The sequence below is a fragment of the Microbacterium sp. 1S1 genome (assembly GCF_008271365.1).
Classification (GTDB): Bacteria; Actinomycetota; Actinomycetes; order Actinomycetales; family Microbacteriaceae; genus Microbacterium.
Window position 1 is genome coordinate 2646154 of sequence record NZ_CP043430.1, and the last position, 227592, is coordinate 2873745.

The 227592-nt window shown below is 68.4% G+C and carries 209 protein-coding genes, 6 tRNA genes, 1 other RNA gene and 3 pseudogenes (2 of these 219 cut by a window edge); 89 read left to right on the forward strand and 130 right to left on the reverse strand.

Going from position 1 to position 227592, the window contains the following annotated elements:
* Nucleotides 1-810 carry the 5' end (the start) of an FAD-dependent oxidoreductase gene (locus FY549_RS12810; protein ID WP_159463128.1) on the reverse strand. 996 nt of this gene lie to the left of the window's left edge, so 810 of the gene's 1806 nt are visible here — the first part of the coding sequence; the start codon lies at nucleotides 808-810; the stop codon falls past the left edge of the window.
* 239 nt (nucleotides 811-1049) lie between these two features.
* Here FY549_RS12810 and FY549_RS12815 point away from each other — a divergent pair, with 239 nt between their 5' ends.
* Nucleotides 1050-2402, forward strand: coding sequence for a DUF349 domain-containing protein (locus FY549_RS12815; protein ID WP_200838590.1), 1353 nt, complete (start codon nucleotides 1050-1052; stop codon nucleotides 2400-2402).
* Between the two features lie 60 nt (nucleotides 2403-2462).
* Entirely contained in the window at nucleotides 2463-3011 is a 549-nt protein-coding gene (locus tag FY549_RS12820; RefSeq protein ID WP_149085360.1) for a type IV toxin-antitoxin system AbiEi family antitoxin, read from the forward strand.
* Here the strand turns inward: FY549_RS12820 and FY549_RS12825 are convergent.
* From FY549_RS12825 to pdxS, 10 genes and pseudogenes are all read right to left on the reverse strand, one after another.
* The gene (locus tag FY549_RS12825; protein ID WP_149085361.1) at nucleotides 2998-5250 is read right to left on the reverse strand and encodes a RelA/SpoT family protein; all 2253 of its coding nucleotides are present in this window, start codon (nucleotides 5248-5250) and stop codon (nucleotides 2998-3000) included. The two genes, FY549_RS12820 and FY549_RS12825, sit on opposite strands and share 14 nt — an antisense overlap.
* A 65-nt stretch (nucleotides 5251-5315) precedes the next feature.
* Nucleotides 5316-6305: a protein translocase subunit SecF gene (gene secF, locus FY549_RS12830; RefSeq protein ID WP_149085362.1), complete on the reverse strand. Its 990-nt coding sequence runs from the start codon at nucleotides 6303-6305 to the stop codon at nucleotides 5316-5318.
* Nucleotides 6305-8034 (reverse strand): annotated as a pseudogene (gene secD, locus FY549_RS12835) (protein translocase subunit SecD). Before secD ends, secF begins: the two are co-directional and overlap by 1 nt.
* Nucleotides 8035-8089: 55 nt before the next feature.
* Entirely contained in the window at nucleotides 8090-8485 is a 396-nt protein-coding gene (gene yajC, locus FY549_RS12840; protein WP_149086110.1) for a preprotein translocase subunit YajC, read from the reverse strand.
* A 78-nt stretch (nucleotides 8486-8563) separates the two neighbouring features.
* Entirely contained in the window at nucleotides 8564-9589 is a 1026-nt protein-coding gene (ruvB, locus tag FY549_RS12845) for a Holliday junction branch migration DNA helicase RuvB (RefSeq protein WP_149085363.1), read from the reverse strand.
* Nucleotides 9582-10202: a Holliday junction branch migration protein RuvA gene (ruvA, locus tag FY549_RS12850; RefSeq protein ID WP_149085364.1), complete on the reverse strand. Its 621-nt coding sequence runs from the start codon at nucleotides 10200-10202 to the stop codon at nucleotides 9582-9584. Before ruvA ends, ruvB begins: the two co-directional genes overlap by 8 nt.
* 9 nt (nucleotides 10203-10211) lie before the next feature.
* Nucleotides 10212-10799, reverse strand: a complete 588-nt coding sequence (gene ruvC / locus FY549_RS12855; RefSeq protein WP_149085365.1) for a crossover junction endodeoxyribonuclease RuvC — start codon at nucleotides 10797-10799, stop codon at nucleotides 10212-10214.
* A 45-nt stretch (nucleotides 10800-10844) separates the two neighbouring features.
* Nucleotides 10845-11606, reverse strand: a complete 762-nt coding sequence (locus tag FY549_RS12860) for a YebC/PmpR family DNA-binding transcriptional regulator (protein WP_149085366.1) — start codon at nucleotides 11604-11606, stop codon at nucleotides 10845-10847.
* A gap of 177 nt (nucleotides 11607-11783) precedes the next feature.
* The gene (gene pdxT / locus FY549_RS12865; protein ID WP_149085367.1) at nucleotides 11784-12419 is read right to left on the reverse strand and encodes a pyridoxal 5'-phosphate synthase glutaminase subunit PdxT; all 636 of its coding nucleotides are present in this window, start codon (nucleotides 12417-12419) and stop codon (nucleotides 11784-11786) included.
* On the reverse strand, nucleotides 12370-13263 hold the full coding sequence (gene pdxS, locus FY549_RS12870; RefSeq protein WP_149085368.1) for a pyridoxal 5'-phosphate synthase lyase subunit PdxS: 894 nt from the start codon (nucleotides 13261-13263) through the stop codon (nucleotides 12370-12372). Before pdxS ends, pdxT begins: the two co-directional genes overlap by 50 nt.
* Before the next feature lie 89 nt (nucleotides 13264-13352).
* Here pdxS and FY549_RS12875 point away from each other — a divergent pair, with 89 nt between their 5' ends.
* On the forward strand, nucleotides 13353-14660 hold the full coding sequence (locus FY549_RS12875) for an aminotransferase class I/II-fold pyridoxal phosphate-dependent enzyme (protein ID WP_187614867.1): 1308 nt from the start codon (nucleotides 13353-13355) through the stop codon (nucleotides 14658-14660).
* A 46-nt stretch (nucleotides 14661-14706) separates the two neighbouring features.
* Nucleotides 14707-15558, forward strand: a complete 852-nt coding sequence (gene pdxY / locus FY549_RS12880; RefSeq protein ID WP_149085369.1) for a pyridoxal kinase PdxY — start codon at nucleotides 14707-14709, stop codon at nucleotides 15556-15558.
* 59 nt (nucleotides 15559-15617) lie between these two features.
* Here the strand turns inward: pdxY and FY549_RS12885 are convergent, their stop codons facing one another.
* The 3 genes from FY549_RS12885 to FY549_RS12895 form a co-directional block, all read right to left on the reverse strand.
* Nucleotides 15618-16172, reverse strand: coding sequence for an HIT family protein (locus FY549_RS12885; RefSeq protein ID WP_149085370.1), 555 nt, complete (start codon nucleotides 16170-16172; stop codon nucleotides 15618-15620).
* Nucleotides 16169-18109, reverse strand: coding sequence for a threonine--tRNA ligase (gene thrS, locus FY549_RS12890; RefSeq protein WP_200838595.1), 1941 nt, complete (start codon nucleotides 18107-18109; stop codon nucleotides 16169-16171). The genes FY549_RS12885 and thrS overlap by 4 nt, the downstream gene beginning before the upstream one ends.
* Before the next feature lie 121 nt (nucleotides 18110-18230).
* Entirely contained in the window at nucleotides 18231-18590 is a 360-nt protein-coding gene (locus FY549_RS12895) for a YnfA family protein (RefSeq protein ID WP_149085372.1), read from the reverse strand.
* Nucleotides 18591-18640: 50 nt separating this feature from the next.
* Here FY549_RS12895 and FY549_RS12900 point away from each other — a divergent pair, with 50 nt between their 5' ends.
* The 6 genes and pseudogenes from FY549_RS12900 to FY549_RS12925 all read left to right on the forward strand — a co-directional run bounded on the left by FY549_RS12900 (nucleotide 18641) and on the right by FY549_RS12925 (nucleotide 23533).
* The gene (locus FY549_RS12900; protein WP_149085373.1) at nucleotides 18641-19018 is read left to right on the forward strand and encodes a hypothetical protein; all 378 of its coding nucleotides are present in this window, start codon (nucleotides 18641-18643) and stop codon (nucleotides 19016-19018) included.
* A pseudogene (locus FY549_RS12905) lies at nucleotides 19015-20363 on the forward strand (cryptochrome/photolyase family protein). The gene FY549_RS12900 and the pseudogene FY549_RS12905 overlap by 4 nt, the downstream one beginning before the upstream one ends.
* A 50-nt stretch (nucleotides 20364-20413) precedes the next feature.
* A complete protein-coding gene (locus tag FY549_RS12910) occupies nucleotides 20414-21019 on the forward strand; it encodes a hypothetical protein (protein WP_149085374.1) in 606 nt (201 codons plus the stop codon).
* 110 nt (nucleotides 21020-21129) lie between these two features.
* Complete coding sequence (locus FY549_RS12915; RefSeq protein ID WP_187614868.1) at nucleotides 21130-21762, forward strand: copper resistance protein CopC; 633 nt, start codon at nucleotides 21130-21132, stop codon at nucleotides 21760-21762.
* Between the two features lie 11 nt (nucleotides 21763-21773).
* On the forward strand, nucleotides 21774-22307 hold the full coding sequence (locus tag FY549_RS12920; protein ID WP_149085375.1) for a copper chaperone PCu(A)C: 534 nt from the start codon (nucleotides 21774-21776) through the stop codon (nucleotides 22305-22307).
* The gene (locus tag FY549_RS12925; protein WP_149085376.1) at nucleotides 22307-23533 is read left to right on the forward strand and encodes a Dyp-type peroxidase; all 1227 of its coding nucleotides are present in this window, start codon (nucleotides 22307-22309) and stop codon (nucleotides 23531-23533) included. The genes FY549_RS12920 and FY549_RS12925 overlap by 1 nt, the downstream gene beginning before the upstream one ends.
* Nucleotides 23534-23540: 7 nt before the next feature.
* Here FY549_RS12925 and FY549_RS12930 read toward each other — a convergent pair whose 3' ends face one another.
* Together FY549_RS12930 and FY549_RS12935 are read right to left on the reverse strand one after the other, a co-directional pair.
* Nucleotides 23541-24293, reverse strand: a complete 753-nt coding sequence (locus FY549_RS12930) for an MBL fold metallo-hydrolase (protein WP_149085377.1) — start codon at nucleotides 24291-24293, stop codon at nucleotides 23541-23543.
* Nucleotides 24290-24790 carry a DUF6098 family protein gene (locus FY549_RS12935; protein ID WP_222930618.1) on the reverse strand — a complete coding sequence of 167 codons (501 nt, stop codon included), beginning with the start codon at nucleotides 24788-24790 and terminating at the stop codon, nucleotides 24290-24292. The genes FY549_RS12930 and FY549_RS12935 overlap by 4 nt, the downstream gene beginning before the upstream one ends.
* 194 nt (nucleotides 24791-24984) lie before the next feature.
* Between FY549_RS12935 and FY549_RS12940 the strand changes: the two genes are divergently transcribed.
* Nucleotides 24985-25458: a DUF4383 domain-containing protein gene (locus tag FY549_RS12940; RefSeq protein WP_149085378.1), complete on the forward strand. Its 474-nt coding sequence runs from the start codon at nucleotides 24985-24987 to the stop codon at nucleotides 25456-25458.
* A 97-nt stretch (nucleotides 25459-25555) separates the two neighbouring features.
* Here the strand turns inward: FY549_RS12940 and FY549_RS12945 are convergent, their stop codons facing one another.
* Nucleotides 25556-25876 (reverse strand): hypothetical protein, encoded by a 321-nt coding sequence (locus tag FY549_RS12945; protein WP_200838586.1) that lies wholly within the window; start codon nucleotides 25874-25876, stop codon nucleotides 25556-25558.
* 291 nt (nucleotides 25877-26167) lie between these two features.
* On the opposite strand from FY549_RS12945, the gene FY549_RS12950 reads away from it, so the two are divergent.
* From FY549_RS12950 to FY549_RS12965, 4 genes are all read left to right on the forward strand, one after another.
* Nucleotides 26168-26590 carry a hypothetical protein gene (locus FY549_RS12950; RefSeq protein WP_149085379.1) on the forward strand — a complete coding sequence of 141 codons (423 nt, stop codon included), beginning with the start codon at nucleotides 26168-26170 and terminating at the stop codon, nucleotides 26588-26590.
* A gap of 5 nt (nucleotides 26591-26595) precedes the next feature.
* Complete coding sequence (locus FY549_RS12955; protein ID WP_149085380.1) at nucleotides 26596-27144, forward strand: hypothetical protein; 549 nt, start codon at nucleotides 26596-26598, stop codon at nucleotides 27142-27144.
* Nucleotides 27135-27782, forward strand: coding sequence for a hypothetical protein (locus FY549_RS12960; protein WP_149085381.1), 648 nt, complete (start codon nucleotides 27135-27137; stop codon nucleotides 27780-27782). Before FY549_RS12955 ends, FY549_RS12960 begins: the two co-directional genes overlap by 10 nt.
* Nucleotides 27783-27882: 100 nt before the next feature.
* Nucleotides 27883-29361: a hypothetical protein gene (locus FY549_RS12965; RefSeq protein WP_149085382.1), complete on the forward strand. Its 1479-nt coding sequence runs from the start codon at nucleotides 27883-27885 to the stop codon at nucleotides 29359-29361.
* Nucleotides 29362-29467: 106 nt separating this feature from the next.
* On the opposite strand, the gene FY549_RS12970 is transcribed toward FY549_RS12965, so the two are convergent.
* From FY549_RS12970 to FY549_RS12995, 6 genes are all read right to left on the reverse strand, one after another.
* Nucleotides 29468-30322 carry a serine protease gene (locus tag FY549_RS12970; RefSeq protein ID WP_149085383.1) on the reverse strand — a complete coding sequence of 285 codons (855 nt, stop codon included), beginning with the start codon at nucleotides 30320-30322 and terminating at the stop codon, nucleotides 29468-29470.
* A 652-nt stretch (nucleotides 30323-30974) separates the two neighbouring features.
* Nucleotides 30975-32657, reverse strand: coding sequence for an ATP-dependent nuclease (locus FY549_RS12975; protein ID WP_159463123.1), 1683 nt, complete (start codon nucleotides 32655-32657; stop codon nucleotides 30975-30977).
* 157 nt (nucleotides 32658-32814) lie between these two features.
* Complete coding sequence (locus FY549_RS12980) at nucleotides 32815-33135, reverse strand: hypothetical protein (RefSeq protein ID WP_149085385.1); 321 nt, start codon at nucleotides 33133-33135, stop codon at nucleotides 32815-32817.
* A 709-nt stretch (nucleotides 33136-33844) separates the two neighbouring features.
* Nucleotides 33845-33919: transfer RNA gene (locus FY549_RS12985), tRNA-Val, on the reverse strand.
* Nucleotides 33920-33946: 27 nt separating this feature from the next.
* Nucleotides 33947-34017 (reverse strand) — tRNA-Cys (locus FY549_RS12990).
* A 52-nt stretch (nucleotides 34018-34069) separates the two neighbouring features.
* A tRNA-Gly gene (locus tag FY549_RS12995) sits at nucleotides 34070-34142 on the reverse strand.
* Between the two features lie 151 nt (nucleotides 34143-34293).
* On the opposite strand from FY549_RS12995, the gene FY549_RS13000 reads away from it, so the two are divergent.
* Nucleotides 34294-34369: transfer RNA gene (locus FY549_RS13000), tRNA-Val, on the forward strand.
* 51 nt (nucleotides 34370-34420) lie between these two features.
* Here the strand turns inward: FY549_RS13000 and FY549_RS13005 are convergent.
* From FY549_RS13005 to FY549_RS13030, 6 genes are all read right to left on the reverse strand, one after another.
* Nucleotides 34421-36082: an alpha-amylase family protein gene (locus FY549_RS13005; RefSeq protein ID WP_149085386.1), complete on the reverse strand. Its 1662-nt coding sequence runs from the start codon at nucleotides 36080-36082 to the stop codon at nucleotides 34421-34423.
* Nucleotides 36079-37044: a TIGR03885 family FMN-dependent LLM class oxidoreductase gene (locus FY549_RS13010; protein WP_149085387.1), complete on the reverse strand. Its 966-nt coding sequence runs from the start codon at nucleotides 37042-37044 to the stop codon at nucleotides 36079-36081. Before FY549_RS13010 ends, FY549_RS13005 begins: the two co-directional genes overlap by 4 nt.
* A gap of 74 nt (nucleotides 37045-37118) precedes the next feature.
* On the reverse strand, nucleotides 37119-38054 hold the full coding sequence (locus FY549_RS13015; protein ID WP_187614869.1) for a glycoside hydrolase family 43 protein: 936 nt from the start codon (nucleotides 38052-38054) through the stop codon (nucleotides 37119-37121).
* A 2-nt stretch (nucleotides 38055-38056) separates the two neighbouring features.
* On the reverse strand, nucleotides 38057-38971 hold the full coding sequence (locus FY549_RS13020) for a carbohydrate ABC transporter permease (protein ID WP_149085388.1): 915 nt from the start codon (nucleotides 38969-38971) through the stop codon (nucleotides 38057-38059).
* A complete protein-coding gene (locus FY549_RS13025; protein ID WP_149085389.1) occupies nucleotides 38968-39951 on the reverse strand; it encodes a carbohydrate ABC transporter permease in 984 nt (327 codons plus the stop codon). The genes FY549_RS13020 and FY549_RS13025 overlap by 4 nt, the downstream gene beginning before the upstream one ends.
* Nucleotide 39952: 1 nt before the next feature.
* On the reverse strand, nucleotides 39953-41254 hold the full coding sequence (locus FY549_RS13030) for an ABC transporter substrate-binding protein (protein WP_149085390.1): 1302 nt from the start codon (nucleotides 41252-41254) through the stop codon (nucleotides 39953-39955).
* Nucleotides 41255-41408: 154 nt separating this feature from the next.
* Between FY549_RS13030 and FY549_RS13035 the strand changes: the two genes are divergently transcribed.
* Together FY549_RS13035 and FY549_RS16550 are read left to right on the forward strand one after the other, a co-directional pair.
* A complete protein-coding gene (locus FY549_RS13035; RefSeq protein WP_187614870.1) occupies nucleotides 41409-41834 on the forward strand; it encodes a GIY-YIG nuclease family protein in 426 nt (141 codons plus the stop codon).
* Nucleotides 41835-41946: 112 nt separating this feature from the next.
* A complete protein-coding gene (locus tag FY549_RS16550) occupies nucleotides 41947-42120 on the forward strand; it encodes a hypothetical protein (protein ID WP_187614871.1) in 174 nt (57 codons plus the stop codon).
* A gap of 67 nt (nucleotides 42121-42187) precedes the next feature.
* Here the strand turns inward: FY549_RS16550 and FY549_RS13040 are convergent, their stop codons facing one another.
* From FY549_RS13040 to zapE, 4 genes are all read right to left on the reverse strand, one after another.
* Entirely contained in the window at nucleotides 42188-42574 is a 387-nt protein-coding gene (locus FY549_RS13040) for an SPW repeat protein (RefSeq protein ID WP_149085391.1), read from the reverse strand.
* An 83-nt stretch (nucleotides 42575-42657) separates the two neighbouring features.
* On the reverse strand, nucleotides 42658-43035 hold the full coding sequence (locus FY549_RS16940; RefSeq protein WP_149085392.1) for a type II toxin-antitoxin system PemK/MazF family toxin: 378 nt from the start codon (nucleotides 43033-43035) through the stop codon (nucleotides 42658-42660).
* A 240-nt stretch (nucleotides 43036-43275) separates the two neighbouring features.
* Complete coding sequence (locus tag FY549_RS13050; RefSeq protein WP_149085393.1) at nucleotides 43276-44514, reverse strand: ammonium transporter; 1239 nt, start codon at nucleotides 44512-44514, stop codon at nucleotides 43276-43278.
* A gap of 134 nt (nucleotides 44515-44648) precedes the next feature.
* Nucleotides 44649-45686, reverse strand: a complete 1038-nt coding sequence (gene zapE, locus FY549_RS13055) for a cell division protein ZapE (RefSeq protein ID WP_149085394.1) — start codon at nucleotides 45684-45686, stop codon at nucleotides 44649-44651.
* Nucleotides 45687-45830: 144 nt separating this feature from the next.
* On the opposite strand from zapE, the gene FY549_RS13060 reads away from it, so the two are divergent.
* The gene (locus FY549_RS13060) at nucleotides 45831-46724 is read left to right on the forward strand and encodes a sulfurtransferase (protein ID WP_060922078.1); all 894 of its coding nucleotides are present in this window, start codon (nucleotides 45831-45833) and stop codon (nucleotides 46722-46724) included.
* An 18-nt stretch (nucleotides 46725-46742) separates the two neighbouring features.
* Nucleotides 46743-47174 (forward strand): SufE family protein, encoded by a 432-nt coding sequence (locus FY549_RS13065; protein ID WP_149085395.1) that lies wholly within the window; start codon nucleotides 46743-46745, stop codon nucleotides 47172-47174.
* On the opposite strand, the gene FY549_RS13070 is transcribed toward FY549_RS13065, so the two are convergent.
* Nucleotides 47158-48315, reverse strand: coding sequence for an alpha/beta hydrolase family protein (locus tag FY549_RS13070; RefSeq protein WP_149085396.1), 1158 nt, complete (start codon nucleotides 48313-48315; stop codon nucleotides 47158-47160). The two genes, FY549_RS13065 and FY549_RS13070, sit on opposite strands and share 17 nt — an antisense overlap.
* Nucleotides 48316-48340: 25 nt before the next feature.
* Here FY549_RS13070 and FY549_RS13075 point away from each other — a divergent pair, with 25 nt between their 5' ends.
* The 4 genes from FY549_RS13075 to FY549_RS13090 all read left to right on the forward strand — a co-directional run bounded on the left by FY549_RS13075 (nucleotide 48341) and on the right by FY549_RS13090 (nucleotide 53525).
* Nucleotides 48341-48922 carry a DUF3000 domain-containing protein gene (locus FY549_RS13075; RefSeq protein WP_149085397.1) on the forward strand — a complete coding sequence of 194 codons (582 nt, stop codon included), beginning with the start codon at nucleotides 48341-48343 and terminating at the stop codon, nucleotides 48920-48922.
* Nucleotides 48915-50108 carry a ribonuclease D gene (locus tag FY549_RS13080; RefSeq protein ID WP_149085398.1) on the forward strand — a complete coding sequence of 398 codons (1194 nt, stop codon included), beginning with the start codon at nucleotides 48915-48917 and terminating at the stop codon, nucleotides 50106-50108. The genes FY549_RS13075 and FY549_RS13080 overlap by 8 nt, the downstream gene beginning before the upstream one ends.
* Before the next feature lie 73 nt (nucleotides 50109-50181).
* Nucleotides 50182-51387: a thiolase family protein gene (locus FY549_RS13085; protein ID WP_149085399.1), complete on the forward strand. Its 1206-nt coding sequence runs from the start codon at nucleotides 50182-50184 to the stop codon at nucleotides 51385-51387.
* Nucleotides 51384-53525 carry a 3-hydroxyacyl-CoA dehydrogenase NAD-binding domain-containing protein gene (locus tag FY549_RS13090; RefSeq protein WP_149085400.1) on the forward strand — a complete coding sequence of 714 codons (2142 nt, stop codon included), beginning with the start codon at nucleotides 51384-51386 and terminating at the stop codon, nucleotides 53523-53525. The genes FY549_RS13085 and FY549_RS13090 overlap by 4 nt, the downstream gene beginning before the upstream one ends.
* 104 nt (nucleotides 53526-53629) lie before the next feature.
* Here FY549_RS13090 and dxs read toward each other — a convergent pair whose 3' ends face one another.
* From dxs to dut, 5 genes are all read right to left on the reverse strand, one after another.
* Nucleotides 53630-55570 carry a 1-deoxy-D-xylulose-5-phosphate synthase gene (gene dxs, locus FY549_RS13095; RefSeq protein ID WP_149085401.1) on the reverse strand — a complete coding sequence of 647 codons (1941 nt, stop codon included), beginning with the start codon at nucleotides 55568-55570 and terminating at the stop codon, nucleotides 53630-53632.
* A gap of 156 nt (nucleotides 55571-55726) precedes the next feature.
* A complete protein-coding gene (locus FY549_RS13100; protein WP_149085402.1) occupies nucleotides 55727-58561 on the reverse strand; it encodes an aconitate hydratase in 2835 nt (944 codons plus the stop codon).
* Nucleotides 58562-58714: 153 nt separating this feature from the next.
* The gene (locus tag FY549_RS13105; protein WP_149085403.1) at nucleotides 58715-59449 is read right to left on the reverse strand and encodes a DUF3159 domain-containing protein; all 735 of its coding nucleotides are present in this window, start codon (nucleotides 59447-59449) and stop codon (nucleotides 58715-58717) included.
* On the reverse strand, nucleotides 59446-60033 hold the full coding sequence (locus tag FY549_RS13110; protein WP_149085404.1) for a DUF3710 domain-containing protein: 588 nt from the start codon (nucleotides 60031-60033) through the stop codon (nucleotides 59446-59448). Before FY549_RS13110 ends, FY549_RS13105 begins: the two co-directional genes overlap by 4 nt.
* Complete coding sequence (dut, locus tag FY549_RS13115; RefSeq protein WP_149085405.1) at nucleotides 60030-60500, reverse strand: dUTP diphosphatase; 471 nt, start codon at nucleotides 60498-60500, stop codon at nucleotides 60030-60032. Before dut ends, FY549_RS13110 begins: the two co-directional genes overlap by 4 nt.
* A gap of 12 nt (nucleotides 60501-60512) precedes the next feature.
* On the opposite strand from dut, the gene FY549_RS13120 reads away from it, so the two are divergent.
* Nucleotides 60513-60977 (forward strand): DUF3093 domain-containing protein, encoded by a 465-nt coding sequence (locus tag FY549_RS13120; RefSeq protein WP_149085406.1) that lies wholly within the window; start codon nucleotides 60513-60515, stop codon nucleotides 60975-60977.
* Nucleotides 60978-61050: 73 nt separating this feature from the next.
* Here FY549_RS13120 and FY549_RS13125 read toward each other — a convergent pair whose 3' ends face one another.
* Nucleotides 61051-61344, reverse strand: coding sequence for a DUF4193 domain-containing protein (locus FY549_RS13125; RefSeq protein ID WP_025103572.1), 294 nt, complete (start codon nucleotides 61342-61344; stop codon nucleotides 61051-61053).
* Nucleotides 61345-61543: 199 nt separating this feature from the next.
* Here FY549_RS13125 and sepH point away from each other — a divergent pair, with 199 nt between their 5' ends.
* A complete protein-coding gene (gene sepH, locus FY549_RS13130; RefSeq protein ID WP_149085407.1) occupies nucleotides 61544-62596 on the forward strand; it encodes a septation protein SepH in 1053 nt (350 codons plus the stop codon).
* A gap of 15 nt (nucleotides 62597-62611) precedes the next feature.
* On the opposite strand, the gene FY549_RS13135 is transcribed toward sepH, so the two are convergent.
* On the reverse strand, nucleotides 62612-63733 hold the full coding sequence (locus tag FY549_RS13135; RefSeq protein WP_149085408.1) for an alkaline phosphatase family protein: 1122 nt from the start codon (nucleotides 63731-63733) through the stop codon (nucleotides 62612-62614).
* 44 nt (nucleotides 63734-63777) lie between these two features.
* Here FY549_RS13135 and FY549_RS13140 point away from each other — a divergent pair, with 44 nt between their 5' ends.
* Nucleotides 63778-66219, forward strand: a complete 2442-nt coding sequence (locus FY549_RS13140) for a DNA topoisomerase (ATP-hydrolyzing) subunit A (protein WP_149085409.1) — start codon at nucleotides 63778-63780, stop codon at nucleotides 66217-66219.
* 60 nt (nucleotides 66220-66279) lie between these two features.
* Here the strand turns inward: FY549_RS13140 and FY549_RS13145 are convergent, their stop codons facing one another.
* Nucleotides 66280-68391, reverse strand: a complete 2112-nt coding sequence (locus FY549_RS13145) for a type IIA DNA topoisomerase subunit B (RefSeq protein ID WP_374114466.1) — start codon at nucleotides 68389-68391, stop codon at nucleotides 66280-66282.
* A gap of 181 nt (nucleotides 68392-68572) precedes the next feature.
* Between FY549_RS13145 and FY549_RS13150 the strand changes: the two genes are divergently transcribed.
* Nucleotides 68573-68791 carry a hypothetical protein gene (locus FY549_RS13150; RefSeq protein WP_025103577.1) on the forward strand — a complete coding sequence of 73 codons (219 nt, stop codon included), beginning with the start codon at nucleotides 68573-68575 and terminating at the stop codon, nucleotides 68789-68791.
* 26 nt (nucleotides 68792-68817) lie between these two features.
* On the opposite strand, the gene FY549_RS13155 is transcribed toward FY549_RS13150, so the two are convergent.
* Both FY549_RS13155 and FY549_RS13160 read right to left on the reverse strand, forming a co-directional pair.
* Nucleotides 68818-69858: an alanine racemase gene (locus FY549_RS13155; RefSeq protein WP_149085410.1), complete on the reverse strand. Its 1041-nt coding sequence runs from the start codon at nucleotides 69856-69858 to the stop codon at nucleotides 68818-68820.
* The gene (locus tag FY549_RS13160; RefSeq protein ID WP_200838580.1) at nucleotides 69855-70559 is read right to left on the reverse strand and encodes an alanine racemase C-terminal domain-containing protein; all 705 of its coding nucleotides are present in this window, start codon (nucleotides 70557-70559) and stop codon (nucleotides 69855-69857) included. The genes FY549_RS13155 and FY549_RS13160 overlap by 4 nt, the downstream gene beginning before the upstream one ends.
* Before the next feature lie 84 nt (nucleotides 70560-70643).
* Between FY549_RS13160 and FY549_RS13165 the strand changes: the two genes are divergently transcribed.
* Nucleotides 70644-71660 (forward strand): sugar-transfer associated ATP-grasp domain-containing protein, encoded by a 1017-nt coding sequence (locus FY549_RS13165; protein WP_149085411.1) that lies wholly within the window; start codon nucleotides 70644-70646, stop codon nucleotides 71658-71660.
* Nucleotides 71661-71808: 148 nt separating this feature from the next.
* On the opposite strand, the gene FY549_RS13170 is transcribed toward FY549_RS13165, so the two are convergent.
* The 3 genes from FY549_RS13170 to FY549_RS13180 form a co-directional block, all read right to left on the reverse strand.
* Nucleotides 71809-72501 carry a coenzyme F420-0:L-glutamate ligase gene (locus tag FY549_RS13170; RefSeq protein ID WP_187614873.1) on the reverse strand — a complete coding sequence of 231 codons (693 nt, stop codon included), beginning with the start codon at nucleotides 72499-72501 and terminating at the stop codon, nucleotides 71809-71811.
* Nucleotides 72501-73742 carry an RNA polymerase sigma factor gene (locus tag FY549_RS13175; protein WP_149085413.1) on the reverse strand — a complete coding sequence of 414 codons (1242 nt, stop codon included), beginning with the start codon at nucleotides 73740-73742 and terminating at the stop codon, nucleotides 72501-72503. Before FY549_RS13175 ends, FY549_RS13170 begins: the two co-directional genes overlap by 1 nt.
* A gap of 167 nt (nucleotides 73743-73909) precedes the next feature.
* Nucleotides 73910-74851: a proteasome assembly chaperone family protein gene (locus tag FY549_RS13180; protein ID WP_149085414.1), complete on the reverse strand. Its 942-nt coding sequence runs from the start codon at nucleotides 74849-74851 to the stop codon at nucleotides 73910-73912.
* A gap of 114 nt (nucleotides 74852-74965) precedes the next feature.
* On the opposite strand from FY549_RS13180, the gene FY549_RS13185 reads away from it, so the two are divergent.
* The 3 genes from FY549_RS13185 to sucB all read left to right on the forward strand — a co-directional run bounded on the left by FY549_RS13185 (nucleotide 74966) and on the right by sucB (nucleotide 79662).
* Nucleotides 74966-76444, forward strand: a complete 1479-nt coding sequence (locus FY549_RS13185) for a leucyl aminopeptidase (protein WP_149085415.1) — start codon at nucleotides 74966-74968, stop codon at nucleotides 76442-76444.
* Between the two features lie 5 nt (nucleotides 76445-76449).
* Entirely contained in the window at nucleotides 76450-77823 is a 1374-nt protein-coding gene (gene lpdA, locus FY549_RS13190) for a dihydrolipoyl dehydrogenase (RefSeq protein WP_149085416.1), read from the forward strand.
* A gap of 66 nt (nucleotides 77824-77889) precedes the next feature.
* On the forward strand, nucleotides 77890-79662 hold the full coding sequence (sucB, locus tag FY549_RS13195) for a 2-oxoglutarate dehydrogenase, E2 component, dihydrolipoamide succinyltransferase (protein ID WP_149085417.1): 1773 nt from the start codon (nucleotides 77890-77892) through the stop codon (nucleotides 79660-79662).
* A gap of 13 nt (nucleotides 79663-79675) precedes the next feature.
* Here the strand turns inward: sucB and FY549_RS16795 are convergent, their stop codons facing one another.
* Nucleotides 79676-81109 (reverse strand): hypothetical protein, encoded by a 1434-nt coding sequence (locus FY549_RS16795; protein ID WP_259613962.1) that lies wholly within the window; start codon nucleotides 81107-81109, stop codon nucleotides 79676-79678.
* 164 nt (nucleotides 81110-81273) lie between these two features.
* Between FY549_RS16795 and FY549_RS13205 the strand changes: the two genes are divergently transcribed.
* Nucleotides 81274-81984: a DUF4191 family protein gene (locus FY549_RS13205; RefSeq protein WP_149085418.1), complete on the forward strand. Its 711-nt coding sequence runs from the start codon at nucleotides 81274-81276 to the stop codon at nucleotides 81982-81984.
* Between the two features lie 53 nt (nucleotides 81985-82037).
* On the opposite strand, the gene FY549_RS13210 is transcribed toward FY549_RS13205, so the two are convergent.
* On the reverse strand, nucleotides 82038-83225 hold the full coding sequence (locus FY549_RS13210) for a RimK family alpha-L-glutamate ligase (protein WP_101845535.1): 1188 nt from the start codon (nucleotides 83223-83225) through the stop codon (nucleotides 82038-82040).
* Nucleotides 83226-83243: 18 nt separating this feature from the next.
* Between FY549_RS13210 and FY549_RS13215 the strand changes: the two genes are divergently transcribed.
* The gene (locus tag FY549_RS13215) at nucleotides 83244-83732 is read left to right on the forward strand and encodes an ATP-dependent zinc protease (RefSeq protein ID WP_149085419.1); all 489 of its coding nucleotides are present in this window, start codon (nucleotides 83244-83246) and stop codon (nucleotides 83730-83732) included.
* Between the two features lie 14 nt (nucleotides 83733-83746).
* On the opposite strand, the gene FY549_RS13220 is transcribed toward FY549_RS13215, so the two are convergent.
* Nucleotides 83747-84142: an RDD family protein gene (locus FY549_RS13220; RefSeq protein ID WP_200838797.1), complete on the reverse strand. Its 396-nt coding sequence runs from the start codon at nucleotides 84140-84142 to the stop codon at nucleotides 83747-83749.
* A gap of 147 nt (nucleotides 84143-84289) precedes the next feature.
* Between FY549_RS13220 and glnA (FY549_RS13225) the strand changes: the two genes are divergently transcribed.
* Nucleotides 84290-85714, forward strand: coding sequence for a type I glutamate--ammonia ligase (gene glnA, locus FY549_RS13225; protein WP_149085420.1), 1425 nt, complete (start codon nucleotides 84290-84292; stop codon nucleotides 85712-85714).
* 85 nt (nucleotides 85715-85799) lie between these two features.
* On the opposite strand, the gene FY549_RS13230 is transcribed toward glnA (FY549_RS13225), so the two are convergent.
* Entirely contained in the window at nucleotides 85800-86192 is a 393-nt protein-coding gene (locus FY549_RS13230) for a VOC family protein (protein WP_149085421.1), read from the reverse strand.
* A gap of 136 nt (nucleotides 86193-86328) precedes the next feature.
* On the opposite strand from FY549_RS13230, the gene FY549_RS13235 reads away from it, so the two are divergent.
* Together FY549_RS13235 and FY549_RS13240 are read left to right on the forward strand one after the other, a co-directional pair.
* Complete coding sequence (locus FY549_RS13235; protein WP_149085422.1) at nucleotides 86329-87774, forward strand: serine/threonine-protein kinase; 1446 nt, start codon at nucleotides 86329-86331, stop codon at nucleotides 87772-87774.
* A 106-nt stretch (nucleotides 87775-87880) separates the two neighbouring features.
* Nucleotides 87881-89029: an AI-2E family transporter gene (locus FY549_RS13240; RefSeq protein ID WP_149085423.1), complete on the forward strand. Its 1149-nt coding sequence runs from the start codon at nucleotides 87881-87883 to the stop codon at nucleotides 89027-89029.
* Here FY549_RS13240 and FY549_RS13245 read toward each other — a convergent pair whose 3' ends face one another.
* The 4 genes from FY549_RS13245 to FY549_RS13260 are packed head-to-tail and all read right to left on the reverse strand — an operon-like array spanning nucleotide 89030 to nucleotide 94561.
* A complete protein-coding gene (locus FY549_RS13245; protein WP_149085424.1) occupies nucleotides 89030-89950 on the reverse strand; it encodes a diacylglycerol/lipid kinase family protein in 921 nt (306 codons plus the stop codon).
* A gap of 48 nt (nucleotides 89951-89998) precedes the next feature.
* On the reverse strand, nucleotides 89999-92974 hold the full coding sequence (locus tag FY549_RS13250; protein WP_149085425.1) for a bifunctional [glutamine synthetase] adenylyltransferase/[glutamine synthetase]-adenylyl-L-tyrosine phosphorylase: 2976 nt from the start codon (nucleotides 92972-92974) through the stop codon (nucleotides 89999-90001).
* Nucleotides 92975-92981: 7 nt separating this feature from the next.
* Nucleotides 92982-94319, reverse strand: a complete 1338-nt coding sequence (gene glnA / locus FY549_RS13255; RefSeq protein WP_149085426.1) for a type I glutamate--ammonia ligase — start codon at nucleotides 94317-94319, stop codon at nucleotides 92982-92984.
* 2 nt (nucleotides 94320-94321) lie between these two features.
* Entirely contained in the window at nucleotides 94322-94561 is a 240-nt protein-coding gene (locus FY549_RS13260; RefSeq protein WP_149085427.1) for an SPOR domain-containing protein, read from the reverse strand.
* Nucleotides 94562-94643: 82 nt separating this feature from the next.
* On the opposite strand from FY549_RS13260, the gene ppgK reads away from it, so the two are divergent.
* Nucleotides 94644-95390 carry a polyphosphate--glucose phosphotransferase gene (gene ppgK / locus FY549_RS13265; protein ID WP_149085428.1) on the forward strand — a complete coding sequence of 249 codons (747 nt, stop codon included), beginning with the start codon at nucleotides 94644-94646 and terminating at the stop codon, nucleotides 95388-95390.
* Between the two features lie 93 nt (nucleotides 95391-95483).
* On the opposite strand, the gene rnpB is transcribed toward ppgK, so the two are convergent.
* The 4 genes from rnpB to FY549_RS13285 all read right to left on the reverse strand — a co-directional run bounded on the left by rnpB (nucleotide 95484) and on the right by FY549_RS13285 (nucleotide 98772).
* Nucleotides 95484-95868, reverse strand: an RNA gene (gene rnpB, locus FY549_RS13270) — RNase P RNA component class A.
* Nucleotides 95869-95890: 22 nt separating this feature from the next.
* A complete protein-coding gene (locus FY549_RS13275; RefSeq protein ID WP_149085429.1) occupies nucleotides 95891-97591 on the reverse strand; it encodes a bifunctional 3'-5' exonuclease/DNA polymerase in 1701 nt (566 codons plus the stop codon).
* A gap of 22 nt (nucleotides 97592-97613) precedes the next feature.
* A complete protein-coding gene (locus FY549_RS13280) occupies nucleotides 97614-98351 on the reverse strand; it encodes a zinc ribbon domain-containing protein (RefSeq protein WP_149085430.1) in 738 nt (245 codons plus the stop codon).
* Between the two features lie 37 nt (nucleotides 98352-98388).
* Nucleotides 98389-98772, reverse strand: coding sequence for a YchJ family protein (locus tag FY549_RS13285; RefSeq protein ID WP_149085431.1), 384 nt, complete (start codon nucleotides 98770-98772; stop codon nucleotides 98389-98391).
* A 99-nt stretch (nucleotides 98773-98871) separates the two neighbouring features.
* Here FY549_RS13285 and FY549_RS13290 point away from each other — a divergent pair, with 99 nt between their 5' ends.
* Nucleotides 98872-99711, forward strand: a complete 840-nt coding sequence (locus FY549_RS13290; protein ID WP_149085432.1) for an aldo/keto reductase — start codon at nucleotides 98872-98874, stop codon at nucleotides 99709-99711.
* 10 nt (nucleotides 99712-99721) lie between these two features.
* On the opposite strand, the gene FY549_RS13295 is transcribed toward FY549_RS13290, so the two are convergent.
* On the reverse strand, nucleotides 99722-100558 hold the full coding sequence (locus tag FY549_RS13295; RefSeq protein ID WP_149085433.1) for a helix-turn-helix transcriptional regulator: 837 nt from the start codon (nucleotides 100556-100558) through the stop codon (nucleotides 99722-99724).
* Nucleotides 100559-100658: 100 nt separating this feature from the next.
* Here FY549_RS13295 and FY549_RS13300 point away from each other — a divergent pair, with 100 nt between their 5' ends.
* Nucleotides 100659-101423, forward strand: a complete 765-nt coding sequence (locus tag FY549_RS13300; RefSeq protein ID WP_149085434.1) for an SDR family oxidoreductase — start codon at nucleotides 100659-100661, stop codon at nucleotides 101421-101423.
* A 28-nt stretch (nucleotides 101424-101451) separates the two neighbouring features.
* Here the strand turns inward: FY549_RS13300 and FY549_RS13305 are convergent, their stop codons facing one another.
* The 3 genes from FY549_RS13305 to FY549_RS13315 form a co-directional block, all read right to left on the reverse strand.
* The gene (locus FY549_RS13305; protein ID WP_149085435.1) at nucleotides 101452-102405 is read right to left on the reverse strand and encodes an L-lactate dehydrogenase; all 954 of its coding nucleotides are present in this window, start codon (nucleotides 102403-102405) and stop codon (nucleotides 101452-101454) included.
* Between the two features lie 64 nt (nucleotides 102406-102469).
* Complete coding sequence (locus FY549_RS13310; protein ID WP_149085436.1) at nucleotides 102470-103357, reverse strand: TIGR01777 family oxidoreductase; 888 nt, start codon at nucleotides 103355-103357, stop codon at nucleotides 102470-102472.
* A gap of 28 nt (nucleotides 103358-103385) precedes the next feature.
* Nucleotides 103386-103458: transfer RNA gene (locus tag FY549_RS13315), tRNA-Val, on the reverse strand.
* 153 nt (nucleotides 103459-103611) lie between these two features.
* Here FY549_RS13315 and aceE point away from each other — a divergent pair.
* The 6 genes from aceE (at nucleotide 103612) to FY549_RS13345 (ending at nucleotide 111233) form a co-directional block, all read left to right on the forward strand.
* A complete protein-coding gene (gene aceE / locus FY549_RS13320) occupies nucleotides 103612-106338 on the forward strand; it encodes a pyruvate dehydrogenase (acetyl-transferring), homodimeric type (protein ID WP_149085437.1) in 2727 nt (908 codons plus the stop codon).
* 28 nt (nucleotides 106339-106366) lie between these two features.
* Nucleotides 106367-107563, forward strand: a complete 1197-nt coding sequence (locus FY549_RS13325) for a PucR family transcriptional regulator (protein ID WP_149086121.1) — start codon at nucleotides 106367-106369, stop codon at nucleotides 107561-107563.
* A gap of 97 nt (nucleotides 107564-107660) precedes the next feature.
* Nucleotides 107661-108581 (forward strand): ACP S-malonyltransferase, encoded by a 921-nt coding sequence (locus FY549_RS13330; RefSeq protein WP_149085438.1) that lies wholly within the window; start codon nucleotides 107661-107663, stop codon nucleotides 108579-108581.
* Nucleotides 108578-109579: a beta-ketoacyl-ACP synthase III gene (locus tag FY549_RS13335; protein WP_149085439.1), complete on the forward strand. Its 1002-nt coding sequence runs from the start codon at nucleotides 108578-108580 to the stop codon at nucleotides 109577-109579. Before FY549_RS13330 ends, FY549_RS13335 begins: the two co-directional genes overlap by 4 nt.
* A 69-nt stretch (nucleotides 109580-109648) precedes the next feature.
* Nucleotides 109649-109897 carry an acyl carrier protein gene (locus FY549_RS13340; RefSeq protein ID WP_017202249.1) on the forward strand — a complete coding sequence of 83 codons (249 nt, stop codon included), beginning with the start codon at nucleotides 109649-109651 and terminating at the stop codon, nucleotides 109895-109897.
* A 97-nt stretch (nucleotides 109898-109994) separates the two neighbouring features.
* Nucleotides 109995-111233, forward strand: a complete 1239-nt coding sequence (locus tag FY549_RS13345; protein WP_149085440.1) for a beta-ketoacyl-[acyl-carrier-protein] synthase family protein — start codon at nucleotides 109995-109997, stop codon at nucleotides 111231-111233.
* Nucleotides 111234-111303: 70 nt separating this feature from the next.
* Here FY549_RS13345 and FY549_RS13350 read toward each other — a convergent pair whose 3' ends face one another.
* Nucleotides 111304-111966 carry a YczE/YyaS/YitT family protein gene (locus FY549_RS13350; RefSeq protein WP_149085441.1) on the reverse strand — a complete coding sequence of 221 codons (663 nt, stop codon included), beginning with the start codon at nucleotides 111964-111966 and terminating at the stop codon, nucleotides 111304-111306.
* 94 nt (nucleotides 111967-112060) lie between these two features.
* On the opposite strand from FY549_RS13350, the gene FY549_RS13355 reads away from it, so the two are divergent.
* Nucleotides 112061-113464, forward strand: coding sequence for a PLP-dependent aminotransferase family protein (locus FY549_RS13355; RefSeq protein WP_149085442.1), 1404 nt, complete (start codon nucleotides 112061-112063; stop codon nucleotides 113462-113464).
* Nucleotides 113465-113603: 139 nt separating this feature from the next.
* Here FY549_RS13355 and FY549_RS13360 read toward each other — a convergent pair whose 3' ends face one another.
* Complete coding sequence (locus FY549_RS13360; RefSeq protein WP_149085443.1) at nucleotides 113604-114107, reverse strand: DUF3145 domain-containing protein; 504 nt, start codon at nucleotides 114105-114107, stop codon at nucleotides 113604-113606.
* Between the two features lie 214 nt (nucleotides 114108-114321).
* Entirely contained in the window at nucleotides 114322-115095 is a 774-nt protein-coding gene (locus FY549_RS13365; RefSeq protein WP_025103622.1) for a hypothetical protein, read from the reverse strand.
* A 176-nt stretch (nucleotides 115096-115271) separates the two neighbouring features.
* Between FY549_RS13365 and FY549_RS13370 the strand changes: the two genes are divergently transcribed.
* The 3 genes from FY549_RS13370 to FY549_RS13380 are packed head-to-tail and all read left to right on the forward strand — an operon-like array spanning nucleotide 115272 to nucleotide 118866.
* Nucleotides 115272-117275, forward strand: a complete 2004-nt coding sequence (locus FY549_RS13370; protein WP_149085444.1) for a DUF262 domain-containing protein — start codon at nucleotides 115272-115274, stop codon at nucleotides 117273-117275.
* Nucleotides 117272-118528 (forward strand): alpha/beta fold hydrolase, encoded by a 1257-nt coding sequence (locus tag FY549_RS13375; protein ID WP_149085445.1) that lies wholly within the window; start codon nucleotides 117272-117274, stop codon nucleotides 118526-118528. The genes FY549_RS13370 and FY549_RS13375 overlap by 4 nt, the downstream gene beginning before the upstream one ends.
* Before the next feature lie 53 nt (nucleotides 118529-118581).
* Nucleotides 118582-118866 (forward strand): hypothetical protein, encoded by a 285-nt coding sequence (locus FY549_RS13380; RefSeq protein ID WP_149085446.1) that lies wholly within the window; start codon nucleotides 118582-118584, stop codon nucleotides 118864-118866.
* A 69-nt stretch (nucleotides 118867-118935) separates the two neighbouring features.
* On the opposite strand, the gene FY549_RS13385 is transcribed toward FY549_RS13380, so the two are convergent.
* The 3 genes from FY549_RS13385 to glgA form a co-directional block, all read right to left on the reverse strand.
* Entirely contained in the window at nucleotides 118936-119193 is a 258-nt protein-coding gene (locus FY549_RS13385; RefSeq protein WP_025103626.1) for a type B 50S ribosomal protein L31, read from the reverse strand.
* A gap of 144 nt (nucleotides 119194-119337) precedes the next feature.
* Nucleotides 119338-120123 (reverse strand): ABC transporter ATP-binding protein, encoded by a 786-nt coding sequence (locus FY549_RS13390; RefSeq protein WP_149085447.1) that lies wholly within the window; start codon nucleotides 120121-120123, stop codon nucleotides 119338-119340.
* A 17-nt stretch (nucleotides 120124-120140) separates the two neighbouring features.
* Entirely contained in the window at nucleotides 120141-121325 is a 1185-nt protein-coding gene (gene glgA, locus FY549_RS13395) for a glycogen synthase (protein WP_149085448.1), read from the reverse strand.
* Between the two features lie 69 nt (nucleotides 121326-121394).
* Between glgA and FY549_RS13400 the strand changes: the two genes are divergently transcribed.
* The 3 genes from FY549_RS13400 to FY549_RS13410 are packed head-to-tail and all read left to right on the forward strand — an operon-like array spanning nucleotide 121395 to nucleotide 124062.
* On the forward strand, nucleotides 121395-122636 hold the full coding sequence (locus FY549_RS13400; protein WP_062634342.1) for a glucose-1-phosphate adenylyltransferase: 1242 nt from the start codon (nucleotides 121395-121397) through the stop codon (nucleotides 122634-122636).
* Nucleotides 122637-122692: 56 nt separating this feature from the next.
* Nucleotides 122693-123328 (forward strand): phosphoserine phosphatase SerB, encoded by a 636-nt coding sequence (serB, locus tag FY549_RS13405; RefSeq protein ID WP_149085449.1) that lies wholly within the window; start codon nucleotides 122693-122695, stop codon nucleotides 123326-123328.
* Nucleotides 123329-123366: 38 nt separating this feature from the next.
* The gene (locus tag FY549_RS13410) at nucleotides 123367-124062 is read left to right on the forward strand and encodes an alpha/beta fold hydrolase (RefSeq protein WP_149085450.1); all 696 of its coding nucleotides are present in this window, start codon (nucleotides 123367-123369) and stop codon (nucleotides 124060-124062) included.
* Between the two features lie 14 nt (nucleotides 124063-124076).
* Here the strand turns inward: FY549_RS13410 and FY549_RS13415 are convergent, their stop codons facing one another.
* Complete coding sequence (locus FY549_RS13415) at nucleotides 124077-124787, reverse strand: beta-ketoacyl-ACP reductase (RefSeq protein ID WP_149085451.1); 711 nt, start codon at nucleotides 124785-124787, stop codon at nucleotides 124077-124079.
* Between the two features lie 141 nt (nucleotides 124788-124928).
* On the opposite strand from FY549_RS13415, the gene FY549_RS16630 reads away from it, so the two are divergent.
* Genes FY549_RS16630 through FY549_RS13435 form a run of 4 tightly spaced genes read left to right on the forward strand, consistent with a single transcriptional unit; the run spans nucleotide 124929 to nucleotide 126895 of the window.
* Nucleotides 124929-125501 carry a DUF4190 domain-containing protein gene (locus FY549_RS16630; RefSeq protein ID WP_149085452.1) on the forward strand — a complete coding sequence of 191 codons (573 nt, stop codon included), beginning with the start codon at nucleotides 124929-124931 and terminating at the stop codon, nucleotides 125499-125501.
* 52 nt (nucleotides 125502-125553) lie between these two features.
* Nucleotides 125554-125898, forward strand: a complete 345-nt coding sequence (locus FY549_RS13425) for a DUF3099 domain-containing protein (RefSeq protein ID WP_149085453.1) — start codon at nucleotides 125554-125556, stop codon at nucleotides 125896-125898.
* Nucleotides 125895-126089, forward strand: coding sequence for a hypothetical protein (locus FY549_RS13430; RefSeq protein ID WP_149085454.1), 195 nt, complete (start codon nucleotides 125895-125897; stop codon nucleotides 126087-126089). The genes FY549_RS13425 and FY549_RS13430 overlap by 4 nt, the downstream gene beginning before the upstream one ends.
* Nucleotides 126086-126895, forward strand: coding sequence for an SURF1 family protein (locus FY549_RS13435; protein ID WP_149085455.1), 810 nt, complete (start codon nucleotides 126086-126088; stop codon nucleotides 126893-126895). Before FY549_RS13430 ends, FY549_RS13435 begins: the two co-directional genes overlap by 4 nt.
* 164 nt (nucleotides 126896-127059) lie before the next feature.
* Here FY549_RS13435 and FY549_RS13440 read toward each other — a convergent pair whose 3' ends face one another.
* Together FY549_RS13440 and FY549_RS13445 are read right to left on the reverse strand one after the other, a co-directional pair.
* Nucleotides 127060-127653, reverse strand: coding sequence for a pyridoxal 5'-phosphate synthase (locus FY549_RS13440; RefSeq protein ID WP_149085456.1), 594 nt, complete (start codon nucleotides 127651-127653; stop codon nucleotides 127060-127062).
* 21 nt (nucleotides 127654-127674) lie between these two features.
* The gene (locus FY549_RS13445) at nucleotides 127675-129273 is read right to left on the reverse strand and encodes an ABC-F family ATP-binding cassette domain-containing protein (RefSeq protein ID WP_149086122.1); all 1599 of its coding nucleotides are present in this window, start codon (nucleotides 129271-129273) and stop codon (nucleotides 127675-127677) included.
* Nucleotides 129274-129437: 164 nt separating this feature from the next.
* Between FY549_RS13445 and FY549_RS13450 the strand changes: the two genes are divergently transcribed.
* The 4 genes from FY549_RS13450 (at nucleotide 129438) to FY549_RS13465 (ending at nucleotide 133404) form a co-directional block, all read left to right on the forward strand.
* Nucleotides 129438-130055, forward strand: coding sequence for a DedA family protein (locus FY549_RS13450; RefSeq protein ID WP_149085457.1), 618 nt, complete (start codon nucleotides 129438-129440; stop codon nucleotides 130053-130055).
* A 5-nt stretch (nucleotides 130056-130060) separates the two neighbouring features.
* Nucleotides 130061-131329 (forward strand): sensor histidine kinase, encoded by a 1269-nt coding sequence (locus FY549_RS13455; protein WP_149085458.1) that lies wholly within the window; start codon nucleotides 130061-130063, stop codon nucleotides 131327-131329.
* Nucleotides 131326-131997, forward strand: coding sequence for a response regulator (locus FY549_RS13460; RefSeq protein WP_149085459.1), 672 nt, complete (start codon nucleotides 131326-131328; stop codon nucleotides 131995-131997). Before FY549_RS13455 ends, FY549_RS13460 begins: the two co-directional genes overlap by 4 nt.
* Nucleotides 131998-132093: 96 nt before the next feature.
* Nucleotides 132094-133404, forward strand: coding sequence for an acyltransferase family protein (locus FY549_RS13465; protein ID WP_149085460.1), 1311 nt, complete (start codon nucleotides 132094-132096; stop codon nucleotides 133402-133404).
* A 3-nt stretch (nucleotides 133405-133407) separates the two neighbouring features.
* Here the strand turns inward: FY549_RS13465 and FY549_RS13470 are convergent, their stop codons facing one another.
* The gene (locus tag FY549_RS13470) at nucleotides 133408-134001 is read right to left on the reverse strand and encodes a CbiQ family ECF transporter T component (RefSeq protein ID WP_149085461.1); all 594 of its coding nucleotides are present in this window, start codon (nucleotides 133999-134001) and stop codon (nucleotides 133408-133410) included.
* Nucleotides 133998-134714, reverse strand: a complete 717-nt coding sequence (locus tag FY549_RS13475; protein WP_149085462.1) for an energy-coupling factor ABC transporter ATP-binding protein — start codon at nucleotides 134712-134714, stop codon at nucleotides 133998-134000. The genes FY549_RS13470 and FY549_RS13475 overlap by 4 nt, the downstream gene beginning before the upstream one ends.
* A gap of 50 nt (nucleotides 134715-134764) precedes the next feature.
* Between FY549_RS13475 and FY549_RS13480 the strand changes: the two genes are divergently transcribed.
* Nucleotides 134765-135349: a TetR family transcriptional regulator gene (locus FY549_RS13480; protein WP_149085463.1), complete on the forward strand. Its 585-nt coding sequence runs from the start codon at nucleotides 134765-134767 to the stop codon at nucleotides 135347-135349.
* Here the strand turns inward: FY549_RS13480 and FY549_RS13485 are convergent.
* The 7 genes from FY549_RS13485 to sufB form a co-directional block, all read right to left on the reverse strand.
* The gene (locus FY549_RS13485; protein ID WP_149085464.1) at nucleotides 135312-136682 is read right to left on the reverse strand and encodes an MFS transporter; all 1371 of its coding nucleotides are present in this window, start codon (nucleotides 136680-136682) and stop codon (nucleotides 135312-135314) included. The genes FY549_RS13480 and FY549_RS13485 overlap by 38 nt on opposite strands.
* Nucleotides 136679-137833 (reverse strand): MalY/PatB family protein, encoded by a 1155-nt coding sequence (locus tag FY549_RS13490; protein WP_149085465.1) that lies wholly within the window; start codon nucleotides 137831-137833, stop codon nucleotides 136679-136681. Before FY549_RS13490 ends, FY549_RS13485 begins: the two co-directional genes overlap by 4 nt.
* A 93-nt stretch (nucleotides 137834-137926) precedes the next feature.
* Nucleotides 137927-138256, reverse strand: coding sequence for a metal-sulfur cluster assembly factor (locus FY549_RS13495; RefSeq protein ID WP_017202280.1), 330 nt, complete (start codon nucleotides 138254-138256; stop codon nucleotides 137927-137929).
* Between the two features lie 9 nt (nucleotides 138257-138265).
* Nucleotides 138266-139036, reverse strand: a complete 771-nt coding sequence (sufC, locus tag FY549_RS13500) for a Fe-S cluster assembly ATPase SufC (RefSeq protein WP_025103648.1) — start codon at nucleotides 139034-139036, stop codon at nucleotides 138266-138268.
* A 3-nt stretch (nucleotides 139037-139039) separates the two neighbouring features.
* Complete coding sequence (locus FY549_RS13505; protein ID WP_025103649.1) at nucleotides 139040-139366, reverse strand: non-heme iron oxygenase ferredoxin subunit; 327 nt, start codon at nucleotides 139364-139366, stop codon at nucleotides 139040-139042.
* Nucleotides 139363-140568 carry a Fe-S cluster assembly protein SufD gene (sufD, locus tag FY549_RS13510; protein WP_149085466.1) on the reverse strand — a complete coding sequence of 402 codons (1206 nt, stop codon included), beginning with the start codon at nucleotides 140566-140568 and terminating at the stop codon, nucleotides 139363-139365. Before sufD ends, FY549_RS13505 begins: the two co-directional genes overlap by 4 nt.
* On the reverse strand, nucleotides 140569-141987 hold the full coding sequence (gene sufB / locus FY549_RS13515) for a Fe-S cluster assembly protein SufB (protein WP_149085467.1): 1419 nt from the start codon (nucleotides 141985-141987) through the stop codon (nucleotides 140569-140571).
* 371 nt (nucleotides 141988-142358) lie between these two features.
* Here sufB and FY549_RS13520 point away from each other — a divergent pair, with 371 nt between their 5' ends.
* Both FY549_RS13520 and FY549_RS16800 read left to right on the forward strand, forming a co-directional pair.
* The gene (locus FY549_RS13520) at nucleotides 142359-143339 is read left to right on the forward strand and encodes a COX15/CtaA family protein (protein ID WP_262380967.1); all 981 of its coding nucleotides are present in this window, start codon (nucleotides 142359-142361) and stop codon (nucleotides 143337-143339) included.
* Between the two features lie 68 nt (nucleotides 143340-143407).
* A complete protein-coding gene (locus tag FY549_RS16800; RefSeq protein WP_200839038.1) occupies nucleotides 143408-143875 on the forward strand; it encodes a hypothetical protein in 468 nt (155 codons plus the stop codon).
* Here the strand turns inward: FY549_RS16800 and FY549_RS13530 are convergent.
* The gene (locus FY549_RS13530; protein WP_149085468.1) at nucleotides 143821-144726 is read right to left on the reverse strand and encodes a heme o synthase; all 906 of its coding nucleotides are present in this window, start codon (nucleotides 144724-144726) and stop codon (nucleotides 143821-143823) included. The genes FY549_RS16800 and FY549_RS13530 overlap by 55 nt on opposite strands.
* Before the next feature lie 248 nt (nucleotides 144727-144974).
* On the opposite strand from FY549_RS13530, the gene tkt reads away from it, so the two are divergent.
* From tkt to pgl, 6 genes are read left to right on the forward strand one after another with little or no spacing between them, the layout of a single operon-like run.
* On the forward strand, nucleotides 144975-147071 hold the full coding sequence (tkt, locus tag FY549_RS13535; protein ID WP_149086123.1) for a transketolase: 2097 nt from the start codon (nucleotides 144975-144977) through the stop codon (nucleotides 147069-147071).
* A complete protein-coding gene (gene tal, locus FY549_RS13540) occupies nucleotides 147068-148180 on the forward strand; it encodes a transaldolase (protein ID WP_149085469.1) in 1113 nt (370 codons plus the stop codon). The genes tkt and tal overlap by 4 nt, the downstream gene beginning before the upstream one ends.
* Nucleotides 148177-149784 carry a glucose-6-phosphate isomerase gene (locus FY549_RS13545; RefSeq protein WP_149085470.1) on the forward strand — a complete coding sequence of 536 codons (1608 nt, stop codon included), beginning with the start codon at nucleotides 148177-148179 and terminating at the stop codon, nucleotides 149782-149784. The genes tal and FY549_RS13545 overlap by 4 nt, the downstream gene beginning before the upstream one ends.
* A gap of 20 nt (nucleotides 149785-149804) precedes the next feature.
* Nucleotides 149805-151355 carry a glucose-6-phosphate dehydrogenase gene (gene zwf / locus FY549_RS13550; protein WP_149085471.1) on the forward strand — a complete coding sequence of 517 codons (1551 nt, stop codon included), beginning with the start codon at nucleotides 149805-149807 and terminating at the stop codon, nucleotides 151353-151355.
* The gene (locus FY549_RS13555; protein WP_149085472.1) at nucleotides 151352-152287 is read left to right on the forward strand and encodes a glucose-6-phosphate dehydrogenase assembly protein OpcA; all 936 of its coding nucleotides are present in this window, start codon (nucleotides 151352-151354) and stop codon (nucleotides 152285-152287) included. The genes zwf and FY549_RS13555 overlap by 4 nt, the downstream gene beginning before the upstream one ends.
* Nucleotides 152288-152292: 5 nt before the next feature.
* Nucleotides 152293-153072 (forward strand): 6-phosphogluconolactonase, encoded by a 780-nt coding sequence (gene pgl, locus FY549_RS13560; RefSeq protein WP_187614875.1) that lies wholly within the window; start codon nucleotides 152293-152295, stop codon nucleotides 153070-153072.
* Here pgl and FY549_RS13565 read toward each other — a convergent pair.
* Nucleotides 153066-154106 (reverse strand): DMT family transporter, encoded by a 1041-nt coding sequence (locus FY549_RS13565; protein ID WP_149086124.1) that lies wholly within the window; start codon nucleotides 154104-154106, stop codon nucleotides 153066-153068. The genes pgl and FY549_RS13565 overlap by 7 nt on opposite strands.
* Nucleotides 154107-154167: 61 nt before the next feature.
* On the opposite strand from FY549_RS13565, the gene def reads away from it, so the two are divergent.
* Both def and FY549_RS13575 read left to right on the forward strand, forming a co-directional pair.
* Nucleotides 154168-154734, forward strand: a complete 567-nt coding sequence (def, locus tag FY549_RS13570; RefSeq protein ID WP_149085474.1) for a peptide deformylase — start codon at nucleotides 154168-154170, stop codon at nucleotides 154732-154734.
* A gap of 116 nt (nucleotides 154735-154850) precedes the next feature.
* The gene (locus FY549_RS13575; RefSeq protein ID WP_149085475.1) at nucleotides 154851-155366 is read left to right on the forward strand and encodes a hypothetical protein; all 516 of its coding nucleotides are present in this window, start codon (nucleotides 154851-154853) and stop codon (nucleotides 155364-155366) included.
* A gap of 65 nt (nucleotides 155367-155431) precedes the next feature.
* On the opposite strand, the gene FY549_RS13580 is transcribed toward FY549_RS13575, so the two are convergent.
* Complete coding sequence (locus tag FY549_RS13580; protein ID WP_149085476.1) at nucleotides 155432-156844, reverse strand: PucR family transcriptional regulator; 1413 nt, start codon at nucleotides 156842-156844, stop codon at nucleotides 155432-155434.
* A 114-nt stretch (nucleotides 156845-156958) separates the two neighbouring features.
* On the opposite strand from FY549_RS13580, the gene FY549_RS13585 reads away from it, so the two are divergent.
* Nucleotides 156959-158056 carry an alcohol dehydrogenase catalytic domain-containing protein gene (locus FY549_RS13585; protein WP_149085477.1) on the forward strand — a complete coding sequence of 366 codons (1098 nt, stop codon included), beginning with the start codon at nucleotides 156959-156961 and terminating at the stop codon, nucleotides 158054-158056.
* Between the two features lie 50 nt (nucleotides 158057-158106).
* The gene (locus FY549_RS13590) at nucleotides 158107-159543 is read left to right on the forward strand and encodes an APC family permease (RefSeq protein ID WP_149085478.1); all 1437 of its coding nucleotides are present in this window, start codon (nucleotides 158107-158109) and stop codon (nucleotides 159541-159543) included.
* Between the two features lie 348 nt (nucleotides 159544-159891).
* Here the strand turns inward: FY549_RS13590 and FY549_RS13595 are convergent, their stop codons facing one another.
* The 7 genes and pseudogenes from FY549_RS13595 to FY549_RS16945 form a co-directional block, all read right to left on the reverse strand.
* On the reverse strand, nucleotides 159892-160542 hold the full coding sequence (locus tag FY549_RS13595) for a hypothetical protein (RefSeq protein ID WP_222930620.1): 651 nt from the start codon (nucleotides 160540-160542) through the stop codon (nucleotides 159892-159894).
* A gap of 446 nt (nucleotides 160543-160988) precedes the next feature.
* Nucleotides 160989-161852, reverse strand: coding sequence for a hypothetical protein (locus FY549_RS13600; RefSeq protein ID WP_149085479.1), 864 nt, complete (start codon nucleotides 161850-161852; stop codon nucleotides 160989-160991).
* Between the two features lie 233 nt (nucleotides 161853-162085).
* Entirely contained in the window at nucleotides 162086-164212 is a 2127-nt protein-coding gene (gene brxL / locus FY549_RS13605) for a BREX system Lon protease-like protein BrxL (RefSeq protein WP_149085480.1), read from the reverse strand.
* Nucleotides 164212-166716 carry a BREX-1 system phosphatase PglZ type A gene (gene pglZ / locus FY549_RS13610; protein ID WP_149085481.1) on the reverse strand — a complete coding sequence of 835 codons (2505 nt, stop codon included), beginning with the start codon at nucleotides 166714-166716 and terminating at the stop codon, nucleotides 164212-164214. The genes brxL and pglZ overlap by 1 nt, the downstream gene beginning before the upstream one ends.
* Nucleotides 166717-166907: 191 nt before the next feature.
* Nucleotides 166908-167870, reverse strand: coding sequence for a class I SAM-dependent DNA methyltransferase (locus FY549_RS13615; RefSeq protein ID WP_149085482.1), 963 nt, complete (start codon nucleotides 167868-167870; stop codon nucleotides 166908-166910).
* Nucleotides 167871-167966: 96 nt separating this feature from the next.
* A complete protein-coding gene (locus tag FY549_RS16565; RefSeq protein WP_259613958.1) occupies nucleotides 167967-168461 on the reverse strand; it encodes a tyrosine-type recombinase/integrase in 495 nt (164 codons plus the stop codon).
* Between the two features lie 356 nt (nucleotides 168462-168817).
* Nucleotides 168818-169177, reverse strand: a pseudogene (locus tag FY549_RS16945) (hypothetical protein); the annotation flags it as partial.
* A gap of 282 nt (nucleotides 169178-169459) precedes the next feature.
* On the opposite strand from FY549_RS16945, the gene FY549_RS13625 reads away from it, so the two are divergent.
* Nucleotides 169460-170626: an Eco57I restriction-modification methylase domain-containing protein gene (locus tag FY549_RS13625; RefSeq protein WP_410428256.1), complete on the forward strand. Its 1167-nt coding sequence runs from the start codon at nucleotides 169460-169462 to the stop codon at nucleotides 170624-170626.
* Here FY549_RS13625 and pglX read toward each other — a convergent pair.
* From pglX to FY549_RS13650, 5 genes are all read right to left on the reverse strand, one after another.
* Entirely contained in the window at nucleotides 170557-173148 is a 2592-nt protein-coding gene (pglX, locus tag FY549_RS13630) for a BREX-1 system adenine-specific DNA-methyltransferase PglX (RefSeq protein WP_149085485.1), read from the reverse strand. The two genes, FY549_RS13625 and pglX, sit on opposite strands and share 70 nt — an antisense overlap.
* Before the next feature lie 10 nt (nucleotides 173149-173158).
* Nucleotides 173159-176707, reverse strand: a complete 3549-nt coding sequence (gene brxC / locus FY549_RS13635) for a BREX system P-loop protein BrxC (protein ID WP_200838962.1) — start codon at nucleotides 176705-176707, stop codon at nucleotides 173159-173161.
* The gene (locus FY549_RS13640; RefSeq protein WP_149085486.1) at nucleotides 176704-177312 is read right to left on the reverse strand and encodes a DUF1788 domain-containing protein; all 609 of its coding nucleotides are present in this window, start codon (nucleotides 177310-177312) and stop codon (nucleotides 176704-176706) included. The genes brxC and FY549_RS13640 overlap by 4 nt, the downstream gene beginning before the upstream one ends.
* On the reverse strand, nucleotides 177309-177926 hold the full coding sequence (locus FY549_RS13645; protein WP_149085487.1) for a DUF1819 family protein: 618 nt from the start codon (nucleotides 177924-177926) through the stop codon (nucleotides 177309-177311). The genes FY549_RS13640 and FY549_RS13645 overlap by 4 nt, the downstream gene beginning before the upstream one ends.
* 84 nt (nucleotides 177927-178010) lie before the next feature.
* Nucleotides 178011-178208, reverse strand: a complete 198-nt coding sequence (locus FY549_RS13650) for a helix-turn-helix domain-containing protein (protein ID WP_149085488.1) — start codon at nucleotides 178206-178208, stop codon at nucleotides 178011-178013.
* Nucleotides 178209-178458: 250 nt separating this feature from the next.
* Here FY549_RS13650 and FY549_RS13655 point away from each other — a divergent pair, with 250 nt between their 5' ends.
* Entirely contained in the window at nucleotides 178459-179031 is a 573-nt protein-coding gene (locus tag FY549_RS13655) for a helix-turn-helix domain-containing protein (protein WP_149085489.1), read from the forward strand.
* A 76-nt stretch (nucleotides 179032-179107) separates the two neighbouring features.
* Here the strand turns inward: FY549_RS13655 and FY549_RS13660 are convergent, their stop codons facing one another.
* The 6 genes from FY549_RS13660 to dusB form a co-directional block, all read right to left on the reverse strand.
* A complete protein-coding gene (locus FY549_RS13660; protein ID WP_149085490.1) occupies nucleotides 179108-179344 on the reverse strand; it encodes a helix-turn-helix transcriptional regulator in 237 nt (78 codons plus the stop codon).
* 181 nt (nucleotides 179345-179525) lie between these two features.
* Nucleotides 179526-179601: transfer RNA gene (locus tag FY549_RS13665), tRNA-Asn, on the reverse strand.
* Nucleotides 179602-179698: 97 nt separating this feature from the next.
* Nucleotides 179699-180472, reverse strand: a complete 774-nt coding sequence (locus FY549_RS13670; protein WP_149085491.1) for an ATP-binding cassette domain-containing protein — start codon at nucleotides 180470-180472, stop codon at nucleotides 179699-179701.
* Nucleotides 180473-180508: 36 nt separating this feature from the next.
* On the reverse strand, nucleotides 180509-182377 hold the full coding sequence (gene dnaG / locus FY549_RS13675) for a DNA primase (RefSeq protein ID WP_149085492.1): 1869 nt from the start codon (nucleotides 182375-182377) through the stop codon (nucleotides 180509-180511).
* Entirely contained in the window at nucleotides 182377-183762 is a 1386-nt protein-coding gene (locus FY549_RS13680; RefSeq protein ID WP_149085493.1) for a deoxyguanosinetriphosphate triphosphohydrolase, read from the reverse strand. Before FY549_RS13680 ends, dnaG begins: the two co-directional genes overlap by 1 nt.
* A complete protein-coding gene (gene dusB / locus FY549_RS13685) occupies nucleotides 183752-184828 on the reverse strand; it encodes a tRNA dihydrouridine synthase DusB (protein WP_200838963.1) in 1077 nt (358 codons plus the stop codon). The genes FY549_RS13680 and dusB overlap by 11 nt, the downstream gene beginning before the upstream one ends.
* Before the next feature lie 138 nt (nucleotides 184829-184966).
* Here dusB and FY549_RS13690 point away from each other — a divergent pair, with 138 nt between their 5' ends.
* Together FY549_RS13690 and FY549_RS13695 are read left to right on the forward strand one after the other, a co-directional pair.
* Nucleotides 184967-185461, forward strand: coding sequence for a glutathione peroxidase (locus tag FY549_RS13690; RefSeq protein ID WP_149085495.1), 495 nt, complete (start codon nucleotides 184967-184969; stop codon nucleotides 185459-185461).
* Nucleotides 185462-185749: 288 nt separating this feature from the next.
* Nucleotides 185750-186802 (forward strand): metallophosphoesterase family protein, encoded by a 1053-nt coding sequence (locus tag FY549_RS13695; RefSeq protein WP_149085496.1) that lies wholly within the window; start codon nucleotides 185750-185752, stop codon nucleotides 186800-186802.
* Nucleotides 186803-186864: 62 nt separating this feature from the next.
* Here FY549_RS13695 and FY549_RS13700 read toward each other — a convergent pair whose 3' ends face one another.
* On the reverse strand, nucleotides 186865-187539 hold the full coding sequence (locus tag FY549_RS13700; RefSeq protein ID WP_149085497.1) for a DsbA family protein: 675 nt from the start codon (nucleotides 187537-187539) through the stop codon (nucleotides 186865-186867).
* Between the two features lie 52 nt (nucleotides 187540-187591).
* On the opposite strand from FY549_RS13700, the gene FY549_RS13705 reads away from it, so the two are divergent.
* On the forward strand, nucleotides 187592-188200 hold the full coding sequence (locus FY549_RS13705) for an ATPase AAA (RefSeq protein ID WP_025103674.1): 609 nt from the start codon (nucleotides 187592-187594) through the stop codon (nucleotides 188198-188200).
* On the opposite strand, the gene FY549_RS13710 is transcribed toward FY549_RS13705, so the two are convergent.
* Together FY549_RS13710 and recO are read right to left on the reverse strand one after the other, a co-directional pair.
* Nucleotides 188143-188943, reverse strand: coding sequence for an isoprenyl transferase (locus FY549_RS13710; RefSeq protein ID WP_149085498.1), 801 nt, complete (start codon nucleotides 188941-188943; stop codon nucleotides 188143-188145). The two genes, FY549_RS13705 and FY549_RS13710, sit on opposite strands and share 58 nt — an antisense overlap.
* Nucleotides 188940-189683, reverse strand: coding sequence for a DNA repair protein RecO (gene recO / locus FY549_RS13715; protein ID WP_149085499.1), 744 nt, complete (start codon nucleotides 189681-189683; stop codon nucleotides 188940-188942). The genes FY549_RS13710 and recO overlap by 4 nt, the downstream gene beginning before the upstream one ends.
* Before the next feature lie 34 nt (nucleotides 189684-189717).
* Here recO and FY549_RS13720 point away from each other — a divergent pair, with 34 nt between their 5' ends.
* Nucleotides 189718-190410, forward strand: coding sequence for a trimeric intracellular cation channel family protein (locus FY549_RS13720; RefSeq protein ID WP_149085500.1), 693 nt, complete (start codon nucleotides 189718-189720; stop codon nucleotides 190408-190410).
* Between the two features lie 66 nt (nucleotides 190411-190476).
* On the opposite strand, the gene FY549_RS13725 is transcribed toward FY549_RS13720, so the two are convergent.
* Nucleotides 190477-191190, reverse strand: coding sequence for a TetR/AcrR family transcriptional regulator C-terminal domain-containing protein (locus tag FY549_RS13725; protein ID WP_149085501.1), 714 nt, complete (start codon nucleotides 191188-191190; stop codon nucleotides 190477-190479).
* Between the two features lie 66 nt (nucleotides 191191-191256).
* Here FY549_RS13725 and FY549_RS13730 point away from each other — a divergent pair, with 66 nt between their 5' ends.
* The gene (locus FY549_RS13730) at nucleotides 191257-191637 is read left to right on the forward strand and encodes a VOC family protein (RefSeq protein ID WP_149085502.1); all 381 of its coding nucleotides are present in this window, start codon (nucleotides 191257-191259) and stop codon (nucleotides 191635-191637) included.
* A gap of 70 nt (nucleotides 191638-191707) precedes the next feature.
* Here FY549_RS13730 and leuA read toward each other — a convergent pair whose 3' ends face one another.
* Nucleotides 191708-193462, reverse strand: a complete 1755-nt coding sequence (leuA, locus tag FY549_RS13735) for a 2-isopropylmalate synthase (protein WP_149085503.1) — start codon at nucleotides 193460-193462, stop codon at nucleotides 191708-191710.
* A gap of 192 nt (nucleotides 193463-193654) precedes the next feature.
* Between leuA and FY549_RS13740 the strand changes: the two genes are divergently transcribed.
* Nucleotides 193655-194302: a hypothetical protein gene (locus tag FY549_RS13740; protein ID WP_259614238.1), complete on the forward strand. Its 648-nt coding sequence runs from the start codon at nucleotides 193655-193657 to the stop codon at nucleotides 194300-194302.
* Here the strand turns inward: FY549_RS13740 and FY549_RS13745 are convergent.
* The 15 genes from FY549_RS13745 to lepA form a co-directional block, all read right to left on the reverse strand.
* Nucleotides 194299-195240 (reverse strand): zinc-binding alcohol dehydrogenase family protein, encoded by a 942-nt coding sequence (locus FY549_RS13745; protein ID WP_149085505.1) that lies wholly within the window; start codon nucleotides 195238-195240, stop codon nucleotides 194299-194301. The genes FY549_RS13740 and FY549_RS13745 overlap by 4 nt on opposite strands.
* A 16-nt stretch (nucleotides 195241-195256) precedes the next feature.
* Complete coding sequence (locus tag FY549_RS13750) at nucleotides 195257-195733, reverse strand: hypothetical protein (protein WP_149085506.1); 477 nt, start codon at nucleotides 195731-195733, stop codon at nucleotides 195257-195259.
* A complete protein-coding gene (locus FY549_RS13755) occupies nucleotides 195730-196710 on the reverse strand; it encodes a hypothetical protein (RefSeq protein WP_149085507.1) in 981 nt (326 codons plus the stop codon). Before FY549_RS13755 ends, FY549_RS13750 begins: the two co-directional genes overlap by 4 nt.
* Nucleotides 196710-197231 (reverse strand): RNA polymerase sigma factor, encoded by a 522-nt coding sequence (locus tag FY549_RS13760; RefSeq protein ID WP_149085508.1) that lies wholly within the window; start codon nucleotides 197229-197231, stop codon nucleotides 196710-196712. The genes FY549_RS13755 and FY549_RS13760 overlap by 1 nt, the downstream gene beginning before the upstream one ends.
* Nucleotides 197232-197285: 54 nt before the next feature.
* Complete coding sequence (gene era / locus FY549_RS13765) at nucleotides 197286-198182, reverse strand: GTPase Era (RefSeq protein ID WP_149085509.1); 897 nt, start codon at nucleotides 198180-198182, stop codon at nucleotides 197286-197288.
* Nucleotides 198175-199467, reverse strand: a complete 1293-nt coding sequence (locus FY549_RS13770) for a hemolysin family protein (RefSeq protein ID WP_149085510.1) — start codon at nucleotides 199465-199467, stop codon at nucleotides 198175-198177. Before FY549_RS13770 ends, era begins: the two co-directional genes overlap by 8 nt.
* Complete coding sequence (gene ybeY / locus FY549_RS13775; protein WP_025103688.1) at nucleotides 199464-199925, reverse strand: rRNA maturation RNase YbeY; 462 nt, start codon at nucleotides 199923-199925, stop codon at nucleotides 199464-199466. Before ybeY ends, FY549_RS13770 begins: the two co-directional genes overlap by 4 nt.
* Nucleotides 199922-200947: a PhoH family protein gene (locus FY549_RS13780; protein ID WP_200838732.1), complete on the reverse strand. Its 1026-nt coding sequence runs from the start codon at nucleotides 200945-200947 to the stop codon at nucleotides 199922-199924. Before FY549_RS13780 ends, ybeY begins: the two co-directional genes overlap by 4 nt.
* A 46-nt stretch (nucleotides 200948-200993) precedes the next feature.
* On the reverse strand, nucleotides 200994-201341 hold the full coding sequence (locus tag FY549_RS13785; protein ID WP_149085512.1) for an HIT domain-containing protein: 348 nt from the start codon (nucleotides 201339-201341) through the stop codon (nucleotides 200994-200996).
* Nucleotides 201342-201379: 38 nt separating this feature from the next.
* Nucleotides 201380-202108, reverse strand: coding sequence for a 16S rRNA (uracil(1498)-N(3))-methyltransferase (locus tag FY549_RS13790; RefSeq protein ID WP_149085513.1), 729 nt, complete (start codon nucleotides 202106-202108; stop codon nucleotides 201380-201382).
* 2 nt (nucleotides 202109-202110) lie between these two features.
* A complete protein-coding gene (gene dnaJ, locus FY549_RS13795) occupies nucleotides 202111-203223 on the reverse strand; it encodes a molecular chaperone DnaJ (protein ID WP_149085514.1) in 1113 nt (370 codons plus the stop codon).
* A 36-nt stretch (nucleotides 203224-203259) separates the two neighbouring features.
* Complete coding sequence (gene hrcA, locus FY549_RS13800) at nucleotides 203260-204291, reverse strand: heat-inducible transcriptional repressor HrcA (RefSeq protein WP_149085515.1); 1032 nt, start codon at nucleotides 204289-204291, stop codon at nucleotides 203260-203262.
* Nucleotides 204292-204399: 108 nt separating this feature from the next.
* Nucleotides 204400-205617 carry a radical SAM family heme chaperone HemW gene (gene hemW, locus FY549_RS13805; RefSeq protein WP_149085516.1) on the reverse strand — a complete coding sequence of 406 codons (1218 nt, stop codon included), beginning with the start codon at nucleotides 205615-205617 and terminating at the stop codon, nucleotides 204400-204402.
* Complete coding sequence (locus FY549_RS13810; protein ID WP_149085517.1) at nucleotides 205617-206270, reverse strand: DUF1990 family protein; 654 nt, start codon at nucleotides 206268-206270, stop codon at nucleotides 205617-205619. Before FY549_RS13810 ends, hemW begins: the two co-directional genes overlap by 1 nt.
* A 202-nt stretch (nucleotides 206271-206472) precedes the next feature.
* On the reverse strand, nucleotides 206473-208341 hold the full coding sequence (gene lepA, locus FY549_RS13815) for a translation elongation factor 4 (protein WP_149085518.1): 1869 nt from the start codon (nucleotides 208339-208341) through the stop codon (nucleotides 206473-206475).
* Between the two features lie 242 nt (nucleotides 208342-208583).
* Here lepA and FY549_RS13820 point away from each other — a divergent pair, with 242 nt between their 5' ends.
* From FY549_RS13820 to FY549_RS13840, 5 genes are all read left to right on the forward strand, one after another.
* Nucleotides 208584-209567, forward strand: a complete 984-nt coding sequence (locus FY549_RS13820) for an ABC transporter permease (protein WP_149085519.1) — start codon at nucleotides 208584-208586, stop codon at nucleotides 209565-209567.
* A 1-nt stretch (nucleotide 209568) separates the two neighbouring features.
* Nucleotides 209569-210507, forward strand: coding sequence for an ABC transporter permease (locus tag FY549_RS13825; protein ID WP_149085520.1), 939 nt, complete (start codon nucleotides 209569-209571; stop codon nucleotides 210505-210507).
* Nucleotides 210504-212432 (forward strand): ABC transporter ATP-binding protein, encoded by a 1929-nt coding sequence (locus tag FY549_RS13830; RefSeq protein ID WP_149085521.1) that lies wholly within the window; start codon nucleotides 210504-210506, stop codon nucleotides 212430-212432. The genes FY549_RS13825 and FY549_RS13830 overlap by 4 nt, the downstream gene beginning before the upstream one ends.
* Before the next feature lie 130 nt (nucleotides 212433-212562).
* A complete protein-coding gene (locus tag FY549_RS13835) occupies nucleotides 212563-214278 on the forward strand; it encodes an ABC transporter family substrate-binding protein (RefSeq protein ID WP_149085522.1) in 1716 nt (571 codons plus the stop codon).
* Between the two features lie 74 nt (nucleotides 214279-214352).
* Nucleotides 214353-215084: an alpha/beta fold hydrolase gene (locus FY549_RS13840; protein WP_149085523.1), complete on the forward strand. Its 732-nt coding sequence runs from the start codon at nucleotides 214353-214355 to the stop codon at nucleotides 215082-215084.
* Here FY549_RS13840 and FY549_RS13845 read toward each other — a convergent pair.
* Together FY549_RS13845 and FY549_RS13850 are read right to left on the reverse strand one after the other, a co-directional pair.
* Nucleotides 215026-216312 (reverse strand): MFS transporter, encoded by a 1287-nt coding sequence (locus tag FY549_RS13845; protein ID WP_200838723.1) that lies wholly within the window; start codon nucleotides 216310-216312, stop codon nucleotides 215026-215028. The two genes, FY549_RS13840 and FY549_RS13845, sit on opposite strands and share 59 nt — an antisense overlap.
* Complete coding sequence (locus FY549_RS13850; RefSeq protein ID WP_149085524.1) at nucleotides 216309-217682, reverse strand: glycoside hydrolase family 1 protein; 1374 nt, start codon at nucleotides 217680-217682, stop codon at nucleotides 216309-216311. Before FY549_RS13850 ends, FY549_RS13845 begins: the two co-directional genes overlap by 4 nt.
* A gap of 220 nt (nucleotides 217683-217902) precedes the next feature.
* Here FY549_RS13850 and rpsT point away from each other — a divergent pair, with 220 nt between their 5' ends.
* Nucleotides 217903-218163: a 30S ribosomal protein S20 gene (rpsT, locus tag FY549_RS13855; protein WP_149085525.1), complete on the forward strand. Its 261-nt coding sequence runs from the start codon at nucleotides 217903-217905 to the stop codon at nucleotides 218161-218163.
* A 70-nt stretch (nucleotides 218164-218233) separates the two neighbouring features.
* Here rpsT and holA read toward each other — a convergent pair whose 3' ends face one another.
* The 6 genes from holA to FY549_RS13885 all read right to left on the reverse strand — a co-directional run bounded on the left by holA (nucleotide 218234) and on the right by FY549_RS13885 (nucleotide 226939).
* Nucleotides 218234-219271 carry a DNA polymerase III subunit delta gene (gene holA, locus FY549_RS13860; protein ID WP_149085526.1) on the reverse strand — a complete coding sequence of 346 codons (1038 nt, stop codon included), beginning with the start codon at nucleotides 219269-219271 and terminating at the stop codon, nucleotides 218234-218236.
* Nucleotides 219272-219305: 34 nt separating this feature from the next.
* The gene (locus FY549_RS13865; protein ID WP_259614239.1) at nucleotides 219306-221600 is read right to left on the reverse strand and encodes a ComEC/Rec2 family competence protein; all 2295 of its coding nucleotides are present in this window, start codon (nucleotides 221598-221600) and stop codon (nucleotides 219306-219308) included.
* A 257-nt stretch (nucleotides 221601-221857) separates the two neighbouring features.
* Nucleotides 221858-222457 (reverse strand): ComEA family DNA-binding protein, encoded by a 600-nt coding sequence (locus tag FY549_RS13870; RefSeq protein ID WP_149085528.1) that lies wholly within the window; start codon nucleotides 222455-222457, stop codon nucleotides 221858-221860.
* 110 nt (nucleotides 222458-222567) lie between these two features.
* The gene (locus tag FY549_RS13875) at nucleotides 222568-222831 is read right to left on the reverse strand and encodes a hypothetical protein (RefSeq protein ID WP_149085529.1); all 264 of its coding nucleotides are present in this window, start codon (nucleotides 222829-222831) and stop codon (nucleotides 222568-222570) included.
* 165 nt (nucleotides 222832-222996) lie between these two features.
* Entirely contained in the window at nucleotides 222997-225561 is a 2565-nt protein-coding gene (gene leuS / locus FY549_RS13880) for a leucine--tRNA ligase (RefSeq protein WP_149085530.1), read from the reverse strand.
* A 46-nt stretch (nucleotides 225562-225607) separates the two neighbouring features.
* Nucleotides 225608-226939, reverse strand: coding sequence for an anthranilate synthase component I family protein (locus FY549_RS13885; RefSeq protein ID WP_149085531.1), 1332 nt, complete (start codon nucleotides 226937-226939; stop codon nucleotides 225608-225610).
* 41 nt (nucleotides 226940-226980) lie between these two features.
* On the opposite strand from FY549_RS13885, the gene FY549_RS13890 reads away from it, so the two are divergent.
* Nucleotides 226981-227592, forward strand: partial view of a DedA family protein gene (locus tag FY549_RS13890; RefSeq protein ID WP_149085532.1) — the 5' portion only. 60 nt of this gene lie beyond the right edge of the window; the window shows 612 of its 672 coding nt (coding positions 1-612); the start codon lies at nucleotides 226981-226983; the stop codon falls past the right edge of the window.

Below are 227592 nucleotides of genomic sequence, written 5' to 3' on the forward strand. Positions count from 1 at the left end.
GCCGTCCGGGTGTACCGGCAACCCGGCGTTCCGCGCCAGCTCGTCCCGTGCCCGGGCGCGCACCGTCACGACGAGGTCCGCACGGGCGAACGACCCGTCCTGGAACTCGACCGCGGTCACGGCGCCCGTCTCGTCAGGATCGACGCGCGTCAGTCGCGTCCGTGTGCGCACGGTGATGCCCCGGCTTTCCACGATCCGACGGAGCGACGCCGCTGCGTGCCAGGAAAGCTGCGCGGCGAACAGCCTGTCCGCGCTGTCGACGAGCGTCGTACGCACGCCGGCGTCCTGCAGCGTGAACGCGACGTCCACACCATCCGCGCCGCCGCCGACGACGACCGCGCGGAGTGGACGCGGCAGCTCCGCCGACCGCACGGCGAGGAACGCTCGCAGCGTCTGGGCGTCCTCCAGCGTGCGGACGACGAAGGCCCCGCGGGCGTGGATGCCGGGGACGTCCAGCGGCCTGGCATGGGTGCCCGTCGCGAGGACGAGCGTGTCGTAGTCGTACCAGCGCTGTGAGCGGGTGCGCACACGGCACCTCGCCCTGTCGATGCGCAGCACTCGGTCGTCGTCGATCAATCGCACCCGGTCGTCCCGGAAGGGGCCGCGGTCGAGTTCGATCGCCGACGCCGGAGCACCGGAGACGACGCGTGCCAGGCCAGAGCGATCGTACGGCAGGCGGGCCTCGTCCCCGAACACCGTGATCCGCACCGCCCTGTCGGGATCCTCCAGCATGCGTGCGACGAATCGTCGAGCGGCGATCCCCGCTCCGACGACGAGGATCTCGGCCGCCTGCGGTGCGCTGTCGTCCATGGAGCTCCTGTCGACCTGGGGACTGTCGTGATCGCGACGATAGGAGCGCTGTGTTACCCGGAGATGACGCGCAGTGTTTCCTCCATCGAACGTTCTGCTCACGAAACGGTAACGACGCACGTCCGTCATCGCCCCAGCCGCCGTTCGTCCGGCCGGACCCGCGCGGGAGCGCCGTGGCGTACTAGGCTGAGCCTCGTCCTTTCCGCCTCCCGCGGCGTGACCGCGCAAGGAGAATCACCGTGTCTGCCAACGAGCCCGCGAAGCCGACCCCGCCCGTTCCCACCCCGCCCGCCGTGCCGATGCCGCGCAAGGCACCGACGCCGGCCGCCGTCGCCCCGGCCGTCGCGAAGCCGACTCCGGTCTCCTCCGCCGGCGAATGGGGCCGGGTCTCCGAAGACGGCACCGTCGAGGTGCGCGAGGGCGAGTCCTGGCGCGTCGTCGGTCAGTACCCCGACGGCACCCCCGACGAGGCCCTGGCCTATTTCGTCCGCAAGTACGACGACATCGCTTTCAAGGTCGTCGCCCTCGAGCAGCGCCACCAGGCCGGCGGGGCATCGGCGAGCGACCTCTCCAAGCAGGCCGCTCACCTCATCGAGGAGGCCACGGACGCCGCGGCCGTCGGCGACCTCGCCGGCCTGCGCGAGCGCCTCACCGCCCTGACTGCTTCGCTCTCCGAAGCCACGGCGCAGGAGGCACAGCAGGCGAAGGAACTGGTCGACCGGGCGATCGCGGAGCGTACTGCCCTCGTCGAGCGCGCCGAGGAGATCGCGGCCCGCGACCTCAGCAAGGTGCAGTGGAAGCAGGTGACAGCCGAGCTCAACGAGCTGTTCGAGGCGTGGCAGTCCCAGCAGCAGAACGGCCCGCGCCTGTCCAAGGGCATCTCCCAGCAGCTCTGGAAGCGGTTCCGCGACGCCCGAGCGGTCGTCGACAAGCACCGGCGCGCGTTCTACGCCGAGCTGGACGACGCCCACAAGGCCGCGCGTGACGCTAAGTCCCGTCTGGTCGAGCGGGCCGAGGCACTGGCACCGCGCGGAGTCGACGGCATCCCCGCCTACCGCGCACTCCTCGACGAGTGGAAGACGGCGGGCCGCGCGGGACGCAAGGCCGATGACGCCCTCTGGGCGCGGTTCAAGGCCGCCGGCGACGCCCTCTATGCCGCCCGCGCCGAGCAGACGGCGGCCGAGGAGGCCGACTCCGCTCCGAAGATCGAGGCGCGGCAGGCTCTTCTCGAGCAGGCCAAGGCGGTCGCCGACGAACCGAACATCAAGCGTGCGCGCGCCCTTCTGACGCGTATCCAGCGCGAGTGGGATGAGGTCGGCCGCATCTTCCCCCGGGACAAGGAGCGCGCCCTCGACGACAAGCTCCGCGTCATCGAGCAAGCGCTCAAGGCGCGCGAGGACGTCGACTGGAAGAAGAACAACCCGGAGACCAAGGCGCGGGCGAACGACATGAGCTCGCAGCTGCACGAGGCCATCGAGAAGCTCGAGGCCGAACTGGCCGCCGCCGAGAAGGCAGGCGACAGCAAGGCCGCCAAGGAGGCTGCCGACGCTCTCGAGGCGCGTCGAGCCTGGCTCACCGCCCTGGGCGGCTGATTCTCCACAGCCCGACCGATCTCCTCACCGGAGCGGGGTGCGTCACGCCACACTGGCGTCATGCACCCCGCTCTGCTGTTCCTCCCCGGCGCGCGGCTGAGCCAGCCCGAGTTGAGCGCCGCCCGCCTCGATGGTCATGTCGTCGAGATCGGCGACGCCTACATCCCCGCCGATCTGCCGGAGTCGGCGGACGTCCGCGCGAGCAGCATCGCCGGTCTCGTGCAGGACGGAGCGGCGGCCTGCGGCCCCTCGGCTGCGTGGATCCACGGGGCGCGCGATGCGCCACCCGGGGTGCACCACGTGCGACGATGCGTCGAGCGGCGCGTGCGACCTCGCCTCAGCGCCAGGGTGATCTTCCACGACACGGTGATTCCCGAGGTGGACGTGGAGCTTCTCGGGGGCATCGCGGTGACGACTCCGGTCCGCACGATGATCGACCTGGCGACGGCTCTGCACCGCGATCCGCGCGTCCTGCCGTGGATGAAGGCGCTCGCGCGCGTGCGTCCCGACACGGTGACCTTCGCGATCCGCGCTCTGCGCGAGCGGCACCGGGTCCCGGGCAGCGTGAGCGGAATCGCAGCCCTGGAGCGGCTCGTCAGGAAGAAGTGACGCGGTACACGTCGTAGACCGCGTCGATCCTTCGCACGGCGTTCAGGACACGGTCCAGATGCACCGCGTCGCCCATCTCGAACACGAACCGGCTCAACGCCAGCCGCTCGTCCGTCGTCGAGACGGTCGCCGACAGGATGTTGACGTGGTGCTCGCTGAGCACCCGCGTGACGTCGGAGAGGAGTCCGGAGCGGTCGAGGGCCTCCACCTGGATCTGCACGCGGAAGACGCTCTTCGTCGTGGGCGCCCAGGAGACCTCCACGAAACGATCCTGCTCGCCGCTGAGCGCCTTCACGTTCACGCAGTCGGCGCGGTGCACGGAGACGCCGCTCCCCCGCGTCACGAAACCGACGATGGGGTCGCCGGGGACCGGGGTACAGCACTTCGCCAGCTTCACGAGGATGTCGTTCGCACCACGGACGAGCACGCCGGAATCGCCCCCGCGCGGTTCACGCGTCTGGACGGCCCCCGGAAGATCGATCGCCCCGGTCGTCGGCTCGTCGGCGGAGACGAGCGCGGTGACCTTCTCCAGCACCGACTGCGTCGAGACGTGTCCCTCGCCGACGGCGGCGTACAGCCCGGAGACGTCTTCGTAGTGCATCTGATGCGCGACCTCGGTGAACGAGTCCTGGCTCATCAGGCGCTGCAGCGGAAGGTTCTGCCGGCGCATCGCGCGGGCGATGGCCTCCTTGCCCTGCTCGATCGCTTCCTCGCGACGCTCCTTCGTGAACCAGCCGCGGATCTTGTTCCTGGCGCGCGTGCTCTTGACGAATCCGAGCCAGTCCTGGCTCGGGCCCGCATCCGGGTTCTTGGAAGTGAAAACCTCGACGACGTCGCCGCTCTTCAGCTCGGACTCCAGCGGCACCAGGCGACCGTTGACCTTGGCCCCCATGGTCCGGTGACCGATCTCGGTGTGCACGGCATAGGCGAAGTCGACCGGGGTGGCGCCGGACGGAAGCCCGATCACGCGCCCCTTCGGCGTGAAGACGTAGACCTCCTTGGCGCCGATCTCGAACCTCAGGGAGTCGAGGAACTCACCGGGGTCGGCGGTCTCGGCCTGCCAGTCGGAGATGTGCGCGAGCCACGCCATGTCGGTGTCGGAAGCGCGGACCTCGGCCTTGCCGCCGCCGTTCATCCGCTCCTTGTACATCCAGTGCGCGGCCACGCCGTACTCGGCCTGATGGTGCATCTCGTGCGTGCGGATCTGGATCTCGACCGTGCGACCGGCCGGCCCGATGACGGTGGTGTGCAGCGACTGATAGAGATTGAACTTCGGGGTGGCGATGTAGTCCTTGAACCGCCCCGGCAGCGGCGTCCAGCGCGCGTGGATCGCGCCGAGCACGGCGTAGCAGTCTCGCACCGAGGAGACGAGGACGCGGATACCGATGAGATCGTAGATGTCGTCGAACTCGCGACCCCGGATCACCATCTTCTGGTACACCGAGTACAGCTGCTTGGGCCGTCCGACGACCTTGCCGCGGATACGCAGGTCACGGAGGTCCTCGTCGATCTCCTCGATGACCTGGCCCAGGTACTTCTCGCGCTGCGGCGTACGCTGGGCGATGAGGCTGTGGATCTCGTTGTAGATCTTCGGGTGGAGGACCGCGAACGACAGGTCCTCGAGTTCGGACTTGATCGCCTGGATGCCGAGGCGGTTGGCCAGCGGCGCGTAGATCTCCAGCGTCTCCTTGGCCTTCTTCGCCGCCTTCTCCGGCGGGACGAACCCCCAGGTGCGGGCATTGTGCAGCCGGTCGGCGAGCTTGATGAGCAGGACGCGAATGTCCTTCGACATCGCGACGATCATCTTGCGGACCGTCTCGGCCTGTGCGCTCTCGCCGTACTTGACCTTGTCGAGCTTCGTGACGCCGTCGACGAGCATCGCGACCTCGTCGCCGAACTCCGCGGTCAGATCGGTGAGCGCGTAGCCCGTGTCCTCGACGGTGTCGTGCAGCAGGGCGGCGGCGATCGCACGCGGTCCGAGCCCCAGTTCCGCGAGGATCTGCGCCACCGCGAGCGGGTGGGTGATGTACGGCTCACCGCTCTGCCGTTTCTGTCCCTCGTGCTTCTCCTTCGCCACGGCATAGGCGCGGGAGATGACGGCGAAATCGCCCTTGGGGTGGTTGGCCCTGACGGTGCGGATCAGATTGTCGAGATCGTTGATCCGGGACGCACGCGAGAAGATGCGGGGCACCAGCCGTCGCAGACTCGAACCCTGCGATGCCGTCTGCGGCTCCGCCATCCACTCACCTCCGAATCAGTCAATACTACGCGCGCTGAGCGGGGGTCGGCCCCACGGCGGAGGCCTCAGGCGTCGACAGCCGCTTTGCTCCGAGCGGCGCGGATACGGGCGTCGCGCTCCTTGATCTGCGGCTCGTTCTCGCGGAAGAGCGAGTACAGCGGCGCGGCCACGAAGAGCGTCGAATACGTCGCCACGAGGATGCCCACGAAGATCGACAGCGAGATGTCGGTGAGCGTCTCCGCACCGAGCCAGAAGGCGCCGATGAAGAGGATCGCCCCGACGGGCAGCGCCGCCACGACCGAGGTGTTGATCGAGCGGATGAGGGTCTGGTTCACCGCGAGGTTGACCGACTCCCCGAACAGCCGCGACGTCTTCTCCCCGTCCTCCGTCGTGTTCTCCCTGATCTTGTCGAACACGACGGTGGTGTCATACAGGGAGTACGCGAGGATCGTGAGGAAGCCGATGACGGCCGCGGGCGAGATCTCGAATCCGGCGAGGGCGTACACGCCGACCGTGATCACGAGCACGTCGAGCAGGCCGATGATCGCCGCCGCCGACATCTTCCACGTCCGGAAGTAGATGGCCAGGATCAGGAAGGTCAGCGCGAGGAAGATCGCCAGGCCCCACAGTGACTGCCGGGTGACACTCTCACCCCAGGCCGGACCGATGAACGACGAGGCGACCGCGTCGGGCTCGACGTCGTACGCGTCCGCGAGGGCTCGCGCGACCTGCTGCGTCTCCGCCTCGGTCATCTGGTCCGTCTGCACGCGGACATCCTGGTCGTTGACGATCACGACCTTGGTCGCGGCACCGGGGACGACGGACTGCACCGCTTCGGTCGCGGTGTCCTGGTCCGTGGTGTCCGGCGCGGTGACCGTGAACTGCGAGCCGCCCGTGAACTCGATGGAGAACTGGATCGGACGGAACAGCGGCACGAGGGCCGAGCCGACCACCAGCGCGATCGCGATGATGAACCAGAGGCGGCGGCGACCGACGAACGGGAAGGAGGTCTTGCCCGTGTAGAGGTTGTTGCCGAACTCATTCATGGAAGGCATCAGTTGTCTCCCTCACTTCCGGCCGTGGTCTGTCTCTCGGCGGCGAGGGCCTCCGCCCGCTTACGCTCGGCGATGGTCTGCCGGCGATCCGCCTCTCCGCGCGAGCGTGCGTTCTTCGCGCCGCGCCCCGCCGAGGCCGTGGCGACCTCGCGGTACTGCGATCGGCTGCGGTACACCGCGCCCAGCGCTTCCGGGTCGAGACCCGAGAGCTTGTGGCCGCCGCCGAAGAACTTCGTGCGGGCCAGAAGCTGCATGACGGGGTGGGTGAAGATCACGAAGATCAGCACGTCGATCACCGTCGTGAGGCCGAGCGTGAACGCGAAGCCCTTCACGGTCGAGTCGGCGAGGATGTACAGCACCACGGCCGCGAGGACGTTGATGGACTTGGAGATGTAGATCGTCCGCTTCGCTCTGCCCCAGCCGTCCTCGACGGCCCCGGTGATCGACTTGCCGTCGCGCAGCTCGTCGCGGATGCGCTCGAAGTAGACGATGAAGGAGTCTGCCGTGAAGCCGATCGACACGATCAGACCGGCGACGCCGGCGAGCGAGAGGCGGAATCCGATCCGCCACGCGAGGATGCAGATGACGATGTACGTCAGCACCGCCATCACCGCGATGGACGCGATGATCACCGTGCCGAGCGCTCGATAGGACAGCAGGGAGTAGACCGCCACCAGCGCGAGGCCGATGAGGCCGGCGATGAGACCGATCTGGAGCTGCTGGGTGCCGAGGGTCGCGGAGATCGTGTCCGAGCTCTGCACCTCGAAGCTGAGCGGAAGCGCGCCGAACTTGAGCTGATCGGCGAGCGTCGTGGCGCTCTCCTGCGTGAAGCTGCCGGAGATGCTGGGGCGACCGTCGAGGATCACGCCGTTCATACGCGGCGCGCTGATCACCTCGCCGTCGAGCACGAAGGCGAACTGGTCGCGCGGCGACAGGCCGTCGATGCGGTTCTGGTTGAGGCGCGTGCTGACCTGCCCGAAAGCGTCAGCGCCCTCGCCGTTCATGGTGAGCTGGACGATCCAGGCGCCGGAGCGCGGGTCGCGTCCCGCGGTCGCATCCGTGATCGCGCGGCCGTCCAGCTCGGCCGGTCCGAGGATGAACTTCGCCGTGTCGTCGGGAGAGCACGCGATCACCGGCTCGTCCTTCGGCGCCTTGGACGGGTCGTTGGCCGGATTGGCGCAGTCGTACGCCTGGAACTCGGCCGCGAGCTTGTCGGTCACCCACGAGAGGTCGCTGGCGTCGGTGGGCTCCGCGGTGGGCTCGGCGTTCAGCGAGGGTCGGGGCTCGGGTACGGGGTGGAGTTGCCGTCCTCTCCGACGAACTCCGTGCTCGCCGCCGTGGTGTACAGCACAGGGCGGAACTCGAGCTGAGCACTGGACTGGATGCGCTGGCGCGTCTGCTCGTCGGCCTCGCCCGGGATCTGGACGACGATGTTGCGCCCGCCCTCGGTCGTGATGTCGGCCTCGGCCACTCCGGAGGCGTCGACACGCTGACGGATGATCGCCGCAGCCTGGTCGAGCTGCTCCTGCGTCGGCGCGGCTCCGTCCTCGGTCTCCGCGCTCAGGATGATCTGGGTGCCGCCCTGCAGGTCGAGCGCGAGCTCAGGCGTCCACGAACTCTGCTTGAAGACGTACACACCCAGCGCGTTGATGCCGAAGAGCACGCCCGTCACGAGGAGCAGGCCGAGGAGGACCCGCCAGGCGTGGCGGACGGGAGAGGATGAAGCCACGTGTGTTCAGCTTTCTGGAAGGACGGTGATCCGACAGGCCGCGACGGCCCTCGTCTTACTTGTCGTCGGCATCCCGCTCGAGGCGGGCGCGGGTCTCCTCCGGCGTCTCCACCGTGGGGGCGGCGGTCTCGTCAACGACGCGGTCATCCACTCCGTCGACGGGCACCTCGACAATAGCGTCCTTGGGCTCCACGATGCGGAGGATGGCCTGGCTGTGCACCTCGATGACGGTGCCGGGGGCGATCTCCACCAGCGCGGGCGAATCGAGGTCTTCCGCGTCGTACGCGACGATCGTGCCGTAGATGCCGCCCTGGAGCAGGACCTTGGCGCCGGGCACCGTCTTGGTCGCCTTCTCCTCCTGCTCGGCCTTCATCTGCCGAGTGCGCTTGCGCGTGTTGAAGATCATGAAGACCAGGAGGACGGCGAGGAGTCCGAAGAGGACGAATTCCATGGGCATGGGGATGGCGCCTTTCTCAGGTGCACGCACCAGCCTTTGGGCGCACAGCGGTAACCGGGAAGTCTTCAGCGATTATAGGTCATCCAACGTCAGCATCCCGTCCGGATGAGCCACCCCGAGGTGCGCGTACGCCTCCGGGGTCGCGACTCGCCCGCGGGGGGTACGCCCCAGGAACCCGATCCGAACGAGGTACGGCTCGACGACGCTCTCGACGGTCTCCGGCTCCTCGCCCACAGCGACCGCGAGAGTGCTCAGGCCGACCGGCCCGCCGCGGAAGCGACGGACCAGAGCCTCCAGCACCGCCCGGTCGAGGCGGTCCAGTCCGATGGCATCGACGTCGTACAGGTCGAGCGCCGCCTGCACGCCCCGGAGGGTGGCCTCGCCCCCGCCGTGCACGAGTGCGTAATCGCGGACGCGGCGAAGCAACCGGTTCGCGATGCGCGGCGTGCCGCGGGACCGCCGGGCGATCTCGGACAGCGAGTCCGTCGGGAGATCGACGCCGAGCACGCTGGCGGAGCGCCCGATGACCTGTTCCAGCTCGCCCTCGTCGTAGAACTCGAGATGTCCCGTGAAGCCGAACCGGTCTCGGAGCGGGTTCGGGAGGAGACCGGAGCGCGTGGTCGCTCCGACCAGCGTGAACGGGGACAGCTCGAGCGGGATGCTCGTGGCTCCCGCGCCCTTCCCCACCATGATGTCGATCCGGTAGTCCTCCATGGCGAGATAGAGCATCTCCTCCGCCGACCGGGCCATGCGGTGGATCTCGTCGATGAAGAGGACCTCGCCGGGCACGAGGCTCGACAGCAGCGCCGCGAGGTCTCCGGCGTGCTGGATCGCGGGACCGCTGGACATCCGAAGCGGCCGTTCGCTCTCGTGCGCGACGATCATCGCGAGAGTGGTCTTGCCGAGTCCCGGCGGACCGGCGAGAAGGATGTGGTCGGCGGGTCGCGACTGGATGCGCGCAGCGTCCAGGAGGAGCTGGAGTTGCCCCCGCACCTTCTGCTGACCGACGAACTCGCCCAGACTCGACGGCCGCAGGGCGCCTTCGATCGCGAGTTCGGACTCGTCGGTCGGCTCGGTCGGGTCGAGGGCGTCAGCCACGCGCCTGGCCTCCCTGCGCGGGACCCAGCATCGCGAGTGTGCGACGCAGGAGCAAGGCCACGGAGTCACGCTCGGCCTCCGTCGCGTCCGCGGCCGTCTGCGTCGCCGCCTCGGCCGCGACCTTCTCGGACCAGCCGAGGCCGACGAGCGCGGCCGTCACCTGGGCGATGACGTCGTCGCCGCCCGACACGGCGGGAGCCGACGGGGCCGCGACGGGCTGCACCTTTCCGGCGAGCTGCACGACGATGAGTTTCGCCGTCTTCGGACCAATGCCGGAGACTCGGCGGAACGGCGCGTCGTCCTCGGAGGTGACCGCCTCCGCGATCTGGTCGACCGTGAGTCGGGAGAGCACTCCGAGAGCGGACTTCGGCCCGACGCCGGTGACACTGAGCAGCAGGGTGAAGATCTCCAGCTCGCCGCGGTCCGCGAAGCCGAACAGCGACAGCGCGTCCTCCCGCACGATGAGGCTCGTGTGCAGCAGCAGCTTCTCCCCCACGGTCGCCGTGTGCGCGACATCCGCGGGGACGGCGACGGCGAAGCCCACGCCGCCGACGTCGAGGATGACCTGATCCGGCGTCGTGTGCAGCACGGTGCCGTGCAGAGAGGAGATCATCCCCTCAGTCTAGGAGCCGGCTCGTAGATATGTTCGAGCGACACGCTCCGCGTCGGCCCATGCCCGCTGCGCGGGGGTGAGGCCGGTGGCGCCGGAGCCGCGCGATACCGGAGCCCCGCGACGCCAGGCATGACACAGGGCGATCGCCAACGCATCGGCCGCGTCGGCCGGCTGGGGAGGGGCGTCGAGCCGCAGGATACGGGCGATCATCGCCTGGACCTGGCGCTTGTCGGCGGAGCCGTATCCCGTCACGGCGGCCTTGACCTCGCTCGGGGTGTGGGTCGCAGCCGGGAGCCCGGCCTCCGCGGCGATGAGCAGCGCCACGCCACTCGCCTGAGCGGTGCCCATCACCGTGTGTGTGTTCTGCTGGGCGAAGACCCGCTCGACCGCGACCGCATCGGGACGGTGCTCGGCGATGGCGGCACGGATCCCCGCGGCGACGACCGCAAGACGGTCGCCGATCTCCGCATCCGGAGCGGACCGGATCACGCCGACGTGGACTAGCGTGCCGCGGCGGGCACGGTCGACGTCGACGATCCCGACGCCGCACCGTGTGAGTCCGGGGTCGATGCCGAGAACGCGCAGCGAAGTGGTCACCCGTTCAGGCTAGGCCGACAGCCACGGCGGGACTCGGCGCCGCGCCTACGCGTCGTCGTTCTCGAGCTCGGCCTGGACCTCGGCCGACAGATCGAAGTTGCTGAAGACGTTCTGGACGTCCTCGCTGTCCTCGAGCGCGTCGATGAGACGGAACACCTTGCGGGCGGTCTCGGCGTCGATCTCGACCTTGAGGTTCGGCACGAACTCGACGTCCGCCGACTCGTACTCGATGCCCGCATCCTGCAGTGCGGTGCGGACGGCCACCAGGTCGCTCGCCTCGGTGATGACCTCGAAGCCCTCGGCGTGCGGCTCGATCTCCTCCGCGCCGGCCTCCAGCGCCGCCATCATGACGTCATCCTCCGTGGTGCCCTCCGAGCCCACGACGATGACGCCCTTGCGGCTGAAGTTGTACGCCACGCTGCCGGGGTCGGCGAGGGTGCCACCATTCCGACTCAGTGCCGTACGCACCTCGGCCGCGGCGCGGTTCTTGTTGTCCGTCAGACACTCGATCATGAGGGCGACGCCGTTGGGACCATAGCCCTCGTACATGATCGAGGTGTACTCGACGGCCTCGCCGCCGATACCGGCGCCACGCTTGATCGCGCGGTCGATGTTGTCCTTCGGGACCGAGGTCTTCTTCGCCTTGAGCACCGCGTCGAAGAGCGTCGGGTTGCCCTGCAGATCGGCGCCGCCCAGCTTGGCCGCGACCTCGATGTTCTTGATGAGCTTGGCCCAGGACTTCGCACGGCGCGCGTCGATGACGGCCTTCTTGTGCTTGGTCGTGGCCCACTTGGAATGCCCGGACATAAGTCTCCGCTCGTCGTCTGCGCCCCGGAACGCGGCCCAGGGCGTCGTCCAGTGTATCGAAAGCCGCCGCGAGGCCGCTCTGGGCCCCATCCGGGGCTCAGGCGATCACGCGAGAACAGGCCTCCCCGCCCCGGGGCGCCTGTTCTCACGCGAATGCCTGAATGCGCGATGGGGCGGTCAGCCGCGGGCACTCACGTGGTCGAGGAAGCGTCGGTGGAAGCGCGTCTCGTGGGAGATCTCCGGGTGGAAGCTCAGTCCGAGCAGCCCGTCCTGCTCGACTCCGACGACGCGCCCGTCGGGCAACGTCGCGAGCACGGAGGCCCGTGGTCCCACGGTCTCGACGACCGGACCGCGGATGAAAGCGGCAGTCACGGGTGGTCCGTCGAACGCGGGTATGACGAGTTCGGCTTCGAAGGACTCGACCTGCCGCCCGAAAGCGTTGCGCCGCACGACCGCGTCGAGGCCGCCGAAGCTCTGCTGTCCCGCGATCGCGTCGACGACCTCGTCCGCCAGCAGGATGAGCCCGGCGCAGGTCCCCAGCACCGGCATCCCGTCGGCGATCGCGTCACGGATCGGCTGTTGCAGGCCGAACAGCCGAGCGAGCTTGTCGATCACGGTCGATTCTCCGCCCGGGATGACGAGGCCGTCGACCTGAGCCAGCTCTTCCGGACGACGGACCAGCGTGACATCGGCGCCGAGCGTCTCCAGCAGGGTGGCGTGCTCGCGCACGTCGCCCTGCAGAGCGAGGACGCCGACGCGCGGGTTACCAGCCACGCTCGGCGAGGCGGTGCGGGGCGGGGAGATCGCTGACATTGATGCCGACCATCGCCTCGCCGAGCCCGCGGGACACCTCGGCGATCGCCTTCGGGTCGTCGAAGAACGTCGTCGCCTTGACGATGGCCTTGGCACGTTCGGCGGGGTTGCCCGACTTGAAGATGCCGGAGCCGACGAACACGCCGTCCGCACCGAGCTGCATCATCATGGCCGCGTCGGCCGGTGTCGCGACGCCGCCCGCGACGAAGAGCACCACCGGAAGCTTCCCGGTCTCGGCGATCTCCGCGACGAGCTCGTAGGGCGCCTGCAGCTCCTTCGCCGCGACGAACAGCTCGTCCTTCGGCAGCGCGGTCAGCGCGGCGATCTCCCCCCGGATCCTGCGGATGTGCTTCATGGCCTCGGAGACGTCGCCCGTGCCAGCCTCGCCCTTGGAGCGGATCATCGCGGCGCCCTCGTTGATGCGGCGGAGCGCCTCCCCGAGGTTTGTGGCCCCGCAGACGAACGGCACCGTGAAGCCGAACTTGTCGATGTGGTTGACGTAGTCGGCGGGCGACAGCACCTCGGACTCGTCGATGTAGTCGACGCCGAGCTCCTGCAGCACCTGGGCCTCGACGAAGTGACCGATCCGCGCTTTCGCCATGACGGGGATCGACACCGCGTCGATGATGCTGTCGATCATGTCCGGGTCGCTCATCCGGGAGACCCCGCCCTGCGCCCGGATGTCCGCGGGCACGCGCTCCAGTGCCATCACGGCCACGGCACCGGCGTCCTCGGCGATCTTCGCCTGCTCGGCCGTGACGACGTCCATGATGACGCCACCCTTGAGCATCTCGGCGAGACCGCGCTTCACACGTGCGGATCCGGTGGTGGGCTGCTCGGTCATGGGGGTCTCCTGTCGAATGATCCGAAATCAGTTTTGATCTAGATCAAAGCTAGCACTGTCCGACCCACCTAGAATCTTTGAGGAGGATCATGAACGACGAGATCAGCGGGACGACGGCAGCGGAGATCGCGGACAGCGTGCGCGCACTGCACGACCGCGGGACGCTCCGGCCGGGCGCGGTCCTCCCCCCGGTGCGGGAGCTCGCGGCGGCCTTGGGGGTCAACCGCAACACGGCGGTCGCGGCGTACCGACAGCTCGCGCAGGCGGGCCTGGTGCATTCGCGGGGCCGGGCTGGCACCGTCGTCGCCGGCGCGGACGCCGTTCCGCAGGAGGGGTACGCGGCCGACACCGTCCTCCGGGACATCGGCACGGGCAATCCGGACCCCGCCCGCATCCCCGACCCGTCGCCGGCGCTCGGCACGATCGGACGCCGCCCCGTCCTCTACGGCGAGCCGGTCATCGATCGCGGCCTCGAGGAGTGGGCGCAGGAGTGGATGGGCGCCGACCTCCCCGGGCAGGACTTCCGCGTCACCGTGACCAGCGGAGCCGTGGATGCCGTCGAGCGCCTGCTCGCCCAGGCTCTCATGCGCGACGACGCGGTGGCGCTCGAGGACCCGTGCTTCCTCGCGAGCATCCATACCGTGCGACTCGGCGGCTACCGTGCCGTCACCGTTCCGGTCGACGAGGAGGGCATGACGGTCGACGGCCTACGCGCCGCGTTGGACGCCGGCGTCCGCGCCGTGATCTGTACGCCGCGCGCGCAGAACCCCACCGGCGCGAGCCTCTCCCCCGCTCGGGCGGACGCGTTGCGGGCGGTGCTCGCGGATCATCCCTACGTGCTCGTCATCGAGGACGACCATTTCTCCCTGCTCTCCCAGCGCCCCTACGAATCGCTGATCGGCCCCGAGCATCGGCGTTTCGCCCTGGTGCGCTCGGTGTCGAAGTTCCTTGGTCCGGACATGTGCCTGGCGATCGCGGCCACCGACCCGGAGACGGCGGAGCGACTGGCGATGCGCCTGAGCCCCGGGACCACCTGGGTCAGCCACCTGCTGCAGCGGCTCACCCTCGCCCAGCTCACGGACCCCGCTGTGCGCGAGGAGATCGCCGAGGCGGGCCGCCACTACGCCGCTCGGAACGCCGCGGTCGCGGGGCGCCTGCGCGCCGCCGGCATCGACGCCCCCGACCCGGACGGGCTGAGCCTGTGGGTGGGATTCGCGAAGCCTGCCCGCGCCGTCGCCGACCACCTCATGCGCCGCGGCTGGCTCGCACGCACGGGCGACGACTTCGCCCTCGACGAGCGCGCCGAACCGTCGCACCACCTCCGCCTCACCGTGCATGACCTCTCGGAGGACGACACGGAGACCCTCATCGCCGACCTCGTCGCCGCCGGACGATGACCACCCGACGCGGGCACCGCCCCGCCCAGAATGAAAGGGACCGGGCATGAAGATCCTGTCCATCCAGTCCGCCGTCGCGTACGGCCACGTCGGCAACTCCGCGGCCGTCTTCCCGCTGCAGCGCATCGGCGTGGAGGTCCTGCCCGTCTACACCGTGACCTTCTCGAACCACACCGGATACGGGGCGTGGCGCGGCCCGCTGATCGACCCGGCCGACGTGGGCGAGGTCATCACCGGTATCGAGGAGCGCGGGGCGTTCGGCTCGATCGACGCCGTCCTCAGCGGTTACCAGGGCAGCGAAGGCATCGGCGACGTCATCATCGACGCGGTCGCCAGGGTGAAGGCCGCCAACCCTGACGCGGTGTACGCGTGCGACCCCGTGATGGGCAACGCCAAGTCCGGTTGCTTCGTCGCCCCGGCCATCCCCATCCTGCTTCGCGAGCGCGTGGTGCCGGTCGCGGACATCATCACGCCGAACCAGTTCGAGTTGGGCTTCCTCACCGAGACGGAGCCGGACACGCTCGAGTCGACCCTCGCCTCCGTGGATCTCGCGCGAGCGATGGGTCCGCGCACGGTGCTCGTCACGAGCGTCGAGCGGCCCGACCGCGAAGAGGGCACGATCGAGATGCTGGCCGTGGACGACGCGGGCGCGTGGCTGGTCCAGACGCCGCACCTGCCGATGAAGGCGAACGGCTCCGGCGATGTGACGGCGGCGCTGTTCACCGCGCACTACGTCGCGACCGGCAGCGCGCAGACCGCTCTGGAGCGCACCGCCTCCAGCGTCTACGACCTGCTCCAGGCCACGCTCGACTCCGGAGAGCGTGAACTGCAGCTCATCGAGGCGCAGGAGTTCTACGCGAACCCGCGGATGCAGTTCGCCGCCCGCCAGGTGCGCTGACTCCGCACGGCATCGGCTCAGCGACCCATGACCCGGGCTCGGCGACCCGGTGCCCGGGCTCAGCGAGCGGCGTCGGGCCAGGCTTCAGCGACGGCCTCCCGCACCTCCCCGAGGAGCTGCGGGAGCGCCTTGGTCTTGGCGATGATCGGGAAGAAGTTCGCGTCGGAGCGCCACCGCGGCACCACGTGCTGGTGCAGGTGGGCATCCACGCCCGCGCCGGCGACCGCTCCCTGGTTCATGCCCAGGTTGAAGCCGTCGCAGCCCGAGACCTCGCGGAGCACGCGCATCGCGGTCTGCGTGAGGGCGCCGATCTCGGCGACCTCCTCAGGCGACGCCTGGTCGTAGGTGGCGATATGGCGGTACGGGCACACGAGCAGGTGCCCCGAGTTGTACGGGAACAGGTTCAGCAGGACGTACGCGGTCTCCCCGCGGGCGACGATGAGCCGCTCGGCGTCCGGGAACTTCGGTGCCTCGCAGAACGGGCACTCCTCGCGCAGCGGCTCGGGCCCCGCCTGGATGTACGCCATCCGGTGCGGGGTCCACAGTCGCTGGAACTCGTCGGGGACTCCGACCAGACGAGAGGCGTCCTCGAGGCCCGCCTCACCGGCCGTCATGCGAGGTCCCCTGCCTTCAGCACGAGCGCGTGCGACGCGATGGCGGCGGTGATCCGGCGCACTGCGTCCGCGACGGGCACGCCGTTCTCCTGCGTGCCGTCGCGGAAGCGGAACGACACGGTACCGGCGGCGCGGTCCTGCTCCCCCACGATGAGGATGACCGGGACCTTGGCCGTGGTGTGGGTGCGGATCTTCTTCTGCATGCGGTCGTCGGAGTGATCGACGTCGGCTCGCACGCCCGCCGCGCGCAGCTGCGCGATGACGTCGTCCAGGTAGTCCCCGTACTGCTCGGCCACCGGGACACCCACGACCTGGCTCGGCGCGAGCCAGAGCGGGAAGTCGCCGGCATAGTGCTCGAGGAGGATCGCGAAGAAGCGCTCGACGGAGCCGAGGAGGGCCCGGTGGATCATCACGGGCCGGTGCTTCTGCCCGTCGGGGCCGGTGTACTCCAGTTCGAAGCGGTCGGGCTGGTTGAAGTCGAGCTGGATGGTCGACATCTGCCAGGTGCGGCCGATCGCGTCGCGGGCCTGCACGGAGATCTTCGGGCCGTAGAAGGCAGCGCCGCCCGGGTCGGCCACGAGCTCGAGGCCCGATTCGATCGCGACCTCACGCAGAGTGTCGATGGCCGTCGACCACTGCTCGGGCTCGCCGAGGAACTTCGGGTTACCCTCCTCGTTCGTCGACAGCTCGAGGTAGAAGTCGTTGAGCCCGTAGTCGCGGAGCAGGTCGAGCACGAGGTTCAGGTTGGTGGTGAGCTCGTCCTTGACCTGGTCCTGGGCGACGTAGATGTGGGCATCGTCCTGGGTCAGGCCGCGCACCCGGGTGAGCCCCGAGAGCGTGCCGCTCTTCTCGTAGCGGTAGACGGTCCCGAACTCCGCCAGACGCAGCGGGAGCTCGCGGTAGGAGCGCCCGCGCGAACGGAAGATGAGGTTGTGGAACGGGCAGTTCATCGGCTTCAGGTAGTAGTCCTGGCCCTGCCGGGTGACGTTTCCCTCGTCGTCGACGACCTCGTCGAGGTGCATCGGCGGGAACATCCCGTCCGCGTAGGTCTGCAGATGCCCCGACGTCATGAAGAGATCCTTCTTCGTGATGTGCGGGCTGTTCACGAGGTCGTAGCCGTTGCGCAGCAGGTGCTTGCGCAGGTTCTCCTCGATCTCGTAGCGGATGATGCCGCCCTTGGGGTGGAAGACCGCCAGTCCCGAGCCGATCTCGTCCGGGAACGAGAACAGGTCCATCTCGGCACCGAGCTTGCGGTGGTCGCGCCGCTCGGCCTCGGCGATGCGCTCCTGGTACGCGCGGAGCTCGTCCTTCGTCGGCCACGCCGTGCCGTAGATGCGCTGCAGCTGCGGGTTCTTCTCGCTGCCCCGCCAGTACGCGGCGGCGATGCGGGTGAGGTCCCAGCCGTTGCCGATCATGCGGGTGTTGGGCAGGTGCGGACCGCGGCAGAGGTCCTTCCAGACCACCTCGCCGTCGCGGGTCGTGTTGTCGTAGATCGTGAGCTCGCCCTCACCCACCTCGACGGAGGCACCTTCGGCGATCTCCCCCTCGGCACCCGCCGATGGGCCCTTGAGGCCGATGAGCTCGAGCTTGAAGGGCTCGTCCGCCAGTTCCGCGCGAGCCTCCTCGTCGGTCACGACACGGCGCACGAAGCGCTGCCCCTCACGGACGATGCGCTGCATCTCCTTGGAGATGGCCTTGATGTCCTCCGGGGTGAAAGGTGTGTCGACGCCGAAGTCGTAGTAGAAACCGTCGGTGATGGGCGGGCCGATACCCAGGTTCGCCTGCGGGTTGATCCGCTGCACCGCCTGCGCGAGCACGTGCGCGGTCGAGTGGCGCAGGATGCTCAGGCCGTCGGGGCTGTCGATCGTGACGGGCTCGACCTCGTCCGTGTCGGTGACCGTCGCGGCGAGATCCTTGAGGACGCCGCCGACGCGCATGGCGACGACGTTACGGTCAGAGAACAGGGCGAAGCCGTCGGTCGGCTGGGCGTTTTCAGGCACTGATCACTCCATCTGGGTCTGGATCTAGGCTACTCGTCCGCTCGGCGCGCGCTGACCGTCACCCCGGGATCTCGGTCGCCGAGGATCCGACGGTCGGCGCGAAGATGATGATCGCCGCGCCGGCCAGGGCGACCGCGGACCCGACCACGTCCCACGAGGTGGGACGGAAACCGTCGACGATGACGCCCCAGGCGAGGGATCCGGCGATGAAGATCCCGCCGTACGCGGCCAGGACGCGACCGAAGTTCGCGTCCGGCTGCAGCGCCGCGATGAACCCGTACGCGCCGAGCGCCATGACGCCGAGGACCGCGAACAGCCAGCCTCTGTCCTCCTTCACCGCCTGCCAGATGAGCCAGGCGCCGCCGATCTCGGCGACGGCGGCGAGCAGGAAAAGGACGGTGATGCGCAGCACGGTCATCGCCTCAGTGTGACAGCCGCGGCGTCGCACGGGGACGGTAGCGTGGGCGCATGACACGGACGATCGGTCGCTGGCTCCTCGCTCTCGCCCTCGGTGCGATGGGCGTGTTGCATTTCACCCAGACGCGAGGATTCCGGGTCGTCGTGCCGGACTGGGCGACCCGGCTCACCCGGATGGACGCGGACACGATCGTCCTGACGTCGGGTGCCGCCGAGGTGGCTCTCGCCGCGGGGCTGGTGGCTCTGCCGCGCGAACGACGACGACTGGGGTGGGCGACGGCGGGTTTCTTCGCCGCGGTCTTTCCCGGCAACTGGCATCAATGGCGTACCGGGCGATCCGCGCCCGGGCTCGACACGGACGGACGCCGGTTGGGACGCCTGTTCCTGCAACCGCTGCTGATCGCCTGGGCCTTGTGGGCGACCCGATGACCTCGCCCTCGATCGTCTGGTTCCGCGACGATCTGCGCCTGGCGGACAACCCTGCGCTCCGTGCCGCCGTCGAGCGGGACGAACCGATCATCGCGCTGTTCGTCCTCGATGAGGAATCCCCCGGCGTCCGTCCGCTGGGCGGCGCCGCCCGCTGGTGGCTGCACCACTCCCTCGTCTCGCTCGCCGAACGGCTGCACGAGAAGGGGGCGACGCTGGTCCTGCGGCGCGGCCCTGCCGACCGGATCGTGCGAGAGCTGGCGGCGGAGTCCGGAGCGGGAGCGGTCTTCTGGAACCGCCGATACGGGAGCGCCGGGCGCGAGATCGATTCCGGACTGAAAACCGTGCTGCGCGACGAGGGTCTGGTGGTGAGCTCGTTCGCGGCATCGCTCCTGCATGAGCCGTGGACGGTGACGACCGGAAGCGGCACGCACTACTCCGTCTTCACGCCTTTCTGGCGAGCATGCCTGGCCCTGCCCGCCCCGCGCGCCCGCTCCCCGAGCCGCGCGAGCTCCGCGGCGCGCCCACGCGGAACGCCTCCGATGCGCTCGACGACTGGAGGCTCCTGCCCACTGCCCCGGACTGGGCCGGCGGACTGCGCGACACCTGGGAGCCCGGTGAACCTGCCGCGCGCCGCCGGCTGCGTCAGTTCCTCGCGGAAGACCTCGGCACGTACGACCGCGCTCGCGACGCCCCGGCCGCCGGCGCCACCTCGCGGCTGTCGCCGCGCCTCCGCTGGGGCGAGCTCAGCCCGTTCACGGTGTGGCACGCGGCGGTGGAGGTCGACGGCGCCGGCGGATTCCTGTCGGAACTCGGCTGGCGCGAGTTCGCCTGGCATACGCTCTTCCACTTCCCCGACCTCGCGACGAAGAACCTGCGCCCGGAGTTCGACGCATTCCCGTGGCCTCCCCTGGATCCCGCTCGCCTGGACCTCTGGCAGCACGGCGACACCGGTGTGCCTCTCGTCGACGCAGGCATGCGCGAGCTCTGGCACACGGGGTACATGCACAACCGCGTCCGGATGGTCACCGCGTCCTTCCTCGTCAAGAACCTCCTCATCGACTGGCGGCTCGGCGAGGAGTGGTTCTGGGACACTCTGGTGGACGCCGATGACGCGAACAACCCCTTCAACTGGCAGTGGGTCGCGGGATCCGGCGCCGACGCCGCGCCGTACTTCCGCGTGTTCAACCCGGAGCTGCAGGCCAAGAAGTTCGACGCCGAAGGCCGGTACATCGGCCGCTGGGCCGCGGACGCCCCGACCGAGCCGATCGTCGACCTCGGTGAGACCCGCAAAGCAGCGCTCGCCGCCTACGAGACCGTGAAGCGCTCCGGCACTCCGAGGCGTTGACACGCAGCCCCACCCGTCACCGCCCCGTCCCGCATGGCAGACTGGTGCGCGTGAGCCCGTCCCGCAAGCCCGCCGTCGTGCGGGGCTTCGCGACCTCGTCGCTCGCGATCTTCGTCGCGCTGGCCGGCCACGTGACCGGCGGTGGTGAGATGCCGGGCGCTCTGGGAATCCTCGTGCCCTGGCTGTTCGCCTTCATGGTGAGCGTGCTCCTCGCCGGACGAACGCTCTCGTTCACGCGGCTCAGCCTCTCGGTAGCGCTGAGCCAGTTCCTCTTCCACACGTTGTTCGTCCTCGGGACGGTCTCGCCGTCTGGGGTGACGATCCCGCACGTGCACGGTGCTCCGCTCGTGCTTCCCGCCACCGATGGCGCGGCCGTCGTCGCGACCGCGGATGCCACGATGTGGCTTGGACACGCCCTCGCCGCCGCCATCACCGTGATGGCGCTCCACCGTGGGGAGCGCCTGCTCCTCACGGTGCGCGATCTCGCCGTCCGGGTGGTCCGCTGGGTGCGTCGCCGCGCCGATGCGGTGGTCTCTCCTCGCTCCGTCGCCACTCGGCTCCGCCTGCCCGGACTCTTCATCGTGCGGACGGCCCGAATTCGTCGCCTCCTCGCACCGCTTCTCGGACGCGCCCCGCCCTCTCTCCCCGCGCTCTGATCCGCGCCGTACGACTCCGGTCGTGCGGTGCGTCTTCGCGCTGTCCCCTGTGACGCGCGTCCGAACGCAGGTACCACGTCGCTCGGCGACGTCTGAAGAGAGGCACTTCCATGTCCCCTGTCCGCAGATTCGCGGCCGGGGCGGTGCTGGCGGCTGTCGCGATCCTCGCGACGGCAGCGCCGGCGACCGCCCATGACCAGCTCCTCGAAAGCAGCCCCGCCGACGGGGAACGGCTCGAGGCCCCACCGGCGAGCGTCACGATGACGTTCTCGGGTGAGCTCCTCGTCCTCGACGACTCGACCGCCGGGGCCACCGTCCTCGTCGTCGACGCGGAGGGCGAGGACTGGGCGACGGGCGAGGTGGAGGTCCGTGGCCGGAACGTCACCGCCGCCCTCGAAGCCGACATGCCTGCGGGCGGCTACCAGGTTCGCTGGCAGGTCGTCTCCGAAGACGGACATCCCATCGCCGGAGTCATCCCCTTTGCGATCGGGGACGCCGCTCCGCTGGAGACGACGCGGAACCCGGAGCCTGAGGCTCCCACCGCCACCGCAGACGCCTCAGACACCGCAGACTCATCGGATCAGAACGCGGACGAGACGGGCGACCCGTTCCGGGCCGTCCTCGTCGGCGGGACAGGCGCGGCACTCGCCGTCGCCGCCTTCGCCCTCATCCTCATCCTCCGCCGCCGCCGCGCGGCTGCCGTGCCGCCGGACTCCGGCGACGACACGGCACAGAACTCGTGAAAGGCATCACCATGAACACCCGCACTTCCCTTCCCCGCCTCGGCGCGATGATCGTCCTCTCGCTCGTCGCCCTCACTGGCTGCACGGCCACGACGACCACGACTCCGACGAGCACACCCGCCGGGGAGGTGCTCCGCATCGACGACGCCTGGGTCAAGTCCGCCGACGAGGGCATGTCCGCGGTCTTCGGCACCCTCGTCAACGACGGTGCGGAGGACGTCACCGTGACATCGGTCGCCTCCGCCGCCTCCCCGATGATCGAGCTGCACGAGACCGTGCAGAACGATGCCGGCGAGATGGTCATGCGGGAGATCGCCGGGGGCTTCGTCGTCCCGGCCGGCGGCGGCCTCGTCCTCGAGCCCGGCGGGAACCACATCATGATGATGGATCTCGCCGAGCCGCTGCGCGCCGGTGACGAGGTCACCTTCACCGTCACTCTGTCGGACGATTCCACCTACGACTTCACCGCGCCGGTGAAGGACTACTCGGGCGCGAACGAGAACTACGACGACGGCGGAGACGACGACGAGGGCATGGACCACTGATGGCCGCGCGCGTCTCGGGCGCGCGCACCGGCCGCACCGGCTCGACGCGGCGGCAGTTCCTCCTCGGAGGGGCTGTCGCCGGCGTCGGGGCCGCCGTCGCGGTCGGAGCGGACCTCGCCCTCTCGCGCGGGGATGCCGAGTCCTCTCCGTCCCCCGCACCCCTCAACGGCACCCGCACCGTGCCGTTCCACGGCGCCCACCAGGCCGGAATCGACACGGCGGCCCAGGCGCACGGCACTTTCGTCGCGCTCGATCTTCGCCCGGAGGTCGACCGTGATGCGCTCCGCCGGCTCCTGCGGCTCCTCACGGACGACGCCGCTCGGCTCACCCAGGGGCGCTCGGCGCTCGCGGATTCCGAGCCCGAGCTTGCGCTGTCGCCGGCCCGGTTGACGGTCACCGTCGGCTTCGGTCCCGGGCTCGTGGCGCGAGCGGGAGGCGAGAGCCCGTCGTGGCTCGCTCCCCTGCCCGCCTTCCGGGTGGACCGCCTCCAGCCGGAGTTCTCCGACGGTGACCTGCTGCTCCAACTCGCCGCCGACGACCCCCTCACCGTCGCGCACGCGCAGCGCATGCTGCTGAAGGACGCCCGCGGCTTCGCGACCGTCCGGTGGATCCAGCAGGGCTTCCGTCGCGCCCACGGCACCGAACGACCGGGGACGACCATGCGGAACCTGTTCGGTCAGGTCGACGGCACGAGCAACCCGCAGCCGGGGTCCGACGAATTCGAGCGCGTGGTGTGGAGCGCCGACGGGTGGCTCACCGGAGGCACGGGCATGGTGCTGCGCCGCATCCGCATGGACCTCGATTCCTGGGACCGATTGGATCGCGGCGGACGAGAGGCGTCGGTGGGCAGGACGCTCCATGACGGCGCACCGCTCACGGGGAGATCGGAGTTCGACGAGCCCGACTTCGACGCGAAGACGGCCATCGGCTTCCCCGTCATCCCGGCGTTCGCGCACATCCGACGAGCGCGTGGCGAGGGCGTCGAGCGCATCTTCCGCCGGGCGTACAACTATGACGAACGCCCCTCGGGGAGCACGGTGTCGGAGTCGGGCCTGCTGTTCGTCTCCTTCCAGGCGGACGTCGCGCGTCAGTTCACGCCCATGCAGCGACGGCTCGACGAGCTGGATCTGCTGAACGAGTGGACGACGCCCATCGGATCCGCGGTCTTCGCGGTGCCTCCGGGGTGCGCCGAAGGCGGCTACATCGGGGAGACGCTGCTCGGCTGAAGCGGCGTCAGTGGGGTCCGCGTCGCCGTGCCGCGGCGACGGCGGGCCCCACACCGTCCAGGATGGGGTCGCCATGTCCGGGAAGGACGACGCGCGCGCCGGTCTGCGCCAGCGTGTCCAGCGAATCCATCGCCTCCGCGGTGTCGGCCGTGGCCGCGCTCGCGACGATCTGGGGGCCGGTGTCCCCCGTGTACGGGTCGAGGGTCACGAGAGCGTCTCCGGCGATGAGGACACCGGCCTCCTCGAAGAGGAAGGCGCAGTGTCCCGCCGTGTGTCCCGGCGTCCACAGTGCCAGCGGCGTCCCTGGTGCGTCGACCGGATGCCCGTGCGTCACCCGCGCCTGCGCCTCCACGCCGCGGACGTTCAACGCTCCGGCCAGAGCCATCCGGGTGATGGTCGGAATGCCCCGCGGATGGCTCAGCACGTAGGGGATGCGCGGCGTCGCGGGACGGTAGCGATACGGGTGGCGGGCCAAGTCGGCATCGCGCGGATGCACGAACACGGACACCCCTTCCGCCCGGAGCCCGCGCGCGACACCGACGTGATCGAAGTGTCCGTGCGTGAGGACGACTGCATCGATGTCCGCCGCGTGCGCGCCGAGGTGTTCCAGCAGGTCGCCGAGCACACCGCGACTGCGCGGCAGTCCGGCGTCGAACAGCGTCATCCCGTCCGCGGTCTGCACGAGGTAGCAGTTCACATCCGCGACACCGATGCGGAAGAAGCCCGGCATGACCTCGACCCACTCCCGTGTTCCGCTCATGGCTGATCCTCCTCATGGTCGGCGGGTCCTCTGCCCGCGTCGAAGTTGCGCTCGTACCGGTCTCTGGCTTCGAGAAGTGCGTCGTCACCGATGACCGCGACGGGCTCGACCGCTCGCAGCAGCGGTTCGCAGTCGGGCCCCCGCCCGCAGAGCTCGCCGCGGAGAATCCAGGCGATGCGCTCGGGATCCTTCTCGGCGAGATGCCGGTACTGGCAGAGCTGCCGCGCGAGCCAGTCCTCCAGCGGGCGGGTCCACCACCGCTCGGCGTCCAGGGGATTCACCGAGAGACCGGGAAGCTCGAGTCCGCTCTCGGTGTCGATGCTGGAGCGGCGTGCGTCCACGTCGGGACCGTCCGAGTAACGGACGTGCAGGCCGGGGCAGGCACGGACGACGGCCGCGAGCTGCGCCAGGTGGTCGATGCGACGCAGGCCCGTCGCCGGATCCCGTCCGGGGGTCGAAGCGGGGCCGCAGGTGCGGTCGAGAGCGGCATCGGTCATGAGCGAAGGTTAGGAAGCGCTCGCGGCGGTTCCGAGGGGGATTGACAATCCGCGCGTCGGGCGCATCATCGCGAAGACCGTCGCGGCCCGTTCGCGCAGGCAAACTACCGCGCGGTCCTCCCCGCGTCAATGCCCTCTCAGCCCGCACTCAGGGAGCTCTACGGTCAGGCAACCGCATCACCTTGGAGGGGATCATGAGCGACACCACCCGCACCACCCGCTACGCCGCCACGCCGATCCAGAAGACGGCGCTGATCGTCGGCATCGTCTTCCTCATCGTCGGCATCGCCGGCTTCATCCCGGGCCTCACCCACTCGGCCGAACACCTGCACGGCGCCGGGGCCGAGTCCGAAGCCCTGCTTCTGGGCGTGTTCCAGGTGTCCGTGCTGCACAACCTCGTCCATCTGCTGTTCGCCGTCGCCGGCATCGCGCTCGCCGCCTCGCCCCGCGCCTCACGGCTGTACCTCATCATCGGCGGACTCGCCTACCTCGTGGTCTGGCTCTACGGACTCATCGCGGTCGGCAACGAGCAGCTGAACTTCCTGCCCGTGAACAACGCCGACAACTGGCTGCACCTCGGTCTCGCCATCGGCATGGTGCTGCTCGGGATCTTCGTGAGCCGCGAGCCCCGGGTTCCCCGGAACGGCACGGGTGCCGCACGCGCCTGACGCCAGGCGCCGTCACCGAACCACGATCCCTCGGGATCCTCGAGCCCCGCTCCCCCTCGGAGCGGGGCTCCTGCCTGTCTGCTCCCGGTGACCGACCTCAACCGTCGTGGGGCTGCACCGCGTTGCCCCACACCCAGCACCGATAGGTCCGGTCTCCGGCTCGGAACTCGATGCCCGCCGCGAGCGGAGTGGAGCGGACGACCTTCGCCTCCACGCGGATCGCCTCGGGGCCGAAACGCACCCATGCCCGGACCCGCCGCTGGAGAGCGTGCGGATACACCGTGATCGGGCACTCTCGGAGGGCGAGTTCGCGATCACTGAGAGACTGCAGAGGGCCGTGACGCGCAGCGGCCTCGATCGCCTGATGTTGCGACCGCATGTCGTTGTACGCGGAGAGTGCGCGACCCGAGTTCCCCACACCGGCTCCTTCCTCCGGCCAGGTCCAGGATACCGATACTCGAACACATCTTCGAACTCGACTCTGCAGCAGCAGTAACCTGCATACAGTTTCGATCCCAGTATCGCGCACCACGAAACCCCCGGTTCTCCGGGGTTTTTTGTTGGCCTGGGAGGCTCGTGCACTCCGCGAGACGTCACACTTCCGCGCGATATCGCAGGGATTGCGGGGATCTCTGCGACCGCGGTGCTGAACTGCGACGCTCTGAACGGCGACCAGGAGGCGTTCAACCGCATCCAGGAGGAGACCGGGATGAACGCGTACGAGACTCGAGCGGCGCTCGAGGCGATGATTGGCGGGATTCAGAAGCAGAACGGTGCGATTGACGACGCGATCAAGCTGAAGGGCCAGGAGGAGGAAGCCACTTCGACCTCCACGTCTCAGTCTGAGAGTGCCACCGATTCGTACGTCGCGCAGGCCGATGCCGTGCAGGATCTCAACTCGCAGCTCACTGGCCTGATCGACAAGATCAACGCCGCTAACGGGGTCGCTCAGGATGCGATCACCGCGAACGCGCGGTATCAGGATGCCTTGGCGGGTTTGTCTGATGTTGTCGCGAAGAACGGCAACTCGCTCGACCAGAGCACCGCAGTGGGATCTGCGGACGCTGCGGCTCTCTCAGAGGTTGCTGCTGCTGCTCAGACTGCGGCTCAAGCTCAGTCGAGCAGGATCTAGCGACCATGAGCGCGGACGAGGCTGCGAAGAAGTGGAACTCGACGTTGGCGCAGCAGCGTCAGGCATTCATCGACGCTGCGGTCGCTGCGGGCTACAACGCCGGCGAGGTGAAGGTGTTGGCGGATCGGATCTTCCAGATGCCGAACAAGAAGACCGTCGACATGCTCGTCCAAACCGCTTCAGCGCAGAATCAGATCGACCGATTCGTGACGTTGAACAACGGTCGGCGCGTGAAGGTGTTTGTGGACGCGGAGGGCGGTCAGTCGTTCCGCGTAGGGAGCAAGACTGTGGCGCCCGGGATGTCGACGGGTGGCCCTGTTCGGGGCCGTGGGCCTAAGGGCAAAGACTCCGAGCTCCGGTTGCTCGCGCCAGGTGAGCATGTGATCCCTGCTGATGAGGTTGATGCCGCGGGTGGTCACTCCGCAATCGAGGAGTGGCGGGCAACGCTCGCGGGAAGGCGCACTGCGAACCTGGTTGCGGCGCCTGACAGCGAGGCAATCTACATGGATGCATCGACGCACCACGAGGCAGCAATGCGGAAGGCATGGAAATGAGTCTGTTGATGGTCTTTCAGTGGGAAGACTGGGTTGAGCTCGCGGCGGACACCCTTGTCGTCCGCGGAGACGAAGACACACCCGCGATGTATTGCCCCAAGGTGTATCCGATTCCCGGACTGAACATGGTGATGGCGGCGACGGGAACCGCGGAAGTTGCTGCGGCGCTACTCGCCTTCATCGTCAACAAGCGCGACCTAAGGGACATCGGCGATGTCGACCACATCGCCCCAGAGAAGTTGCGGGACTTCCGCGCCCAGGTCGCCGAGGAGTATGGCGATGCGGAGACGTCCACCATCTACCTGTACGGGTTCCCGATCGGGTCAGACCAGTTGGTGTCGTACACGTACACGTCGATGAGGGGCGGTGACTTTGAATCCGAGCGGTTCCGGGGGAACAGGTGCATGGTGAAGCCCGGGCCGCAGACCTTCACCGCCGACATTCCCTACGAACTCGAGGAAAGGATCGCCCTGGCTTGCCGTCTGCGCGAAGAGCAGCAGCGCTTCCGGGACCAGGGTGAGAAGTCGGTCGCGATCGGCGGGGAGCTCTTGGCCTTCCGTCTTGAGCGGTCTGGCATTCGCCGGTCTATCTGGCATCGATTCCCCGACTACGACGAATCACTCCCGTCGTATCTGTGACTAAGGGGCCCGTGTCGGATGTCGGTGACACGGGCCCTTCTCATCTCTTCCGACACACTCATGATTGGAGTACCTACATATGGTCAATCGACTTGTAGCCGTGGATGACTCGGACTACCGCCTGCCCGAGCCCGTGCGGGAGGGCATCGCGAGAGACGCAACGAACAACGAAACCGAACTAGGTGCAACCCTCGCAAGCACGTACACGGATCAGGCGCGCATGGGGATCGTTCTGCCCACGGAGATGACCTTCGAGGGAATCCAGGCCGCTTGCGACTCCGCAGAAGCGCTGGGGACACGCGTTTTGGCGGCGGGAGAGATCACCACAGACCAGACGTTGCAGATCAAGTGCAACTGCGACCTGTCCGGGCTAACCATCAACTACACCGGAACCGGGACTGCGGTTCGGGCTGGCACCCAAACGGGCTACGTCATTCACAAGGACATGCGCCTCCCCGTGGTCCGCAACGCAAACAAGGTCGGCAAAGGATGGGCAAGCGTTGCCGGGAGCATCGGCGTCGACCTAGTGAACATCTACACCGCACAGGTGTTCGTGCCGCGAGTGACCGGCTTCGAGGTGGGTCTTCGCGAGTACGGGATGAACGGGAACGGGATCTCCTACGTCACAGTCATGGTCGGGCACCTGGCTGACAACAAGATCAACCAGAAACTCGACGCCGATTCGACCGGATGGGCCAACCAGATCACTCACATCGGTGGACGGTGGTCGCACAGTTCCGGGGAGGGCCCCAACGCGGCAGGAACGCGCCACATCCTTCTGGTGAATCTGACGGGCAACGCCGACCCGAACAACAACGTCTGGCTCAACCCGTCGCTCGAGTCCCCGGCAGTTGTCGAGTACACCATCGATGTGGACGGGGGATCGTACAACCAGTGGATCAACCCGCGATTCGAGTTCACCTCCGGGCAGTCGAAGATCAGGTGGGGCTCAGCAGCCGTGCGCAACTTCATCTTCGGCGGTAACCAGATCGACAACATTGCCGAGACGTGGGAGACTGGCGCCGTTTCCAACTCGTTCATCGGGACCAACAAGTATCGATTCTTCGGCTCCGGGAACAACGGGGGAACGATCTTCGAGTCGGAGTCCAGTAGCACCCACCCGGCTTGGTCGATCCTTCGAACGGGTGGGACGGCTGCCGGTGACGACCCGGCGACCGCGTACACGCAGCGCTCCGAGTCGAACATCCACAAGCTGAAGAGGTTCAACGACGCCGCCGACCGGGTGAGAATCGACGGGAGTGCAGGACAGGTGTTGGTGGGCAACGGAACCGCTACACCCGTCGCGGGCCTGTCTGGTGCTGGCGGCGCTCTCTTCACCACCGCAGGCACGACGTCCTTCGGCCCACCGGTCACCAACACCATCGACAGCGGAACGCCGACCGGGCGCTGGAGGTACGTGCGAGCCGCCACGGCGGTAGTCACGGGGGTCTTTACCACCGCGTCGCGGCCCTCGGCGGCTACAGTCGGCGTTGGGGGCAGCATCTACGACTCTGACCTGACGATACCGCTCTATTCAGACGGCTCCGCATGGCGCGACGCCACGGGAGCTTTGCGGTAGCTCCATGTCGGAGATGCCCACCAGAGCGGGAGCAGGTGGGCATCTCCGGTACCGATCAGCTTGTAGCCGTGCATGCTAGGACCTAAGCTCACTTACTCCGCGACCGCTATGCCAACTCGTCTGTGGGTGGGGCGATCTCGATGCCTTCGGCAGCGAACATCATTTCTGCGCATTCCTGAATGGCACTCGCTTTGAAGACGATGCCAAGCCCAAGCACCTCCGAACCGACTGCCATCGTGGCGGTCGGCACATCAACGACCTGCCAACTCGACTGACGTACATGCATCGCCGCTACGATGCCGAGCAAGTGCAATCGGGCGCCACCGACGTGAACCGTCCCTGCCCGGTCTCTGTATCCGTTGCGGTCATAGATGAAGACCGGGCTTCCGCTAGACCCGGGGAAGACTGCGGCGTCAATCAGGAACGCGGGCTGCCCACGGTAGTCAATCTGAAGAGGGGTTGCCGTTGCTCCGCTCCTCATGATTGGCAGGAAATTCTCGGTGTCGAAGATCCCATTGGGGTATCCGACAAACTTGACTTCTTCAATCGCGTCGAGCTCTTCGGCCTGACTCTTGGTTAGAAGCATCGAGGACGGAATCTGCACGAAGTACGGCGCGAGACCTTGAGCGGCCATGGAATTGGCGATGGTAGCGAACGGCATGACCGCAACGTCAACTGACGGGTCGGGATGTCCGTGCCATGGTTTCGCATCCATGCCCTCGACAGGTGTGGTGACCCGAAGATTGGTCGGACGTCCATTTCGAGCGCCGATCATCGAGAAGTCAACACGGTCGAACCCCTCGAGAACGTGCTTGTTCGTTACCAGAGTCGTGTACGAGCCGCCGTCCGGGGAGGGATAGTCCACCAGGAATCCTGTTCCCGTGCTCACCTCGCCATTCGAGCCATGTGCCGTGATGTACACAGTCGTGTAGAACAGTTGCTCCGCGGTTGTCATGCCCATCTCGAAAGCTTGCCAGAGTGCAGCCCACTACGGATAGCAATACATGGAGAGGAACTTCACGTCCTATGGGCAAAGCGCGGAAGGTGAGGCTCGGGGCCGCACGGTGATCGGGTGAGTGCGGCCTGCCCGTACCCCAGAACGGCCGGCGTGGACGGGTCTGGGCGCGACCGGCGATGCTGACCCAAAGCAATCCACAACTCAAGGCCGGGGAGTGTCCTCAGGGCCGTGCAGAGGGTCGCCGTGTACTCGCCCTCGAAGTACCCAACCCATGTCCCCACGGCCTCAGCGAGCACATCCGTGCGTTCACCCGCGGCGGCCCTGAGCTCGTCCAGAACGGGCGCCGGGTCAGTCGTGTACCGGTTCCGCGAACAGATCGCATCTAGCTCGACACTCAACTTCAAGCCTGTAGAAAGCCCTCGAGATGGCACAGCCAGACTGTCCTTCCTCCGGCCGAGACCTGTCGAGTGTACGCCGCAGGAGCGACATCAGCATCCGGGCCAGGAGCGGTGATGGCACTCCCCGGTCAGACCGGCATACTGGTGTGGCCCCTCCCTGCCTCCCCGCAGGGAGGGGCCTTCGTTCTGGCAGGGGTGGATTTGGGGCATTTCGCCCTCAGCGGCTTAGAAGGCGGGACGTGTGACGCGATATCGCGCTACAACGTCAGATGCGAGTTTGCGGTGTCTATGAGCGAGATGAGATCGGCCATGCGCTTCTTTAGGTCCATTGGCCAAACTTCCACCGGCTTACTGGTTGCAGCTTTGGCAATCGCCACCTTACTCGGCCGCGAGACGTGAATGCGGTCTTCGCCCAGGGGATTCGCGAATCTCTCCATAGGGCCGAAGCTCTTACGTTGCCTTCCCGCTCCCCGCCCCGGGTGTGCTGCTTCGATGGCTTTGTTGAGGCGAGACTCTTCGACATAGTTCTCGATGGTGTAGCCAGCAGTAATCCAGACCATACCTTGTTCAGGGTCTTGCTCGATCGCATCTTTGACGCGCGTCTTGGTGGCGTTGAGGCGTGCCCTCGCCGATTTGCGGTCAGAGTCGATGACAATAGCGACATAGCGGTTAAGCCGGCGGAGCGATATGAACTCCTCTACCTCTTCCTCATCCATCGGGGAGAGCTGGTTCAATAAGCTACCCCCATAAAACATGATCGAGTAGTGCAGGCCCTCCACAAACCTCCCGGGCGCAAGTTGATCGAGCCAGCTCTTGATGTAGATGCGGTCCGACGGTCCTTCGACCCACACCACCGCATTGGACTGAACAAGGTCGGACGGTCGATAACCGAGGTCGCTGGCGACACGAGCGTGCTCCTTGCTGCTTCCCGCAAGTTGAACAGTCGAGCCACGATCAGGATGGTGTTCCACATGGAAGATTGTCCCGATGTGAGAGTCCAGCAGATGGGCTGAGTGAGTAGCAATGAAGTACTGATTGCTGGTGTGATTCGCAAGGTACCGCAGCAGTTGACGCTGAAGTAAAGGATGCATGTGCACTTCTGGCTCCTCGATGCAGACGATCTTGTCTGTCGTCAGCGTGGCCGCTGCCGCGAGGATGACCACCTCATGTACTCCCGTGCCTAGGTTTGCGATCGGTAGAGTGCGCCCATGCTGCGTCACGTGGATCGTGGAGAGATCGTGGGGGATGTCGATTGTCACGGCCGGGTCATCGAGAACCGTGCGCACGAATTCCTGAATCTCGGCGAACTGCCTACGATCCGCTAACCGCTCGGTCGTTGGATTCTGAAGCTCCAGGAGCCGCTTCTTTATGCTTCGACCGTTCAGATCCGGGGACTCATCGTTGGTGTTCGAGATCACCCGCGTACCTTCGACGTACACCACCTCAGGTATAGGCGGGATTTCGCGTGCAATACTACGTACGAGATTCGCGGCGTTCTCTGCGCTATTCGATGTCCAGGAGTTTAGGACGGCGCGGACCAGTGTGTCCGTCTTCTGAGGGACTCCTTGATCCAAGTGCGGCCGACTTCCTTTCGTGACCCAGAGTGCACCGTCGATGCCCCTCGAGAGCGAAGGATGCGAAAGGAAGTCGTCCATGTCCTGCGCGACTGCCGCACCGAACTGCCTTCGCAACGTACTCGTGGTGAGGCCGTGTGCCCTCGCATAGAGAGCTATGGGCTCGTGATTGGCCTCGCCTTGCGGGCGGTCGTGCAACCCGTTGGCCGCCCCCTGTTCAGGCGTCTGATGAAGTACCCGCAGGATGTTGGACTTGCCTGAGTTATTCTTGCCAGCGATCAGGTTCACCTTGCTCAGCGGTGCGAGCACAGCAAGCCTGGACGAAGGAAAACTCCGGTATCCACGAAACGCAAAGCCCATCAGCATGCAGCAATCATGCCGTATTAGGAACCGTGTGCCAGGCATTACGGCCCTGAGACTGACGCCGCGGAGCCACGGGAAGGGTGATCTCTTCACCCTGCGCCGCCGGATCTTCTGTAGTCGATGCTTAGCGAGCTCGGAAGCTGCCATTTCGGCCGCTGATTCACTTCAGCACTGGGATCGGCGTGAAGCCCGCCTGTGGCGAGCCGATCTGAAGCTTCACTAGCTGCTCTCCCTCGCGGAAGGCGTTCCACGTTCGGAACAGGTAGAAGAGCGCCTGCCCGGGGACGATCCGGCGCGACGCTCCGGCTTGCAGGTCGTTGGAGACTCGCCGCGAGAGAGTGAGGAAGGGGTCTCCCGGGCCGTTCTGGATGCCGTCACGGATGCGGTTGAAGAACTCGGCCGCGTCGTCGACGTCGAGCTTGGAGAACTCAAGGAACGCGACCCCGAGGGCACTGACGGGCAGACGTAGGTAGCGATACATCCCGCGCGCACGGCGGGCAGCGAACTCAATGTCAGGGATTGCGAGTACGGCCTCTGCGAGCTCCGACTTGGTGATGCCGGTACTGCCGCCAGGTTGGATGCTGCGTGCTTCACATCGCCGGCCTGATAGGCCGCGTAGAGACGTGCGATCGCCCCGACATCCTTCGCATCCGCTCGATCTGCAAGGCCCGTGATAACGAGCATGTCCCCCGCGTTCCGCGACGAACCAGAGTCCAGCACGACGAGAGCATCCTCGCTGATGCCCCGGACTACGAGCACCCATGCTCCCTTTCCCGCTGCGACGATCGCCTGGCACCGGTTCTGGCCGTCCACCAGCCGCCCTGCAGTGTCGAACTTGATCGCTTCCCCGGTGACGACCCATCGGTCACTCTGGATGTCTCGCACGTAGCCGTTGATTCGACTCTTGCGAACGTTGCGGTTGTTGTCGATGTTCAGCGCGAGCCAGCTCACCGCGAGCTCTGGCGTCACGAACACGTACTCGGCTGTTTCGCCGCCTGGACCGTGAGCAACGGTCGCTGCTTCGTTCTTCATGGTCTGCCCCTGTCTGGGCGGAGCATCGTGTGTCTCCGCCGTCGAGACACAGTTGTAACCAAGAAGTTTTCGGGCCGCACTATTGCCGGATCATGTTGCCCAGATGTTGCCCGAGCCTCCCAGAGCAACAAAAAACCCCCGGAGAACCGGGGGTTTCGTGGTGCGCGATACTGGGATCGAACCAGTGACCTCTTCCGTGTCAGGGAAGCGCGCTACCGCTGCGCCAATCGCGCCCGTTGGGGCTATTCAGTTTTCCCGTGAGGTGGCGACGGGATTCGAACCCGTGTAAACGGCTTTGCAGGCCGGTGCCTAGCCGCTCGGCCACGCCACCGTGTGGATTGACCCCACGTGCCGCCGATCTTCGAGAAGACCTACTGCACTCGAGCGGATGACGAGACTCGAACTCGCGACCCCAACCTTGGCAAGGTTGTGCGCTACCAACTGCGCTACATCCGCATTTCGTTCCCGGTTGTCCCGGGCACTTATGAAACATTAGCCGAAGATCGGCGCTCCGCCAAACCCGCAGCGAATCTCGCGCGTGTCTCCCGGACTGGTCATCGGGGCACCCGCGGGTCGGGTAGTATCGGTTGACGTACCCCACGGGTATGGGCGATTGGCGCAGTTGGTAGCGCGCTTCCTTCACACGGAAGAGGTCATCGGTTCGAGTCCGGTATCGCCCACCACATCCCGCCGAAGGCCCCGACGATCCGGGGCCTGCGGCCTTTCCGTAGCCGTTACAGGATCCTCCCGTCGCCCGGGCGGGAGACGCGCAACCAGCGGTATCCATAGGCCGGCAGCTCCAGTTCCACCACGCCGTCTTCCGCGAGGGGTACCCGCTGCTCGCCGAGGAGGTCCACGAGGGTCGTGCCCGCTGGTTCCTCCAGTCGGAAGCGCGTCGTCGCCAGCCGCTCCGCGAAGTTGTGGAGGGCGATCGTGCGTCCGATATCGGCCTCGAGGGAATGCACGAGCACGGCGTCCTCCGGCTGCGCGATCACGCTGAGCGTGCCCCACCCCAGCTCGGGAGACACCCGATAGCGCGCGATCAGGCCGCGGATGAAGTGCAGCAGCGATCCCGGGTCCTCGAGTTGCGCGGCGGCGTTCACGTGCGCCGGGGCATAGCCATCCGTGGGAAGCGGTGCCACCAGTCGGGAAGCACGGGCGTCCGAGAACCCACCGTTGCGGTCCGCCGACCACTGCATCGGCGTCCGCACCGCCTGCCGCCCCTCGATGGAGATGTTCTCCCCCATGCCGATCTCCTCGCCGTAGAACAGCACCGGGGTGCCCGGCAGCGTGAAGAGCAGGCTGTAGGCCATCCGGACCCTCCGGGGGTCGCCCTCCACCATGGGCGGCAGCCTCCGGGTGATCCCGCGTCCGAACACCCGCTGCCGCTCATCCGGGGCGAACGCGTCGAACACCTCCTGGCGCTCCGCGTCGGTGAGCTTGTCGAGGGTGAGCTCATCGTGGTTACGCAGGAAGTTCGCCCACTGCACCTCCGGCCCGAGCAGCGGTCGCGCGGTGAGCGCGGCGACGAGTGGCGCGGGGTCACGACGCGCGAGGGACAGGTACAGCGACTGCATCGCGACGAAGTCGAACTGCATCGTCAGCTCGTCGCCGTCCGCGCCGCCGAAGTACGTCCGCTGATCCTCGTACGGCAGGTTCACCTCGCCGAGCAGGATCGCCTCGCTGGACCGGCGCTGCAGGAACCGCCGGATGTCGCGCAGCAACTCGTGCGGATCGGGGATGTCCGCCGTCTTCGGAACCTCCAGGAGGAACGGGACAGCGTCGACCCGGAACCCGGAGATGCCGAGCTGCAGCCAGAACCCGATGACCTTCGCGATCTCGTCCCGGACGGCGGGGTTGGCGATGTTCAGGTCGGGCTGGTGTTCGTAGAAGCTGTGCTGGTACCACTGCCCCGACCTCTCGTCCTTGGTCCAGATCCCGTCGGCCTGACCGGGGAACACCGTGTTCTTCTGCCCCTTCGGCGGCGCATCGTCGCGCCACACGTAGTACTCGCGGTAGGGCGAGTCCATGCTGCGGAGAGCCGCACGGAACCACGGATGGCGGTCGGAGGTGTGGTTGACGACGAGATCCACGATGACGCGTATGCCGCGGTCGCGCGCGGTGCGGATCACCTCCACGAGGTCGCCGTGGGTGCCGAGCCGGGGGTCGACACCGTAGAAGTCGCTGACGTCGTAGCCGTCGTCGAGGTCCGGCGAGGGATAGAAGGGCATGAGCCACAGGCAGGTCACGCCGAGCTGTGCCAGATAGTCGATCCGCTGAGCGAGCCCGCGGAGGTCGCCGACTCCGTCGCCGTCCGAGTCCAGGAACGTCTCGACGTCGAGACAGTAGACGACGGCCGTCTTCCACCACAGGTCGCTCGTGTCCGTGATCTTCATGTGCGCTCCCTGAGGGCGGGAAGGAGTTCCGAAGCGGCGACCTTCAGGAATCCGGACTGCTCCCGCCCGACGTGATGGAGGTAGACCCGGTCGAACCCGATCCGGACAAGCTCCGCCACCCGCTCGGCCAGGGACCCGGCGTCGTGGTCGACCAGCACGGCCGCGCGGAGGGCGCTCTCATCGACGTCGCCCACCGCGGCGTCGAAGTCCTCCGGCTGTTCGATGTTCCAGGCGAGCGGCGGCGTGATGACACCCTGCCGCCACTGTTCTTCGGCGGTCGCGTACGCCTCCGCGTCACTGGCGGCCCAACTCACGTGCGTCTGCAGGATGCAGGGCCCCTCTCCCCCGGCGGAGCGATACGCCTCCACCACCCTGCGGAGCGCAGACGGTTCCTGCGCGACGGTGGCGAGCCCGTCCGCCCAATCCGCCGCCCATTCCGCGGTCTCCGGGCTGACCGCGGTCGCGAGGAGCGGCGGGGGCTGCTCGGGGCGGCTCCAGACGCGAGCCCGGTGCACCCGGACCAGGCCGTCGTGGTCGACCTCCTCACCGTCCAGGAGCCGGCGGATCACATCCACGCACTCCCGCAGCCTGTCGTTGCGGATGTCCTTGGCGGGCCACGCCTCCCCCGTCACGTGCTCGTTCATGGCTTCCCCGCTGCCGAGAGCGGCCCAGAACCGTCCGGGGAACATCTCCTCCAACGTGCCGAAAGCCTGGGCGACGACAGCCGGGTGGTACCGCTGACCCGGGGCGTTCACCATGCCGATGGGGAACCGTGTGCGGGCCAGCGCTGCCGCGATCCAACTGAACGCGAATCCGGACTCGCCTTGTTCGGGCAGCCACGGTGCCAGGTGATCGGAGCACATCGCTCCGTCGAAACCCGCCCACTCCGCGTTGACGACGGCTTCCAGCAGGGCACTCGGCGGGATCTGCTCGTGGGAGGCGTGGAATCCGATGAAGACCATAGCCCGAGTCTGGCAAGCGAAGACGCCCGACGGCAGTGGTTGACAGGAGGGCGGGAGGCTGCCAGGGCGCGGCGTCAGCCCTCCGCGCCGAGGGAGCCTCCGAGCCGCGGCCCGCTCGGGGTGAAGTCGATACGCCGCACGTGCATCGCCCGTCGCGTGCGGGCGGCGTCCCACGAGTGGAAGACGATGACGTCGCCGCCGTCGGGTGCGATCGTCAATGAGTTGTGACCGGGCCCGGTGAGGCTACCGCCCGTGGCCAGGAGCGGGGGCACCGTGTCCGGAGCCGGTTCCCACGGGCCGAGCGGATGATCCGCCACCGCCCATGTCACCGCGTACCCGGGTCCGGTCCAGGCCCCGGCTGAGAACGTCATCCAGTAGCGACCGTGCCGGCGGATGACCGACGGCCCCTCCATCGTGTGCCACTCCCAGGTGCGTCCGTACATCCAGCGATCCCGCTCGTAGATGTGTGCATCCGCCCACGGTGCGAGCACCGGCACGGGAGGTGCGGCGAACCGCTGCATCCCGTCCATGACGGCGACGGCCAGATGGGTGCCCGGGCGTTCGGCATCCAGGACGTCCCTGGCGAAGTACAGGTAGCGCGTCCCGTCGGTGTCGAGGAACGGGTGGGCATCGATGGCGAAGCGCTCGTGCGGCGTGAGCACCACGCCGGTGTCGGCGTACGGTCCGAAGGCGTCGTCGCTGCGAGCCACCCGGAGGTGATGGCCCTGGATGCCCCGACCGACCGAGTAGTACATCCACCACGCGCCGTCGGCCTCGGCGATCTCCGGCGCCCAGTACGCATCGCCCAACCCGGGATCGACGCGCTCTAGCGCGCGCCCCCGCGGCTGCCACGTACGGAGGTCGGTCGACTCCAGCACCGGGAACACTCTGCCGCCCTGCGGAGCGTCCTCCTCCGTTCCGACGGCCACGTACGACCCGTCCGCACGCCGGGAGACGAAAGGGTCGGCGAAGTACCCCTCCCAGGCGGGGCCGGGTTGTGCATCAGCCACGGTCAGCCCTTCAACCCCGAGCGGGAGACGCCTTCGATGATGAACCGCTGGAGGAACACGAAGAGGGCCAGCACCGGCACGCTCGCGATCACGGCGCCCGCCATGAGGAGGTCGTAGCGTACGGCGTTGGCGGACTGCAGCGTCGCGAGCCCCGCGGGCAGGGTCTGCACGTCGGCGGTGAACAGCACGTACACCGGCCACAGGAAGTCGTTCCAGTTGGTGAGGAAGGCCAGCAGCGCCAGCGTGGCCAGTGCCGGCCGCGAGAGGGGGAGGATCACCCGGAGGAAGATGTCCCAGCGATTCGCACCGTCGAGGAGCGCGGCTTCCTCCAGTTCCACCGGCAGCGTGAGGAAGAACTGCCGCAGGAAGAACACGCCGAAGGCCGAGGCGGCCGTGGGCACGATGATCGCGACGAGAGTGTTCAGCCACCCGAGACTCGAGACGATCAGATAGTTCGGGATCACGAGGATCACCGGCGGGATGAGGATCGTCGCCACCACGACGGCGAAGACGGTGCCGCGGCCACGGAAGCGCATGCGGGCGAGCGGGTAGGCGGCCAGGGACGCCGTCACGACCACGAGGAGCGCGTGCAGTGCGGCCGCGATCATGCTGTTCGCGAACCAGCGCAGCACCGGCGTGCCCTCGGCCGTCAGGATCGTGTCGTACGCCTGGGTGGTGAAGGGTGCAGGGATCCACGTCGGAGGCACGCCTGCGGCGTCCGCACCCGTCTTGAACGAGGTCGACACCATGAACAGCACGGGGCTGATGTAGATCAGGGCCAGGAGCAGGAGGAGCACGTACTGCGCCGCACGCCCCCATCGCTGCCGCGGAGTCCGCTTCCGGTCCGGCCGCTCGTGGTCGATGCCGCCGGAGCCGCGGACCTTCGGGACCGTGCGCGTGTCCGTCGTCTCGGTCATCGCCGTGCTCCCGTCTTTTCGCCCTTGGCATCCCGCTCTCGGAAGAGCCAGAACACGAAGATGCTGATGAAGAGGAGGACCACGGTCAGCACATAGCTCATCGCCGCCGCGTCCCCCATCTGGTAGTTCCGCAGACCGGTCTCGGCGATCTGGTAGATCGCGGTCCTCGTCTCGCGCCCCGGCGCCCCCTGGGTGATGATGTACGACTGCCCGAACATGTTCGCCGACGCGATGAGCGTGTTGATCGTGATGAACGTGAGGATCGGTCGCAGTCCGGGCAGCGTGACCGCTCGGAACTTCTGCCAGGGCCCTGCGCCGTCCACCGCCGCCGCCTCGTAGAGCTCAGCAGGGATGTCCTGGAGGGCCGCGAGGTAGATGACGGCGTTGAACCCGAGCGTCCACCACACCGTCACACCCACCAGGGCCACCCACGCCGCCGGCACGGCGGTCGTCCACGGGATGTCGCTGGGCAACCCGAACACACCGAGGGTGAAGTTGACCAGCCCGACGTTGCTGTCCAGCAGGTACCTCCAGAGGAGGCCCACCACGGCGACACCGAGCACGTACGGGGCGAAGTACACGGCGCGGAAGAAGTTGCGGCCAGGAAAGCGGCGGTGCATCAACAACGCCACCAGCAGCGGCAGGACCAGCAGCAGGGGGACGCTGAACAGCGTGAAGATGCCCGTGGCACGCATGGACTCCCAGAACACGTCGGAGGTCCCGGAGCCGGCCGCGAACAGGTCGGCGTAGTTCTCCCCGCCGACGAACGGCTGCTCTTCCAGCGTGTAGTCCCACTCGTGCAGGCTGATCCAGAGTCCCAGCACGGCGGGGAGCACGACGAAGACCGCGAAGAGCGTCAGGTAGGGAAGAAGGAACAGCCACGGTGTGTAGGGTCGGGCTCGCGTCGGTGACATCGCGCGCGTACGTGGCGCGGCCGCGGTGGGTCGCGGGCGTGCGGCGGTCTCGGTTGCAGCACTCATGTCACTCTCCGAACCGTTCGAGGTTGGCCTGCAGTTGCGCGTCGGCCCTGGCCGCTTCGGTGTCCAGCACGTCCGCCGGGGGCGCGTTGCCGAGCATCGCGCTGGCCACCGCGATCTCCAGCGTGTCCGCCTGGATCGCACCGACGCCCGGGATGGACGGGAGGAAACGCAGCGCGTCGATCTCCTCCGCGATCGGCTCCTGCACGCTCCCTGGCATCGTCTCCGCGCGCACCGACGCCCGCGCGGGGATCATGCCCGCACCCGCCCATTCAGCGGAGTTCTCGCTCATCCAGGCGATGAAGACCTTGGCCGCATCGTTCTTGTCGGCGTCGGTCAGAGCGTGCCGGCCGAGGACGAACTGGTGCGAGTTGGCCCAGACAGCCGGTTCTCCCGCGACCGCCGGCAAGGGAGCCGCGGCGAACGGCAGCCCCGAGTCCTTGAGATCGTTGATCTGCCAGATGCCGTCCCAGGTGATCGACGTCTCCCCGTTCTTGAAGGCCACGTACTGGGCGTCGATGGCGACGGAGTCGGGACTGAAGCCGTCATCGACCATCGAACGCATCCACTCGAGCCCGGCGACGCCCTCTGCCGAGTTCCACGTGGCCTCGCCGCCGTCCTCGGAGTACGGCTCACCGCCGCCCTGCCAGAGGAGGCTGAGGTCGATGAGGTGGGCGGGCCAGAGCGACGGCATCCAGAACGGCGTCTCGTAGCCGGCGGCCTGCAGTCGCTCGAGCGCGTCCTGGAAGGAGGCCGCATCGGTCGGGGGCTCGGTGATCCCCGCCTTCTCGAAGTGCTCGGTGTTGTAGTACATGGCGAGGGAATGCACATCGAGAGGGATCCCGTATCGGGCATCGTCGTACTCCCCGGCCTCCCACACCTGTTCACTGAAGTCGTCCGCGTCGAGCTCCAGTGCCTCGGCGAGATCGTCCAGCGGCTCGATCACGTTGCGCTCGACCATGGTGCCGATCTGCTCCACGTGGATCACGGCGACGTCCGGGCCGGCCCCGGCGAACGACGCCGCAGGGAGCTTCTGGTACAGGTCACCCCACTCCTGGGTCGTCGCTCTGATGTCGATGTCGGGGTGCTCCTTCTCGAAGTCGGCGATCATCTGACGGATGTAGGGACCGTCTCCGCCGGTGAAGCCGTTCCAGAAGTCGAGCGTGACCGGCGGACCGTCATAGGACCCCGCGAACTCCCTCAGATCGGAGGCCGGTGCCTGCGGGGAGCCACAGCTCGCCACGAGGACGGTGGCGCCCAGCACAGCAGTCGTCCCGAACATGCGACGATGACGTCGAACGATCATGCGGTCATCCTCCTCGATGCGCAGGCCGAGGAAGGAAGGCGACCTCGACCGGACGTCAGCGTCCCGCCCTCGAGGATCCTCGGTCGAGGGGGTTGCTTTTTCGTCGGCAAGAGTGATTCGTGCCGCTGTCCCCGGGGCGAAGTAGATTCGTGCCGTGGACCCCGCACCTCTCCTTCCCGGTCCCTGCGCACTGTGCGGGGCCCTCACCGGAGTCCGCACGGCCGGCGCGTGGCACTGCGCGCTCTGCGGCTGGCGGGTCGGAGACTCCCCCGACCCCGACCTCCCGTTGCCGCGGATCGATGTCGTGTACTACCTCCGGTTCGACGAGCGCGTGAAGATCGGCACGAGCAGGCGGCCCCGCAGCCGTCTGGCGAGCATCCGCCACGACGAGCTCCTCGCCTTCGAGCAGGGCGACCGCGCGCTCGAGCAACAGCGACACCGCGAGTTCGCGTCCGCTCGCGAGGGAGGCGAGTGGTTCACACTCACCCCCGACATCCGTGCCCACATCGCGCGCCTGCAACGGGATGGCGACCCCTGGCATCAGTACGCTCGCTGGCTCAGCGCCGCACTCCGCGGCTGATCACGTCTATCACCGCGGAACCGATCGCACCAGGGGATCCCGCGCCTCGGCCGCGAGCGGCAGACTCTCTTCCGAACGGGCGCATCCGACGCCCCGCGTGAGAGGACCGGACATGAACGGACGAGAGAACATCCCCGCCGACGACGTCAGCGCGCAGGATCCGCTCGCCGGCGACGGGAGCGGCGACCCGAACAGCGATCGCCAGTTCCTCCAGGACCTGCCTCCTGCGCAGGTCGACACGGAGCAGCAGCAGGCGCATCAGCAGGAGTCCGACGAGGAGGAGTGATCCTCCCGCATCGACATGTCGAGGGGCGCCCCGGTCAGCGCTCCGGTCGCCCCTCGGCGTGTTGGGGTCAGGTGGTCGCTGCGCGCCCCCGGGCGCTCTCCGGCTGCGGCTGCGAGAAGAGCACGACGACGATGACGGCGGCGCCGACGACGACGTGCGGGAGCCAGACGTTCAGTGCCTCGTCCGCGAAGCCGAACAGCCACGGCGACAGCGCGAGGAAGAGACTGGCGACGATGTCGAAGACGAGGTGCACCGGCATCGGGATCAGGCCGAAGGGACCCCACTCGTACTTCGTGAAGAGGCTGTAGACGATGAGGCCGACGCCGAGCACGATCGGGATGACGACGGCTGCCCCTCCCACGCCCGCGAAGCCGAAGAGCCAGGGGGCGGCGATGAGAGCGATCCCGACGACGTAGTCGAGAATTCCGTGGACCTTGGTCGGGATGAAACGCATGATTCCTCCTTGGGTGCCGCCGGCGGCGACTCACCAGGAGGTTCGGAGCCCTGCCCCTGTCGGATGGGAACGCGGCGCTCGCCTCAGCTCTGCGCCCATCCGTATCGCCGTTGGAGCGCCGCCGCGACCCGTGCATACCGGGTACGGTCCAGCGCTGCCGCCTCACGACGCAGGCCGCGCTCATGGACGCTGTAGAGCTGCTCGATGTCGACCCACGATTCGCGCCCCTGGGCATCCCACTGCCCGCTCCCGATCGACAGGTAGTCACGGTCGCCGTCATGCGGCCTGCTGGTCAGCCGCACCGCGTACACGCGCTCGGACGACTGCCGCCCGATCACCAGGACCGGTCGGTCCTTGCCGCGGCCGTCGTTCTCCTCGTAGGGAACCCAGGTCCAGACCACTTCGCCCGCATCCGGCGCCCCGTCACGTTGCGGCGCGTAGGCCACGCGGACGGCCGGCATGCGGCTGGGATCGAGCCGCACGGTCTCCGTTCCGCGGGCACGCCCCGGTTCGACTCCCGCATCCGCCGCGGTCGCGGACGGGCTCTCACGCTCGACGTCCGTCCGCAGACGCGCGTCCGGGCGCCGCGGACCGGGAGAGGTCCGCGACGCCCGGGGGAGCCCACTGCTCGACGCAGGAGGCCCGCGAGTGTCTTCAGGATGCCGTTGCTGGTCGTGCCCACACGGTCACCCTAACCGTCGTCACGCATCCGCGAGAGCGTAGCCCTCCTCGCCGTGTACGACCTGGTCGACACCGGCGATCTCGTCCTCGTTCGTGATGCGGAACCCGATCGTCTTCTGGATCACGAAGCCGATCACCCACGCCACCACGAAGGAGTAGATCAGCACGCCCGCGGCCGCGATCACCTGGACGGCGAGCTGGCGGGCGTCACCGCCGACGAACAGTCCGGTGCCGGTGGCGAAGAAGCCGAGGTACACGGTGCCGATGAGGCCGCCGACGAGGTGGATGCCGACCACATCGAGCGAGTCGTCGAAGCCGAGGCGGAACTTCAACTCGACCGCGAGAGCGCAGACGACTCCGGCCACCGCTCCGAGCAGGAGGGACCAGCCAGGAGTGAGGTTCGCGCACGCCGGGGTGATCGCGACGAGACCCGCCACGGCGCCGGAGGCGGCACCGACCGAGGTGGGCTTCCCGTCCTTGATGCGCTCGATGAGGATCCAGCCGAGGATGGCGGCCGCCGTCGCGCCGAGCGTGTTCAGACCGATGAGGCCCACCCCGCCCATGTCCTCCGCGAGCCACTCCGCACCGGCGTTGAAGCCGAACCAGCCGAACCACAGCAACGCGGCGCCCAGCAGGGTCAGCGGCACGTTGTGCGGCTTCAGGATGCCCTTCTGGAAGCCGATGCGCTTGCCGAGGACGAGGGCGAGGGCGAGGGCCGCGGCGCCCGCGTTGATGTGCACGGCCGTGCCGCCGGCGTAGTCGATCACGCCGATCCCGCTGTCCTCGCCGAACAGGGTCGTCCCGAGGTTCATGATCCAGCCGCCACCCCAGACCCAGGCCGCGACCGGGAAGTAGCCGACCGTGGCGAAGACGCCGGCGAAGATCAGCCAGCTACCGAACTTCGCCCGATCGGCGATCGCCCCGGAGATGAGGGCGACGGTGATGATCGCGAACGTGGCGCCGTAGGCGACGCTGAGGAGCGCGACGTTCGAGCCCTCCCCCGACGCCAGGCTCGACAGACCGATGTCGGCGAACGGGTTGCCCGCGAAGGCGGTCGGGCTGTCGACGGCGCTCATCGAGAAGCCGAAGAGAATCCACAGCACGGCGACGAGGCCGATCGAGCCGAAGCTCATCATCATCATGCTGACGACGCTCTTCGCCTTGACGAGACCGCCGTAGAAGAAGGCGACGCCGGGCGTCATGAGCAGCACCAGTGCCGTCGCGGTGATCGCCCACGAGATGTTGCCGGGAGCATCCATAGGAAAACCTCACATCCGAAGTAATTGAGAGCTTCAGTGTGACCACGCACGGTTTCGCCCATGCGTGAGGTTTGTTTCCCTGCTGTTACAGGCGCGCTCCGCGTGTGAACATCGCGTTACGCGGGCCTGCGGGCTTACGCAGAATGCGTGAGCGCGTTGAGCCGGGAGATGGCGCGCAGGTACTTCTTGCGGTAGCCACCGGCGAGCATCTCGTCGGAGAACACGCCGTCGAGCCCGAGGCCCGTCGCGAGGATCGGGATCTGGGCGTCGTAGACGCGGTCGACGAAGGCCACGAAACGCAGGGCCTCCGACTGATCGGTGAGCTGCCGCACGCCCCGCAGCCCGACTCGGTGCAGGCCGTCGATGAGCCGGATGTAGCGCGAGGGATGCACCTGGGCCAGGTGCCGGATGAGGTCGTCGAACGCGTCGTCCGAGACGGCGCCGTCAGCCGCGGCCGCGTCCAGGGCGGCGCCGTAGGCGACATCGTCCAGTGCCACGGCGTGGCCGTCGATCGCGCGCTGCCGGAAGTCGACGCCGTCGATGCGCAGGGTCTGGAAGCTGTCCGCCATCGCGTGGATCTCGCGGAGGAAGTCCTGCGCGGCGAAGCGTCCCTCTCCGAGGGCGTTCGGCGGCGTGTTGGATGTCGCCGCGAGTCGAGTGCCTGTCGGCACGAGCTCGCCCAGCAGCCGCGTCATGACCATGGTGTCGCCCGGGTCGTCGAGCTCGAACTCGTCGATGCACAGGAGATCGGCACCCTTGAGGAGGTCCACGGTGTTCTTGTATCCGAGGGCGCCCACCAGTGCGGTGTACTCGATGAACGACCCGAAGTACTTCCGCCGGGCGGGCATCGCGTGGTAGATCGATGCGAGCAGATGGGTCTTGCCCACGCCGAAGCCGCCGTCGAGGTAGACCCCGGGCTTGAGCTCCGGCTCCTTCTTCGCCCGACTGAACAGACCGCCGCGCTTGACGGGAGCACCGCGACCTGCGAAGCGGAGCAGCGTCTGCTTCGCCTCCTCCTGCGAGGGGTAGGCGGGGTCCGCCCGGTAGCTGTCGAACGTGGCGTCGTCGAACTGTGGCGGCGGCACCAGGCTCGCAAGCATCTCAGGTCCGCTGACCGTCGGCATACGGTCGGTGAGCTGGACGGTTCCGGTGCGGGTGGTCGGGTCGGTCATCACGGTCCTGAATCAGGCAACGGCCTGTGTCGAAGTCTTACGGATCGGGTCCCGGGGGCGCGCGGAGGATCTATCGTCGAAGGGACGGATCCACACTACGCCGTCCGCACCACCCGCTCGCCCGCTCACCGCTACGGAGACCCCATGGCCATCGAGTTCGACTCCTCCTCCCCGAAGTTCGCCGAGTACGCCGAGCCCGGCCGCCTGGTGACGACCGAGTGGCTCGCCGCCCACCTGGGTGAACCCGGCCTCGTGGTCGTCGAGTCCGACGAGGACGTCCTGCTCTACGAGACGGGCCACATTCCCGGCGCGGTGAAGGTGGACTGGCACACCGAGCTCAACGACCCGGTCGTGCGCGACTACGTCGACGGCGAGGGGTTCGCGGAGCTGCTGAGTCGCAAGGGCATCGCCCGCGACGACACGGTGGTCATCTACGGCGATAAGAACAACTGGTGGGCAGCCTACGCACTGTGGGTGTTCTCGCTGTTCGGCCACGAGGACGTCCGCCTTCTCGACGGCGGTCGTGACCGCTGGATCGCGGAGGGGCGTGAGCTCACGCGCGAGGCGACGAACCGTCCGGCCACGGAGTACCCGGTGGTGGAGCGTGACGACTCCGTCATCCGCGCGTACAAGGAGGACGTGCTCGCCCACCTCGGCAACCCCCTGATCGATGTGCGCTCGCCGGAGGAGTACAGCGGCGAGCGGACCACCGCTCCCGCCTACCCGGAAGAGGGGACGCTGCGGGCCGGCCACATCCCCACCGCGCAGAGCGTGCCGTGGGCGAAGGCCGTCGCCGAGGACGGCGGCTTCAAGAGCCGCGCGGAACTCGATGCCATCTACCGTGACGGCGCCGGGCTGCAGGACGGTGACGATGTCGTGGCATACTGCCGCATCGGGGAACGCTCCAGCCACACCTGGTTCGTACTCAAGCACCTGCTCGGCTTCGAGAACGTCCGCAACTACGACGGCTCGTGGACCGAGTGGGGCAGCGCCGTGCGCGTCCCCATCGTGACGGGTACGGAGCCCGGCACGGTCTGAGGTGGGAGAATGGCGGGGATGAACGCGCCCGCACTGCCCGAGACCCTCGCCGAGATCCGCGACGGATTCCTGGAGACCCCGGAGTCGGACCGCCTGCTGCTCCTACTCGAGTACGCCGACGAGCTGCCCTCCGTGTCCGACGAGGTGGCCGCTCATCCGGAGATGTGCGAGCGTGTCGCGGAGTGCCAGTCACCCGTGTACATCTACGTCGAAGTGCACGACGATGTGGTGACGATGCACGCGACCGCACCGGAGGAGGCGCCGACGACGCGCGGCTTCGCGAGCATCCTCGTGCAGGGAATCAGCGGGCTGACCGCGGACGAGGTGCTGGCGATCCCCGAGGACTACCCCCAGTCGATCGGGCTCACCAAGGCGGTGTCGCCGCTGCGGATCGGCGGAATGACGGGGATGCTGATGCGAGCGAAGAACCAGGTCAGGCAGAAGCGCTGAAGCCCTGCTCCGCGAGCCACTCCGCGATCGCCGTCGTCCAGCCCTTCTCGTCGTAGTTCCAGAGCTTCGTGTGCCGGGCGACCGTGAAACGTGGCATCGTCACCAGGTCAGGTCGAGCCTCCTGCAGCGCGTGCGAGGCGTCCGCCGGCACGAAGCCGTCGTCGTCGCTGTGCAGGATGAGGATCGGGCACTGCAGCTCGTCGGCGCGCGCGACCATGTCGAGGCGGTCGAACAGGATCGGCTCATCGGCACCGCTCAGCTTCGCCGTCAGCGGGAGCTGCAGCGCGCCCATCGCCAGCTCCGGCAGCGGCGCGCGTACGCGCGCGACCTTCGCCTGGAAGCGCAGCACGGTCCGCCAGTCGACGACCGGCGACTCGAGGATGATCCCGGCGATGCGGTCGCGGTGACCGGAGTTGACGGCCACCTGGAGCGACACTGCGCCGCCCATGGACCACCCCATGAGGATGACCCGTTCGGCGCCGTGGCGCAGCGCGTAGGCGATGCCCGCGTCCACGTCCCGCCATTCCGCCGCTCCGAGCGCGTACGCCCCCGCCCGCGTCCGCGGGGCCTCGCCGTCGTTCCGGTACGACACCACGAGCGTCGGCAGTCCAGCCGCGTGGAGCGCGGGCACGGCACGAAGGCACTCTGAGCGCGTGGCACCGCGGCCGTGTACCTGGATGACCCAGGCCGACGAATCACCGGGGAAAAACCACGCGGGGCATGGGCCGGCCGGTGAGCCGATGAGGACGTTCTCCCACCGCAGGTGCAGCTCGCTCGGCGAGGTGTAATAGCTCCCGCTGAAGGATGCTCCGCGGTCCACCCGCGCGCCCGGCTCGACCTTCGTGAGGAGCTTCCGCCGTACCGTCGTGCCGTCCGCGCTGAGGACGGCTCCGAGCTTCAGGTACCCGTAGGTGCCCGTGGTGAAGAGCCCGTACCGGCCGGGCAGCTCGGTGTCACGGGTACGGCGGAGCTCGATCGTCTGCGCGCCGGTATCGATCGCGAGGATCTCGGTGTCCTGGATGCGGCTCCGCAACGGGGTCACGACCCGTCTGGCCACCGCGAGCACGAGGAATCCGGCGGCGGTCCCCAGGGCGAGGAGCGCGGGGACAAGGATCGCAACGGCGTGCCTGAGACTCTTCATCGCCTTCCGACTCTAGCCTGTTGCCGTGACCGCACACCCCGAGGCCGGGACGCCCTTCGACGCCGCCGTCGCCGAACTGCGCGCGACCGCGTTCCGCGACGATATCGCGGTCCGCGAGATCCCGACGCCGCAGAATCTCGCTCCCTTCGCCATCGCGTTGTCGGCGGACGTCCGTCCCGGCGAGGACGGCGACTCGGTTTACGGGACAGGGCGGTTCATCCTGCTCCACGACCCCGAGGAGCCCGACGCGTGGGGCGGCGCCTGGCGTATCGTGATCTTCGCCCAGGCACCCCTCGAGACCGAGATCGGCACCGACCCCCTGCTCGCCGATGTCACCTGGTCCTGGCTGGTCGATGCGCTCGACTCCCGGGACGCGGTCTACCACTCCCCCTCCGGCACCTCGACCAAGACGCTGTCGAAGGGATTCGGTGGGCTCGCCGACGAGGGGGACGGGGCACAGATAGAATTGCGGGCGTCCTGGACTCCGGATGGCCCGTTCCGACCGCACGTCGAAGCATGGGCCGAGCTGGTCGGAATGCTGGCGGGACTTCCGCCGGGTTCCGAGGGCATCGCCGTGATCGGCGCGCGAAAGGCTGTACGTGACTGAATACTCCGTGATCTCCGATACCGAGGAGTTCCGTGCGGCTTGCGTCGCGCTCGCCGCGGGCACCGGCCCCGTGGCGGTCGACGTCGAACGGGCATCCGGCTTCCGCTACTCTCAGCGCGCCTACCTGGTTCAGGTCTTCCGGCGCGACGCCGGCGTGTTCCTGTTCGACCCGCCCGCCATCGGCGACTTCGCGCCCCTGCAGGAGGCGATCGGCGATGCAGAGTGGGTTCTCCATGCCGCCAGTCAAGACCTGCCGTCGCTGCGGGAGCTGCACCTGGAGCCGAAGGAGATCTTCGACACCGAGCTCGCCGCCCGCCTGCTCGGGCACGACAGGGTGGGACTCGCCGCGGTCGTCGAGGACACGCTGGGCATCACGTTGAAGAAGGAGCACTCCGCCGCCGACTGGTCCACGCGTCCGCTGCCGGATGCCTGGCTGGAGTACGCCGCACTGGACGTCCTTCACCTCGTGGACGTGCGTGACGCCCTCGTCGCAGAGCTCGCCGAGCAAGGCAAGACCGAGTTCGCCGCCCAGGAGTTCGCCGCGACTCTCTCCCGCGCGCCGAAAGCTCCGCGGGAGGATCCGTGGCGTCGGCTCAGCGGGCTCCACCAGGTCCGTGGCGCCCGCAATCTCGCCGTCGCCCGCGCGCTGTGGGAAGCCCGTGAGATGTACGCGCAGCAGCAGGACATCTCGCCCGGGCGCCTCGTGCCCGACCGCTCGCTCGTCGCGGCGGTCCTCGCCAACCCCACCTCCAAACAGGCGCTCGCCGGTGTCAAGGAGTTCCAGGGTCGCGCGAGCCGCACGCAGCTGGACCGCTGGTGGCAGGCCATCGTGGAGGGCCGCGCCGCCGAGACTCTGCCCCGCGAACGGGTGCCGAGCGACGCGCTTCCGCCGCCCCGCGCCTGGGGCGACCGCAACCCGGAGGCGGATGCGCGCCTGAAGGCCGCCCGTCCCGCGGTGGAGGCCGTCGCCGAGCAGCTGGGCATGCCCACCGAGAACCTCCTGACGCCCGACTTCCTCCGCCGCGTTGCCTGGGACTTCCCCGGCAGCACCGCCGCGGACGTCGGTGCCGCGTTGTCCACCCTCGGGGCGCGCCCCTGGCAGGTTGAACAGACTGCACAGAAGATCGCCGACGCCTTCGTAGAGGCAGCACAATCGCCCGACACGACCTCCGCGACCGCTTCGTAGGTTCGATCCAACCGATTCCTCCCGGTTTCCGGCGGTTCATAGACTGAGGCCACCGCACTAATTTGGAGGCAGAGTGGCCGAGATCTCGGACGTCTTCTTCGTCGATGGAGTGCGCACCCCCTTCGGGCGCGCCGGCGAAAAGGGCATGTACTGGAACACCCGCGCGGATGACCTCGCCGTGAAGGCGACCATCGGCCTGATGGAGCGCAACGCGGCCGTCCCGGCGGACCGTATCGACGATGTCGCCATCGCGGCGACGAGCCAGACCGGAGACCAGGGGCTCACCCTGGGGCGGTCGGTGGCGATCCTCGCCGGGCTCCCCCAGACCGTTCCCGGCCTCGCCGTCGAGCGCATGTGCGCCGGCGCGATGACGAGCGTCACGACGATGGGTGCCTCGATCGGCGTCGGCATGTACGACCTCGCGCTCGCTGGCGGCGTCGAGCACATGGGACACCACCCGATCGGAGGGAACGCGGACCCGAACCCCCGCTTCGTCGCGGAGAAGATGGTCGACCCGGGCGCGCTGAACATGGGCGTCACCGCCGAGCGCATCTTCGACCGCTTCCCGCACCTCACCAAGGAGCGCTCGGACCGCTACGGCATGCGCAGCCAGCAGAAGGTGCAGGCCGCCTACGACGCCGGAAAGATCCAGCCGGACCTCGTACCGGTCGCGATCAAGGGTGCAGACGGCGCCTGGGGACTCGCCACGGAAGACGAGGGCCGCCGCCCGCAGACGACGATGGAGGACCTCGCCGGCCTCAAGACGCCGTTCCGTCCGCACGGGCGCGTCACCGCCGGAACGTCTTCCCCGCTCACCGACGGTGCGACGATGTCGCTGCTCGCCGGAGGTGGCGCCGTCAAGGAATTCGGCCTCGCACCGAAGATGCGCATGGTGTCCTTCGCCTTCGCCGGCGTCCAGCCCGAGATCATGGGCATCGGCCCGATCCCGTCGACCGAGAAGGCGCTCAAGAAGGCCGGCCTCGACATCTCCGACATCGGGCTGTTCGAGCTCAACGAGGCGTTCGCGATCCAGGTCATCTCGTTCCTGGACCACTTCGGGATCGACGACGACGACCCGCGCGTGAACCCGTGGGGCGGCGCGATCGCCGTCGGCCACCCGCTGGCCGCCTCCGGCGTCCGCCTCATGATCCAGCTCGCGGCGCAGTTCGCCGAGCGCCCCGACGTGCGCTACGGCCTGACGGCGATGTGCGTCGGTCTCGGTCAAGGCGGCTCGGTCATCTGGGAGAACCCGCACTACGACGGAAAGAAGAAGAAGTGAGCTACGACGACGTCGACTTCTCGCCCATCCAGGCACTCACCGAGGGAGAGGTCGTCACGCACTCCCCCGTGCGCGACATCCGACTCGCGTCCGGCAAGGTCCTCGCCCTGATCACGCTGGACAACGGTCGCGATCACACCCGACCGAACACGCTCGGGCCGGCCACGCTGACCGAGCTCGGTGAGACATTGGACGGTCTCAAAGCCCGTGCGGCAGCCGGCGAGATCCAGGCGGTGGGCATCACCGGCAAGCAGTACATCATGGCGGCCGGCGCCGACCTCTCGGACATCAGCAAGGTCGGCTCGCGGGACAACGCGCGTCTGATCGCCCAGCTCGGCCACAAGGTGCTCGGGAAGCTGAGCGAGCTCGGCGTGCCCTCCTTCGCGTTCGTCAACGGCCTGGCGCTGGGAGGCGGTCTGGAGATCGCCCTGAACTCCACGTACCGGACGGTCGACGCGTCGGCCGCGGCCGTGGCGCTCCCCGAGGTCTTCCTCGGCATCATCCCCGGCTGGGGAGGGGCGTACCTCCTGCCGAACCTCATCGGCATCGAGAACGCCCTCGAGGTCGTCATCTCCAACCCGCTCAAGCAGAACCGTATGCTGAAGCCCCAGCAGGCCTTCGATCTCGGCATCTTCGATGCGATCTTCCCCGCTGCGAACTACCTCGAGAACTCGCTCGCCTGGGCGGACGCCGTCCTCGGCGGCAAGAGGGTCGAGCGCAAGAACGAGCCGGGCAAGATCGAGCGTCTGACCAAGTGGCCGATCGCGATCAAGATGGCACGCGGCATGCTGGAGTCCAAGATCGGCACCGTCCCGAAGTCTCCTTACGCCGCCCTCGAGCTGCTCGACAAGGCGAAGAGCGGAACCAAGGCGGAGGGTTTCGCGCGCGAGGACGAGGCGCTCGCCGAGCTCGTGACGGGCGACCAGTTCGCGGCCTCGATGTACGCTTTCGACCTCGTGCAGAAGCGTGCGAAGCGCCCCGTCGGCGCCCCTGACAAGCAGCTCGCGAAGAAGGTCACGAAGGTCGGGATCATCGGCGCGGGTCTCATGGCCAGTCAGTTCGCGCTGTTGTTCGTGCGCAAGCTGCAGGTTCCGGTGCTCATCACCGACCTCGACCAGGCACGCGTCGACAAGGGCGTCGCCTACATCCACGAGGAGATCGGCAAGCTGGAGGCCAAGGGCCGTGTCGACGCGGACACCGCGAACAAGCTGCGCGGCCTCGTCACGGGCACGACCGACAAGAGCCTCTACGCGGACTGCGACTTCGTCATCGAAGCCGTGTTCGAGGAGGTCGGCGTCAAGCAGCAGGTGTTCGGGGAGATCGAGAAGATCATCGCGGAGGACGCCGTGCTCGCCACGAACACCTCGTCGCTGTCGGTGGAGGAGATCGGCGCGAAGCTCGCCCACCCCGAGCGGCTCGTCGGCTTCCACTTCTTCAACCCGGTCGCGGTGATGCCGCTGATCGAGATCGTGAAGACGCCGTCCACCGCCGACACCGCGCTCTCGACCGCTTTCGTCGTCGCCAAGAACCTCGGCAAGAACGCGGTGCTCACCGCCGACGCCCCGGGCTTCGTGGTGAATCGTCTGCTCGCGAAGGTCATGGGCGAAGCGGCACGCGCCGTCTACGAGGGCACTCCGATCGCCGAGGTTGAGAAGGCGTTCGCGCCCCTCGGGCTGCCGATGGGGCCCTTCCAGCTCATCGACCTCGTCGGCTGGAAGGTCGCCGCGCACGTGCAGGACACCATGGTGCGGGCGTTCCCCGACCGGTTCTATGCCAACGAGAACTTCCACGCCCTGGCCGAGCTCGACCAGGTGGTGGAGAAGGACAAGGGCGGCCGCGTGGTCGGGTGGACGAAGCAAGCCGAGAAGGTCCTCAAGCCGGCCGTCGGCAAGGCTCCGGCGTCGCCGGCCACCATCCTGCAGCGCGTGCAGGACGGGCTTGCTACCGAGATCAAGCTGATGCTGGACGAGGGCGTCGTTCCGGAGGTCGAGGACATCGACCTGTGCCTCATCCTCGGAGCCGGCTGGCCTTTCATCGACGGCGGGGCATCGCCGTACCTCGACCGCGAGGGTGCGTCCGAGCGTGCGTTCGGCGGCTCCTTCCACACCCCGCAGATCCGGGGCGTGGAGAGCCGCTGATCACGCCGCCGAAGGGGGTCGCGCCATGGGCGCGGCCCCCTTCGTCGTGCGGACGGGGCCTGTCGAGCGGCCCACGCGTCTCGTCCGCGTGAAGCGAACCGTCGTCAGTGGCGCTCGTGCAGCGGGAGCTCGATCGCGCCGGTCTCCCCGGCGTGGCGCGCCTTGGGGACGCGGGTGCCCAGGACCTGCGCCACGACGTCCTGTGCGATCTTCGACGCGGTGAGACCGGCGTCGGCGAGGATCTGGTCGCGGGAAGCGTGATCGATGAACTCGTCGGGAAGCCCAAGCTCGTCCACCGCCGTGTCGATGCCGGCCTCGCGGAGCACCTGCCGCACGCGCGTGCCGATGCCGCCGACGCGGATGCCGTCCTCCAGCGTGATCACCAGGCGATGCCGTGCGGCGAGCTCCACGACGGAGGGCTGCACGGGGATCGCCCAGCGGGGATCGATCGCCGTGGCTCCGATGCCCTGGGCCCGCAGTCGATCCGCCACGTCGACCGCCAGCGCAGCGAAAGGGCCGACGGCGACGATGAGGACGTCTTCGCCCTCGCCACGCGCCAGCACGTCAACACCGTCGGCGAGCCGCTCGAGCGCCGGCAGGTCGGCGGAGACGTCTCCCTTCGGGAAGCGGATGACGGTCGGGGCGTCCTCCACCGCGACGGCCTCGTCCAGCGCTTCGGTCAGACGCGCGCCATCGCGGGGAGCGGCGATGCGGATGTGGGGGACGATCTGCAGCATCGCGAGGTCCCACATGCCGTGGTGGCTCGGGCCGTCCGGACCGGTGACCCCGGCGCGATCGAGCACGAACGTGACGCCGGCCCGATGCAGCGCCACGTCCATGAGGACCTGATCGAACGCACGGCCCATGAACGTCGCGTAGACGGCGACGACCGGGTGCAGACCGCCGTACGCGAGTCCGGCGGCCGAGGCCACCGCATGCTGTTCGGCGATGCCCACGTCGTAGACACGGTCGGGGAAGCGCTCCGCGAAGGGCGCGAGGCCGGTGGGCCGGAGCATGGCGGCGGTGATGGCGATCACGTCCGCGCGACGCTCCCCCACCTTCACGAGCGCGTCGGAGAAGACGTCGGTCCAGCCGCGGCCTCCCGAGGAGAGCGTCTCCCCCGTCGTCGGGTCGATCTTGCCGACCGCATGGAACTGGTCGGCCTCGTCATCGCGCGCCGGCTGGTACCCGCGGCCCTTCTCGGTGATCGCGTGCACGATGACCGGCGCGCCGTAGGACTTCGCGAGCTCCAGCGTCTCCAGCAGGGCGGGCAGGTCATGGCCGTCGACCGGGCCGAGATACTTGATGTCGAGGTTGGAGTACAGTGCCTCGTTGTTCGTGAACCGCGAGAGGAAGCCGTGCGTGCCGCCGCGAACGCCGCGGAACACCGCGCGCCCCACCGGTCCGAACGCACGGAACAGTCGATCGGACTTGTGGTGGAGGTCCTTGTAGGCCGCGGCCGTGCGGACCCGGTTGAGGAAGCGGGACATGCCGCCGATGGTCGGGGCGTACGAGCGACCGTTGTCGTTGACGACGATGACGAGGTTGCGGTCGTTGTCATCCGAGATGTTGTTCAGCGCCTCCCACGTCATGCCGCCGGTCAGGGCACCGTCACCGACGACCGCGACCACATGCCGATCGGAGCGCCCCGTCGCGGTGAGAGCACGGGAGACGCCGTCGGCCCAGCTCAGCGAGCTGGAGGCATGCGACGACTCGACGACGTCGTGCGGGCTTTCCGCTCGCTGCGGGTAGCCGGCCAGGCCGCCGCGGACGCGCAGCTTCGAGAAGTCCTGGCGGCCGGTGAGGATCTTGTGCACGTAGGACTGGTGGCCGGTGTCGAAGATGAAGGGGTCGTCCGGCGACGAGAACACGCGGTGCAGGGCGATCGTCAGCTCCACGACACCGAGGTTCGGACCGAGGTGTCCGCCCGTCTGCGAGACGTTCTCGACGAGGAAGGTGCGGATCTCGGAGGCGAGTTCTTCCAGTTGCTCCGGTGAGAGTCGATCAAGATCGCGCGGTCCAGAGATGCTCGGAAGAATGGGCATCTGCGCCTCCTCACAGGCCTCGACAGAGCGTCACGAGCGGGTGCGGACGCCTCCACGATCCTACCGCTCGGAGCCGGGAATCTACCGAGCGCGTGAGCCCCTTGACACGGCGGAGGGGCTCCCGTCCGTAGACAGGAGCCCCTCCGTCGATGCGACTCAGACCAGCGAGCGCAGCACGTACTGCAGGATGCCGCCGTTGCGGTAGTAGTCCGCCTCACCGGGGGTGTCGATGCGGACGACCGCGTCGAACTCGATCGGCTGCTTGCCCTCGGGCGAGTGCTCGCTCGGGGTCGCGGTGACCTTGACCGTCTTCGGCGTGACGCCGTTGTTGAGCTCCTCGAGCCCCGTGATCGAGACGATCTCGGTGCCGTCGAGGCCCAGCGACTCCCAGCTCTCGCCGGCCGGGAACTGCAGCGGGACGACGCCCATCCCGATGAGGTTCGAGCGGTGGATGCGCTCGAAGCTCTCCGTGATCACGGCCTTGACGCCCAGGAGGCTGGTGCCCTTGGCCGCCCAGTCACGGGACGAGCCGGAGCCGTACTCCTTGCCGCCGAACACGACGAGCGGGGTGCCCTGCTCGGCGTAGTTCATGCAGGCGTCGTAGATGTAGGACTGCGGACCGCCGGGCTGCGTGAAGTCGCGGGTGTAGCCGCCCTCGACGACCTGACCGTCGTTCACCGCGGACACCATGAGGTTCTTCAGGCGGATGTTCGCGAACGTGCCACGGATCATGACCTCGTGGTTGCCGCGGCGCGAGCCGAAGGAGTTGAAGTCCTTGCGGTCGACGCCGTGCTCCGTGAGGTACTGAGCCGCGGGGGTGCCGGGCTTGATGTTGCCGGCCGGCGAGATGTGGTCGGTGGTGACCGAGTCGCCGAGCGTGGCCATGACGCGTGCACCTTCGATGTCCTTCACCGGGGTGAGCTCCATCGTCATGCCGTCGAAGTACGGGGCCTTGCGCACGTACGTCGAGTTCTCGTCCCACTGGAACGTGTCGTCGTCCGGCGTGGGCAGGTTGCGCCAGCGCTCGTCACCGTCGAACACGGTTGCGTACTGCTTGATGAACTGGTCGCGCGAGATCGACGAGTCGACGATCTCCTGGACCTCTTCCGGCGACGGCCAGATGTCCTTGAGGAACACATCGTTGCCGTCCGCGTCCTGGCCGAGTGCGTCGGTGTCGAAGTCGAAGTGCATCGAGCCGGCGAGGGCGTACGCGATGACCAGCGGCGGGCTGGCCAGGTAGTTCATCTTCACGTCGGGGCTGATCCGGCCCTCGAAGTTGCGGTTGCCCGAGAGGACGGCCGTGACCGCGAGGTCGTGGGAGTTGATCGCCTCGGAGACCTCTTCGATCAGCGGACCGGAGTTTCCGATGCAGATGGTGCAGCCGTAGCCGACCGTGTAGAAGCCGAGGCCCTCGAGGTCCTTGTCGAGACCGGATTTCTCGTAGTAGTCCGTGACGACCTTGGAGCCGGGACCGAGCGTGGTCTTCACCCACGGCTTCTGCTTGAGGCCCTTCTGTCGCGCCTTGCGAGCGAGGAGGCCGGCGGCGATCATCACCGACGGGTTGGACGTGTTGGTGCACGACGTGATGGCAGCGAGGGTGACGGCGCCGTTGTCCAGGACGTACTTCTCGCCTTCGGGGGTGGTGACGGGCACCGGGTTGGACACGTTCGCCGGCGCACCGCTGCTGATGTGCACCGGACGCGTCGAGGGCTCCTCCTCGCCGGGCACCTGGCCCGGGTCGGACGCCGGGAACGAGTGCTTCGACTCGAGGTCGACGATGTCCTCGCTCGTCGACGGCGTGGCGTAGTTCAGGATGTCCTGCTCGAACTGCGTCTTCGCCTCGGAGAGGAGGATGCGGTCCTGCGGGCGCTTCGGGCCGGCGATGGACGGCACGACGGTGCCGAGGTCCAGCTCCATGTACTCGCTGAAGACGGGCTCGTGGGAGGCGTCGTGCCAGAGCTTCTGCTCCTTGGCGTAGGCCTCGACGAGCGCGACGGCCTCCTCGCTGCGCCCGGTGAGGCGCAGGTAGTCGAGGGTGACGTCGTCGATCGGGAAGATCGCTGCGGTCGAGCCGAACTCGGGCGACATGTTGCCGATCGTCGCGCGGTTGGCCAGCGGCACCGACGCGACGCCCTCGCCGTAGAACTCGACGAACTTGCCGACCACGCCGTGCTTGCGCAGCATGTCGGTGATGGTCAGCACCACGTCGGTCGCGGTCACGCCGGCGGGGATCTCACCCGAGAGCTTGAAGCCGACGACGCGCGGGATGAGCATCGACACGGGCTGGCCGAGCATCGCCGCCTCGGCCTCGATGCCGCCGACGCCCCAGCCGAGCACGCCCAGTCCGTTGACCATCGTGGTGTGCGAGTCGGTGCCGACACAGGTGTCGGGGTAGGCCTGGAGGACGCCGCCGTTGGTGCGGTCGTAGATGACCTTCGCCAGGTGCTCGATGTTCACCTGGTGGACGATGCCGGTGCCGGGGGGCACGACCTTGAAGTCCTGGAACGCGGTCTGGCCCCAGCGGAGGAACTGGTACCGCTCCCCGTTGCGCTCGTACTCGATCTCGACGTTGCGCTCGAGGGCGTTCTCGGTACCGAACAGATCGGCGATGACGGAGTGGTCGATGACCATCTCGGCCGGCGAGAGCGGGTTGATCCTGTTCGGGTCTCCCCCGAGTGCCGTGACGGCCTCGCGCATGGTGGCGAGGTCGACGATGCAGGGAACTCCCGTGAAGTCCTGCATGACGACGCGCGCGGGCGTGAACTGGATCTCGGTGTTGGGCTCCGCGTTGGCGTCCCAGGATCCGAGCGCCTCGATCTGCGCCTTCGTGACGTTCGCGCCGTCCTCGGTGCGAAGCAGGTTCTCCAGGAGGACCTTGAGGCTGAAGGGAAGCTTGTCGAAACCGGGCACCGTGTCGATGCGGAAGATCTCGTAGTCGGTGCTGCCGACCGTCAGGGTGCTCTTGGCACCGAAGCTGTTCACCGTGGACACGAATCCGTCTCCTTCTATTCGGATGGGAGCGACAGGCGCCTCCATCTTGCTCGCCGGTGTGGCCGCGCGGCTAGCAAGGGGGACCTAACCAGTCTGCTCCGCGCCGGTCACCGGCGAAAGCCCGTGATTTATCTTGATGTCGAGATAAATCTATCACGCCGCCGCGACGTCGTCGTGCGACGACGCGCGGGGATAGAGCGCGCGGACGACGAGCCAGGTCACGGCGATCAGCGGCGCGAACAACGGAAGTCCCATCACGAGCTTGAGGGTGCCGAGGGCGGTGACGTCGCCGGCCAGATACAGCGGGAACTGGACCGCCAGCCGCGCGATGAAGAGCCCCGCCCAGGCGATGCCAAGCCAGAAGAATGCTCGCCGCTTGCGGCGGTCGGCACGCCAGGCGGTTCCCTCCCCCATCAGGAAGCCGACCGCGAGACCGATGATCGACCACCCGATGAGAGCCGAGATGAGGATCGCCGAGCCGTAGACCGCGTTCGTGATGAGGCCGGGGACGAAGTTGTCCTCCCCACGGCCGGTCCACAGCGCGAGACCGGCGGCGGCCACGGCCGCGATCAGTCCGCCGAGGGCGGCCGAGGGCGGAGACTTCTGCACGAGCCGGACGACCGTGAACACGGCAGCCAGACCGACCGACACCCCGAGGGGCAGCAGCAGGGGTTCCGGCCGGAGGGTGAACAGGATGACGAACGCGAGGCTCGGCAGCACCGACTCCAGGATCCCGCGCCAGCCGCCCATGGCCGACCAGACGACCCTGCGCGTGCTCGCGCTCTCGGATGGATCGAGTCCGGCCTTGCGCGCCGCTCCGCCGAGGGCTGCTCCGAGGATCTCCGACGCGCTCTGCGTCCGCGGCTCCTCGGCGTCCGGGGAGGTCACGCGGAGCCCGGCGTCGCCGGCATCTTCAGCGGGATGAGGTCTCGTGGCGGCATGGGCGCCCCGCCTCGGACGACGACGATCGACCGGAAGAGGTCTTCCACCTTCGCCCCGGCCTCGGGGTCGGACGCGGCCGCGCCGCCGATGACACCACGGAGGAACCAGCGCGGACCGTCGATGCCGATGAAGCGCGCCAGGCGGAGACCGGAGCCCTCGCTGGCCGCCGCGGGCACCTCTGCGAGAAGCTCCTTGCCGAGCGGGCCCTCGCGCTCCTCGACGCGCCCCCCCTGAGCCTTCACCTGATCACGGAGCTGCACGCGCGTCTCGTCCCAGAGGCCACCGCTGCGCGGGGCTGCGAACGGCTGCACCTGGAGCGAGGACTCGGCGTAGTCGAGGCCGACCGCCACGATCCGCTTGCTCTGCTCTTCCACCTCGAGTCGGAGGTTCAATCCCTCGCGCGGAAGGATCTTGATCCCGCCGAGATCGATGTAGGGGCGGACGGGATTCGCCTCGGAGTCGTCGAACGGGCCTTCGGTGGCGCGGTTCGCCGGCGCCGACTTGGAAGGAGTGTCGTTGGTGTCGGTCATTTCGCCTGTCCTGCTGGGGTCTGAGGGGTCTGGGCCTGATAGCCGGTCGATCCGAATCCGCCGGCGCCGCGGGCGCTGTCCGGCAGTTCCTCGACCGGCAGGAACCGCGCCCGCGTGACGGGCATCACGATCAGTTGCGCGATGCGATCGCCGACGGCGACATCGTACGCGCTGTGGATGTCCGTGTTGATCAGGCTCACCTTGATCTCACCCCGGTACCCCGCGTCGACGGTGCCGGGGGAGTTCACGATCGATATCCCGTGCTTCGCCGCGAGACCGCTGCGCGGTACGACGAAGGCCGCATAGCCGTCGGGCAGCGCGATCCGGACGCCGGTCGGCACCAGGGCCCGCTCCCCCGGCTCCAGCCGCACCGCCTCGGCCGCGACGAGATCGGCTCCCGCGTCACCCGGATGCGCATAGCCGGGGACCACTGCGGCGATAATGGGGACATCAACGGAATCGGTCACCCCATGAGGCTAATGCAGAACCCCGCAACGGACGCACGTCCCCGCTACCGCGAACGACTCGCCCCCAGCCTGTGGCTGCTGGTCACCGTCGCCCTCGCCGGGCCCATGGTGTCCCTGATCTTCGTTCCGGTGGGCTCCACCTTCGCGCTGCTTCTCGGCGGCGCGGTCTCGGCGCTCCTCGTCGTGGCCGCGATCGTTCTCGCTCCCGTCGTGTCCGTGGAGGACGGCGTGCTGCGGGCCGGACGCGCCCACATCGACGCCCGGTACCTCGGCGATCCCGTCGCTCTGTCCGGCGCGGAAGCGCGGAACGCACGGGGGCCCGAGCTCCCCGCGCGCGGATGGCACCTCATCCGCGGCGGTATCGACGGGGTGGTCGTCGTGCCGAACACCGACCAGGACGATCCCGTCGTGGCCTGGACGATCTCGACCCGCACCCCCGACCGTCTCGCGGCGGCCATCCGCGCCGCTCGGGACTGAGCCCACCCGGAGACGACAGCGCGCCCCTGACCAGGACGGTCGGGGGCGCGTGAGGCGTCGCTCGGAGGGCTGCTCAGGCAGCGCACTCCTTGCAGATGGGGCCGTCGGGTCCCTCGTGGTCGAGCTGCGAGCGGTGCTTCACCAGGAAGCAGCTCATGCACGTGAACTCGTCCTGCTGCGCGGGCAGCACGACGACGTCGAGCTCGAGGTCGGAGAGGTCCGCGCCCGGGAGATCGAAGTTCGACGGGTTGTCGGAGTCCTCGTCTCCGGTCGTACCGGACAGCTTGTCCGGCACACGCTCCTTCAGGGCTTCGATCGACTCGGAGTCGTCTTCACTCTTTCGGGGAGCGTCGTAATCGGTTGCCATGCGGTGAATCTCCACTTTCATGGTGCGAGTGGGCGGGTGCGCCGTCGGGTAATCGGCGGCCATAGTTTGCATGACCGGCGGGCGTTTCGCAAATGCCCTCCCATGCAGCAGGGCAAACTCACGGCACGCCCGCCGTATTCCCTGTTCCGCACCGTCTGCCGTGACACCATGAACGCACACCCATCAGAGGGGCATTCGCATGGAAAACGTCACCATCGTCGGCACTGAAGCAGGAGTGCTCGTCCTCGCGACCGAGGCGGGCGAGCGGTTCGCGCTGCCCATCGACGCCGTGCTGCAGCGGGAGATCCGCCGCGCGACCCGCCAGGCCGAACCCACCGCCCAGAAGCTCGCCGCGAGCCCGCGCGACATCCAGGCGCAGATCCGCGCGGGGCTCACCGCCGCCGAGGTCGCGGAGCTCCTGGGGATCAGCGTCGACGACGTCGCCCGCTTCGAGGGCCCCGTCCTCGCGGAGCGGGAGCACATCATCGGCCAGGCGCTCGCCGTGCCCGTCCTCATCGGCAGCGAGGTCGAGCCGGACGCGCAGCCCACTTTCGGCGCCGCGGTCCGCGCCAAGCTCGCCGAGGTGGCGGCATCGTCGGAGCGCTGGGCCAGCTGGAAGGAGGAGTCCGGCTGGGTGATCAAGCTCGAGTTCTCGGCGAATGACGTCGACCACGACGCCCGGTGGAGTTTCGATCCACGGCGCAGCGCGCTCTCTCCGCTGAACGCCGATGCCACGCAGCTCTCTCGCCAGGGCTCTCTGCCGGAGGGCCTGATCCCGCGCCTGCGTGCCGTGGAGGCTGACCGCGCCACCTCCCCGTACAAGGACGACAGCCGCTTCGACTCCGGCGCCTTCGGGCCGCGCCTCGTGCCTGCGCCTGCGGCGGACGCGGACGAGCCCGCACAGCCGGAGCGTTCCGCGCCCGCCGTCCAGGATGCCGCGATCAACCGCGCGCCGGACGCGGGATCGACGAGTCCTGAGACGGCCGACCTGCTCGAGGCCCTGCGCCGCCGCCGCGGACAGCGCGAGGCCGCGCCGATCGAGCACGACATCGAGGACGACTCGCCGGACGACACCGACCCGATCGCCCTCTTCGCCGCGCTGGAGGAGCCGGACGACGAGCCCGCGGCCCCGGAGCCTGCGCCGCGTCAGCCAGCCTCGAACGACGCCGGCGACAGCGGCGGCCGCCGGCGCCGCCGGAACGCCATGCCGTCGTGGGACGAGATCGTCTTCGGGGCTCGTACCGACGAGTGACCGCGGTCCTTCGCCTCAGGAGGCGAAGGCTCCGAGACGGAGGAACGGCACCCTGGTCTCCTCGGGTGTGAGTGCGCCGTGCTGCCCGATCATGCCGCGGTTACGCTGGTCCTCGGCGGTGCCGTCGTACAGCGCCCACACGCCCGTGGCGATGACGAGCAGATCGCCGATCCGGGCGAGGACCTCGTCGCGCACGACGGGACCGAAGAGTCCGCCCCGGACCGCCTCCTCTCGGCTGACGACATCGGCGGCCCCTTCGAGGTCGCTCCGCAAACGGGCCGTCGTCCGCTCCATGTCGGCGTCGGGCTCGCTGTAGAGATGCAGCATGCGGGGCTCTCCGCCGACGTGGCGGATGCCGACGAGATGCTCCGCCTCCAGCACCACCTGCCGGTGGTGCGGCACGTCGACCATGCCGTGGTCCGAGGTCACGACCACGCCCACCCGCGGCGGGACGCGGACGGAGAGAGCGCCGTCGAGCCGTTCGAGCGCGGACACCCATTCCGCCGACGCGACCCCGTGCTTGTGCCCGGCCTTGTCGACCTCGGGCAGGTAGCAGTACACGAGAGAGCCGGGGTGCTCCTCGGCCAGGGCGTACGCGACCTCGACGCGTTCCTCCGGTGTCGCGGCGGGGACGAACCGCGAGCCCCGGAGCGTCGCACGCGTGAATCCGCTGTGCGCATAGGCCGCAAGCCCGACCGCGAACGTCTCGCGCCCGGCCGCGGCGGCGCGCTCGAACACCGTGGGCGCTCCCTGCCAGGTGAGCGGGTCGAGACCGTCGGTCTCCCATCCGCTGAGCTGGTTCACCAGGACGCCGCGCTCCGGGTCGCGGACCCGGTACCCGACGAGGCCGTGCTCCCCCGGCCACACACCGGTCGTGATGCTGGTGAGGGCTGCGGCCGTGGTCGTCGGGAACACGGTCTGCGCGACGTCCTTCTTCGTCATCGCCGCGGTCAACGACCGGGCGTGACCTGCGTGTGAGCGAAGGTTGATCGCGCCGAGACCGTCGATCACAACGAGTACCGCCGATTCGGCGCGCTGCAGCGTCTCGGATTCGCCTCGGAGAGCGGCGCACAGGTCGTCCGCCACCCCGACGACGCTCCGGGTGCTGGACGGCGCGGACGGTAGCATGAAGGACATCCGAGCCAGTCTGACACAGGCTCCCGTACGCCCTCAGGACCTCCATGCCGAAAACCCCGCCGCCCGAGCCTGTCGAGGAACGCATCCAGGACATCGATCTCTCCAACGAGATGCAGGGCTCCTTCCTCGAGTACGCCTACTCCGTCATCTATTCGCGCGCGCTCCCCGACGCCAGGGACGGCCTCAAGCCGGTGCAGCGGCGCATCCTCTTCCAGATGGCGGAGATGGGCCTGCGCCCCGATCGGGGCCACGTGAAGAGCGCCCGCGTGGTGGGCGAGGTCATGGGCAAGCTGCACCCGCACGGCGACTCGGCGATCTACGACGCCCTCGTCCGCCTGGCGCAGGAATGGGCCCTGCGCGTTCCGCTCGTCGACGGCCACGGCAACTTCGGCTCGCTGGACGACGGGCCCGCGGCCGCGCGCTACACCGAGGCGCGCCTCGCCGCCCCCGCCCTGTCGCTCACCGAGAACCTCGATGAGGACGTCGTCGACTTCATCCCGAACTACGACGGCCAGTTCCAGCAGCCGGCCGTGCTGCCCGCGGCCTTCCCGAACCTGCTCGTCAACGGAGCCAGCGGCATCGCCGTGGGCATGGCGACCAACATGGCGCCGCACAACCTCATCGAGGTCGTCGCCGCGGCGACGCATCTGCTCGAGAACCCTGACGCCACCACCGAAGACCTCATGGAGTACGTCCCCGGACCCGACTTCCCCTCCGGCGGGATCCTCATGGGACTGGACGGCGTGAAGGATGCCTACACGACGGGGCGCGGTGCGCTCAAGGTCCGCGGACGCACCTCGATCGAGTCGCCGGGGCCCCGGCGCACGGGGATCATCGTCTCGGAGCTGCCGTACATGGTCGGACCGGAACGGCTGATCGAGAAGATCCGCGACGCGGTGCAGGCGAAGAAGCTGCAGGGGATCAGTGACGTCACCGATCTCACCGACCGCAACCACGGTCTCCGCGTCGCCATCGGGATCAAGACCGGCTTCGATCCGAACGCGGTCCTGGAGCAGCTCTACCGGCTCACGCCGCTGGAGGACTCCTTCAGCATCAACAACGTCGCGCTCGTCGACGGCCAGCCCCGCACACTCGGGCTCAAGGAGATGCTCAGCGTCTACGTCGGTCACCGGATCGAGGTGATCACCCGGCGCAGCCGCTATCGTCTCGCCCGGCGCGAGGAGCGTCTGCACCTGGTGGAGGGCCTCCTCATCGCGATCCTCGACATCGACGAGGTCATCCAGGTCATCCGCTCGTCCGACGACACCGAACAAGCCCGCACCCGGCTCCGCTCGGTGTTCGACCTCAGCGAGCCGCAGGCCGAGTACATCCTCGAGCTGCGCCTGCGTCGCCTCACGAAGTTCTCACGCATCGAGCTCGAGGCGGAGCGGGACGCCCTCCTCGCGGAGATCGCGTCGCTGCGCGAGCTGCTCGCCAGCCCGGCGCTGCTGCGCGCCGCCGTCGCCCAGGAGCTGGACGCCGTGGCGGAGGCCTACGGCACGCCACGCCGCACGCTGCTGATGAACGCCGCCCCGCCGAAACCCCGCGCGACGAAGGGCGCGGTGGATCTGCAGATCGCCGACGCCCCGACCACGCTGGTCCTCTCGACGACCGGCCGCGCCGTGCGCGTCGACCTCGGCGAAGGGCAGGAGCTCACCGCGCCGGCACGTCGGAGCAAGCACGACGCCACCCTCGCAACCGTCCAGACCACCGTCCGCGGAGAGCTCGGTGCGCTGACGAGCACGGGACGTGTGGTCCGCTTCTCCCCCGTCGATCTGCCGTCGGTGCCCGCGACGTCGGTACAGCTCGCTGCCGGAACCCCGCTGCGGGATTACCTCGGGGTCACCACCAAGGGCGAGCGCATCCTAGGCTTCGTCCGCTTCGACAGCGACACCCCGGTGGCCCTGGGCACCGCGCAGGGCATCGTCAAGAGGATCGTGCCGTCGACGCTGCCGGTGCGCCCCGAGCTGGAGGTCATCGGACTCAAGCCCGGAGACACGGTGGTCGGTGCGGCCGAGGCCACGGACGATGCCGACCTCGTGTTCCTGACGACCGACGCCCAGCTCCTCCGCTTCTCGGCGTCGGCAGTGCGTCCCCAGGGCGCGCCGGCAGGCGGTATGGCGGGCATCAAACTCGGCTCCGGCGCCTCGGTTCTCTTCTTCGGCGCCGTGACCCCCGAGGCCGATGCCGTCGTCGCCACCGTCTCGGGCGCGGAGAGCATCCTGCCCGGAACCGATCCGGGTCGCGCCAAGGTCTCGGCGTTCGCGGACTACCCGTCCAAGGGCCGGGCGACGGGCGGCGTCCGGGCTCATGCCTTCCTGAAGGGCGAAGACCGTCTCACCGTCGCCTGGGTCGGCCCCAACCCGCCGCTCGCCGTCGACCCGACCGGCGCGGTGCGCAAGCTGCCGGACTCCGGTGCGCGTCGCGATGCCTCGGGTCAGCCGACCGACGGCGTCATCGGCAGCATCGGCCGCACGCTCGTCTGATCCCTTCGACGAAAGAGGGGGCCCGGCACCGCCGGGTCCCCTCTCTCGTTCCCGCCCCGCTCAGGCGTCGATCGACTCGCGGGAGAGCTGGTCCGCGGAATCGATGATGAACTCGCGCCGCGGGGCGACCTCGTTGCCCATGAGCAGCTCGAACACGCGACCCGCGGCCTCGGCGTCCTCCATCCGCACGCGGCGGAGGAGCCGACCGGAACGGTCCATCGTGGTGTTCGCGAGCTGCTCGGCATCCATCTCCCCGAGACCCTTATAGCGCTGGATCGGCTCATGCCAGCGCTTGCCTGCCTTGCGGAGCTTCGCGAGCAGCGCGTGCAGCTCCTGCTCGCTGTACGTGTAGATCGTCTCGTTCGGCTTCGAGCCCGGGTTGATCACGATGATCCGGTGCAGCGGCGGCACCGCGGCGAAGACGCGTCCATGCTCGATCAGCGGCCGCATGTATCGGAAGAACAGCGTCAGCAGAAGCGTGCGGATGTGCGCACCGTCGACGTCGGCGTCGCTCATGAGGATGATCTTCCCGTAGCGCGCTGCCTCGATGTCGAAGGTGCGTCCCGACCCGGCGCCGATCACCTGGATGATGGACGCGCACTCCGCGTTGGACAGCATGTCGCCGACCGAGGCCTTCTGCACGTTCAGGATCTTCCCGCGGATGGGGAGCAGCGCCTGGAACTCGCTGTTGCGTGCGTTCTTGGCCGTGCCCAGCGCCGAGTCGCCCTCGACGATGAAGAGCTCGCTGCGCTCCACGTCGTTCGTGCGACAGTCGACGAGCTTGGTCGGCAGCGTCGATGATTCGAGAGCGTTCTTGCGCCGCTGGGTCTCCTTGTGCGCACGGGCCGACACCCGTGCCTTCATCTCCGACACGATCTTGTCGAGGAGTTGCGTCGCCTGGCTCTTGTCGTCGCGCTTGGTGGAGGTGAAGCGCTGCTGGAGATCCTTGCGCATCACCTGGGCGACGATCTGGCGCACGGCCGGGGTGCCGAGCACCTCCTTGGTCTGCCCCTCGAACTGCGGCTCGGGCACGTTGACCGTGAGGACGGCGGTGAGGCCGGCGAGGACGTCGTCCTTCTCGAGCTTGTCGTTGCCGACCTTCAGCCGGCGAGCGTTCTGCTCGACCTGACTGCGCAGCACCTTCAGGAGCTCCTGCTCGAAGCCCTGCTGATGCGTGCCGCCCTTCGGGGTGGAGATGATGTTGACGAACGAGCGGATCCGCGTGTCATAGCCCGTCCCCCAGCGCAGAGCGATGTCGACGGCGCACACGCGCTCGACCTCGGTGGCCACCATGTGCCCGTCGGGCTGCAGGACGGGCACGGTCTCGGTGAAGGTCCCCTCCCCCTGGATCCGCCAGGTGTCGGTCACGGGAGGGTCGACCGCCAGGTACTCCACGAACTCGGAGATGCCGCCCTCATAGAGATACGAGGTCTCCACGGGGCCGGTCGGGGTGCCGTCCTCGCCCGTGACCGCGCTCGCCGCGCGCTCGTCGCGCACCACGATCTCCAGGCCGGGCACGAGGAAGGCGGTCTGCCGCGCCCGCGTTTCGAGCTCGGCGAGCTGGAAGGCCGCGTCCTTGGTGAAGATCTGACGGTCGGCCCAGTAGCGCACGCGGGTGCCGGTCACGCCTCGCGGCGTCTTTCCGACGACCCGCAGCTCGCTGTTCTCCTCGAACGGGGTGAAGGGCGCATCGGGCCGCTTCTCCCCGGAGTCCTGGAAGATGCCCGGCTCTCCGCGGTGGAAAGACATCGCGTACGTCTTGCCGCCGCGGTCGACCTCCACGTCGAGACGCTCGGAGAGGGCGTTCACGACAGAGGCGCCGACGCCGTGCAGACCGCCCGAGGCCGCGTAGGACCCGCCGCCGAACTTTCCGCCCGCGTGCAGCTTCGTGTAGACGACCTCGACGCCCGTGAGCCCGGTCCGGGGCTCGACATCGACGGGGATGCCGCGACCGCGGTCGTGTACCTCGACGCTGCCGTCGTCATGCAGGATGATGTCGATCCGCGAGCCGTTACCGGCGACGGCCTCGTCGACGGAGTTGTCGATGATCTCCCACAGGCAGTGCATGAGCCCGGGCGAACCGTTCGAGCCGATGTACATGCCGGGGCGCTTGCGGACCGCTTCGAGCCCTTCGAGCACCTGGAGATGATGGGCGGAGTACTCGGCATTCACAATCTCCGAGTCTATTCGCGGGACCGACCCGCCCTCCGCAGACACTCCCCGGCGGACCGCACTCGCGGGCGCGCGCGTACGCGCTGAGCGAAACACGCCGCCGACCGGGCATGCCCACAGGTGCAGCGTGGTTGTATTGAGCACGACCAACAAGGACGCCGACACCCGAGGAGGCCCCGAGATGAATGCAACGACCGAACGTGAGACCTCCGCTGTCGAGTACCGCCTGACCGCGATGGACCGCTGCGACTCGTGTGGAGCGCAGGCTTACATCGCCGCCGAGGTCAACGGCTCCGAGCTGCTCTTCTGCGCCCACCACGGCCGCAAGTACGAAGAGAAGCTGCGCAGCGTGGCCACGAGCTGGCACGACGAGACCGCTCGTCTCATCGAGACGGTCTGATCAGCGGCTGACCCGGTCGAGCCGGGTCACTCCACGACCCTCCGCCGAATCCGCGGACCGAGACGGGTGAGGATCTCCTCCCCGACCGTGTCGATCCGCTCGGCGAGGGTCGTTGCCGTCTCCTCCCCGTGCACGCCCGGTCCGAAGACGGTGACCTCGTCGCCGACGGCCATCCCCGGCCACCCGGCGACCGTCGTCGTCGCCAGCTCGACCGCGTTGGCCACGCGGGGGCCTGCGGGAGTACCCACCGGCATCCCGGCGAGCGTCGAGGGAAGCCCGTCAAGGCTGCCCACGGCCACGACCGCGCAGTCGCCGTCGAGCCGGACGACGGGGGCGCCGAGGCTCGCGGCCGGGCGGACGCCGTCGAGTTCGGGACCGTCCGCCGAACGGATGCCGTAGCAGAAGGCGCCGATCCGCGACACCGTGCCACGCAGTTCCGGCCGCCACCACGACGCGGCCGAGGCGGTCAGGTGCAGGGCCGCGGGCACGGCTCCGGACGCGCCGGTCTCCCGCACGGCGTCGAGGAACACCGCTTGGGCATCGTCGTCCTCGGCGTCGCTCGCTTCGGCGATGTGACTCCAGATCCCGACGAGCGCGAGCGAGCCGCTCCGCTCGGCCGCCCTGGCCTCGGCCACCGCGGCCGGCCAGTCCTCCGGGCGGACGCCGTTGCGGTGCAGCCCCGTGTCGATCTTGAGATGCACGCGCGCACGCACGCCGAGCACTCCGGCGCGCGCCACGACGCGTCGGAGGTACTCGACCGTCCCGATCCCGAGCTCGATGTCCTGCAGGAGGGCCTCATCGATCTCCTCGTCCGTCGAGGTCGCCCAGGCGAACACGGACACGGCGCCGCCCGCGATACGCCGAACGTCGAGGCCGCCGCGCACGTCATAACTGCCGAACGCGGTCACCCCTGCCTCGAGGGCGGTCTCCACCGCCCAGCGGAGTCCGTGGCCGTACGCGTCGTCCTTGAGGACGAGCATCAGCGCGGAGTCGCCCAGCCGGTCCCGCACCGCCGCGATGTTGGCGCGGAAAACGGAGCTGTCCAGACGGAGTTCCGGTCGCATCATGCCTCCCAGCCGCGTACGGCGTGCGCTCCGGGAACGGCGACGAGCTCCGCGGGTGTCATCCCGGTGACCTCGGCCCAGCGGGCGATCGAGTCCGAGGCGGGTCCGGTCCCGCCGAAGAAGGTCACGGTATCCCCCACCTCCGCGGCGAGTCCCTGGAGGTCGATCACGCAGACGTCCATCGCGACACGCCCGACGATCGGACGCAGTGCGCCATGGATCTCGACGTCGGCATGATTGCCGAGCGCGCGGACCACGCCCTGAGCGTACCCGCCGGTCACAAGCGCGACCATCGTGTCCTCCGCGGCCCGGAAGGTGTAGCCGTAGGAGACGGCCTCCCCCGCCCGCAACCGTTTGGTGGACATCACGCGACCGACCAGACGCATGACCGCTGGCGTCGCCGAGGCTCCCGCGGCGGTCGGCAGCCCATAGAGGAGACCGGGGTCGAGGTCGGGGGTGCCGGCGGTCGTCGCGTCGATGCCTTCGAGGCGCATCGCCTCCACTTGCCCCGTGGAGTCCACGAGGACCCTCTCTGCGCCGGCGGCGGTGACAGCGTGGGCGACGGCGAGCAGTCCGTGACCCCACGCATCGCGCCGCAGATCCGCGAGACGGCCGCCCGCCCTGATCGCCGCGGATGCGCCGGCGGCGAGGGCCGAACGCGAGATCATCGCCCGCGGAAGCGCACTCGAACTCGTGTCACACACGTCCACCAGCCTAGCTTGCATGCTCCCAGGAGCCTGGGGGCTCCCCGCGTAGACTGGGACGTCGATCCCTAGACCCGGAGCTCCATGTCTCGTCTCTCTCTCGCGCCCCGTATCCGCTACCTCCTCGGCCGTGCCCGTCGCATCGACGTCGGCTCGGTGCTCGAACGGGCCAAAGAGGCCTCCGCGCAGCACCACCGGCCCGTGCCGACGATCGTCGCGGACATGCTCTGGTCGGCGGCCCGCCACAACGTGGGCTTCCAGGACTACATCGACTACGACTTCGCCATGCTGAACCGCGCCGAGCGCGAGACGTACATGACGCACCCGGTGTCCAATCAGCTCTCGCAGAAGTACGACCACCCCGACTTCCGCTGGATCTTCCAGGACAAGATCGAGTTCAACCGGAAGTTCTCCGCGCACCTGCACCGCGAATGGATGGTGGTCGAGGAGGGGAACGCCGACGAGGTCCGCGCCCTCACAGAGCGTCTCGGCACCATCGTCACGAAGGAGCCGGTCGGCCAGGCCGGCACCGGCGTGCACCGATACCACGCGGCCGACATCACGGACTGGGCCGAGTTCCACCGGGGGCTGCTCGACCGCGGCGAGCTGCTCATCGAGGAGGTCATCCGTCAGCACGACGACCTGGCGGCCATCTGCCCCGGGACCGTGAACACCACTCGCATCACGGCGTTCTTCGACGGCGAGAAGGCACACATCCTGGCGATGGCACAGAAATTCGGCCGCGGCGCGGTGAGCGACCAGATGACCTTCGGCGGTTTCTACACGATGCTCGATGAGAACGGTCGCGCGGTGGGGGCGGGCTACGACTCGCACGGCCACGTCCACGAGACCCACCCGGACTCGGGCTTCCGCATCGCCGACTTCCAGCTGCCCCACATGGATCAGGTGCGCGCGTTCATCGACCAGGTCGCCCGTGTCGTCCCGCAGGTGCAGTACGTCGGGTGGGACGTCGTCGTCACCCCGGACGGTCCCGTGCTCGTCGAGGGCAACTGGGGCGCGGGCGTCTATGAGAACAAGCCCAGCGTCACCGGCATCCGTACCGGTCACAAGCCGCGCTACCGCGAGGTCATCGGCTTCTGACCCTCGGCAGGCGCACCCTTCGACAGGCTGGACCCAGCCTGGGTCGCTGAGCCTGTCGAAGCGTTGACCCGGCCCCTTTCGCGCAAACCGGCCCCGTGCGGTCGCACGCAAGGGGCCGGTTCGTTCGTAAGGGGGTGGGTCGACCCGCTCAGACCGCGCGGACGATACCGAGCGGCGTGGACTCGAGGCCTTGGCCGAGCGGGTTGTCGCCGAGGATCTTCACCAGCCGCAGCTCCCCCGCCTTGTCCAGCGTCGACCCGAGGATGTTGCCGCCGAGGTCGTTGATGTCGACCACCGCCACCTCGGCCCGACCACCGATCAGCGCCTTCAGATGTGCCGCGACGCCGCGCGGGTCCCTCGGGCCGAGGACGACCGCCTCGTTGTAAGGCGGGATGGTGTGCTTCGTCGGTCCGTCGATCGCGCGCGCCTTGTCCCCCGCGATGCGGTAGAAGTCGCCCTTGCGCCCGAAGGCCTTGGTGACCGCCGAGACCGCCGCCGCGAAGAGGATGCGTGGCGTACCGCACTCCCGCAGCGCCATCTCCATCGTCTCCGGCATGCCGAGACCGATGCCGTACGGCGTGCGAGTGACGTACTTCGACAGGAACAGCGCGAGCTTCCGCGGCTTGATCTCATCCAGGCGGTACGAGCGGCCCTGCGTGATCGCGACGATCTTCTCGGTCACGAACAGCAGGTCACCCGGCTGCACGGCGTCCTTCGCATACTCCGTGATGATGGCGTCGAGATCATCGTCCGGCATCACGACGCGGGTACGCAGCGGGATCCGTGCGTAGCTCTTTCCGTCAACGCTCGTCTCGAGCGCCTTGCCCTCGTTCGCCTGCATCACTCGAGGTAGTCCCGGAGCGACTGCGAGCGGCTCGGGTGACGCAGCTTCGCCATCGTCTTGGACTCGATCTGACGGATGCGCTCACGCGTCACGCCGAAGGTGTCGCCGATCTGGTCGAGCGTCTTCGGCTGGCCGTCGCCCAGGCCGAAGCGCATCCGGATCACGCCGGCCTCGCGCTCGGAGAGCGAGTCGAGCAGCTGCTCGAGCTGGCGCTGCAGCATCGTGAAGCCCACGGCGTCGGCGGGAACCACGGCCTCGGTGTCCTCGATGAGGTCGCCGAACTCGCTGTCGCCGTCCTCGCCGAGCGGCGTGTGCAGCGAGATCGGCTCGCGGCCGTACTTCTGCACCTCGACGACCTTCTCCGGGGTCATGTCCAGCTCACGGCTGAGCTCTTCCGGAGTGGGTTCGCGACCGAGGTCCTGCAGCATCTGCCGCTGCACGCGGGCCAGCTTGTTGATGACCTCGACCATGTGCACCGGGATGCGGATCGTGCGGGCCTGGTCTGCCATGGCGCGGGTGATCGCCTGACGGATCCACCAGGTCGCGTAGGTCGAGAACTTGAAGCCCTTGGTGTAGTCGAACTTCTCGACCGCGCGGATGAGGCCGAGGTTGCCCTCCTGGATCAGGTCCAGGAACTGCATACCGCGCCCGGTGTAGCGCTTGGCGAGGGACACGACGAGACGCAGGTTCGCGCCGAGGAGGTGACTCTTCGCGCGCTGACCGTCACGGGCGACCCACTGCAGGTCGAGTCCGAGCTGGCTCGTCTTCTCGGCCGGCGACATCGCGGAGAGCTTCTCCTCCGCAAAGAGACCGGCCTCGATCCGCATCGCGAGCTCGACCTCTTCGGCCGCGTTCAGCAGCGCGACCTTACCGATCTGCTTCAGGTAGTCCTTGACCGGGTCGGCCGTGGCACCGGTGATCTGGGTCGAGTAGACCGGGACCTCTTCATCATCCTTGGACGAGATGACGATCGCGCCTGTCGGCAGCGGCTCGGTGAAGGTCGGCTTCGCGTCGTCCTCCTCCTCGTCGCCCGCGGCGTCCTCGGAGCCTTCGGTGGCGGCGGCGTCGTCTTCTTCGACGACGTCGTCAGACTTCTTCTTCTTCGCGGGGGCGCGCTTGGCCGCGGCGCGCTTGGCGGCGGGAGCCGGTTCGGTCGCTTCGACGTCCTCGACCTCGGGATCCGCGGTGATCTGATCGGCCTTCTTCGTCCGCGTGTTCTTCGTCGTGGCAGGAGTCACGTTTCGCCTTTCACGGGGCCGCTGGGAGACCCCGGGACATTTCGGACACTAGTAAGACCCTTGTCAAGTCCGGTGCTCGAAAACACCGATTGACAACGGGTCGGACTCCTAGTATCGCACACGTATGGCGAGGGAGACGCATTCCCACACGATCGAGGGCGAATGCGTCAGCCTCGGCCGGGCTTGTCCTCGTCTCCGGACGGGCGCGAGGCGAGGTAGCGCTCGAGTTCGGCCGCGAGTTCATCGGCGCTGGGCAGGTCGCGCTCGTTGAATCCACCCTCGTCGTACGAGTCGTCCTCGGGGTCGCGGCCGGCCATGTAGGCGTCGTACCGACGTTCGAGGTTGTGCACCATCTGCTGCAACTCGTCGTTCGCCGCGACCTGCTCGTCGACCCGGGCGACGTAGTCCGCCCGCCGCTCCTGCACCGCGTCCAGCATGAGCACGAGGCCCGTCGACGCCATGAGCTTCTCCGCCGCCGCGCTGACCGCTTCAGGGTTCTCGGTCTCGGCGAGGTAATGCGGCACCAGGAGCACGAAGCCGACGACACGCTCGCCGCGCTCCGCGAACCGGAACTCGAGCAGGTGGCCGGCGGTCGCGGGGACCTGCGTACGCGGCCGCCATACCGAGTGCGACACCACGAGATCGCGCCGGTTCCCGCTCACCGTCGTCCCGATGGGGCGCGTGTGCGGCACGGGCATCGCGATGGAGTGGACCCAGTGCAGACCCGAGGCCTCGAACTCCGCGGCCAGGTCCAGCACCGTCTCCGCGAAAGCGTTCCAGGCGAAGTCGGGCTCGTATCCCGTGAGGAGGAGGAACGGGCGCCCCAGCGCGTCCGTGGCGAGGGAGAGCTCGAGCCGCGGTGGTCGGAACTCGGCGAGGTGATCCTGATCGAAAGAGATGACGGGGCGGCGCGCCCGATAGTCGAGCAGAACGTCGTTGTCGAAGATCGCCAGCGGCTGCGGAGACGTCGTCTCGCGCAGATGGTCGATCAGACCGGACACCGCGCTGCCCGCGTCCGTGAAACCGGTGAGCAGCATCACGAGAGGCAGGCCGTGGGGCACCGTGGGGGCGTTCGCGACGCGTTCGTGGATCTCACCGGAGAAGGGCATGTCTCCATGCTACGAGCCGCACCCGGGGCGGGGCTCCGGCGTGTCTCGCTGAGAGCGAACACACCCGCTCCCCCGGGCCGCTGACCGTCGAGCGGAGATCCTAGGATGGAGAGCATGACGCTTCCCGTGCTCTCGCACACCACTGATCAGTTCCCCGGAAGCGCTGCCGATGCCGCAGTGCTCGTCGTCCCCGATCTCTCCGAGTCGGCCGAGTCGCTGGCGGCTCACCCCGGTCTCGCCGACGTCCTGGCGGGCATCGGCTTCACCGGTGCCGCCGGAGCGTTCGCTCGGGTCTACGCACCGGAGGTGACGACCCTCCCCTTCGCCGTGGTCGGCGTCGGTTCCACCATCGACGACGCGTCCGTCCGCAGCGCCGCCGGCACGGCCCTCCGTTCCCTGACCGGCTTCGACACCGTCTCACTCGGCCTCGCGGCCGGGCTCGAGGAGCACGCCGCCGCTGCGGCTGAGGGCGCCGTCCTCGGCGGCTACCGCTTCGACGACTACCGGGCCGAGCACGGCAAGAAGAAGCGGGCGACGGCGGTCGTCGTCCACGCCTCGCTCGACGACGCGACGATCGCCCGCGCCCACGCCACCGGCGAGGCCGTCGCGCTCATCAAGGACCTCGTGAACGTACCCGCCGAGTGGCAGAGCCCCGCGCAGCTCGCCCAGAGCGCCGCCGACAGCGTCGCAGACCTCGACGTCACCGTGGAGATCCTCGACGAGGCAGCCCTCGCCGAGCAGGGCTTCGGAGGCATCCTCGGCGTCGGACAGGGCTCCGACCGGCCGCCGCGCCTCGTCCGCCTCGACTATGCGCCGGCCGACGCGCGACGCCACATCGCCCTCGTGGGCAAGGGCATCACGTTCGACACCGGCGGTCTCTCCCTCAAGCCCGCGGCCTCGATGGTCGGTATGAAGTTCGACATGGCCGGCGCGGCGACCTCTCTCGCGGCGCTGCGCGCCATCGCCGCCCTCCGCCTCCCCGTCCACGTGACCGCCTGGCTCTGCATCACCGACAACATGCCGTCCGGTCGCGCTCTCCGTCCGGGCGACGTCATCCGCATCCTCGACGGCACGACGGTCGAGGTGCTGAACACCGATGCGGAAGGGCGCCTCGTCCTCGCCGACGGCCTGGTCGCGGCGAGCCGGGAGAACCCGGATGTCATCATCGACGTCGCGACGCTGACGGGCGCGATCGTCGCGGCCCTCGGCCACCGCCACACCGGCGTCTTCGGCGACGACGACACGGTCGCGGAGTTCCTCGCCGCCGCCGCCCGCACGGGCGAGCCCGCCTGGCACATGCCGCTTCCCGCGTATATGGAGGAGACGCTGGACTCCCCCATCGCCGACATGATCAACGCCAACATGGGTGACCGGATGGGCGGCGCGTCCTTCGCCGGCCTCTTCCTGCGGCGCTTCGTCGGCCGCACCTCGGACGCGGACGACGCCCCGCGCATCCCCTGGGTGCACCTCGACATCGCGGGGTCCGGCGAACACGCCGGCGCCCCCTACGGCTTCACCGAAAAGGGCCCCACGGGGGCGATGGTCCGATCGATCATCGCCTTCGCCGAAGCAGCATCCCACACGGAGGCATGACACCCATGACAACCCACACCTTCGACATCGTCGTCCTGGGCGGCGGCAGCGGCGGTTACGCCGCGGCACTGCGAGCCAGCGAGCTCGGCAAGTCCGTCGCACTGATCGAGAAGGACAAGGTGGGAGGCACGTGCCTGCACCGCGGGTGCATCCCGACGAAGGCGCTGCTGCACGCCGCCGAGGTGGCGGACCATGTGCGCGACGCCTCCTCCGTGGGGGTCACGGCCTCGTTCGGCGGGATCGACCCGGCGGGAGTGCGCAGCTACCGCGAGGGCATCGTCGCGAAGAAGTACAAGGGCCTCGAGGGGCTCGTCAAGGCGCGAGGCATCACCACCGTCGCCGGACTCGGCCGCCTCAACGCGGACCGCAGCGTCAGCGTGGGCGACGACGTCTATGTCGGTACGGACGTCATCCTCGCCACCGGGTCGTACAGCCGGTCGTTGCCGGGACTGGAGATCGGCGGACGCATCCTGACCAGCGAACAGGCACTCGCTCTGGACGTGGTACCCGAGCGGGTCCTCATCCTCGGAGGCGGGGTCATCGGTGTGGAGTTCGCCAGCGTCTGGCGCTCGTTCGGAGCGGAGGTCACCATCGTGGAGGCCCTCCCCCACCTGGTCCCGAACGAGGACATCGCGATGAGCAAGGGACTCGAGCGTGCGTTCCGCCGTCGCGGCATCCAGTACTCCCTCGGGGTGCGGTTCCAGAGCGCGACGCAGGACGACTCGTCCGTCACCGTCACCCTGGAGGACGGTAAGGAGTTCACCGCCGACTACCTCCTCGTCGCCGTCGGCCGCGGCCCGGCCACCGCGGACCTGGGCTTCGAGGACGCGGGGGTGAGTCTTGACCGCGGTTTCGTCACCGTGGACGACGACCTCCGCACCGGCGTGCCCGGCGTGTGGGCGGTCGGCGACATCGTTCCGGGTCTCCAGCTGGCGCACCGCGGGTTCCAGCAAGGCATCGCGGTCGCCGAGCGCATCGCGGGCCTCTCCCCGGTGAACGTGCCCGACCTCCAGATCCCGAAGGTCACCTACTCCAGCCCCGAGGTCGCATCCGTCGGTCTCACGGAGGAGGCGGCGACCGCCACCCATGGGTCCGATGCGATCCACTCGTACGAGTACAACCTCGCGGGGAACGGGAAGAGCGAGATCATCGGCACCGGCGGTCTCGTGAAGATCGTCCGCCTCAAGGACGGCCCCGTCCTCGGCGTCCACCTCCTCGGCGATCGTGTCGGCGAGCTCATCACCGAGGGACAGCTCGCGGTCGCCTGGGAAGCGCATCCGGAGGACATCGCTCCCCTCATCCACGCCCACCCGACCCAGAGCGAAGCCCTCGGCGAGGCGTTCCTCGCGCTGGCCGGAAAGCCCCTGCACGCCCTCTGAGCACCAACCGGTGCCCGAGTCACTAAGCTAGACAAGCGTCATACAACTTCTGAAGGAGACTCAGTCATGAGCACATCCGTGGTCCTCCCCGCTCTCGGTGAGAGCGTCACAGAGGGTACGGTCACCCGCTGGCTCAAGCAGGTGGGAGACACCGTCCAGGCGGACGAGGGCCTGCTCGAGATCTCGACCGACAAGGTCGACACCGAGATCCCCTCCCCGGTCACCGGCGTGATCGAGGAGATCCTCGTGGCCGAGGACGAGACCGTCGAGGTCGGTGCTCTGCTGGCCCGCATCGGCGATGGCAGCGGCGCGGCACCGGCCGACAACGCCCCTGCCGCGGAAGAAGCAGCCCCCGCTGAGGCTGCCGCTCCGGAGGCCGCCGCGGCCCCCGCGCCGGCCGAGCAGCAGGCTCCCGCCGCGTCCGCTCCGGCCGAATCCGCGGCGCCGGCTCCGTCGGGCGACGCCACCGACATCGTGCTCCCCGAGCTGGGTGAGAGCGTCACGGAGGGAACGGTCACCCGCTGGCTGAAGCAGGTCGGCGACTCCGTCGAGGTCGACGAGGCCCTCCTCGAGATCTCCACCGACAAGGTCGACACGGAGATCCCCTCGCCGGTCGCCGGAGTGCTCCAGGAGATCGTCGCTGGAGAGGACGAGACAGTCGAGGTCGGCGCCGTGCTGGCTCGCGTCGGTTCCGGCGCCGCTCAGGCTGAAGCTCCCGCTCCGCAGGCCGAGGCTCCGGCCCCGCAGGCCGAGGCTCCCGCCGCACCGGCTCCCGCTCCGCAGGCCGAGGCTCCCGCTGCACCGGCTCCCGCTCCGCAGGCCGAGGCTCCCGCCGCACCGGCTCCCGCTCCGCAGACCGCGGCTCCGGCAGCGCCCGCCCAGCCGGCCGCTCCGGCCTCCGCTGAAGCTCCCAAGCTCGCTCTGCCGACCGAGAGCGACAACCTCTACGTGACCCCGCTCGTGCGTCGGCTGGCTGCGCAGCAGGGTGTCGACCTGGCCACGGTCAAGGGCACCGGCGTCGGCGGGCGCATCCGCAAGGAGGACGTCCTCAAGGCTGCCGAGTCGGCCACGGCCGCACCGGCGGCCGCCGCGGCCCCCGCTCCGGCCCCGCTGGAGGTGTCGCCGCTGCGCGGGACCACCCAGCCGATGTCGCGCCTGCGCAAGGTCCTCGCCAAGCGCGCGGTCGAGTCGATGCAGCAGACGGCCCAGCTGACCACCGTGGTCGAGGTCGACGTCACTGCTCTTGCCGAGTACCGCGACAGCGTCAAGGCCTCGTTCCTCGAGAAGACCGGCGACAAGCTCTCGTTCCTGCCGTTCTTCGCGCTGGCGGCGGCGGAGGCCCTCCAAGCCTTCCCGATCATCAACGCCACGGTCGACGGCGAGCAGATCGTCTACCCGGCCTCGGAGAACGTCTCGATCGCGGTCGACACCGAGCGGGGCCTGCTCACGCCGGTGCTCCGCGACGCCGCGTCGAAGAACATCGCCGAGATCGCCCACGAGATCGCCGATCTCGCGGCGCGGACGCGCGACAACAAGCTGAAGCCCGACGAGCTCGCCGGCGGCACGTTCACGCTGACCAACACGGGGTCGCGCGGCGCGCTGTTCGACACCCCCGTCGTGTTCCTGCCGCAGTCGGCGATCCTCGGAACCGGCACGGTCGTCAAGCGCCCCGGCCTGGTCAAGGTCGGCGGCACCGACGCGATCGCGGTCCGCTCGTACGTCTACCTGGCGCTGTCCTACGACCACCGCATCATCGACGGTGCCGACGCGGCGCGCTTCCTCGGCGCGGTGAAGGCTCGTCTCGAGGCTGCGCAGTTCAGCGGTCAGCTCGGCGCCTGACGACGGCTCCGTCTCATCTCGGCTGGTCCGCGACGCGATACGCGTCGCGGACCAGCCATTTTTCTTCGACACGAACGAGCACGACGATCGTCGCCGCCTCTGGCGCGGCCCCGTCGATGAGCGGCGGGAGCTCCAGGACGGCGATGTCTCCGTACCGATCCACGAGCGCCGCGTCCCCCGCGGCGCCGACCTCGGCCACGAGATCCACGATCTGCGGGGATCCGTCCGCCATGGCAGGAGCGCACACGTCATCACCCCGCTCCGCGCACGCCCTGATCTCTGCGATCAGCGCGGCCAGGGACCGCACGGGATCGTCTTCCGGCGCTGAGGGTACTGGCGCGGTTTCGGACGGGGCGGGGGACGGCGACGTCCGCTGCTCGGGTGCGCCCTCGTCCGGCGGGCGCCGAGCGACCGTCGACTCGCCGCCCGCGGAGCCGACAGCAGGATCCTCGCCCCCGCTCGGCCACAGGAGGCCCGCGAGCAACACGGCGGCGGCGCACGCACCGGCCAGGACGAAGGCGCGACCACGCCGTGGCGGCGTCCGATTTCCCGTGCTCTCTCGCGACGTGTCGTGCACCCGACGGCCCACGACCGCTCCCAGGGCCGACGTGAGGAGTTCGTACTTCTCAGACGCGACCGTATGAAGGGCCCTCCGCGATCGCCTTCGTGCCCCCCGTGGCCGCTCGACCTCCCTCGCGGGCTCCCGTCGGAGCGCCCGCGCAGCGGACTCTCCGCGATCCCGCCGCCGGAGCGCACCGGCTCCGGCGGTGAGAGCCACCGGAGCCGGGGCGTCCTCGTCCCGCTCTAGCGGGCGAGGCGCGGCGACCTCGAGCAGCTCCCGCTCCCCCTCGTCGAGCAGCCGGCGCGGCACCCGCCGCTGTCCCGCCGCCGTGCTCACACGACCGGCGATCCGGTCGAGCACGCGGGCGAGCGTCTTGTCGGCGGACTCCTCCTGCAGCCTGGCCACGATCTCCCGTGCGGAGAGCGCCGCCTGCCGCCCCTGCCCCAGCACGAACACGGGACGCCCGCCGTCGGTGAGCCACCAGATCCCCGTCGTGGTGGCGGCCTCCACAGCCCCCAATTCCCCGAGGCCCCGCAGCAGGCTGACGACGACCGTGATGGTCTCGCCGGCTGAGAGCCCCCCGCTGCTCCGGACCCTGCGATCGATGAAGGTGTCCAGCCGCTCCGTGCACCACGGAAGAAGCACGTCGTGGCCGCGCGCACGTCGGACGACGTCGACCGGAGCGCCGACGTGCTGGGCTCCGGCGTATCGCCATCCGCCCCATCCCGCGACGCGCTCGGCCTCCTGACGGACCAGAGGGCCCTGCGGTGCGGTCACGAGAGCGCCGGGAAAAGGAGAGTCCACGGAGTCCAGGAACCGGATCGTCCGATGCGCGTGCGTCAGGACGGAGGGCTCTGCCGCCACATCCTCTGGTTCGTCTGCCATGCGGACCATCACAGCCGACGCGCGCCGTGCCCGGGTGCGGATCGAGGACCCCGGCGACGGATTCGCCACCGGCGGCAACTGTGCAGGAAGGACGCGGCGCAGTGCGCTCCGCTGCACGCGAACGACGGCGTCAGGAGCGCCACGGACTCGGTAGGCTGGTCTCCATGGCAAAGCGTGCTCCCGAACCCGAGAAGCGTCCTGGGTTCTTCTCCCAGATCAAGTCCCTCTTCCGGTTCACGCGCGAGGCCTATCCGTGGCTGCCGTGGGCGCAGCTCGCGATCCTCGTCGGAGGCGTCCTGCTCGGCCTCGTCGCCGGCTACCTGATCCCGCCGTTCCAGATCTGGACGCTCGTGCTCTGGGCCATCACCGGTCTCATGCTCGGTGTGCTCGGCGCCCTCTTCCTGATGACCCGTCTGTCGACCTCGGCGATGTACACCAAGATCGACGGCATGCCGGGTGCCACCGGACACGTGCTCAGCACGAGCCTCGGTCGCCGCTGGCAGGCCTCCGACACCCCCGTCGGAATCAACCCGAAGACCCAGGAAGCCGTCTACCGCACGGTCGGACGCGGCGGCATCGTCGTCGTCGGAGAGGGCGCTCGTGGGCGGCTCACGCGCCTCGTCAACGAGGAGCGGAGCCGGGCGCAGCGCGTCGCCCACGGCGTTCCGATCACGGTGCTCTACGTCGGACATGGCGAGGACGAGGTGCCGATCGCCGACCTCGCGAAGACCATCAAGAAGCTGCCGAAGGCCATCGACAAGGCGACCATGGCCGCGGTCATCCGCCGCATCGAGTCGGTCTCGCAGTCGCTGTCGTCGCTTCCCATCCCGAAGGGCATCGACCCGACCAAGGTGCGCGCTCAGCGCCCCCGCTGATCCCCCCTCGAACCCGCGGAGCGCGGCCGTCCTCACCAGGACGGCCGCGCTTCTCACTCCGAGAGCGGCTGCTTGGGGAGGCGGCGCACCTTGGCGCGACGCCGGCGACGCTCGGGGATCATCGAGCGCATCTCGTCGAGCTTGCCGAAGCAGAACAGCCGGTCGTCCGGCTCCAGCACGACATGCTTGCGCGGGTTGGGGATGACGCTGACGCCACGGTGCAGCGTGAGCACCGTGATGTCGCGCTCCCACAGTCCCGCCTCACCCAGCGTCTTGCCGACGAGGTCGGCGGCACCGTGCACCATGAGCTCGGCGACACCGTAGCCGGTGGAGACGGTGAGGCGCTGGCGGACATCGATCTCCGGGAACGCCACCTGTCCGGCGATGTAGTCGATGATCGCGCCGGCGACGTCGAGCTTCGTCGCGGTCTCGATTCCCTGCAGACCCGGCGAGGAGTTCACCTCCATCACCAACGGCCCCTCGTCACCCTCGAGCATGTCCACACCGGCGACGCGAAGGCCCATGATCTGCGCGGATCGGACGGCGGCCCGCTCATAGACCGGGTCCAGCTCGATCGCCTCGACCGATCCGCCGCGGTGGACGTTGGAGCGGAACTCATCCCCCGCCGCGGAACGACGCATCGCGGCGACGACGCGGTCACCGACGACGAGCGCCCGGATGTCGCGGCCCCGGCTCTCCGAGATGAACTTCTGGATCAGCACGTTCTGCTTGGTCGAATGCAGCGTCTCGATGATCGCCTCGGCCACCTTGACCTGGGGCGCGAGGATGACACCGATCCCCTGGGTACCCTCGAGCAGCTTGATCACGACGGGAGCTCCGCCGACCCGCTCGATCGCCGGACGCACGTCGGCGCGGTTGCGCACGAAGGCCGTCGGCGGCATCGCGATGTTGTGGCGGGAGAGGATCTGGTTCGCCCGCAGCTTGTCCCGCGCGCTGGAGATGCCGTTCGCGGTGTTGGGCGTGTAGACGTCCATCTGCTCGAACTGTCGCACGACGGCGGTGCCGAAGTACGTGATGGAGTTCCCGATGCGCGGCAGGATCGCGTCGTAGTCGCTGAGCTGCCGCCCGCGGTAGTGCAGGTCGGGCTCGTCGGAGGTCAGGTCGATCGCGAACCGCAGCGTATTGAGCACCTTCACGTTGTGCCCCCGCTGCAGTGCGGCCGCGCGGAGGCGTTGGGTGGAGTACGCCTGCGGCGCACGGGACAGCACTGCGATCTTCACGGGGGATTTCCTGCCAGGATGTATCAGGTGAGTAGGTCTACCCATTCAAACACCCTTACCGGGTGGCGCGAGTGGGTGAGCCTGCCCGATCTCGGCGTCGACTGGATCAAAGCCAAGATCGACACCGGCGCACGGACGTCATCTCTCCACGCGTTCGACATCCAGGAGTTCACGCGCGACGACGAGGCGTGGGTGCGGTTCCGGGTCAAGCCGTGGCAGGACAGCCAGGAGGACGCGGTCGTCGTCGAGTCGCCGGTCCACGACCGGCGTGCCGTGCGCAGCTCGTCAGGACACGCGCAAGAGCGCTTCGTCGTGCAGTTGATGATCCGTCTGGTCGACCGGGAAGTGCTGGCCGAGGTGACGTTGAGCAATCGTGATGAGATGGGCTTCCGGATGCTGATCGGACGAGAGGCGCTGCGACAGGGATACGTCGTCGACCCGGCGCGGTCTTTCCTCGGCGGCCGGGCCCCGCGGGAGGCGCGCCGCCGCAACCGTGGTCGCGCCTGAGGGTCGGACGTCGATCAGGCCCGGATGAGGACGGTGCCGACGGCCTTGTCGTGCAGGCCCCGCTGGTCCGGGTCCCACACGACGGCGGGGATGACGACGATGAGCAGCAGCGTCCTCACGATCGGCCGCCACAGCCCGACCCAACCGCCGTCGAGACGCACGACGCGCATCCCGAGGATCCGGTGCCCCGGGCTGCCTCCGGCGGTCGGGATGAAGAGGATCTGCACCACCGCGAAGATCGCGAGGGTCGCGAACGGGTCGTACTGGAAGAACGCGACGGAGAGGATGACCGCGGCCGTCCAGTCGATCGCGAGGGCGCCGATCCGACGTCCAGGGCGGCCGATGCTCCCCCGCCCCGACTCCGGGAGTCCGAGTCGCTCACCGGGGTACGTGTTCACAGCATCCGTCACCCCTCCAGCCTACCGAGGCTGTGGAAGCCCTCCGATCCTGCTCACGCTGTAACACGCACGAAACAAAGCGGATACCGTGGAGAAATCCCCCGTCCGTACTGTGCAGAGTGGCCCCGAAGCCATCGATCCGCATCACAGGAGTCGTACATGTTCAAAGATTCGTCCGAGGTACTGGCCTACATCAAGGAGAACGACGTCAAATTCCTTGACATCCGTTTCACCGATCTCCCTGGTGTGCAGCAGCACTTCAACATCCCTGCGGCGACCGTCGATGAGGCCTTCTTCACGGACGGGCAGCTGTTCGACGGCTCCTCCATCCGCGGCTTCGCGAGCATCCACGAGTCGGACATGCAGCTCATCCCCGATGTGACGACGGCGTACATCGACCCGTTCCGCGAGGCGAGCACCCTCGTCATGATCTTCGACATCTACAACCCGCGCACCGGCGAGATCTACTCGAAGGACCCGCGTCAGGTCGCGAAGAAGGCGGAGAAGTACCTCTCCTCCACGGGCATCGCCGACACCGCGTACTTCGCTCCCGAGGCCGAGTTCTACATCTTCGACGACGTGCGCTACTCGGTCACCGCGGGCGAGAGCTTCTACAAGGTCGACTCCGAGGAGGCCGCGTGGAACACCGGCCGTGAGGAGGAGGGCGGCAACCTCGGCAACAAGACCCCGTACAAGGGCGGCTACTTCCCGGTGAGCCCGGTCGACAAGACGGCCGATCTGCGCGACGACATCACCCTCAAGCTCATCGATGCGGGCTTCATCCTCGAGCGTTCGCACCACGAGGTGGGCACGGCGGGCCAGCAGGAGATCAACTACCGCTTCGACACCATGGTGCACGCGGCCGACGACATCCTGAAGTTCAAGTACATCGTCAAGAACACGGCCGAGGAGTGGGGCAAGGTCGCCACCTTCATGCCGAAGCCGCTGTACGGCGACAACGGCTCGGGCATGCACACCCACCAGTCGCTGTGGAACGACGGCAAGCCGCTGTTCTACGACGAGGCCGGCTACGGTCAGCTCAGCGACATCGCACGCTGGTACATCGGCGGCATCCTGGCGCACGCGCCGGCCCTGCTCGCCTTCACCAACCCCACGCTGAACAGCTATCACCGGCTCGTCAAGGGCTTCGAGGCCCCGGTCAACCTGGTCTACTCGGCCGGCAACCGCTCCGCAGCGATCCGCATCCCGATCACGGGTTCGAACCCGAAGGCCAAGCGCATCGAGTTCCGCGCTCCTGACGCCTCCGGCAACCCGTATCTGGCCTTCGCTGCGCAGCTCATGGCCGGCCTCGACGGGATCAAGAACCGCATCGAGCCGCACGAGCCGGTCGACAAGGACCTCTACGAGCTGCCGCCCGAGGAGGCGAAGAACATCCCGCAGGTGCCCAACTCCCTGCTGGACTCGCTCGAGGCGCTCCGCGCCGACCACCAGTTCCTCCTCGAGGGCGGCGTGTTCACCGAGGAGCTCATCGAGACCTGGATCTCGTACAAGTACGAGAACGAGATCCTGCCGATCGCTCAGCGCCCGCACCCGTTCGAGTACGAGCTGTACTTCGGGGTCTGATCAGAACACGGCCATCAGCGATGAACAACCCGAGGCCCGCCTCCGCGTCCTGCGAAGGCGGGCCTCGGGCGTTCCGTCGACGTGGTCAGGGGTTGTCGGCGACGACTTCCGCCTTGAAACCCGCGGAGTCCTCCAGCCATCCCGCGTAGTGCGCGGGACCGCCGGCGTGCGGGTAGCGGTCCGCGTACAGCGGACGCCATCCGTTCGCCGGTGCCGCCGCCATGATCGCGTCCACACGGACGCGAGCGCCCGCGGCGAACGCGAGGTGGTTCACTCCCGGCGCACGGCGGTCGTGCAGCGTGCCGCGCACGTTCGGGGAGGTGGTCAGGGTGAGATACGCGCCCCCGGCGCTCCATGATTCCCCGTCATCCCATACGCTCGTGCGCACGAAGCCGACCGCCTCGAGCAACCAGCCCCACTCACGGCGTGCCGACTCGAGGTCCGAGATCCAGACTTCCACATGATGAAGACCTGCCATCCTGCCAGTCTGGCAGTCCCGCGGGCCCGCTCTTGCAGGAGTCGGCGTCCACGTCAAGCCCGATGACCCGCTTTCTTCCGCGCGGCTACGGTGAAGCCATCGCCGGGATGCCCGATCCCGCGAGTGGGAGGAACCCATGTCCACGCAGCACGCGCCGACCGCAGCATTGCTCGACGGCCGGTACCGCTTGGCCGAGGCGGTCGGCATGGGGGGCATGGCGACGGTGTACCGGGCGGAGGACATCGCCCTCGAACGCACCGTCGCGGTGAAGGTCTTCCGAGAGTCCGACGACGCCGTGATGTCCATCGAGCGGGTCCATTCCGAGAAGGCCCTGCTCGCCGGCCTGAACCATCCGGGTCTTGTCACGCTTCTCGACGCCCATCTCGATCCGGGACACACGAAGTACCTGGTGATGGAGTTCGTCCCCGGACCCACCCTGAGCACACGGATGGCTCGCGCCACCGTGACTCCGCAGGACGCCGCCGCGATCGGGGCTGACCTCGCCTCCGCCCTTCACGCCGTGCACGCCGCCGGGATCGTCCATCGCGACATCAAGCCGTCGAACGTCCTCCTCACGCCGCCCGCGGAAGGCACCGGCCGGTGGAGCGCGAAGCTGGCGGACTTCGGCATCGCCTGCGCCATCGACACCTCGCGCGTGACCACACCGGGGATCGTTCTCGGGACACTCACGTACATGGCTCCCGAGCAGCTGCGGAACGGCGAGATCCGCCCGGCCGTCGACATCTACGCTCTCGGCCTCGTCCTCCTGGAAGCGCTCACCGGCACGCCGGGCTTCGCGCCGACGCTCAGTGTCGAGTCGGCCCTGGCTCGTCTGCACCTGCCCCCGGAGATCCCGGGTGAGCTCGGCCCCGAGTGGGTCGCCCTGCTGACCGCGATGACGAGCATCGCCCCGGAGGCCCGGCCGCATGCGATGGAGGTCGAGAACACACTTCGACGTCTCGCCGGCGTCGCTGTGCCGGAGTCGCGGGCGGAGACCGCCACCGTACCCGTTCCGATGCCGGTCGGCGACGCCGCACTCCCCCGCACGCGCGCCGAGGCCCGTACCCGGCGGCGTGCCCGCTCCGCCCGTCCCGAGACATCGGTGGACCGACGTGCGCGTCGTCGTCGCGAATCGCTGCTCATCGCCGCCGTCGTCGTCCTGGGTGCCGTGACCACCGCGTCAGCCGCGCTCGTGGGCCACGGGGAGCAGGCTGTCGCGAGCTCGGGGGCGGTGTCGGACGGCTTCACGCGAGCGGTGGACGACGTCACCCCCGCCACGGTCGTCCCGGACGAGGTCGTTGCCGACGAGGCCGCGTCCACGCCGGTCTCCCCCGCGTCCCAGACCGTTGACCAGGCGGACGAGGTGGAGACTCCCGCCGCGGAGTCGGTGCCGGAGAACGCCGCGCCCCCCGCCCAGACGAACCAGGGGAAGAGCCCGGGGCGAGACGGCGACAACGGCAAGGGCAACAGCGCTAACGGCGACGACGGCAAGGGCAACAGCGCCAACGGCGACGACGGCAAGGGCAACGGCGGCCGCGGCGACAACGGCAAGGGCAACGGCGGCAAGGGCAACGCCCGCTGACACCCGTCCGTCCGACACTCGCGCGCCCACGCGGGTGTCGCTGAGCGCTGAGCGGGTTGCTGTGGAGGAAGATCGAGTGTCGGGCACCGGCAGAGGAGGGGGCGTCATGCGCCGCAGGAGACTGATCGCACCGCCGGAGCAGGGCCCCACCGTCTCGGCGCAACGGCGGTCTCCATCGACGGTGGTGGCCGGGGCCAGGGCGAACCCGTTCATGTTCGGCCTCCTCGGCGCCCTCGGCGTGCTCGTCGCGCTGATGATCGGCGGGATCGTCGGCCAGCTGGCCACCGTGCTCGTCTACATCGGCGTCGCGCTCTTCCTCGCGCTCGGCCTCGACCCGATCGTCCGGTTCATCGAGCGCAAACTCCCCCGTGCGGCGGCCGTCGCCGTCGTCGTCATCGGGGTCCTCCTGGCCTTCGCCGGGATCATCCTCGCGATCGTTCCCACACTCGTGGAACAGATCGGGAACCTCATCAAGGACGGCCCGAAGATGATCGAGGACTTCACGAAGAGCGACTGGTTCCGGGACGTCAGCGGACAGTTCGGCGGCACCATCGAGGACGCCGTCGACGGCGTCCTCGGCTTCGTGCAGAACCCCGACAACTTCCTCGACATCGGCGGCGGTGTCTTCGCCGTCGGCGCAGGGATCGCCGGCGGCCTCACGGGCATCACGATCGTCCTCATCCTCACGCTGTACTTCATGGCATCGCTGCGCAGCATGAAGCGCGTCGCCGCCCGGTTCGTGCCGGCCTACCAGCGTGAGACGTTCAGCGAGCTGCTGGAAGACGTCTCCAGCGCGGTCGGACGCTACGTGATCGGGCAGGCGAGCCTCGCGCTCACCAACGGGATCCTGAGCCTGATCTTCCTCAGCATCATCGGAGCGCCGGTTCCCGCGCTGCTTGCCCTGCTGGCGTTCATCGGTTCGATGATCCCGCTGGTCGGCACGCTCTCCGCGTCGATCCTGATCTCCCTGATCTGCCTGTTCGAGTCACCGACGACCGCACTCTTCGCGATCATCTACTACCTCGTGTACATGCAGATCGAGGCGTACGTCCTGTCACCCCGCATCATGAACAAGGCCGTGGCGGTACCCGGCGCCCTCGTCGTGATCGCCGCCGTGGCGGGTGGCGCTCTCGGCGGCATTCTCGGCGCGCTCGTGGCCATCCCGGTCGCCGCGAGCATCATCATCATCGTTCAGAAGGTCGTCTTCCCCAATCAGGACCGCAAGAAGACACCGCCGGCGGTGACGGTCGCCTGATCAGCGGACGAGGACCGCGCCCGGCTGCACCCGGACGGTGAACGCGTCGATCTCCCCGATCTCCTCACCGTCGATCTCGAACATCTGCGGAGAGGCCAGTCGGACGGCGATCCGCTCCGCGGAGACGTGCGTGGTCGAGTCGGTGCTCACGGCCTGATCGACGTTCCCGATCATGCGACGGATGCCGTTGTCCCACACCACGGAGCGCACGGTGTCGAGCCACTGCAGCGCACCGTCCGAGCTGATGAGGAGCATGTCGAGGAGACCGTCGTCGACGACGGCGTCGGGCAGCAGGCGGATCCCGCCCTGGAGCATGCCGCAGTTCCCCACGAGGAGGGTGTGGCCGCGCAGCTCCTGCGGTTCCTCATCGTCCAGCTGCAGCGTGATGTCGGTCATCTCCGTGCCGGCCAGCGCGCGCCCCATCGCCTCCACATAGGCGAGCCAGCCAGCGCGGTCCTTGAGGTCGTCGTTGGTCTCCACGAGCATCTGCGCGTCCACGCCGAAGCCGATCATGACGGAGAAGGCATGCTCCTCGCCGTCGAACTCGACCCAGCCGAGATCGATCCGGTGGGGCTCCGAGTCGCGGATGTGCTCGAGCGCCGGGAACACGCCTTCGAGCGGCACGCCGAGGTTGCGCGCGAGCAGGTTGCCCGTGCCCTGCGGGACGATCCCGAGAGCCACGTCGGTACCGACCAGCGCCTCCGCGACAGCGCGGATCGTTCCGTCTCCGCCGACCGCGATCACCAGGGCGCAGCCCTCTGCCACCGCCTCGGCCGCGACGCCACGACCCGGGTCGTCGGGAGTGGTCTGGCCCCAGCGCACATCCGCCTCCTCGCCGAATGCCAGGGTGACGGCCTCCTCGAGAACGTCCCGGTCGGACTTGGTCGGGTTCCAGATCACACCGATGCGAGGAGAGGTCATACGCTCAGCCTGGGTGACGGACCGCGATCGTGCAACTCGACCGGCCGTCTAGCCGTAGAAGAGCTGCTCGAAGGTTCGCCGGGCACGCCGGGTGATCGCGAGGTAGTCCTCTTCGAGGGGCGTCGCCGAGCGGGGCGGATAGCCGAGCAGACGCGCCAGGGCATCGAGCTGACGCCGGTCGGCGGGCAGCACATCGCTCGTCTGCCCCGTGAGCAGCGTGATGCCGGACCGGAGCCGGCTCGACAGAAGCCAGGCGGCCCGCAGCCGCTCCGCGTCGTCCTCCTGGACGAGCCCGGCCTCGACGGCGGCGTCGAGCGCATGCAGGGTCGACGTCGTGCGGAGGCCGGGGACGCCGGTCGCATGCTGCAGCTGGAGGAGTTGCACGAGCCACTCCACGTCGCTGAGCGTTCCCGGTCCGAGCTTCAGGTGCCGGCGCGGGTCCGTGCCCTGCGGCAACCGCTCCCCCTCGACGCGGGCCTTGATGCGCTTGATCTCCCGCAACCCCTGGAGGTCGACCGCCTCCGGATAACGGATGCTGTCCGCAAGCTCGATGAACCGGCCGATGAGCTTCGCGCTCCCGGCGACGCCACGTGCGCGCAGCAGCGCCTGCGCCTCCCATGACAGCGACCACCGGCGGTAGTAGGCCGCGTACGCCTCGATGGACCGCACGATCGGGCCGTTGCGACCCTCGGGCCGGAGGCCGGCGTCCAGCTCGAGCGGAAGGCGATGGTCGGTGAGATGCTCACGGAGACCGGCGACGATCCTCGTCGCCAGCTTCTCGGCGCGTCCCGGGTCGACGCCGTTGGCGTCGTACACGTACAGGACGTCCGCATCGGAGCCGAAGCCGAGCTCGGCGCCACCGAATCGCCCCATCCCGATGACCGCGAAGTCGAGCGTCGCGTCCTCCGGCGGGACGACCTCCCGGAGGACCGCACGAAGACCTGCCTGGATCGTCGCATCGGTGATGTCGGTGAGCGCGGTGGCGACCTCTTCGATCGTGACGACATCGAGCACGGCGGCCATGGCCGTTCGCAGCAGCTCGCGTCGGCGGAGCGCTCGCACGGCCCGGAGCGCGTCGGCGACCGTCTCATGACGCGTCTGGATCGCTCGTGCCTCCTCGTCCAGGGCCCGCGCGCTGCGGGGGCGGAGTCGCTCCGCGCTGTCGAGCCAGGCCACCGACTCCGGGATCCACTCCAGCAGCTCGCCGATGTACCGGGAGGAGGAGAGCAGGCGCGTGAGGCTCTCCGCCGCCCCGGACGAGTCGCGCAGCATGCGCAGGAACCACGACGTGTCGCCCAGGCGCTCGCTGATGCGGCGGAAGGCGAGGAGACCGTAGTCGGGGTCGCTGCCGTCGGCGAACCAGCGCACCATCACGGGCATCAGGTGACGTTGGATCGTCGCCTTGCGACTGAGGCCCCGCGTCAGCGCGCCGATGTGTCTGAGGGCTCCGGCCGGATCCCGGAAGCCGATCGCCGCGAGCCGGTCGTGGGCCTGCTCTGCGGAGAGGGTGCGCTCCTCCTCCGGCAGTCCGGCCACCGCACTCAGGAGCGGGCGGTAGAAGAGCCGCGTGTGGATCTCCCGCACCTCCCTCCGCACGCTCTCCCACCGTGCCCAGACGCCTTCCCCCGTGTCCGCGAGCCCGGTGCTGCGGGCCAGGATGCGCCGTCCTGCCGGGGTCTTCGGCATCAGGTGGGTGCGGCTGAGGTCTCGGAGCTGCAGCCGATGTTCCATGAGCCGCAGCACGCGGTAGTCGTCCGCGAAGGTCGCCGCATCCGCCCGGCCGATGTACCCTCCCGCGACCAGTGCGTCCAGGCTCTCCAGCGTGCCGCGCGTACGGAGGGAGGCGTCGGTGAGGCCGTGCACGAGTTGAAGGAGCTGCACCGTGAACTCGATGTCACGCAGTCCGCCCGCGCCGAGTTTGAGCTGGTAGGGGGCGTCCTCCGGGTCGATATGCTCCATGACCCGCTCACGCATGCGCTGGACGCTCTCGACGAACTCCTCTCGGGCGGCACTCGACCACACGCGCGGCTGCACCGCGTCGATGTAGGCCGCTCCGAGGTCCGCGTCCCCGGCGAGCGGACGTGCTTTCAGCAGCGCCTGGAACTCCCAGCTCTTCGCCCAGCGGTCGTAGTACGCCACGTGAGAGGCGAGAGAGCGGACGAGCGCGCCCTGCTTGCCCTCGGGACGCAGTGCCGCATCGACCTCCCAGAGCGGCGGCTCGACCTCGATGGCGCTGAGGTTCCGCATCGTCTCCCGCGCCAGTCGTGTGGCGATGTCGATCGCCTGCGGCTCGGACAGCGTCTCCTCGTCGCTCGTGCCCCCGACGAAGATGACGTCGACGTCGCTGACGTAGTTGAGCTCCCGCGCCCCTGCCTTGCCCATACCGATGACGGCCAGCCGCGTCGCGGCGACGGCATCGCGGCCGGCGGACGGTGCCTGACGGGCTCGGGCGATGGCGAGAGACGCCTCGAGCGCGGCGCCCGCGAGGTCCGCGAGGGCGGCCGCGACGACGGCGACGACCTCCTCCGGCCGGGGATGGCTGAGATCGAAGGCCGCGATCTCCGCGAGGTTCCGTCGGTAAGCGACGCGGAGCGCGACGATCGTCTCGTCTTCCGCCGAGACGGCGAATCCGTCCGCCGCACCGACGGCGGCCAAGAGGCGGTCCGTCCAGACGTCCGCCGCGGGCAACACGTCCACGGGTGTCGCGAGCACGTCCAGCTCGTGCGGGTGACGGAGGAAGAACTCGGCGAGCCCGACGGAGGCTCCGAACACCCGCCAGACGCGCCGACGCGTGGCCTCGTCGTCGACGAGCGCGCGCAGCGCGGACGTGTCGCGGCGCGCCACCCGGAGCATTCCCCGGACGGCCGCATCGGGGTCGGCGGCGACCGCCGCCTCGAGCAGCAAGGCACGCGGCACCTCGAGCAGACTCTCCAGTTCGGCCAGCGACGCCGCGGCCTCGCTCAGCTCGGAGAAGCCGAGCCGGGCGAGGGCCGAGAGCGAGACGGAGGCGTCCGGGCGAGCCATGCGGCGCTCAGAGGAGCTCGAGGTTGTTCTTCAGCTCCAGCGGCGTGACCTGACCGCGGTACGCCTCCCACTCCTTGCGCTTGTTCAGCAGCACGTAGTTGAAGACCTGCTCGCCCAGCGTCTCCGCGACGAGTTCGGACGCCTCCATGTACTCCAGGGCGTGGTCCAGGCTGGCCGGAAGGGCGGAGTAGCCCAGGGCACGGCGCTCCGCGTCGCTCAGCGCCCAGACGTTGTCCTCGGCCTCCGGGGGGAGCTCATAGCCCTCCTCGATGCCCTTCAGGCCCGCGGCCAGCATGAGGGCGTATGCCAGGTAGGGGTTCGCGGCCGAGTCGAGGGCACGGTACTCGACGCGCGAGGACTGCCCCTTGTTCGGCTTGTACATCGGGACGCGGACGAGCGCGGAACGGTTGTTGTGCCCCCAGGTGATGAAGCTCGGCGCCTCGTCCCCGCCCCAAAGGCGCTTGTAGGAGTTGACGAACTGGTTCGTCACGGCAGAGATCTCGTTGGCGTGCCGGAGCAGGCCCGCGATGAAGTGACGGCCGGTCTTGGAGAGCTGATACTTCGCACCCTCCTCGTAGAACGCGTTCTGGTCGCCCTCGAACAGCGACATGTGCGTGTGCATGCCGCTGCCCGGCTGACCGCTCAGCGGCTTCGGCATGAACGTGGCGTACACGCCCTGCTCGATCGCGACCTCCTTGATGACCGTGCGGAAGGTCATCACGTTGTCCGCGGTGGTGAGCGCGTCCGCGTAGCGCAGGTCGATCTCGTTCTGGCCGGGGCCGCCCTCGTGATGGCTGAACTCCACGGAGATGCCGAGATCCTCCAGCATGCGGACGGAGCGACGACGGAAGTCGTGCGCCGTGCCGCCAGGGACGTTGTCGAAGTACCCGGCGGAGTCGACGGGAACCGGACCCTCCGGGCCGAAGGACGACGACTTCAGCAGATAGAACTCGATCTCGGGGTGCGTGTAGAACGTGAAGCCGGCATCCGCCGCCTTCGCGAGCGTGCGCTTGAGCACATGCCGCGGATCGGCCACCGCCGGTTGCCCGTCCGGCGTGGTGAGGTCGCAGAACATGCGGGCCGTCGGGTCGATCTCCCCACGCCACGGCAGCGTCTGGAACGTCGTCGGATCAGGCTGGGCGAGCAGATCGGACTCGTAGGTGCGGGTGAGGCCCTCGATGGCGGAGCCGTCGAACCCGATGCCCTCGGCGAACGCGCCCTCGACCTCGGCCGGCGCGATGGCGACCGACTTGAGCGTGCCGATCACGTCGGTGAACCACAGCCGCACGAACTTGACGCCGCGCTCCTCGATCGTCCGGAGGACGAAGTCCCTCTGCTTGTCCATGGCTACTCTGCGCCCTGGCCCTTCTCCGCACCGAAGCCGCTCGAGGGCTTCGCGTCCCAGCCCTGCTCCGCCGCCTCTTCCTCGGCCCAGGCCCGCGACCGCTCCTTGAGCACCTCAGGAGCGCGACGCGCCTCGGCCTCGGTGTCGAACGGACCGATGCGGTCGATGGAGGGCGACAGCATGCCGAACTCGACCTCGCCCGTGGCGGAGTTGTACCAGTACTTGTGATCGCCGTCGGTCATGGCTGCTCCTTCTTCCCGCGAGCGGTTGGGGGTGATGTCATCGATCCTACTGGCGTGCACCGCGGTCGCTAAGCTATCGGCCATGGCAAAAGCGATCGGCGTCGACATCGGCGGCACGGGCATCAAAGCGGGAATCGTCGACCTCGAACACGGCACCATGGCCTCGGATCGGGTGCGCGTGCCCACACCGGCCGGCGCCTCGCCGGAGGACGTCCTCGTCGCAGTCCAGACGGTTCTGAAGACGCTCGACGTCCACGAGTCGACCCTGCCGCTCGGGGTCGCGTTCCCCGCGATCGTCAAGCGCGGGAAGACCCTCTCGGCCGCGAACGTCTCGAAGGAGTGGATCGACTTCGACGCGGAGCGATTCTTCCGCGACGGCCTCGGCCGCAACATCGTCTTCGTGAACGACGCGGACGCCGCCGGTGTCGCGGAGGCCCGCCACGGCGCGGCCCGTGACGTACTGGGGTTCACCCTTCTCACCACCCTCGGCACCGGCATCGGATCTGCCTTCATCTACGACGGCGTGCTGCTGCCGAACACCGAGCTCGGTCACCTGAACTTCCGCGAGTACGAGTCGGTCGAGACCTGGGCAGCGACCTCCGCCCGAGAGCGTGAGGGTCTGAGCTGGGCCGAGTGGGCGGAGCGACTGCAGGCGTTCTACTCGCACATCGAGTTCCTCTTCAGCCCTGACCTGTTCGTGGTCGGGGGCGGCGTGTCGAAGAACGCGGGCGACTTCCTGCCCCTGCTCGACCTGAAGACGCCGATCGTCCCCGCGATCCACCGCAACAACTCGGGCATCATCGGCGCAGCGTCGCTCGCCGGGGACTGACCCTTCGACAGGCACAGAGCCCCTCGACGGGCTCAGGTGCCCAGACGGAAGGCCCCGACGACGTGAGTCATCGGGGCCTTCCGGCGTTCAGGGCGAATGGGCCGACCTGTACGCCGGGTTCTGTTCCGGGGTTCTTCGCCCCTTCGACGGCCATCTCTCTCGGCGACACGTTGCCGTGCCGCTCCAGCGGTCTACCCGAGGACTCGGCGAGCCGCGTCATCATCCTCTGTCTGACCTTGCTCCGGGCGAGGTTTACCTGGCGGGCCGTGTCACCACGGCCCCCGGTGGTCTCTTACACCACCCTTTCACCCTTACCCCTTCGGGCCCTTCGACAAGCTCAGGGACCGAACGGGGCGGTCTGCTCTCTGTGGCACTTTCTCGCGGATCACTCCGGGTGGGTGTTACCCACCGCCCTGCCCTGTGGAGCCCGGACGTTCCTCGGTGCGGTTGCCCGCCACGCGACCGTCCAGCCGACCCATTCGCCCTTCCAGTCTACGGCCTCACTTCTCCGCGGAGTCCGCGATGCGCAGGTCGAGGGGCACGTCGATCGGGAAGGTGCCGAACAGCCGGGTCGTCGCGACCGCGGCGGCGTCGCGGACCGCATCGGCGGCGGCCTCCGCGTGCTCCTGCGGGGTATGCAGGATCACCTCGTCGTGCAGGAAGAACGCCAGGTGCGCTTCCCTGGCGAACGGACCCGATGCCTCTGCCGCTCCGAAGACCTCGGGGAGCTGCGCCAGACGGTGACGGATCTCGGCCAGCCAGATGAGCGACCACTCCGCCGCCGTCCCCTGGACGACGAAGTTGCGCGTGAACCGTCCCCACTCGCGCGCACGGCGACGGGCGAGGGAGACGACGGCGGGGTCGGCGTCCGCGGCGGTGGCGTCGGCTTGCAGGCGCATCCACTCCGCGGACGGGCGCGGTGAGGAGCGCCCGAGCCAGGTGGAGACGATGCCGCCGTCCTCCCCCACCCGCGCCGCATCGTCGACCAGAGCCATCGCTCGCGGATAGACCTTCCGCAGCCGCGGAACAAGTCGCCCGCTGTCGCCGCTGGTGGCGCCGTACATGGCGCCGAGCACCGCGTACTTCGCCTCCTCCCGCGTCGCGACGGCGCCCGATGCGACGACACCGGCGTAGAGGTCGCCGCCGCGCGCCGCGTCCGCCATCGCCTCGTCCGCCGACATGGCCGCGAGCATCCGCGGCTCGAGCTGTGCGACGTCGGCGACGACCAGAGCCCACCCGGGGTCTGCGCGTACGGCCGGGCGGAGGTTGCGGGGCAGCTGCAGCGCACCGCCGCCGGCCGATGCCCATCGCCCGGTCACCACGCCTCCCGGGATGTACACGGGGCGGAAACGGCCGTCCTGCACCCATTCCGACAACCACGTCCAGCCGTTCGCGCTGAGCAGCCGAGACAGCTTCTTGTAGGCGAGCAGAGGTTCGATCACCGGGTGCTCGTGCGCGGACAGCTCCCATTTGCTCGTGGACTCCACGGAGACCCCGACGCGATGCAGCGCCCGAAGCAGCTTCGGCTGACTGTCCAGGTGCAGGGTGGGGTCGCCGAGCAGGGCTCGCACCTCGTCGCCGCGCTCCACCATCCGGCGAGGCAGCCCACCCGCGGCCGGCCGCGCGCCCAGCGTCTCGGTGAGGATCGCGTCATGGACAGCGGCGTCCCACGGGAGCCCTGCGACGCGCATCTCCTCCGCGATCAGCCCGCCCGCCGACTCCGCTGCGCACAGCAGTGTGAGCCGGCCGTCCGCCGCCTCGGCCATCACAGTGCGCTGCGCTCGATACTGGTCGAGTGCCGCGGTGACCGCCTGCTCCCCCGACTCCTCCTCGAGCACATCGAAGAGAGAGGGGGTCGGGTCGATCGGGTCTCCGCGCTCCCAGGTGACCGCCGCAGGGAGGGGCGACGTGACCATGGCGGTGTCCCGCAGGATCGCGTGACACAGGACCAGGTCGTGGCTGCGACCGATCCGGACGCCTTCCCGCAGCAGCAGCGCGTAGATCTCAGCAGCACTGCGGATGATCCACCGCGGCCCGTCCGCCGCCTCCACGGAAGACACCCAACCGGCGAGCTCCGCACCGGGCAGGAGCGTCCGATGCTGCTCCCCGTCGTTCTCGTCCAGGTCGATCGCGGCGTACTCCCCCGCCCCGAGGCCGATCAGCGCGATGCGGCGCTCGGGACCCGACGACGGCACCGTCACCGGTGGTGCGCGCCGGGCGCGCTCACGAGGAGAGTCCCGACTCCTCGGTGCGCACGAGGATGCAACCGCACTCGGGGCAAGAGACCACCTCGTCGTCAGGCGTGCGACGGATCTCGCTGAGGTCGGTGCCGGGGAGCATCATGCGGCAGCCCTCGCAGGTTCCGCGGGTCAGCAGCGCGGCGCCCGCACTCTTCACGGCTCGCCTGTCGTACTCCGCGAGAAGCGGAGCGGGGACCGTGGCCGCGACCGCCTCGCGGTCGCGCGCGAGCTGAGCGCCGAGTTCGGTCGCGGCGGCGACATCGGCTTTCGCCTGACCGGTGAGGGCGCTGCCCTCTGCGGTCGTCGCGTCCAGCAGCGCTTGTTGTGCAGCGACGGCGGCGTCGGCTTCCTCGACCCGCCCCATGACGTCGAGTTCCGCATCCTCGAGGTCGCTCAGCCGCTTGGCGAGGCTGGCGAGCTCGTGCTCCAGCGCCTGCGCCTCCTTCGGATTGGTGGCCGCGGCGAGGCGCTGCGAGTCCCGGTCGCGACGCTGCTCGGCCAGTGCCACGTCGGACTCCAGCCGCGACAGCTCGGTGCGGGCGTCGTCCCTGGCACCGGTCAGCACCGTGAGCTCACGGAGCTGCTCCTGGCGGATGGCCACGAGCTCGGTGATCCGGCCCGCCTGGCTCGGCTGGGTGCGGGCACGCTCCGCCTGCGCGATGCGCCGGTCGAGGTCGGCGATGTCGAGCAGGGTGCGCTGGTTCTCCGGGGTCGCTTTCACACTCTCAAATCTAGTCGCTGCCGGCCCGCAGCCCGCATCACCGGATGTCGCCGTCCACGTACAACCAGATGCGGTCCTCGCGGACGAAGCGACTGCGCTCGTGCAGAGATCCACGCGTGCGGCCCTGACGCCAGAAGGCCTCGAACTCGACCACGCCCTCCGTGTCGAAAGGGCCGCCCGCGACGCGCTCCACGATCAGCAGGCGGCGCCACTGCAGTTCGGGCTCGAAGCCGATGGTCTCCGGACGGGTCGACGGGTGCCAGGTACGGAGCAGGTACCGCCCGTCCTCCCGCGCGAAGGCGGTATACCGGGAGCGCATCAGCCGTTCGGCAGTCGGGGCCGGGGCTCCGTCCAGGAGGGGTCCGCAGCACGCGGTGAAGGTGTCCCCCGACGCACAGGGGCAGCGGACGGGCGGTGTCATGAGAGCGCGGCGATCAGGGTCATGCCTGCCAGCATCGCGCGGGCGACCGAGACCTGCCAACTCGCCCTACGCTGGAGACACGCCAACGGAGGAGCAACGATGACCACTGTCCCCACCTTCCGCGCCCACAACGGCTTCACCCTGCCGGCCCTCGGGCTCGGCACCTATCGTCTGAACGGCGACGCCGGAGCCGACGCCGTCGCGCAGGCCCTCCGCGCCGGCTACCGGCTCGTGGACTCGGCGTTCAACTACGAGAACGAGGGCTCGGTGGGGCGCGGAGTCGCGTCATCCGGCATCCCACGCTCCGAGGTGATCGTGACGACGAAGCTGCCCGGACGCCACCACGCCCGCGCGGCGGCGACCGCCAGCATCGAGGAGAGCCGCTCCCGCCTCGGCCTCGACGCGACCGACCTGCACCTCATCCACTGGCCGAACCCGAGCCAGGACGAGTACGTCGAGGCCTGGGCCGCGCTCGTGGACGCCCAGTCGCGCGGCGTCGTCCGCCAGATCGGCGTCTCGAACTTCCTCCCCGAGCATCTCGAGCGGATCGAACGGGAGACCGGAGTCCGGCCGGTCGTGAACCAGATCGAAGTACACCCGTACTTCCCGCAGGAGGAGCAGCTGGCGTATCACCGCGAGCACGGCATCCTCACCGAGGCGTGGAGCCCGCTGGGGCGTGCGCAGGCCCTCCTCGACGAAGGCGTCGTCCGCGAGGTGGCCGCTGCGCACGACATCACCCCCGCGCAGGCCGTGCTCGCCTGGCACGTCGCGCGGGAGACGGTCGCGATCCCGAAGGCGTCCTCGGCGGAGCACCAGGCCACGAACCTCGCGGCCGCCGGCGTCCTGCTCGAGGACGCGGAGGTCGCCGCGATCACGGCACTCGGACGCGCGGACGGGCGGCTCTTCGACGGCGACCCCGCCGTGCACGAGGAGTCCTGAGCCGCAGCGATCAGACGCTCTGGGTGCCGAGGACGCGGAGGAACTCGAGCTTCCCGGCGGCCTCGCTACCGGGTTGTGCGGTCAGCACGATGAGCGCCTGCGATTCGTCCTCCGTGAACAGCGCCTGGCAGTCCACCTCGATCTCGCCCAGCTCCGGATGGACGATCACCTTGTGCTGCTCGAAGCGTCGCGCCACCTCGTGCGCCTCCCAGAGCTGCACGAACTCCGGGCTGCGCTCCGACAGATCGGCGACGATCTCCCCCGCCCGTGACCGCGCACCCATCGTTCCGTACGCCGCGCGGAGCGCCGCCACCAGCGCCCGCGACTGCCGGGGATGATCGCCCTCGCGGTAGCGACGCCGCTCGTCGTCGGGTCGCGCGAACCATCGGTGGATGCCGCTCCGATCGAGCCCGGTCAGACCGCTCGCATCCCCGATCAGTGCGCGCGAGGCGTCGTTCTGCACCAGCACCTCGTCGAGGGCGGACACGACGAACGCCGGGGTGTCGTGCAGGCGGTCGAGCACGCGGAGGATGCCGGGACGGACGTAGTCCGTGACCGCCGTGCGATCAGGTGCACTGTGCCCACTGAGACGGAAGAGGTAGTCGCGCTCGTCCGGTGACAGCCGCAGGGCACGAGCGAGGGCGGCCAGGATCTGCGCGCTCGGCTGCGGCCCCCGACGCTGCTCGAGACGCGTGTAGTAGTCCGTCGACATGGTCGCCAGTTGTGCGACCTCCTCCCGCCGGAGCCCCGTGGTCCGTCGGCGCGGCCCCGTGGGGAGCCCCACGTCGGCGGGGCTCAGCGCCTCTCGCCGCCGGAGGAGGAAGTCAGCCAGCGCGTCGCGGTCCATCCGAGCAGTATGCCGCGGAGCGGATGCACGATCCAGGGACTGCCCGTCCCCCGATCGGCCGTCTCTGGAACGCCTCGGCGGTCGCGTCGAGGCTGAGGACATGGACATCACCGGAAACACCATCTTCATCCCCGGCGCGACGAGCGGCATCGGTCTGGCCTTGGCACACCGGCTGCACGAGCGCGGCAACACCGTGATCGTCGGCGGGCGACGCGTGGACCGGCTGACCGCGATCGCCGCCGCCCACCCCGGGCTCCACACGGTCCGCATCGACACCACCGACCCGGCGAGCATCGACGAGGCCGCCGCCACCGTGCTCGCCGCGCACCCGACGCTGAACGTGGTGATCACGATGGCCGGCATCATGCGCGCGGAGGACTGGACCATGCCCTCGGGCTTCCTGTCCACCGCTGAGGAGACCGTCACGACGAACATCCTCGGCCCGATCCGGCTCATCGCCGCGTTCATCGAACACCTCCGCGCCCAGCCGGCGGCGACCATCATGACCGTCTCGTCCGGTCTCGCTTTCGCGCCGCTGCGGGTGACCCCCACCTACAACGCGAGCAAGGCGGCCATCCACATGCTGAGCGAGTCGCTGCGACTGCAGCTCGCGGGGACGAGCGTCGCGGTGCAGGAGCTCGAGCCACCGGCCGTGCGCACGGATCTCATGCCCGGCCACGCGGAGAACGAGGCGGCTCTGCCGCTCGACGCGTTCATCGATGAGGTCATGACGCTCATCGAGACCCAGCCCGATGCGACCGAGATCCAGGTCGAGCGGGTGAAGTTCCTCCGCTACGGCGAGGCGCGCGGCGACTACGACGAGGTCGTCACAGTACTCAACCGCACCGATCCGCACGGCCGGTGAGCGCGGTGGGGCGGCCGCCCCACCGCTGTCACTCCTGCAAGGACGCCGCGACCGCGGTGAGCGCGTCGGCGGACTGCCGGAGCAGGTCGAGCTCCCGATCCGAGAACGCGGTGGTGCGGATCGGCGTCGCACCGGCGGCGCTGACGATCGATGGCACGGACAGGGCGACGCCGTCGATACCGTGGAAGTGGCGGAGCACGGTGCTGACGGGCATGACGGCGTGCTCGTCGCGGAGCACCGCCTCCACGATGCGCGCGCTCGACAGCCCGATCGCGTAGTTCGTCGCCCCCTTCCCCTGGATCACCTTGTACGCGGCATCGCGGACGTCGACGGCGATCTCGTCGAGTTCCTCCAGCGTGAAGCGCGGGTGCCCTGGCGCCTCCCAGTCGAGGATCGGCACCGTCCCGATCGTCGCCCGCGACCACAGCGGGAACTCGGTGTCGCCGTGCTCGCCGATGATGTGGGCGTGCACGCTCGCCGTGGACACGCCCGCGCGCTCCCCCAGCTTCCACCGCAGGCGTGACGTATCGAGGACGGTGCCCGAGGCGAAGATGCGCTCCGGCGGCAATCCGGTCTCCTGCTGCGCGATCACGGTGAGCACGTCGCAGGGGTTCGTCACGATCACATAAACCGCGTTCGGTGCGACGGCGAGGAGCTCCGGCATCATGCGCCGGATGATGCCGGCGTTGACCCCGGCGAGCTCGGTGCGGGTCTGGCCGGGATTCTGCTTGGCTCCGGCGGTGATCACGACCACATGAGAGCCGGCGGCCACGGAGATGTCACTCCCGCCGATGATGTCACTGCTCCCGGTGAACTGCGTGCCGTGCGCGAGGTCGAGCACCTCGGCCTCGACCTTCTCGGCCGCGATGTCGTAGAGCGCGACATGACGGGCCGATCCCCGGATGAGTGCCGCGTAGGCGACGCTCGATCCCACGCTTCCGGCGCCGACGACGGTGAGCTTCGAGTTCTCGATGATCTCCATGCGCCCATCCTGACAGCGGACGACCCGCGGCGGCAGGGTTCTCGCCGGGAGAATCCCTATGCCGTCAGAGCGCCGCGGCGACCGCCTCCGCCGCGGTGGCATGCGTGAAGCGGAAGCCCGACCGCTGCAGGACCTCGGGGCGGACGTCGGCATCCGGCAACAGCAGAGATTCCGCGGCATCGCCGAGCGCGAGCCGCAGCGCCCACCGAGGAGCCGGGAGCCAGAACGGGCGGTGCATCCGCTCCGCGAGCGCGCGGCCGATGTCGTTCGCCGAGGCCCGGGTCGGTCCGGTCAGGTTGACCGGACCAGCGAGCTTCTCATCGAGGACATGACGGATCGCACGGACCTCATCGTCCAGGGAGATCCACGGCCAGATCTGCGTGCCCGACCCCAGGGGGCCGGCGACGCCGAGTCTCGTCAGCGTGATCATGGGGCGGAGCACGCCACGGCGGTGGATCACCGGCGCGGTTCGCAGCAGCGCGACCCGCGTGTGGTCTTCGGCTCGTCGCGCCGCGGTCTCCCAGCGCACGGTGAGGTCGGCCAGGAAGGTGGTGCCGGGACCGGAATGCTCGGTGAGGATCTCGCCCGGCGCGGAGCCGTAGTAGCCGACGGCCGACGCCGACACGAGGGCCGGAGCGTCGGTGCGCAGGGCACGCAGAGCGGTGGTGAGCGTGTTCGTCGCGTCCAGCCGGGACTCCACGAGTTGCCGGCGGTAGCCACGCGTCCACGGAAGGCGCCCCACGCTCGCACCGCCGAGCGCGACGACGGCCTCCGCGCCCGCGAGGACGTCCGGATCGAGGGCGGCATCCCCCGGTGCCCATTCGAGCTCGCCCTCCGCCTGCGGAGTGCGTCGCACGAGGGTGCTCACCTCGATGTCATCGGCGCGCAGCGCCGTCGCGAGTGCGGTGCCGATGAGACCGGAGGCCCCACTGATGACGATGCGTCGCGCCATTGCCGCTCCCCGATGCTGTCGTGACGGGTGGGCCCTGCCGGGATCGAACCGACGACATCCACGGTGTAAACGTGGCGCTCTACCAGCTGAGCTAAAGGCCCTGGTGCGCTCAGTCTATCCGGGTGCGGATGCGCACCCGTGTCGTGGAAGAGGGATAGGCTGAAGTCGGCGCGCGTTGTGCACGGCCGACAAGGCTGCCCGTGTCGCTTCCCGTTTCCTTGGCATGACCTGCCAGCTTGACGAAAGGTTCCCCCGTGACCGTCCACGATCAGGATCCGTACTCTCAGGGCCCCCTCGACAGCGATCCAGAAGAGACCGGTGAGTGGCAGCAGTCGCTCGACGAGCTGGTGGACGCCAAGGGACACGGCCGCGGGCGCGAGATCATGCTCAGCCTGCTCAAGCGCTCCAAGGAACTGCACCTGAACGTGCCGATGGTTCCGACCACGGACTACATCAACACGATCGCTCCGGAGAACGAGCCCGAATTCCCCGGTGACGAGGAGATCGAGCGCCGCTACCGCGCCTGGATCCGCTGGAACGCCGCGATCACGGTGCACCGCGCCCAGCGACCCGGCATCGGCGTCGGCGGTCACATCTCGACGTACGCGTCCTCCGCGGCGCTGTACGAAGTGGGCTTCAACCACTTCTTCAAGGGCGCGGATCACCCCGGGGGCGCCGACCAGATCTTCATCCAGGGCCACGCCTCCCCCGGCACCTACGCCCGCTCCTTCCTCGAGGGGCGCCTCACCGAGGACCAGCTCGACGGCTTCCGTCAGGAGAAGTCGCACGCACCGCACGGCATCCCGTCGTACCCGCACCCGCGCCTGATGCCGGAGTACTGGCAGTTCCCGACGGTGTCGATGGGTCTCGGCCCGATCAACGCGATCTACCAGGCGATGTCGAACAAGTACCTCGAGAACCGTGGCATCAAGGACACGTCGCAGTCCCACGTGTGGGCGTTCCTCGGCGACGGCGAGATGGACGAGGTCGAGAGCCGCGGCCAGCTCCAGGTCGCCGCGAACGAGGGTCTCGACAACCTCACGTTCGTCGTCAACTGCAACCTGCAGCGTCTGGACGGTCCGGTCCGCGGCAACGGCAAGATCGTCCAGGAGCTCGAGTCGTTCTTCCGCGGCGCAGGCTGGAACGTCATCAAGGTCGTCTGGGGCCGCGAGTGGGACGACCTGCTCGCCCGCGACACCGAGGGCGCCCTGCTCAACCTCATGAACGTCACTCCCGATGGCGACTTCCAGACCTACAAGGCCGAGTCGGGCGCGTACATCCGTGAGCACTTCTTCGGGCGCGACGAGCGCGCCGCCGCCCTCGTCAAGGACTACTCCGACGACGACATCTGGAACCTCAAGCGCGGTGGCCACGACTACCGCAAGGTCTACGCCGCGTTCAAGGCCGCGACCGAGCACAAGGGCAAGCCCACCGTCATCCTCGCGAAGACCGTCAAGGGCTACGGGCTCGGCCCGCAGTTCGAGGGCCGCAACGCGACCCACCAGATGAAGAAGATGACGCTGGACAACCTCAAGACGTTCCGCGACGCGATGCACATCCCGATCACGGACGCGCAGCTCGAGGAGAACCCCTACCTGCCGCCGTACTACAACCCGGGACCGCAGGACGAGACGATCCAGTACATGCTGGAGCGCCGCAAGGCCCTCGGCGGCTTCCTCCCGGAGCGCCGTTCGACGCACGTCGGCCTCTCCCTCCCCGAGGAGAACGCCTACGCCCTGCCGAAGAAGGGCTCGGGCACCCAGGAGGTCGCCACCACCATGGCGTTCGTCCGCCTGCTCAAGGATCTGCTGCGCTCGAAGGAGTTCGGCCACCGCATCGTCCCGATCATCCCGGACGAGGCGCGGACGTTCGGCATGGACGCGTACTTCCCCACCGCGAAGATCTACAACCCGAACGGCCAGCACTACACCTCGGTCGACCGGGAGCTGCTGCTCGCCTACAAGGAGAGCCCGCAGGGTCAGATCGTCCACGTCGGCATCAACGAGGCCGGCGCTCTTGCGGCGTTCACCGCCGCGGGCACCTCGTACGCGACGCACGGCGAGCCGCTGATCCCGATCTACATCTTCTACTCGATGTTCGGCTTCCAGCGCACCGGTGACGCCCAGTGGGCTGCCGGCGACCAGATGGCCCGCGGCTTCATCATCGGCGCGACGGCCGGACGCACCACGCTCACGGGTGAGGGCCTGCAGCACGCCGACGGGCATTCGCACCTGCTGGCCGCCACGAACCCGGCCACGGTCTCCTACGACCCCGCGTACGGGTACGAGATCGCGCACATCGTGCGCTCGGGTCTCGAGCGGATGTACGGCGGGCAGCACGAGGACCCGAACGTCATGTACTACCTCACGGTGTACAACGAGCCGATGGTCCAGCCCGCGGAGCCTGCCGACGTGGACGTGGACGGGATCGTCCGCGGAATCCACCGCGTCGCCGTCGGCGAGGGCGACGGCGCCCGCGCCCAGCTCTTCGCTTCCGGCGTCGGACTGCCGTGGGCGCTCGAAGCTCAGGAACTGCTCAAGAAGGACTGGGGCGTCGTCGCCGACGTGTGGTCGGTCACCTCGTGGACCGAGCTCCGCCGTGACGGCCTCGCCGCCGACGAGCACAACTTCCTCCACCCCGAGGAGGAGCCGCGCACCGCGTACCTGACCCAGAAGCTCCAGGGCGCCGAGGGTCCCGTCGTCGCGGTCAGCGACTTCATGCACGCCGTGCAGGATCAGATCCGCCCGTGGGTGCCGAACCGCTTCGCGACGCTGGGTGCCGACGGCTTCGGGTTCTCGGACACGCGCGCCGCAGCCCGCCGCTTCTTCAAGATCGACGGACCGTCGATCGTCGTGCGCACGCTGCAGGCGCTGGCTGAGGAGGGCAAGGTCGACCGTGGCCTCTCCGCCCAGGCCATCGAGAAGTACCGCCTGCACGACGTGAACGCCGGCACCAGCGGCAACGCAGGCGGCGAAAGCTGAGCCCTCGGTGACAGCTGCCTCCGCCGGCATGGACAAAGCCGCCACGCTCACCTGGCTGCGCCGGATTTCCGGCGACATCGCGACGGTGACGATCAAGCGGCTGGAGGACACCCTCCCCTGGTACGCCGACATGCCACCGGCCCGCCGCTCCGCGGTCGGGCTGGTGGCGCAGGCGGGCATCACGTCCTTCATCCAGTGGTACGACGACCCCACGTCGACTCCATGGATCGCCGCAGACATCTTCGCGGCCGCTCCGCGTGAGCTCTTGCGGAGTGTGAGCCTGCAGCAGACGCTCCAGCTCATCCGCGTGACCGTCGAGGTGACCGAGGAGCGGGTCGCGGGCAAGGGGGAGCACCTCCGCGAGGCGATCCTGCTCTACTCGCGAGACGTGGCGTTCGCGGCGGCAGACGTCTACGCGCGCGCCGCCGAGGCGCGCGGCCTCTGGGACGCGCGGCTCGAGGCTCTCGTCGTCGACTCGATCCTCACGGGCGAGGCCGACGAGGAGTTGCCGAGTCGGATCGCCGCCCTCGGGTGGCACGGCCACGGGGAGGTCGCGGTCCTCGTCGGCACCACGCCCCCGCAGTTCGACGTCGACCTGGTGCGGCGGACCGCGCGGAAGCTCGCCGTCGACGTCCTCATCGGCGTGCAGGGTTCCCGTCTCGTGCTCGTCCTCGGCCGCGCACGCGTAGCCGGACAGGAGGGCGAGGACGAGGAGCTCGGCTTCCAGGAGATCGCCGCGAGGCTGGAGCCGTCGTTCGGGCCGGGTTTCGTGGTGCTCGGCCCGGCGGTCGCCGCTCTCGTGGATGCCAGTCAGAGCGCACGTGCGGCCCTGGCCGGCTTCGCGGTGGCCCGGGCCTGGCGGAGTGCGCCCCGGCCGGTCGAAGCCGACGACCTGCTCCCCGAGCGCGCCCTCGCGGGTGACCCGCTCGCGAAGCAGACCCTCATCGAGCGCATCTACCGCCCGCTGCAGGCGCACTCCACCGACCTCGTCACGACGCTGTGGAGCTACTTGGACAACGGCCGTTCCCTCGAGGCCACGGCCCGCGAGCTCTTCGTGCATCCGAACACCGTGCGGTACCGCCTCAAGCGCGTGAGCGAGGTCATCGGGTGGGATGCGACCGGGCCCCGCGAGGCCCTCATCCTGCAGACCGCGCTCATCCTCGGCTCCATCGGGGCGGCGGAGCAGGTGCGACGCCGACCGCCGCTGCGACGCTCTCCGCGCTGACTCGCGACGCAGGATCTGTGCGCCACACACAAGGGTTTCGCGCAATCTTGTGATGGATCATCCACCGTTCTCGCCCGATCGTTGGCAGACTGGGTGGGTGATTGTCGTCGTCTGCCCTGGACAGGGCTCGCAGACCCCCGGATTCCTCGCCCCCTGGCTCGAGCTCGACGGAGTGGAGGAGCGTCTCGCGGCCTACTCCGAGGCCGCGCAGGTGGATCTCCGCACGCACGGCACGGAGTCGGACGCGGACACCATCCGCGACACCCGCGTCGCCCAGCCGCTGATCGTGGCCGCTTCCCTCGTCGCCGGTGATGCCCTTGTGAGCGCCGCCGGCCGTCGCGCGGCTGGCATCGCCGGGCACTCCGTCGGGGAGATCGCCGCTCTCGTCGGCTCCGGGGTCCTTGACGCCACGACCGGCATGCGCCTGGTCGGCATCCGCGGCCGCGCGATGGCTGACGCCGCCGCGCAGACTCCGACCGGCATGAGCGCAGTCCTCGGTGGCGATGAGGAGACGCTCCTCGCCCGACTCGCCGAGCTCGGCCTCGCGCCGGCGAACTTCAACGGCGGCGGGCAGATCGTCGTCGCCGGGCCTCTTCCGGCGCTGGCAGCTCTCGCCGAGGAGCCGGTCAAGGGCACGCGCGTGGTGCCGCTCCAGGTCGCCGGCGCCTTCCACACCGACTACATGGCCTCCGCCGTCTCGGTCCTCCGCGATGCGGTGGCGGACGTGCAGCCCGCCGACCCCGAGATCACGCTCTGGACGAACCGGGACGGCTCCGTCGTCACGGACGGCGGAACGGCGCTCGACTACCTGGTCGACCAGGTGTCCTCCCCCGTGCGGTGGGACCGGTGCATGTCCTCCTTCGCCGAGGCCGGCGTGACCGGCGTGATCGAGCTCGCCCCTGCGGGTGCCCTCGTCGGTCTCGCCAAGCGCGGCCTGCGCGGCGTACCGACGGTCGCCGTGAAGACCCCCGAAGACCTCGAAGCCGCCGTCGCGCTGCTGAACGGAGAAGCCGCATGACCGCCTCCCTTGCCCAGATCGCCGGGCCCGCCTTCACCCGCATCTATGCGTTCGGCGCGGCTCGCGGCGAGAACGCAGTCCCCAACGAAGACCTCATCGGTCCGATCGACTCGAGCGACGAGTGGATCCGGCAGCGCACCGGCATCATCACGCGCGTGCGGGCCGACAGGGGAACGGACGCCATCGACCTCGCGACCGAGGCCGCAGCCGAGGCCATCGAGAAGTCGGGCGTCGCAGCCGACCAGGTCGACCTCGTCATCGTCGCGACGATCAGCAACCCGAAGCAGACGCCGTCGGTCTCGGCGATCGTCGCCGACCGCGTCGGCGCCAACCCGGCCGCGGCGTACGACGTCAATGCGGCCTGCGCCGGCTACGCCTACGCGGTCACCCAGGCGGATGCGCTGATCAAGGCCGGAGCCGCGCGCTACGCGCTCGTGATCGGCACCGAGAAGCTCTCCGATGTGGTGGACCCGACCGACCGCAGCATCTCGTTCCTCCTCGGCGACGGCGCCGGTGCCGCCCTCATCGGCCCGAGCGACACGCCGGGCATCGCCCCCGCCGTGTGGGGCAGCGACGGGTCCAAAGCCGACGCCGTCGGCATGAACGGCACCCTCACCGACTTCCGCGACGGCGTGGTGCCGTGGCCGACTCTTCGGCAGGAAGGCCCGACGGTCTTCCGCTGGGCGGTCTGGGAGATGGCGAAGGTCGCCCGCGAGGCCCTGGACAAGGCAGGGATCGAGGCCTCCGATCTCGCCGCCTTCATCCCGCACCAGGCGAACATGCGCATCATCGACGAGTTCGCCAAGCAGCTCGGCCTGCCGGAGACGACGGTCATCGCGCGCGACATCGAGACCACCGGCAACACCTCGGCCGCCTCGATCCCTCTCGCCAGCCACCGACTCATGGCCGAGCATCCGGAACTCTCCGGCGGACTCGCGCTGCAGATCGGCTTCGGGGCTGGGCTCGTGTTCGCGGCCCAGGTCGTCGTCCTCCCCTGAAGACGCGCCGACCTTCCCTAGACTGTTCCACGGTTCCGAATACAACCCGTAAGAAAGAGGAAGACCACCATGGCTTTCACCAACGATGAGGTCCTCGCCGGCCTCGCAGAGCTGATCACCGACGAGACCGGCATCAACGCCAGCGAGGTCGCCCTGGAGAAGTCGTTCACGGACGACCTCGACATCGACTCGATCTCGATGATGACGATCGTCGTCAACGCCGAGGAGAAGTTCGGCGTCACCATCCCCGACGACGAGGTCAAGAACCTGAAGACCGTCGGCGACGCCGTCAACTTCATCGTCGCGGGCCAGGAGTAATCCCGGCAGGATGCCACCCTCGCCCTGCGCGAGGAGTGGCATCCTCCGTCCCTGCCCATCCCCCGCACGAACTCGTTTCGACAAGGAACCACACCCCATGACCAAGCGCATCGTCGTCACCGGCATCGGCGCCACCTCCGCCATCGGCGGCACGGCCCCGGAGAACTGGGACAACCTGCTCGCCGGTGCCTCCGGCGCCCGCACGATCGAGCACGACTGGGTGCAGGAGTACGACCTGCCCGTCACGTTCGCCGCTTCTGCGATCGTCCGCCCCGAAGAGGTCCTGCCGCGCCACGAGGCGAAGCGACTCGACCCCTCCTCGCAGTTCGCCCTCATTGCGGCGCGCGAGGCCTGGGAGGATGCCGGGTCGCCCGAGGTCGCCCCCGAGCGCCTTGGCGTCGACTTCGCGACCGGCATCGGCGGACTCTGGACACTGCTCGACGCGTGGGACACGCTGCGCGAGAAGGGCCCGCGTCGGGTCATGCCGCTCACGGTGCCGATGCTGATGCCGAACGCGGCCGCCGGCAACCTGTCGCTGCAGTTCGAGGCGCGTGCCTACGCACAGACCGTGGTGAGCGCCTGCGCCTCCAGCACGGAGTCGATCATCCACGCCTTCCACCACCTGCAGGAGGGGCTGGCTGACGTCGTCATCGCCGGTGGCACCGAGTCGGCGATCCACCCGATCACCATGGCGGCCTTCGCGTCCGCGCAGGCGCTGTCACGCCGCAACGACGACCCCGCGCACGCCTCCCGGCCCGGCGCGATCGACCGCGACGGCTTCGTGATGGGCGAGGGCGCCGCCGCGCTCATCCTCGAGACCGAGGAACACGCCAAGGCCCGCGGCGCGAAGATCTACGGCTACGTGCTGGGCGGCGGCGTGACGGCCGACGCCTACCACATCACCGGGAACGACCCCGAGGGCAAGGGAGCGGCCCGTGCGGTCGTCCAGGCCCTCGAAGAGGCCGGGATCACCCCCGACCAGGTGACCCACATCAACGCTCACGCGACCTCGACTCCGGTCGGCGACCCGAACGAGTACGTCGCCCTCAAGAACGTGTTCGGCGACCGGATCGACGAGATCCCCGTCTCGGCGACCAAGGCGTCCACCGGGCACCTTCTCGGCGGGACCGGCGCGCTGGAGGCGATCTTCTCGATCCTCGCCCTGCGCGACCGCGTGGCGCCCCCGACGATCAACATGACCGAGCCGGACCCGGAAGTGCCCTTCCGCCTCTCCGGCGAGCCGGCCCCGCTCGGCGACGGTCCCCAGATCGCGATCAGCAACTCGTTCGGCTTCGGCGGTCACAACGCCGTGCTGGTGCTCGGTGGCGTCGACTGACGCCACCGCCTGCACCGCGAAAGGCCCCCGGGATCCGCTCCCGGGGGCCTTTCGTCGTCGCTGGAGAGATTCAGGGCACCGGAACCGCCAGTCGGGCAGAGCGCGCCCGGCGCCACTGCTCGATGCGCGGGAGGAACCAGCCGATCAGCGGCCCGACACCGAACGCGAAAAACACCGTGCCCACCCCCACCGGACCGCCGAGCAGGAAGCCGACGAGCAGCACGGATCCCTCGATGACCGTGCGTGCCAGCCAGACCGGCCAGCGGGTCACGCGGACGAGTCCGGTCATCAGCCCGTCGCGGGGTCCGGGGCCGAAGTCGGCGGCGATGTACAAGCCGGTCGCGAAGGCGAGCAGGACGAGCCCGAAGAGGAACATGGGCGCGCCCACCCACACGGAGGACGGCTCGGGGAGCACGAGCAGCGTGAGGTCGGCGAACGGGCCGATCAGCAGCGCATTGAGCAGTGTCCCGAGTCCCACCCGCTGCCGGAGGGGGATCCACAGCAGCAGGACCACGATGGAGACGATCACCGTCACCACCCCGTACCCGAGCCCCGTCCACCGTGCGACGCCCAAGGACAGGACGTCCCAGGGGGCGACGCCGATCCCGCCGCGTACCATGAACCCCAGGGCCACTCCGTAGAGGAACAGACCGACCACGAGCTGCCCGATCCGTTCCGCGAGGTCTCGTCCGCTGGTCGCGGTGACGGGCAGGAAGACGGCACGTAGGAGCATTCCTCCATCGTGGCCCCGCGGCCGCGTCTCCAGGACGACCACTGAGCGAAAAGTGGCCTGCACATCGGAGGCCACTTTGCGGCAGGCTGGAGGCATGGCTTCCCGTCTCGTCACGCAGCTCGGCGCGCAGGACCTCGACGACGCCTCGGCGTCGGGACTGGCGGACCGCATCCGGGCCCTCATCCTCGACGGGCGCCTCACCGTCGGCGAACGACTACCCAGCGAGCGCGCCCTCGCACTCGAGCTCCGGCGATCGCGCTCCACCATCACCCGCGCCTACGGGGTCCTGGAGGCCGGTGGCTACGTGTCCCGGCGCCATGGTGGGAGCACGCGGGTCGCGCTCCCCCACGGCCCGCTGGCTCCGGGCCATGATCGTGTCGACGACGCCATCGACCTGTCCATCGCGTCGATGGACTCGACGCCCGGCCTGTACGACGCGACCGTGCGTTCGCTCCCCCGACTCGCCGCGCTCCGAGGGACGAGCGGGTACTCCCTCCAGGGCCTGCCCGAGCTCCGCGACGCCGTGGCCCGCCGGTTCACCGAACGGGGTGCCCCCACCTCGGCGGACGAGATCATGATCACGTCCGGCGCCCTGAACGCCGTGAACCTCATCTTGACGGCGATCGGCCGCCGGGGCGAACGGGCCCTCGTCGAGCAGCCCACGTTCCCGCACGCGCTGGAGGCTCTCCACCGTCACGGATACCGCCTGGTCCCGACGCCGGTGGACGCCGACGGCTGGGACATCCGGCACTTCACAGACACACTGCTGACGGCCCGACCGCACGTCGCCTATCTCATCCCCGACTTCCACAACCCCACCGGCGCGACGTTGCCGGACGACGAGCGGGCACGGATCGCGACGACAGCCCGCAACGCCGGCACGCAGCTGATCGTGGACGAGACGACTGCGGAACTCGACATCGATCGCGGCTGGGCTCCCCTGCCGATGGCCTCGCGGGCTCCGAACGTCATCACGGTCGGCTCGATGTCGAAGATCGCCTGGGGAGGCATGCGTATCGGCTGGGTTCGCGCGGAGCGCTCGATCATCGCCCGCCTGCTCGCCGTGCGCCCGTCGTTCGAGCTGGGCACCGCGCTGCTCGAACAGTGCATCGCCGTGGAGCTGCTCGATGACGTCCCTGCGCTCACGCAGCACGTCCGGAGACGTCTCGCGGCGGGGCGAGATGCCGTCGCGGCTGGCGTCGCCCGGATCCCCGGGATGCGAATGCCGGAGACCCCCGGCGGGTTGTCGGCCTGGATCGATCTCGGAGTGCCGCTCTCCACCACGCTGTCGCTCGCCGCGCGCGAGCATGGCCTCATCCTCCCGCCCGGCCCGCGCTTCACCACCGGCGGCGTGCTGGAGCGGCGGCTACGGGTTCCGATCACGCTCACGCCCGACCGCGGGCAGGAGGCGATGACGCGCCTGGCGCTCGCCTGGGAAGACGTACGCGGCGGCGGCGTGAACACCGTCGACGACCTCGCTCACGCGGCGGTGATCTGAGCGGGGAAGACGCGGACCCCGCCGCGATCCCGGGGCGGGGTCCTCGTCGAGCGGAGCGAGGATTCGTCTTCTCAGCGTCCGGGATGAGTCACCGGCATCCGATACTCACGCCTCCCGCGCTCCCGGTCTGAGCGGCCGGTCAACCGACCTTGTGGAGCCAGACGACGCGCGCGTCGTCGCTGGCGTGGCGGAAGGGCTCCAGCTCCTCGTCCCAGGCGGAGCCCAGGGCGATGTCGAGCTCGCGCTGCAGCTCGACGGCGTTGCCCGCGGCGATCTCCATCGCGTAACGGATGCGATCCTCGCCGATGACGATGTTGCCTGCGGCGTCGGTCTGGGCGTAGTGGATGCCGAGATCCGGTGTGTGCAGCCAGCGGCCGCCGTCGCTGCGAGGCGTCGGGTCTTCCGTCACCTCGAACCGCAGGTGTTCCCAGCCGCGGATCGCGGTCGCGAGAGCGGCACCGGTGCCGACAGGGCCGTCCCAGTAGAATTCGGCGCGGCGCGCTCCGGTCAGGACGGGCTGCTCGGCCCAGTCGAAGTTCACCGCACGCCCGATAGCGCGACCGACCGCCCATTCCAGGTGCGGGCAGAGCGCGCGAGGCGCCGAGTGGATGAATACCACTCCGCGTGCGTAAGCCGTCGCCATGATCTCTCCGTTTCATCAGGTGCGTCTTCCCCTACGACCTGAACCACGAAGTGGCGAGAGTATGCGGTTGTGCGCCCATTCTCGCGGACTTCCCGCGAAATCACAAGCGTGTGATTCGACGACGAAGGCCCCGGTCCGTGGCCCGGGGCCTTCGGGTGCTTCGACAAGCTCAGCGACCCATTGTGGGGACGCTCAGCGACTCATCGTGGGAAGCTCACGCCTCGCTCATGGCCTGCTTGACCTGCTGGCCCTTCGCCGCGTAGTAGGCCGCGCGGGCGGCGTCCTTCCGTGCCTGCTCGGCGTAGCCGAATTCGAGCACGTCCTGCGGGACCTCGACGTTCGGGACGTCGTCGGTGCCGTGGTACTTCTCGATGTAGGCGTCGAGCTCGGGACCCGAGGTCCAGGAGGTGATGAGGCAGTAGCGCGGGTCGGTGCCGTTGTGCGTGGCCGCGTGCCACAGACGCTGGGTGTCGACGATGAGCTGCGCACCGGCCGGGAGGGCGATGCGGTACTCGATGCTGGGGTCCGTGCGGTTCTCACGCAGGACGAAGTAGCTGTCCTTGTCGTCCGTCAGGTTGAAGAACCCGCGGACGACCCAGCCGGTGCCGTCCGGGTTCAGGCGGTTGTTGTCGTCCTGGTGGAGGTTGTAGAGGCAGTCGCCGTACGGGGTGGGCTGCAGCTCGATGACGCGGCAGCGACCGACGTTCGCACCGGGCTCCTGCGCACGGCGCGTGAGGTTCGGGGCCTTGGCGGTCTGCTCGTCGATCCAGACGCCGTCCTTGTCGGTGCGCGGCGGCTTGTGGTTCCAGAAGCCGTTGCACTCGATGTCCCCGAAGGCGCTGGCGAGGGGCGCGAACCGGGTGTCGCCCGAGGACTTCCAGTCGACGTACTCGATGTCGAGCCACTCCTTGGGGTCGGCCTCCTGGTCGTAGCTGTCGAGGACGACGAAGCCCTTCTCCTCCAGCGCTGCGGACTTGATGTATCCCATGATCGAGTCATGTTCCTTTCATCGGGGGCCAGCACGTTTTAACAGGCCCTGATAAGGCAAGGCTAACAGCGCGACCCGGTGCTGCCCCGGAGGGTCGCCGGGGATAACCGAATAGACTGGGCGGGGCACGCGGCGCGTCCGTGGCGCCTGTCGCTACGGGAGGACGAGAGACCAGCATGAGCACCGCGACCAACGTCGAGGCGACGGCAGTCAACACGATCGAATGGCTCGCGGCGGGACGCACGACCATCGTCGTCCCGGTCTACCAGCGGCAGTACCGCTGGGACATCGGCGGCTGCGAGCGGCTGCTGTCCGACGTCAGGGCGGTGGCGGCGGAGGACGACGCCCACCGTCACTTCATCGGCTCGATCCTCTCGGCCGAGGACGGTGCGGGCACGGATGCCGACCTCATTCTCATCGACGGGCAGCAGCGCCTCACGACCCTCATGCTGCTCGTCGCCGCGCTGCACCACTCCGTGCGCGACAGTGACCCCGACCTCGCCGCCGACCTCGCCCGCGTGCTGGTCCGTCCCGACGACCCCGAGCGGACCAAGCTGCGCCCGCACGACGCGTGGGCCGACTTCTACGAGTCGGTGGTGCTCGATCGCCGCGACGACCTCGACCGTGAGTCGCGCTTCGACGACAACTACGCCTTCTTCCGGAGCCAGATCCATGCCGACGAGGTGCCGTTCATCTGGCAGGGGCTGCAGCGACTCGAGCACGTGTCGATCACGCTCGGAGCGCAGGCGAACGCCCAGCAGATCTTCGAGAGCCTGAACTCCACCGGCGAGCCGCTGCGGGACCATGAACTGATCCACAACTACATCCTGATGGGGCTGAGCCACGCGGAGCAGGTGGACGTGGAAGCGCGGTTCTGGCTGCCGATCGAGCGGTACACGGGCGAGGCCATCGGAGCGTTCTGGCGTCACTACCTCGTGCTCGTGACGGGACGAGAAGTTGCCGCGAACGGCGAGCACGGCGTCTACAGCGCGTTCCGCCGGTCGTTCCCGCGCGTCGATCTCTCGCAGCTGCAAGCCGATGCCGACACGTGGCGGCACTACGCGGAGATCTACGGCATCCTCCTCGACCCCGCGAAGGAGCACGACCCGGAGATCGCGCGACAACTGCGGCACGTGAACACGTTCGGCCGCTCCTCCTACCCGCTGGTCATGAGCGCGTACAGCGATCACGCGCGCGGACTCATCGACCGGGCCCAGCTCATCGAGACCTTGGAATGGCTGCAGGCGATGTTCCTGCGCCGCGCGCTCGTGAACCTCCCCGCCGAGCGGCTCATCGCCCGCCTCTGCCGTGCTCGACGGGACGGGCACGACGCGTTGGCCCGTGCCATCGCGCGCATCACCCCGTCCGACGAGCGGGTCAGCGCCGTGCTCAAGTACAGCGAGCTGCCGTATCCGGCTTACGTGCTCGGCCGCCTCGAAGGGGTTGACGACGTGGAGGGCTTCGACGTCGAGCACATCGTGCCCGCAGTCCCGGGCGACGCCTGGTCCGGAGACGGTGTACGCCCGTGGAGCGAGTATTCCGAGGACGAGCAGAACAGCCACCGCGCCCTCGCGCCGACCCTCGGCAACCTCACGCTCCTGGAGCAGGGACTGACAGAGCGGGTGTTCGGTGCCTCATTCCCCGTCAAGCGCGACGAAGCCTATGCGCGCAGTGGGGTGCCGGCCACGCGTTCCCTCTCCGCGCAGGAGTCGTGGGGCACGGCGGCCATCACCACCCGCACCGTGGCCCTGACGGCTGACCTCGTCCGCGTGTGGGGGCGTCCCGCCCTTCCGGAGATCGACGACGACGGGCTCACCCCGATCCTGGACGCGGTCCGCCGCCGCGGGTGGCCGGCGGGATGGGAGCGCGAGTTCGACTACGTGGAGTACCGGGGCGAGCGGTGGGAGGTCTATGACGTCAAACACCTGTTCAACCGCGTCTTCCGTCGCGCCTGGACGGACACCACCGAGGCCGCCCTCGCGTACAGTGCAACGCACGGCGGGCCCATCTACCGCGACAAGGCGTGGAAAGGGCAGTGGGACGACCTCGACGACACCCACTTCCTCTACATGGGCTGGGACTCGAACTACATGATGACGGCCGTGCAGGGCGTCCTCGAGGAATCAGGGATCGCCGCCGAGGTCTTCGTGAAGTACTCCTACATCGGGAACGTGATGTGATCATGACCACCGTCATCCGCCGCCGCCTGCTCGATCTCGCGATCGAGGAGCACACGCTCACCGTCCCCCTCGTGTGGGACGATCCGACGGACACCCGCTCGATCGACGTGTTCGCCCGCGTCGTGGCCCGCGACGGCGGCGAGACGCTGCCGTACCTGGTGTTCCTGCAGGGTGGACCCGGCCATGAGGCTCCCCGCCCCTTCCACTCCTCCACCTCTCCGGCCTGGCTGGACCAGGCGCTCGCGCATTACCGCCTCGTCCTCCTGGACCAGCGCGGCACCGGGCTCTCCTCCCCCGTGGGCGACGACGACCTCGCGCGGGGCGCAGAAGCCGTCGCCGAGCACCTGACCCATCTGCGTGCCGATGCCATCGTGCGCGACTGCGAGGCGCTGCGCGAGCACCTGGGCGCCCCGACGTGGAGCGTGCTCGGCCAGTCCTTCGGCGGGTTCACCACGCTCGCCTACCTGTCGACCCACGCGGAATCCCTCGCGGACGTGTTCATCACCGGTGGACTCAGCACCGTCGAGCGCGACCCCGACGAGGTCTACGCCCTCTGCTACGACAAGATGCGCACGGCTTCCGAGCAGTACTACCGGCGCTTCCCCGAGCACCGCGATGTCATGCGACGTCTCGTCGACCTCGCGGACTCCGGGAAGATCGTCCTCCCCGATGGCGAGGTGGTGTCGCGTTCCCGTCTGCGCTCCGTCGGCTCTGCTCTCGGCACCGATGACGGCTGGCAGACACTCTGGTCACTGCTGGAGCGCGATCCCGCCTCGAACGCCTTCCGTCACGACCTCCAGCACGCCATGCCCTTCGGAGCGAGGAATCCGCTCTACTACGCGTTCCACGAGTCGAGCTACGCGAACGGACACGCCACGCGGTGGTCGGCCGAGCGCGTCGAGCCGACGGACTTCCGCGACGACCCCACGCTGTTCACGGGCGAGCACATCCGCCGCGAGTGGGCCGACACCGTCCCCGGCCTGCAGCCCTGGCGGGACGTGACCTCGATCCTGGCGGAGCACGTGTGGCCGCGGATCTACGACCGCGCGGCTCTCGCCGGCTCCGGGGCGACGGGCGCGGCCGCGGTGTACGTGAACGACGTCTACGTGCCCCTGGAATTCTCGCTGGAGACCGCCCGCCTCCTCCCCGGCGTGACTCCGTGGGTGACGAGCGAGCACGAGCACAACGGGCTGCGGACCGGCCCCGTGCTGGCGCGGCTGATCAAGCTGGCCCACGGGCGCCGCGTCCGCTGACATCCGCCGCGCGACCGATACCGTCGACGCGGCCCGCGATCTATCCTGGGCCCATGGAGCATGTGCTCGGATGGACCACGATCGTCCTCGTGCTCGGTACCGGGCCGGTGCTGTTCTTCGTGGGCATGCGGCATTCCCTCTCCCGTCGTCCCGTGGAGGAGAAGTACGAGCAGGCCGGATCCGGAGGGCTCGTCGGCGTCTTCGACGCCGTGTGGTCCCCCACTGCGCACGAGGCGGGGCAGGAGCGGGACCGGCAGACCCGCCGCACAGCCCCGGCGCCGACCCCCGGAGATCCGCCCGGCCGCATCGATCGCGGGCGGATCGTCATCGACGTGTGAGCGAGTCGCCCACCCGCACATGACGAAGGCCCCGCTCTCCGAGGAGAGCGGGGCCTTCGTGGGCGGTCCTTACTTGGAGGAGCCGCCGAAGCCCTTGAAGCGCTGGTTGAACTTCTCGACGCGGCCGGCCGAGTCCATGATGCGCTGCTTGCCCGTGTAGAAGGGGTGCGAGGCCGAGGAGATCTCGACGTCGATCACCGGGTACTCCACGCCGTCCAGCTCGATCGTCTTGTCGCTGGTGACGGTGGAGCGGGTGAGGAAGGTCTCGCCCGAACCGAGGTCGCGGAACACGACAGCCTTGTACTCGGGGTGAATGTCAGTCTTCATGGGGTTCCTTTGTTGCTGCCCTGGATTGTGCCAGGGACGAGGGAAGTCTGTGGCGCGAATGCGCCAAGGATCGATTCTACCAGTACTTCGACGGGCTCAGTAACCCAGCGGGGACCGAGCTCAGTGATGCAGCGGAGACCGACCTCACGAGGAGGCGCGGGCGGAGTAGCGCCCGTCCTCGCTGCTGAGCGCGATCGGCATCCCGAAGGTCTCGCTGAGGGTGTCCGCGGTGAGCGTCTCGGCGATCGGGCCTGCGGCGACCACGGCACCGTCGCGGATCAGCAGGACGTGCGTGAAGCCGACCGGGATCTCCTCCACGTGGTGCGTCACCATGAGCATCGCGGGAGTGGTCGGTGCCGACGCGTAGCCCCCCAGCAGTGCCAGCAGTTCCTCACGCGACCCGAGGTCGAGCGAGGCGGTCGGCTCGTCGAGCAGCAGCAGCTCGGGGTCGGTCATGACCGCCCGCGCGATCTGCACGCGCTTCTGCTCGCCGTCGCTCAGCGTGCCGAACGTACGGTCGGCGAGGTGCGCGAGACGCCAGTCCCCCAGCACCCGGAGCGCACGCCGCTCGTCGATGTCCTCGTAGCTCTCGTTCCACCGCCCCAGCACGGAGTACGCCGCGGTGAGCACCGTGTTGAGCACCGTCTCGTCCCGCGGGATGCGCTTGGCCATCGCCGACGAGGCGAATCCGATTCGCGGGCGGATCTCGAAGACGTCCGTGCGTCCGAGCGTCTCGCCGAGGACGGTGACGGTCCCCGACGTCGGGTGCATGAGCGTGTCGGCGAGCTGGAGCAGGGTGGTCTTTCCGGCGCCGTTCGGTCCGAGGATCACCCAGCGCTGATCGTCCGAGACCTGCCAGGTCACGTGATCGATGATGTCGCGCCCCTCTCGGCGCACGACGACGTCGGTGAACTCCAGAGCGATCGGCATACCGAAAGCCTATCGGCTCACGCCGACAGCTCCGCGTAGAGCGCGCGGGTCTCGTCGGCGATCGCGGCCCAGCTGAACTGCGCGCGGGCACGCTCCCGGCCCGCATCGCCATACTGCCGTGCCCGCGCGGGGTCCGTGGCGACCTCGGTGAGCACCGCCGCGAGGTCGGCGACGAAGCGCTCCGGGTCGGTGGGTGTGCCTGTACCGTCCTGCACCTGCTCGATCGGGACGAGCCTGCCAGTGACGCCGTCGTCCACGACCTCGGGGATGCCGCCGGTCGCGGTGCCGACCACGGCGGCACCGCAGGCCATGGCCTCGAGGTTGACGATACCGAGCGGCTCGTACACGGACGGGCACACGAACGTCGTGGCCGCGGCCAGGATCGCGGACAGCTCGTCACGGGGAAGCATCCGCTCGATCCACACGACGCCCTCGCGGGTCTGCTGCAGCAGCCGCACCCCCTCCTGCACCTCCGCCATGATCTCGGGCGTGTCCGGGGCGCCGGCGCAGAGGATCAGCTGGACCTCCGGCGGCAGCAGACGTGCGGCCTGAAGCAGATACGGCAGCCCCTTCTGTCGCGTGATCCGGCCGACGAAGACGACAGAGGGCCGGTCCGGGTCCATGCCGATCGACGAGAGGAAGGCGGTGTTCTGCACGGGACGCCACCGCTCCACATCGATTCCGTTGTGGATGACCCGGACGCGCGCAGGATCCACCTGCGGGTAGCTGCGCAGGATGTCGGCGCGCATCCCGGCGCTCACCGCGATCACCGCGGCAGCGTTCTCGTAGGCGAGCTTCTCGATACCGCTGGACACCGCGTAGCCGCCCCCGAGCTGCTCCGCCTTCCAGGGACGCAGCGGCTCCAGGCTGTGCGCCGTGAGCACGTGCGGGATGCCGTGGAGCTGGGAGGCGAGGTGACCGGCGAAGTTCGCGTACCAGGTGTGACTGTGCACGACGTCCGCTCCCGCGATGGCCGACACGATCTCCAGGTCCGTACCGAGCGTCTGGAGAGCGGGGTTCGCCGCGGCCAGGCTGTCGGGCACGCGATACGCGAAGGTGCCCTCCTCATCCCGCGGGGCACCGAAAGCCCGTACGGTCACATCGATGTCACGACGCAGCGCGGAGACGAGCTCGGCGACGTGCACGCCCGCGCCTCCGTAGATCTCCGGCGGATACTCCTTGGTGATCATCTCGACTCGCATCCTTAGACGCTATCGAGCGGGATGTCCAGATGCTAGTTCCCCGCGGCGAACGGGATCTATGGTGGAGCCATGTCCGCTCCAAAGAAGGTCTTCGGGATCATCCTCGCCGGCGGCGAGGGCAAGCGACTCATGCCGCTGACGGCCGACCGCGCGAAACCCGCCGTGCCGTTCGGCGGACAGTACCGCCTGATCGACTTCGCCATCTCGAACCTCATCAACTCCGGGCTGAGACAGATCGTCGTGCTGACCCAGTACAAGTCGCACAGCCTCGATCGGCACATCTCGCAGACGTGGCGGATGTCGGCCCTGCTCGACTCCTACGTCGCGTCGGTCCCCGCCCAGCAGCGCCTCGGGAAGCGGTGGTTCTCGGGCTCCGCCGACGCGATCCTGCAGAGCATGAACCTCATCAATGACGAGAAGCCGGACATCGTCGTCGTCATCGGTGCCGATCACGTCTATCGCATGGACTTCCGCCAGATGCTCGAGGCGCACATCGAGTCCGGGGCGAAGGCCACGGTGGCCGGCATCCGCCAGCCGCTCGCGCTCGCCTCGCAGTTCGGAGTGATCGACGCCGACCCGGAGTCCGGACGCATCCGCCAGTTCCTGGAGAAGCCGACGGATGCGACGGGGCTCGCGGACTCCCCGCACGAGGTGCTGGCATCGATGGGCAACTACATCTTCGACACGGACGCCCTCATCGCGGCCGTCGAGGCCGACGGGGAGCTCCCCACCTCCAGTCACGACATGGGCGGCGACATCGTGCCGTACTTCGTCGACCGCGGCGAGGCCGGCTACTACGACATGAAGCAGAACGAAGTGCCGGGGTCTTCGCCGCGCGACCGCTCGTACTGGCGCGACGTGGGGACGATCGACTCGTTCTTCGACGCCCATCGGGACCTCATCTCGACCCTGCCGATCTTCAACCTCTACAACATGGAGTGGCCGATCCACTCGCAGGCGGTCAACTCCCCGCCGGCGAAGTTCGTCCGCGACTCCGTGGGGCGGATCGGGAACGCCATCGACTCGATCGTCTCGCTCGGATCCGTGCTCTCCGGCACGCACCTGGAGCGCAGCGTCGTGGGCCCGTGGACGCTCGCCGGCGGCGGGTCGACCATCACGGACTCCGTGGTGTTCGATCACGTCCATGTCGGCCAGGGCGCACGCGTGCATCGGGCGATCCTCGACAAGAACGTCGTGCTCGCCGACGGCGCCACGGTCGGGGTGGACAGGGAGCGTGACCTCGCCCGCGGGTTCACCGTGACGGAGTCGGGGATCACGGTCGTCGGCAAGGGCGTGTTCATCGAGCGCTGAGACGGTGTGCGTCATGCGGCGCGGAGGCTCGTCCTCCGATCGCTAGGCTCGACAGCGTGACCACCGCGCGCTTCCTCGTCGTCCTCGATGCCGATTCCACGTTGATCCGGAACGAGGTGATCGAGCTCCTCGCCGAGGAGGCCGGCCGCCGCGACGAGGTACAGGCAGCGACCGAAGCCGCGATGCGCGGCGAGATCGACTTCGCGACCAGCCTCCGTTCGCGCGTCGCCGCCCTCGAAGGGGTTCCCGTCGAGGCGTTCGCCCGGGTGCGCGACCGCATCGACCCCACCCCCGGCGTCCGCGACCTCACCGCCGCGGTGCATGCGAGAGGCGGAGTCGTCGGGGTCGTGTCGGGGGGATTCCACGAGATCCTCGACCATGTCGCGCCGGGACTCGGCGTCGACCGCTGGCGCGCCAACCGACTGGCGGTCGCGGGTGGGTCCCTGACGGGGCAGGTGGACGGCGACATCGTCGACGGCGCGGCGAAGGCCTCCTGGCTGCGCACATGGGCCGAGGAGCTCGGGGTCCCGCCGCGCGCGACGATCGCGATCGGCGACGGTGCCAACGACCTCCCGATGATGGCGGTCGCCGGGTTGGGCCTGGCCTTCAACGCGAAGCCGGCGGTGCGGGAGTCGGCGAGCCTTGTCATCGGTCCGCTCGACCTCGGCGCGGTCATCCCCCTGCTGCCCTGACGGTGGCCGATGTCGGTGGCCAGGGCTAGCGTCGCGCCATGGACATCATCCTCATCCCGGGCCTCTGGCTCGACGCAGCGAGCTGGGACGACGTCGTCGCCGTTCTCGCGAAGGCGGGCCACCGCGCTCGCCCGCTGACCCTGCCCGGCCTCGACGCCTCTCCGGAGACGGCGGCGGACATCGGAATCGACGACTGGCTGGCTTCGGCGGTCGCCGCGGTGGATACCGCCGACGGTGACGTGGTCGTCGTCGGACACAGCGGTGGTGGCAACGTGGCGTGGGGGGTCGCCGACGCACGCCCGGACCGCGTGGCGCGAGTCGTGTTCGTGGACACGGTGCCGCCGCCATCCGGCAGCGGCATCGGCGAGTTCCCCGTCCAGGACGGGCTGGTCGCCTTCCCCGGCTGGGACTTCTTCCCCGACGAAGACGTGCACGACCTCGACGCCCGGATGCGGGAACGGGCGGCCCCGCTCACCCACGGGATCCCCGCGCGGGTGCCGACTGACGGGCTGACCCTGAGCGACTCCGCGCGGTATCGGATCCCGGTGACCCTCCTGATGGGCGGCTTGGATCAGGCCGCGTTCGAGGAGGTCATCGACCAATGGGGACCGTATGCGGAGGAGTACCGCGCGATCGACGATTCCGAGGTCATCCGCATCGGGTCGGGGCATTGGCCGCAGTTCTCGGTGCCGGAGCGCCTCGGAGACCTGCTGCTACGGGCGATCGACCGCTGACGGCCGCAGCCGGGTCAATGCCCCATGCCGAGACCGCCGTCGACCGGGATCACGGCGCCGGAGATGTATCCGGCATCGTCGCTCGCCAGCCAGGTCACGACGCCCGCGACTTCGTCCGGCGTCGCGAAGCGTCCTGCGGGGATGTTCGCCTTGTACTGCTTCTGCGTCTCCTCCGGCAGCTCAGCGGTCATGTCGGTTTCGATGAACCCGGGCGCCACGACGTTGGCGGTGATCCCGCGGCCGCCGAGCTCTCGCGTGAGCGATCGGGCGAACCCGACGAGCGCGCTCTTGGAGGCGGCATAGTTGGTCTGCCCCGCAGAGCCGTACAGCCCGACGACACTCGAGATGAGGATGACGCGACCGAACCTGGCGCGCAGCATCCCCTTGGACGCACGCTTGACGACGCGGAAGGTTCCGCCGAGGTTCGTCGCGATGACGCTGTCGAAGTCGTCCTCGCTCATGCGCATGAGCAGGGTGTCCTTGGTGATGCCGGCGTTGGCGACGACGATCTCCACCGGGCCGAGCTGCTGCTCGACCTCGGTGAACGCGGCGTCGAGCGCCGCAGCGTCCGTGACATCCGCGCGCACCGTCATCGTGCCTTCCGGACCTTCTCCGCTGCGGGCCGTCACGGCGACTCGATAACCCTCCCGCACGAAGCGCTCCGCAATGGCGCGGCCGATGCCGCGGTTGCCACCGGTGACGAGGACGACGCGCTCCGCGCTCATAGGACACTCCTGGGTCTGGGGGTCGAGGGCCGGGATTCCGAACCGTGAACGATCCTAGCGACGTTGCCGCACCGGCTTCACGACCGCCGTTTGACAGACGCCGAGGTCCTTGGGACCCTGATGGCGACGAAAGGCACCAGCGTGAGCGATCCCCGTGTCCCCGGCCCCTCGGGCGAACAGCCTCCGGCCATTCCGCCGGCTCCCGGGCCCTCCGCGGCATACCCGGGATCCCCGTCGGCCCTGCCGGCCGACGCCGAAGCGCACCACTCGGCCCCTCCGGCGTACCCCGCGCCTCAGCAGTACCCCGCACCTCGGCAGTACCCCGCACCGCAGCAGTACGCCGCACCACAGCAGTACGCCACGCCACAGCAGTACGCCACGCCACAGCAGTACGCCACGCCACAGCAGTACGCCGCACCGCCCTCGCGGCCGTCCAGCGGGCTGGCCATCACGTCGCTCGTCTGCGGCATCGCCGGCGTCGTGCTGTTCTGGGCCGTCCTTCCAATGCTCGCGTCGATCGCGGCCGTGATCACCGGTCACATGGCGCTCGGCCAGATCCGCCGAACCCCCGGTCTCGGCGGCCGCGGTATGGCGATCACCGGACTCATCCTCGGCTACGTCATGGTCGCCGTGCTCCTCTTCACGATCGTCTCGGCGGTCATCGGCCTCGTCCTCTTCGGCGCCTTCACGCTGCCCTTCGTCTTCGCGAACTGACGTCGCTCGCACGCATGCCGATGTCGCTGCGGCGGCGTAGGCTGGAACCATCGTGAAGAACGCACGTCGAGTCCCGGCCGTCACCTCACTGCCGCAGTCCCCGCGGGATGAGGGTGACCACCGTGTGCGCCGGTACGCCCTCACGATGACGATCCGCATCGTCTGCTTCGGTCTGATGTTCTTCGTGCAACCGTTCGGGTGGTACACCTGGGTCTTCGCCCTGGCTGCCGCGGTCCTCCCGTACATCGCGGTGGTGTTCGCGAACGCCGGCAGCGACAGCACGGAGACCGCCGCCGAGTCGCCGCTGCGCGAGATCGATGCCCCGGCGCCGCCGGCTCCCGCGCCCGAGGTCGTCCCTGACATCATCACCATCCGCGAAGGCCGCACGGATCGATGAGCGAGCTCATCTGCTCGCGCGCCGGATGCCGGAGCGCGGCCACGAGGCAGGTCGTCTGGCGCAACCCGCGCATCCATGCTCCCGATCGCGAGAAGATCTGGCTGGCGTGCGACGAGCACGTCGGCTTCCTCCACGACTACCTGGCCGCGCGGGACTTCCCGGTGACGGTGCGAGACGGGGTGCCCTCATGAGCAACCGCCTGACCCGTTGGGCCGTCTACGTCCTCATCGCCATCGGTTTCGCAGTCGCGTGCGTCTTCCTGTCGAACTGGCAGTTCGAGCGCAACGAATCCAGGGCGGAGCAGATCGCCCTGGTGGAGCAGAACTACGATGCACCCGCCGTTCCTCTCGCGGAAATCGTTCCGGACGACGCCCTCGATCCCGGGGACGAATGGCGACAGGTCACGATGCGCGGTGAGTATCTCGCTGACGACCAGCTCCTGGTCCGCAACCGTCCGCACGGAGGCACGAGTGCGTTCGAGGTGCTCGTTCCGTTCCGCGACGCGGACGGCCGCGTCCTCATCGTCGACCGCGGGTGGGTAGCCCCGGGTGAAGGTGCGCTCCCGGATGCCGTCCCGGCCCCGCCGTCCGGCGAGGTCACGGTCACCGTCCGCCTGCGCCCCGGCGAGCCGCTTCCCGCATCAGGCCGCGGGGCACCGGCGGGCCAGGTGCCCACCATCCACCTCCCCTCCATCGCCGACCTCGTCGAGGGGGACGTCATCACCGGCACCTATGGGCGCCTCGTCGAGGAGCAGCCCGCCGCCGACGCCGCGCTGGGTGGGTTCGAATCCCCCACGGATGACCCCGGACCGCACCTGTCCTACGCGATCCAGTGGATCCTGTTCGCCCTCATGGGCTTCATCTTCATCGGCTACATCATCCGCACGGAGATAGTGAAGCATCGCGAAGAGATCGAGGGCACGCCCGCTCCGGTGAAGACACCGAAGCGCCGCGACCGCGATGCGGACGTCGAGGACGAGCTGCTCGACGCTCGCTGACGCGTGGACGCGGCGTTTCCCTCCTCCGATTTACCTCGTTCCCGTTCGAAAATGCCCCTCAGGCCGCGCGATCCGGCTCCCTTTCGATCTCCCACCAGGCGGTCCGTATGGACGCGGGATCAGAACCGGGCGCGCGGCGGCGCGAGGTGGGGTGTGATCGAGCCCTAGCGCCGGGGAGCGGAGCCGGTGACGGTGTGGTGCCAGCCGCCGTCGACACGGTCGTAGACGATCCGGGTGTGGTTCCGATCCGGCGATCCCTGCCAGAACTCGACCCTCGTCGGCACCACTCGCCACAGCACCCAGTCCCCCGGATGGAGACCGGCGCGGGCGCTCTCGGAACGCGCGGCGAGATCCGCGTCACTCTCCGCGTCCGATGCCTCCTGCACCGTTCCCCGCACCCGTACCGCGCGGCGCTGCGGCTGCCACCAGAGGTTCAGAGCCGCGGCTGGACGCGCGGCGAGCTGCGCGGCCTTCTGGGAGGACCGCGCCCCGGCGAACGCCCACCCCCGCGCATCCACGTCCTTGAGGATCAGGGTCCGGGAGTCCGGCATGCCGTCCGCGTCGACGGTCGACAGTGTCGCGGCATGGGGCTCAGGGACTCCGGCCGCGGCCGCCGCACCGAGCCAGTCGAGGAAGAGCGTGATCGGGTCTTCGCGCACGTCCGCCAGGCGCAGCGGGGGTGCCGTACCCGTGAGCGTGGGCTGCGCGCGCAGCCACGTGCCGAGTTCCGAGGGAGGAAGGACCGAATGCGCCGCCATGCCTCCGACTATGCCACGCCCCTACGCGAGCTCGATGAGGTCCTGGTACTCCTGGCTCCAGATGTCCTCGACGCCGTCCGGAAGGATGAGGACGCGCTCGGGGTTGAGCGACTGCACGGCACCCGGGTCGTGAGACACGAGCACCACGGCGCCCTCGTAGTGGGCCAAAGCCCCGAGGATCTCCTCCCGCGAGGCCGGATCGAGGTTGTTGGTCGGTTCGTCGAGCAGGAGCAGGTTTGCGGACGACACGACGAGCGTGGCCAGCGACAGCCGCGTCTTCTCTCCACCGGAGAGCACACCCGCCGGCTTCAGAACGTCGTCGCCGGTGAACAGGAAGGAACCGAGGACCTTGCGCGCCTCCGTCTCCGTGATGTGCGGGGCGGCGGACACCATGTTCTCCAGGACGGAGCGGCTGACGTCGAGGTTCTCGTGCTCCTGCGCGTAGTAGCCGACCTTGAGGCCGTGACCGGGCTCGAGCTGGCCCGTGTCGGGCTTGTCGACGCCCGCGAGCATGCGCAGCAGCGTCGTCTTGCCGGCACCGTTGAGCCCGAGCACGACGACCTTGGATCCCCGGTCGATCGCGAGGTCGACGTCGGTGAAGATCTCCAGCGAACCGTACGACTTCGACAGCCCCGAGGCCATGAGCGGCGTCTTGCCGCAGGGTGCGGGCTTCGGGAACCGCAGCTTCGCGACGCGGTCCTCCTGACGAACGTCCTCCAGCCCCGAGAGGAGCTTCTCGGCACGCGCGAGCATCTGGTGCGCGGCTGCGGCCTTGGACGCCTTCGCGCCGAACCGCGCCGCCTGCTGCTGCAGGGTCGTCGCCTTCTTCTCGGCGTTGGCCCGCTCCTTCTTGCGACGCTCCTCGTCTGCGGCGCGCTGGCGCAGGTAGTTCTTCCAGTTCATGTTGTAGATGTCGATGACCTGGCGGTTGGCGTCGAGGTAGAAGACGCGGTTGACGGTCTCGCCCACGAGCTCGACGTCGTGGCTGATGACGATCAGCCCGCCCTTGTAGTTCTTGAGGAACTCGCGCAGCCACACCACGCTGTCGGCGTCGAGGTGGTTCGTGGGCTCGTCGAGGATCATGGTCTCGGCGTCGGAGAAGAGGATGCGGGCGAGCTCGATGCGGCGGCGCTGTCCCCCGGACAGGGTCGACAGCGGCTGGTCGAGAATGCGGTCCGGGAGCGAGAGGTTGTGCGCGATGGACGCCGCTTCGGCCTCGGCCGCATAGCCGCCCTGTGCCTCGAACCTCTCGGTGAGAGCGGCGTACCGCTTCATCGCCTTGGCCGCGACCGCGGGGTCGTCTGACCCCATGGCGAGCGAGGCCTCGGTCATGCCGAGGTTGAGCTGCCCCAGTCCACGGGCGTCGAGGATACGGGTGCGGGCGAGGTCCTCCGGGTTGCCGGAACGGGGGTCCTGTGGCAGGTAGCCCAGCTCGCCCGAGCGGGTCACCGTGCCGCCGGAGGGCAGCACGTCGCCGGCGAGCACCTTGGTGAGCGTGGTCTTGCCCGCGCCGTTGCGTCCGACGAGGCCGATCTTGTCGCCGTCCGACACGCGGAACGAGACGTTCTCCATCAGCAGGCGCGCGCCAACGCGGATCTCGAGGTCGTGCACGGCAAGCACAGCGGACGTCCGTTCGTTCGGGAGGAGGGTCATGACCGATCGGCCAGCCCCCCAGTATATGCCGTTGTGCCGGTCCCGACGGCCGGCAAGATCCCTCTCGAGGGTGAGCGAGGCGATACTCCGGGGTGATGCCCGGCCCCGCACCCGCTGCCTACGGTGCTGGAGTGGACATCCTCAACGACGTCATCCTGCAGGCGATCTCCTCCCCCTGGCTCTTCGCGGTGCTGTTCGCGGTGACCGTGATCGACGGCTTCTTCCCGCCCGTCCCGAGCGAGACGGTGCTGGTCGCGGCGGCCGCCGTCGCAGCCTCCACCGGTGACGGGAACATCCTCCTCCTCGGGGTGGTCGCCGCCCTCGGCGCCGCGATCGGCGACAACATCGCGTTCCTCATCGGGCGCCGGCTCGGCACCACCCGGTTCGCGTGGATGCGCCGTCCACGGGTCGCCGCCGCGTTCGCGTATGCGCAGCGCGCCCTCGACCGCCGGAGCGCCACGCTGATCCTCGGAGCCCGGTACATCCCGATCGGACGCGTCGCCGTGAACATGTCCGCCGGCGCGCTGGGATTCCCCTGGCGTCGCTTCCTTCCGCTCAGCCTCATCGCCGGACTCAGCTGGAGCGCGTTCAGCCTGGCGATCGGCCTGCTCGCGGGCGCCTGGCTGCACGACCAGCCCGTGCTCAGCGCCGCGCTGGGGGTCGCCGTGGCCCTGATCGTCGGCGTGATGATCGACCGGATCGCGGCTCTCCGCCGCCGCCGCACGGCGGTGCCCCACCTGGCAGGATGAGACGCATGGCACGCCGCCGGCAGCGCACACCGCGCCCGTCTCGAATCGACCGTCGCACCGCGGCCCTCGCAGCGCTGACCGCGGCGGTCATCGTGCTGTACGCACTCCTCGTCCCGCTGCAGACCGTCCTGTCCGGCACCCCACTGCCTCTCTCCTTCCTGCTGGGCGCCGCCGTGTGCGGCGCTCCGCTGCTCGCCCCCTCGCGGCCCCGGGCAGCGATCGTCGTCTTCGCCGTCGGCGCCGCCCTCCTCCCGCTCCTCGTCGAGCCCGTGCGCGCGGTCCTGTCCCCGTGGCCATGGTCCGTGCCCGCCCTGCTCGCGTTCGCCCTCTTCGTCGGCGTGATGTCCTTCGTGCACGGCGCCCGCCTCGGCGTGCTCGCCCTCGTGATCGGTGCCCTCAGCCCGTTGACGGCGCCGCTCCTGCGCCCGGACATGGTCTCGACGCCGGCGAGCTCCGGAAGTGCCACGGCCGACCTCATCGTGACGACGTCGGTCGCCACAGCGATGTTCCTCATCGCCATCCTCGTCGCCGGGCGAATCCGGGTGTCGGCCGAGCTGACGAGGGAGAAGGAGCACAGCGCGCTGGAGGAGTCCCGCCGCGCGCTCGTGGAGGAGCGCACCCGGATCGCCCGCGAGCTGCACGATGTCGTCGCGCACAGCATGTCGGTCATCCAGGTGCAGGCTTCCACAGCGCGGTATCGGATCGTGGACCTCGATGACGCCGCGGCCGCCGAGTTCGACGACATCGCCGCCACGGCACGATCGTCCCTCACGGAGATGCGCCGCATGCTGGGCGTGCTCCGCACGGAGGATCAGCAGGCCGAGCTCGCCCCGCAGCAGGGTCTGGACGACGTGCCTGCCCTCGTCGACACCGTCCGCCGTGCCGGGGTGGAGGTGGGGCTCGCGCTGGAAGGGCTCGAGACGGCGGCCGCGGCGGGACCCGGTGTGCAGATCGCCGCCTTCCGCATCGTGCAGGAGGCACTGAGCAACGCCGTCCGTCACGCCCCGGGCGCGCGCGTCTCCGTCCGGCTCCACGCCGGCCCCGAGGGCCTCCGCATCTCGGTGCGCAACGCGGCACCTCCGCACCCGTCGGAGTCCCACCCCGGTGGCTACGGCCTGCGCGGGATGCGTGAACGCGCCGAGCTGCTCGGCGGAAGCCTGACGGCCGGTCCCACCGTCGACGGCGGGTGGGAGGTGGACGCCCTGCTCCCGCTGTCCTCCGCGACCGTCCCGCCGTCCCCCACCGCTCCGGCGGAAGAGAAGGAGACCCCGTGACCATCAGCGTGCTCATCGCCGACGACCAGGCGATGGTCCGTGCCGGCTTCGCCGCCCTGCTGGACGCTCATGAGGGCATCCGCGTGGTGGGCCAGGCCGCCGACGGCACCGAGGCGGTCGCCCTCTCCGCCCGGCTGGATCCCGACGTGATCCTCATGGACGTCCGTATGCCGGAGCTGGACGGGATCGAAGCCACCCGGCGCATCCTCGGCCCGTCCTATCCGGCCGCCCACGTGCCGCGGATCCTCATGCTCACCACGTTCGACATCGATGACTACGTCTACGACGCCCTCGCCGCCGGGGCCAGCGGGTTCCTCCTCAAGGACGCGCTCCCGGAGGAGCTCGTGCACGCGGTGCGCGTGGTGGCCGGCGGCGACGCCCTGCTGGCCCCGAGCGTCACCCGGCGGATGATCGAGCAGTTCGCCGGCAGGCGTCCGGCCTCCCGACGCTCCACGACCGCCCTCGCCGAGCTCACCGACCGTGAGCGGGAGGTGCTCGTCCTCATCGGCAAGGGCCGGTCCAACACCGAGATCGCGGGCGACCTCTTCATCGCCGAGCAGACGGTGAAGACGCACGTCGGGAAGGTGCTCGCCAAGCTGGGCCTGCGCGATCGCGTGCACGCCGTGATCCTCGCCTATGACACCGGCCTGGTGGAGCCCTCCGCCTGAATCACTCCGCCGTAGGGGTCAGGACGGCACCACGGGGTGATGTCCGGCGGACCACCGCGTCCATAGCCTCCGAGGACACCGTTCCCAGGAGGACTCATGGTCATCGCCGCGGCTCCACGCCTCAGCACCCGCTCATCCGCCGCTTCGGCCCCCACCGGCCACCGCGACACCGGCATCGACTTCGTGCGGGCCCTGTGCGTGCTCGGCGTCGTCCTGCTGCATGCGCTCATGGTGGGAGTCACGGTGTCCGAGACCGGACCGGTGTTCGAGAACGCGAGCGACGGCACGGGGTGGATCGCGCCGGTGAGCTGGCTGCTGCAGGTGATGCCCCTGTTCTTCGTGATCGGCGGGTTCTCCGGGCTCCTCGCCTATCGTCGTCTCCGTGACCGCGGTGAGAGCGCCGCCGCCTTCGTGGCCGGGCGCGTGCATCGGCTCCTGCGCCCCGCTCTCTTCGTCATCGCCGCCGTCGGTGTCACGCTCGCGGTCCTCACTGTGCTCGGCGTCGCCCCTGACCTCATCGCCGTCGCCGGCTTCCGATACGGGCAGCCCCTGTGGTTTCTCGGCGTCTTCCTGCTGTGCCAGGCGCTCCTTCCGGCCTTCGTCGCCCTGCACGAGCGCGCGCCGCTGCGCACCATCGGCCTCCTCGCCGCGGGCGCCGTGGCTGTCGACGCGCTGCGCGCCGCGACCGGGAACGACGCCATCGGTTTCCTCAACCTCGCCTTCGTCTGGCTGACGATGCAGCAGCTCGGGTTCTTCCTCGCCGACGGCCGGGTGGATTCGCTGCGCCGGCGGACGCGCATCACCATCGGCGCCGGCTCCCTCGTGCTGCTCATCGGGTTCTTCCTCCTGGGCGTGTACTCCCCCGACCTCATCGCCAACATCAATCCGCCGACGGCCGCCCTGCTGCTGGTCGGCCTGGTGCACACGGCGCTGTTCTCCCTGTATCGCGACCGCATCCGCCGCTTCAGCCGCCGGGGCGCCGTCGCCGCGTTCACCGGTTTCGTCACGCGCCGCACGATGACCATCTACCTCTGGCACATGCCGGTGCTGCTCGTCATGGCCGGAGCGACGGCCCTGGCCGCCCTCGCGGGCGGGATCGAGCTCCCCGTGCTCGACAGCCCGGACTGGTGGGCGGCCCGCCCGCTCTGGCTCCTGACGGCCCTCGCCCTCACCGCTCTGCTGGCGGTGCGCGTCGACCGATTCGAGAACCACCCCTCCCCGGAGCCCTCGGGTTCGCACCGCCGGCTGGCGCTGGGTACTCTGCTGGGCCTGGCCGGGGTGGTACTCCTTCTCGTCCTCGGTACGACGGTCTCCACCGCCATCCTCGCCGTGCTGCTGCTGATGGCGGCGCTGCGGCTGGCGGGACGCTCCCGCAGCGCTGCGCCCGGCACCGCCGTCCTGGCCTGACCGTCAGCCGACACCACGGGCGGCGATGGCATCGCCGACCTGGTCCGCGTGGCGCAGCGTCAGGACCAACAGCGGCACCACGCCTCGCACGCCCAGGCGCACCCCTCGGGCCCGTTCCGCGTCCCGCACCCGCTGCGCGAAGCCCGTCACGACGGGCACCATTGTCAGCGTGAGCGAGATCGCCAACGACACCGCCCCCGGGTCGACCCCGAATCGGCGCAGCGGACGCAGGAGTCGCTGCAGCACCGCCAGGAGGTCGGACATGCGCGTTGTCGAGGTGAGCAGAGCGGCGAGGAGCAGCAGGGCGGTGACCCGTCCCGTGCTCACCCAGGCGACCACAGGAGACACGAAGACGGTGAGGGCGATGGCCAGCACGAGCAGGATCCCGCGCAGCCGCCACAGCTCGGCAGCGGCGTCGGTGAGCGGCACGCCGCCGATCGGGTACAGCGCGAGCACGAGGACGAGGGAGACGCCGATGCTGACCGGGCCCTGCGGGAAGATCGTCAACGCGAGCGCCGCGACCGCGAGGGCTCCCAGCTTCGCACCGGCCGGTACCCGATGCAGGAGGCCCGTATCGACGACAACCGGCGGAATCATCCGCACAGCCGGCGGTAGCAGGAGATGACGGGGTCCGGCTCTCCCTGCGCGACCACCCGTCCTCCGTCGAACAGGACGGCTGCGTCGCAGCGTGCGGCGAGCTCGAGGTCGTGGGTGACGATCAGCACCTGCGCCTCCTGCGACAGCAGCAGATCGCCGATCCGTCGCGCGTTGCGCAGGTCGAGGAGCGTGGTGGGCTCGTCCGCGACGATGAGCGCAGGCTCGGCGAGGAGGACGGCGGCGAGGGCCAGCATCTGCTTCTGCCCGCCGGAAAGCGACGCCGCCGGGACGTCGGCGTGAGCGCCGAGGCCGTGCCGGTCCAGGGTCTCCTGCACGCGGGCGGCGACTTCATCGCGGGGTCGGCCGCGCAGTGAGAGCGCGAGATCCTCAGCCGGAGTCGGGAGCAGGATCTGGGCGTCCGGATCGGTGAAAACGAAGCCCACGCGGCGGCGCACCGCGGCCGGGTTCCGCCCCACGTCCAGGCCGTGGACGGTGACCGTGCCCGTGCTCGGCGTCACGAGGCCGTTCAGCAGCCGTGCGAACGTCGATTTCCCCGATCCGTTCGCTCCGATCACGGCGATGCGCGGGGCGTTGAGTTCCAGCGTCACATCGTCGAGCAGCACCCGGTCGTCGACCGTCACGCGGACGTCGCGCAGGCGCACGGTTCCCGGCTCCGTGGTCGTCGCCGTCGCGTGCTGCTGCCGCCAACGCATGCATCCTCCTGAACACCGTTCACCTGAACGCCGTTCACTATAGTGGGGGCATGAGCCCCGAGACGAATCCCGTCCGCCACGACCGGGAGAGCGTGTCACGGGCCGCGCTCGCCCTTCTCGACGAGGTCGGCTTGGCCGACCTCTCCATGCGCCGCATCGCCGCGCGGCTGGAGGTGCAGCCCAGCGCTCTCTACTGGCATGTCGCGAGCAAGCAGGAGCTGCTCGCCGACCTCGCCGACCGGATCACCGCGACGGTGCCGGACGGAGCGGAGGGAGTACTCACGACCGCCCGCGCACTCCGCGACGCCCTCTTCGCCTACCGGGACGGCGCCGAGCTGGTGCTCAGCACCTACGCGCTCCAGCTCGGCTCGGCTCGCGCTCGGGACGCACTGGTCGCGGCTCTCCGCGCCGAGGGAGCTGCCGACGCCGAGGACCGCGGCGCAGCGATCCTGCACTTCGTGCTGGGTCACGCGACCCTCGTCCAGCAGCGGATGCACGCCGACAGCCACGGCGCGCTCCCGGCCTCCCGCGAGGTGGATGTGACGGCCGGCCTGGACCGCGTGTTCGATCTCGGTGTCACCGCCCTCGCCGGAGAACTCAGCGCGCCGAGGACTCCGCGGCATGCCCGAGCCTGAGCCCGGGGATCAGCGCGAGAAGAACCAGCCCCACCCCGAACGCGAACACCACACCGAACGCCTCCGCGCCGCCGCCCAGAGTGGCCACGGCGAGCCCCGCCAGAGCGATCGCGACAGCCGATCCCGTCGCGTCCGAGATCGAGAGCGCCGATGAGTTGAAGCCCTGGTTCGTCTCGTCCGAATACGCCAGAGTCAGCACCGTGAGCCGCGGGTAGAGCAAACCCATGCCACCCCCGGCGAACGCCCACCCGACGATCACGAAGACCGGCGACACGTCGAACACCGCGGCGGTCAGCACACAGAGCATGGCCACCAGCAGCGCCGCCAGGCTGAGGGCGGTGATGCGGTGGTTGCCGAGCCGCTCACCGTACCGACCCTGCGCCGCCGACGCACCGGCCCAGGCGAAGGCCGCCAGCATGAGCGCGACCCCGGCCCAGGTGGCGGAGAAGTCGAACTTCCGCATCAGCAGATACGGGATGTAGGCCTCCGCGGCGAAGAACGCGCCGGCCGCCACGCCGCGCATGAGCACGACGCTGGGGAGACCGGTGCCTGCGCGCAGCGTGTGTCGGGGCAGGAGCGGCAGCACGGCGACGCCGATCGCGAGCATGGCTCCCAGTGCGACCGGCCAGCCGATCCCGGGCTCGAGATCGGCAGACAATCCGATCGCCACCGCGAGAATCGCCACGACCACGGCGAGCAGCAACCGGGTGAGCAGCGCCTTACGGTCCTGCGGCTCCCCCTGGCCGAGATCGACGCCACGCAGACGGATCGCGATCATCACGAACGCGATCGCGGTCAGCACCGCCACCCCCAGGAACGCCCACCGCCAGTCGAGGTACTCCGCGACCGCCCCGGCCAGGAACGGCCCGATCATCGACGGCACCACCCAGGCGGCCGCGAATGCCGCGAACACGCGCCCGTGAAGATGCGGCGGGTACAGTCGCGCGACCACGACGTACAGGGCGACGGTCTGACCGCCCGCGCCCAGCCCCTGCACCAGCCGTCCGATCAGGAACTGCGGCATCGTCGTCGCGAAGCCGGAGATCAGCAGGCCAAGGATGAAGAGGCTCACGGCGGCGTACAGCGCGCCGCGCGGACCGCGCGCGTCCGACCACGCCCCCGTCGCGACCATCCCGATCACGCTCGTCGCGAGCGTGCCGGCGAAGGCGACCGCATACAGCGACTGGCCGTCCAGGGCGTCGCTCACGATCGGCATCACCGTCGTCACCGCGAGAGCCTCGATCGCCGCGAGGAAGATGAGCGCGACCGCGCCGAGAGTCACCCAGATCCGGCTGCGGTCCCAGATGGTCGCCGTCGGCTCCGCGGTCGTCATCGCTCGACGAGCGCGGCGATGCGCTCGATCGCCTCGGTGAGGATCTCGGGGCTCGTGCCGAAGTTGAGGCGCACGTGCCCGGCGCCTTCCTCCCCGAATGCCGGACCGAAGTGCAGCGCCACCTTGGCCTCCCGGAGGATCCGTCGGGCAGGGTTGTCGCCCCAGTCGAGAGCGGAGAGATCGATCCACGCGAGATATCCCGCCTCCGGGATCCGATAGCGTGCGGCCGGGAGGTGACGGGCGAGCAGATCCTCGAGCAGGACGCGATTCTCGTCGAGAGTCCGCAGGAGACCGTCGAGCCACGCGTCGCTCTCCTCCGAGAACGCGGCAACGGCGGCGAGCAGGCCGAACTGCCCCGTCCGCCACTCGACCTCCACCGGGAGGTCGCGTACGACGGCCGCGGTCTCCTCGGCTGCGGTCACCATGAGCGCGCACTTCAAGCCTGCGAGGTTGAAGGCCTTGCTCGCGCTGACCACGGCATAACCCACCCGGGCCGCCGCGTCGCTCGCGGCGAGGAACGGCGTGAATCCCGCCCCCGGCTGCGCGAGGGGGGCATGGATCTCGTCCGAGACGACGGTCGCACCGAACTCCTCGGCCAGCTCGGCCAGCGCCGCCAGCGTCTCGCGATCGTGAACGGTGCCGGTCGGGTTGTGCGGGTTGCAGAGGAGCATGGTCGTCGCGCCGTCCTCGAAGGCGGCGCGGATCCCGTCGAGGTCGAGCTCCCAGCCGGTCCCCGTGTCACGCAGCGGGACGCGCTGCGCCTCGGCGCCCGCCTCGGCGACGAGGTCGTAGAACGGCGGGTAGACCGGCGGCGTCACGACGACCCGCTCCCCCGGCTGCGTGACGCGGCGCAGGATCTCGACGATGCCCATGCTCACGTCCGCAGTGCTGCGCATCCGCGCGGGGTCAGGGCGCCAGCCGAAGCGGCGCTCCGAGAATCCGGCGTAGGTCTCGGCGAGCGGTGTCCGCGAGGCGATGTAGCCGGTGTCGCCGAGGTCCAGCGCGCGCTGCAGGGTCGCGCTGATGGCCGGCGCGAGCGGAAAGTCCATCTCCGCCACGAAGAGCGGCAGCACATCGGCGGGGTACTCCCGCCATTTCTCACTGGTGCGCTCGCGCAGCTCCGACAGGGGCAGGGCCTTCACCGACAGCATTCGTCCTCCGATTCTCCCCGCGTCGATGCGGAGACGTCGAAGCGGGCGTGCTCGGCACGCCCGCTTCGTCTGGTGGTCAGGTGACCGGAACGCTCAGATCGCGAAACCGAGCGCACGCATCATGTCGCGCCCGTCGTCCGTGATCCGCTCCGGTCCCCACGGCGGCATCCACACCCAGTTGATGCGGAAGCGGTCCACGACATTGTCCAGGGCCTGCGCCGTCTGGTCTTCGAGGACGTCCGTGAGCGGGCAGCCCGCGCTGGTCAGCGTCATGTGGATGACGAGAGCATCGTTCTCGTCATCCCAGGCGAGGTCGTAGATGAGTCCGAGGTCGACGACGTTGATCCCGAGCTCCGGATCCATCACGTCCTTGAGGGCCTCGGTGACCGCGTCGTACTTCTCGTCCGTCAGGGTCGCTGTCATGCGATCAGCCTACGCCTCGATGGGGGCGGAGGGGTCGAGGAACCGGTCGTAACCCTCGTTCTCCAGGCGGTCGGCGAGCTCCGGGCCGCCCTCCTCGACGATCTTGCCGGCGACGACGACGTGCACGTAGTCCGGGCGGATGTAGCGGAGGATGCGGGTGTAGTGCGTGATGAGCAGCACGCCGAGACCGGTGGACTCCTTCGCGCGGTTGACGCCCTCGGAGACGATCTTCAGCGCGTCCACGTCGAGGCCGGAGTCGGTCTCGTCGAGCACCGCGAACTTCGGCTTGAGGACCTCGAGCTGGAGGATCTCGTGGCGCTTCTTCTCGCCGCCCGAGAAGCCCTCGTTGACGTTGCGCTGTGCGAACTTCGGGTCCATGCGGAGGTTCGCCATGGACTCCTTGACGTCCTTGGTCCACTGCCGGATCGACGGGGCCTCGCCGTCGAGAGCGGTCTTCGCGGTGCGCAGGAAGTTCGTCACCGTGACGCCGGGGATCTCCACCGGGTACTGCATCGCGAGGAACAGGCCGGCGCGGGCGCGCTCGTCGACGCTCATCGCCAGCACGTCCTCACCGTCGAAGGTGATGGAACCGGAGGTGACCGTGTACTTCGGGTGGCCGGCGATCGTGTAGGCCAGGGTGGACTTGCCCGAGCCGTTGGGGCCCATGATGGCGTGGGTCTCACCGGTGTTCATGGTGAGCGTGATTCCGTTGAGGATCGGGGTGGTCCCCGCCTCGGTCTCGACCGTCACATGCAGGTCGCGGATCTCGAGAACAGACATTCTTCAGACTTCCTTCGTCACAGCGGGATCGATGAGCACGTCGTCGCCGTCGATCTCGACGACGTAGACCGGGACGGGCTCATATGCGGGGAGATTCTGGGGCTTGCCGGTGATCAGGGAGAAGGCCGAGCCATGAGCCCAGCACTCGACCGTGTCGCCTTCCACGAAGCCCTCGGACAGCGAGATGTCGCCGTGGGTACAGGTGTCGCCGATGGCGTGGATGACGCCCTCGCCGTCCTTGATGACCGTGATCGGCACACCGTCCGGCTCGACGCGCAGCGGCGTGTCCTGCTCCAGCTCGGAGACGCCGCAGACGCGCTGCGCGGTCACGCGTTCACCTCGGCGAGCTCGGCCTCGATGGCGGCGAGCAGCTCCGACTCCAGGTCGGGGATGCCGAGGCGCAGCACGATGTCGGTGAGGAAGCCGAGCACCACCAGTCGGCGGGCCTCGTCCTCCGGGATGCCGCGAGCCTGGAGATAGAAGAGCTGCTCGTCATCGAAGCGGCCTGTGGCACTCGCGTGCCCGGCGCCGACGATGTCGCCCGTCTCGATCTCGAGGTTCGGGATGGAGTCGGCGCGTGCGCCCTCCGTGAGCACCAGGTTGCGGTTCGCCTCGTACGAGTCGGTGCCGGTGGCGTCCGGCCCGATGAGCACGTCGCCGATCCAGACACTGTGGGCACTCTCGCCCTGCAGCGCACCCTTGTAGAGCACGTCACCGGTCGTGTGCGGGCCCTTGTGGTGCAGGTACACCTGGCTCTCCAGGTGCTGACCGGAGTCCGCATAGGACAGCCCGTAGAGGTAGCCCTCCGAGCCGGCGCCGGCGAGCTCCACGCTCGGGTTCACCCGGACGACGCCACCGCCGAAGCTCACGACGAAGTGCTTCAGGGTGGCGTCCGCGCCGACACGTGCCTGGTGCGCGGCCGCGTGCACGGCGTCGTCGTCCCACTGCTGGACCGAGACGACCGTGAGCTTCGCGCCGTCACGGACGATGATCTCGACGTTCTGCGCGTACTGCGCGGAGCCCTTGTGCTGCAGCACCACGGTGGCCGCGCTGTGCTCGAGGGCCTCGATCACGATGTGGGCGTCGGCCCGACGATCGGCTCCGGCTCCCCTGAGCGACAGGAAGATCGGCGCGGCGACCTCCTCTTCGCGCGGGATGCGGATGTGCAGCGCCTCCGCTGCCCCCTGCCACGCGACGGCGGCGGTGATGTCCTCGGCGAGGAAGACTTCGCCACGCGGAGCGGTTCCCGCCGTGAGCGGGGCGGCGACGTACTGCTCGCCGGACGTGAACGAGTACTGCACGCCCTCCTCGCCCTCCGCGGTACGGAACAGCGGCGTGAGCGCCGCCACCGGCGTGTGCTTCCAGTTCACCTCGCGCCCTGTCGGCATGCCGAAGTCGTCCGGGTCGAACGAGTGCGGACGCTCCGAGCGGGTCTGCACCGGGACGAATCCGGCGTCCGCGACCTGGGCGGCCGGGTCGATGTGCGCGTTCGTGTGCTGCGCCTCGCTGGGCGCTGTCGTCGAGGCCGCCATTTAGCCGACCGATCCTTCCATGCCCATCTCGATGAGCTTGTTCAGTTCCATCGCGTACTCCATGGGCAGCTCGCGCGCGATCGGCTCGATGAAGCCGCGCACGATCATCGCCATCGCCTCGTCCTCCGGCATGCCCCGGGACTGCAGGTAGAAGAGCTGCTCCTCGCTGACCTTGGAGACGGTGGCCTCGTGGCCGAGCTGGACGTCGTCGACGCGGATGTCGATCGCCGGGTAGGTGTCCGAGCGCGACTTCGTGTCCACCAGCAGCGCGTCGCAGCGCACCGTGTTGGCGGAGTGGTGCGCGTTCGCATCCACCCGGACCTCACCGCGGTAGCCGGCGCGGCCGCCGCCGCGGGCGATCGACTTCGAGACGATCGACGACTGGGTGTACGGCGCCATGTGGATCATCTTCGCGCCGGCGTCCTGGTGCTGACCGGGGCCCGCGAAGGCGACGGAGAGCGTCTCGCCCTTGGCGTGCTCGCCCATCAGGTAGATCGACGGGTACTTCATCGTCACCTTGGAGCCGATGTTGCCGTCGACCCACTCCATGGTCGCGCCCTCGTGCGCCACGGCGCGCTTGGTGACCAGGTTGTAGACGTTGTTCGACCAGTTCTGGATCGTCGTGTAACGCACGCGGGCGTTCTTCTTCACGATGATCTCGACGACCGCCGAGTGCAGCGAGTCCGACTTGTAGATCGGCGCCGTGCAGCCCTCGATGTAGTGGACGTAGCTGCCCTCGTCGGCGATGATCAGGGTCCGCTCGAACTGGCCCATGTTCTCGGTGTTGATGCGGAAGTAGGCCTGCAGCGGGATCTCGACGTGCACACCCTTCGGGACGTACACGAACGAGCCGCCCGACCACACGGCGGTGTTCAGCGCGGCGAACTTGTTGTCGCCGGCCGGGATGACCGTGCCGAAGTACTCCTCGAAGAACTCGGGGTGCTCGCGCAGCGCCGTGTCGGTGTCCACGAAGATGACGCCCTGGGCCTCGAGGTCCTCGCGGATCTGGTGGTAGACGACCTCGGACTCGTACTGCGCGGCGACGCCGGCGACCAGACGCTGGCGCTCGGCCTCAGGGATGCCCAGGCGCTCGTACGTCTCGCGGATCTCCTCGGGGAGGTCTTCCCAGCTCTGCGCCTGCTTCTCGGTGGAGCGGACGAAGTACTTGATGTTGTCGAAGTCGATGTCGCTGAGGTCGGCGCCCCAGGTCGGCATCGGCTTACGACCGAAGAGCTGATAGCCCTTGAGGCGGGTCTTCAGCATCCACTCCGGCTCGTTCTTGAGGGCCGAGATCCCGCGGACGACCTCTTCGGAGATCCCGCGTTTGGCGACGGCACCCGCGGCATCCTCATCGTGCCAGCCGAATTCGTACACCCCCAGACCATCGAGCTCCGGGCGGTCGATCAGCACATCCGACATGCAACACTCTCCTCACAGGTCCCAAACGGTGTCATCCGCCCCGACACACCTGATCCCCGTCGAGTCTGCGGGAGCGGGTGCCGTTGGTGGGCCCTCATCACGGGCGCTTCCATCGCGCCTAAACTGTTGACGATGCTTCAGCGCGGTCAGCGCTCATCGCAACAATCCGATTCTACAGGTTCCGCCTGACGGACGGGCCGTGCGCCACGTCTTCGACGGGCCGGAGGACTTATGCCCGAGACGACCATCCCCGCCCCTCCGACGACCAGGGCGACCCCGTCCCCCGCTCCGCCGCCTGGGGTCGTGCGCTCACCGTCTTCGCGTGGCTGTCGTTCCTCAGCGAGACGATCATCATCGGAACCGGTGGTGCGGTGCGGCTGACCGGATCCGGTCTCGGCTGCACCGAATGGCCGCTGTGCACGCCGGAGTCCCTGGTGCCGATCGTCGAGGTGCAGGGCATCCACGGGATGATCGAGTTCGGCAACCGACTGATGACCGGTGTCGTCGGCATCATCGCGATCGCCGTCGTCCTGCTCGTCCTGCACACCATCAGCGGCCGCCGTGCGCTCATCAGCGCCCTGTGGTTCGCGCTCGGCGGCCTGGCCGGGGCGGCGATCGCCTTCGCACTCGTCTCGCTCACCGACTTCCCGGCCTTCCCCGTCGCCTCCGCCGTGCTTCTGCTCGCGGTCATCGCCGCCGCCGTGCATTCGGTGCGCACGACGCCCGCCCGTCGCGATCTCGTGCTGCTCGCCTGGCTCGTCCTCATCGGCGTCGTCGCGCAGGCACTGGTCGGCGGCATCACGGTGCTCACGGGTCTGAACCCGTTCATCGTCGGGTTCCACTACACGTCGTCGCTCCTGCTCGTCTGCATCACGGCCGCGTTCCTCGTGCGGCTGGCCACCCCGGCAGGGCCGCGGGAGCGTGCCGTGCCCACCTGGTTCGCGATCGTGACGCACGTCACCGGCCTCGCCCTGGCCGTGACCATCCTGTTCGGCGTGCTGACGACCGGATCCGGCCCCCACTCCGGCGACGCCGACGTGCTGCGCCGCGGCTTCGACGCCACGGTCCTCGCTCATGTCCACTCCTGGCCGGGCTACGTCCTCGCCGCGCTGGTGCTCTTCCTGACGATCGCGGCGTGGGTGCTCCGCCTGGAGCCCCGGCGGTGGCTGCTCGTGCTCGTCGTGGCGATCCTCGTGCAGGTCGCCGTCGGCGTGTGGCAGGCGCGGGAGGGGCTTCCCCCCGTGCTCGTCGGCATCCACATGGTCCTCGCATCGCTCTCCGCGGCGACCTACACGGTCGTCGTCCTGCATCTGAAGCGGACGACCGCGGCCGTACGGACCTCCGCCGACTGACGACCCGCACAGGGGATCCATAGCGCGCGCATCGGGCGCTCATCACCGCGTCGGCCAACGTGGTCGGCATGAACAAGACACTCACCCGCAGCGCCGGGTTCTGGCTCCTCGTCGTCGTCTCCCTCGCCGCGACCGCGGTCGGGGGCTGGATCATCGCCGGACAGGTCGGCACCATGACCACCACCCTGCTGGCCGGCACCGCCACCGGAGTCGAGGTGTACGTCGGTCAGTCGCTCGTCGTCGTCGGTGCGGTCGTCCTCGGCGCAGGCCTCGTCGGTCTGCTCCTGTCACTCGGCCTCGTCGCCGCACGCAGCCTGGTCCCCACTCCGGCTGCCTCGGCCCCTGCGGCCGGCACGGTCGCCACGGAAGAGGCGTCGACCACCGGTGCGCCCGCCGTTCCGGAGACGGACCCGTCACCCTCTGCCGACGTCGCGACCGCGGACACCTCCGCGGACGGGGACGAGCCGCCGGTTGCCGAGGATCAGAAGGGCAGCAGCGGGTCGATGGCGACCGCGACGAACAGCAGCGTGAGGTAGGTGATCGAGGCGTGGAAGACGCGCATCGGCCGCGCCTCGGTCCCTCGCACCGCCTGGTTGTACAGGCGGTGCGACTCGTAGATGAACCAGCCGCCGAATACCAGGGCCGACACGGTGTAGACGAGGCCCATCTCGGCGATCGGCACGAGCAGCAGCGAGCACGCCACCGTGGCCCACGCGTACAGGATGACCTGCAGGCCGACCTGGGACGCGTTGCGCGTGACGCCGAGCATGGGGACGTCGACGTCGTCGTAGTCGTCCTTGTACTTCATCGACAGCGGCCAGTAGTGCGGCGGCGTCCAGAGGAAGACGAGCAGGAAGAGGATGAAGGCGGGCCAGTCCAGCGAACCGGTGACGGCGGACCAGCCGATGAGGACCGGGAAGCAGCCCGCGATCCCGCCCCAGATGATGTTCTGCTCGGTGCGGCGCTTGAGGATCATCGTGTAGATCACGACGTAGAAGAAGATCGCCGAGGCGGACAGGACTGCCGTGAGCCAGTTCGTGGTGAACCAGAGCCAGACGGTCGACGCGATGGCGAGCGTCCAGGAGAAGATGAGGGCGCCGCGCGGGCTCACCTCGCCCGTCACGAGCGGTCGGTTCTCGGTGCGGTGCATGTGCGCGTCGATGTCGCGGTCGAGGTACATGTTGAACGCACCGGCGGAACCCGCGCTCATCGACCCGCCGATGACCGTGGCGAGCACGAGCCACAGATCGGGCAGTCCGCCCTGCGCGAGGAACATGACCGGCACGGTCGAGACGAGGAGGAGTTCGAGGACTCGGGGCTTCGTCAGCGTGACGTAGGCGCTCACCGTGCGACGGATGGACGACTTCCGTACGGTCTGATCAGACATCGTCGAGATCTCGATCGCCTCCTCCGCGCGCGTTACCGGACAACCTCTCCAGTGTATGACACGCCGTGACGCGATCCGCCCCTCCCGGCCCCCTGCCGCAGGGACCGTCCCCGCTATGCTGAGAGCACTCGCGCGCCCGGTGCTGCGCACAACCCGTCCGTCGCCTCGACGATGCGGAATGCGCCAGGGAAGTTGCGGATGCGCCAGGGAATACGGGCGCCCTCGAAACTGTCGGAAAGGGCATGAACGTGTCGGAATTGCAGTGGGACGAGATCGATCGACGCGCGGTGGACACCGCCCGGATCCTGGCGGCCGATGCGGTCGAGAAGGTCGGCAACGGTCATCCCGGCACGGCGATGAGTCTGGCGCCCGCTGCGTATCTGCTCTACCAGCGGGTCCTGCGGCATGACCCGACGGACACCGACTGGCTCGGCCGCGACCGCTTCATCCTGTCCGTCGGCCACTCGTCGCTGACGCAGTACGTGCAGCTGTACCTCGGCGGGTTCGGCCTCGAACTGGACGATCTCAAGGCGCTCCGCACCTGGGGTTCGAAGACCCCCGGCCACCCGGAGTACGGCCACACCAAGGGCGTCGAGATCACCACGGGCCCGCTGGGCCAGGGCCTCGCCTCCGCGGTGGGCTTCGCCTACGCCGCCCGCTACGAGCGCGGCCTCTTCGATCCGGACGCCCCGGCGGGCACCAGCCCGTTCGACCACTTCGTCTACGTGATCGCGGGCGACGGCGACCTGCAGGAGGGCGTCACCAGCGAGGCCTCCTCGCTGGCCGGACACCAGCAGCTCGGCAACCTGATCGCCATCTACGACTCGAACCAGATCTCGATCGAGGACGACACGAACGTCGCCTTCACGGAAGACGTGGCCGCGCGCTACGAGGCCTACGGCTGGCACGTGCAGACCGTGGACTGGAAGAAGACGGGCGAGTACGTCGAGGACGTCGCGGAACTGTACGCCGCGATCGAGGCTGCCAAGGGCGAGACCGACAAGCCGTCGCTCATCATCCTCAAGACCATCATCGGCTGGCCGGCTCCCGGCAAGCAGAACACCGGCAAGATCCACGGCTCCGCACTCGGCGCCGACGAGCTCGCCGCCACCAAGGAGGTCCTCGGCTTCGACCCGGAGCAGAGCTTCGTCGTCGCCGATGACGTGATCGCCCGCACCCGCGGCCTCGCGGAGCGTGCCGCCGAGGCCCGCGCTGCCTGGCAGGAGTCGTTCGACGCCTGGGCCGCCGCCAACCCCGAGCGCAAGGCCCTGCTGGACCGCGTCGAGGCGCACGAGCTCCCGGCCGACATCGCCGACGCCCTCCCGGTTTTCGAGGCCGGCAAGGATGTCTCCACCCGTGCCGCGTCCGGCCAGGTCATCAACGCGCTGGCCGCACAGCTCCCTGAGCTCTGGGGCGGCTCCGCCGACCTCGCCGAGTCGAACCTCACGACGATCAAGGAGGCGCCGTCGTTCATCCCCGCCGAGTGGTCGACGCACGAGTGGTCGGGCACGCCGTACGGCCGGGTGCTGCACTTCGGCATCCGCGAGCACGCGATGGGCGCGATCGTCAACGGCATCGTGCTGCACGGCCCCACGCGGGCCTTCGGCGGAACGTTCCTCATCTTCAGCGACTACATGCGCCCGTCCGTGCGCCTGGCCGCGCTGATGAACGTGCCGAGCATCTTCGTCTGGACGCACGACTCCGTCGCCCTCGGCGAGGACGGGCCCACGCACCAGCCGATCGAGCAGCTCGCGACCCTTCGCGCGATCCCGAACCTGGCCGTCGTCCGCCCGGCGGACGCCAACGAGACCGCCGCCGTCTGGCTCGAGATCCTGCGTCGCCACGAGGGCCCGGCCGGTATCGCCCTGACCCGCCAGAACATCCCGGTGTTCCCGCGGGGCGAGGGTGACGCCTCCGGCGACACGTTCGCCTCCGCCGCCCAGGCCGCCAAGGGCGCCTACGTGCTGGCCGAGGCGCCGGGTGGAACGCCGGACGTCATCATCGTCGCCACCGGTTCCGAGGTGCAGCTCGCCGTGAACGCCCGCGAGGTCCTTGCGGGCGAGGGCGTGAACGTCCGCGTCGTCTCCGCCCCGTCCCTGGAGTGGTTCGCGGAGCAGGACGACGCCTACCGCGAGAGCGTGCTGCCGTCGTCCGTCACCGCGCGCGTGTCGGTCGAGGCCGGTTCCGTCCTCACCTGGCGAGGCATCGTCGGCGACCGTGGCCGTTCGGTCGGCATCGACCACTTCGGCGCCTCCGCTGACTACAAGACCCTCTTCGAGAAGTTCGGCATCACCACCGAGGCCGTCGTCGCGGCCGCCCGCGAGACCATCAAGGAGAACGCATGAGCACCCCCACCGCCCAGCTCGCCGCCGCCGGCGTCAGCATCTGGCTCGACGACCTCTCGCGCACCCGCATCTCCTCTGGCAACCTCGCCGAGCTGATCGCGTCGCGCAACGTCGTGGGCGTCACGACGAACCCGACGATCTTCGCGAACGCGATCACCGACAAGAACGACACCTCCTACGACGCGCAGGTCTCCGAGCTCGCGGCGTCCGGCGCCTCGGCCGAAGACGCCGTGTTCGCCGCGACCACCCAGGACGTCCGTGCCGCACTCGACGTCTTCCGTCCGGTGTGGGAGGAGTCCGGTCACGTCGACGGCCGCGTGTCGATCGAGGTCTCCCCCGACCTCGCGCACGACACCGAAGGCACCGTGGCGCAGGCCAAGGAGCTGTGGAAGACCATCGACCGTCCCAACCTCCTCGTGAAGATCCCGGCGACCAAGGCCGGGCTCCCCGCGATCGCCGAGGCCATCGCGAACGGCATCAGCGTCAACGTGACCCTCATCTTCAGCCTGGAGCGCTACGCCGAGGTCATCGAGGCCTACCTCACCGGCCTGGAGCGCGCGAAGGAGGCGGGAATCGATCTGTCCACGATCCACTCCGTGGCCTCGTTCTTCGTCTCGCGCGTCGACACCGAGACCGACAAGCGACTGACCGCCATCGGCACGGACGCCGCCACCGCTCTGAAGAGCAAGGCCGGGCTCGCGAACGCCCGCCTCGCCTACGAGCTCTTCGAGAAGACCTTCGCCGAGAAGCGCGCGCAGGACCTCCTCGCCGCCGGCGCCAACGTGCAGCGCCCCCTGTGGGCGTCCACGGGTGTGAAGGACCCCGCCCTTCCCGACACCCTGTACGTGACAGAGCTGGTCGCGCAGGGCGTCGTCAACACGATGCCGGAGAAGACGCTCGAGGCGACCTTCGACCACGCGGTCGTCACGGGAGACACCATCACGGGCGGCTACGAAGAGGCCCGCCGGGTCTTCGCCGGGCTCGCCGAGGTGGGCGTCGACTTCGATGCGGTCACGGAGGTGCTCGAGGAGGAGGGCGTGGCGAAGTTCATCGACTCCTGGCACGACCTGCTCGCCCAGGTCACCGAGGCGCTGGAGGCACAGCGATGACTTTCGCCATCCACGCGTCCGGCGCGGCGCGAGTCGCCATCGACGAGACCGTGCCCGCACTGGTCCACGACCTCGTCGCCTCCCGGATCACGAGCGGCGATGCGACGCTCTGGGGCCCGGCCGCCGAGGCCGAGGCCGCCATCAGGCTCGGCTGGGTGGAGGCGGTATCCGTCTCCCGGCCGCTCGTGGCCGAGATCGTCGCACTGCGTGAGCAGCTCGCCTCGCAGGGCGTCACGCGCGTCGTCCTGGCCGGAATGGGCGGATCCTCGCTCGCTCCCGAGGTGATCGCCCAGACCTCCGGCGTACCGCTCACCATCCTCGACGCCACCGCACCGGGGCAGGTCCTCGCCGCGCTCGACGAGGGCCTCGCGAGCACCGTCCTGGTGGTGTCGTCCAAGTCAGGCTCGACGGTCGAGACCGACTCGCAGCGCCGGACCTTCGAGGCGGCTTTCCGGGACCTCGGCATCGACCCGACCGAGCGGATCGTCGTGGTGACCGACCCGGGTTCGCCGCTCGACACCTCTGCACGCGACGCCGGGTACCGGGTCTTCAACGCCGACCCGAACGTGGGCGGCCGCTACTCCGCGCTGACCGCCTTCGGTCTCGTCCCGTCCGGTCTCGCGGGTGTCGACATCGCCGAGCTCCTGGACGAGGCGGAGGCCTCGCTGCTCGAGGTCGCCGTGGACTCGGCGGAGAATCCCGCGCTCCGTCTCGGCGCCGCGATCGCCGCCACCAGCCCTCGTCGCGACAAGCTGGGCCTGATCACCGACGGTACGCATATCAAGGGACTGCCCGACTGGATCGAGCAGCTCATCGCCGAGTCGACGGGCAAGGAGGGCACCGGCATCCTCCCGGTCGTCCTGCTACCGGTCTCGCCGGAGCTCGACTCCGTGCCGGCCGATCTCCAGATCGTGCGACTCGTCGACGACGCCAACGAGTTCCACCTGCACGAACGGTACGAGGGTGAGATCCTCGTCAGCGGCACGCTCGGTGCGCAGTTCATCGTCTGGGAATACGCGACAGCGATCGCCGGGCACCTGCTCGGCATCAACCCGTTCGACCAGCCCGACGTGGAGTCGGCCAAGGTCGCCGCCCGCGGCCTCCTCGACGCCCGCCCGGAGCCCACGGCCCCGGCGTTCGTCGAGAACGGGGTCGAGGTGCGGGTCTCCGACCCCGCCCTCGCGGTCTCCGGTACGGTCGAAGGCGTCCTGGACGCGCTCTGGGCCCAGCTTCCCGCCGACGGCTACGTGTCGATCCAGGCCTACGTCAACCGCCTCGAGGTGCCGCAGCTCCAGGGCCTGCGCGAGCTCGTCGCTGCCGATTCCGGGCGCCCGACGACCTTCGGCTGGGGCCCGCGCTTCCTGCACTCCACGGGCCAGTACCACAAGGGCGGTCCCGCGCAGGGCGTGTTCCTGCAGATCCTGGAGCGCACGGATGTGGACCTGGAGATCCCCGACCGTCCGTTCACGTTCGGGCAGCTCATCCAGGCGCAGGCTGCCGGCGACGCGGGCGTGCTCGCGGAACACGGACGGCCCGTCGTCACGCTGACGATCACCGAGTCGCCGGACGACGTGCTCGCCCTCTTCGAAGCCGCACAGAAGTAACCGCAGGAGAGCCCCCACCGATGTCTGTTCCCATCTCGCGCGGACACAACCCGCTGCGTGACCCCGACGATCGCCGCCTCAACCGGATCGCAGGGCCCAGCGCCCTCGTGATCTTCGGCGTGACCGGTGACCTGTCCCGCAAGAAGCTCATGCCCGCGGTCTACGATCTCGCGAACCGCGGACTGCTCCCCCCGGGCTTCGCCCTCGTGGGGTTCGCACGGCGCGACTGGGAGGACCAGGATTTCGCGCAGGTCGTCTACGACGCCGTGAAGCAGCACGCCCGCACGCCGTTCCGCGAGGAGACCTGGACGCAGCTGCTACAGGGCATCCGTTTCGTGTCCGGCGAGTTCGACAATCCCGACTCCTTCCGCAAGCTGCGGGAGACCGTCGAGAAGCTCGACGTGGAACGCGGCACCATGGGCAATCACGCCTACTACCTCTCGATCCCGCCGAAGGACTTCCCGCTGGTCGCGAAGCAGCTCAAGGACTCCGGTCTCGTGGGCGAAGACGCGGACGACGACGAGCGGTGGCGACGCGTGGTCATCGAGAAGCCGTTCGGCCACGACCTCGACTCGGCGCGCGCCCTCAACGCCGCGCTCGAGGTGGCGTTCCCGGCCGATTCCATCTTCCGCATCGACCACTACCTCGGTAAGGAGACGGTGCAGAACATCCTCGCGCTGCGCTTCGCCAACGAGCTGTACGAGCCGATCTGGAACCGCAACTACGTCGACCACGTGCAGATCACGATGGCCGAGGACATCGGTGTCGGCGGCCGAGCCGGCTATTACGACGGCATCGGCGCGGCCCGCGACGTCATTCAGAACCACCTCCTCCAGCTGCTCGCCCTCACCGCCATGGAGGAGCCGATCAGCCTCTCGGCCGAGCACCTGCGTGCCGAGAAGGAGAAGGTCCTCGCGGCCGTGCACGTCCCGGAGGACCTCTCCCTGGCCACAGCGCGCGGACAGTACGCCGGCGGCTGGCAGGGCGGAGAGAAGGTCACCGGTTTCCTCGACGAGGAGGGGATGGACCCCGAGTCGACGACGGAGACCTACGCGGCGATCAAACTCGAGATCGACACCCGCCGCTGGGCCGGTGTGCCGTTCTACCTGCGCACCGGGAAGCGCCTGGGCCGCCGTGTGACGGAGATCGCCGTGGTGTTCAACCGCGCACCGCAGCACCTGTTCGGACGCGGCAACGCCTCGGAGCTCGGTCAGAACGCGCTCGTGATCCGCGTGCAGCCGGACGAGGGCGTGACGATCCGCTTCGGCTCGAAGGTGCCGGGCAACGGCACGAACGTCCGCGACGTGACGATGGACTTCGGCTATGGCCACGCCTTTACGGAGGCGAGCCCTGAGGCCTACGAGCGGCTGATCCTCGACGTCCTCTTGGGCGACCCGCCGCTCTTCCCGCGGCATGAGGAGGTCGAGCTCTCCTGGAAGATCCTCGACCCGGTGGAGAAGTACTGGGCCGCCCAGGGCGGTCCTGTGGAGCAGTACGCGCCCGGCTCGTGGGGACCGGCCTCGGCCGACGACCTGCTGGCCCGCGACGGACGAGTCTGGAGACGCCCGTGATCATCGACCTTCCCGACACGACCGTCAGCCAGGTCGCCAAGCAGCTCGTCAAGGTGCGCGAGGAGGGCGGTGCCGTCGCCCTCGGTCGCGTCCTCACACTCGTCATCTCCGCGCGGAAGGGCGTTGCGGAGGCGGCGATCGACGCCGCGAACGACGCGTCACGCGAGCACCCGATGCGGGTCATCGTGCTGACCACCGGCGACGGCGAGTCCCGCCTCGACGCCCAGATCCGGGTGGGCGGCGACGCCGGAGCCAGCGAGGTCGTCGTGCTGCACGCGCATGGCGACGCCGCGAGCAACGAGGAGAGCCTTCTCACGGGACTTCTCCTGCCCGACGCCCCCGTGGTCGCGTGGTGGCCGGATGAGGCACCGACCTCGCCCGCCACGTCCCCGCTCGGCCGCATCGCTCAGCGACGGATCACCGACGCCGCCACGTCGCCGGACGTGCGCGACCGGCTCGCCCTCCTCGGGCGCACGCACGCCCCCGGCGACACCGACCTCGCGTGGACGCGCCTCACGCACTGGCGCGAGCAGCTCGCCGCCGTGCTGGATCAGCCGCCGTACGAGGCCATCACCGCCGTGGAGGTCCGCGGTGCGAGCGCCTCGCCGTCCACCGCCCTGCTCGCCGCGTGGCTGCAGATGGCGCTGGACGTGCCCGTCCGGTGGTCGTACGAAGACCCGGAGCACTGGCAGGAGGGAATCAAGTCGGTGCGCCTCACCCGGGAATCGGGCGACATCCTGCTCGAGCGGCCCTCGCCCGGCGTGGCGGTCCTCACGCAGCCGAACCAGCCCGACCACGATCTCCACCTGCCGCGGCGTACGCTGCGCGAGTGCCTCGCGGAGGAGCTGCGCCGGCTCGACCCCGACGTCCTGTACGGTCGAGTGATCACGGAGGGCTGGGAGAAGCTCGGTCCGCCCGAGACAGGAGAGTGACGTCGATGCCGGGATCGTCCGCAGAGAAGCGGGTCGTGGTCGAAGCCACCCCGACGGCCCTCGCCCTCCGGGTCGCCGACCGTTTCCTCACCCGCGTCCGAGCACGTACGCGCAACGGCCGGCTCGCCCACGTCGCCCTGACGGGTGGTTCGATGGGGGGAGCCGTGTTGAGCGCCGTGCGCGAGAACCCGCGCGCCGCCGAGATCGACTGGTCACTCGTCCACTTCTGGTGGGGCGACGAGCGGTACGTACCCAGGGACGACGCGGATCGCAACGCGGTCCAATCCCGACACGCGTTGCTCGATCACATCACCATCCCCGCCGAGAACGTGCACGAGGTCGCCGCGTCCGACAGCGGCCTCAGCCTCGACGAGGCCGCGGCCGCGTATGCCGCCGAGCTCGCCCGCCACGGTACCGACGAGCACCCGTGGCCGTCGTTCGCCGTGTGCTTCCTCGGGGTCGGCCCGGACGGACACATCGCATCCCTGTTCCCCGACCGCGAGGAGGTCACGGTGACCGACGCCGCGGCCCTTCCCGTCCGTGACTCCCCCAAGCCTCCGCCGGAGCGCGTGACGCTCACCCGACCCGTCCTCAACGCGTCCAAGCGCGTGTGGCTGGTCCTCACCGGCGCCGACAAGGCGTCAGCGCTGGGGCTCGCCCTCGCCGGCGCGAGCTACACGAGCGTTCCCGCAGCCGGCGCCAAGGGGCGCAAGCGGACGGTCTTCTTCGTCGACGAGGCCGCGGCATCCGAGGTCTCCCCCGACCTCATCGACCAGGCCTACTGAGCGTCGGGGTCGCGTCTCTCGGGCGCGTCGGGGTGCTCCGGCGCGCCCGGCGCCGGAGAGGTCGGCGGAGCCACCGGATCGCTCCCCCGCGTGATGCCGAGATCCTGGCTCTCGCTGAGGACCTGGGGATGGAATCGCGCGAGGCCGACGACGCCCCAAACCGCGATGCCTCCGGCGACGCCGAAGATGATGAAGACCCACCACGGCGCCGCGGCGGCCTCACCGAGCACGAGCATGCCGATGAGCACGGCCACCATGGGGTCGACCACCGTCAGGCCCGCGATGACGAGGTCGGGCGGGCCGGAGCTGTAGGCGGTCTGCACGAAGTACGCGCCCACGGCTCCCGCGGAGAGCAGCGCGAGCAGGCAGACCGCGGTGATCCACTCGAACTGGCCCGCCTCGATGCGCTTGATGATGACCTTCGCGAGGGTGGCGACGAAACCGTAGAGGATGCCGGCGCCGATGATGTAGAACAGCGCCCGCATCCGATGCCGGAGGATGAGCCAGAAGGCTCCCAGCACGATGATCACGACGAGCAGGATCGCAAGGATGACGAACAGCTCGCGGTCCGTGACCTCCTTCTCCGTCGCGTAGATCGCGGCGAAGAACACGAAGAGGAAGATGCCGCCGACGCAGGCGATGATCGCGGTGAGGGACTGCCTCGTGGGGGCGTGACCGGAGATACGGGCGTTGAGCAGCGTCGTGATGACCAGGGCGATGGCGCCGAGCGGCTGCACCACGATGAGCGGCGCCTTGACGAGCGCGGCCAGCTGGCAGACGATCGCGAGACCCAACATGAGCGTCCCGATCACCCAGGACGGTCGCGTAAACAGGCGCTTGAGCTGATCGAGGCTGAGACCGGCGGCGCCGTCGGACCCGCTGAGCCGCTCGACCTTCTCCACGCCGCGGTGCTGGTACTGCGCCCCGAGCGACATGAACACCGCACCGGCGAGGGCCAGCGGGATGCCCAGGAGGAGGCCGGGGTTCTGGAACGCTCCGACCAGCTGGTCGCCGACGTCCTCGACCGTCCCCATCCACACCCCTGCGCTCACAGTACGACCCTACCCGGAGAGTGGCGCCGACTAGGGTTGTGACGTGGCTGTCCTTCCGATTCGCATCATGGGCGATCCCGTCCTGCACTCCCCCGCCTCCCCCGTCGAGGCGATCACCGACGAGATCCGCACCCTCGTCGCCGACATGTTCGAGACCATGGACGCCGCGCCCGGCGTTGGCCTCGCCGCCCCTCAGGTCGGCGTGCCGCTGCGGATCTACACGTACTCCTACGTCGACGACGACGACCAGCCCTGGCGCGGAGTCCTCATCAATCCTGAACTGTGGATGACGCCGCCCGAGCCCGGTGCGCCCGACGAGGAGCTCGAGTCGGAGGGGTGCCTGTCGTTCCCCGGTGAGCGCTTCCCGCTCCGCCGCTCCGACCGCGTGCGGGTGAAGGCCACCGACCTCGACGGCGCTCCCGTCTCCCTCGACGTGGACGGCTGGCGCGCCCGCATCATGCAGCACGAGTTCGACCATCTCGACGGCGTGCTCTACATCGACCGCCTGTCCGACTCCGACTGGAAGACGACGCAGAAGATCGCACGCAAGCGCGGATGGGGACGACCGGGCGTGAGTTGGCTGCCCGGTGTGGACGACCTCGAAGGCTGACCGCGTCCAGCCAGCACACAGCATCCTTCGAGTTGCGTCATAGACTCCGGGCACTATAGCGTGTTCGCGGCGGGGATATTCAGCATGCCCCGCGTCACGCTTTGAAGGGGAAATCCATGATGAAGTCGCGCACCCGTCGCGCACTCGTGCTCACCGGTTCGGCCGTCGCCGTCTCGCTCGCCCTCACCGGCTGCAGCGCCATCAACAGCATCCTCGGCGGAGGCCGCGCCGACGCCGACCGCGACGAGGAGACCGGCCAGGTCACCGAGAGCGCGAACATCGACGTCTTCTCGGTCAAGCTCGGCGACTGCATGCTCGAGACGGGATCCGGGATGCTCACCGACGCGAACGTCGTGCCGTGCTCCGAGCCGCACGACGAAGAGGTCTTCTACGAGATCAAGATGGAGGACGGCGACTACTCCGAGGACGCCATCAGCACCGCCTCCGAGGGGTGCATCGGCGACGCGTACACCTCGTTCGTCGGCGTCAGCTACCAGGAGTCCTCGCTCGATGTGACCACGCTCACGCCCAGCAAGGACTCGTGGGAGCAGGCCAACGACCGCGTGATCCAGTGCATCATCGTCGACCCCGCCGGCCAGGTCGAGGGGTCGCTCAAGGGCGCCGCCCGCTGACCCACCTCGCCGTTCCGAAGGGCTCCGCCGCGAGGCGGGGCCCTTCGCCGTTCCCGGCCCGGACGTCAGCCGTCGGCGGCCCGTAACGCGAGCCAGGCCGCGACCCGGTCGTCCGGATCGGAGAGGGAGAGACCGGTCAGGTCCTCGATCCGTCGGACACGGGCCGTGAGCGTCTGCCGATGGATGCGCAGTCGCGCGGCACTCTCGCTCCACGCCCCGTTGTTCGCAAGGAACACGCGGAGGGTGTCGAGCAGCTCGGACGGTCGGGCCGCCGCGCGCAGCGGGTCGAGCAGACTCGCGAGGCGATCGCTCTGTTCCGGGTCCAGTGCCCCGAGGACGAAGGACACGGTCGGGATGGCCTCGTACCGGATGACGCGTTCGCCGCCGGTACGCGCAGCCTCGCAAGCGTGCCGCGCCTCGTCGATGCTGCGCGCGAGGGCGTCGGTTCCCGCCGGTCGGCCGAGCCCGAGATAGAGGGTGGACGCGAAGGACCTGGCGCGATGCGCGATGTCGTCGGCATGCGCCTCGCGCACGACACCCTGTACGAGACCTCGCTGCGAGCTGAAGACGTGCTCGGCCCCGAGTTCGTCGAGCCACAGCCCCAGCAGGTGCTCGACGTCGACCCCGCTGGTCCGTGAGGCGAGGGCGAAGCCCACCAGCACCCGCTCATGCACGCCCCAGCGGCGGAGCAGACGGGTCGCCTCGTCCCCACCCTGCCGCACCGTCTCGAACATCATCGAGCGCCCGAGACGCTCCAGCTGGCTGCTGTCGCGCGTCCGCATCAGGAGGTCGAGCAGCGCGGCCGCCTGCGAGCTGAGCTCGCGCCCGCGGCCGGAGCTGTCGTTGCGCGGAGCGGTCACGAGCTGCGCGCTGATGTCCTGCCCCGGTCCGACGGGGTGGACCTGCAGCGCGCGATGACGCACGCGCACCGGCCTGCCGACGGCGACGGCGATCGCATCATCGATGTGCAGGCTCCCGGCGCCCGCTGTCGTGATGACCTCGCCGTGCCGGTCGAGAAGCACGGCCCAGCCGTCGATGCGGTGGGCCAGCTCGGCGATGACGCCGCTGATGCCGCTGCGCCGCGCCGCGAGGGTGAGCACCCGCATCGCGGACGTGATCGCGCGGGCCTCCGCCGCCTGATCGACGGCGAGGAGCGAGGTCAGTGTGGGCACCAGCAGCAGTGGGGCCAGAGACACCCCGGTCACCGCCGTGATCCCCGCGTCCCGCAGGAGGTCGCGAAGGCTCTCGCTGTCGGCGCTCGTCACCACGACCGCGTCCTGGAGCGCGGCGAGCCGGTCGGCGCTGGCATCGAGGAGCGCTATCTCGTCCGTCGTGACGAGTGTCGCGTGGAGCTGGTCCACCGGCGGACCGAAGTCCTCCAGCGCCACGACGGCGTTCACCGGTCGCCCGCCGGGGACCGCGCCGGGCAGGAGCTCGGCGCGAAGGTATCTGGCCACGGAGGCGACGTCACGAGCCACGCTTCGATCATACAGATTGTCCAACAGCGGCTCGCATGATCACACTTCTGTCGGATGCCGAGGTCTTCCGCTCTCTCCTAGCATCGTGCGCATCCCCACTTCCCGAAGGATGTCATGAAAGCTGTTGTCTTCCGCGACCCCGCGTCGCCCATCGAGTTCGTCGACGTCGACCTCGCACCGCCCCGCGCCGGCGAGGTGCGTGTCCGTATCGCCGCCGCAGGCGTCTGCCACTCGGACCTGCACGTCAAGCGCGGCGAGTGGGATGCTGCCGCTCCCCTGGTCATGGGCCACGAGGGCTCCGGCGTCGTCACCGAGCTGGGTGAAGGCGTCACGACGCTGGCCGTCGGAGACCACGTCGTGCTGAGCTGGGTGCCGCCCTGCGGCGAGTGTCGTTACTGCCGCGCCGGTCACGAGGCCCGGTGCCAGAAGGTGGCGACCGTCGTCGCTCCCCTCGGCGTGCTGTTCGACGGTACGTCCCGGCTGAGCCGCCACGGCGAGCAGCTTCACCACTACCTCGGCGTCTCCTCGTTCGCGGAGGAGGTCGTCGTTCCCGCGTCCGGCGCGGTGAAGGTCCGCGACGACGCGCCACTGGACGTCATCGCGGTCGTCGGCTGCGCGGTCGCGACCGGCGTCGGCGCCGTCCTGAACACTGCGGCCGTCGAGCCGGGATCGACCGTCGCCGTCATCGGCTGCGGCGGTGTCGGCCTCAATGTCGTCCAGGGAGCGCGGCTCGCCGGCGCCGAGCGTATCGTCGCGATCGACGTGCGTCCGGAGAAGACCCAGATGGCCCTGCAGTTCGGGGCGACGGACCGCATCGACGCCTCCCAGGGTGACGCCGTGGCGCAGCTGCGAGAGCTCATCCCGGACGGCGTCGACTACGCGTTCGACGCGATCGGTCGGACGAGCACGACCGAGCAATCCATCCAGATGCTCGGACTCGGCGGCGCCGCCGTCATCGTGGGGCTGCCGCCCACGGGGGCACGGGCCTCATTCGAACCGCTCGTCCTCGCGGAGGCCGACCAGCGCATCCTCGGGTCGAACTACGGTTCGGTGCGGCCGTCGATCGACGTGCCCGCCCTCGTGGATCGGTACATGGACGGACAGCTCAAGATCGACCCTCTGATCTCGGGACGCCGCCCGCTGTCCGAGGCGGCCGCCGCGCTGGACGACCTCGACGGCGGATCCGCCCTCCGCACCCTCCTCATCCCCTGACCGCCGCGCGCGGCCCCCACCACCCCCTGAAACCCGAATCCAGGAGAACAATGTCAGACACCGTCGTCGCCCCGCCTGGCGCCCCGAAGGACGCCGGTCTCCGCACCGGCGTGATGAGCGGTCCGGAGCTCGCCGCCCAGGCCATCGCGAACATCGCCCCCAGCGCCGTCATCGCCTTCACGGCGGCGGCGATCTTCCTCGGCGCCGGGAACGGCACCATCTACGCCTTCGCCCTCGCCACGATCGTCATCCTGTGCGTCGGCTACTGCGTGGTGGTGTTCGCCCGCAAGCACGCCTCCGCCGGCTCGCTCTACACCTACGTGTCGAAGGGCCTCGGCCCGTTCGGCGCCTTCCTCGCCGGGGTCACCCTGCTGATCGGCTGCTTCGGCATCGCCGCAGCCTCCCTGAGCGGCTCGGTCAGCTACATGGCGCAGTTCCTGAGCATGCTCGGCCTGCCGGCGCAGGGCCTCGGCTGGGACATCGGCCTCGCGATCGTACTCGGGGGCCTCGCCACCCTGTTCACGATCCGCGGCATCCGGCTCTCCGCCCGGGTCTCGCTCGTCCTCGAGCTCCTGTCGGTCGGCATCATTCTCGTACTGCTCGTCGCAGCGCTCGCGTGGGCCGGGCCCGCCGCGTGGGACCCCGCGCAGGTCCTCGCGACGGGATCCTCGTTCCAGGGCATCGCGTCCGGCATGGTGCTCGGCATCCTCGGCTTCGTGGGCTTCTCGTCGGCAGACGCCCTCGGCCGCGAGGCGAAGGAGCCGTACAAGGCGATCCCCCGCGCGATCATGTGGAGTGCTCTCGGCGTGGGCGTCCTCTATGTGTTCGCCGCCTATACGCAGATCGCGGTTCTCGGCGACGACCTCGCCACCGCCGCGAGCCCGCTGGAGAGCATGTCCGCCCTGATCGGCATGCCGGGCTGGTTCGCGGCCGTCCTCACCTTCGGCGTCTCGGCGTCGTTCTTCGCGGTCGTCGTCGCCCCGCTCAACGTGATCGGGCGCATCCTCTACGTGATGGGCAAGGAGGGCGTCGTCGCAGAACGCTTCGGCCGCACGCACGAGCAGCACCTCACACCGCACCGGGTCCTCATCCTCGCCGGGGCCGCGGCGATCGCGGTCGACATCGTGCTGCTGCTCGCAGGAGCCGCGACGGGAGACATCCTCGTCTGGGTCAACACCTGGGGTACGTACGGCTACATGGTCGCCTACGCCCTCGTCGCCATCGCCTGCGTGGTCTACACGCAGCGAGCGCAGATGCGGAACGGTCTCGTGAAGGCGTGCGCCACGGTCGCGGTCGTCACGATGGCGTACGTGTTCTTCGCGAACGTCTGGCCCGTCCCGGCCTTCCCGTACAACGTCATCCCGTACGTGTTCCTCGTCACCGTCGCGGTCGCGCTGACGCGGTACGCCTACCTCGCACGTCGTCGCCCCGAGGTGATCGCCCGGATCGGGAACACCGAGACGAGCGCCATGGAGGGCGTCGGCTGATCGCCCCGCCCCCACGACAAGAGCCCCTCCGCGTGGAGGGGCTCTTTCCCTGTCCGGTGCCGTTCGCGACAGCCCGGGAACGAGAGAAGCCCCCTCACCAGAGGGGGCTTCTCTCGTTGGCTCCCCGGCTTGGACTCGAACCAAGAACCTGCCGTTCAGGAAGCACACGACCGAGGCTTACACCGAAGGACGCCACATCATGGATAGATTCAGTGCGGAAATACCAGGTCAGGACACTTTAGTGTTTGACGCGTGTGGAGCACTCCGCAAGATTCACAATACTCGTTGAGACGAGTTCACCTGCGATGTTTCGGGTTGATTCGCGTGAGTTGAACGGGCGGCGCTCTCCTAATACGCCTGGCTCGGTGCGTCAGGAGTATCTGATCCCGCCGCAGCCGGAAGATGCTGCTCAAGAGCGGTGCCGCGCCTCGCGCTCCGAGCGAGCACGCTCGCCAGCTCCGCGAGCGAATTCTCCTCGAACATCGCCGGGCTCTCAACCATCCGACGGACCAACTCCGCGACCATCTCGGACGGCATCGCGGAAAGGGCCTCCCGGACAGAGTCCGTGCTGTCGCCGCCCACGATCTCTGAACCGTCAACCAGGCGCATTTGCTCATCGGCGAACGCGCGCGCAGCAATTGCGGCGAGCATACGCGCTTGCGCCTCCGCGGTCGACATCGGAGGATGCGGCTCCGCCGCATCGATCTCCGTAGCGGTCGACTCGGCCGGCTCCTGGACACGGATCTCCATACTCGCCACGCGATGCTTCCGCCGCGTAACCCACTCGCGTACATCACTGGCGAACGGCTTTACCTTCTCACGCCAGAGCTTCGCGACGTGTGGCTGCGCCTTCACGACTCCGAGGATGACTAGTTGGGTGATGGCCTCACCGATTGCGTTCTCGAGTTCCTCCTGCTCGTGGCTCTTACGGCGCGCTTCAACCGGGACGTATATGTGCTCTGTGACCACGAGAGGATCGGGGTCGATGTCACCAGGCACGAATCGCGCATTGCCACGCAGCTTCCCTCCCTCATCAAAGAGGTTCTGGTGAAGGCCTCCGCCCGCACGCTGCCCCGGAGTCAGATCGTCATCGTCCCACTCGTAATGTCCCGGAATTCTGCCCATGTTGAATGTTATCGACGACGCCGACGCCCACGATCGCAAGGTTCTGCCCTATATGGGCAGAGGGGATTTGCGATGCGCATTCCGCCTCCCCCGCGACCTGATGCTGTGCTGCTCGGTCTCCCCGCGCGGCGCGTCGACGCCATTCCATTCGTAGAAGCGCCGCCACTCACACTTCGGACACCCCGTCATCATGCCGCCCGCTGCCCGGCGCTATGGCGCTAGTCGAGCCACGCTCGCCGCGAAGGTGCCCGACGCCGTGTCCGAACGCAACATGAAACCCACCGCGGCTTCGCCGCCGACGTGCACCACTGAGGTCGAGCTCAAGCCGACGGCAGCAGGCTTCGTTCACCGTACGCTGTCGTCCCAAGGTAACGAACCCGCGCGTCTAGCTTCTCAACCTCCATCACGCACGCCGCGACGCAGGAACACAGCAGACTCCAGGACGGCTTCACCATGAACGTCGCGCCTACGCCGTCGCTCTCAGTCACTTGCTCGAAGTCTCCGAGGTCCCGCGTGAGGTGGTCGCTTCCGTGGAGGAACGCCGACGTCATCTTCCACACCACATACGGGCTGTCGACCCCGTATGGTTGCCCAGGTGGCACGGTCGGCGACACGGCCTGGAGGATCCGCCACAGCTTCGGAGGCTTCGTAAGCTCCTTCTGCCTCAGCGTCCCGACTGCGTCCTTCAGTCCGACGAGTCTCTCCGTCTTGTCGTCGCGAAATTTGATGTACGGCGCCGCCTCGTCTTCCTTCCCAACGACCGAAGCGAAATCGGCATACTCGACGATGTGCGCGTACGCGACCTGCAGCGCACGGTAAATGCGGTCATGCTTCTTCGACGACTGAATGGTCCAGAGGGCCATCGCCGATGCTTCGATGCTCATGCGTACGAGTGCGTACATGGCCATCGGCCGCGCCTCCAACCGGCCGCTCGTCCGGTCGTGCATCGAGTCCATCAGCATCTCGAGCGCATCAACCGCCCTGGCCCGATGCCGCGCCACTTGATACTCCACTGGGTCAAACGCGGTAGCGGCGTTCTCCGCCACAAGCATCGATCCCGCCATCGCTTCACTGGGCTCATCCAGCGCTTCGAACCGTGTCCGGACCCGAAGCAACAGACGTGTGGCGACCTCCATCGCTTCCGCGGTCTCGACGCGGTCGTGCGCCCCCATCACCTGATTCATGCTTCGCAGGTTATCGGCTCTGCGCGCCCCTAAATCCACGAGAAGACAGGGCATGGACGCGGCGCCAAGACGCATGGTCATCGGACTACAAGGCCCGGCACCGCGAGACCGGCACCCTCGCGGGCTGACGCTGCGAAGCCCCCATCGAGATGGGCGCCCGCTCGTGAGCGGATTGCGGCCCAACCCGAGGATGAACGGGTTGACCATCTCACAGCCAAAGTGCGTGGATGTCTCTAGGCCTCACGGATGTACGTCACGCCGAAGGCCTTCACTTGACGGAACTCCTGGCGAGTAGTTCCGAAGTCGAACCAGCCGCCGTCCGACTTCTGGAAGATGTCGAGTCCGCGGCCGAGGTTGATCCGCCAACCCGTGTCGGTACGAATCCATCGATCGTGACCACCGGGGTCTTTGCCGACGTCGACTTTGATGCCCTGCTGCGCGGCACCGCTCACGATCTGGGTGAGCATCTGAAGCTGCCGCTGCTGATACTCCATGTCATCTTCGAGCAGGGTGAAGAGCTTGAACGTGACTTCTTCCGCGGGGTCCTTGGCCGCTGCGATCAGAGCCAGCAGCTCTACGAGGTTGCGACCTTGGTGAGGCTGGCGGATGTACGGATCGTGGAACTCGATCTCGGTCGCGCCACGCAGGTAGGGCAATAGCAGGTTCTCATAGGAGACGCCTCGCTGGTTCTCCACGAAGTCGCGCTGCCCATGGAAGAGGTCCGCCTGCATCGGCTCCCGCGAATTCGGGCCGTCGGTTACGGGCCCAGGAGCTTCTACTGCAGGCTCGGCGCCAGGAGCACCCGGCCGGCCGCGATAGTAGTGCGACCGGTATTCGTCCTCTTCGAGGGTCGTGACGGCAGTCCAGCCCGCGGTATGCGAGTTGTACCCGAACTTCACTTCGGCCATGGTGTCGTCAATTCGCAGGATCTGGTCCTTGACCCGCTTGCGGCCCTCAATCGAGAACCGCAGGATCTCCTCGATCTCGTCAGGCGTCGCGTGCTCGTGCGGATAGAGCAGCTTCATGAGACCGGAGAAGGTCTTGTGGATGCCATCGCGATCACGAGTCGAGATGTCCGGGCCGAGCGTGAAGTACCGCTGGTACCGGTCGGAGTAATCCAAGTTCCGCATCGACTTCAGCACCTCGGCGATGTAGTCGACGACGAACCCGTAGCCGGCCGAAAACATCTCACTGCGGATCGTGTCAACTTCCCATCCCGGGATGTAGAAGTGCAGTCGATCGAGGAACGCTGAGTCGTGGTAACTCTCTGGCAGTTCGTCGAACAGGTCGGAGTGCTTGAGCATGTACGGCACCGTGTGCGACGTATTCCCAACGAACACCATGGACGCCTCGGCGCCGAGCGTCTCGACACCACGAGAGAACGACTTGTTCGCCATGTAGTTCTTCATGATGTCGACGAGCGCCTTATCGGTTCGCTTCTTCTTACCCGCGAACTCGTCGAAGGCCACCACGTCCCAGTACCCGACAAGGCCGAGGCGACCATTGGCGTTATTGACGAACAGCTTGGGCACGGTGACCTCGCCGCCGGAGATCAGCATGCCGTGAGGCGAGAACTCCGAGTAGATGTGCGACTTGCCGGTGCCCTTCGGGCCGAGCTCAACGAGGTTGTAGTTCCGCTCAACGAACGGGATCAGACGGATGAGCTGCAGCAACTTGGCGCGTCGCCCAAACATCTCGGGGTTGAACCCGATGGACTGGATGAGCAGGTCGATCCACTCGTCGGTCGTGAATTTCGCGCGGGACTCGAGGTAGGCCTGGTAGTCGAAGTTCGACATCTGGATCGGCTTCAGGCTCCCCAGAATCCACGGCACGGCGCGGGCATCGTCGTTATGGAAGTACTCAATATCGCAGCGGCACCACACTCCGCCGACCAAGAGCTTCTGATTCGCGTTGACGGTACTCGGCTCAACGACGACGCCGCTGATCCCGAGGTTCGCGAACGACGCCTCGTAGACGTCATCCTTCTCGTTCAAGGTGACGTTGACTTTGTCGATGATCCGGAATCGGCCCTTCTCACGAATCTTCGACTTGACCAGTTCCGACTCGTTGCGGTGCACGTAATGTTGAGCGAGGATGCCCCGCACCTTGTCGATGCCCGCTTGGATCGTCGCCTCGTCGTCGGATGCCGCATACTGGCCGAGCAAGTACTCCAGCACGTACGACGGCACGATCGCGTTGCCCTTGACTGCCTTTACGAGATCCTTGCGAACGACGGCGCCGGCGAAATGCTCGTTGATCTTCGGGTCGAGTTCGCTCTCCGGGGCGGTCTCCTGCGGGACCCCACCATCGACAGCCTCCGCGAGAGGCGGGGCTGTTGTGAGGTCGATGTCGTCACTCATCAGAAATCCCATCCGTCGTCACTCGCGAAAGCGCGCTTCACCGTGTACGGCACCCCTCGATACTTCTTCCACTGGTCGGTGCCTTCGATCGGTTCCGACAAGCGGAACTCAACGCTCTGGTTGTTCGCGCTGTCTGCGTCCTTGCTCAGCAGCAGCGTCACGCTTTGGAAGCGGTCGCGTCCTTCCGCGCTGTCCGAGTCGAAGATCATCTCCTGCTCGTTCGAGATCAGCTGGTCCCCCAAGTAGAGTCCAGCGCGAAGCCGCCGCGCAGGCCGGTTCGGCTCCACCTTGGTCGACTGGTACAGCTTCACCACGACCTGACCGGTCGTAATCTTGTCGGACTCCGGATGGATCTCGACGTTGACGGGCTCGACCGTATCGCTGCGCCCCTTGTTGATCGAGATGACGGGCACGACGATCTCCTGCAGTGACGCTCCCCCATGCACGAACTGAAATCCTGCGCCGGGCTGAACGATGCGCTGGATGGAGTTCGGGATCTGTACCTCAAGATCGCTCGAGAGGCCGATCTGCTCCGGTTGGAAGGTCCGGAATGCGGGGTCCTGCTTTAGTCCCCGGCCGAGCACGTAGCGTCGCTTCTCGGCCACGATCTTCTCGCCCTGCGGCTTCACAGTGAGGTTGAACTGAGGGGCTAGCTTCGACCGTTGAAAAATGAAGCCGTGGTCCGCCGTCACGAAGATGTTCGTCGCGTTCGCGCTCGCGAGCTTCTTGATGATGTCGAGCAGCTCGCGGATCGCGTCCGCTGCGGCGGTGAATGTGCGGTGCTCTGACACTGCCTTGTCGCCAGTGGCATCGATCGTGTCGTGGTATACGTACAGAACCTGATGCGATGCGTACAGGTCTCGGCGATCGGCCGGCTTCATCTCGATGAAAGTCTTAGCTTGGATCGCTGCCCCACCAACAGAGTTGAGAATCTTCGTCCGGTTCGCGGTACCGTCTGACTTCTGCCCGTCGACAAGCACGGGATCCCCGTTAGGCGAGTGGGCAAGCGTCTGGTTCGGCAACAGGGATGCCATCCCCAACTGGGTGTAGCTCGGGAGCACGCCCAACACGGCTTCGATCTTGGCTTCGAACTTGTTTTCGCCGCGAATACTCGAGGTGAGTTCTTCTGCGACCTCGTAGCGCAAGGCATCCGAGATGACGACGACTGCCTTCTTGCGGCCCTTGAGGATCTTGGCCACGTAGTGCTCGTAGAACGACGATTGGGAGGGGACGTTGAGGGTCCGCCAGCGCTCCACCCCGTCGACCTGCTCCTGCCAATTCGCGCCGAGTTTCGCTAGGTAGTCGGTGACGTACGCGTTCTCCACGAGGTCACCCAATGCTTCGAGCGGCTGTTTGAACTCGGCGGTCAGGTATGCATGGGTGAACCGTCGGTAGAGCTGGTCGATGCGGAACCATTCGTCGCGATACCGCGTCAGCCCCTCATCGAAGGAAGCGATGTCGAATTTCGCGGTTCGGATCGCAGGGATCAGTTCCGCCGCGGCGCTCACCGCGTCGTAGAGCGTCGCGTAGTCGTCGGCCCAGAAGCTTTCGCGGCGTCGAGCGCTGATTGTGTCAAGCATGTCTCTCGTCGACATCGACTGCGAGATGATGCTCTCGACGAGACGGTGGATGACTTCACGCTCGGATGCCTCAAAGACATCAGAGTCGCGGAGCGTCTCCCAGGGCAGTTGCGTGGCCACGTTCTTATAGTTGAGGTCATCCTCAATCTTCCGGGCAAGTGCCTTCATCGCGGGTGCACTCCGCTTGGAATCACGAAAGCTACGGAAGTCGATGGCGAGATTACGCGCCTTGTTCGAGGAAGCGGTATCGAAGCCCTCCGCCGCGCGCTGGAACATCCATAGGGCGAAACCAGCTACGGTCGGGGCAGCCGTTGCGTAGCCGTAGATGTGCTGGGCGCCGGCCCAGTGGAAGTCAACAAGCTCGTGCTTCTGGATGGCCTCGACCCCGGCAGAATTTCCGTCTGCGTGCTGGATGAGCAGCGCGCGCGTTAGCTCGGAGAAGCTGTGCTCCTTCTGACCTAACAGCGCCGCGCACATCTTGGCTCGCACGACGGTTAGATCGTCTCCAGGCGCGAGTAGCGCTCGGAACCTGGCCACCAACTTACTGTCCCCGAAGAACGTGGCATGCTGCGCGACGAGTTCGGCGGCTCCAGGTCCGGTCAGGCCGAGGGTCGCCCCCATGAGCGCGCTGCGGTCGGCGGTGAAGATGGGGCCATTCGAGAGTTCTAGGTCCAGCAGCCAGTTCCCCACACCCTCGGGCACCTTTCCGGTGCGATAGATCAGGAACTTCGACACCTTATCCTCGCGCAGGATCCGATGTTTGAGCGCGAACTCGTTGTCGGCAACGCGCAACGCCGTGACGCCGACCGGCAGGTGATCCTCGAGCTCGTCGGCATAGCTGCCGTCAGAGTCGTGCCACACGACAATACGCGAGCCCTCGAATCGGGCTGCGAGATGATCGGCGATCGTTGGAGTCTTATTCATTCCTCAGCCTCGTCGTCGCGGCCTGGACCGCGTGCCGAGAACCTCCGTCTGGATGCCGCGGCCCGACCCGCCGTTTCATCAGCATTAACGCAAGGATCGCTTGCACGGCAACCCCTGCGCGGGCTTCCTCGATCAGCGACCTTCCCCGATCGATCAGGCCATCTGCGCCACTTGGTACGGCCTGCCCTGGTTCAACCATTGCTCACCTCCAGCGCTGCGATCTTCTTCACCGCTGGACGCAACTTCGGGTAGTTCGCTTTCACGCCATCGTCAAGATCGATCGCAACCTGCTTCGTTGCGAGCGGGTAGAGCACGTCGTGCTCATAGTCTCGCAACTCAGCAAGCACCTTACGGAACCAGTCGGCTTCCTTTTGGTCCTTGACCGACCCGCCACCGACACTGGCCGCTTCCGCCTGCTGGAGGGCAACCGTGAGCTTCGCCTCATACTCGCGCAGATACTCATTGAGCACCGTCGAGGCCGTAGAAGGCGTGTAACGGTGCAGGTAGATCAGTGCATTGAACGATCCCTTTGGACTAGAGAACATCCAGTAGATCGGCCGCTGTTTGTAGCGCTGCACGTGATCGTCGTAGAACCTCGACTTGCCGGACTTCGTGATGAAGTAGTCACGCAGTGCCTTCACGCCGAGCGACTCTGCCACGAAGCGCAAATTCTGCTCGAAGTGCTCGGTACCGAACGCCGCTCGTAGGAACTGCCGGAAGCGCTCGACGATATCGTCTTCGAACCACCCGTCGTCGACGAAGGGGATGACGTTGTCGAGATCTGGCATGAACGTCGGCGAAGGAACCTTTGCGAGGTAATCCTGGAGCGTGGATCCCTGATCGCCGAGGATCAGCCCCGGCTTATCCAGGCTATATCTCCCGAACATGCAGCCCACCGCATACGAAACGAGATCGACGATGGCAGATTCCGCGAAGAGAACATCTCGTTCCTCGGGTGTCTTGTTTGGCCAGCGGAACGCTGAGTTGTTCGTGAGTGAGACACGCTCGAGCGGCACGTGCGAGGGCACTTCGTCTTCGAGCTCATACAGCTTCGCTACGGCTTCGTTGTTCTCTATCTCCAATCGCTGCTGTTCGAGTGAGCGCAACTTCCAGTCGTCGCGATACTGCGCAACGGTCTGCTCAAGCGTCTTCAACAGGTGCCTCACTATGTAGTGACTGGTTCAACTTCCACAGGCGTCGACGCGCCAGGCGCGGGGCGACCGAGGCAGTCGATATGTGATTTCACCAGGCTACCGGCCCAGTCCGACCATAGTCGCAGACGATGCGAGTGCCGCTCGAGTTCGTGTGCGATCGGTATGGAGGTAAGCCTGTGTGCTCAGCACTGATGAATGCCCAAGCACGGCTTTGATCGTGCTGTCATCGACACCGCCGGCAAGGAGCAGAGTGGCAGCAGTATGTCGCGCTTCGTAGAGCAACGGACGACGGGTCTCGCCACTCGGAAGCGACACGGTAACCCCAGCCTGGTCAGCGATCTCGTACCACTGCGCACGATCGAACTCGGCCGAGCGTGGGGCGCCGTCACCACGCGGCCACACGAGGTTGAATGATGAAGACGGCGCACTTGCTCGCCAGGTGGACAGCGCCTCGGCGAGCCATGGAACCATCGGCACAACACGGATCCCAGCACGCGTCTTAGGTCGGACCAAATGATGCGCGCCCGAAAGGTGCCGTGACTCGAACCCGCGGGGGACCCGGAAGCCGCTCGCCGGGCGTCGGCGCTCCACGTAAGGTAGTGCCTTGAGCTGCCATGCGAGCGTATGGTCGCCGCTTCCAGATCAACCATGTCCCAGGTGAGCCCGAGTGCTTCCGCAGGGCGCAGTCCCTCCACGAGCGCCGCTACCCAGCGGGAGGCGTCCGGGCGCGTTGCGACGACAGCGATGATCCGCATCGTATCGTCAACACTGAGCGCCTGCCGTGTGGACACGCCCAAACCAGGCCCGCTCGTCTCGCGAGCACGTTGCGATACCTGGTAGCCCTCAGCAACCGCGTCCGCGAGGATCTTTCCCAGCACCGCGTGCGTGCGCTGCATCGTGGGGAGCGCGAGCCCCGCACCTTCCTGAACTGATGCGACTTTGCGCACATCAGCAGGTACTAGGGCATCGAGTCGGAGATGACCTAGTGTCGGGACGATCCAGCGGTTAACCGCTGATCGATCGGAGACGTACGTGCCAGGGCGCACAACCAACTGTCGTTGCGTGAGCCATTGATCGGTCCACCGCTTGACAGTAATCGTGGCGAACGACGTGACCAGCCCCTCGGCCGCGATTCGTCGCTGTGCTTCTGCGAGCCGGACACGGATCGCCGCCTCCGTCCGCGCCTTGAGAGTGAGCCGACGCCGCGTTCCCCGCTCGGTCCAGCCGGCCTCGATGGTCGCCACCCACTGGCCCCGGGAGTTCTGGTAGATCGATCCTGACCCTTTGCTGCGTTGCGTGTGTTCCATCGTTCTAGGTCACACCACCGCGACCCGGTCGTCAGGGTAGCCATCGGGTTAGCCATCCATTCGTCCCACGACTTCTTCGTGCCGCTGAGTCTCGAACTCGCTGCCGAGCGCTGTTGGGCGTGGGATCAGGCTATTCCTCGGCGTCGAACGGGTAGCCATCGGGATGGCCATCGAGCCCCGAGCTGGGTTACAAGCATGAGCGGCTGTCGCTGCCTTCACGACCTCCGCGGGCCCTACAGACAGGCGTATCCGCGTGCACTTCCAAACCTCCTTTCACAGTTCATGAAGGACAGGTACCCCGATTCGAAGTCCGACCTGTTCGCGAGCTTCATCGAGCGCTGCACGAACCTCGCCGGACCTCGAGGAACCGTAGCCATGATCACGATGCAGTCCTGGATGTTCCTCAGCTCGTACGAGAAGCTCCGCGCCTCACTCCTCACCAAGCAGCGGATCACCTCGATGCTGCACCTTGGCGCTCGCGCCTTTGATTCGATCGGGGGCGATGTCGTCTCTTCGACCGCGTTCACCATGACGAACGTACCGCCAGAAGCCCGCGGTACTGACCGCACGCGCGCGGGCACCTTCATCCGTCTCGTGAATGGGACCTCCGAATCGGAGAAGGCTACCGCACTGAGCACGGCCCTTGAGCTCCGGTCTAAGGACGCGGGTTTCCATCTCGCGTCGGACGCAGACTTCCTGGCGATTCCTGGCTCGCCGATCGTCTACTGGCTCAGTGAAAATGTTCGGAGTGCGTTCCGAAATGGAACGGCTCTTGGCGAGATCGCCGAGCCGCGACAGGGTATGGCTACAGCCGACAACGCTCGGTTCGTCCGCCAGTGGTGGGAGGTTTCGAGAAAACGCACCGCATACGAGTGTGGTGCACGTGAGGATGCTGTCGCCAGCGGCGCGCGATGGTTCCCATACACCGACGGCGGGGAGTTCCGTCGTTGGTACGGGAATCGGCACGCCGTCGTGAACTGGGAAAAGGATGGCGCGGAGCTTCGAGCCTTCGAGCGCTCGGTCGTGAGGAATCCCGGACTCTATTTTCGTGAATCATTGACTTGGTCCGCCGTCGGTTCCGGAGTACCCGCGTTCCGTTCCGTGCCTGCTGGGTCGATCTTTTCAAACGCTGGAATGTCCGTTTTTGCCTCGTCGGAGCGCTTGGCGGAACTTGCCGCAATCTGCAACTCTGCCGCGGCCGAGATGCTATTTGGCGCGATCGCGCCCACCCTCAACCTTGGCGTGGGAGAGATCGGCAAATTGCCGATCTTGAAGTTCGCTCCGGGTTCAACCCACGCGGTTTCCAGGCTGGTAGCACAGTCAAGAAGCGACTGGGACTCGGCCGAGACCTCATGGAACTTTGAAGGCAATCCGCTGGCTTACAACGCAGACGTGCGGAATGCCGTTACGAGCGGATTGGATGCGAATGCCCAAGACGTCTCCGATTGATTCCAATCAGCTTTGGCAGACTCGACGAGTTCTCGGGCTAGCGATGCCACGACGGGTGAACGGCGGAAGGGCAGAGAGGCCAGCGCTTCGCCCGTCATATTGATTGTCGGAGAGGTCGCAGCCAGGATGGTGATCGCGAACGGGGAGTTGCAAACGCCGAGGGCTGACATGCGGTCCTCGTGGGAGTCGAAGTACAGGCACTTGCTGGCGGAATCGATGACAAATCCAGCTGGATAGAACCTGAATGACGGTGTCGAGGACGTGATCTTCCCCACCGAAATCGACGGCTGAAAGTAGCACTTCTCACTGCGAATCTGCTTGGAGTATGAGACCTTCATCTTCTCGATAATGAACCTCTTCATGTCCGCGCCATCGTCTCGCCAATTGATCACGATGTCGGTGTTGCCATACCAGAGACGGTACGGTCCGCCGGAGTTCAAGGGAAACCAAGTGGCACCGCTGTTCGCCGCGTAGTCACGCGACGGAGCGTCGAGGGAACATTTCGAGAGACCGACTTCCCACCACTGCCGCTTGAACCTGGCATTGTCTGTTGAGGTCAGCCCCTCACGGGGTTGCGTAATCTCTCCCAGAAGTTTGTTTGCGCTGAAGGCGCCTAACACTCTTTCACTGAGCCAGTAGACGATCGGCGAGCCAGGAATCGCCAGGAAGTCTGCGTCCGACGCGAGATGGAAACCCGCGTCCTTAGACCGGAGCTCAAGGGCCGTGCTCAGTGCGGTAGCCTTCTCCGATTCGGAGGTCCCATTCACGAGACGGATGAAGGTGCCCGCGCGCGTGCGGTCAGTACCGCGGGCTTCTGGCGGTACGTTCGTCATGGTGAACGCGGTCGAAGAGACGACATCGCCCCCGATCGAATCAAAGGCGCGAGCGCCAAGGTGCAGCATCGAGGTGATCCGCTGCTTGGTGAGGAGTGAGGCGCGGAGCTTCTCGTACGAGCTGAGGAACATCCAGGACTGCATCGTGATCATGGCTACGGTTCCTCGAGGTCCGGCGAGGTTCGTGCAGCGCTCGATGAAGCTCGCGAACAGGTCGGACTTCGAATCGGGGTACCTGTCCTTCATGAACTGTGAAAGGAGGCCGTTCATCTGCTTGCTGCCCATGTACGGTGGGTTCGCGATCACCACCGCGTACTTTGCAGAGAGCACCTCAACTTGCCGCACGAGCTTCCGTGCACGCCCTACGGCATCTGCGAACAGCAAGGAGTCAGCCTCGTCGAAATGCTCGAGTGAGTCAGCCACGGCACTCAACGGGCCCAGATCAGGCTGAATCAGCGATCCGAAGGTATCGGCATGCTCGAACTGATTCCAGAACACCTCATCTGCCGACTCGTGGACCACGTCAGCAGTAAGTAGCTGGATCTCATCGACGCCAAATCTGATTGGCTCGATCACGCAGATCGACGGCTTGACATCACGAGCAAGGAATCGGCGGTCCTTCGCACGCGCCTTCATGGTGAGCGCGAACGCTGCGAGCGCACCGGCGCGTGGGTCGATCTCGGTGCCATGAATATTGTGCGTGAGGATCAGACTCGGGATCTCAGAGGGTGCATAACCTTCCTCCTCATAGATCGCGTAGAGGAGATCGAAAGCGTAGGTGAGCATGTGGCCCGATCCGCAGGCTGGGTCAATCACGCTCAACTCTTCGGGCCCGGAGAGAACCAGAAAATCAGTCTCCTCGTCAACGGGCTCGATGTAGTAGTCCATGCTGTCGAGGAGCCGGGACGCCGGCCTATTGAGCATCCACAGCCTGCCGACCGAGTTCTCGACGAGGTAGCGGACGATCCAGTGCGGGGTGAAGAGCTGTGTGGCGGCGGGGATTTCGTCGGCCCCCGCCTTCTTGTTCTTCTTGAACCCGGCGAAGACTTCATCTTTCCGCTCGGAGATGTAGAACTGGTAGAGCCAGCCGATGACCTCTACGTCGTCGCAGACCCCCTCGGTGAGCACGTTGCGGGCGCGGGCCACGATGCCGCCGTCAGTGAGCAAGCCCGCGGGGACGAGCAGTTCGGTGTAGTCACCCTCGCGTTCGAACATGAACGGCATCGATTTGTGCCAGTACCGGCAGTACTCGGTGAGTAGCAGTGCGTATGCTTCGCCCTCCGCATCGGTGCTGCGGCGAGTGCCGTCAAGTAGACCAAGAATGGCGTCACGCGTGGCTGAGCTCGTCACGATATCGGCATCGATATCGCCGCGCTTCGCGTTGGCGAGGATCTCAGGTTGGCCGTGCACCTGGCCGTGAGCGGGCGAGACGACTCCGGCACCCGTATAACCCTTAGCGTCCATAAATCGCAGGGCGATGAGTCGGTTGAACCAGGTGTAGGCGACCTTGTCGATCACGTGTTCGTGGCTGTGCGCGGCGATCTCGCTTTCGAGGCGGCGCACCGTGTCTGCTCGCTCAGTTCGCGCCACGGACCCGGGGGCGAGCACAGCCGACGCTTGCGCAGAGACCGCAGCGATCAGTTCGCGGCGTGCGGTCTTTGCGAAACTCTCGAGGGGTTTCGTGTCCATGCCTTGTTCCTTAGAGAGTAATGCGCTTGTTTTCGTGGATCGTGTCGACGAGCAGCGAGCGGAGTTCACCGAGGTACGCGTCGATGTCGTCCTCGGTTTCGAGCAGCCCACCGGCCATCGGGAGTGCGAGCTTCTTGATCGAGACGCTCTGCCTCAACGATTTCTTCGAGTGGATCGGACCCGTCGGTGTCGACTCAATATCGCTATCGATCGAGGGATCCGAGACAGGCTGCGGCGGCCTGGCCGATTCCAGCTCGTCGAGGATGGCCGGGTAAGTCGTGTCAGCGAACTGCGCCGCGAGATTGCGTATCGCGGGGATCTGCGTCTCCTGCTGCACTCGTGCCAATGCAGCCTCGGCCCTACGCGTCACAGATCCGCGGGCGGCCTCGGTCGCGGCGCCAAATGCTGCACTGACCGGTACCTGCTTCCAGTAGTCGTTGATCGCTCCGATGGCAGCGTCGCGTTCCGCGGCAACGATGACGCTCAGCTGCGCTTGTAAATCAGCGACCGCGTTCCCGAGCTGCGTCGTCCGGTTTCCTCGGAAGATCTGCGAATCCTCAAGTGCAATCTCGACTCCGTCGGACACGCTCGCACCCAGGAACGCGAGGTTCGTACGGTTGAGCTGCATGAACTTTGTCGCGCTGTCGTAAATGCTGCGCTGACTGCCATTGAGGAACGCCTTGATCGGATCGATCACGTTGTCCTTCGCATCCAGGAGTTCGTCCGCGGTGGAACCAGCCTCGTTGAAATGCTCCAGGAACCAGTCCGCGTTGTTTGCTGTCAGTTCACCCAGCAGTTGGATCGGTTGGTCCAGTTGGTCGATGAACGGGTAAGTGGCCGCACCTGACCGCAGCGCCTTCAGCTCGAGGAGCTTCGCTTCAAGGTGTTCCTTCCCGACACGGCCGAGTTCAGCCGCATCTTTCGTGAGGCTCCCGTCGTCGGTGAAGTCGATGACGAACTTGCGGAAGGCGTTCACGATCTTCTGGTCGTAGACCCGCTGTGGAGCGACGACGAGGTTGGGATATCGCTGCGTGTTGCGCAGCGCCCCGGTGATCTCGGTGCGAGCGAGTGTCTTGCCGTCGATCTGCAGCTCAATCTTCGACTGTCCCGCGAGGTAGGCCACCACCGCGGCGATCGACCATTGGTCCCAGCCAAACGGCTTGGCAGCGTAGCGGTCGACTAGCTGCTTCATCGTGACCATCTCATGCCGCTTGCCACGCATCTCCAGGTGCCCAAGAACATCCTCCGAAGGCACCTCCAGGATGCTGAGGCTTTCATCGAACATCCCGTCTATCGGGTTTACCAGCCCGTTGAGACTCTGCTCACTGAAAGTCTTGCCACCTAGCATGCTCAGGTTGGTGTACGTGGCAGCGATGACCTTCGCGAAGCCTTCGTTGATTCGGGTCTGTGCATCGCTCGTGGTGACGTCAATCACCGCGGCGTTGTGAATCAGCGTCGCACTGCCGACAGCGGTTCGGAGACGTTCGACGATCTCTTTCTCGCGCTCGGCGTTCTGAGTTCCCTTCTCGGCGAGGATGCGGGTTTCGATCGCGGTCCGACTCGATCCCTGCGCACGCTTGACGTACTTCTCAGTCTTCAGCAACAGGCGAAGATCAGCGAGGATCCGGTTCGCCTCGGACGAGAGAACAACCCGCAATTCATCGAGACCCGCGCTGTGCGCCTTTATCTGGTCCAGACTGAACTCGGTCTCCGGACTAGTGAAGTGCAGCGACAGCTCGTGCTGCTTGCCATACGGGGTGCCATCGAGCTTGTAGCCGAACGGGAAGTTCTGGCCATTCTTCGCGACCGTCTTCGTCGTCTTCACGACCGACTCAGCGAGAAGCTTGTTGAGCTTCGCGGAGACCTCGGCGGTGTCGATGTCGACGTCCTTGATCTCCTGCTCAATCTTCTGCTCTTCGTTGGTCAGATAGTCGTACAGGTCGCCATTGCGCTGAATGTAGGTCTGCGCCTCGAGCGCGTTGAGGGCTTCGCTGACATCCCTGCCGAGCTGGATGAGGTCCGTACCGAAACGGTCGTAGACCAGGACGGTGAGGTTGCGGGCCGTGGCTTTGAAGCTGTCGACGTACTTGACCAAGAACAGCGCCTTCAAGAGGCGCACCGCGAGCGAACTGAGTTTGCCGCTGCCTGCCGCGCTCTCGGCGTTGATGATCGCCCGCTGATTTGCGGATTTCAGCGAGGCACGGATGCCCTCGAACATCTGGTCGAAAGTTGCCAAGGATCCGAGTGGCCGATCGGCGAGGTGGGTCGCGACCTGCTGCACGACGCCGAGCATCGACCGCTCACCGACGGAGCTATTTCGTCCTTCGAAGATGTTGTGATCGCTGATGCCCTCGATCGCGGCTTGGAAGAGGGGGAACTGATACGTGACGAACGGGTACGTACCGACAAAGTGCGACTCGTCGCGGTAGTTCGAGTAATGGCGACCCTCGACGAAATCGAATAGTGTCTTGAAATTCGCGTGCTCCGCGTCGTACACGGCGGCGACCTCACCAGCGGCGGCATCCGTCTTCGCGAGAAGGCGCTTTCGAATCACCTCTTCGACGTCCTGGCTGGTTAGCTTGAGCCGGTTTTTGAAGCGGGCCTGGATCTTGGAGAAGTCACTCGCCTGCTGCTTGGTTCGGTCGCCGCCGACCTTCTCCATGTCTTCCTGCGAGGTGACGAAGATCCACGCCCGACCGTTGCACTTCGTGGCAAGTGACTCGGCGATGGTCTGCAGGTTCAGCATGAGCTGCGTATTCGTGCCGATGAACTGGCCGACCTCGTCGACGAAGAAGTTCAGGCGGAAGCCTGCCGGCTGCGCCTCAAGCCATGCGGCCACCTCTTCGGCGAAGTCTTCGATCGATACCGAGTAGTTGGCGCTGTACTGACGGATGATACCCGGGCTCTCCGCGCCGTTCACCTCAGCGAACGCCCGGTCTATGTTCCCTGCTTCGAGGGCCGCCTGTTCGCGGCCCCGCGCCCATTCGATTCCCGCAGCGCGTGCGAACGCCGCTTTGAAAGCGTCATACTGGCCCCGCGAATCAAGGTCCCGCTCAAAACGAGCGATGTGGCCCTGGTTACCGTAGTACCCACGCGCCTCGTCGAAGATCTTCACAAACACCTTCAGCAGAGCGTCATTCTGATCCTTGGAGATCAGGGTTGCCTTCTGATCGATGTTGAACAGGAGGCTGCGTGACTGGATCCGATCGGCCTTCTCGATCAACGCAGGCAGGAACGCGTCGTCCGCCTTGGAGCGGAACTGCTCTGACACGAGGGCGCGCGGGTAGTCATGGCCTTCGATGTCGCCAAGCAGGTGCGCCAGCATCTTCAGCAGGTGCGACTTTCCGGATCCGAAGAAGCCCGAGATCCATACGCCGTTGGCATTCGTGTAATTGGTGTACGCCTCGAGCACATGCTCAAGCCCCTTGGCGGCTTCGTTCGTGAGGACGTACTCCTCGACCTCCGTCGCCAGATGTGAGGTGTCATCCGCCTTGATGACACCCTCGATCGGACGGCCGATCGGCTTCGCGAAGATCTCATCGATCATCGTTGCGCTCATGCTTCTTGCTCCAGGATGTCTTTGGCGCGGTAGTAACTGTCGCTAGCGCTGAGATTCAGCGCGCGCAATTGATGGCCAGCCGTCTGTGTGAACTCGTACGTACCGGGGAACCACGCAAGCATCGGACGTCCCACCACAACGCTCTGCAGGTTCTCCAGCACCGTGTGGGTGCGGATGAAGGGGAAGACTTCTCCAAGCCCGGTGAGGAAGACGATGTCGCTCGACTGGTTCTGTAAGCGGCCGCGGATGGCTGGCGCGATGTGATCGTGCGGGTCGAGCATCCCCTGCAAGACCTCGCGGAACTCGCTCTTGTCCATCGTCGGCTCCAGCTCGACGACTCGCTCCCAGACCCCTCGCTCGGTGAGGAGCTCAACAGCGAGATCGTATAAGTCGATCTGAGCGACAGTGAGTCCATCGTCACTCTGGAGCTTCGTTCGTACCCGGTCCCGCATGCTCTCCACGTCGTGCGTCCATGAGGGTGGGAAATGGTAAATGAAGAAGGGGACTTCTTTCGAAAGCCCCTCCATCTTCAGGAATCGCTTGCTGCGGAGCACGTCGTAGACGTGCCTCTCGTCGCTCGGTACGCTGCGCTTCGTCTGTGTCATTGCTCTGCCCCTACGGATGTCGTCGTCGGGAAGAAACGGACATCGCTCGGCGTGCGCCTGTTCAACGTCTCAATAACACGCTCCGACATCACTGCGGGAACGATGCTCCCTCTCTCCGAAAGCAGCCCGGCATCTTGCAGCATCCGGAACATGTTCTGACGCAACTTCATACTCGTCGATGGCTTCAGCTCATCCAGCTCGGGATGCCACAAGCTCTTGCCAACGAGGAAGCGATCGAAGTCATCAGTGCTCAGGCTCGGCGCCATCAGCAGGAACCGTTCACGGACGACCTCTTCGGCGAACTCCGCGATAAGACGGTAGCGACGGCATGCTGCAGCCCACATCAGGATCTGCTGCTCACTCGGGCCGGCGTCAGCGAGGAGATTGATCTCGGCGTCTGTCAGCATGCTAAGCCGCTGGACGGTCTCGCGGATCACCCGCACGCTCGAGGAGGATGTGCGCGCCTGCAGAACGTTTCGCTCGACGGCGATCTTTCGCACGTCGTTCCAGTCGCGCTCCACGAGATAGAGCGATGTGAGCAAAGTCGCCTCACGCAACAGGAGGCCACCGCTCGTGAACGACAGCGCATAGCGCTCATGTGAGTCAGCGAACACACGACCTCCTCTCGAATTGGGCAGTGGATCAACGTACAAGGGACCACCGACATCGCTGCGGTCCACTGAAGATTGAGGGGTTCGTCAAGGGGATTCTGCTTCATCGGGCGCGGCCGCTCCACCGCGTCGCACCCAGTCGTCAACTTCGCTCGCCTGGAACTTCCAGAGGCGCCCAATCTTGTGGGCAGGCATGCTCTTATCGGCGATCCACGTGTACACGGTGTCCTTCGTGACCCCGAGATGAGAGGCGATGTCGTCGGCAGACAGCCACGGCTCGGTCACTACGGTCCTCCCTTTCGATCTCAGCAGATCGACGTTCCCGATGATATCCGAGAAAGACCGGGTTAAGTAGGGTTCTTCCAGGTGTTGTCACCCGCGCGGACTGGCATGATGCCGACTCGGAGCACCACACCAGTACGCGCTCTTCGGACTCATGGTGAGTGTCAGGGCGAGTCCATAGCCAAGGGCCACCGGGGAGAGTCGGCGCTGTGGGGCACGTGGTGTTAGGGCGAATTCGTCCTATACTCGGGCGATGCTAATCGATCAGCTCCTCAGGCTTCGACATCGTCGAGGTCTCTCTGCGACGATCCTGGGCGCGCGCACGGGCATCGACGCGAGCGCGGTCTACGCATACGAGCATGGCCGTCGGGATCCCCGCGTATCGACAGCCGAGGCATGGGCGCGTGGGCTCGGAGCCCGGCTTATCGCGGTGGACACACACGGCCGCGCAAGCGCGGCAGAGACTGCCGCCCGGATCCAGGACCACCTCAGGGTCGGCGACCGCAACGCCGCCGCACAGGCGCTCCTCCAATTTGCGAGCACCCTCCAGGTCTGCGACGTCCTCGCCGTAGCTGCACTGACTGTCGACGAGCCGGAATCAAAGGAAGACGGATGGACATGGGCGATCGCCGGCCTCGTCGAGTATGTGACCGCGTGTCGTGGCATCCCCACGCCAGCCTGGGCAAGCCAAACCGCCGGGGATCCGACCGCCCGATGGAGCCCCTGGGCGACAGAACTGGCAGACCTCGTCGACCTCGACAAGGTACCCGAGCCGCTGCGCCGCCGAGGCGTTCTCATCGAAGCCGGCGAACTCGAGTCGGCATGATTCGCCGGTAGCTCGAATCGGCATGATTCGCGGTAGCGATGAGCTGCGGTCTTTGCGGACGCCACGTCCGGCGGCACTACCCGACGCTCTGGTCCTTGCTCAAGACGAACTCCCGGACGGACGTAGCTGTCCACCGAAGATGCTTGCCGATCTTGATCGGGGCCGGCCCGGTATCAGCCTGACGCCACGCCTCGATCGTTCTGGGCGAGACGCCGAAGTACTCCGCCACGTCCTCCTTAGTCAGCAACGTCGGAAGATCAGCCGCCGCGAGCCGGTCGGTGCGGCCTGAATCGGACACATCATGCACAGTCATGAGGCCACCTAATCAGGCAGGCCACAAACGGCATAGTGTTAACGCGTATCAACGCGTAGACCACTCAGAAACCGGCTGTTTTCGGTGAGTTTAAGGTGAGTTGGAGCCACTTACACATGAGTGCTCCAATAAGCAAATGGCCCCCGATCCCTTGAAAACACTGGGATCGGGGGCCACATGTTGGCTCCCCGGCTTGGACTCGAACCAAGAACCTGCCGGTTAACAGCCGGCTGCTCTGCCAATTGAGCTACCGAGGAATGTGCGCCGCTGTGCGGGCAACTCGTCAAGCTTAGCAAACTCCGGACGCTTCTCGTGACACCGAGGCGCCTTCCGGCGCCGTCGGGCGTGTCGCGCTCAGCGGCGGGAATCCGACTCCGCGTTGGGCACCCAGAGCAGGTCCTTGCCCACCCCGCGCGCCACGACGTGGCCTCCGCGCAGCATGAGCGTCTCAGCGTTCAGCTCCCGGATGAAGTCCGCGTCGTTGGTGACCAACAGCGCCGCCATCCCCTCTTCCTTGCGGCGCCGGGTGATGGCGTCGAACACCACAGGGCGCACCTCCAGATCGAGGTTCGCCAGGATCTCGTCCGCGATGAGCACGCGCGGCTCCAGCACGAACGAGCGAGCGATCGCGACGCGCTGACGCATGCCCGCGCTGAGCTCGTAAGGGAACTTCGTCGCGGTCCCGAGCGGCAGATGGAGCTCGTCCAGGAGGGTCGCCACGCGGATCGACAAGGCGCGCGTGTTGACGCGCCGCTCGCGGATGAGGATCGGTTCCGCGATGACCTCGTTGACCGTGAGCTGGGGCGGCAGGTCTGCCCCCGCACCCTGGGGCACGAACCCCGTGCGGTAGGTGAGGATGCGGTGCTTGCGACCGGGGCGACGGATGTCGACGCCGCACACCTGGGCGCTCCCGCCGACGACGCGCACTGAGGGATCGGTGGAGCCCGCGAGCGCCGCGACGAGCGTCGACTTACCGGATCCGGTGGGTCCCGCCACGCAGATCAGCCCGCCGGGCGCGAGCGAGAACGTCACGCCGTCGACGGCGCGATTGGGCGTGCCGTGACCGATCCGATCGATGACCAGATCGGAGCACTCGATCGCGTTCGAGGATTCGGGCGTGCGGGGCATGTGTCCATCCTGCCGTCTCGTCCGCCGCCGTTCCGGTTACGACTCGGCGAAGAACCGCTGGCGCTCCACGTCGATGTCCCGCAGCCGGACACGAAGCGCGCGCCCGCCGTCCGAGTCCGCGGGAACGCGCTGCACGGCTCCCAGCAGCTCCTGCTTCTCGTGCTCGAGCTGACGCAGCACCAGTCGACGCGCGAGATCGGTCGCGGATGCCACCGCCCCCGCCTCGTCCCGCGCCGGGAAGGGCGTCATCAGGAGCTCGCCGGCGAGGGAGCGGTAGGGCTCGCGCACACTGTTGACGGCATCGGTCACCCACCCGGGCCGGCTGTGGTCGGGCGCTGCGGCGACCGCCTGGCGCACCGCCTCGAGGGCCGGCGTGCGGAAGGGCTCGGACAAGGCCCTGGTCAACAGGGCGGCGTCGATCTGGTGGCCGTACTGCAGCGCGCCCATGAGGGCGTCGCGTTCCACGGCGACATCGCGCGATCGCGGCAGGCTGGCCAGCGTGACCGCGGCGACGACCGGGGCACCGGTGGTCGGATCGACACGCGGGGTGGTATCGCGGCGCGGGTGCGACGCAGCAGCCTGCGCCCCGCGGGCGGCGCGCTCGACCTCGCCGTGCACCTCGGTCGGGTCCATGCCGAGTCGACGAGCGAGCACCCGCTCGTAGCCCGGACGCAGCAGCCCATCCCGGATCTCGGCGACGATCGGTGCCGCGGCGCGGAGGGCACCGACCCGGCCCTCGACCGTGGCGAGGTCGAAGCCCGCGAGCTTGCGGTCGATCGCGAACTCGAACATCGGCTGCTTCGCGTCCATGAGACCGCGCACCGCCGCGTCCCCGCGCTGCAAACGGAGATCGCACGGGTCGAGGCCGTCCGGCGCGACCGCGACGAAGGTCTGCGCGTTGAATCTGTTGTCTTCCGTGAACGCCCGCAGGGCGGCCTTCTGCCCCGCCTCGTCGCCGTCGAATGTGAACACCACCTCGCCCGAGGCGTTGTCGTCGCCCATCACCCGGCGGAGCACCTTGATGTGCTCGGCGCCGAAGGCCGTGCCACACGTCGCGACCGCCGTCGTGAGGCCCGCGAGATGGCAGGCCATCACGTCGGTGTAGCCCTCGACGACCACCACACGGCGGGGATCGCCGCGGGAGATGTCGCGCTTGGCGAGATCGAGCCCGTAGAGCACCTGGGCCTTCTTGTAGATCGGAGTCTCAGGGGTGTTGAGGTACTTGGGACCCTGGTCGTCGTCGAAGAGCTTGCGTGCGCCGAAGCCGATGGTCTGCCCCGACACGTCGCGGATCGGCCAGACGAGGCGTCCACGGAACCGGTCGTACACGCCGCGCTGTCCCGTCGACACGAGGCCGGCCGTGCTCAGCTCCTCTCGTGTGAAGCCCTGCGCCGTGAGCGCCTTGAGCATGCCGTCCCAGCCTCGCGGCGCGAACCCGACGCCGAAGTGGGCCGCGGCACCGGCGTCGAAACCGCGCTCCCCCAGGAACCGACGCGCAGCCTCAGCGTCGGGCGAGAGAAGCTGGGAGCGGAAGAACTCCCCGGCCGCGGTGTTTGCCGCATACAGACGACTACGCCCGCTCGTCTCCGGCGCCGCACCCCCGTCCTCGTAGTGCAGTGTGTAACCGATACGGCCGGCGAGCCGCTCGACCGCCTCCGTGAAGCTCACGTGGTCCATCGCGCGAAGGAACGAGTACACATCGCCCGACTCCCCACAGCCGAAGCAGTGGTAGTAGCCGACCTGCTGACGGACGTGGAAGCTCGGGCTCTTCTCGTCGTGGAACGGGCACAGCCCCTTGAGGGAACCGACTCCCGCGGATTTGAGGGCGACGCGCTCCCCCACGATGTCCGCGATGTTGGTACGAGCCTTGACCTCGTCGACGTCGGCCTGCCTGATGCGGGGCATCAGCGCGCGCCTTCTGCGACGGGCCGCCTCTCGACGGGCGTGCGCGCGCCGGGGCGCGCATGACGCGGCGTCCAGATGCCGACCTCCGCCGGGTCGATCTCGCCGACCAGCCGGTTGTGCCAGTCAATCGCGCTCTGATCGGTCAGGCTCGCGATCTGATCGACGACCACACGCGCCCGCTCGGCATCGCTCTCCGCTGCGACGAAGTCCGCCGCGAACGCCGGTTCGAGCACATCGGCTCCGGCCGACCACAGGGTGTCGGTCGACCAGAGGGCGTCGGCCAAGCGCTTCAGCACACGGCGCTGCTCCTTGTAGACGCCCTTGCGCGCATCGATCGTGACGATGGCCTGACCCATGATGCCCTTGAGCACCGCGATCTCGACCTCGACGACGCGGGGCACGATCACGTGCGCGTTGTAGCGGACCAGTCGGGTGCCGCCGAACGCCTCGCGCGTGGCCGAGACTGCGGCCCGTGCGAAGCGCCCGATGAGGTCGCTGGTGAGGTTCTTGAGCCGGGCGAGGTCTTGACGGGAGCGGTCGAACGACGCCAGCCACATCGGCTGCGAGGCGAGCCGGTAGAGGGCGTCGGCGAGCTCGTCGCGCGTGAAGTCGTAACCGACCCACTGCTGGATCCGGCTGAGCAGGGCATCGTGCGCCGCGGGGTCGGCGAGCTGTGCGACGTCGACGTAGCCGTTGACGATCGCGTCCTCGAAGTCGTGCACCGAGTAGGCGATGTCATCGGACAGGTCCATGATCTCGGCCTCGATGCAGCGCAGGCGGCCAGGAGCCCCCTCGCGCATCCACCGGAACACGGACTCGTCCTCCGGGTACACGCCGAACTTCAGTCGGCCGCCCGGGTCGGGGACGGGGCTGTCGACCGTCCACGGATACTTGCAGGTCGCGTCGAGACTCGCTCGCGTGAGGTTCAGACCGACGGAGGAGCCGTCGGCGTCGAGCACCTTCGCCTCCAGGCGAGTGAGGATGCGCAGGGACTGGGCGTTGCCCTCGAAGCCGCCGATCGCCTCGGCCCACTCGTTGAGCGCCCGCTCGCCATTGTGGCCGAAAGGAGGGTGACCGAGATCGTGACTCAGGCACGCGGTGTCCACGACGTCCGCCGAGACGCCGAGGGCCGCGGCGAGCTCTCGACCGACCTGGGCGACCTCGAGCGAATGGGTCAGGCGGTTGCGGGCGAAATCGGCGGTGCTGGCGGGGCTGAGCACCTGCGTCTTCGCAGCGAGCCGTCGCAGCGCCGCGGAGTGCAGCACGCGAGCACGGTCACGAGCGAAATCGTCCCGTTCGGAACGATGCGTCTCCGCGAAGAAGCGCTCGGCGTCGCGAGGGTCATAGCCGTCGGCGCGTGCGCCGACCCTAGGGTCATCCGCCACTGTTCTCGATCTCCGCTCCACGCATCATCTCCGAGGCCGACGAGGCGATCTCGCGCGACTCCAGCCACTTCTCGGGAAGAGCTGTCTTCTTCGGGTGACCCGCGCGCCCCCGCTGCCCTTCGGCATCGGCGCCCGGATACGGGGCGGAACGGTCGAGCCGCCCGAGGAGGTCGTCGATCTCCTGCAGGCTCGACGCCGTCGCGAGCCCCGTCCGGATATCGCCGCCCACCGGGTACCCCTTGAAGTACCACGAGACGTGCTTGCGGATGTCGCGGCAGCCGCGGTCCTCGTCCTCGAAGAACTCGACGAGCAGCTCGGCGTGACGGCGGAACGCGTCGGCGACGAAGCCGAGGGTCGCGTCGACCGTCTTGCCCTCTCCCCCGAAGGCGAGAGCCAGCTGTCCGAACAGCCACGGCCGTCCGAGGCAGCCGCGGCCGACGACGACGCCGTCGCAGTCGGTCTCCGCCATCATGCGAACCGCGTCGTCCGCCGACCAGATGTCGCCATTGCCGAGGACCGGAATGCTGGTCACCGCCTGCTTGAGCTCGCCGATGGCGTTCCAGTCGGCGTGCCCGGAGTAGAACTCGCTCGCGGTGCGGGCGTGCAGCGCGACGGCGGCGGCTCCGGCGTCCTCCGCGGCACGGCCGGCGTCGAGGAACGTGAGGTGGTCGCGGTCGATGCCCTTGCGCATCTTCACTGTGAGGGGGATGTCGCCGGCGGCCTTGACCGCCTGGTCGACGATGTCGGCGAAGAGCTTCGACTTCCACGGCAGGGCCGCGCCCCCGCCCTTGCGGGTCACCTTGGGGACCGGACAGCCGAAATTGAGGTCGATGTGGTCGGCGTGGTCCTCCGCGACGATGATGCGGACGGCCTCCGCGATGGTCTTCGGGTCGACGCCGTAGAGCTGGATGGACCGCGGCGTCTCCGACTCGTGGTGCCGGATCAGCCGCATGGTCGTCTCATTGCGCTCGACGAGGGCGCGCGACGTGATCATCTCGCTGACATAGAGCCCGGCCCCGTACTCGCGACACAGACGCCGGAAGGCCGTATTGGTGATGCCGGCCATGGGCGCGAGGACGACCGGCACGTCGAGGTCGATCGGACCGATGCGGAGGGGGCGGGCGGGGGGCGGTGGCGACAGTCATGGCGTGTCCATTCTCCCAGACCCGGGGCCGGTGGGGATGCGGCGACCTAAGCTGTGCATATGACCGATTCCGCGCTCCGTTCCATCCCCTTCACCGACGCCCAGGGCCAGGAGAAGACCCTGGACGATCTGGGAGCCGACGTGGTGCTCGTGGTGAACGTCGCCTCCAAGTGCGGCCTGACGCCCCAGTATGAGCAGTTGGAGGAACTGCAACGCCGGTTCGGTGACCGTGGCTTCACCGTGGTCGGGTTCCCCTGCAACCAGTTCTTCGGTCAGGAGCCCGGTTCGGTCGAGGAGATCCTCGAGTTCTGCTCGACGACGTATGGCGTCTCGTTCCCGGTCAATGACAAGGTCAAGGTCAACGGCCGGAACGCCGCCGAGCTCTACAAGGCGCTGAAGGAGACGCCGGACGCGGGGGGCAAGGCCGGCCGCGTGGAGTGGAACTTCGAGAAGTTCCTCGTCCTGCCGGACGGTGAGGTGCTCCGCTTCCGACCGAAGCAGAAGCCGGACGCACCGGAGATCGTCGAGGCGATCGAGGCCGCGCTCATCCGCTGAGCGCCGTTCACCTCCGCGTCACGCGCGCGCGGCCGTCGCAGACCCGTCGACGCGGGCCTCGTTCATCTTCCGGTCTCCCCGTCGACATCTGGCGTCCCTAGTCTCGCCCGCGGCGATATCCGCCCGAAGACGAAGGAGACCACGCATGCCCGACCGACTGCCGATCAGCCGGCGAACCGTCCTCACCGCGGGAGCGCTCGGTGCGCTCGGCACCGCCCTCCCCTCGGAACGGCCCCCGCCGCCGCGGCGACCGTTCCGGCATCTCCCGGAGCGGCACAGGCGCGGAACCTGCGCTTTCGTGCGGACGGCACCTTCAAGGTCGTCCAGTTCAACGACACCCAGGACGATGAACTCACCGATCGCCGCACCGTCGAGCTCATGGAGAAGGTGCTCGACCAGGAGAAGCCGGACTTCGTGGTCATCAACGGCGACGTCATCACCGGGGGGTGCGAGACCAGGCTGGCGGTGAAGCAGGCGATCAACAACGTCGTCATGCCGATGGAGTCCCGCCGCATCCCGTGGGCCGTCACCTACGGCAATCACGACGAGGACTCACTGCCTCAGTCGGGCGTCGACGAGGCGGGGATGCTGAAGATCTACCGCTCCTACGAATACAACGTCAACGCCGAGAACACGCGGGGTGTGACGGGCACGAGCAACACGATCGTCACGATCGGCTCCGCCGCGAAGAGGAACCGCGAAGCCTTCGCGTTGTGGCTGATGGACTCCGGCCGGTATGCGCCCGACGCCATCGACGGCCAGGACTTCGCCGGCTATCCCGCGTGGGACTGGCTGCGCATGGACCAGGTGGCCTGGTACCGCGACCAGTCGCAGCGGCTGGAGCAGAAGCGCGGCCGCAAGATCCCCGGCCTCATGTTCCTCCACATCGCGCTGTGGGAGCACCGCTTCATGTGGTGGGGAGGGGTGGATACGCGCACAGCGGCCGACGCCGCGCGCGGCAAGGCTCGGCACGGCATCGTCGGTGAACGCAACGAGGACGAATGCCCCGGCCCGTTCAACTCGGGGATGTTCAACGCGATCCTCGAGCGCGGCGACGTGAAGGGCGTGTTCGTCGGGCACGACCACATCAACGACTACGTGGGCGACTACTACGGTGTGATGCTGGGCTACGCCCCCGGTACCGGCTTCGGCGCGTACGGCCTCGCCGGCGCCGAGCGCAACCGCATGCGCGGCGGTCGGGTCTTCGAGCTGAAGGAGACCGGCGACGAGGTCGCCATCGCCACACGTGTCGTCTACGCCAGAGACCTCGGCATCGACCTGACCGCGAACGACCAGCCGATGGAACCGCTCCCCCTGGGCCCGCGTCAGCAGCGCATCTGAGCCTCGGCAACAGAACGGCGGGGACCCCGCCCCAGGGTCCCCGCCGTCGTCTGTCGGTGCGGTCAGGCCTCGACGGCCGCGTCGCGCTGCGCCCAGAGGTCGCGGATCACGTTCTCGAACGCCGCCGGCGGCTGAGCCCCGCTGATGCCGTACTGTCCGTCGACGACGAAGAACGGCACGCCCTGGATTCCGTAAGCGCGAGCCTGCGCCTGGTCCTGCCGCACGTCCGGAAGGTACTGGTCGCTCTCCAGTGCGGCGCGGGCTCGGTCGGCGTCGAGACCGACCTCGGACGCGAGGGCCACGAGGTCGTCGATGCGCCCGACGTGCTTGCCCTCGGTGAAGTAGGCGGACATCAGCCGCTCCTCCATCTCGTGCTGACGACCCTCGGCCTTCGCGAAGTGCAGCAGCTCGTGCGCCTTCACGGTGTTCGTGTGCTGCAGGAGGTCGAACCGGTACTGCAGGCCCGCGTTCGCGGCGACGTTCGTGACGTTGGCGAGCATCTGCTCGACCTGCGTGCGCGGCATCCCCTTGTGCCCGGAGAGGAAGTCGATCTCGTCGCCGTCGAAGTCGACCGGGGTGTCCGGGGAGAGCTCGAAGGAGTGGAAGGTGACCGTGACCTGCGGAGCGTCCTCGTCGGCCGCGACCGCTTCGAGACCCTTCTCGAGGTTGCGCTTGCCGATGTAGCACCAGGGGCAGGCGATGTCGGACCAGATGTCGATGGAGATGGGTTCAGTCACACCGTGATCAACCACTCGGGCGTCCGACGTATTCCGTCAGTAGAATCCTCGGATGCTCTCCGCCGACGATCCCCTGCCCTTCCGGCCCGCTCGGGTGCTCGTCGCGGGCGTCACCGGGTCGGGGAAGACGACTCTGTCCCGACGGCTCGCCGCCCTCTGGGACCTCCGTCACGTGGAGATCGACGGCCTGTTCCACGGCCCGGACTGGACCCCGCGGGCGGAGTTCCTCGACGACGTGCGCGCCTTCGCCGCGGAGGAGCGCTGGGTGACCGAGTGGCAGTACACGAGCAAGGGCACCGACGAGATCCTGACCCCGAGGGCGCAGCTCGCGCTCTGGCTCGACTACCCGTACCGCGTGGTGCGGTCGCGTCTGCTCCGGCGCACCCTCAGCCGCAGCATCCTCCGCACCCGGATGTGGAACGGCAACGTCGAGAAGCCGATCTGGCGGATGCTGGGGGCCCCGCCGGAGGAGAGCATCCTGGCCTGGCAGACGAAGACGCTGCGAACCTGGTCCGAGCGCTTTCCCGCGGTGCAGGAGCGCTTCCCCCACCTCACGATCGTGCGGCTGACGCATCCGCGCGAGACGGAGCGCTGGCTGCGGGCTCAGGCCGAGGTCGGGGTGTCCACGGCGCCGCCGAAGCGTCGGTCGCGGGAGAGGTAGACCCCGATCGCGCGCCAGAGCTCCTCGCGCGAGAAGTCCGGCCACAGGGTGTCGAGGAACACCATCTCGGCGTAGGCCGACTGCCACAGCAGGAAGTTGGAGGTGCGCTGCTCCCCCGAGCTGCGCAGGAACAGGTCCACGTCCGGCATGTCGGGCACGTAGAGGTGACGACGGATCATCTTCTCGCTGATCGCGTTGGGCTTCACCCGCCCGACGGCGACATCGGCCGCGATGGCCCGCATCGCGTCGACGAGCTCGACCCGACCGCCGTAGTTCACGCACATGGTGAGGGTGAGCACGTCGTTGTCGCGGGTGAGCTGCTCGGCGTACTGCAGCTCCCTGATGACGCTCCCCCAGAGCCGCGGCTTCCGCCCGGCCCACCGCACGCGCACCCCCCACTCGTTGAGCTGATCGCGACGGCGGTGCAGCACATCGCGGTTGTACCCCATGAGGAAACGGACCTCCTCCGGAGAGCGCGCCCAGTTCTCCGTGGAGAACGCATAGACCGAGAGGTGCTTCACGCCGGCCTGGATCGCTCCGGCCACGACGTCGAGCAGCACCTCCTCCCCCGCCTTGTGCCCTTCGATGCGGTTGAGACCGCGCCGGTTGGCCCAGCGGCCGTTGCCGTCCATGACGATCGCGACATGTTCGGGCACCGCGGGGAAGGCCGGCGGATACACGCCGGTCCAGTCGAGCGGCCGGTAGGCCACGGCGTCCTTGTGCGTGTAGGGCTTCGGGCTCACCGTGCTCCTTCTCCCGGGGTGGATGACACGTGCGCGAGCGAGCGGATGCCCCGCTCCAGATGCCACTGGGCGTACGCCGCGACGAGGCCGGATGCGGCGGCGGTGTCGGCGTGCGGGGCCGCGTCGATGAGGTCCCAGTCGCCGCGGATCAGCGCGCGCAGCAGTGTCAGGGTCTTCTCGGCGATCCGCGGGCTCCCGGCGGGTGCATCGGCGTGGCAGACCAGGCCGCCCAGCTGCGCGACGAAGACGAAGTGCGGCCCCGGAGCCCCGCAGCGCGCGCAGTCCTCGAGGGACGGTGCCCACCCCGAGAGGGACATGACCCGCAGCAGGTACGAATCGAGGATGCTGCGCGGAGCGTGCTCGCCGCGGGACAGCGCCCGCAGCCCGCCGACGAGCAGGAGGTACTGCTCCGGGGTGGCCTCGGCGTCACTGAGCCGATCCGCCGTCTCGACCATGGCGTTCGCGGCGGTGAACCGGTCGTAATGCGCGGCGATGTCCGTGCCGTAGGCCCCGAGCGACTCGGCCTGCTGCACGATGTCGAGCGAGCGCCCTTCGTACAGCTGCACGTCCGCGACCATGAACGGCTCCAGCCGGGAACCGAACTTCGAGGAGGTGCGGCGCACACCCTTCGCGACCGCGCGCACCTTGCCGTGCCGCCGCGACAGCATCGTGACGATGCGATCCGCCTCCCCCAGCTTGTGGGTGCGCAGGATCACTGCTTCGTCTCGGTAGGTGGGCACCCTTCGATTATCCTCCGTGCGGGACAATGGACGCGTGACCGAACCGCTCTTCACCATTCCGCTGTGGGCGGACCTCCTCGGCGTCGGGCTCGGCGGAGTGCAGGGCGCGATGTTCGCCGCCGGCTTCCAGGGGCAGCGCCGACTCGACTGGCTGGGCGTCGCGATCATCGGAATCATGATCGGTATGGGCGGCGGTCTCATCCGCGACATCCTCCTCGGCCAGACCCCGGCCACCCTCCAGAACCAGTGGTACCTGGTGACCGCGGCGGGTGCCGCCCTCCTCGGCATGCTGCTGGCCGGACTCTTCACGCGGCTCAACACCGCGATCGTCGTGCTCGACGCCGTGGTGATCGGCATGTTCGGCGCGTTCGGTACGAGCAAGGCGCTCGCGTTCGGCATCCCGGAGGTTCCTGCGGTCTTCATCGGGGTCTGCGCGGCCGTCGGCGGGAGTGTGCTCCGAGACATGCTCATGGGCCTGCCGACGGCGATCATGCACGTCGGCTCCCTGTACGCGGTGGCTGCGGCCGCCGGGTGCACGTTCATCGTCATCGCGAACGCGGTCGGCATGCCCATCCCGCTCGCGGCCGTGATCGGCATCGTCGTCACCGCCGTCATCCGGATCCTCGCGGTGACGTTCGACGTCTCACTTCCGGAACAGCGCCGCCTCTACCGTCGCAAGGTCGCCGCGGAGACCGGCGCCATCGCGATCGTGAAGCCCCAGGACTGACTTCGAATCGCCCGATTGGCTCCATCCCGCCGCTGAATACGACCAATCGCGCGATTCGAACGACGATCAGGTGGCGGCGAGCCCGTCGATCACGCGCGCGAGGCCGAACTCCCACGCGGTTCGAGCGTCGTAGGGCACGCCCATGGTTTCCCCGGCAGCCTGACCCACCGCTCGGGCGAGCGGCATCTCGTCACCCAGGTAGGCCGCCAGACGCGGTGCCGCCTCCGCCCAGGAGGCCGCGAACGACTCCGCGCTCTGCTGCTCCCGCATGCGCGCCGCCGCGGAGAGGCTGAAATCCAGCACGAAACTCAACGCCGCGTCGCGTTCCACGGCGTCGAGACCGAGGCCGTCGAAGGCGTGGAGTTCGCGGTCGTACTTGGCGATGGTGCCCGGGCCGAGCGCCACCCGCGGATCGTGGACGTCGATGAGCCACGGGTGGGTCCGCAAGAGGCGCAGGTTGTCCTCGGCGATCGCCCGGACCGCGTCGCGCCATCCGGAGGCCGACGCGGGCTCGGGGTACATCCCGGCATGCATCGCATCCGCCATCAGGACGAGCAGGTCGGCACGGCTGTTGACGTGCGTGTAGATCGACATCGGCGTGAGCTCGAGGCTCTGCGCGAGAGACCGGATGGTCACCGCACCGAGGCCATCGGCGTCAGCCAGCGCCACGGCGCGGTCGACGACGTCATCTGTCGAGTGTCGCGCCTTCGGCCCACGCCGACCGACCACGGCGGCCGTGGGGCTGTGCCGCCAGAGGAGGTCGACGAGATTCTTGGGCATCGGGAATAGCCTAGACCGCCTCCGCCTTAACCATGTACGCTGTACAAACTTTCGGAATGGAGAACCGTGAACATCACGCAGACAGCCCTCTCGCTCAACGTCCCCGACGTCGCCGCCTCCGCCGCCTTCGCCATGACGCACTTCGGGTTCGAGGAGGCGATGTCCGCGGAGGGATTCATCTCGTTGCAGCACCCGGGGCCCGTCCCGAACGTCATCTTCCTCGAGACCGGGCTGCCGACGTTCCGCCCGACGGAGATCGCCGGATCCGCTGGTCAAGGCACTCTGCTCGTTTTCGTCGTCGACGACATCGACCACGAGTTCGCCCGCATCGCCGCCGCGGGCGCACGGGTGGTCACCGCTCCGGAGACGGAGCCGTGGGGTGAGCGCTACTGCCAGTTCGCCGACCCCAACGGCCTCGTCTGGCAGTTGGTGCAGTGGGTGGATTGACCGACATCGAAGCGCGCGGTCGGTCCCGTCCGAAGGGCGGACAAGACCGACCGCGCGATTCGCACGGTGGTCACACCGCAGCGAGCTCGTGCTGACGGCTGCGGATCGAGCGGTTCACACCGGACACGATCGCCTTGAGGGACGCGGTCGAGATGTCGCCGTCGATGCCGACGCCCCACAGCCGCTGGTCCCCCACCTGCAGCTCGACGTACGCCGCCGCTTGCGCGTCTCCACCGGCGCTGAGCGCGTGCTCGACGTAGTCGTAGACGGTGATGTCGAAGCCTTGACCGCGCAGCACCTCCACGAACGCGGCGACCGGACCGTTGCCGTTGCCCGAGACCGACACCTCCCGGTCGTCATCGCGCAGCACGACGTCGAGCACGACGTCGCCGGACATGTCGCTCCGGGTCTGTGTGGCGAGCAGCTCGAAACGCCCCCACTTCGCCTCGGTGTCGGCGGCGGGGAGGTACTCGTCGGTGAAGATCGACCAGATCTGCTCGCTCGTGACCTCGCCACCCTCGGCGTCCGTCTTGGCCTGGACCACCCCGGAGAACTCGATCTGGAGCTTGCGCGGCAGATCGATCGCGTGGTCCGACTTCAGCAGGTAGGCGACGCCGCCCTTGCCCGACTGGGAGTTCACGCGGATGACGGCCTCGTAGGAGCGACCGAGGTCCTTCGGGTCGACCGGCAGGTACGGCACGGCCCACTCGATCTCGTCGACCGTCACGCCCTGCGCGTCGGCCCGAGCCGCCATGGCCTCGAAGCCCTTCTTGATCGCGTCCTGGTGGGAGCCGCTGAACGCCGTGAACACCAGGTCGCCCGCCCAGGGGCTGCGCTCCGGCACCGGCAGCTGGTTGCAGTACTCGACCGTTCGCTTGACCTGGTCGATGTCGCTGAAGTCGATCTGCGGATCGATGCCCTGCGTGAACATGTTGATGCCCAACGCGACGAGGTCGACGTTGCCCGTGCGCTCACCGTTGCCGAACAGGCAGCCCTCGATGCGGTCGGCCCCGGCCATGTAGCCGAGCTCGGCCGCGGCGATCGCGGTGCCACGGTCGTTGTGCGGATGCAGCGACAGGATGACGTTCTCGCGGTGGTTCAGATGACGGCTCATCCACTCGATCGAGTCGGCATAGACATTCGGGGTCGCCATTTCGACCGTCGCCGGGAGGTTGATGATGACCTTGCGGTCGGGGGTCGGCTCGAAGATCTCGATGACCTGGTTGCACACGTCGACCGCGAACTCCAGCTCGGTGCCGGTGTAGCTCTCGGGGGAGTACTCGTAGTAGACCTGCGTGTCCGGGATCGTCTTCTCGAATCTCCGGCACAGGCGGGCACCCTCGAGCGCGATGTCGATGATCCCCTGCTTGTCGGTGCGGAAGACCACCTCGCGCTGCAGCACGCTGGTCGAGTTGTACAGGTGGACGATGGCCTGCTTGGCTCCGGCGATCGCCTCATAGGTGCGCGCGATCAGGTGCTCGCGCGCCTGCGTGAGGACCTGGATCGTCACGTCATCCGGGATCAGGTTCTCCTCGATGAGCTGTCGCACGAAGTCGAAGTCGGTCTGGCTCGCCGACGGGAAGCCGACCTCGATCTCCTTGTAGCCCATGCTGACGAGCAGCTCGAACATGACCCGCTTGCGCTCCGGCGACATGGGATCGATGAGGGCCTGGTTGCCGTCACGGAGGTCGACCGCACACCAGCGGGGTGCCTCGGTGATGCGGGCGTCGGGCCACGTGCGGTCGGGCAGGTGGACGGTGAGCTGCTCGTGGAACGGCCGATACTTGTGGATCGGCATCGCGGACGGGCGCTGAGTGTTCTGCATGATGGGGCTTCTTCTCTTCGTCGGAATGGACGGGCCAACACAAGCGCCGCGACGAGGAAGGCCCTAGTGTCAGGACTCGTCGCGGCAGCTAAGGAGAAGCAGACCGCCGAAAGGCATGTGGTCATGCTAGCAGGGAAGCCGACGGCGATTCGACGTTCCGAGACGATGTCCTCGCGCGAGACACTGAGCGGTATGAGCTTCCTCCGCGACCGTCCTGCCTTCGCCGCCGGTGCCGTAACGGTTGTGCTGCTGCTGACCGGCTGCGCCGCCGCGCCGGGAGGATCCGCACCGCCCACGAGCACGACGGTCCCGTCGGACATGCGCCTGGAGGAGGCCGAGCCCGCTCCCCCGGAGGGCCGGGTCGTCGGGACCGGCACCGTGCTCGACGCCTCCGGCGACGTCCGGCTCTGCCTCGGTGCGATCCAGGAGTCCTATCCGCCGCAGTGCGACGGCGTCCCTCTCGACGAGTGGAGCTGGGACGGCGTGGGCGGTAGCGAGGCTTCCGGCGACACACGCTGGGGGGCGTATGCCGTCACCGGCACCTGGGACGGCGAGCGGTTCGCCGTGACCGATCCGCCCGCGCTCCTCGCGCTCTACGACCCGGCGGCGGCGGAGGACCCGACGGGGGGTGTGGACGGCACCGGCACGGCGGAAGAGCTCGACCGGATTCAGAACGACATCATCGGCCGCCTCGGCGCCGAGGCTCTCACCGTGTCGACCGATCGCGGCTATGTGTGGCTCCAGGTGGTCTGGGACGACGGCACGCTTCAGCGGGCGGTCGATGCGGAGTACGGGGACGGCCTCGTGGTCGTCACGCCGGCACTGCGCGTGATCGACTAGGTTCCGGGGACGAGGGCGAGCTTGCCGCCCGGGTGGCCGGTGGCGAGAAGGCGGTGCGCGGCCTGCGCCTCGGTCAGCGGGAAGGTCCGCGCGACCGGGACCACGAGATCCCCGTTCTGTGCCAGGGCGAGGAGTTCGCTGCGCACCTCATCGCGGAAGCGGGCGCTGTCGGGCATCGACCCGGCGATCGCGAGGAAGCCGTCGGCGGACGCTCGGAAGGGGTTCGCGATCGTGACGATCCGTCGGCGGTCCGCCACCAGGCTCAGGGACACCTCGACCGCCTCATCGGTGCCCACCGCGTCCAGAGCCGCAGCGACCGGGCCGTCCGCCAGCGCGGTCACACGGTCGGCGAGTCCGGGTCCGTAGGCGACCGGGACCCCACCGAATCGCGTCACCTCGCCGAAGCGCTCGGAGCTCGCCGTGCCGATGACCCGCACGTCACGCAGCCGTGCCTGTTGCAGCACGCTCACACCCACGGCACCGGACGCGCCGTGCAGCAGGACCGTCTCCCCCGGAGCCGCGCCCGTGACGGCGAGCATCTCCGCGGCCGTCGTGCCGACCAGCAGGAGGTTCGCCGCCTCCGGGTACGTCAACGACGTCGGCTTCGCGAAGACCTTTCCCGCGGGCACCGTGACCTCGGTCGCATAGCCGCCCTGCACCCGGAAGGCGACGACCTCGTCTCCGACCTCGCCCGCACCGGAACCGATGCGGGTCGCCGGGCCGATCGCGGTGAGCACTCCCGACACCTCATACCCGATCGGTACCGGGAACTCGAGCCCCGGTCGGGGAGCCGCGACGTGCTTCGCGTCGGCCGGATTCACCCCGGCGGCGCGGACGCGGATCGTGACCTCGCCCGCACGTGGCGCCGCCGGCTCGTACTCCTCGAACGCCCAGGACTCCGGAGAGCCCACCGCCGTCGCCACCCAGTGCTTCGCCATGACCCGTCCCTCGTCCTCAGAAGAAGCAGCGGATGTTGCTCGGGGAACCGGACACATTGCTCCACGCGTTGGCCGAGATCGTCGCCAAGACCGACGACCCGTTGCGCACCTGCGCGTACCCGGAGGTGCGGGCGTTGGCGGCCGACTTCGTGGGGAAGGACGTCGGGATCGTGATGGTCGTACAGCTTCCCCAGCTCAGCATGGCGCCGACGCGGTTGAGCTCCCGGTAGGCGCAGATCCGACCGGTCGCACAGGTGCCGACCGCTCTCGCCATCGTGCGAACCGTCTCGCTGCTCGAGGTGTACTCCATGTCGAGCTTCGGCCAGACGGCGCTGCCGGCGTCGATCACGACACCACCGGGCACCTCCTCGAGGATCCGCACCATCAACGGATCGAGCGACGGTTCCTCAGCAGCGGCCGCGACGACCGGACCCCCCGTCCCCGCCAGCGCCAGCGCCAGCGCGACCACGAGGACCCTTCGCAACCGCGTCATCGCAGCATCTCATCGTCGATATCCCACATCCGGTAGTCGACGATCGCCCCGGCGGGGAACACGCCGTCGTCCTTGAGCACCGTGCGTTCGAGCCCCACGATCCGTCCGGTGTCGAGCGACACGAGGACGTCGTCGCGAACGACGCCATCCGCGGAGATGACTCGGATCCCCGCGACCGGGCGGCCGAGACGATCGTTCGTCGTCCCCAGGGCCTCCGCGCCTCCTGACTCCTCGATCAGGGTCAGCAGCTCGGCGTGCTGCGCGTTCGTGAGGGTCCACTGGCCGAAGACCGAGGTGATCGCCGTCACGACCTCGAAGGCGCTCGGCTGCTCCGGCATGTCGAAGGCGACGAGCAGCGACCGCACGTCGGCTGCGGACTCCCCCGGTACGTCGACGACAGGGGCGTCGAATTCACCCGGGGCGAGGACGACCCGCGATGCCACCTCGCCGGTGCTCCTGACCTCCGCTCGGCCGTTGGCAACCGCATCCGTCGGCGCGTAGGGCTCGCCGTTGATGGCGATGGCCTCACCGGAGAGATCTTCGTTCCAGGTGAAGGTCGCGAACTGCGGAACGACCTCGGCCCGTTCGGTGTCCACCTCGACGTTGTACGACCAGAACGCCGTGCGCGACGAACGCTCCGGCTCGGCGGGCGGGCTGAACGTCGCCAGATCCGCTTCGGCCGCCGCCACCGTGTCGCCCAGCGAGCCGGCTTCCTCGAACACGAGGGGGGACGGCGCCCCCGCCACGGCGGCTCCCTGGGGCAGAAGGACGCCGAAAGCCACGGCGGCGGACGCGGCGACGGCCGTCAGTCCCGCGGCCCAGCCGATCGTCCTCGCGCGCCGACGTCGCGGGGCAGGCGCAGAGCGGATGATGCGGTCGCACGCGGCGATGGCGCGTGCGTCCGGCGCGGCGTCGCGCGGCGTACGGGCGGGATCGGCCTCGACGAGCACGCGCTCAAGCAGGGCATTGTCAGACATCACGTACTCCCCGTCCCCTCCAGTCCCAGCGTCGCCCGCAGCCGATCTTCGGCCCGAGCCAGCGTCTTCCGCACCCGGGACTCAGAAGCGCGCAACAACTCCGCGATCTCCCCCACCGCGAGTCCATCCCAGTACGTGAGCATGATGATACGCCGTTGCAGCGGAGTGAGGACACCCAAAGCTCGGAGCACCTCGCTACGCCCGAATCCGCCCAGGGTCTCGGCGTCGCCGGAGACACCGGCATGCACGGCGTCGATCGCTCCCCGTATGGCGGGGGACCGCCGAGACCGCGCGCGCAGCCGTCGCTCGGTCGCCCTGAGCAGCCACACCTTTCCCGGGGGGTTCGCCGGCCGGAGCTTCGACCACGCGACGAGGAACACCTCCGACACGATCTCGCTGACCTCGTCGTCGTCGGGGACGACGCCCTCGATGTGGTGGCGTACCGTCGCCCAGTGCTCGTCGAACACTCGTCGGAAGACCTCGTTGCGCAGCGAGCTCGGGTCTTCGCCGCGGCCGATCATGTCGGTGGGGTCGGCGGTCTGCCCGCCGCCTCCGGCGTCCTGCTGCCCTGCATGTCAGAACCCGAGCCGGCCGAGCTGCTTGGGATCGCGCTGCCACTCCTTCGCGACCTTGACATGGAGACCCAGGAACACACGGGTGCCGAGCAGCTCCTCGATGCCGGCACGAGCGCGCGCACCCACGTCGCGGAGTCGCTTGCCCTTGTGGCCGATGATGATCGCCTTCTGGCTGTCGCGCTCGACGACGATCGACGCGTGCACGTCGGTGAGATCGCTGTCCTCGCGCGGGGCGACGTCGTCCACCACCACGGCGATCGAGTGCGGGAGCTCGTCGCGCACGCCGTCCAAGGCGGCTTCGCGGATGATCTCGGCGATGCGGTCCTCGGCAGACTCATCCGTGGTGACGCCCTCGGGATAGAGAGCGGGCCCTTCCGGCATCAGCTGCAGGATCTCGTCTGCCAGCACCTCGAGTTGATCACGCGTCAGCGCCGACAGCGGGATCACGGCGGCCCAGTCCTCGCGGAGGGAGTCCACCTCCATCAGCCGCTCGGTGATCTCGTCCCGTCCGGCGGCATCGGTCTTCGTGACGATGGCGATCTTCTGCGCGCGCGGATACCCATCCAGCGAGGCGGCGATACGGCGGTCGCCCGGACCGACCTTCTCGGTCGCGGGCACGCAGAAGCCGATGACGTCGACATCGCCGAGGACCTGCTCGACGAGGTCGTTCAGGCGCTCGCCCAGGAGCGTGCGCGGCTTGTGGATGCCGGGAGTGTCGACGATGACAAGCTGTCCGTCAGGACGGTTGAGGATGCCGCGAATCGCGCGACGCGTCGTCTGCGGCTTCTCACTCGTGATCGCGATCTTCTCGCCGACGAGGGCGTTGGTCAGCGTCGACTTGCCCACGTTCGGCCGTCCGACGAAGGTCACGAACCCGCTCCGCGTGTCTTCAGTCATCGCGCCGCTCTCCTTCTTCCTGCACATCGTCGGGCTCGGCGGCCCGCTCCACGAACACCGTCGCGATCCCTCGTCCCCGCCCCCGGGACGCCCCGCCGGTGAGCACGAGGCCGTGGACGGTCGCCGTCGCTCCGGGCTGTGGCACCTGACCGAGGGTCTTGCCGAGCAGACCTCCGATGGAGTCGACGTCCTCGTCTTCGAGTTCGAGGCCGAACAGGTCGCCCACGTCCTCCAGGGACAGCCGCGAACTCACCCGATACCGGCCGTGGCCGAGATCGACGAACTCTGCGGACACCTGATCGTACTCGTCGGAGATCTCCCCGACGAGCTCTTCGATGAGGTCCTCCAGCGTCACGAGGCCGGAGATGCCGCCGTGCTCGTCGATCACGAGGCAGACGTGCACGGCGTCGCGCTTCATCTGCTGAAGCAGCGTCTCCGCACGCATCGACTCCGGCACGAAGGTGGCCGGTCGGGCGATCGGGCGGATGGACGCGGCCCGCCAGGCGCTGTCGTCGCGGTACGCGAACTGCACGAGGTCCTTGAGATACAGCACCCCGACGACGTCGTCGGCCTCGTCGTCGACCACGGGCATGCGGGACACGCCGCGTTGCAGGAAGAGCGACATGGCCTCATCGGTCGTGGCCTCGGCACCCACGGTCACCATCTCGGTCCGCGGCACCATCACGGCACGGACGAACTGGTCGGTGAAGTCGAAGACCGAGTGGATCAGATCGCGGTCGTCCTCCTCGATCAGATCGTTCGAGGCAGCCTCGTCGACCATACTCAGGAGCTGGTCCTCACTGGAGAACGAGCTGCGTCCGGTACCGGGGGTCACCCGGTTGCCCAGGACGACGAGCCCCTGCGCGATCGGTCCCAGGATCATCCGGAGTGCGCGAACGATGCTCGCGCTTCCGCGGATCATGGCCTCGGCGTGCTGGTGTCCGAACGTGCGCGGGCTGGCCCCGACGAGGACGAACGTGATGCCCGTCATGAGGATCGCGGCGGCGAGCATCGCCCACCAAATGTTCTCGAAGACGATCGTGAACGCGACGGTCACGAGCACCGCGGCCGTCACCTCCGCGAGGACACGGATGAAGGCCACGGCGTTGACGTGGGCGTCGAGGTCGGCGGCGATGCGTTCCAGGGCTTTCGCACGCCGGCCCTCGGTGGCCATGTCGGACAGCCCTGCCCGAGAGGTCACGCCGTACGCCGCGTCGATCGCGGCCATGAGGCCGCCGAACGCCACCAGCAGCACGGCGGCGACGAGCAGCAGCAGCTCCGTCATCGTCGGCGGCGCTCGGACGCGGCGAACCCCTGGATGAGCTGCTTCTGCAGTCCGAACATCTCCCGCTCCTCGTCCGGCTCGGCGTGGTCGAAGCCGAGGAGGTGCAGCAGCCCGTGCGTGGTGAGCAGGATCAGCTCGTCCATGAGGGTGTGACCGGCGGCCTGCGCCTGGGTCTCCGCGACCTGCGGGCAGAGCACGATGTCGCCGAGCAGTCCGGGAGGCGTCGGCCGGTCCTCGGTCCCGGGGCGCAGCTCGTCCATCGGGAAGCTCAGGACGTCGGTGGGGCCCGGTTCGTCCATCCACTGCACGTGCAGGGCCTCCATCGCCCCCTCATCGACGAGCACGATGGCGACCTCGGCGTCCGCGCTGACGTGGAGCTGTGCGAGGTTGAAGTCCGTCAGCCGCTGCAGCACCGTCTCGTCGACGTCGATCGCCGACTCGTTGTTGATCTCGATCATGAGAGCCCTCGTTTCGGCATGCGATCCCGTGGTCCCGGTCGCTGGGCGCCGCGCCGCTCGGCACGGTTGGCGAACTCGTGCGCCTGCTCGCGCTCGGCCCGCTGTGCCACGCGCCGCTCGTCGTACTCGCTGTAGGCGTCGACGATCCGCCCCACCAGGGAGTGCCGCACCACGTCGTCGCTGGTCAGACGGGAGAAGTGGATGTCGTCGATGCCGTCGAGCACGCGGGTGACCAGTCGAAGGCCGGAGGCTCCCTGCGGGAGGTCGACCTGCGTGATGTCACCGGTGACCACCATCTTCGTGCCGAAACCGAGACGGGTCAGGAACATCTTCATCTGTTCCGGCGTGGTGTTCTGCGCCTCGTCGAGGACGACGAACGAGTCGTTGAGCGTACGCCCGCGCATGTAGGCGAGCGGGGCGACCTCGATCGTCCCGGTCGCCATCAGCCGCGGCACGACCTCCGGGTCCATCATCTCGTTGAGCGCGTCGTAGAGCGGTCGGAGATAGGGATCGATCTTGTCGGTGAGCGTGCCGGGGAGGAACCCGAGCCGTTCGCCCGCCTCGACGGCCGGACGGGTGAGGATGATGCGGGTGACCTCCTTGCGCTGCAGCGCCTGGACGGCCTTCGCCATGGCCAGGTAGGTCTTGCCCGTCCCCGCCGGCCCGATGCCGAACACGATCGTGTTCTCCTCGATCGCGTCGACGTACTCCTTCTGCCCGAGCGTCTTCGGCCGGATCACCTTGCCGCGCGTGGACAGGATCGCCTCGCCCAGCACTTCGCTGGGACGCGGACCCCCCTCCTGCCGGAGCATCCGCGCCGAGCTGGAGACGTCGCTCGGCGCGAGGTCGTGGCCGGCCTTGGTCATCGCGAGCAGTTCGTCGACGAGGTTCTTGGCCGCGGCGACCGCCGCACGCTCGCCCGTGAGCGTGATCTCGTTGCCGCGGACGAGCACCTGCACATCGCGGTGCTCGCGCTCCAGCATCCGCAGCAGCCGGTCCTGGGGACCGAGCAACTGCACCATCGCGACACCATCGGCGTAGAGCCGTTCGGTGACGTTTTCCTGATCGTCAGAAGCCAACGAGCTTGTTCTCCTCGAGGTTGCCGAGCACATGGGCGTGCACGTGGAAGACGGACTGCGCGACACTCGCGCCGTTGTTGAAGATGAGGCGGTACTCGCCGTTGGCGTGCTCCTCGGCGATGCGCTTGGCGGCGCCGACCATCTCGGCGAGCAGCGCGGGGTCTCCTGCCGCGAGTTCCGTGACGTCGCGGTACTCCTCGGTCTTGGGGATGACGAGCACGTGGAGCGGCGCCTGCGGGTCGATGTCGCGGATCGCGAAGACCCGGCCCGTGTCGAGCAGGATCTCGCCCGGGATGTCCCCGGCGAGGATGCGCGTGAAGATCGAGGGTTCGCTCATGCTCACAGCTTACCGGGGGGGATGCTCGGCGCGGCCGGTCACCAGCGGCCGAGGGCCACCGACAGCACGGCGATGGCGGCGGGGCCCGCCGTCGACGTGCGCAGCACGGTGTCGCCGAGCAGCACGCGCTCGGCCCCGGCGGCCGTGAGCTTCTCGAGCTCTTCCGGAGCGATCCCGCCCTCCGGCCCCACCACGAGGACCAGGTCGCGCTCATCGGGGACGAGCGTGGAGAGCCGGGCGGGAGCGGTCGGGTCGAGCAGCAGTACCCGCTGCGACGCAGCCCGGGCGGCGAGCTGTGCGGTCGACTCGGGAGCAGCCACCTCCGGTACCCAGGACCGGTGCGCCTGCTTGGCCGCCTCGCGGACGATCGTCGCCCAGCGCTCCCTCCCCTTCGCGGCTTTCGGACCTTCCCAGCGCGACACGCTCCGAGCCGCCTGCCACGGCACGATCTCGTCCACGCCCAGCTCGCACGCCGCCTGCACCGCGAGCTCGTCGCGGTCGCCCTTGGCCAACGCCTGCACGAGCACGAGACGCGGAGTCGCCGGCGCATGCTCGACGCGTTCCGCGATCCGCACGTCGACCCGCGACGGCGACACCTCCTCGGCGACACCGGTCAGCCAGACGCCGCGACCGTCCCCCACGGTGACGCTCTCGCCGATGCGAAGACGCCGAACGACGGCCGCGTGCTTGGCCTCGGCCCCGGTCAGCGACACGAGGCCGCCCACCGCGGCGTCGCCGGCGGATTCGACGAGGAAGTGCAGCGCCACGATCAGTGCGCGCGGAAGCGGTCGCGGAGCTTGGAGAAGAGGCCCTGCTGGAACTGGGCCAGCTGCGGTCCCGGCGCCTTGTTCTTCTTCGCGAAGTCCTCGATGAGCCGGCGCTGCGCGGAGTCCAGCTTGGTCGGCGTGATCACCTGCACGCCGACGCGGAGGTCGCCGCGCTGGGTGCCGCGCAGGGGCGTGATGCCCCGCCCCTTGATGGTGAGCACGTCGCCGGACTGCACGCCGGGACGGATCTCGAGGTCGACCTCGCCGTCGAGTCCCTCGATCGAGGTCTCGGTGCCCAGGATCGCGTCGGTCATCGATACCTCGAGCGTGGCGAGCAGGTCGTCGCCATCGCGGCTGAAGGCAGGGTGGGGGTTGACCGTCACCTCGACGTACAGGTCGCCGTTCGGGCCGCCGGCGCGTCCCACCTCGCCGGAGCCCGGGAGCTGCAGGCGCAGGCCGGTCTCGACGCCGGCCGGGATGTCCAGGGACACCGTGCGGCGGGAGCGGACGCGCCCCTGGCCTCCGCAGGTGCCGCAGGGGTATGGGATCGTCGTGCCGTACCCCTCGCAGGTACCGCACGGCTGAGAGGTGACGACGTTGCCCAGCAGGCTGCGCACCTGGCGCTGCACGTGCCCCGTGCCGCCGCAGATGTCGCAGGTGACCGGCGACGTGCCCTCCTGGCAGCACGACCCCTGGCACGTCTCGCAGAGCACGGCCGTGTCGACCTCGATGTCGCGGTGCGCGCCGAAGACGACGTCGCCGAGGTCGAGCGTGACCCGGACGAGGGCGTCCTGTCCCCGCTCTCGCCGCGACCGCGGGCGGGCCCCGCGACCGCCCCCCTGGGAGGCTCCGAAGAACGTCTCGAAGATGTCCCCGAAGCCACCGAAGCCGCCGAAGTTGTTCGCCCCGTCACCGCCGCCCATGTCGTAGCGGCGACGCGACTCCTCGTCGCTGAGCACGTCGTAGGCATGCGTGACGAGCTTGAACTTCTCGGCGGCTTCCTCACCCGGGTTCACGTCGGGGTGGAGCTGCCGCGCCAGGCGTCGATACGCCTTCTTGATCTCGTCGGTGGAAGCGTCCCGGGACACCCCGAGAACCTCGTAGTGGTCCGCCACAATCGCCTTTCTGCGTGTGTTATCCGTGGGGCCGCGTCAGCGGCCGGCCTCGTCGTCGTCGAGCATCCGGGACAGGTAGCGGGCGACCGCCCGCGCCGCTGCCAGGTTGCTCGGATAGTCCATCCGGGTCGGCCCCATGACGCCGACCCGTGCGGTGCCCGTGGGGGCCGCGTAGTTGCTCGCCACGATCGACGCCTCTCCCAGTCCGAAGGGCGCGTTCTCGGTGCCGATGCTCGCCGCGAGGCCGTGCTCGTCGGCCACCATCTCGCTCATGAGTCGCAGGAGCGTCACCTGCTCCTCGATGGCTTCGAGGAGCGGATGGATGCTGCCGCGGAAGTCCTGCTCTCGGCGCGCCAGCGTCGCCGCGCCGGCCATCACGAGGCGCTCTTGACGGAAGCTTCCGAGCTCGTCGATCACCACACCGGCGAGGGTGCGAAGCAGCCGGTCCTGCGGGGTCTCTTCGGCCGCAAGGAGGGCCTGGAGGCGGTCGGACGCCGCCGCGATCGCCTGCCCCGTGATGAGCGCCGACAGCCTCGCACGGAGCAGCGCGAGGTCGGCCTCGTCGATCGTGTCCGGCAGCGCCGTCATCCGCTGGGACACTCCGCCGGCGTCCGTCACCAGGACCGTGAGAAGACGGTTGGGAGCCAGCGCCACGAGTTCGACGTGCGTCACGTGCGCCCGCGCGAAAGACGGGTACTGCGCGAGGGCGACCTGTCCGGTGAGCTGCGTGAGCACCCGCACCGTCCTCGCCATGAGGTCATCGAGGTCGGCGGGGTCGGTGAGGAAAGACTCGATCGCCGAGCGCTGCGCGGTGGAGAGCGGGCGGAGCTGCGCGAGGTGATTGACGAACACCCGATACCCCTTGTCGGTGGGCACGCGGCCGGACGACGTGTGTGGAGCCGTGATCAGCTCCTCGTCCTCCAACTGCGCCATGTCGTTGCGGATCGTCGCGGCGGACACCCCGAAGGAGTGGCGGTCGACGATGGAACGGCTGCCGACGGGTTCATGGGTCTCGACGTAGTCCTGCACGATCGCGCGGAGAACCTGCAGCCCTCGCTCTGTGACCATGGCTTCCCCTTCCCGCCGACCGCGTGCTGGCACTCTGACACCCTGAGTGCCAATCCTACCTCCTGTGACCGAGGAGATCACCGAAGCCGAGGTCGCCCGCGGAGGGACTCAGTCGGTGAGCTCGCGGACGACGGCATCGGCGAGGAGGCGTCCGCGGAGGGTGAGTTGCACGCGGCCGTGGATCGCCGCCGGCGCATCGATCAGGCCGTCCGCGATGAGCCCCGCGATCCGATCCCTGTTCGGTTCCGGCACGTCCGCGACGGCGATCCCCTCACGGAGGCGGCTGAGAAGCAGGATGCGCTCCAACGTCCGGGCCTCGACGTCGGGGCGTTCGCGCCCTGCCGCCGGCGACGACGAAGCCGCCAGACGCTGCGCGTACGCCGCGGGATGCTTGACGTTCCACCATCGGAGCCCTGCGACGTGGCTGTGCGCGCCAGGCCCGAAACCCCACCAGTCGCTTCCCCGCCAGTAGGCGAGGTTGTGCCGTGAGCGCTGCTCGGCACTGCGTGCCCAGTTGCTGACCTCGTACCATTCGAATCCGCCGCCGGCGAGCTTCGCATCCGCGAGCTCGTACATGTCCGCCTGCAGATCGTCGTCCGGCGTCGGCACTTCCCCCCGGCGGATCTGCCGCGCGAGCTTCGTGCCGTCCTCGACGATGAGGGCGTACGCCGAGATGTGATCGGACTCCAGCGCGAGTGCCGCGTCGAGCGAGGCCTCCCAATCGGACAGGGACTCCCCCGGCGCGCCGTAGATGAGGTCGACGCTCACGGCGAGTCCCGCGTCTTTCGCGGCGGCGACCGCGGTACGGACGTTCTCGGGCCGGTGGGTCCGGTCGAGGGCGGCGAGGACGTGCGGAACGGCTGACTGCATGCCAACGGAAAGCCGGGTGACCCCGGCCTCGGCGAGAGTCCGCGCCACCTCCGGCGTCACGGTGTCGGGATTGGCCTCGACCGTCACCTCGGCGTTCGGGGCGAGACCGAACGCGGCCGTCGCTGCCCCGAGCATGCGGGCCAGGTCGCCGGCGGGCAGGAGCGTGGGGGTGCCACCGCCGAAGAACACGGTGTCCATCGGACGCAGGGCGTCGGCCTCGTCCAGCACCCTCCGGGCGAGAGCGATCTCACCGATGAGGGTGGAGGCGTAGTCCTCCTGCTTCGCCCCGCGGAGCTCGCTGGACGTGTAGGTGTTGAAGTCGCAGTAGCCGCAGCGTACGCGGCAGAACGGAACGTGGAGATAGGCGGAGAACGGGGTCTCCGCGGAGATCGGAAGGTCGCCGGGGAGCCGCCCGTCCGCGGGCGCCGGATCTCCGAGCGGAAGAGGTCCCGCCATCACACGGGGGTCGCGTAGAGCGGGGAGATCGCGCGGAGGTAACGCGCGAAGAGCTCGCGACGACGGCGCTTCATCAGGGCCGGAACGAGGCGGTAGAGGAGAGTGTTCGGAGCGTCGAAGGCCCGGACGGTGAACCAGACCTCGTCGTTGTCCTCGCGCCAGTCCACATCGAACGACTCCTCGCCGCTGACGACGGACCCGCCGACCGTGCCCAGCACGAATCCGATCCGGCGGGTCTCCTCGGTGACGGAGATCACCCTCAGCTCGGAATCGGCGCGCATGCCGCCGACGCGACCCCGCAGGTGCAGCGTCATCCCGGCACCCACGAAGGGCATCCCTTCCGCGTCGTACCGCGGCTCCACGTCGCGCTTACTCGGCGCGATCGGGTTGCCTTCCGCGTCGAAGCTCACCCCCGCATACGCAGGACCGGGAGCGGGTCGGACGTCTTCCACGGAGAGCCCGGCCGCGCGCTGCGCCGTCCACGACAGCAGCGCTTCGCCGGCCGTCTGGAACCGCTCTTCGCCGCTGCCGATCCGCCAGGACTCCTCCGCCGGAACGCTGCGCTCCGGCGGGTACTGCATCAGGTCGGGGGCATGGGTCGCACCCACGGCCGCATAGTCCACCGTGTCGTCTCGGAAAGTCCCGCGCCGCATGAGTTCCAGCCTACTTCGCGTTACCTGAGCGAACACCCCCCGCGCCGCACGCCGTCACATCCAACGGAGAGGCTGGGTCCCTGAGCCCGCCGGAAGGCCCGCTACCCGGTGTCGAAGGGCTCCTCCACAAGGCTGGGTCCCTGGGCCTGTGCTCAGCGACCGACCGAGCGCTCAGGGACCCGCCGAGAGCAAGAGCGAACGGCTACTTCTTGTCCTTGGTCTCGACGTCCCCGGAGAGCGCAGCGATGAAGGCTTCCTGGGGGACCTCGACGCGACCCACCATCTTCATGCGCTTCTTGCCCTCCTTCTGCTTCTCGAGGAGCTTGCGCTTACGGGTGATGTCGCCGCCGTAGCATTTCGCGAGCACGTCCTTGCGGATCGCGCGGATGGTCTCGCGAGCGATGATGCGCGCACCGATCGCCGCCTGGATGGGCACCTCGAACTGCTGGCGAGGGATGAGCTTGCGCAACCGCTCCGCCATCATCGTCCCGTAGGCGTACGCCTTGTCGCGGTGCACGATCGAGCTGAACGCGTCGACCTTCTCGCCCTGCAGGAGGATGTCGACCTTGACCAGGTCGGCCTCCTGCTGACCGGAGGGCTCGTAGTCCAGGGAGGCATAACCCTGCGTCTTGGACTTGAGCTGGTCGAAGAAGTCGAACACGATCTCGCCGAGCGGCATGTTGTAGCGCAGTTCGACGCGCTCCTCGGAGAAGTACTCCATGCCGAGCAGCGTGCCGCGCCGTGACTGGCACAGCTCCATGACGGTACCGACGTAGTCCTTGGGCAGCAGGATCGCCGCCTTCACCATCGGCTCCGACACCGAGCCGATGCGCCCGTCCGGGTACTCGCTCGGGTTCGTGACGGTCACCGTCTCGCCGGTGTCGCTCGTCACGACCTCGTAGATCACGCTCGGGGCGGTCGTGATGAGGTCGAGGCCGAACTCGCGCGAAAGCCGCTCGGTCACGATCTCCAGGTGCAGCAGGCCGAGGAAGCCGCAGCGGAATCCGAAGCCGAGGGCCACGGACGTCTCCGGCTCGTACTGCAGCGAAGCGTCGGAGAGCTTCAGCTTGTCGAGCGCCTCGCGCAGTTCCGCGTAGTCGCTCCCGTCGATGGGGTAGATACCAGAGAAGACCATGGGCTTCGGGTCGGTGTAGCCGGGAAGCGCCTCCGCTGCGGGCTTGCGCGCGTTGGTGATCGTGTCGCCGACCTTGGACTGCCGCACGTCCTTCACGCCGGTGATGAGGTATCCCACCTCCCCGACGCCGAGGCCTTTGGTCGGGGTGGGCTCCGGACTGGAGACGCCGACCTCGAGCGCCTCGTGGTTCGCGCCGGTGGACATCATCTGGATGCGCTCGCGGGGCGAGAGGCTGCCGTCGACCATCCGGACGTAGGTGACGACGCCACGGTAGGCGTCGTACACGGAGTCGAAGATCATGGCACGGGCCGGGGCATCGGCATCCCCGACCGGAGCCGGGATCTCCTCGACGATCCGGTCGAGAAGGTCCTCCACGCCCATGCCGGTCTTCCCGGACACGCGCAGCACGTCCTCCGGCTTGCCGCCGATGAGCGAGGCGAGCTCCTTCGCGTACTTCTCGGGGTCTGCGGCAGGGAGGTCGATCTTGTTGAGGACGGGGATGATGTGGAGGTCGTTCTCCAGCGCGAGGTAGAGGTTGGCCAGCGTCTGGGCCTCGATGCCCTGCGCCGCGTCGACGAGGAGGATGGCACCCTCGCACGCGGCCAGCGACCGGGACACCTCATACGTGAAGTCGACGTGACCGGGGGTGTCGATCATGTTGAGCGCGAACACCTCGTCCGGCCCCTCGGCCTGCGGAAGGGCCCACGGCATCCGCACGGCCTGGCTCTTGATCGTGATGCCCCGCTCGCGCTCGATGTCCATGCGGTCGAGGTACTGGGCGCGCATGTCCCGCTCCGCGACCACGCCGGTGATCTGGAGCATGCGGTCGGCCAGGGTCGACTTGCCGTGGTCGATGTGGGCGATGATGCAGAAATTGCGGATCTGCGCAGCCGGCGTCGCGGCAGGCTGAAGAGGAGTGAGAGCGCGTGGGGACATGTCCCGTCGATTGTACGGTGAGGGCCCTCATAATCCCCATTCGCGCGTATCGGTGATAGTCTCCCGAAGTTGCCCGGGATCAATCCGTGACACCGGATCCCGTAAGCGATACGACTCCGTCACAGACTCCGTGGGGGCTGTCGCGTCGCGCGGAACGGCGGATGACACCCGATCATCCGCCCGGCTCAGCGTTGCGTCGGCAGACCCCGAGCGCGTCTGGAGAAGAGAAGGACAAATCCCCCTTGATCAAGTACCTCGCGCGCCGTGCCCTCGGCTGGCTGCTCATGATCGTGGTCGCGACGAACCTCACCTACTTCCTCGCGTGGGGCTTCCTCGATCCGCGCAGCAACTACGTGGGTCGTCGACCTCCGCTCACCGAAGAGCAGATCGTGAACACCCTCGCCCCGCGCAACCTGAGCGACACCGTCCCGCTCATCGAGCGGTGGTGGACCTGGCTCACCGGCATCCTTCTCCGCTGGGACTGGGGCGTGAGCCCGACCGGCGGATCCGTCAACGAGCAGGTCGCCTACCGTATGTGGGTCAGCGCCGAACTCGTCCTCGGCGCCACCATCCTGACCACGGTCCTCGGCATCGCGCTCGGCGTGTACACGGCCTCCCGCCAGTACAAGCTCGCCGACCGCATCGGCCAGGCCACGAGCATCATCACCCTGAACATTCCGATCGTCGTCGCGGCGTTCGCGATCGTGCTCCTCGCCATCGGTCTGAACAATGCCACAGGCACCCGGATCTTCTACGTCACCGGTAACGCGAGCCAAGGGGTCGAGGGCTTCTTCCCCACCCTCATAGACGTGTTGCAACACCTCACGCTGCCCACGATCGCGCTCGTGCTCACGGGATACGCCAGCATCCACTTCCTGCAGCGGTCACTTCTCCTGGACAACATCAACGCCGACTACGTCCGCACAGCCCGCGCGAAGGGTCTGACCAAGCAGCAGGCCATCCGCAAGCACGCACTGCGCACATCGCTCATCCCGGTCGCCACGCAGGTCGCCTTCACCATCCCCGCGATCTTCACCGGCGCGGTGCTGACGGAGACGATCTTCGCCTGGAACGGCATGGGCCGCTATTTCATCGACACCATCACCAAGAACGACATCCACGGAACCGTCGCGATCGCCGCCTTCGGTGCGGTCCTCACGGCGATCGGCGCGATCCTCGCCGACATCGCCGTCGTCGTCCTCGACCCGCGCGTGAGAGTGAGCTGACATGAGCACCGACATGCTCGACCCGACCATCCACCCCGAGCCGGAGACCGCCGGCCCTGAGACGACACACGTCGCGACCAAGCGGCTGTCGAAGTGGACGCTGTACTGGCGGCGCTTCTCGCGTAACCGCGGGGCCCTCATCGGCCTTGTGATCTTCGTCCTCCTGGTCCTCTTCGCCATCTTCGGGCCGCTGATCGCTCGGTACGACCACATCGAGCTCGACTTCCTGAGCCTGAGCATGCCGCCGTCGGCAGAGCACTGGTTCGGCACGAACAACGCCGGCAACGATCTCTTCGCCCAGGTCGCCGTGGGTCTGCAGCGCTCGCTCATGATCGCTATCACCGTCTCGGTCGGCGTCACGATCGTCTCGGCCCTCGTCGGCACGGCCGCCGCATACTTCGGCGGCTGGACCGAGCGCATCTCGCTCCTGGTCATCCACTTCATGATGGTGATCCCGAGCTTCCTCATCCTCGCGATGATCTCCAACAAGGCCGGTGGCGACTGGCGCGTCATCGCGCTCATCATGATCTTCGTGATCGGGTGGTACTTCCCCGCCCGCGTCATCTGGACCATGGCGCTGTCGCTCCGCGAGCGGGAGTACGTCAGCGCCGCACGTTACATGGGCGTCGGCGGCATGCGGATCGTGCTGCGGCACCTGCTGCCCAACATCGGCTCCCTCCTCGTCATCAACTTCACCCTCGGCGTCGTCAACGCCGTGGTGACGGAGACCGGCCTGTCCTTCCTCGGCTTCGGCGTCAAGATCCCCGACGTCTCCCTCGGTGCCCTCATCGGTGCCGGGTCGAGCTCGCTGACCACGTCGCCCTGGCTGTTCTACTTCCCGGCGGCGGCGCTGACTCTGCTCACCGTGTCGATGGCGTTGATCGCCGACGGCCTGCGCGACGCCCTCGATCCCACTTCGGCTGCTGGAGGCCGCGCATGACCAACGTCCTCTCCGTCCGCGATCTCAAGGTCAGCTTCGCTTCCGAAGCCGGCCGCGTCGACGCCGTCCGCGGTGTCTCCTTCGACCTCGAAGCCGGCAAGACCCTCGGTATCGTCGGCGAGTCCGGGTCCGGCAAGTCGGTGACGTCGCTGGCCATCATGGGACTCCTCGACGAGAACGCCAAGGTCACCGGCTCGATCATGTACGACGGCCAAGAGCTAATCGGCATGAGCGACAAGCAACTGTCGGTCATCCGCGGCAACGGCATGTCGATGGTCTTCCAGGACCCGCTGACCTCGCTCACGCCGGTCTACACGGTGGGCGATCAGCTCATCGAGGCCCTCACCGTCCACCGCGGCCTGTCGAAGAAGGACGCCTGGGACCGATCCGTCGAGCTCCTCCAGCTCGTCGGCATCACCGAGCCCGAGCGCCGGATGAAGTCCTTCCCGCACGAATTCTCCGGCGGCATGCGGCAGCGCGTCGTCATCGCCATCGCGATGGCCAACAACCCGAAGCTCATCATCTGCGACGAGCCCACCACGGCGCTCGACGTCACCATCCAGGCGCAGATCCTCGACCTCATCGAGAAGGCTCAGGACGAGACCGGTGCTGCGGTCATCATGATCACACACGACATGGGCGTGGTCGCCCGCACCGCCGACGACGTGCTCGTGATGTACGCCGGCAAGCCCGTGGAGCACGCGCCCGTCCGCGAACTGTTCCACAAGACCCGCATGCCGTACTCGATCGGCCTCCTCGGTGCCATCCCCCGCGTGGACAAGGCGGAGAAGGAACCGCTCACGCCCATCAAGGGCAACCCGCCGCTGCTGATCAACCTCCCGGACGCCTGCCCGTTCGCCGATCGCTGCCCGATCGTGATGGACGCCTGCCGCGCCAAGGAGCCCGAGCTCCTCCCCGTACCGACGGGATCCGGCGACCTGCATCAGGCCGCCTGCATCCGCTCGCACGAGATCGAGGACGGCGGCCTGCTCGGTGGGCTGCCCGTCTATCCGGTTCGCCCGGTGCCGGAAAGCGACCTCACGCGATCCCCGCGCGAGGAGCGGCCGGTCACGCTCGAGGTCAAGAACCTCCGCAAGACCTTCCCCCTGCTGAAGGGTGCGTTCCTGAAGCGCAAGGTCGGCGAGGTCCAGGCGATCAAGGGCATCAGCTTCGACGTGCGCGAGGGCGAGACCATGGCCATCGTCGGAGAGTCGGGCTCGGGAAAGACGACGACGCTGCTGCAGATCATGGACATGGTGAAGCAGACTGACGGCGACATCGTGATCGCCGGCACCAGTGTCAACGACATCCACAGTCGGAAGGTCGAGCGTGCCCTGCGCCGCGACATCCAGATCGTCTTCCAGGACCCGATGGGCGCCCTCGACCCGCGCATGACGGTCGCCGACATCATCTCGGAGCCGCTGTTCGCAATCGGCACCCCCAAGGAGGAGGCGCACCGGCGGGTGGACGAGCTGATGGATCTCGTCGGCCTCAACCCCGCGCACAGCGACCGGTTCCCGCAGGCGTTCTCGGGTGGCCAGCGCCAGCGCATCGGTATCGCCCGGGCTCTGTCGACGAACCCGAAGATCGTCGTGCTCGATGAGCCGGTCTCCGCTCTCGACGTGTCGATCCAGGCCGGTGTCATCAACCTGCTCGACGAACTCAAGACGAAGCTCGGCCTGTCGTACCTCTTCGTCGCCCACGACCTGTCGGTGGTGCGTCACATCGCCGATCGCGTCGCCGTGATGTACCTCGGCGAGTTCGTGGAGCACGGCGATGTCGACGACGTCTTCGACAATCCGCAGCACCCGTACACCAAGGCGCTGCTCTCCGCGATCCCGGTGCCGGACCCCGACATCGAGCGCACGCGCGAGCGTGTCGTCTTCGACGCCGAGACCATGTCGACGAAGCCTGCCACCGTCTGACTCGGCTGCAGGCTTCACCCCCGGTCACCGTCCGATAACGGTTAGGCGGCATTCACCGCACGGCGCTGTACCGGGATAAAGCGCGAACTAGTCTTCCCTTTATGAAACGCCGAAAGGCGAAAGGAGCACCATGAAGAACAAGAAGTTGCTGGGGGCGGTCGCAGTCGGCGGCGCCCTCGCACTCGCCCTCGCGGGTTGCGCGAGCGGTTCCGGGAACACCGGCGGCGGAGACAACGGCGGCGAGAAGGTCGAGACCAAGACGGCCGACTACAACCCGCAGGACCGCAGCAACCTCCAGGAGGGTGGCGAGGTCAACTTCCCGATCAACGAGGTTCCGGAGCAGCTCAACGCCTTCAACAGCGACGGCAGCGCCGACACGTCCCGCCTCTGGTCGTGGTACATGCCGCAGATCCTCCTCGTCTCGCCGGAGGGCGACGTCACCAAGAACGACGCCTACCTCGATGCCTACGAGATCGGCGAGAAGGATGGCAACACGACCATCACCTTCACGTTCAAGGACGAGGCACACTTCAACGACGGCACGGACATGGACTGGACGTCCGTCGACGCTACGTGGAAGGCGAACCGCTCCTACGACGAGGGCTTCAACCCGAACGCCACCGACGGCTACAAGCAGATCAAGAGCGTCGAACAGGGCGACTCCCCGAAGACCGCCATCGTGACCTTCGATGGCATCTACGCCTGGCCGTCCATGGCCTTCCTCACGGGTGGCGTGCTGCACCCGGCTGCTGCCGACCCGGCCGTCTTCAACGAGGGCTTCATCGGCAACATGCACCCGGAGTGGGGTGCGGGCCCGTACACGGTCGACACCTTCGACGCCAACGGCGGCTTCGTCTCGTTCAAGCCGAACCCCGAGTGGTGGGGCAACGCGCCGCTGCTCGACTCGGTCACCTTCACGGCCATGGAGCCGGACGCCGCGGTCAACGCCTTCAAGAACGGCGAGATCGACATGGTGGGCGCCAACACGAACGACCGCCTCAAGCAGGTCCAGGACGTTGACGACACCGTCGTCCGCCGTGCGCAGCAGACCGCGAAGACGGTTCTGCTCGTCGACGCCGACAAGCCGCAGTTCGAGGACATCGACGTGCGGAAGGCGTTCTTCCTCGGCGTGAACGTCGACCAGCAGAAGCAGATCGCGTGGAACGGCCTCGGCTACGAGGAGCCCGTCGCCGGTTCGCTCAACCTGTACTCGTTCCAGGACGGCTACAAGGACTCGTTCGGCGAGGCCGGTCTGAAGCACGACGTCGACGCGGCCAAGAAGCTGCTCGACGACGCCGGGTGGACCGAGGGCGAGGACGGCATCCGTGAGAAGGACGGCGAGAAGCTGACCGTCACCTTCCCGGTCTTCGGCGAGGACCCCACGCTCGAGGCGCTCGCGAAGTCGCTCCAGGCGCAGCAGAAGGAGATCGGCATCGACCTCAAGATCGATGTCCGCGCTTCGGCTGACTTCTCCAACGACTTCACGTCGAAGAACTGGGACGTCGTGTCGCTCCGCTTCACCGACTCCGACCCGTTCGGCCCGGCTTGGTTCTGCCAGCTCTACTGCTCGGACAGCGGCCTGAACCTCTCGGGCACCGGCACGCCGGAGATCGACAAGCAGATCGCCGACGAGGTGGAGACCCAGAAGGACGCCGAGTCCTGGACGACCGCCGCGATGGACCTCGAGCCGAAGATCATCGAGGAGACCTGGGGTCTGATCCCGCTGTACAGCGGTCCCTCGATCTACGTGGTCAAGAACGGCCTGGCGAACCTCACGCCGGAGCCCTACGTCGGTCTCGACCTGTTCGGCGTCACGCCGATCGAGAACGTCGGCTGGGAGAAGTAACATCCTCTGACACATCTCGTGTCGAAGCGGGGTCGGTGGTTCATCCACCGGCCCCGCTTCCTTATGCTGAAGGCGTGACCGTCCAGACCGTCCTCGTACACGGCATCCGTACGTCGGCCACCATGTGGCGGTCGCAGGTCGAGTACCTGGAGGCCCACGGGCACCCGGTCACCGCCGTCGACCTCCCCGGCCACGGCAGCCGGATGGACGAGGACTTCACCCTGCACGAGGCACTGCACACGATCGACGCGGCCGTCCGCGCCGCGGCCGAGAGGGGCCCCGTGCTGCTGGTCGGCCACTCCATGGGCGGGCTGCTCTCGCTCGCGTACACCGGTGGCGCGGAGCCTCGCCCCGTCGACGGACTCGTCGCCGCCGCGTGCACCTCACTCCCCCGCGGCGCAGGGCTCCGCGCCTACCGACTCTTCGCCCGAGCCGTCGACTCCCTGCCCGACCGCGGCATGTGGCTGACGCAGCGGATGCTCGCCGCGACGATCCCAGAGGAGAACCGCGGCGACTTCTCCGCCGGCGGCTACGCACTCGACATCCAGGACCAGGCGCTCCGGAGCCTCGCCGCCCTCGACGTGGCCGCTGCGGTCCCCCGCATCCAGGTGCCCCTCTGGTTCGTGAACGGCCAGTACGATCAGCTGCGGCTGAACGAGCCCCTGTTCCGGCGCCTGGCACCGGAGGCGGAGCTCATCGTCGTGCCACGGACCACGCACCTGCTCACGGCCATGCGCCCGCGGGTGTTCAACGCCGTCCTCGCCCTCGCCATCGCGACGATCGAACAGCGCGTGGCGTCAGTCTGACGCCACGCGGTCGCGCGGCGGCGGTGAGCGCTCCCCCGACGAGCGACAGGACGGCCGCTGCGAGGAAGACGAGCCAGAAACCGCCGGCAACGGCCACCAGCCCCGCCCCGAGGACAGGCCCGATGAGCTGTCCGAGGGCGGCGGTGACGTTGACGATGCCGAGGTCGCGCGCGTGGTCCTGCTCATCCGGCAGCAGGTCCGCCGCGAACGCGAGGCCCACGGTCGAAAAGGCTCCGTAACCGACACCCATGAGCGCGGCCGCCAGCATGGTCATCTCGAAGGTGGGCACAGCCACGATCACCACGCCCGACGCTGCCTGCACGACCGCGGCCGCCACGGTGAGCCGGCGCCGCTCGCCGGTGCGGTCGGAGACGATCCCGGTGATCACCGAGGCGAGCACGACGAAGACCGTGTAGACGACGATGAGCAGCAGGAGGTTGTCCTGTGCGGTCGTGCTCTCCTGTCCGAGGCCGTGGAGGAGGAAGAAGAGGAACAGGGCCGTCCCGAGGGCGTTGCCGATGTTCGTGATGAGCCGGCCGGACAGCATCCAGGCGAAGTCGCGGTCGCGGAGCGATGCCAGGCGGGGCCGTCCGATGCGCTGCGGACGCAGCGCCTCCGTGCTGGGCGGGTCAGGCAGCAGCAGGGCCGCCGCGATGCCCACCGCGCTGATGACGCCCGCGAGGAGCAGATAGCCGGTGACGATGTCGAGGCCCAGCAGCACGACGAGGCCGACCCCCAGCACGATCCCCACCGCCTGGCTCGACCCGACCGCCGCGGATGCAGCGCCGCGCTGCGTCGTCGGGAGCTGGTCGGCGATGAGCGCGGTGAAGGCGGCGGACGACACCGCGACGCCGATCGACACACCGACCCATCCGGCGCCGACTGCCCACGGACCGCTGGCGAACCCGGTGGCCACGAGACAGGCGGCCGTGAGCATGACGCCCCCCACAGCCCACGGTCGCCGTCGATGCGTGCCGGCGCGGCCGCGGTCCGAGAGGGCACCGGCGAGTGGACCGGCCACGACGCCCGCGAGGCCACCCACCCCGAGCACGATGCCGGAGGAGATGACGCCGCGGATCCAGTCATCCTCCGGAGTGTCGAGCTGCAGCGGAAGCAGGAGCTGCACGGGGGTGAGCTGGACGGTCCAGATGGCGAGCCAGGCGAGGGTGAACAGCGACATCCACCGCAGCCCCGCCCTCCGCGTGGCGATGACCCGGTTGCCACTCATGGCCGTGCCGCCGCGGCGTCCCTGGCCGCTCTCGCACCCGCGACGAGATCGCGATACCAGCGGTAAGAGGCCTTCGGGGTGCGCTCCCCCGTCGTGAAGTCCACGTGCACGAGACCGAACCGCTGGGTGTAGCCGTCCGTCCATTCCCAGTTGTCGAGCAGCGACCAGACGGTGTACTCCTCGACCCGGACGCCGGCGTCGATGGCCTCCCCCACCGCGTCGATGTGCGCGGAGAGGTAGGCGATCCGGTCGGTGTCCTCCACGGGGCCGGCGTCGTCCGGTTCCGGGAAGGACGCCCCGTTCTCGCCGATGATGATCGGGGGCATGCCGGGGTGGCGTCGGTGCAGGTCGACCAGGAGGTCGCGCAGCGCGGACGGCATGATCGGCCACTCGGGACCGAACCCCGTGACCGGGACCCCGGGTGTGGGCACGATCGCGAACGGGATGTCGTTCCCGGGGCCGGCTGCGGTGACGGTCGTCGGGTTGTAGAAGTTCATGCCGTAGAAGTCGATCGATCCGGCGATGCGCGCGAGGTCGTCGCCGAGGACGGGGAGCGGCGGGAGCCCGAGCACCTCCAGGTTCGGTGTCGTCCCGGAAAGGAGGGGCTCGCTGAACAGCCGGTTGTGCAGGAGGTCGTACACCGCGGCCGCGGCGCGATCCTCGTCGGTGTCCCGCAACGGCAGGACCCAGGTGTGGTTGTTGACGAGACCGACGCTCGCCGTGCCTCGGGTATGCAGCGCCTCAGCGGCTCGCGAATGGGCGAGCAGCTGATGATGCGCGGTCGGAAGCGCGCCGTACAGGAGCTGTCTGCCCGGAGCGAGCGCACCGACCGCATAGCCCTGCAGGGTGGTCATGGCGGGCTCGTTGAGCGTGTACCAGGAGGAGACCCGATCCCCGAGACGCGCAGCGACGAGCGCGGCGTACTCACCGAAGCGCTCGGCGGTGTCACGGACGAGCCAGCCGCCGTCGGCTTCCACCGCGCTCGGCAACTCCCAGTGGTACAGGGTCGGGAAGGGCGTGACTCCGACGTCGAGAAGAGCGTCGACGACGCGAGCGTAGTGGTCCAGCGCCTTGACGTTGCCCGGGCCGCGTCCGTCCGGCTGCACGCGGGACCACGGGATCGAGAACCGGTACCGATCGAGGCCGAGACCGGCGGCCACGGCGACGTCGTCGTCCACACGGCGATAGCTGTCACAGGCCGGCTCCGCGGTCGAGCCGTCGCGGATACGCCCCGGCTTCGCGATCTCGTCATCCCAGATCGACCGTCCCGCGCCATCGGCGCGGCGGGAACCCTCGATCTGGACGGACGAGGTGGCGGCGGACCAGCGGAGCCGCGCACGAGCGATCGGGTCGGTGCTGAGGGGGGTCATCGGACTCCTGACGTCGTCGTCGTTGAGGATGATTCTGCACCCGGTCCCACCTGGAGCGCGACGGCGTCTCGGTCGTTCGGCGCCGTTTCGCACGATCCGGCCCGGTACTGGTAGACTCGACTCTTGGCTTGCGTGTGGGTTCTTCCCTCACGACCGCCGTGCAGCAGCCCTCTTCTGCTGCCGGCACTCCGAATAACTCCTGTACAGAAAGCGTCCACACGTGGCAAACATCAAGTCGCAGATCAAGCGCAACAAGACCAACGAGAAGGCTCACGAGCGCAACAAGGCCGTGAAGAGCGAGCTGAAGACTCTCGTCCGCCAGACCCGCGAGGCCGTCGCCGCCGGCGACAAGGCCGCTGCCGAGAAGAGCCTGAAGAAGGCCTCGGTCAAGCTCGACAAGGCCGTCAGCAAGGGTGTGCTGCACAAGAACCAGGCGTCGAACCGCAAGTCGGCGATCGCCAAGCAGGTTGCGGCTCTCTGAGCATCCGACTTCCGGAAAGCCCGTCTCCTCGTGAGGCGGGCTTTCTGCTTTCTCCGGGAGGAGCCGTTCGTCACCCGCCGAACGGCTCGCGCGTGGCGATGACGGTGACCATGCGCTCGAGAGCGAAGATCGGATCGCGCGCCGCCCCCTTGACCTCGGCATCGGCCCGCGCGGTGGCCTGGATCGCCATCCCGAGCGAGCGCTCGTTCCAGCCCGCCAAGTCGCGACGGGCACGATCGACCTGCCAGTCCTTCATCCCGAGGCGCTGGGCGAGCTGTCTACTGGGCTCGCGGTTGCCCGCGACCCGCGCCATCGTGCGCAGCTTCATCGCGAACGCGGCCACCATCGGGACCGGGTCCGCACCGGACGACAGGGCATGGCGGAGCGCGATCAGAGCCTCGCCGTAGCGACCGGCGATGGCCGTATCGGCGACGACGAAGGCAGACACCTCGACCCGCCCGCCGTAGTACTTGGTGACGACGTCTTCCGTGATGTCGCCGTCGACGTCGCCGATGAGCTGCTGGCACGCGGCGGCGAGCTCGGTGAGGTCGTCGGCGAAGGCCGAGACGAGCGCTCGGAGCGCCGGCGGAGCGATACGCTTCTTCGCGGCCTTGAACTCCCCCGCCGCGAAGTCGACTCGGTCGCCGTCGCGCTTGATGGCGGGGCAGGCGATCTCGATCCCGCCTCCGGTCCCCGCGCGCAGGGCGTCGAGGAGCTTCTTGCCGCGGACACTGGCTCCGGTGTGGCGGAGCACGACCGTGGCACCCTCCTGCGGGTTCTCCAGGTACCCGATCGCTTCCTGGAGGAAGGCGTCGGAGCACTTCTCCACGCCGGACACTCGGACAAGTCGCGGCTCCCCGAAAAGCGACGGCGAGGTGAGAGAAAGCAGCGTGCCGGGGGCGTAGTCATCGGCCCGGACGTCGCTGACCTCGAGCGCCGGGTCTTCGGCGCGGAGGTAGTCTCGCACCCCGGCGATCGCGCGCTCGGCGCAGATCTCCTCCGGGCCCGAGACGAGCACGAGGGGCGCGGGGTGCGGCTCACGCCAGGACACCTGGGGGATCTTCGTGGCCTTCGCGCCGCCACGGGAGGGAGGACGGGAAGCTGCCATGGGACCAGCCTACCGGCGGCGTCGGACACCCGACTCAGGGCGACGCGACCTCGGTCCAGACGCGCAGGGCATCGTCCTCGATGCCGAGCAGAGTGCGGCCGTCACGATCGGTGCGATACACGCGCGCGCCGAGAGCCGACAGGATCTCCAGGGTCTCCCGACGCGGGTGCCCGTAGTCGTTGCCGGCGCCGACCGTGATGAGCGCCACGCTCGGATGCGCCGCCTCGTACAGCGCGGATTCCTGATCAGCACTGCCGTGGTGTGCGACCTTCACCACGCCATATCCGGTCAACGACGTGCTGCGAAGCAGCGCCCGCTGCGCGACCGCGGAGAGGTCGCCGAGGAACAGGGCCCGTGGCACTCCTCCCCCGGCGAACTCGGTGACCACACTCGCATCGTTGCCTGGCGGGAAGGCGACGCTGTCCGGCAGCGGCCAGAGCACCCGCCACGACGCGGCACCCAGTGAGCCCCGGTCCCCGGCGCCGACGGCCCGAAGGGCGGCGCCCGCCCGCGCCAGACTGTCGAGCATTCGCGCATCACCGGCATCGACGGGCGGTCCATGCAGGACGGTGTCCACCCTGCCTTCGAGCACCGCTGCGCCCCGGACGTGGTCCGCGTCGAAATGCGTGAGCACGAGGAGGTCGATGCGATCGATGCTCAGCGAACGCAGGCAGGCGTCGAGTGCCCCTGGGTCCGGTCCCGTGTCGATGAGGGCGATCTCGTCGTCGGACCGGAGGAGCACAGCGTCCCCCTGGCCCACCGCACAGGCGGCGACGGCCCAGTCCTGCGGCGCCCGCAACGAGGCGAGCGGCCCGTCGATCAGCGCACGAGACGCGCCGACCGCCGCCAGGACGATCAGAAGGGCGACCGCCGCGCCGCGGGCGATGGGGAGCAGGGAGGCACCGGCGCGAGTCCGCCCCTCACGAGCCGGCTCTGTCCCTGGACTCTCCAGCGCGGCGCCCCGAGGGTGGGGACGTCCGCGGCAGCACACCACCCCGATCGCGACACTCACCGCCGCGACCAGCGCGGCGCTGCCGAGGCCCGCTGGCAGCAGCACCTGCGCCCCCGGCATCCCGGCAGTGACTCGCGCCACTGTCGCGATCCACGCCGACGGCAGCCACGCGGACGCGGCGAGCAGATCGGCGAGGAGCGGAAGAGGCGCAGACAGACAGGCGAGGAGCCCGATCACCGTGGCGATCGGCGCGGCCGGCTCCGCCAGGAGGTTCGCGACGACCGAGACCAGCGACTGCTGCTCCGCGAACAGCGCGATCACGGGCGCGCACGCGAGCTGCGCGGCCAGCGGCACAGCGATCGCGACGGCGATCGGGCTCGGCAGCCACCGCGCGATGCCGTTCGCGAGCTTCGGGCCGAGGAGAATGAGCGCCCCGGACGCCACGGCAGACAGCGCGAATCCCGGCGTCGATGCGAGCCAGGGGTCGGCGACGAGGAGCGCGGTGACGCAGAGCGCCAGGATGCCGGCGCCCGCGCTCGGACGCCCGAGCAGTATCGACAGCATGCCCGCCGCGGCCATCGTGGCGGACCGGATGACGCTCGGCTCCGGGGTGACGAGCACGACGAAGGCCGCCAGCGCAACGGCGGCGAGCACGACCCGCAGCGCTCGCGTCCCTCCGCACAGCGCAACCACCCCGAAAACCGCCGCGACGACGATCGCGCAGTTCGCCCCGGACACCGCGGTGAGGTGACTGAGGCCACTCGCTCGCATGTCGGCGGCGAGTTCGGCGGGAACCGCGGTGGTGTCGCCCACGGCGAGTCCCGGGAGAAGACCCGCACCCGGCTCCGGGAGTCGCGTCGCACGCTCGACGAACGACCGGCGGAGGTCGGCAGCGAATCCGAAGACCCCCGGCGCGGTGCGTTCCACGGTTCCCGCAGTCACGAAGATGACGAGCGCCGCCCGCTCCCCCGGATCCGTTGCCGCACTCTCACCGGTCACCCGCACCTGCGCACCGAGGGCGAACCCCTCCGCCTCCTCGATGCCGATGCGCACCGGCCCGCCGGCCGGCGCCGCGGCGCCCGGCGCACCGATGCGGCTCAGCTGCAGGTCCATCCACAGGCGCCCATCGCGCCCCACGGTCGCCGAGGACGACACCTGCCCCACCGCCTCGACGACTCTGCCGCCCCATCCCTGCACGGTCTCGCGGTCCGCGGACTGCGCGAACACCGCGAACGCCACGGCCGCCGCCGTCGCGAGGACCACGATCACCAGTCCGCCGATCGTCGCGGCTCGCCGGCACCGGATCGTGAGCACGGCACCGATGACCACCGCGGATGCCAGGAAACCCGCCGCCAGCCACCCCGCCGTTCCTGGCACGAACTCGCATATCAGAGCCGTGCCCCACGCGCCGATCGCCACCGGCAGCAGCCGGAGATCACGCGTCGACCGGCTCCCTACTCCGGGGCCCGGGGAGACAACGTGCGACTCGTGCATCCGCTCAACCTAGAGGTGCGCAGACGGCCCCTCCGACCTCGTCGGCACGAGCGGAGGAGAACGTCTCACGAGGATGAGATGTGGAGGAGCGATCCGCGGATCCTCGGGGTCGGTCGCTCCGGCACGAGCGTGGGCGACTCTCACACGCGCACCCCGTCGCGCAGCCCCTCCAGAACCTTCTCCCCGATCCCCGGCACCGCCAGGAGGTCGTCCACCGTGCGGAATCGCCCGTTCTCCTCGCGCCAGGCGACGATACGCTCTGCCAGCGCCGGTCCGATTCCCGGGAGCTCTTCCAGGGCCGCCTGATCCGCCGTGTTCAGGTCGACGGTCCCGTCGCCGGGAGGGGCGGCCGAAGGGTCGGAGATGGCCCCCACGACGGGCACGAGGATCTGCTCCCCGTCCTCCACCGGTCGGGCGAGGTTGACCCCCGCGAGGTCGGCGGCGTCCGTCGACCCGCCGGCGGCCGCGAGAGCATCGACGACCCGGGAGTCCGCGTGCAGGACGTACAGGCCCGGACGCTCGACCGCCCCGAGCACGTGCACGTACAGCTCTGCGGGCGCGGGCTCGACCGACGCCGTGCTCTCCGCGAGCGGAACGGCTTCCACGGACGACTGCTGCCCCTGCAGCAGCCCGAGCCCGACGGCCGTGGAGAGCGCGACGATCGCCAGCACGACCGCCGCACCGAGCCCGAGGCGGAGCGTCCGACGAGGCGGAGGCGATGGAGCCGGCGACGAGGTCATCCGGTCACACTATGTGCCCCGTTCGCGCCTCCCGCCGCGGGACCCAGCGGTCGTGGAGAGACGTTCAGACGGGAACCGTCGTGGAGGACGGCCGCGACCGGGTCCGGGCGTCATCCCTTCGCGCAGGACAGATTCGCGTACACTTCGACGACCCTCTGGTCATCGGGGAAACCCGCCTCCTCCAGCGCCGTCCGCACGTCTTCGCGCACGGATTCCAGGTAGGCGGAACCGCGCAGCCGGATCGCGGGAACCGTGTCGAGGTCGGGGTCGTCATCGAGGAGGCGGTACCAGTCGTCCCACTGTCGATCGCTGACGGTCGCGTCCTGCAGAGCGTCGGCGGCGATGCGCTCCGCGTCCGCGGGCGGGTTCTCCACCGCCGGACCCAGCCACCACCCGATCTCGCACGTTCCGCCCAACGACGGCACCGACTCCGACCTGTCTGGCCCGCTGATCGGGGGCACGGTCCCGCAGCCGCTCAGGGCCAGCGCCCCGATGAGGAGGCACGCCCCCCAGGACACCCGTCCCCGCACGCCGAGGACTCAGCCCTTGACGACGATGCTGACGATCTTCGGGGCCCGCACGACGACCTTGACGATCTCGCGGTCGCCGATCGAGCGGATCACTCGCTCGTCCGCACGTGCCAGCGCTTCCAGCTCGGCCTCGCTAATCCGGGCGGGCACCTCGAGCTGCGCCCGTACCTTGCCGCCGATCTGGACGACCGCGGTGACGGTGTCCTCGACCAGCAGCGCCGGGTCGGCGGAGCGCCACGACACGAGTCCGACGGACGGCTCGTGCCCCAGGATCTCCCACATCTCCTCCGCGGTGTGCGGGGCGATGAGGTCGAGCATGACGGCGATGGTCTCCGCCGCCTCGCGCACGGCGGGGTCGGCGGCACCGGCGGCGCCGTCGATCGTCTTGCGGGTCACGTTGACGAGCTCCATCAGCCGCGCGACGAGAACGTTGAACTTCGTCTGCTCGACCAGGGCGGGGGCCTCGGAGAGGAGTTTGTGCGTCGCGCGCCGCAGCCCCGCGTCCCCGCCGTCGAAGACCACGTCGACCGGGCTCGCGACCTCGTGGGCGACACGAAGAGCCCGCGAAAGGAACTTCTGGGCACCGGTCATCGAGACGTCGGCCCAGTCCTTGTCGTCCTCCACGGGACCGGCGAAGGCCAGACCGACGCGCAGGGCGTCGGCACCGTGGGCATCGAGCTCCTCCTGGAACAGCACCAGGTTGCCCTTGCTCTTCGACATCTTCTGCCCGTCGAGCAGCACCATGCCCTGGTTGATCAGGTTGGAGAAGGGCTCGGTGAAGTCGATCAGCCCCATGTCGAAGAGGACCTTGGTGATGAACCGGGCGTAGAGCAGGTGCAGGATGGCGTGCTCGACGCCGCCGATGTACGAGTCCACCGGCGCCCAGCGCGCCGCCTGGGCCGGGTCGAACGCCACCGTGTCGCTGTTCGGGGACAGGAAGCGGAGGAAGTACCAGGAGCTGTCCACGAAGGTGTCCATCGTGTCGGGATCGCGCAGCACCGGGTCGCCGGTCTCCGGGTCGGTCGTGCGTACCCAGCTCTCCGCGCCGCCCAGCGGCGAGGTGCCCTTCGGCTTGAGGTCGAGTCCCTCCACGCTCGGCAGCTTCACCGGCAGCCGGTCCTCGGGAACCGGGATGATCCGGCCGTCCTCGGCGTGCAGCATCGGGATCGGTGTTCCCCAGAAGCGCTGGCGCGAGATCAGCCAGTCACGCAGCCGGTAGTTCTTCGCCGCACGTCCGGTGCCCGATGCCTCCAGCTGCTCGATGGCACGCGCGATCGCGTTGCGCTTGGACAGGCCGTTCAGTGTGCCCGAGTTGATCATGCGCCCTTCACCGGTGAGCGCGATCCCTGTCTTGGCCGGGTTCTGCTCGTCGAGAGCGGCATCGGCATCGATCGGCACGCCGTCTTCGTCCACCTCGATGACCGGCATCGCTCCGGTGACCGGAGCGGTCGTGTCGACGACCACCTTGACCGGCAGATCGAACGCGCGCGCGAAGTCCAGGTCGCGCTGGTCGTGTGCCGGCACGGCCATGACGGCGCCGTGCCCGTAGTCGGCCAGCACGTAGTCGGCCGCCCAGATCGGCAGTTTCTCGCCGTTGACCGGATTGATCGCGTACCGACCCAGGAACACGCCCGTCTTCGGACGGTCGGTGGATTGCCGATCGATGTCCGTGGTCTTCTGCACCTCGGCCAGGTAGGCCTGGAAGCGCTCGCGCACCTCGGGCTCGGCGTCCGCGGCGATCTCCGCGGCCAGGTCGCCGTCCGGGGCCACGACGAAGAACGTCGCCCCGTGCAGGGTGTCGGGGCGCGTCGAGAACACCGTCACCGGCTCCTCGCGCCCCTCGATGCGGAAGTCGACGTCGGCACCGACGGAGCGGCCGATCCAGTTCCGCTGCATCTGCAGCACCTTATGCGGCCAGAACCCCTCGAGCTGGTTCAGATCGTCCAGCAGACGGTCCGCGTAGTCGGTGATGCGGAAGTACCACTGGGTGAGCTTCTTCTTGACGACCTCATAGCCACAGCGCTCGCATCGCCCGTCGATCACCTGCTCGTTCGCCAGCACGGTCTGATCGTTCGGGCACCAGTTCACCGGGCTCTTCTTGCGATACGCCAGTCCGCGCTCGTACATCTTCAGGAACAGCCACTGGTTCCAGCGGTAGTACTCGGGGTCGGACGTGTGCAGCACCCTGCTCCAGTCGAACGAGACGCCGTACTGCTGGAAGCCCACCTTCTGCTGCGCGATGTTATGGTACGTCCACTCGCGCGGGTCGGCGCCCTGGCGGATCGCGGCGTTCTCCGCGGGGAGGCCGAAGGAGTCCCACCCGATGGGGTTCAGGACGTTGTGGCCGCGGTGACGCCAGAAGCGGGCGACGATGTCGGAGTACAGATAGTTCTCCGCGTGCCCCATGTGCAGGTCCCCGGAGGGGTACGGGAACATCGCCAGCACGTACCGCCGCGGCCGCGTGTCCTCGTCGCCGCCCGTGAGGAACGTCTCGTGCTCCGCCCAGTACTTCTGCCACTTGGCCTGGATGGCGTGCGGCGAGGAGAACTCCTCGTCGACGGGAGCGGTGGACATGTTCTCGGACAACGAACGCACGACCAATCTGAAGGGAAAAACGGGATCAGTTCAGGATATCGGAACGCCAGGTCGCGGGCATTTCCGCACCCAGCGCCGCAAGGGGCGCCCGGGCCTTGGTGCCGACCTCACGCACCTCGGCCGCGGGCACCGAGCCCCAGGTGATCCCGCCGCCCGCGCCGACGAACGCCGCCCCCTCATCCATGACGATGCTGCGGATGACCATCGCGAGGTCGAGAGTCCCATCCACCCCGATGTAGCCGAAGCAGCCCGCATACAGGTCGCGGGGGCCGCCTTCGAGCTCCTGCAGCTGTGTCATCGCGGACAGCTTCGGCGCTCCGGTCATGCTCCCGGCGGGGAACGCCGCTGCCAGCAGCGCTCCGACCGTCGTCCCCTCCGCGGCCACGCCGCTGACGGTGCTGACGAGCTGATGCACCGCCGGGTAGCTCTCCACCACCCAGAGCCCCTCGACCCTGATCGACCCCGGGACGCAGACCCGCGAGAGGTCATTGCGCATGAGGTCGACGATCATGACGTTCTCTGCCCGCTCCTTCGGGTCGGCGGCCAGCTCTGCGGCGAGCGCAGCATCGGTCACCGTGTCGGCCCCACGGGGACGGGTGCCTTTGATGGGCCGGGTGCGGATGACGCCGCCACGGGCATGGAGGAACTGTTCGGGGCTGGCGCTGAGGAGCGCTCGTCCGCCGATGCGCAGGAATCCCCCGTGGTGTGCCGGGGTCGCCGCGCGGAGCCGACGGTACACGGCGACCGCATCGTGCGCACCCGGCACGGTGAACCGCGTCGTGAGACAGAGCTGGTAGGCGATCCCCGCCCGGATGAGACCCCGGCAGCGGTCGATGAGCTCCTCGTACGCCGCGGGCGTGTGCCGGGCCGCGGCGATGTGCTTCTCCCCTGCCGCCCGTCGCGCCGGCACCTCGGCGGTCAGGAGCTTCTCCAGCCATCGTTCCCCATCCTCCGTCACCTCCTCCTCCGTCGCCTCCTCCTCCGGGGCCAGGAGCCACAGCCGACGCGCGTCGTGATCGAAGGCCAAGGCCGTGGTCACCCGTAGCCAAGTCCGGGCGTCCGGCTCCGGTTCGGTGGCGACCGGAGCCCCCGCCAGGGCCGCGCCGCTCTCGTAGTCGCGCCAACCCACCCATCCCCCGCGGAACGGCGGCAGACCCTCGTCGACGGGCCCGACGTCGAGGCGCACGGCCTCGGGAAGCACCTCCGGGACCCCGATGCCGAGGAAGCTCCACCCCTCGGTCGCGTCGGGGCCGGCGTCGAGCCAGAACACGTCGGCGTGCTGCTGGCTGAGTGCCGGGAAGAGACGCTCCGGCGACACCCAGGAGGAGAGCGGGCGGGGGCTCAGGCGGTCGGGCACCTTTCCAGCCTAGGACCGGGCCCCTCCCGTATCCTCATGGGGTGGATGACCTCCTGCTCTGGCTCCTCGACACCGTGCAGTCGATCGATCCGGTCACGCGCACGCTGGTCGCGGCTCTCGCCGTGATGCTGGAGACGAGCATCCTCATCGGCCTCGTCGTCCCCGGCGACACGATCGTCATCATCGCCTCGATGGGTGTCGCCACCCCACTGGAGGGCATCGCGATGGGCGTCGCCGTCGTGGTGGGCGCCCTCATCGGAGAGAGCATCGGGTTCTGGCTCGGCCGCTGGCTGGGGCCCTACATCCGCGCGTCCTGGCTCGGCCGGCGGATCGGCGAGCACAACTGGGTCCGTGCGGAGAACTACCTGGCCCGTCGCGGCGGCATCGCCATCTTCCTCTCGCGCTTCCTGCCGGTCCTCCACTCCCTCGTCCCCCTCACCGTCGGGATGAGCGAGTACCCGTACCGGCGCTTCCTCGCCTGGACCACCCCGGCGTGCATCATCTGGGCCTCGGCCTACGTGAGCGTGACCTCACTCGCCGCGGGGAGCTTCCGCGAGCTCGTCGACCGCGTGCATTTCGCCGGCTACCTGTTCGTCGGCGTCATCGCGGTCTTCCTCCTCCTCGCCTACCTGGGCAAGCGGCTGCTGCACCGT

Bases quoted from the DNA above. Each gene is read 5' to 3' on its own strand.
- FY549_RS12820 (WP_149085360.1), top strand. From the start codon at position 2,463: ATGCACCCCGCTCTGCTGTTCCTCCCCGGCGCGCGGCTGAGCCAGCCC.
- FY549_RS12825 (WP_149085361.1), bottom strand. From the start codon at position 5,250: ATGGCGGAGCCGCAGACGGCATCGCAGGGTTCGAGTCTGCGACGGCTG.
- secF (WP_149085362.1), bottom strand. From the start codon at position 6,305: ATGCCTTCCATGAATGAGTTCGGCAACAACCTCTACACGGGCAAGACC.
- yajC (WP_149086110.1), bottom strand. From the start codon at position 8,485: ATGGAATTCGTCCTCTTCGGACTCCTCGCCGTCCTCCTGGTCTTCATG.
- ruvA (WP_149085364.1), bottom strand. From the start codon at position 10,202: ATGATCTCCTCTCTGCACGGCACCGTGCTGCACACGACGCCGGATCAG.
- FY549_RS12860 (WP_149085366.1), bottom strand. From the start codon at position 11,606: ATGTCCGGGCATTCCAAGTGGGCCACGACCAAGCACAAGAAGGCCGTC.
- pdxT (WP_149085367.1), bottom strand. From the start codon at position 12,419: ATGTCAGCGATCTCCCCGCCCCGCACCGCCTCGCCGAGCGTGGCTGGT.
- pdxS (WP_149085368.1), bottom strand. From the start codon at position 13,263: ATGACCGAGCAGCCCACCACCGGATCCGCACGTGTGAAGCGCGGTCTC.
- FY549_RS12875 (WP_187614867.1), top strand. From the start codon at position 13,353: ATGAACGACGAGATCAGCGGGACGACGGCAGCGGAGATCGCGGACAGC.
- pdxY (WP_149085369.1), top strand. From the start codon at position 14,707: ATGAAGATCCTGTCCATCCAGTCCGCCGTCGCGTACGGCCACGTCGGC.
- FY549_RS12885 (WP_149085370.1), bottom strand. From the start codon at position 16,172: ATGACGGCCGGTGAGGCGGGCCTCGAGGACGCCTCTCGTCTGGTCGGA.
- thrS (WP_200838595.1), bottom strand. From the start codon at position 18,109: ATGCGCGTCGGCGGCGTCCTCAAGGATCTCGCCGCGACGGTCACCGAC.
- FY549_RS12895 (WP_149085372.1), bottom strand. From the start codon at position 18,590: ATGACCGTGCTGCGCATCACCGTCCTTTTCCTGCTCGCCGCCGTCGCC.
- FY549_RS12900 (WP_149085373.1), top strand. From the start codon at position 18,641: ATGACACGGACGATCGGTCGCTGGCTCCTCGCTCTCGCCCTCGGTGCG.
- FY549_RS12915 (WP_187614868.1), top strand. From the start codon at position 21,130: ATGTCCCCTGTCCGCAGATTCGCGGCCGGGGCGGTGCTGGCGGCTGTC.
- FY549_RS12920 (WP_149085375.1), top strand. From the start codon at position 21,774: ATGAACACCCGCACTTCCCTTCCCCGCCTCGGCGCGATGATCGTCCTC.
- FY549_RS12925 (WP_149085376.1), top strand. From the start codon at position 22,307: ATGGCCGCGCGCGTCTCGGGCGCGCGCACCGGCCGCACCGGCTCGACG.
- FY549_RS12930 (WP_149085377.1), bottom strand. From the start codon at position 24,293: ATGAGCGGAACACGGGAGTGGGTCGAGGTCATGCCGGGCTTCTTCCGC.
- FY549_RS12935 (WP_222930618.1), bottom strand. From the start codon at position 24,790: ATGACCGATGCCGCTCTCGACCGCACCTGCGGCCCCGCTTCGACCCCC.
- FY549_RS12940 (WP_149085378.1), top strand. From the start codon at position 24,985: ATGAGCGACACCACCCGCACCACCCGCTACGCCGCCACGCCGATCCAG.
- FY549_RS12950 (WP_149085379.1), top strand. From the start codon at position 26,168: ATGAACGCGTACGAGACTCGAGCGGCGCTCGAGGCGATGATTGGCGGG.
- FY549_RS12955 (WP_149085380.1), top strand. From the start codon at position 26,596: ATGAGCGCGGACGAGGCTGCGAAGAAGTGGAACTCGACGTTGGCGCAG.
- FY549_RS12960 (WP_149085381.1), top strand. From the start codon at position 27,135: ATGGAAATGAGTCTGTTGATGGTCTTTCAGTGGGAAGACTGGGTTGAG.
- FY549_RS12970 (WP_149085383.1), bottom strand. From the start codon at position 30,322: ATGGGCATGACAACCGCGGAGCAACTGTTCTACACGACTGTGTACATC.
- FY549_RS12975 (WP_159463123.1), bottom strand. From the start codon at position 32,657: ATGCTGATGGGCTTTGCGTTTCGTGGATACCGGAGTTTTCCTTCGTCC.
- FY549_RS12980 (WP_149085385.1), bottom strand. From the start codon at position 33,135: ATGTATCGCTACCTACGTCTGCCCGTCAGTGCCCTCGGGGTCGCGTTC.
- FY549_RS13005 (WP_149085386.1), bottom strand. From the start codon at position 36,082: ATGAAGATCACGGACACGAGCGACCTGTGGTGGAAGACGGCCGTCGTC.
- FY549_RS13010 (WP_149085387.1), bottom strand. From the start codon at position 37,044: ATGGTCTTCATCGGATTCCACGCCTCCCACGAGCAGATCCCGCCGAGT.
- FY549_RS13020 (WP_149085388.1), bottom strand. From the start codon at position 38,971: ATGACCGAGACGACGGACACGCGCACGGTCCCGAAGGTCCGCGGCTCC.
- FY549_RS13025 (WP_149085389.1), bottom strand. From the start codon at position 39,951: ATGAGTGCTGCAACCGAGACCGCCGCACGCCCGCGACCCACCGCGGCC.
- FY549_RS13030 (WP_149085390.1), bottom strand. From the start codon at position 41,254: ATGATCGTTCGACGTCATCGTCGCATGTTCGGGACGACTGCTGTGCTG.
- FY549_RS16550 (WP_187614871.1), top strand. From the start codon at position 41,947: ATGAACGGACGAGAGAACATCCCCGCCGACGACGTCAGCGCGCAGGAT.
- FY549_RS13040 (WP_149085391.1), bottom strand. From the start codon at position 42,574: ATGCGTTTCATCCCGACCAAGGTCCACGGAATTCTCGACTACGTCGTC.
- FY549_RS16940 (WP_149085392.1), bottom strand. From the start codon at position 43,035: ATGCCGGCCGTCCGCGTGGCCTACGCGCCGCAACGTGACGGGGCGCCG.
- FY549_RS13050 (WP_149085393.1), bottom strand. From the start codon at position 44,514: ATGGATGCTCCCGGCAACATCTCGTGGGCGATCACCGCGACGGCACTG.
- zapE (WP_149085394.1), bottom strand. From the start codon at position 45,686: ATGACCGACCCGACCACCCGCACCGGAACCGTCCAGCTCACCGACCGT.
- FY549_RS13060 (WP_060922078.1), top strand. From the start codon at position 45,831: ATGGCCATCGAGTTCGACTCCTCCTCCCCGAAGTTCGCCGAGTACGCC.
- FY549_RS13065 (WP_149085395.1), top strand. From the start codon at position 46,743: ATGAACGCGCCCGCACTGCCCGAGACCCTCGCCGAGATCCGCGACGGA.
- FY549_RS13070 (WP_149085396.1), bottom strand. From the start codon at position 48,315: ATGAAGAGTCTCAGGCACGCCGTTGCGATCCTTGTCCCCGCGCTCCTC.
- dxs (WP_149085401.1), bottom strand. From the start codon at position 55,570: ATGCCCATTCTTCCGAGCATCTCTGGACCGCGCGATCTTGATCGACTC.
- FY549_RS13110 (WP_149085404.1), bottom strand. From the start codon at position 60,033: ATGACCGACACCAACGACACTCCTTCCAAGTCGGCGCCGGCGAACCGC.
- FY549_RS13120 (WP_149085406.1), top strand. From the start codon at position 60,513: ATGCAGAACCCCGCAACGGACGCACGTCCCCGCTACCGCGAACGACTC.
- FY549_RS13125 (WP_025103572.1), bottom strand. From the start codon at position 61,344: ATGGCAACCGATTACGACGCTCCCCGAAAGAGTGAAGACGACTCCGAG.
- sepH (WP_149085407.1), top strand. From the start codon at position 61,544: ATGGAAAACGTCACCATCGTCGGCACTGAAGCAGGAGTGCTCGTCCTC.
- FY549_RS13135 (WP_149085408.1), bottom strand. From the start codon at position 63,733: ATGTCCTTCATGCTACCGTCCGCGCCGTCCAGCACCCGGAGCGTCGTC.
- FY549_RS13140 (WP_149085409.1), top strand. From the start codon at position 63,778: ATGCCGAAAACCCCGCCGCCCGAGCCTGTCGAGGAACGCATCCAGGAC.
- FY549_RS13150 (WP_025103577.1), top strand. From the start codon at position 68,573: ATGAATGCAACGACCGAACGTGAGACCTCCGCTGTCGAGTACCGCCTG.
- FY549_RS13155 (WP_149085410.1), bottom strand. From the start codon at position 69,858: ATGATGCGACCGGAACTCCGTCTGGACAGCTCCGTTTTCCGCGCCAAC.
- FY549_RS13165 (WP_149085411.1), top strand. From the start codon at position 70,644: ATGTCTCGTCTCTCTCTCGCGCCCCGTATCCGCTACCTCCTCGGCCGT.
- FY549_RS13170 (WP_187614873.1), bottom strand. From the start codon at position 72,501: ATGCAGGCGAACGAGGGCAAGGCGCTCGAGACGAGCGTTGACGGAAAG.
- FY549_RS13180 (WP_149085414.1), bottom strand. From the start codon at position 74,851: ATGCCCTTCTCCGGTGAGATCCACGAACGCGTCGCGAACGCCCCCACG.
- FY549_RS13185 (WP_149085415.1), top strand. From the start codon at position 74,966: ATGACGCTTCCCGTGCTCTCGCACACCACTGATCAGTTCCCCGGAAGC.
- lpdA (WP_149085416.1), top strand. From the start codon at position 76,450: ATGACAACCCACACCTTCGACATCGTCGTCCTGGGCGGCGGCAGCGGC.
- sucB (WP_149085417.1), top strand. From the start codon at position 77,890: ATGAGCACATCCGTGGTCCTCCCCGCTCTCGGTGAGAGCGTCACAGAG.
- FY549_RS16795 (WP_259613962.1), bottom strand. From the start codon at position 81,109: ATGGCAGACGAACCAGAGGATGTGGCGGCAGAGCCCTCCGTCCTGACG.
- FY549_RS13205 (WP_149085418.1), top strand. From the start codon at position 81,274: ATGGCAAAGCGTGCTCCCGAACCCGAGAAGCGTCCTGGGTTCTTCTCC.
- FY549_RS13215 (WP_149085419.1), top strand. From the start codon at position 83,244: ATGTATCAGGTGAGTAGGTCTACCCATTCAAACACCCTTACCGGGTGG.
- glnA (WP_149085420.1), top strand. From the start codon at position 84,290: ATGTTCAAAGATTCGTCCGAGGTACTGGCCTACATCAAGGAGAACGAC.
- FY549_RS13230 (WP_149085421.1), bottom strand. From the start codon at position 86,192: ATGGCAGGTCTTCATCATGTGGAAGTCTGGATCTCGGACCTCGAGTCG.
- FY549_RS13235 (WP_149085422.1), top strand. From the start codon at position 86,329: ATGTCCACGCAGCACGCGCCGACCGCAGCATTGCTCGACGGCCGGTAC.
- FY549_RS13240 (WP_149085423.1), top strand. From the start codon at position 87,881: ATGCGCCGCAGGAGACTGATCGCACCGCCGGAGCAGGGCCCCACCGTC.
- FY549_RS13245 (WP_149085424.1), bottom strand. From the start codon at position 89,950: ATGACCTCTCCTCGCATCGGTGTGATCTGGAACCCGACCAAGTCCGAC.
- FY549_RS13250 (WP_149085425.1), bottom strand. From the start codon at position 92,974: ATGGCTCGCCCGGACGCCTCCGTCTCGCTCTCGGCCCTCGCCCGGCTC.
- glnA (WP_149085426.1), bottom strand. From the start codon at position 94,319: ATGGACAAGCAGAGGGACTTCGTCCTCCGGACGATCGAGGAGCGCGGC.
- FY549_RS13260 (WP_149085427.1), bottom strand. From the start codon at position 94,561: ATGACCGACGGCGATCACAAGTACTGGTACAACTCCGCCACGGGCGAG.
- ppgK (WP_149085428.1), top strand. From the start codon at position 94,644: ATGGCAAAAGCGATCGGCGTCGACATCGGCGGCACGGGCATCAAAGCG.
- FY549_RS13285 (WP_149085431.1), bottom strand. From the start codon at position 98,772: ATGACACCGCCCGTCCGCTGCCCCTGTGCGTCGGGGGACACCTTCACC.
- FY549_RS13290 (WP_149085432.1), top strand. From the start codon at position 98,872: ATGACCACTGTCCCCACCTTCCGCGCCCACAACGGCTTCACCCTGCCG.
- FY549_RS13295 (WP_149085433.1), bottom strand. From the start codon at position 100,558: ATGGACCGCGACGCGCTGGCTGACTTCCTCCTCCGGCGGCGAGAGGCG.
- FY549_RS13300 (WP_149085434.1), top strand. From the start codon at position 100,659: ATGGACATCACCGGAAACACCATCTTCATCCCCGGCGCGACGAGCGGC.
- FY549_RS13305 (WP_149085435.1), bottom strand. From the start codon at position 102,405: ATGGAGATCATCGAGAACTCGAAGCTCACCGTCGTCGGCGCCGGAAGC.
- FY549_RS13310 (WP_149085436.1), bottom strand. From the start codon at position 103,357: ATGGCGCGACGCATCGTCATCAGTGGGGCCTCCGGTCTCATCGGCACC.
- FY549_RS13325 (WP_149086121.1), top strand. From the start codon at position 106,367: ATGGACAAAGCCGCCACGCTCACCTGGCTGCGCCGGATTTCCGGCGAC.
- FY549_RS13335 (WP_149085439.1), top strand. From the start codon at position 108,578: ATGACCGCCTCCCTTGCCCAGATCGCCGGGCCCGCCTTCACCCGCATC.
- FY549_RS13340 (WP_017202249.1), top strand. From the start codon at position 109,649: ATGGCTTTCACCAACGATGAGGTCCTCGCCGGCCTCGCAGAGCTGATC.
- FY549_RS13345 (WP_149085440.1), top strand. From the start codon at position 109,995: ATGACCAAGCGCATCGTCGTCACCGGCATCGGCGCCACCTCCGCCATC.
- FY549_RS13350 (WP_149085441.1), bottom strand. From the start codon at position 111,966: ATGCTCCTACGTGCCGTCTTCCTGCCCGTCACCGCGACCAGCGGACGA.
- FY549_RS13355 (WP_149085442.1), top strand. From the start codon at position 112,061: ATGGCTTCCCGTCTCGTCACGCAGCTCGGCGCGCAGGACCTCGACGAC.
- FY549_RS13360 (WP_149085443.1), bottom strand. From the start codon at position 114,107: ATGGCGACGGCTTACGCACGCGGAGTGGTATTCATCCACTCGGCGCCT.
- FY549_RS13365 (WP_025103622.1), bottom strand. From the start codon at position 115,095: ATGGGATACATCAAGTCCGCAGCGCTGGAGGAGAAGGGCTTCGTCGTC.
- FY549_RS13370 (WP_149085444.1), top strand. From the start codon at position 115,272: ATGAGCACCGCGACCAACGTCGAGGCGACGGCAGTCAACACGATCGAA.
- FY549_RS13380 (WP_149085446.1), top strand. From the start codon at position 118,582: ATGGAGCATGTGCTCGGATGGACCACGATCGTCCTCGTGCTCGGTACC.
- FY549_RS13385 (WP_025103626.1), bottom strand. From the start codon at position 119,193: ATGAAGACTGACATTCACCCCGAGTACAAGGCTGTCGTGTTCCGCGAC.
- FY549_RS13390 (WP_149085447.1), bottom strand. From the start codon at position 120,123: ATGCCGATCGCTCTGGAGTTCACCGACGTCGTCGTGCGCCGAGAGGGG.
- glgA (WP_149085448.1), bottom strand. From the start codon at position 121,325: ATGCGAGTCGAGATGATCACCAAGGAGTATCCGCCGGAGATCTACGGA.
- FY549_RS13400 (WP_062634342.1), top strand. From the start codon at position 121,395: ATGTCCGCTCCAAAGAAGGTCTTCGGGATCATCCTCGCCGGCGGCGAG.
- FY549_RS13410 (WP_149085450.1), top strand. From the start codon at position 123,367: ATGGACATCATCCTCATCCCGGGCCTCTGGCTCGACGCAGCGAGCTGG.
- FY549_RS13415 (WP_149085451.1), bottom strand. From the start codon at position 124,787: ATGAGCGCGGAGCGCGTCGTCCTCGTCACCGGTGGCAACCGCGGCATC.
- FY549_RS13430 (WP_149085454.1), top strand. From the start codon at position 125,895: ATGAGCGAGCTCATCTGCTCGCGCGCCGGATGCCGGAGCGCGGCCACG.
- FY549_RS13435 (WP_149085455.1), top strand. From the start codon at position 126,086: ATGAGCAACCGCCTGACCCGTTGGGCCGTCTACGTCCTCATCGCCATC.
- FY549_RS13440 (WP_149085456.1), bottom strand. From the start codon at position 127,653: ATGGCGGCGCATTCGGTCCTTCCTCCCTCGGAACTCGGCACGTGGCTG.
- FY549_RS13455 (WP_149085458.1), top strand. From the start codon at position 130,061: ATGGCACGCCGCCGGCAGCGCACACCGCGCCCGTCTCGAATCGACCGT.
- FY549_RS13465 (WP_149085460.1), top strand. From the start codon at position 132,094: ATGGTCATCGCCGCGGCTCCACGCCTCAGCACCCGCTCATCCGCCGCT.
- FY549_RS13470 (WP_149085461.1), bottom strand. From the start codon at position 134,001: ATGATTCCGCCGGTTGTCGTCGATACGGGCCTCCTGCATCGGGTACCG.
- FY549_RS13475 (WP_149085462.1), bottom strand. From the start codon at position 134,714: ATGCGTTGGCGGCAGCAGCACGCGACGGCGACGACCACGGAGCCGGGA.
- FY549_RS13480 (WP_149085463.1), top strand. From the start codon at position 134,765: ATGAGCCCCGAGACGAATCCCGTCCGCCACGACCGGGAGAGCGTGTCA.
- FY549_RS13485 (WP_149085464.1), bottom strand. From the start codon at position 136,682: ATGACGACCGCGGAGCCGACGGCGACCATCTGGGACCGCAGCCGGATC.
- FY549_RS13490 (WP_149085465.1), bottom strand. From the start codon at position 137,833: ATGCTGTCGGTGAAGGCCCTGCCCCTGTCGGAGCTGCGCGAGCGCACC.
- FY549_RS13495 (WP_017202280.1), bottom strand. From the start codon at position 138,256: ATGACAGCGACCCTGACGGACGAGAAGTACGACGCGGTCACCGAGGCC.
- sufC (WP_025103648.1), bottom strand. From the start codon at position 139,036: ATGTCTGTTCTCGAGATCCGCGACCTGCATGTGACGGTCGAGACCGAG.
- sufD (WP_149085466.1), bottom strand. From the start codon at position 140,568: ATGGCGGCCTCGACGACAGCGCCCAGCGAGGCGCAGCACACGAACGCG.
- sufB (WP_149085467.1), bottom strand. From the start codon at position 141,987: ATGTCGGATGTGCTGATCGACCGCCCGGAGCTCGATGGTCTGGGGGTG.
- FY549_RS16800 (WP_200839038.1), top strand. From the start codon at position 143,408: ATGAACAAGACACTCACCCGCAGCGCCGGGTTCTGGCTCCTCGTCGTC.
- FY549_RS13530 (WP_149085468.1), bottom strand. From the start codon at position 144,726: ATGTCTGATCAGACCGTACGGAAGTCGTCCATCCGTCGCACGGTGAGC.
- tal (WP_149085469.1), top strand. From the start codon at position 147,068: ATGAGCACCCCCACCGCCCAGCTCGCCGCCGCCGGCGTCAGCATCTGG.
- FY549_RS13545 (WP_149085470.1), top strand. From the start codon at position 148,177: ATGACTTTCGCCATCCACGCGTCCGGCGCGGCGCGAGTCGCCATCGAC.
- zwf (WP_149085471.1), top strand. From the start codon at position 149,805: ATGTCTGTTCCCATCTCGCGCGGACACAACCCGCTGCGTGACCCCGAC.
- pgl (WP_187614875.1), top strand. From the start codon at position 152,293: ATGCCGGGATCGTCCGCAGAGAAGCGGGTCGTGGTCGAAGCCACCCCG.
- FY549_RS13565 (WP_149086124.1), bottom strand. From the start codon at position 154,106: ATGGGGACGGTCGAGGACGTCGGCGACCAGCTGGTCGGAGCGTTCCAG.
- FY549_RS13575 (WP_149085475.1), top strand. From the start codon at position 154,851: ATGATGAAGTCGCGCACCCGTCGCGCACTCGTGCTCACCGGTTCGGCC.
- FY549_RS13585 (WP_149085477.1), top strand. From the start codon at position 156,959: ATGAAAGCTGTTGTCTTCCGCGACCCCGCGTCGCCCATCGAGTTCGTC.
- FY549_RS13590 (WP_149085478.1), top strand. From the start codon at position 158,107: ATGTCAGACACCGTCGTCGCCCCGCCTGGCGCCCCGAAGGACGCCGGT.
- FY549_RS13600 (WP_149085479.1), bottom strand. From the start codon at position 161,852: ATGAATCAGGTGATGGGGGCGCACGACCGCGTCGAGACCGCGGAAGCG.
- brxL (WP_149085480.1), bottom strand. From the start codon at position 164,212: ATGAGTGACGACATCGACCTCACAACAGCCCCGCCTCTCGCGGAGGCT.
- pglZ (WP_149085481.1), bottom strand. From the start codon at position 166,716: ATGAATAAGACTCCAACGATCGCCGATCATCTCGCAGCCCGATTCGAG.
- FY549_RS13625 (WP_410428256.1), top strand. From the start codon at position 169,460: ATGAAGGACAGGTACCCCGATTCGAAGTCCGACCTGTTCGCGAGCTTC.
- pglX (WP_149085485.1), bottom strand. From the start codon at position 173,148: ATGGACACGAAACCCCTCGAGAGTTTCGCAAAGACCGCACGCCGCGAA.
- brxC (WP_200838962.1), bottom strand. From the start codon at position 176,707: ATGAGCGCAACGATGATCGATGAGATCTTCGCGAAGCCGATCGGCCGT.
- FY549_RS13640 (WP_149085486.1), bottom strand. From the start codon at position 177,312: ATGACACAGACGAAGCGCAGCGTACCGAGCGACGAGAGGCACGTCTAC.
- FY549_RS13655 (WP_149085489.1), top strand. From the start codon at position 178,459: ATGCTAATCGATCAGCTCCTCAGGCTTCGACATCGTCGAGGTCTCTCT.
- FY549_RS13660 (WP_149085490.1), bottom strand. From the start codon at position 179,344: ATGACTGTGCATGATGTGTCCGATTCAGGCCGCACCGACCGGCTCGCG.
- FY549_RS13670 (WP_149085491.1), bottom strand. From the start codon at position 180,472: ATGCCCCGCACGCCCGAATCCTCGAACGCGATCGAGTGCTCCGATCTG.
- dnaG (WP_149085492.1), bottom strand. From the start codon at position 182,377: ATGCCCCGCATCAGGCAGGCCGACGTCGACGAGGTCAAGGCTCGTACC.
- dusB (WP_200838963.1), bottom strand. From the start codon at position 184,828: ATGGCCGGCATCACCAATACGGCCTTCCGGCGTCTGTGTCGCGAGTAC.
- FY549_RS13690 (WP_149085495.1), top strand. From the start codon at position 184,967: ATGACCGATTCCGCGCTCCGTTCCATCCCCTTCACCGACGCCCAGGGC.
- FY549_RS13705 (WP_025103674.1), top strand. From the start codon at position 187,592: ATGCTCTCCGCCGACGATCCCCTGCCCTTCCGGCCCGCTCGGGTGCTC.
- FY549_RS13725 (WP_149085501.1), bottom strand. From the start codon at position 191,190: ATGCCCAAGAATCTCGTCGACCTCCTCTGGCGGCACAGCCCCACGGCC.
- leuA (WP_149085503.1), bottom strand. From the start codon at position 193,462: ATGCAGAACACTCAGCGCCCGTCCGCGATGCCGATCCACAAGTATCGG.
- FY549_RS13740 (WP_259614238.1), top strand. From the start codon at position 193,655: ATGAGCTTCCTCCGCGACCGTCCTGCCTTCGCCGCCGGTGCCGTAACG.
- FY549_RS13745 (WP_149085505.1), bottom strand. From the start codon at position 195,240: ATGGCGAAGCACTGGGTGGCGACGGCGGTGGGCTCTCCGGAGTCCTGG.
- FY549_RS13750 (WP_149085506.1), bottom strand. From the start codon at position 195,733: ATGACGCGGTTGCGAAGGGTCCTCGTGGTCGCGCTGGCGCTGGCGCTG.
- FY549_RS13755 (WP_149085507.1), bottom strand. From the start codon at position 196,710: ATGTCTGACAATGCCCTGCTTGAGCGCGTGCTCGTCGAGGCCGATCCC.
- FY549_RS13760 (WP_149085508.1), bottom strand. From the start codon at position 197,231: ATGATCGGCCGCGGCGAAGACCCGAGCTCGCTGCGCAACGAGGTCTTC.
- era (WP_149085509.1), bottom strand. From the start codon at position 198,182: ATGACTGAAGACACGCGGAGCGGGTTCGTGACCTTCGTCGGACGGCCG.
- FY549_RS13770 (WP_149085510.1), bottom strand. From the start codon at position 199,467: ATGACGGAGCTGCTGCTGCTCGTCGCCGCCGTGCTGCTGGTGGCGTTC.
- ybeY (WP_025103688.1), bottom strand. From the start codon at position 199,925: ATGATCGAGATCAACAACGAGTCGGCGATCGACGTCGACGAGACGGTG.
- FY549_RS13780 (WP_200838732.1), bottom strand. From the start codon at position 200,947: ATGGTGCAGTTGCTCGGTCCCCAGGACCGGCTGCTGCGGATGCTGGAG.
- FY549_RS13785 (WP_149085512.1), bottom strand. From the start codon at position 201,341: ATGAGCGAACCCTCGATCTTCACGCGCATCCTCGCCGGGGACATCCCG.
- hrcA (WP_149085515.1), bottom strand. From the start codon at position 204,291: ATGGTCACAGAGCGAGGGCTGCAGGTTCTCCGCGCGATCGTGCAGGAC.
- hemW (WP_149085516.1), bottom strand. From the start codon at position 205,617: ATGGCGGGACCTCTTCCGCTCGGAGATCCGGCGCCCGCGGACGGGCGG.
- FY549_RS13810 (WP_149085517.1), bottom strand. From the start codon at position 206,270: ATGCGGCGCGGGACTTTCCGAGACGACACGGTGGACTATGCGGCCGTG.
- lepA (WP_149085518.1), bottom strand. From the start codon at position 208,341: ATGTCCCCACGCGCTCTCACTCCTCTTCAGCCTGCCGCGACGCCGGCT.
- FY549_RS13825 (WP_149085520.1), top strand. From the start codon at position 209,569: ATGAGCACCGACATGCTCGACCCGACCATCCACCCCGAGCCGGAGACC.
- FY549_RS13830 (WP_149085521.1), top strand. From the start codon at position 210,504: ATGACCAACGTCCTCTCCGTCCGCGATCTCAAGGTCAGCTTCGCTTCC.
- FY549_RS13835 (WP_149085522.1), top strand. From the start codon at position 212,563: ATGAAGAACAAGAAGTTGCTGGGGGCGGTCGCAGTCGGCGGCGCCCTC.
- FY549_RS13845 (WP_200838723.1), bottom strand. From the start codon at position 216,312: ATGAGTGGCAACCGGGTCATCGCCACGCGGAGGGCGGGGCTGCGGTGG.
- FY549_RS13850 (WP_149085524.1), bottom strand. From the start codon at position 217,682: ATGACCCCCCTCAGCACCGACCCGATCGCTCGTGCGCGGCTCCGCTGG.
- holA (WP_149085526.1), bottom strand. From the start codon at position 219,271: ATGGCAGCTTCCCGTCCTCCCTCCCGTGGCGGCGCGAAGGCCACGAAG.
- FY549_RS13870 (WP_149085528.1), bottom strand. From the start codon at position 222,457: ATGACCTCGTCGCCGGCTCCATCGCCTCCGCCTCGTCGGACGCTCCGC.
- leuS (WP_149085530.1), bottom strand. From the start codon at position 225,561: ATGTCCACCGCTCCCGTCGACGAGGAGTTCTCCTCGCCGCACGCCATC.